This window comes from Bradyrhizobium sp. CB2312 (assembly GCF_029714425.1).
Taxonomy (GTDB): Bacteria; Pseudomonadota; Alphaproteobacteria; order Rhizobiales; family Xanthobacteraceae; genus Bradyrhizobium.
Map to the genome: position 1 here is coordinate 9,420,239 of NZ_CP121668.1, position 229,482 is coordinate 9,649,720.

Below are 229,482 nucleotides of genomic sequence, written 5' to 3' on the forward strand. Positions count from 1 at the left end.
GAAATGTCTCGACCGGATCGTAGACGATGAGAGAGGAGCTCGCCATCACGATGCGGAGCAACGGGTGCATTGAACCCGATCCGGCTTCAACGACACTATCCCCTGCGTAGGGATCGGCCTCGCCCGTTCACGGGCGATACGGCGGAGCATCTGGCATGCGAAAACGAAACTGGCGATTGATTGCGGTGGGCACGGTGCTGCTGGTGCTGGCCGTGCTGTTCTTCCTGTCGATGCGCGACATGACGCTGTGGTCCAATGATCCGGTCGCCCTGATGCGCACGGTCGGGGAGGTCTCCGGCGCCGTCGGCGCCATCAGCCTCGTCATGATCGTGTTCGGCCTGATCGGCCGCAAGGCCCCGGTCTGACCAAGCGTCGTTCCGGAAGGCGGGTCACGGCAGCATCACGCCTCCGCTAGGAACGGAATAACAGGTCGCTGGCGCAAATCTGGATGTCAGAACCGCGCATCTCGCGCGGACGCCATTTGGAGGCCTCGATGATCACCTCGAAGCTGCTGCTTGTGCTCGCCCTCGCATCGACGCTTGGCGCCGCGTCGGCGCAATCGTTCCATCCGGCGGCGGCCGGAAAGGAAACGACCACCCGACCCTGGACGGCGCCGGTCGGTCATCGCCAGCCGCGCGCATCGGACGTTCCCGCGACGACGATGGGACCGCTGGATCAGGAGGATGCTTACATCGACAGCAGGATCGCCGGCATCTGCCGGGGCTGCTGATCGGGGGATTTTGCAGCCGACCTCCACTTCTGAGCCGAGGCGGTCGTCGGCGCTCGCCGCCGCGCTGTCCGCCACTGCCCCCGCAGCGGACGTCGCGGGTAGAGCCTAACGCAACAGGGGACTCTATCGAGGTCCTGCTGCTCGTTCGGGCTGCCAACCTGCGGTTCGTTGATACATGCAACGCAACGTCGCATGGCCGAGCTTCCATCGTCGGGATATCTTCTCTACTTTCAGATGCAGGGAGCTTGCCATGCACTTCTGGACCAAAGTCCTCATAGCCAGTCTCATTCTCTGTCCTTGGTATGTGGCGCCAGCTATCGGAGATGACGTCAAGCAGATAAGCGTCGCCGGCGCGCAGTTCGCCTACATCGAGGCTGGGCAAGGAGATCCCGTTGTTTTGGTGCACGGCGGACTTCAGGACTATCGCTTTTGGAATGCGCATGTTCCGGTGTTCGCGAAAAATCACCGTGTCATCTCCTACAGCCGGCAAAATCATTTTCCGAATGCAACGAGCAAGGACGGTCTGCCTGATGCCGCGGCAGATGTTCACGCTGAGGATTTGGCCGCTATCCTGTCGGGGCTCGGCATAAAGCAAGCTCACATCGTTGCTCACTCGGCCGGCGCACATGCCGCGCTGTTCTTCGCCGCCAATCACCCTGAGATGGTGAAAACGCTCATCATCAATGAACCCCCGGCCACGAGGTTGCTCACCGGAGCAGCCGGAGGCACGGAGATCTTGAAGGAATGGAACGTTCGGTTTGCGTCCACACGGGAGGCATTCCGAAATGGCGAGATTGATGCCGGGCTCCGGCTCTTTGCGGAAGCTGTCGGCGGACCCGGCACCTACGACCGGCGGTCCGAGAGCGATCGCAGGATGATGTCCGACAATGCGCTGTCTTCCGTCGCAGACGTGACCAGTACCCGTCCACGTCCGGTGTTCACCTGTGACATGGCAAAGCGCATTTCAATGCCGACGCTTTTGACAAATGGTCAGCGCAGTCCCGAGTTTTTCCAGCGCATCGCTGACGAACTGGAACAATGCCTGCCTCAACGAACTCGCGTAAGAATCCCCGGCTCATCTCACACTGTTCCAGGAGAAGCCCCTGACACCTATGACGAGGCCGTGCTCGCCTTCATCGCGAGCCACTAAAGCGCGATGAGATCAGGATGAATCGTCATCGCGCTTTAGTGCGACTGCGGCCGAAATGGCACGGAAGATCGATGAACTCTGCGAAGCGCGGCCGACCGCCCGTTGACGCGGCCGCGCCCCGACGCTAAATGGCCATGTCGGAAAAGGCAGACTTGGTCTGGTAAGCCCAAGTCCTTTCGGTAACGAAAGCTCTGGTCTTTGGCCTCGCGCCCGAGATCCCCACGACGAACAACGGTCGCCGGTCAGGCGATCCCTCGTTCGTCCGTGAGGTCCTCGGGTTCGGGAAACGCTCCGGTCGAACATCGACAGTCGAATATCGACAACGGAGCTTTTCATGCAAAATCCCGACACCATCCCCTATGACGTCATCATTGCCGGCGCAGGTCCCGTCGGCCTGTTCCTGGCCTGCGAGCTCAGGCTTGCGGGCTGCTCAGTGCTGGCGCTGGAACAGGCGCAAGATCCGCATTCGCCGCTCAAGGGCCTGCCGTTCGGGCTGCGCGGGCTTTCGGTGCCGACCATCGAGAGCCTGGATCGCCGCGACCTGCTGGATGATCTCACACGCCGCGCCGCCGGCCGCGACACGCCGGCGGCCGCGCACTGGATGCAGCAGCAGCGCCGCCCGGGCGGCCATTTCGCCGGCATCCAGTTCTTCCACGACCAGATCGACAGCGCGCAATGGCCGTATCGCCTGCCCGGTCCGATCGGCAGCATCGCGGCCGACATGGCAAGCATCGAGGCCGTTCTCGCCATGCGCGCGGGGACGTTGGGCGTCGAGATCCGGCGCGGCTGCGGCGTCGAGTCTCTCACGCAATCGGACGATGGCGTCACCGTTGAAACGGCTGGCGGAATGGTCCAGGGCCGCTGGCTGGTCGGCTGCGACGGCGGACGCAGCATGGTGCGAAAGGCCGCCGGTATCGAATTCGCCGGCACCGATCCGGAATTCACCGGCTATTCCGCGCTGGTCGAGCTGGCCGACCCAGGGGCCCTCGCGCCGGGCCGCCATTACACGGCGTCGGGCATGTACACCTATGCGGCGCCCGGCACGATCGCCATGGTCGATTTCGACGGTGGCGCCGCTCACCGCAGCGAACCGGACCGCGGCCATATCGAGGCGGTTCTGCGCAAGGTCTCGGGCCGCGATGTGAACGTGACAGCCCTTCACCTCGTCACCACCTGGACCGACCGCGCCTTTCAGGCGACCTGCTATCGCAAGCGCCGCCTCTTGCTGGCGGGGGATGCCGCCCACATCCATTCGCCGCTCGGCGGCCAGGGCCTGAACCTCGGCCTTGGCGATGCCATGAACCTCGGCTGGAAGCTCGCCGCGACCATTCGCGGCAATGCTTCGGCCGGCCTCCTCGACACCTATGGGGCTGAGCGGCAGCCGGTGGGAGCGCAGATCCTCGACTGGTCGCGCGCCCAGGTTGCCCTCATGCGTCCGAGCAGGAGCTCCCGCGCGCTCGAAGCCATCATCCGCGATCTCATCGACACGCGCGACGGCGCGACCTATTTCGCCGAGCGCGTCTGGGGCATCTCGCTCCGCTATGATCTCGGCGATGCCCATCCGCTGGTGGGCCGCAGCGCGCCCGATTTCGCGCTCGCCGATGGAAGACGGCTGGGCGAGCTGCTCAGGACAGGAAGAGGGCTGCTGCTGGACTTCGACGCCCGGCCATCGCTGCAAGCGCTTGCGCGCCGCTGGATCGACCGGATCGATCATGTTGCAAGCGAGCCTGAGGATCGGCTGGGATTGAGCGCTTTGCTGGTGCGCCCGGACGGCATCGTGGCGTGGGCCGGCAGGGAGCCGCCTGACCTCGAGGAGGCGGCTCGCGCTATGGTGCGATGGTTCGGTGAACCCGTGAGGCTATCGTAGCGCCCTGCACGCGCCTACGACGTCTTCTTCGCCTCGACGTATCGCGCAAAACTGTCGAGGATCGCCTGCCAGCCGCCTTGCTGCTGCTCGACCGAGTGCGTCGTCTCAGCATCGAAGACGACGCGGACGGTGACGCCCTTCGGACCGGGGACGAACTCGACTTCGGCCTTGCGATCGCCAAACGCATATTCGATCAGCTTGTGCTCGACGATCGTCGTGTAGGTGCCGGCGAAGTCGAAGCCCATGCTGCCGTCCTTGGCCTCCATGCGCGACGAGAATAGGCCGCCCTCCCGCAGGTCGACCGTGGCCTTGGTCGTGTGCCAATCGTCGGACGCGGCGTTCCACTTCACGATGTCGGCAGGCGTCGTATAGGCACGCCAGACCTGATCGATGGGGGCGGCGACGCTGGTTTCGACGGTGATCCTCATGGGCATTGCTCCAGTTGCGGCTTTGACGGCTCGAATTGACGAAATCACTTCCACAGGTGCCGGGTCCATGTCCAGCACGTCCCGGGACGTGTCTCCCCAAGGACGAACGAGACCGGTCCGCGCCGACATGGTGCGGCCGTCAATTCGCAAAAAAGTTGAAAAAGTGTCGTCGGCGTGTCTGCCGGCTGTTGGCTCCGGCGGATCCGGAGCTTCGAGCCTGAGGCGGGCTTCGCATTCCCCGCGCAAAGCTATCGACGGGGCGCCGAGAGCTCGTAATTCACGCAGTCCATCTTGATGTCGTATGGACCCTGGTAGATGCCGTCGCTGACCCACCGATAGACCTTGCGGTAGGTGGTGATCTGCTCCGAGCGCGGTTGATGGCCGGCCGGACGGTTGACATCGGAGATCGTCTTCGACGACGTCTCGGTCAGGGTCAGCTTCTCGTCGGGATGATCGTCACGCGAAAACACCATCTTCGTGGCAAGCCCCGAATTGTTGTCGGCTGCGCGGAAGCTCGAGCTCAAAAGCTGATCGTTGACCGCACCAAGCAGCGACCCACCGACCCAGCCCTTCGGCAACATGATCAGTGCGGAGCGATTGAAGATGATGACCGGTGCATCGCCGCTCGGCAGCACGCCCCGGCAGCCGTAACGCCATTCGCTGGCCATACCGGGCGAGGCATTCGCCATGAAGGCAAATGCGAGCAGGCCCAGGAGAATGGAGCGAAGCGAGCGATTTTTGGCGATGGCGGGAATCACGTCGCGCATGGCAGGTCAGATCGGCCTTGTCTTCGCGCGAATGGCCATCGACCGCTTGAGGGTCTGTTGGGCATCGGCATAGCGCCCCTGATCCCGGTAGAGACCGGCGAGGTTCTCCAGGACACCTGCGAGGTCCGGATGGTTCGGACCGAGCGTCTTCTCCATCGCGGCCGCCGACCGCTTGAACAGCCGCTCGGCCTCGGCGTTGCGGCCCTGACGCGCGTAGAGCGCGGCCAGATTGTTTTGCGCCTGCGCGACGTCGGGATGATCGGGACCGAACGCCTTCTCGGTCACCGCGATCGACCGCTTGAGCAGCCGTTCGGCATCGGCGTAGCGATGCCGATTGATATAGGCGTCGGCCAGATTGTTCATCAGCACCGTGGCTTCGGGATCGTCCGGCCCGAGCGCCTTCTCGAGCACGGCGAGGCCTCGCTTGAACAGCGGTACAGCCTGGTCGTAGCGGCCCTGATTGCTGTAGACGGCCCCGAGATTGCTCAACGCCAGCACCATCGACGGATCATTGGTTTTTTCGCCAATGGCGATCGACCGCTTGAGAAGCGGCTCCGCTTCCGCGTAACGCTCTTCGGCGCGGTAGAGATCGCCCAGATTGTTCAGCACCATCGCGACTTCGGCATGATCCGCACCGAGCGTCTTCTCCCGGATCGCCAGGGCGCGCTTGTATAGCGGCTCGGCGACGGCGTATTGGCCGAGATTGTACTGGATCGTGCCGAGGTCATTCAGCGGCATCGCGACGTTCGCGTCGTCGGGGCCGAACTCCTTCTCGCGAAGGGCCAGGGATTTCTGGGCCAATGGCAGCGCTTCGGTGTACTTCCCGGCACGGTAAAGCTGCTTCATTTGCCGCGTGAGCGCGCCCGCCTCGTCCTCTTCGGCATGGGACGGCGCGGCAAACGACAGGCTCAGGGCGAGCGCTGTCACCGCGACACGGATCGATGCTTTCAGGGCCTTCATCGCACGCTCCTTCGTCGCGGCTTTTCGGGACTTACGCGGCGTTGGTGCGCCCGGACGCCGGACCGGTTCAATCCGGGCGCCCGGCCTCTCCGGTTGAACCAACCGCAACGCCGGCCACACCAAACCAGGTCGCACCCATGCATGATCGCGCATCCCGCCGATCGATGGGCGACACCGGTGAAACGGGTCCATCCATGCGCTTCTTCCTGTGTGAGGTCGTCGCCCGTATCGTTGCGGCCTATCTGTGCGTCGATTGCGTCCGCATGCTGCGGGATGGCTATACCGAGCGCAAAATGAGGGCTTCCAGTCCCGATCTCGTGGACTGGCTGCTGGACTGGTCGCGGCTGGTTTTCCAGCGGGACACCGCGCCGGTCCAATACTGGATGGAGATGGGGCGCCAGGCCGTGTGCCTCGCGGCGTGCCTCGTCGTTGCGATCTTCGGGTGGTGGCTGCCGAACGGCTGAGGCGGGCCCTTCGGCCGAACCCGATGTCACTGCACTCAAAGCACGGGGAGACCGGGCGGCGGCTTGCGCATATTCGACGCCTGCTCGTAGGCGTAGGCCAGGCGCAGCAGCTTGTGCTCGCTCCAGGCGCGGCCGGCGAAGGTGACGCCGAGCGGATAGTCGGGCGTGTCCTTGCCGTCGGCTCCCGAGACGAAACCGCCCGGCACCATGACGCTGGGATAGCCCGCCCTGGCGGCGATCGCCGCGCCAGTCGCGCCGGGGAACAGGACGGCGTCGAGCCTATGCTGGTTCATGTAGGCGTCCATGCCGCGCGTCCTGGCGGCGAGGAGGTCCATCGCGCGCGCCGATCTGTACACGCGCTCGCTCAGATCGCCCCTGGTGCTGTTGGCGGCGAGGAACAGGTCCTGACCGAAGCGCAGCGCCTTGTCGGCATGAGCCGCGTTGAACGCAACGATGTCCGCGATGGTCTTGATGTCGCTGTGGGTCGCCCAATCCTTCAGGTAGAGATTGAGATCGTGCTTCAGCTCGTAGAGGAAAACGATCCGCTGCGTGACCGCATTGCCCTTGTTGCCGCTCAGCGGATTGCGATTGAGCACCGCCATGATCGTGCCCGGTCCGCTCATCCAGCCCGCCGCCGGCATGCTGGCCCGCACGATGACGGCGCCGAGATCCTCGAGCACCTTGATGGTCTCGGCCATCAACCTGGCACCGTCAGTCGGCAGCTTGCTGTAGTAGGGATCGTTCAAGGGATCGGCGGGGTCGCTCGGCACGCCGATGCGTGCGCCTTTCATCGCATCGCGCGCGAGGCCGGCGGTGTAGTCGGCCGGCCTGCGCTGCCGCTCCGTCACGGGATCGAGCGGGTCCTTGGCAGCCAGCACATTCAGCAGCATCGCCGCATCGCGCACGGTGCGCGTCATCGGCCCCACGGTGTCCTGGCTGTGCGCGATCGGCACGATGCCGGCACGACTGATCAAACCGACGGTCGGCTTTACCGTGACGATGCCATTCCGGCTGGCAGGGTGCAGCAGCGAGCCCGAGGTCTCGGTGCCGATCGAGGCCGCGCACAGACCAGCGGCGACAGCGACCGCCGAACCCGAGCTCGAGCCACCGGGGTCGACGACCGGGATGCCCCGATCATCCAGCAGCGCCGGCACGTAAGGGTTCTTCACCTGGCCGCCGAGCGACGAGTAGCCCGAGGGCATCTCGATCGCGAGAATGTTGGCGAACTCCGTCAGGTTCGCCTTGCCGAGGATCACGGCGCCGGCGTTTCGCAGCAGCTTGACGATGGTGTCATCGCCCTTGGCGCGCGCCCCCTCGAGCGCCAGCGAGCCCGCCGTGGTCGGCTGCTTGTCGCCGGTCGCGATATTGTCCTTCAGCAGGATCGGCACGCCGGCGAGCGGCCGTTTGGCCGACGGCCTGGTGCCGTCGAGCTTGCCTGCGATCGCGCGCGCGTCAGGATTGAGCGCGCGGACGGAATTGAGCATGGGCCCGTTGCGGTCACAGGCCTCGATGCGCGCGAGATAGGCTTCGGTCAGCGCCGTGGCGGAGATGTGCCCGCCCGCCAACGCATCGACGATGTCGCCCATGGACGCGTCCTCGAGCTTCAGCCCGGTCGCCGCGGCGCGTGTGACGGCCGGGGCGGGGCGAGCATCGCGTCGGGATGGCTTCGTCATAAGGTGCCTCTTGGACGGCGTCCTGCGAATATGCTACCAAAGGTAGCATTAACTGCAATTCCGCGACAAGCCGATTGCCATGGACTACACGATCCGGCCCGCACGCGAGGACGACGCAGCTGACATCAGCGGCGTGATCTTGCGTGCGCTGCGCGAGACGAACGCAAAGGACTATACGGACGAGATCATCGCGCGGGTCGCGCGCAGCTTCAGTCCCGACGCCGTGCGGGAGCTGATCCGAAGGCGCCGCGTTTTCGTTGCCAGCATCGGCAGCCGTATCGTCGGAACGGCAAGCCTCGACGGAAGCGTGGTTCGCACGGTCTTCGTCGCTCCCGACGTTCAGGCCCGCGGAATCGGCAAGCTGCTGATGGCGGAGATCGCGCGCACGGCGCGCGAGCGGAACATTCCATTGCTGACCGTCCCTTCGTCGGTCACGGCCGAGGCTTTCTATGCAAAGCTCGGGTTCGGTGCCGTGCGCGACAGCTATCATGGTGACGAGCGCACGATCATCATGGAGCGGCAGCTGGATGACCGGTCCGAATGACCCCTTCTTCGTCTTGATCCCAGACATCAAATAGATCACCATCGCGCATCTCACCGCTCACGGCAGAAGGAGCGAGGAAGCGCGCATGAACGCAACTCCGGGAGGTGGTCTGGTCGAACGTGCCCGCGCCCTCGCGCCGCTGATCGCGGGCGAGGCAGACGAGATCGAACGGACGCGGCGGCTGACGTCGGCGGTCGTCGCCGCGCTGATCGACAACGACCTCTATCGCGCGCTGCTGCCGCAAAGCCTCGGCGGCGCGGAAGCCCCGATCGAGAGCTTCATGCAGATGCTGGAGGAGATCGCGAAGGCGGATGCGTCCACGGCGTGGTGCCTCGGCCAATGCAGCGTCTGTGCGATGATCGCGGCCTGGCTCGATCACGATACCGCGCATGAAATCTTCAACACACCGCCCGGCATCCTCGCCTGGGGCGCGATCGCGCATGAAGCGCGCGCCGTCGAGGGCGGCTATCGCGTCACCGCGCGCTGGGATTTTGCCTCGGGCTCGCGGCAGGCGAGCTGGCTGGGCGCGCATGTGCGTATCGCCGGAAGTGACGGGAAGCCGCGCAAAAATGCCGAGGGATCACCGGAGGTGCGCACCATCCTGTTTCCGGTCGCAAGCGCCGAGCTGCACGACGTCTGGCAGGCGATCGGGCTCGCCGGCACCGGCACGGACTCATACGAAGTGCGCGACCTCTTCATCCCCGAGCGCTTCACCGCGTTCCGCGACGTGCCGGCTGCGCTGGTTGAGAAGGGGCCACTCTACAAGATCGGTACCGGCTCGACATTCAGTTTGGGTTTCGCCGCGGTGTCGCTTGGCGTCGCGCGCGCCACGCTGGAGGCGGCCATCGCGCTGGCGCGGGCAAAGCATCAGTCGCTCGCGGGAAGCGCCATGCGCGACAACGGGGCGGTGCAGGGCCTGATCGGCCGCACCGAGGCGGATTTGCGCGCCGCGCGCGCCTATCTCTATGCGACGGCGAATGCGATGTGGCGCGATCTCTCAGCGACCGGCGAATTCAGCGCGGCGCATCGGAGCGCCGTGCGGCTGGCGGCGACCTGGACCATCCACCAATCGGGACGCGTGGTCGACACCGCCTATCACATGGCCGGCGCGACGGCTGTGTTCCGCAGCCATCCATTCGAGCGCCGCTTTCGCGACATGCACGCGATCGCGCAGCAGATCCAGGCGCGCGACACGCATTACGAGGACGTCGGTAAGATGATCCTTGCCGAAAACCGATAGTCGGGAAGTCGCGGTGCTGTTCGCTTGCGACGAATGACCACGCTCTCCATGCGCCCCTTGCATTGAGTCATGCAAAAGGAGGAGTGCGATTCCGTGGAAACACGGAGGCCGCCCTGCCCTTCTTGTTAAGCAATTTCTGGGACCTTTCCGCCAAAGCAAGAATTGGAAATGCTTTTTGGGAATGCCTGGGAATTTCTGATGTTCAAGATCAAGTCGATTGCCGCCCGCCTGATCCTCGCCATCGCGCTCACCGTCGCAGTCGCCTGCGCCATCCTCTCCGGCTTCTCGATCACCCAGCAGCGGGCGCTGACGCGGCTCGCGCTCGATCAGCAGCTCAAGCTACAATATGACAGCGTGATCGCGGCCATCGACTATGAGGGCCGTTCGGCGCTGGCAGTCTCTGCCGCGATTGCAGCGCTGCCGCCGGTGGGCGATGCCATCGTCAAGGGCGACCGCGACGCGCTCGGCATCCTGCTCGGCGACGCCAACAAGGCGCTGAAGGCGCAGGGTATCCCGCTGATCACCTTCCAGCTCCCGCCGGCGGTCTCGTTCTATCGCGTGCACACACCAAAAAGCTTCGGCGACGACGTCTCGGCACGCCGCGCCACCGTGGTCGAGGCGCTCAAGACCGGCCGGCAGATCGTAGGTGTCGAGCCCGGCCGCGAGGCGCTCGGCATCTTCGGCATGACGACAATCGTGCGCGACGGCAAGAACATCGCCAATGTCGACATCGGCGCAGCCTTCGGCAAGGAATTCGTCGACCGCGCCAAGAAGCGCTTTGGCATCGACCTTGCGGTCTATTCGGTGGACGGCAAGAACTTGAACAAGCTGTCCTCCACCTTCGAGACCGCGGTCGCCAAGCCGGACGAGCTGAAGGCCGCGATCGACGGCGCGCCGCTGCTGCGCGAGGCCGAGCTCGACGGCCATCCGGTCGCGGTCTATGCCGGGCCGATCAAGAACTATGCGGGGCAGCCGGTCGGCGTGCTCGAGATCATCAAGGACACGACGGAATACGAGGCCGCGTTCTCCGCCGCCGAGCGCAACCTGATCCTCGGCACGGTCGCGATCCTCGCCGCCGCCATCCTGCTGGCATTCCTGCTCGGACGTGGCCTGTCGCGGCCGCTCACCGCGATCACCGCTGTCATGAACCGGCTGTCGAGCGGCGACACCAGCGTCACCATTCCCGGCAGTGAGCGCCCGGACGAGCTCGGCACCATGGCCAAGGCCGTGGACGTGTTCCGCCAGAACATGCTCGAGGCCGGTGCCTTGCGCGAAGCGCAGGAGGCCGACAAAGCCAAGGCGGAGATCGAGAAGCAGGCGCTGCAGCGCCAGATGGCCGACCGCTTCGAAGCCGACGTCAAGGGCGTGGTCGCCGCGGTCGCCAAGGCGACCGAGGGCATGCAAAACGTTGCCGGCGAGATCACGTCGAGCGTCAACGGCACCTCGCAGCGCGCCTCCGCCGCGGCGACGGCCTCCGAGGAAGCCTCGACCAGCGTCAATGCGGTCGCGGCGGCTACGGAGGAGCTGGCTTCGTCGGTCAGCGAGATCGGCCGTCAGGTCACCCATTCCAGCGAGGTCGCCAGCAACGCCGTGGTCAAGGCGACCGAGACGACCGAGATGGTCACGAGCCTTGCGGCCTCCGCCGAGCGGATCGGCTACGTGTTGCGGCTGATCAGCGAGATCGCCAGCCAGACCAACCTGCTGGCGCTCAACGCCACGATCGAGGCGGCGCGCGCGGGCGAGGCCGGCCGCGGCTTCGCCGTCGTCGCATCGGAAGTGAAGGAGTTGGCCAGCCAGACAGCGAAGGCGACCGACGAGATCGCAAGCCAGGTCTCGGCGATCCAGGCCGCGACCGGCAATTGCGTCACCGCCATCTCCGGGATCAGCGACACCATCCGCGAGATCAGCGGCATCGCCACGACAATCGCCGCCGCCGTGGAGGAGCAGGGCTCGGCGACGCGCGAGATCGCCCGCAGCGTGCAGCAGGCCTCGGCCGGCACCACCGACGTCTCAGCCAATGTCGCCGGCGCAAGCCAGGCCGCCGACCAGTCGCGCGCGCTGGCAGGCAATGTGATGGTGGCTTCGGGTGAGCTTGGGCACCATGCATCAGCTCTGATGAAGAGCGTGGATACGTTTTTGGCGGGGTTGCGGGCTGCGTAGCGAGACAGCCGCCGCGTGGACGCTGCACTCCCTCCCTCTCTTGCGGGGGGTGGGGAGAGGGTGTCTCCACAATCGAGAACCCCCAAGAGGAAAGAACCCTCACCCGCGCCTCCGGCGCGACCTCTCCCGCAAGCGGGAGAGGTTGGCCGAGAGAGCGGCGCGACCCTTACATCGAGAGATTCTAGCGACTGAGAAGAATCGCGTCCCTAGCTCACGCCACCAGCGCGGCGTTCTCGTCGGCGGCCGCGATGACGGTGCGCTCCCTCCCCCGCTTGCGGGGGAGGGTCGGGGAGAGGGTGTCTCGACGACGAAGAACCCCCAAGAGGAGAGAGCCCTCACCCGCGCCTCCGGCACGACCTCTCCCGCAAGCGGGAGAGGTTGGCCGAGAGAGCGGCGCGACCCTTACATCGAGAGATTCTACCGAATGAGAAGAATCGCGTCCCTAGCTCACGCCACCAGCGCGGCGTTGTCGTCGGCGGCGTCGATGCCGCGTTGCGCGGCCAGGAGGCTGATGATCTCCGCATTCGGGCGGGCCTTGCTGAACAGAAAGCCCTGGCCTTCGTCGCAGCCTTCGGCGCGGAGGCAACTCAGCTCGGCTTCGGTCTCGACGCCCTCGGCGGTGATGGTGACGCCAAGGCCTTTGCCGAGGCTGACGATGGAGCGGATGATCGCCTGCGCTTCGCGGTTGGCGCCGAGGTCGCGCACGAAGGACTGGTCGATCTTGATCTTGTCGAACGGGAAGCTGCGCAAATAGCTGAGGCTGGAATAGCCGGTGCCGAAATCGTCCATGGAGATGCGCACCCCGAGCGCGCGCAGCGCATGCAGCGTCGCCAGCACCTGGGCGCTCTTCTCCAAGAGCAGCGTCTCGGTGATCTCGAGCTCGAGCCGGCGCGGCGGCAGGCCGGACTGTTTCAGCGCATCCGTCACCATCGCGAGCAGGCTGCCGCTGCGGAACTGGAGCGGCGACAAATTGACGGCGACGCGGACGTCGTCCGGCCAGCTCGCGGCATCGAGGCACGCCCGGCGCAGCATCAATCCGCCGAGCGGATTGATCAGGCCGGTGTCCTCGGCGACCGGGATGAACTCGGCCGGCGAGACCATGCCGCGCTCGGCATGCGGCCAGCGCACCAGCGCCTCGAAACCGGTGATGCGGCCGCTCTGGAGGTCGATCAGCGGCTGATAATAGGGGCGCAGCACATCGTTACGGATCGCATCGCGCAGCTCGACCTCGATCTTGCGCCGGCTCTGCGCTTTTGCATCGAGCGCGGCCTCGAAGAAGGCGAAGCTGCCGCGCGCATCCTGCTTGGCGCGCGACAGCGCCATGTCGGCGCTCTTGAGCAGCTTCTCGGAGTCATCACCGTCGCCCGGCGCCATCGCGATGCCGATCGAGGCGCCGATCACCACGGAATGGCCGTCGAGCAGATAGGGGTCGGAGATGGCTTCCAGCAGGCGTTTTGCGAGGCCCGCCGCATCCTCGGGCCGCGTCAGCCCGCCCTGCACGATCGCGAATTCGTCGGAGTTGAGCCGCGCCAGCGCATCCTCTTCGCGAAGCGTCGAGCGCAGCCGCTTGGCGACGCCGCGCAAGAGCTTGTCGCCGATCGCGTGTCCCAGGGTGTCGTTGACCGCCTTGAAATTGTCGAGCCCCAGCATCAGCAGCGCGACCTTCTCGGCGCTGCGCCGCGTGTGCAGCAGCATCTCGTCGACCTGCTGGCGCAGCAGATTGCGGTTCGGCAGGCCGGTCAGGCCATCGTGCTGGGCCATGAAGGCGAGCCGCGCCTCGGCGCGCTTGCGCTCGGTGATGTCCATCAGCGCGAGCAGCACCGCGGGCCGCTCGGCATAGGTCAATTCGCGCGAATAGATCGCAAGGTCGATCAGCGCGCCGTCGGCCTTGACGTGCTTCCAGGTGCGCGCTGCCTGCTCGTCGCTTGAGCGATCCGTGGTCCAGGGCGGTTCGCTCTCGAACGCCTGAAGGCTGCGGATCGTCAGCTTCTCGAACTCGGCGCGGCTATAGCCGTAATGCGCGATCGCGGCGTCGTTGACGCCGAGGATGCGCTCGTCGTCCAGCGCGCAGACGATCATGGGCACGGGATTGCCGTCGAACAGCAGGCGGAACGAGGCCTCGCGCTGCTTCAATTCGGTGATGTCGACGCGGAGGCCAACGACGCCGCCGTCGTCGGTGCGGCGTTCCTCGATCAGGATGACGCGGCCGTCCGCCAGCTTCTGCTCGTGGCGCTTGCCGGGCTCATAGAGCTTTTTCAGCCGCTCGGCGATCCACTCGTCCTCGTGGCCGGCGGCTTCCGGATAGTCGCCGCGGGCGACACCGACGCGCAGCGTGTCTTCCAGGCGCGCGCCCTCTTCGAACAGATCGGCGGTCTTGCTGTAGATCTCGGAATATTGCTTGTTCCAGAGGACGTAGCGGCCTTCGGGGTCGAGGATCACGATGCCCTGCGGCAGCAGGTCGACGGCCTGGCGCAGCCGCTCATGCGATTTGCGCGCGTCCGCGATTGCGGCCTCTGCCTCTGCGCGGCTCTGCACGAGCTGGTCGCGTTCGGCAGGACGCGCGCGCGAAAAGCGCGGCTTGCGGGGCTGTCGGCCAGCCCCGGCGCGCACGCTTTGCTTTCGCTTTTTTGCTTTTTGGGACCCCAAACTCAACTTCACACGTCCTAGCCGCGCCCAGCGGCCGCAAGTGTTGGAGCAAGTGTCTGAAAAAAAAGTAATCTTTGGTGGTGTGGCCACGACGGGCCCCGGTCCCGCATACTCCCGTCTGCCTGTTTGCAGGGCGCACACCGCGTCTACGGACACACCAAGCCCGCCGGCACGCCGCAATCAGCACGTGGTCTGGCGCAAAATTGCGCGCCCGCGTGAATCGTTTCCGGGATCGCGCGCGATCGCATGCGGGCCGGGCCTATTCCCCGCGCCGCGCACGAATTTTGGTCAATGCAGTCTAAGGTTATCGGGCCGTTAAAAATCGGCCGACCGACACAGGATTTTGCAATGGCCTAGTGGAAATATGGATCGTGGTGTTGCGCGCGCCGTGAGGATGGCGCCCACAAGCCTCATCCTTAACCCTGACGCGGCATTGGGTTATAAGGATGTCAGCATGAGTCCCCGCCGCACCGCCTCCCTCCTGCTCGTCATGACGCTCCTGGCCGCCGGCGACGCGCTGGCCCAGGACAAGGGCAGCGTCACCCCGAAGCCGCTGCCGCCGCTGGCCAATCCGAACGATCCGCATCTCGGCGCCAAGGAGCTGTTCGCGCGAAAACTGCTGCCCTCGACGGGGCCGGCGCATGTCATCGGCTCCTACAGCAAGGGCTGCATCGGCGGCGCCACGCAGATGCCGCTCAACGGCGACAATTGGCAGGTGATGCGGCTGTCGCGCAACCGCAATTACGGCCACCCTGACATGATCGCGCTGATCAAGCGCCTGGCTGCCAAGGCGCACAAGGACGCGGGCTGGCCGGGCATTTTGGTCGGCGACATCGGCCAGCCGCGCGGCGGCCCGGCCTTGTCGGGCCATGCCAGCCACCAGATCGGGTTGGACGCCGACATCTGGCTGACGCCGATGCCGGATCGCCGGCTCTCGCGCGATGAGCGCGAGGAGATGTCGGCGGTGATGATGGTGCGGCAGGACCGGCTCGACATCGATCCGAAGGTGTTCACACCTAGCCATGTGCTGGTGCTGCGCGACGCGGCACAGGAACCGGCGGTGCAGCGCATCTTCGTTAATGCCGCGATCAAGAAGGCGCTGTGCCGCGAGGCCAAGGGCGACCGCTCCTGGCTGTCGAAGATCAGGCCGTGGTGGGGCCACGACTATCACTTCCACATCCGCATGCGCTGCCCGGCGGGCGCCGGCGACTGCGAGGGCCAGCCCTCGCAATCCGAGGACGAGGGCTGCACGCCGTCCGACCTCGCCTATTGGTTCTCGGACGCCGTGCTGCATCCAAAACCGCCGCCGGAGCCGCCGAAGCCGAAACCGCCGATAACGCTGGCGCAGATGCCCGCGGCCTGCAAGGCGGTGCTGCATGCAGGGGATGCGAAGCCGTAGGGCGTGCTGTTGCCTCACTCTCGGTGTCGTCCCGGGGCGCGAAGCGAGCCCGGGACCCATAACCACAGGGAGCGGTTGTGGCGCGACGCAGGTCACTCGGAATCCCGGTAACCACACCCGCCTGTGGCTATGGATCCCGGGCTCGCGCTGCGCGCGCCCCGGGATGACGGAGTCATGACTGGCTCCTATCCACTGGAATGCGGTAGAATGCACTGCCCCGAGGCCGTAAGCCCGCGGCATTTCGGGATGCGCATCCCGTCCATCAACAACCCTGACCGCAAGCCGCGCCCTCGCGCGGCCAACGATGAGAATTGACATGCGCGTCCTCACCCTCCTCGCTGTGCTTTCGCTCAGCGTGACCTCCGCCCTGGCTGCCGAGGAGCCGAGTGGCTGCGACAAGTTCAAATGGCCGATCGAGCGCGAGCGCGCGGCGCTGACGGCGCCGGATCGTGCCAAGCTGGCCTCGGGGGCCGAGCAGGCCGCGCTGCCGGCGGCCGCCATCACGCTGGGGCTGGTCGCGCCGCAGGAGGCCAAGCTGCCGACGCCGCCGGAGCGGGCGCCGAAGGACGGTACCTTTGCCGGCTTCACCAGCATCAAGACGGCGAAGGCCGGGCTCTACACGATCAGCCTGTCCAGCGGGGCCTGGGTCGACGTGGTCCAGGACGGGCATTTCCTCAAGCCCGTGGCGTTTAGCGGCGCCACCGATTGCGACGGCATCCGCAAGACCATGAAATACGAGCTCTCGGACAAGCCGTTCGTGCTCCAGGTCAGCGGCGCCAAGGACAATGCGCTGTCGATCGCGATCCTGCCGGCCCAATAGATCCTCCGTCGGTCAAACGGTCGCCTTTGACCTGAAGCCCCGGCCTGCTATGTTTGCACTGCGATATCCCCGCCGGCCGTAAGCCGCTGCGGGGACACGTGGAACAGCGCTTCCGCCCGTCGCGACCAGACCTAACCCAACGCCAGATTTGCGTGTGCATTTGCGCGCGCGAGCTCGCACGGAGCGCATCCATGATTCGTATTGCCGGACTTTTCACCGCCTTCGTCATCCTCGCGGGCGCGAGCCTCTCGCCTGCCGCCGCCGAGGACAAGACCATCACCGTGTTCGCCGCGGCGTCGATGAAGAACGCGCTCGACGAGATCGACGCCGCCTACACCGCCAAGACCGGCGTCAAGTTCAGCGTCAGCTATGCCGCAAGCTCGGTGCTCGCCAAGCAGATCGAGCAGGGCGCGCCGGCCGACGTGTTCGTCTCGGCCGATACCGACTGGATGGACTACGCGATCTCCAAGAAGACGATCAACGAGCCGACTCGCGTGAACCTGCTCGGCAACAGCATCGTGCTGATCGCGCCGAAGGATTCCAAGGTCGACAACGTCACCATCGCGCAAGGCTTCGACCTCGCCAAGCTCGCCGGCGATGGCAAGATCGCAACCGGCGACGTCAAGTCGGTGCCGGTCGGCAAGTATGCGAAGGCCGCGCTGGAGAAGCTGGGCGCCTGGCAGGCCGCCGAGCCGAAATTCGCGATGGCCGAGAGCGTGCGCGCCGCGCTGACGCTGGTCGCCCGCGGCGAGGCCGCGCTCGGCATCGTCTATTCCACCGACGCCAAGGTCGAGCCCGGCGTCAAGATCGTCGGCACCTTCCCGGCGGATTCGCATCCGGCGATCATCTATCCCGTTGCGGCGACCACGACCGCGAAGCCGGAGACGAACGACTACCTCGCCTTCCTGCGCTCGACGGCCGCCAAGACCATTCTGGAAAAATACGGCTTCAAGTTCCTGGTCAGTCCGACAACCTGATTTTTGCGACTTGATTTTGCCACCTGATATTACGACTTGATGCTCGACATTTCTCCCGCCGAATGGACGGCGATCCTGCTCTCGCTCAGGGTCGCCGTCATTGCCACGCTGGTCGCAACGCCGTTCGGCATTGCGCTGGCATGGCTGCTCGCCCGCAAGGATTTCTGGGGCAAGTCGGTGCTCGATGCCGTCGTGCATCTGCCGCTGGTGCTGCCGCCTGTCGTCACCGGCTATCTGCTGCTGCTCACCTTCGGCCGCCGCGGCTTCGTCGGCGGCTTCCTCGCCGATCATCTCGGCATCGTGTTCGCATTCCGCTGGACCGGCGCCGCGCTGGCCTGCGGCGTGATGGCGTTTCCTCTGCTGGTGCGGCCGATGCGGCTGTCGATCGAGGCGATCGACCGCCGGCTCGAGCAGGCAGCCGAGACGCTCGGCGCCGCGCCGTGGAAAGTGTTCTTCACCGTGACGCTGCCGCTGGCGCTGCCCGGCGTGCTCGCCGGCATGGTGCTGGGCTTTGCCAAGGCGATCGGCGAGTTCGGCGCGACCATCACCTTCGTCTCCAACATCCCCGGCGAGACCCAGACGATTTCCTCGGCGATCTATTCGCTGATCCAGACGCCCGACGGCGATGCCGCGGCGGGCCGGCTCGTCATCGTCTCGATCGTGCTGGCGATCGGCGCGCTGATCGCCGCCGAATGGTTCGCCCGCCGCGCCACGCAGCGCCTGCACGGGAATTGACCATGCTGCGCGTCGACATCGAAAAGAAGCTCGGCGAGTTCTCGCTGTCCGCATCCTTCACCGGCGAGGGCCGTGTCATCGGCCTGTTCGGCGCCTCGGGCGCCGGCAAGAGCTCGCTGGTCAACATGATCGCCGGGCTGTTGCGGCCCGATCGCGGCACCATCGTGATCGACGGCGACACCGTCGACGACACCGCGGCCGGCATCCATGTGCCGACCTATCGCCGCCGCATCGGCTATGTGTTCCAGGACGCGCGGCTGTTTCCGCATTTCAGCGTCGCGCAAAATCTCGACTACGGCCGTCGCATGAACGGGCTTGCGCCTGATCCCGGCCAGCACAAGCGCATCATCGACCTGCTCGACATCGGCGCGCTGCTCGACCGCCGTCCCGGAAAGCTTTCCGGCGGCGAGCGCCAGCGCGTCGCGCTCGGCCGCGCGCTGCTGTCGAAGCCGCGACTCCTGCTGCTCGACGAGCCGCTCGGCGCGCTCGACGAGGGCCGCAAGCTCGAGATCCTGCCCTACCTGGTGCGGCTGCGCGACGAAGCCAATGTTCCGATGGTCTATGTCAGCCACGACGCCGCCGAGCTGCGCCAGCTCGCGACACAAATCGTGATGCTGAAGCAGGGTCGCGTGACGTCGTTCGGCGGGGTGAAGGTGCTGACGTAGGGCGACGTGCGTGTGCTGGTGACGTCCCGTCCTTGCCTCACCACCGCAGTCATGCCCCGGCTCGACCGGGGCATCCAGTACGCCGCGGCTGCTCCGTGTCCGCGCACCGTCTCTGGAATACTGGATTGCCCGCTTTCGCGGGCAATGACAGCGAGGTGTGTCTACCAGCCGCGATCGACGTTGCGCACCTCACCGGTGCGGGCATCGACATCGACCTCCATCCAGCGACCGGTGCGGTCGCGGCCTTCGATCTGCCATTCATCGCCGAGGAAGTTCGTGTGCGAGACCGTCATGACGCCGATGTCGGTCGCGACGTCGAGCGCGACTTGCATCGAGATCTGGTCGCCGGTGTCGTAGGCCATCGCCGGCGCAGCCGATCCGAGACCGATCGCGACGATGGCAGGCAAGATGAAACTTCGCATGGAACTGCTCCTGTCAAAGACGTTGACCGTCACGCGAAGAACGAGCAACGCAGCAGGGTGTTCCGGAACCGGCGGTCACGAGGGCGCGCAAATCTTCAGCGGTTGCGGCGATTTGGCGGCGGTTTCGTGCGAACTGCACCACGCCATCGGAGCGCATTCAGCACGCACCAGCATTGCAACCAGCGACGACCCCTTCGTAGGGTGGGCAAAGGCGCGCTCTTCGCGCGCCGTGCCCACGTCTTCTTTTGGTGGGCACGGCGCAAGGGCGCCTTTGCCCACCCTACGGCAGCAGCGTCCACGGTGGCGTCAGACCCCCGCCACCGAGGTCCACACATCCGCCAGCTTGCGCCGCAGCGCCTGCCGGCGCGTCAGCGGCGCGGGCGGCTCCTCGTCTTCGGGCAGGCGCAAGCCGACGACGTTGACGCGGCCGCCGGAGATGCTGCGCGCGACCAGCACGATCGCGTCCAGCGGCAGCTCGGCGCCCTCTTTCGGGGCGCGGTCGAGATGGACGTCGAAATAATCGGCGAGCGTCAGCTTGCCCTCGTCCTCACTGATCTTGACGCCGTAGATCTCGGCAAGCTCGGCCAGTGTGTGCTCCCCGGAGACCATGAAGTCGCCGAGCAGATGCGGATCGGGCGCCGAGCTCGGCTGCATGTCGACGAAGAAGCGGTCGAGCGCCTCGGCCTTCTCCGGCGGTGCCAGCAGATAGATGTAGTCGCCGGGCGCGATCGGATCGGCTTCCGTCGGCGTCAGGATGTTCTCGTTGCGGATCACCAAGGTCGGCTTGGACCAGGACGGGATCAGGCCGCGGCGGAAATAGAGGCTCTTGGATCGCACCGGATAGCCGACGAGCTGCTGCTCGAGCTGGCCGGGCAGATCGAGCTCGACGCGGCGCGGGCCGCGCTCGGCGCGCGGCAGCGCAACGTGCAGCTTGCGCGCGGCCGGCGCCAGCGTCCAGCCCTGCAGCAGCAGCGAGATGATGACGACGACAAAGGCGACGTCGAAATAGAGATAGGCTTTTGACAGGCCGACCAGCATCGGGATCGAGGCGAGGAAGATCGCGACCGCGCCGCGCAGGCCGGTCCAGGCGATGAAGATCTTTTCGCGCCAGTTGAAGCGGAACGGCGCGAGGCACACGAATACCGCGAGCGGCCGGGCCACCAGCATCAGGACCAGCGCGACGGCGACGGCCGGCAGCACGCTGGCGCCGAGCCGGCTCGGCGAGACCAGCAGGCCCAGCAGCACGAACATCACGATCTGCGCCAGCCAGGTCGCGGCATCGAGGAAGGTGACGACCGAATTATGCGCGCGGGTCGGGCGGTTGCCGATGATGATGCCGGCGAGATAGACCGCGAGAAAGCCCGAGGCATGCATGATCTGCGAGCCGCCGAAGATCACCAGCGCACCAGTGGTGACGAACGGCGCATGCAGGCCCTGCGGCAACGCCACCTGGTTCAGCGCGATGACGACGAGCCGTCCGCCGATGACGCCGACGACGGCGCCCAGCACCGCCTCCTGGACGAACTCCATCAGCACATGGCCGGGCGAGCTCGAGCCGAGCGAGATGTATTCCACCAGCATCAGCGTGAGGAAGATCGCGAACGGATCGTTGGTGCCGGATTCCGCCTCAAGCGTCGCGCCGACGCGTGGGCGCAGGCGCAGCCCCTGGGTGTGCACCAGCAGGAACACGGCGGCGGCGTCGGTCGAGGCGACCACGGCGCCGACCAGCAGCGATTCCGCCCAGTTGAGATCGAGCGCAAATTTCGCGAACGGCGCCGTGACCAGCGCGGTCAGCAGCACGCCGACGGTAGCGAGCACCAGGGACGGGGCGAGCACGGTGCGGATGCTGGCAAAGCGCGTCTTCAGGCCGCCGTCGAACAGGATCAAAGCGAGGGCCACCGAGCCGACCAGATAGGTGGTGCCGACGTCATTGAACTGGATCTGCCCGGGGCCGGAATCCCCGGCGAGCATGCCGATGGCAAGGAAGACGAGCAGCAAGGGCGCGCCGAAGCGCAGCGCAAGCAGGCTCGACAGGATACCGGCCATCACCAGGACGGCGCCGAGCAAAATGGCGAGGCTGAAGGAGTCGAGGGAGGCCATCCACCTTCCGGGTACAAATCGCTGGATTTTCATCCTTATCGTCGGCATTCCCCCGCGCCAACCCATTTTCGCGGCTCGCGGCAATCTGCCCGTATTTTGCGGCCTTAACGCGCCTCACTTCACGGTGTATCGATGGCCGGTCCGCACCCTTTGTGGGATTCTGCGGCGCCCTCGAATCAATCCTCTCCCCGCCTTCCGACGAGACCGATGGACATGGACCTCAAAGACTTCATGGAGTTCGTGCAGACGACCGCGCGCAGCGTCGGGGCGGAGATTTCCTCGCCCTGGTTCTACCTGCAATTTGGTCTCATTCTCGCGGCAGCCGGCCTCGCCTATGCCGCGGAAGCCGGCATTCGCAATCGCGTCGACATGACATCGCTGGCGATGGGCTGGCCGCTGCCGCTGCGGCACTTCTCGCGGGTGATGATGTCGAGCGCCTCGACGGCGGTGTTCACCCTGCTCGTGATCGTCTGCCGCGTGGTGATGTACCATGCGACCTGGCCGAGCCGCTCCTATCTGCTGATGGTCGCCGCCAAGATGGGGCTGGCCTGGCTCGTGATCCGGCTGGTGACCTCGGTCCTGCGCAACGCCTTCATCGTCAAGCTGGTCTCGATCACCGCCTGGTTCGTCGCGGCGCTGTCCATCATCGGCCAGCTCGATTCGACCGTCGATCTGCTCGATTCCTTCGCCATCGTGCTCGGCGGCCTCAGGCTGACGCCGCTCCTCGTCATCAAGGCCGGCGCGCTGCTGCTGATCGCGCTCTGGGCCACCAACATCGCCAGCAATTTCGCCGAGAGCCGGATCAATTCGACCACCGATCTGACCCCGTCGGTGCAGGTGCTGCTGGTCAAGATCATCCGCATCGGGCTGCTTGCCGTCGCCATCGTGATCGCGCTCGGCGCGGTTGGCATCGACCTCTCGGCGCTCGCGGTATTCTCCGGCGCGGTCGGCGTCGGCATCGGTATCGGCCTGCAGAAGATCGTCGCCAATTTCATCTCGGGCATCATCCTGCTCGCCGACAAGTCGGTGAAGCCGGGCGACCTCGTCACCATCGGCGACAACACCGGGCGCATCAGCGCGATGAAGACGCGCTATATTTCCGTCGCCGCAGGCGACGGCCGCGAATTCCTGGTGCCGAACGAGGACCTGGTGACGCAGAAGGTCGTCAACTGGACCTATACCGACAAGAACACGCTGGTGAAGATCGCCTTCGGCACCAATTACGACGCCGACCCGCGCGTGGTCACCAAGCTCGCCGCCGAGACCGCCGCCGCCCATCCGCGCGCGACGAAGGGCAAGCCGCCGAACAGCATTTTGACCGAGTTCGCCGAGGCCGGGATGAAGTTCTCGCTGACCTTCTGGATCGCGGACCCCGACGGCATGGACAACGTCAAGAGCGACGTCATGCTGGCGCTGTGGGACGCCTTCAAGCGCGAGGGCATCCGGGTTCCCTACCCCGTCCGCGAAATCCGCGTCCGCGGCGGCGCCCTGCCGGTCGAAACCACCGTAGAAGTCCCGAATTAGGCCCGCTTTCGGGCGCAAAGACCACGCTCGGCTTGCATGAAGGCGGGCAATCATTAAATTAGGGCCTGAAATCAAGCTTTTCCGCCGACATCGAGATTCAGCCCGGAAGACCGCACAAGCATGAGCTACGTCGAAGCCACCGATACCTCCCTGCGCAAGACCGGACAGATCAAGCTGCACGGGCCGAGCGCCTTTGCCGGCATGCGCAAGGCAGGAGCGCTGGTGGCGAAGTGCCTCGACGAGCTCACCGACATCGTCGGCCCCGGCGTGCCGACCTCGAAGATCGACGAATTCGTCCGCGACTTCGCCTTCAGCCACGGCGCCTATCCGGCTACACTGATGTATCGCGGCTATCGCTACTCGACCTGCACCTCGCTCAACCACGTGGTCTGCCACGGCATGCCCGGCGACCGTCCGCTGAAAGAGGGCGACATCGTCAACATCGACGTCACCTTCATCGTCGACGGCTGGTACGGCGATTCCAGCCGGATGTATGCGGTCGGCCCGATCGCGCGCAAGGCGGAGCGGCTGATCGAGGTGACGTATGAGGCGATGATGCGCGGCATCGCCGCCGTAAAACCCGGCGCCACCACCGGCGACATCGGCCACGCCATCCAGAGTTTTGTCGAGCCGCAGGGCATGAGCGTGGTGCGCGATTTCTGCGGCCATGGCCTTGGCCGCATGTTCCACGACGAGCCGAACATCATCCATATCGGCCGGCCCGGCGAGGGCGTGCAGCTCAAGCCCGGCATGTTCTTCACCATCGAGCCGATGATCAATCTCGGCAAGCCGCATGTGAAGATCCTGTCCGACGGCTGGACCGCGGTGACCCGCGACCGCTCGCTGTCGGCGCAGTTCGAGCACTCGGTCGGCGTCACCGCCACGGGCGTCGAGATCTTCACGCTGTCGGAGCGGCACGGCGAAAAGCAGATCGGGTGATTTCAGACTCCGGCTCGATCAAGACGTTCGAGCTTGCCGACCACGCGCCGCCATCGGGCGGCGCCGTTGCGTGATGACACATCAGATGCCGAGGCGGAACGATTCAGGCGCGAAACGGATCCGCATGCGCCGCAACCAGCTTCACCAGCTCGGCCTGGCGGTGCACGCCCGTCTTGGCGAACAGACGTTGCAGATGGGTTTTGACCGTGGTTTCGGCGATCCCTAGCGCCGGGGCCGTCTTCGGCACGCCGGTGACACTCATCATGGCCTGAAGAACGCGAACCTCGCCGGGTGTGAGCTTGTAACGCCTGGCGACCGTTTCGAGCGGCGGCGGTGCGTAGGCCGAGACCTTGCGAACGAAGATAGCGGCCACGGCCGAATGAACCCTGCCTTGCCGACGGCGGGCGCCCGAGGTGAGCGGCAGCACGTGGGCAAACCAGCCATGGTCCGACTGCTCCATCAGCGGCACCGCGATCCCGCTGACGCCGATCGCGCCGTCGCCGTCGTTCGCGGCAACCAGGAGGTCCCGCAGGATGCGGGCTGCGTGAGGATCGACGGCGGTCAGCACGTTTCGCGGGCGGCTCAAGACCGTTCCGCTGTCGCACAACGCCTGGCCGGCCTCGTTGACGAACACGATCCGGCCAGAGCTATCGACGAGATAGACGCAGGAGCCGATCGCATCGAAGGCATCCGACAGGGCTGACGACCCCTCCCTGTGAACGTCGATCACGTTCCCGATCAGCACGGCGCGCCGCATATGGGGGACCAACAGCCGCATCCGATGGCGCATGCCATCGTCGACCAGCCCCTGCCTTTCGTTGCGAAACACCCCGAAGAGGGCGAAGCCGTTCGCCGATTTGTCGAGGGTCGCGGCAAGATGATCGACCCAGCCGTTGGGTTTCGCCCACTTCTGGTAGACCGGCGTGGCGATGAATTCCTCGTAGGGCATGAGATCAGCGATGCTGTAGATGTCCCCGACCTCGAAAAAGAACTGGCTAACGGTGACCGGATCGAACCGCACATGATCGTTGAAATACGCGGTGAGGGCATCCGCGGGCATGTTCCAGTTGTATCGGGCCGCCCCTTGCCGCGCGACGACCTCCTTGGAGTAGAGCGATGCTGCCGTTCCGCCGACGAACTGACATGTCTGCTCGAGGACGTCGGTCCATAGTGCTGAATCGAGGGCGGCATCGTAGATGTCCCCGATCAGGTGCGATACCAGATCCACGTCAACCATCGTTCGGCAGCTCCATCATCCGATCGGTTGGTAGCGGTATCCTGGAAGAACGACGTCCTCCGAATGGAGGATGGTATGGGCGACGAGACCTTCACTGTCGGAGCGGCACAGCGAGAAGCAGGTCGGGCCGTAACGCCCCGTCATTCCGGGGCGCTGCGCAGCGCCCCGGAATGACAACCAAACTACTATCGCCGCCGACGGAATGACGACGGCGGCCGCTTGTAGGTCGCGACAAATGCATCGTTGAATCTGCGCACGCTGCCGAAACCGGCGGCGAAGGCGATCTCCGCCAATGTCATGCTGGTCTGGTCGATCAGACGCTTGGCTTCCTGCACACGGCGGGTCGCGGCGATCTCGCTCGGGCTCGCACCGGCGTGACGCATGAACAGGCGGAGCAGATGGCGTGAGCCCACTCCCAAGACTTCCGCAAGGTCCTTCATCGACGCGCGATCGAGAAAGCCGTCATTGATCAGGCGCATCCCGCGCGCGACGGTGCTGGCCGTGCCCATCCACGCCGGCGAGCCCGGGGCCGTTTCCGGCCGGCAGCGCAGGCACGGACGGAAGCCGGCGCGCTCGGCGGCGGCAGCCGTCGGGTAGAAGGTCACGTTCTCGGAGCGCGCCGGGCGAACCGGACAGACCGGCCGGCAATAGATACGCGTCGAGCGAACGCCGGAGAAGAACAGGCCATCGAAGGCGCAAGCCCGCGCCAGGCGCGCCCGGTCGCAGGTCGCCCAGTCGAGATGCGGTGGCAACGCCTGTGGCTGCGCGGAAACCTTCGCCATGATGCAATGATAATTCATCTGACCTCGCCGAGTAGCTGAAATCGGACTCGGTCGGGCGATGAGGTCCGAATTCAGCCAGCCTGCGCCGCCGCGCCGGATCATGGTCCCGGTCCATCCGGGAGCAGATTCGCATGAGCACGCAGGCGCAACGAACGACGTCAGGACAAATCACTCTCGTCATCGAGATCGGGCTTCTGCTGCTGCTCTCGCTGATCTGGGGTAGCTCGTTCACGCTGATCAAGGTCGCGATCTCATCGATCCCGCCGTTTACGATGGTCGCCGCGCGCGTGACGATCGCGGCCATCCTTCTGGTCGGGATTGCCCATGCGCAGGGACACGCCCTTCCCCGCCGAGGGTCGGTCTGGGCCGGCTTCTTCGTGCAGGGACTGCTGCAAAGCGCGCTGCCGTTTACCCTGATCAGTTGGGGCGAGATGCATATCGCAAGCGGTCTTGCCGGCGTGCTCAATGCCACCCCGCCGATGTTCGTGCTCGCGATCGCGATGACGACCGGACGCGGACGGCAGGCCGTCACCAGGTGGAAGATCATCGGCGTCGCGCTCGGCCTTGCCGGCGTGGCAGTCACGATGGGTCTCGATGCGTTGTCCGGAATCGGCACCGCCGCGCCGTTGGCGCAGGCGGCCGTGCTCGGCGCCAGCCTCTGCTACGCGCTCGCACCCATGTGGGGCCAGCGGTTCTCGAAGCTTCCGGCCATCGTCACGGCCGCCGGCGCCATGAGCTGCGCCGCGATCCCGATGGTTCCCGCCGCACTCATCCTCGAGCGGCCTTGGACGCTCGCGCCGACGTCGCAGGCGGTCGCAGCCGTCATCGGCCTCGCCGTGGTCTGCACCGCGCTCGCGATGGTGATCTATTTCCGCCTGATCCGCACGCTTGGCCCACTCGGCACCACCAGCGGCAGCTATCTGCGCGCGGGATTTGCGGTGGCGCTCGGCACGGCATGGCTCGGCGAGCGCTTCACTTTGTCGGCCCTCACAGGCATGGCGCTCATTCTGGCCGGGGTCATCGCAATCACGATGCCCATGCCAGCGCGGAAACGTGAACCCGGACAGTGAGAGCGGCCGCGGGGCGGTCTTCTGGACCGTCCCGCGCTTGGGGTCAGGCGTGGTTGACCTCGACGACCTCGCACAGGATCGTCTCGGCCTTCGAGAGTGCGGCAAGCTTCTGGATGTACGGTGCAAATCGCGGATCCCCGCGAAAATTCTCGATGTCCCCGGCGCTCCGCCATTGCGAGTAGTTGATCGCGCGGCGGCCCTCCTTGCTGGCGTGGACGCTGGACGAGATGAAGCCGGGCTGCTTGCTGAAGAAGGTCTCGGTACCCTCCTTCAGGAGCTGAACCAGCTTCTGCTGGTTGTCCGGGTCGACCGTGAAGACGTTGACGAGGGTCGCGATATCGCTGCCGATGCGAATGGTCGCTTCCATCTTCGCCGTGCCGTTCTGGCCATGGGACGGGACCGCCTGGGCGGCGAGCAGCGCGCCGGCTCCGGTGGCAACGAGGGCACGGCGCGATAACGCAGGTTTGGTCTCGGACATCGATGTTCTCCTTTTTCGGACGGTCGGCCCTCATTGGGCCAACAGCGCTGAGACGAACGAGGGCGCGGCAAGGAGACAGCCGGCACGGATTTTTTGAGGGCTGAGCCGCGGGGCCGCGACACTTCATGGTTGCAAAACGCGCACCGTACGGCATGGTTGTGGCCGATGCCCGCCAAGCCAGACCACGACAAGAGCAAGCCGGAGGACGCGCCGCACTATCACGGCCATCGCGAGCGGCTGCGCGAGCGCTTCTACAGCGCCGGCGCGGACGCGCTCAGCGACTACGAGCTGCTCGAGATGGCGCTGTTTGCGGCGCTACCGCGGCGCGACACCAAGCCGCTGGCGAAGACGCTGATCAAGACATTCGGATCGTTCGCCGAGGTCGTGCACGCGCCGGTGGCGCGCCTGCGCGAGGTCGACGGCGTCGGCGAAGCCGCGATCAACCAGCTCAAGCTGATCGCGGCCGCGGCGCATCGCGTCGCCAAGGGCGAGGTCAACAGCCGCAACGCGCTATCGTCCTGGAACGAGGTGATCGCCTATTGCCGCAGCAGCATGGCCTTTGCCGACAAGGAGCAATTCCGCCTGCTGTTCCTCGACAAGCGCAACCAGCTGATCGCCGACGAGGTCCAGCAGACCGGCACCGTCGACCACACGCCGGTCTATCCGCGCGAGGTGATCAAGCGCGCACTGGAATTGTCAGCGACCGCGCTGATCCTGGTGCATAATCATCCCAGCGGCGATCCTTCGCCGTCGCAGGCCGACATTCAGATGACGAAGGCGATCATCGACATCGCAAAGCCGCTCGGGATTGCCGTGCACGACCACATCATCGTCGGCAAGAACGGGCATGCAAGCCTGAAGGGGATGCGGCTGATTTGAATGGCGTCGACTCTTGGAGGCTAATCTTGGAGGCTAAAGCGGACCTTACCGCGAACCTCGCAAAACGACGCGATTGACCGTCTGCAAATCCCGCAGCGCAGCAGTCTCCTGCCGTACCAAAGTGTGCTATCCCTTCGGCCGGAAGCACGGGAGGGACTGGGCAATGAACCGGCGCTCCTTCATCGGGTTCCTCGGCGGCGCGGGGGCGACGCCGGAAGGTCTCTCAGCGGGCTCGGCAGGGCGGGCCGATGATCACTTCCCTACGGCAGCGACCCTCTAAGGTCCGCGACACCAAAATCTACCGTAGCTCCGCCACCGTTCTCGGAAGTTGTCTGGGTGCGGGCCTCGCTGTGCTCTGACACAGCGATGATCCGGACGCCTTTCTTCTCCGCCGGTCCGACATTTCGAGCGAGGATCGCGCCAAGCAAAAGCATCGTGACCATCAGTCCGCTCACGGACGCAGTCACATAAAGATTGGACCAATCGCGCATCACTACACCACCCATGCGCACCGCCCCGGCCCGATGCAACATGCGTCGTTGAGTCGTTGGGCGATTTGGTGGCGCGGCAGTGGCGTTCTGGCGTTCACCTCACTTGTTACGCGGCGGCGGCGGCCACTAATTGCAGGTGCACGACCACATCATCGTCGGCAAGAACGGGCATGCGAGCCTGAAGGGGATGCGGCTGATTTGAATGACGTCGGCTCTTGGAGCTAACTTCGGGGCTAACTCAAGCGAACCTGACCGCGAACCTCGCAGAACGACGCGATTGGGGAGAGTCCCTCAACAACCGGGCGTTGGAGCGAGGGCTGGCCTGCCTCGCAAGACATCAGAAGCCTTTTCCGCGATCATGATGACTGCTGCGTTGATGTTACCGCCAACCATGTCCGGCATGACCGATGCGTCGACAACGCGAAGGTTCTCAACCCCATGAACGCGCAACTCGCTGTCGACAACGGTCATTCCATCGCTTTCCGGTCCCATGCGGCACGTGCCGAGCGGATGATGGACGGTGATACCCGTGGCCGCGATATGGGCGTCGAGCCCGGAGTCCGACCAGTTGTCCGGGCCCGGCGCCAGTTCGGCGGCAATGAACGGTTTCAGCGCGAGCTGATGCCCGACGTCGCGCGCCAGCCGCAGGCCCTCGCGCAGGACGATGCGGTCGTAATCAGTCGCGAGATAGTTGCCAACGATCCGTGGGGCGGTTGATGGATCGCGCGAAACGAGGTCCAGACGCCCTCGGCTCTCCGGCCTGAGCAGGACGACCCGGCAGGAGAAGCCGTCGGCATAGGGCTGCACGACCGGGCTGAAGTAGGGTCCGGCCGTCATGGGAAGCGCGACGAACAGGAACTGCACATCCGGCACGTTGCCGCCGACCCTAGTGTTCAGGAACGCCATGGCGGCCGCGGGCAGGTCGCTCGCGATGCCGGTGCCGAACAGCTGTTGCCGCACGAGATCGATCGCGATCCGGTCGGCGCGCATGCGTCTGTGCAACGGACCGGCGCCGCGTCGAGCATAGGCGACCGGCGCGGAAATGTGGTCCTGCAAGTTCTGTCCGACGCCGCGCAGCGCCATGCGGACCGGAATGTCGTGGCGCTGAAGCACGTCGGGATCGCCAATGCCCGACAGCATCAACAGATGCGGCGAACCGATGACGCCGGCGGCAAGGATGATCTCGCGATCGGCATGTGCTGTCTGCGTCCTGCCGCCGTGCAGGTACGCGACGCCAACCGCGCGTCGGCCCTCGAAGATAATGGAGCTTGCCGGGGCACCCGTGACGATGTCGATCTGGCCGCGCCGCAGCGCCGGCCGCAGATAGGCAACGGCCGCGCTGCATCTCCGTCCACGGCGGATGGTCGATTGCCAACGGCCGAAGCCTTCCTGTTGTGCGCCGTTGTAGTCCGGTGTGACCGGATGGCCGGCTGCTTCTCCCGCTGCCATGAAGGCGTCCACGAGAGGGTCCTGGTAGCGGCTGAAGCGCGTGGTGAGCGGGCCGTCGCCGCCGCGCCAGGTGTCGGCACCTCCTTCCCATGACTCCTGCCGCCGGAAATAGGGAAGAACGTGCGCATAGGACCAGTCGCGAAGCCCGGCCGACGCCCAGCGGTCATAGTCGCTGCGATGGCCACGCACATAGGCCATGGCGTTGGTCGAGGATGAACCGCCGATGACCTTGCCGCGCGCGAATTCGATGGGCCGGCCGCCCATGCTCGCTTCAGGCTCGGTGAAGAAGCCCCAGTCGTTCCGCTGTTTGAGAAACATCCGCGGCCACAGAAGCGGGACGTGGATATGCAGATCACGATCCCAGCCACCGGCTTCCAGCAGAAGCACGCGCGTGTCGGGATCCTCTGTCAGACGGCTGGCCAGTGTGCAGCCAGCGGACCCGGCCCCGATAATGATGTGGCTGTATGTAACCATCTCGCTCTTCCTCGATATGGTTTAGTCCTTTGAGGTGAGAGCTGAAGTCCGCTGATGATCACTCGTGAGTGAAATGGCACACGCCTTCAAAGGCTAACGTGATGATCACAATCGGTCACTTCTTACAGTGCCCTGTCCACGTCCCCTGCTATCGACATTGCCAAGCCGCTCGGGATTGCCGTGCACGCTACATCATCGTCGGCAGAAGCGGGCGTGCGAGTTTGCGCGGGATGCGGTTGATCTAGGGCACCAAATCAGGCGACAAGAGCAGCATGAGCGACTGGCTGCACAATCTGCCTGTGCCCTTGATGGCGTTGGTGATCTTTGGATTCACCTATTTCCTCGCCGCGGCGATCTTCTCCGGCATCGCGCTGGCCGCGACGGAGGAGCGCGCCAAATCGCTGAAGGCGATCTCGCCGGGGATGCTGCCGGTGCTCGGCATCATCTTCGGCCTGTTCGTCGCCTTCATCGCGGCGCAGGTCTGGGGCGACAGCGACCGCGCCAGCGCCGCGGTGAGCCGCGAGGCCAGCGCGCTGCGCAGCGTCGTGCTGCTCGCCGCCGGCCTGCCGGCGGAGCAGGAGACCAAGCTGAGTGGTCTCGTGCGCGACTATGTCGGGCAGGCAGTGGCGGTGGAATGGCCGATGATGGCGCATCAGCAAGCCTCGCTGAAGGTGACACCGCCGGCGCTCGCGGAAGCCCTGCAGCTCGTCGTCGCCATGACGCCGCAGGGCACGGGGCAGGCGAACGTGCAGCGCGAGCTGCTCGCCGCGCTGGAGCAGGCACTGGATGCGCGGCGGCAGCGGATCATCGTCAGCCTCGCCGCGGTCAATCCGGTCAAATGGTGGTGCCTGTATCTGCAGGCCGCCTGCGCGCTGCTGGTGATCGGGCTCGTTCATTGCGACAACCGCCTGGGATCGGCGATCGCGATGGGCCTGTTCGCGACCGGCGTCGCCACCTCGGTGCTGCTCATCGCCGCCCACGACCGGCCGTTCGCCGGGCAGATCTCGATCCAGCCGGAGCCGCTGCTCCAGATCATGCCGGCGGGCGCGAAGAGTTAAAGCGCGAGGGCTCGAGCCTTAATAGCAATAGCGGGGATCGACCCGGACGTAATAGCCGTCGGGGCGCTGCATGTAGCAGCCGCGCTGATAGGCGTAATAGCCGGAGCGACGGCGCTCGCCCTCGGAGGCGATGGCAGCGCCCGTGCCGGCACCGACGACGGCGCCGATTGCCGCGCCGCGGCCGCCGCCAAGCGCGCCTCCGAGGATCGCCCCGCCGACACCACCAATGATCGCGCCGCCGAGGGCATCCTGGGCCGCCGCTTCATGCGCCGGCATCACCATCGCGACCGTCAGACATGCCGAGATCGCAAAACTTCCAATACCCAGACCTCGAAGCATGCTCGCCCTCCCTGTGGTGAGGCGAATCTTAACGCCCGCCATGGATTCAGGCCAGATCAAATCGCCTGCCTTGCGGCTCCGAGTACCGACAGAGGTCGCCCTAGCACTACTTTGGCAGAATCGGCGTGCCCCCGGGCCCGGACCGCTCTTTCCACGAAAGTTGACATATGAGAGAGCCACGTACTCGCTCCAGAAGGTGCGAACGCGTATCGCTTCCATTCCCACCGTCCGGAAGACCGCCGCTGGCCTGAACGTCCGCGAAACTAACTTTTATAAGACGCTCGAAAGTGGAACAGTATTGGCATGACACAGCGCATCCACCTGATACGGCACGGTCAGCCGGCCTGTCGTCCGCAGGCGGCACTCTCGCGTCAGGACTACCGGTGCTGGGTCGAGGCATACGATGCAGCAGGGATCATGGATTGGCCGCCTAATTCGCTCGTAAAATGGCTTGAATCTGCCGGGATCGACAAAGTGATCTCGAGTTCCCTACCGAGGGCCTCCGAATCGGCAAGGGCATTGCTTAAGTCAGATAGGGTGTACAGCGATCCGCTGTTCAACGAGGCAGCTATCACCATCCCAACCATCCCTTTGCGTATGAACTCCAGCGCATGGACCGCAATTGGCAGGATAACATGGCTATGCGGCGCTCCTGCAGATGAGGACATTACCGCATTTCGTCTGCGTGCTCGCGCAGCAACCGAAAAGCTTATGCAATCTGAAGGCGCGGACGAAACGGCCCTGATAGGGCACGGATGGATGAACCGAATGATCGGTCACAATCTGCGAAAGCGCGGTTTTCAAATTCAGTACCGTAGCTACAACGGTTACTGGTCCCGGACCACTCTTGTGCGGTAGCACTGCTTGGGCAGGTTGTTGATTTTGTCGCGCTTCGACAACGGCGAAAGCTAATTCTGCCAAAGTAGTGCTAGGACGTGGACTCACCAAGACGCAGCCATAGCTTGATTGCCGCGAGTTGAACCAAGGCCAAGGTAGTTGGCGGCGAGGCCATCATGGCGCTTCGCAACCCGACGACATTGTTTGATCCCGATGATCAGACACTGGTAATCTGCCCCTCATGCTCGCTTTGGTTGTTTATTCGTGATACGCCTTGACGACCACGCGCGCTGATCTTCTGTTGCCGAAGCGCGCTTCGTTATGACGAGGGTGGCGAGAATGACGAGTACGGCCAGGCACCGCTCTGGATACACTCTCTTCGCACGTCTCCTGCTTGGAGTGGGCATATTGCTCACCGGCGTGCTTCCGGATCATGCGGAGGAGGCGCCAAGCTCGCGTGGCGAGGCACTTTACCGCACGCACTGCTCATCGTGCCACGAGGGTGGCGTGGCACGCGCGCCTGACGCCGCCGCGCTACGGCAATTCAGGCCCGAGCGGGTGAGCTTTGCCTTGATGTTCGGCATGATGAGCCAGCAGGGACGCGACCTGAGCCAACACGACATTCAGGAAATCGTTCGCTATCTCGTCGGGACACCACCGGAGCAGCAGCCGCCACTACCGGATTCCACATGCGGTGAGCGGGGCCCAGCGCTTGCGGACGCTTCGTTGCCGCGCTGGAACGGCTGGGGCGTCGACATCGCTCAACACCGCTTTCAACCTGCTGTCATGGCCCAGCTTTCACCGGACGATGTTCCGCGCCTGAAGCTCAAATGGGCGTTCGGCTTTCCCGGCGATACCAGAGCCTACGCGCAGCCGACGGTTTGGGGCGGTCGGGTCTTCGTGGGCAGTGCGGGAGGCAAGGTCTATGCGCTGGATGCCAGACTTGGCTGCCAGCGCTGGGTGTTCGACGCCGGCTTCGGCGTACGCACCGCGATCACCATCGGCGAGGATGAGCGGGGCACGACCGCCTATTTCGGCGATCAACGCGGTGAGGCTTATGCGCTCGATGCCGAGAGCGGGAAGCTGCTGTGGAGGACACGTGTCGATGCGCATGCGGGGGCCGTGATCACGGGCGCGCCGACCTTGGCCAATCATGTGCTTTATGTGCCAGTCTCCTCCGTCGAAGAGGTATTGGCGATCGATCCACGCTATTCGTGCTGCACCTTCCGCGGTCTGATTGCCGCGCTCGACACCAGGACCGGCGAGGTGCTGTGGCGCGGCTATGTCAGCCCGCCGGCCCAGCCAATCCGCCTCAACGAGATCGGTGTCCAGCTCTTCGGACCCTCTGGCGGCGCGATCTGGTCGTCGCCGACCATCGACCTCAAGACAAATCGGATCTATGCGACGACGGGCGACAGTTATCTGGACCCGGCCTCCACGACCTCCGACGCGTTTGTGGCCTTCGATCTGGGCACCGGACGGCTCGCCTGGTCGCGGCAGATGACCGAGGGTGATGCCTACAACATCGCGTGCAGCGGCCAGTATCGCGCCAACTGCCCCGGCACCAAGGGTCCCGATTTCGATTTCGGCTCCTCTCCGATCCTGGTCGATCTACCTGACGGACGTCGTGCGCTCGTTGCCGGCCAGAAATCCGGCATGGTGTACGCGCTCGATCCGGACCGCGATGGTGCCATCATCTGGCAGCGCCGGGTAGGACTCGGCAGCACGCTCGGCGGCGTGCAATGGGGCTCGGCTGCGGATGATGCCAACGTCTATGTCGCGGTGTCGGATGTCGGCTTGAAGGCCGTGCCGCCGGCCACCGCCGGCGCGCAGAAATCGGTCTTTGGGATACCCATGAAGCTCGATCCAAGTCAGGGCGGCGGGCTGTACGCGATGAACCAGGCGACGGGCGAGATCGTCTGGCACGCGGCACATCCGGGCTGCGGAGATCGGCCGGGATGCAGCCCTGCGCAGTCGGCTGCGGTAACCGCGATTCCTGGTGTGGTGTTCTCCGGCGGACTGGACGGCCACCTGCGGGCCTATGCCGTCAAGAGCGGCGAGATCATCTGGGACGTCGACACCATGCGGGACTATGCGACCGTGAACGGCGTATCGGCGCATGGCGGCTCGCTCGATGGACCGGGACCGGTGATCGCCGGGGGCATCCTCTACGTCAACTCGGGCTACACAAATTATGGTACCGCGCCCGGCAACGTGCTGCTCGCCTTCTCCGTGGACGGACAGTAGGCGGGACGTTTTTGCGCACAACGCCTGCGTGGTCAGCGGGCGGTTGTGTTGCCGAACCGATACACGCCATCTTCACGGTCGGCGCGAGCCGGTCAGCGGGGCTCGATCCAGCGCTGCACGGCCTCCGCGGTGTCCGCGGGCGTGGTGTTGAAGCAGATCGCCGCGTCCGGTGCCAGGCAATGGACGAGGTTGAGCACCTTCTCGAACAGCAGCAGCCGCTCCTTCGGCTCGCGCAGGCCGGCGCCGATCACGATGCAGTCGAAGCGCTCGTCGCGCAGCGCCGCGGTCACGGCGGCCTCCGCCGTCGCGTCGAGGTCGATCAGGCAGCTCGTGACCTCGAAGCCGAGATCGCGCAGGCGCAACAGCTGCGCCTCGATATAGTTGCGCACGAGCTCCGGCGTGAGCTGCGGGAACGCGTCGTAATCCGCATTGCCGGGTTCGATGCCGATCGCGAGGACGCGCTTGGCCATGCAGGGCTCCTTGCCGGACCTTCCGGCTCGTCAACCGACTGACGGCCCCGCCAGTTCCCTTGGGGACGGCCCCGGCCGGCGCCGGCCCCGCCGCCATCCTGCCGCTCGTTTCCCGCCGAGGCTGTAAGCCAGTTCACATGCGCCGGGCGGACAAGGTGCCAGATTTAGGGGGATCACGCTGGAGTCACGCGCTGATCACGGCGCCTGATTCACTCTGATCTCCGCGACCCCGGCCGATTTCATCAATTTCGCAATTTCATCGCTTTTCACGGGAGCAGGACATGAAGGTGTCATTCGAAACCATCAAGGACGAATACGAACGAAACTGGTCCAACATGAGGATCAGGCCCGGACGTGCCGACGCCGCCACCGAGGCGGCGCGCAAGGCCATCAACCACAAGGACACGTACACGGAGATCCAGAACAAGACCGACGTACCCTGGTGGTTCGTCGCGGTGCTGCACTCGCGTGAATCCAGCTTCAACTTCAACACTTATCTCGGCAACGGCCAGGCGCTCAATCGCGTCACGACCATCGTCCCCAAGGGGCGCGGCCCGTTCGCCTCGTTCGCCGAAGGCGCCGTCGACGCGCTCAGGCTGGAGGGATTCGTCGGCGCCCGCGACTGGGGCATCGCGAAGACGATGTTCCGCCTGGAGCAGTACAACGGCTTCGGCTATCGCGGCCGCGGGGTCAACTCGCCCTATCTCTGGTCGGGCTCCAACGTCTACGGCCCGCCCGAGCAAAGGGGCGGCAAGTTCGTCGGCGACGGCTCGTTCGATCCGGGCACGGTCGATCCGCAGCTCGGCGCTGCGGTGATCCTCAAGGCGATGATGGATCTCGATGCGTCGATCAGCTTCGACGGCGGCCCGGCCATGCTGAGCCATCTCGAGCCCGAGGAGCAGATGGCGTCGACGGCGCTGTTGATGCAGAAATGCCTCAACGACCTCGGCGCCAATCCGATGCTCGACGAGGACGGCATCGTCGGACCGAGGACCAAGGCGGCGGTGGCGCAGTTTCAGCAGCAACACGGCATCACCGAAACCGGCGTCCTCGACACGATGACGGTTGCCGCCATCACGCGCGCGGCGCAGAAGCCGGTCACCCCCGCGCCGACCGGCGACCTGTCGCAGATCCTGAAGCGGCTGGAGGATCTCGCGCAGATCATGCGGGGCGGCCCGCCAGCGACACGCATCCCGCCGGGCCCGCCAGTGACAAGCACGCCGCCGGCAACCATGCCGCCGGCTGCCACCGATCCGATCACGCTGTTCGAGCGGCTCTTCGCCCTCATCAACAACAAGACGCTGCCGGTGCCCGGAGCGATCAATCCGGCCAACCCTGCTCCGGTCGACCAGTTGAAGCAGGTCGTCGATCTGCTCAGCACCCTGCTCAACAAGGACGGCAAGCCCGTCCTCGGCCAGGTCAACGGCGCGCTCGGCGAGACCATCGGCAAGCTGCTCAACGGCAAGAAGACCGCGCTCGGTCTCGGCGGCGCGGTGCTCACCGCGCTGCTCTCAGCGGTGACGGCAAGCCCCAATGCCGGAGGCATTGCCGGACTGCTCGGGACCATCGTGTCCGCGGTGCCGGGCCTCGGCCAGTTCGCGATGCCGATCTCGCTGGCGCTCACTGCCTGGGGCGTGCTCGGCAAGCTGGAGAAATGGGCGCAAGGCACCGCGCCGCCGCCGAAGCCGATGAGCTAGCGACGCTCGCTGTGGAGCGCCGCGGCGCGGCGCTCCATCATGGAGCGCTCACGTCCATTGGTCGCAAGATGCGCGGCGGCTTCGAACGCCTGCCGCGCCTCCGCAAGCCGCCCAAGCCTTTCCAGGAAATCGCCACGAACTGCCGGCAGATGATGATAGGCCGCCAGCGCCGGCGCGCCTGCGATCGTGTCCAGCACGTCCAGTCCGGCTTGCGGTCCCTCGGCCATGCCAACCGCAACCGCACGATTAAGCTCGATGATTGGCGAGCGCACCAGAAGCGCGAGCTCGGCGTAGAGCTGCGCGATGCGTCGCCAATTGGTCGCTGCCGCGGTCTCCGCCCTGGCGTGACACGCCGCAATCGCAGCCTGAAGCGCGTAAAATCCGCCGGCGCCGCCGAGTTCGGTGGCGCGCTCGAGCGAGCGCAGGCCGCGACGGATCTGCAACCAATCCCAGAGCGCGCGATCCTGATCCATCAGCAGAATGGGATCACCATTCGCATCGGTGCGGGCATGGGTCCGCGAGGCATTCAAATCCATCAGGGCGACGAGGCCGTGAACCTCAGGCTCGTCCGGCGCGAGACCTACGAGCACGCGGCCCATGCGCAGTGCTTCGTTGCAGAGCTGCGGCCGTAGCCACTCCTCACCGCGTGCCGCGAGGTAGCCTTCGTTGAAAATGAGATAGACGACCTGCAACACCGAGGCGAGACGCTCTGACAATGCTTCGCCGCTCGGCGTCTCATAGGCGAGCCCGGATCCAGACAGCGTTCGCTTGGCGCGGACGATGCGCTGGGAGATGGTTGCTTCCGGCACGAGGTAGGCGCGCGCAATCTCGGACGTGGTCAAGCCGCAGATCATGCGCAGCGCCAGAGCCGCGCGGGCCTCGCGCGACAGGATCGGGTGGCAGGCCGTAAAGATCAGCCGCAACAATTCATCGCCGATGTCGTCGTCGAGCGCAGCATCGAAATCCGGCACGATCTCCTGCTCCTGCAACATGTCCCGCGCCAGCATGTCGTGCTTGTTTGTGAGCATCCTGCCGCGGCGCAAATGATCAAGCGCGCGCCGCCTGGCGGTCACCATGAGCCACGCGCCGGGATTGTCGGGCACGCCGATGACGGGCCAGGCCTCCAGCGCCGCGACCAGCGCGTCCTGGGTCAGCTCTTCCGCAAGCGGCACGTCGCGCAGCATCCGCGACAGCGTGGCGATCAGCCGCGGCTGAACGACACGCCAGGTGGCGCGGATGACGCGATCGATTTCGGCGGCCGTCATCGCCGCCGACGGGGATGGGCTGTCTCACCCATCAGGCGTGAGCTGCTGCCTTGACCTCGCAGGCTCCGTCCACGCCCGGCGTGGCGAAGGCCCGCAACTCGCAGGTGCCGTCCCAACCCGGCATGTGGTCGAGGTGCAGCTGCATGAACTCCTTGGCCATGGCCAGAGCTTCGGCCTTGTCGCGCAGCTCGAAAATGGCGTAGCCGCCGACCACTTCCTTGGCCTCGATGAAGGGGCCGTCGACGACGCTGAGTTCGCCGTCGACGATCCGCACACGTGCGCCGGTCGCAAGCGGCATCAGGCCGCCAGTGTCGATCATCCGGCCCGCCTTGATTTCCCGCTCGGAAATCTTCTGCATGGCCTCCATCAGCGCCGGGGTCGGGCCCCTCATTGGCTGGCTGGACGTGACGATGTACATGAAGCGCATACAAAACTCCTGTTGAGGCGAGAGGCGGCCGGCTCGGCTGCGCGATCAGCTCGCTACTGGAATGACGATCCGCCCGACGCCGGATCGACATGGGCAACAGAAAAATTGCGTGGCGGGAAGTTAAGAACGGAGCGGCGCCTACTGCCGCAGCATGATCACGGGATCGGCGGTGTCGGGGACGCGCCGCCACTGCGCATTGTCGTCGGCCTCGAACTGCCAGGTCTCGCCTGACTTCGACATCAGGATGATCTGGCCGCGCTCGAGCCGCCATTGCGTCGGGTTGAACTGCGCGATCGCCGCGTCGCATTTCGGCTTGAGGAAGACCTGAAAATTGTCCTGGCCGGCTTCCGTGTTGGTCAGCGTCAATCCGCAGATCGGCTGGCCGTTGCCGCGCACCATGGCCCAGTCGCCGATCATCTGGTCCATCGACTTGGCCATCGAGCGCGCGGCGGCGAGGTCCTGCAGGATGTAGACGCCCTCGCCCTGACGCAGGCCCTCGAAGATGCCGGCCTCGACCTCGGTGAAGTCGATCACGGCCTCACCGGTCGCATCCTGCAAGCGGACGATGTCGAGGCCCCTCACGCTCCAGGCGACGATGTCCTTGGTGAAGGGCAGCGCGGCCTTGCAGGCCGGCTCGAGCTCCAGCTTGTAGCCTTGCCCAGCGGCGTCGGCCTTCAGCGTGACGACGCAGGTCTTGCTGCGCTCGGTGGTCGAAAGCTCCCACTGCCCAGGCATCGATTTCTTCAGGGTCGTCGCATCCTGCGCATGCGCAGGGCCGATCGCGGCAACGCATGCCGCGATGGTGAATGCAACGACCCGAAGAGCTCTCATCAGCGCCCCTTGAACGGCGTTTCGGCAACCGGCGTCAGCGGCGGCTTGCCGGCGAACCAGGATTTGAGATTATCGACCACGAGCTGGTCCATCGCATTGCGCGTGACGACCGAGGCCGAACCGATATGCGGCAGCAGCACGATGTTCTGCATGGTCTTGAGCTCGTCGGGTACATTCGGCTCGGCCGCGAACACGTCGAGGCCGGCGGCGAGGGTGGTGCCTGATTTCAGCGCCTGGACCAGCGCCGGCTCGTCGACAACGGAGCCGCGCGCGACGTTGATCAGCACGCCGCGCGGGCCGAGCGCCTTGAGCACCTCGGCATTGATCATCTTGTTGGTCGAGGCGCCGCCGGGCACGATCACCATCAGCGTGTCCACCGCCTTCGCCATCTCGATCAGGTCGGGGTAGTGCTTGTAGGTGACGTCCTTGGACGGATTGCGGGAGTGATAGACCACCGGCACCAGCGAGGCATCGAGCCGGCGGGCGATGGCCTGGCCGATCCGGCCCATGCCGACGATGCCGACCTTGCGGTCGCGCAGCGAGCCGACACTGAGCGGATAGTTCTGGGTCTGCCAGAGGCCGGAGCGGACGTAACGGTCGGCCTTGATGAATTCGCGCAAGGTGGAGATGAGCAAGCCCATCGCGACGTCGGCGACCTCCTCGGTCAGCACGTCGGGCGTGTTGGTGACGATGATGTTGTGCTCGGCCGCGTACTTGGCGTCGATATGGTCGTAGCCGACGCCGAAGCTCGCCACCATCTCGATCTTGGGCAGCTGCGACAGCGACTCCTTGTCGGCGCGGACCGTGTGATAGGTCACCGCCACGCCGCGGATCTTCTCCCGGACCGCCGGCGTCAGCCGCTCGAGGTCGCCGCGGGTCTCGGCCTTGTGCACGACGAAGTGATCGGAAAACCCGTTATCGAGGATCGGCCGGACCGGTCCATAAATCAGAAGATCGATCTTTTCGGACGAAATCGAACCGGTAGACATCAGCTTTCCTTTCCAAGCGCGCTTTCGTGCCAGCGCCGTAAAACGAGGTGGGAAACTAGCGCCAGCACCCCATAGATGACAATCCCGGCCAGCGACAACAAAAGCAGCGCCGCGAACATGCGGGGTATGTTCAACCGGTAGCCCGACTCGGCGATCCTGTAGGCGAGGCCCGAGCCGGCCCCCGCCGTGCCCGCCGCAATCTCGGCCACCACGGCACCGATCAGCGACAGGCCGCCGGCGATGCGCAGGCCCCCGAGGATGTAGGGCAGCGCCGCCGGCAGCTTGAGGAAACGCAGCGTCTGCGGAGGCGAGGCGCCATAGAGCTGGAATAGGCCGGCCAGATTGCGGTCGACCGAATTGAGCCCGAGCGTGGTGTTGGACAGCACCGGGAAAAACGCGACGATGAAGGCGCAGACGACGACCGCGGTCTGCTGCTCCAGATAGATCAGGAGCAGTGGCGCAATCGCGATCACTGGCGTCACCTGGAGCACGACGGCATAGGGGAACAGCGAATATTCGACCCATTTCGACTGATTGAACAGCAGCGCCAGCGCGATGCCGCCGATGCTGGCGGCGACAAAGCCTTCAAGTGTCGTCAGGAGCGTGGTGGCGAGCGATTGTGACAGCACTGCCCAGTCCTTGATCAGCGTCAGGACGATGACGGACGGCGCCGGCAGCACGTAAGGCGGGATCTCCTTGACGCGGACCACCAGTTCCCAGACGGCGAGGCCGGCGGCGAACACGATGACGGGGAGCACAAAACGCATCGCACGCTGCGCGGTCGATGGTTTTGCGGTGGCGGAGCTTTGCGCGTTCATAGCGTCGACTGCCCCGAATAGGACGGCGCCAGCGCGGCCGACACTTTCCGGCAATAATCGGAATAAGCGGCGGAGGTGCGAAACTCCTCGCCGCGCGGCTCGACGGTCTCGATGCGGATGTCGGCCTGGATGCGCCCGGGCCGCGCCGTCATCACCACGACGCGCTGCGACAGATAGACGGATTCGAACACCGAATGGGTGACGAAGATGACGGTCTTGCGAAGGCTGCGCCACAGCGCCAGCAGATCGTTGTTGAGGCGAAAGCGCGTGATCTCGTCGAGCGCCGCGAACGGCTCGTCCATCAGGAGGATATCGGGATCGGTGACGAGCGCGCGCGCCAGCGACACCCGCATCTTCATGCCGCCGGAGAGCTCGCGCGGATAGGCCTCGGCGAAATCGGCAAGACCCACGCTCGCCAGCGCCTCATCGGCCCGCGCGCGCGCTTCCGCCTTTGGCACACCGGCAAGCTTGAGCGGCAGCCGCACGTTCTCGCGCACGCTGGTCCAGGGCATCAGGGTCGGCTCCTGGAACACGAAGCCGATGCCGTGGCCGGGCTGCGGCACACCCTCGTGCCGCGCCACCCGCACGGTGCCCGATGACGGCGCGCTGAGCTCGGCGATGATGCGCAGCGCCGTCGACTTGCCGCAGCCGGACGGGCCGAGCAGCGAGATGAACTCGCCCTTGCGCACGGCGAGATCGAGCGGGCCGAGCGCCATGACGCCGTTGTCATAGGCCTTGGTAACGCCGCGCAGACTGACGGCGAGCGCCGTCAGGCCGGACTCGACCACGGGCGAAGTTTTGCGCTCTACCATTGATCGCCGGCTGCGAGTTGTTGAGCCGGGCTGCCCACCTCTCCCCATCGGGGAGAGGTCGCGCCGAAGGCGCGGGTGAGGGGGCTCAGGTCCCACGAGGGTACGCATCCCCTCACCCGGATCGCATCTGACGATGCGATCCGACCTCTCCCTATGGGAGAGGTGAACCCGGCCATCGGCATGGTCGGACTTGTTCTCAACATGCGTTACGGCTTGCTCGGGCGCAGCTCAACGCCGACGCCCTTGTTGACGAAGCGCAGCGTATAGGATTTGCGGAAGTCGAGATCGGCCTTCACGACGCCGGCCTTCACCATCTTGTTGAAGAAGGAGGTGTAGCGCTCGTCGCTCATCGCGCCGATGCCGTTTTTCAACGACTCGCCGGAATCGACGATGCCGTATTCCTTCATGTTGGCAACGGAATAGGCGAGCAGTTCGTCAGTCATCTCCGGGTTGAGCTGCTTGATCAGGGCATTGCCGGCGGAATTGTCGCGGTAGATGTAATTGTACCAGCCGATCATGGAGGCATCGACGAAACGCTGCACCAGGTCCGGCTTCTTCTCGGCAATGTCGCGCCGGGTCTCGATCAGGGTCGAATAGGTGTTGAAGCCGTAATCGGCGAGCAGCAGCACGTTGGGCTTGAAGCCGGCGGCCTTCTCGACCGCGAACGGCTCGGAGGTGACGTAGCCCTGCATCGCGCTCTTGGGGTTGGCGATGAACGGCTGCGGATTGAAGTTGTAGGGACGCACGTTCTTCTCGCTGAAGCCGTATTCGGACTTCAGCCACTGGAAGTAGCTCGTCATGCCCTCCTTGGAGACGAACAGCGTCAGCGGCTTGAGGTCCTCGATCTTGGCGACCTTGGCGTCAGGCTGCGTCAGCATCACCTGGGGGTCCTTCTGGAACACCGCGGCGATGGTGACGACGGGAACGTTGTTGGCAACCGCGTCGAACGACATCAGCGTGTTCGCGGCCATGAAGAAATCGATCTTGCCGGCGATCAGCAGCATCCGGTTGTTCTCGTTGGGACCGCCGGGGACGATGGTGACGTCGAGGCCGTATTTCTTGTAGGTGCCGTCGGCGACCGCCTGGAAGAAGCCGCCATGCTCGGCCTCGGCGACCCAGTTGGTGCCGAAGGTGACCTTGTCGAGGGTTTGGGCGCGCGCCGGCGCAAGAGTGACGACAGCGGCCAACAAGCCCGCCGTTAACGCTCGCCGCAGATGAGAGGGGGTCATGATGGCACTCCGTCGATCGCTTCTAGCCGATGCCAGTCCAACGCGATAAAACCGCATGAAGTTCGGGGACGCGAGCCGGCCTGGCCCGCGTCCCCTCATAACCCCAAATTACGTGACAAATTCGGGCAAAGAAACCTTGATGACGCCGTCCCGCGACTGGACCAGGATCCGCTGGGCCGACGCTGCCCTCGCGGATGTGGCGCGCTGGATCGCGGTGCTGCCGCTGGCGGCGACCGAGCAGCATGGCCCGCATCTGCCGTTTGAGACCGACGTGCTGATCGCGGACGCTTATCTCTCGCGCGTGCGCGAGCTTCTGCCCGCAAGCGTTCCCGCCAGTTTCCTTCCTGTCGAACCGGTCGGGATTTCCACCGAGCATATCGACTATCCGGGCACCCAGACCTTGCCGACCGAAACCGCGCTGAAGCGATGGACCGGGATCGGCGAGGACATCGCACGGCGCGGCGTGAGGAAGCTCGTCATCATCACCAGCCATGGCGGCAACAGCGCGGCGATGATGCTGGTGGCGCAGGATCTTCGTGCGCATCACAAGCTCTTCGTGGTGACGACATCATGGTCGCGACTGTCAGGCGCGGACACATTGTTCCCGGCCGAGGAGGTGCGCCACGGCATTCATGGCGGGGCGGTCGAGACCTCGATCATGCTGGCGCGCTATCCGGATCGGGTGCGCAAGGAAGCGATCGCGGATTTTCCCGCGAGCAGCGTCGCGCTGGAGCAGCAATATCGCTGGCTGTCGACGCAGCGGCCGGCGCCGTTCGCCTGGCAGGCGCAGGATCTCAACGCCAGCGGCGCGGTCGGCAATGCGACGCTGGCCGTCGCGGAGAAGGGCGAGCGACTCATCGACCAGGGCGCGCGCGCCTTTTGCGAGCTGCTGAGCGAGGTCGATAACTTCGACGTGAACAGACTCGCCAAGGGGCCGCTCGGCCAGCGCGCATCCTCCTGAATTCATTTGGGAAAAGTTCGGATTCGACGAGCGCCCGAGGCGCCTTCGAACCGGACGCGACAAGCCTCCGTCCAATTGGGCACGCGGACCACAACGGACCGCCTCAACCCGGATGGAGCTTCACATGTCGATCAAGACCAAGATTGCCGCCGCCGCGCTCGCGGCCCTCGCCGTCACCGGCACCATGGTGTCGACCACCTCGCAGGCGCAAGCCAAGCCGCCGGGCTGGGTCTTCGGTGTCGGCGCCGGCATCGCCACCGCCGCCGTGGTCGGCTCCGCGATCGCCGCGAGTAACGACCCCTATTACTACGGCTATCACCGCTGCGGCTGGGTCGCCCAGTACAACGCCTTCGGCCAGTACGTCGGCCGCGTTCGCACCTGCTACTGATTTGAAGACCTGAGGCCGATCTCCCACGTGGATCCTGCGTCCGACACGGGCGCCTCATCCACCCCGTGTCGTGCCCCCGACCCGCCCGGCTGTCCCCGGGCGGGTCATCTGTTTGGGGAGCCCGTTTGTTGCAGGCCCGTCACACAAGGGTGCGAACGATCACCTGCGGCAATCCGTACTAGTTGCTATTGCGAATTAATCGCAATAAGGTTCGCTGCACGTGCAGGGACTTGGGAAGAAAACGCCTCGAAGCCGGATCATCCTGGCCGATGGCGTGGACAACAGGGACCTGATGACAGGGGCGCCGCGAATCGGCAGGGATAGCGGGGCGGGTGGATATATTCGCGTTTGGGGGCGTTCGTTTTGACGTTGAGAGGTCACCGTTACAGGTATTTGCGGACGGCTGCGGCGATGGCCTCGGGCGTAATGGTTTTTCCTGCCGCGGCGCGCGCCGCGGATCTGCCGTTGAAGGCACCGGCGCTGAAAGCCGTCTATGACTGGACGGGCCTTTATATCGGCGCGCATACCGGCATCACGCGCGGCACCTCCTCGGGGACGCTGACCGATCCCACGGTCGCAACCGACAACAACGTGTTCAACGGCGCGACCGGTGGCGTCCAGGCCGGCTACAATTGGCGCCTCAATTCAGGGCTCCTGCTCGGCGTCGAAGGCGACATCTCGTTTCCGAACTATCTGCCCTCCAACCACGTCGTGTCGTCGGCGACGACCGCGCTGTCGGGCGCGGAGGAACGCTGGGACTATGTCGCGAGCCTGCGCGCGCGACTCGGCTACACCAGCGGCAACTGGCTGTTCTACGCAACCGGCGGCGCGGCGTTCGCCGGCGAGCGTTTTCTGTCGACGCCGACGGGGGGCACTGAAGAGAAGGTGCTGAACACCCGGTTCGGCTGGACCGCCGGCGGCGGTGTCGAATACGCCTTCGCGCCGCACTGGAGCGCGCGGCTCGAATATCTCTACAGCAAGTTCGAGAACGCCAGCGTCACCTTCCCGTCGGGCGGACAATATGCGTCGTCGATGGATTTCCAGAGCCTGCGTATCGGCCTCAACCGCAAGATCGACTGGCCGGGTGTGCCGACCTACAATCCGAAATCGGATATCACCGATACCGAGTCCAGCCGCTGGGAGATCCACGGCCAGTCGACCGTGCTGGGCCAGGGCTACCCGGCGTTCCAGGCGCCCTATACCGGAACGAACAGCCTGCTCCCGTCGCCGGATTTCCAGCAGACCTGGAGCAATTCGCTCTATCTGAATGCGCGGCTGTGGGACGGCGGCGAGGTCTATTTCAATCCCGAGCTGCTGCAGGGCTTTGGCTTCAACAACACGACCGGCGCGGGGGGCTTCCCCAATGGCGAAGCGCAGAAATCCGGCTTCCCCTATCCGCACTTCAACGCCTCGCGGCTGTTCGTGCGCCAGACTTTCGGCTTAGGCGGCGAGCAGGAGCAGCTTGCCAGCGGCCAGTTGCAGCTCGCGAGCAAAGTCGACGTCTCGCGCCTGACCTTGCAGGTCGGCAAGTTCTCCGTGATCGACGTGTTCGACGGCAATTCCTATGCGCATGATCCGCGCAAGGACTTCATGAACTGGTCGATCTGGGCGTCCGGCGCCTTCGACTACGCCGCCGACAAGCTCGGCCTCGGCTATGGTGCCACGGCCGAATTGAACCAGAAGCAATGGGCGCTGCGCGGCGGCTACTTCCTGATGGATGCCGTATCCAACTCGAACAATTTCGACATGAACATCGGCCGCCGCGGCGAATACGTCGCGGAGCTCGAGCTGCGCTATTCGCTGTTCGGCCAGCCCGGCAAGCTGCGCACGCTCGGCTTCGTCAATAGCGCCTTCTCCGGCAGCTATCGCGAGACGCTGGACAATCCCGCCTTCGGCGTCGACATCAGCCAGACCCGCCGCGGCCGCCTCAAATACGGTTATGCGTTCAACCTCGAACAGGCGATCACCGACGACATCGGCCTGTTCGGCCGTTGGAGCTGGAACGACGGCCGCAACGAGATCATGGCCTTCACCGACATCGACCGCAGCCTGTCCGGCGGCGTCTCGGTGAAGGGCGCGAAATGGGGCCGGCCCGACGACGTCGTCGCCATCGCCGGCGCCATCAACGGCCTGTCGCAGGACCATCGCGACTTCATCGCCGCCGGAGGTCTCGGCCCGCTCATCGGCGATGGCCAACTCAACTACCGCCACGAGCGCGTGCTGGAGACCTATTACGCGTACGCGCTGAACAAGGCGCTGACCTTCACCGCCGACTACCAGCTCATCGTCAATCCCGCCTACAACGCTGATCGTGGCCCAGTGTCGGTGTTTTCAGGACGGTTGCACGGGGAGTTCTGAGCGGCGGCTCAGAACAGCAGCGCAATACCCGAGACGAACAGCAGCACGAGCACGATCTTGCGGAACGCGGCCTCGTCGATCCGGCCGAACAGCTTCAGCCCGAGCCATGTGCCGGCGAACAGAAACGGCAGACCGAGCGCGAACAGCTTCGCCGTGTCGAGGCTGAGCGATCCCTTGGCGCCGAGTAGAAGCGCCGTCATGGCGAACACCGCGACCGCGACCGGCTGAAACGTGGCACGCTGCGCGTCCTTGGGCAGGCCTCGCAGGTTGCACCAGATGGTGATGACGATGCCGGCAAGGCCGGTCAGCCCGCCGAGCAGGCCGTTGACGAAGCCGACCGTCATGTCGGCGGCCGGCGGCACGACGGCGGCGAGCTTGAGCTGCGGCCGGAAGAATGCATACAGGCTGTAGGCGATCAGAATTGCTCCAACCGCGATGCGAACACTCTTCGGATCAGCCCAGGTCAGAAGCGACACCCCGGCCGGCACGCCGATGGCTGCACCGACGATGAAAGGCCACAGCCGGCGCCAGTCGAGCGCAGCGCGCAGCTTCCAGACCGAATAGCCCTGCACCAGAAGGCCGAAGCCGACGATCAGGCTGGCGCTCTGAAGCGGCGTCAGCACATAGAGCCACAGCGATGCCGCGACGAGGCCGAAGGCGAAGCCGGAGAGGCCGGCGACGAACGCGCCGGCGAAGGTCGCCAACAGAAAAAGCGGAAGCTCGGTTGCGATCCCGTCCATTGCTCGCTCCATAATTCAGCGAGCAGCGCTTGCGTGGGATCACCACTTCACGGGGAGGCTGCGACATCCCCGACAATGTCAGCCTAGGCGAAACCGCATCTTTCCACAACGAAGCTCTAAAGCGCGATGAGATTTGGATGAATCGTCATCGCGCTTTAGGTTGTTGTTTACGCATGATCTTTCCGGAAAACCGCTTGGCACTTTTCCGGATCATGCTTTAGGCGGCCCGGATTGCCTCCAAGAACTTTCCGACCTCCGCCTTGAGACGGCTGCTCTCGCCGGACAGCGATCTGGCTGCCGTGAGCACGTTGGAGGATGCCGATCCGGTCTGGCTCGCGCCGCGCTGCACGTCGACGATGCTGGCGGAGACCTGCTGGGTGCCGCGCGCCGCCTGCTGCACGTTGCGGGAAATCTCCCGCGTGGCCGCGCCCTGCTCCTCGACCGCCGAGGCGATCGCGGACGCGATCTCGGACATGCGGGTGATGGTGCCGCCGATCGCCTTGATGGCGCCGACGGAGTCCTCCGTCGCCGTCTGGATTTCCGTGATCTGCTGGCTGATCTCGCCGGTGGCCTTGGCGGTCTGCTCGGCCAGCGCCTTGACCTCGGAGGCGACGACGGCGAAGCCGCGCCCGGCTTCGCCCGCGCGCGCCGCCTCGATGGTGGCGTTCAGCGCCAGAAGATTGGTCTGGCCCGCGATCTGGCTGATGAGCTCGACGACGTCGCCGATCCGGCCCGCGGCCCTTGCGAGCTCGCCGACATGGCCGTTGGTGCGCTCCGCCTGCTGCACCGCCTCGCCGGCGATGCGCGCGGAGTCCTGGACCTGCCGGCTGATCTCGTCCACCGACGAGGCCATTTCCTCGGCCGCCGCGGCAACCGTCTGCACGTTGGTGGAGGCCTGTTCGGAGGCGGCGGCAACGGTCGCCGTGACCTTCTCCGATTGATCGGCCGAGCTTGTCAGCGTTCCCGCCGAGACCTCCAGCTCGGACGATGCCGACGAAACGGTGTTGACGACGTCGCCGATCATGGCCTCGAACTCGCGCGCGATCTGGTCCATGCGCTGGCTGCGCTTGATCCTGGCCTCGGCCTCGACCGCGGCAGCCTCGTCGGCCGACTTCTTGGCGAGTAGAGAATCCTTGAAGTGCTGGAGCGAGCCCGCCACCTGGCCGATCTCGTCGTTGCGGCCGGTCGCGGGGATCTCGACCTCATGCCGTCCGGCCGCGAGCGTTCCGATCACGTCAGCGAGCTGGCCGAGCGGCGTCACCACGCGGCTGCGCAGCATCATGGTTACGCCGCCGAGCGTCCCGAGCAGCGCCAGAACCGCAACGCCCGCAAGCGCCAGCATCGCCAGCGCGCCATCGCGCGCGGCCGCCGCGCGCTCGGCCGCTTCCGCCAACGCGGCGTCGCGCACGCCGTAAAACATCTGGATGGCCGGCACGATGGCGCTCGCGAGTTCGTCGGCGCTGATGCCGTACTTGCCGTCGGCTCGCGCCGCAGGCATCTCCTTCTCGACCGCAAGCGCGGCCTTGCCGAAATAGGCGTCCGTCGCCGCCTTCAATGCGGCGGCGATTCGGGGCGGGCTTCCGAGCTGGTCGACGCCGGCCTCGATACGCTCGCGATCGGTCTCCACACGCCCCTGCATGCGGTCCATCAGCGAGAATTCAGCTGTCGTGAGCGGCCTTCGCGCGTTCAGCGCCGGCGACAAGGTGGCGGCACGGCTGCCGGCGGAGACGCGCAGGTCCTGCGCCGTTCGCGCCAGGCTCAAGAGCGCCGCAAGCGAGGAGTCGGCATTGACCACCTTCCCCTCGAGCCGGTTCATGATCGGCTCGATATTGGCGATGACCTCGGCGACGCCGGGCAGGAAGCCCTTGATCGCGGCGCCGTCGCGCGCAGCAAGAGGAACGCTCATCGCGCGATCCGCGGCCGTGGAGATCTCCTTCAGCCGGCGCAGGGTGCGGTCGAGGCTGTCGGCCATCGATGCGCCGTCATCCAGCACCATGATGGCCCGTCTGGCGCCTTCGAACGAAGCCTCGGCGGCTTTGACGGCCTTTGCGGCGGCGTCGATCTGGGCCTGCGTCGCGGCGCCTTCCTGGAAGATCGGCGAGATGTAGGGGGCGCGAAGGCTGGCGACCTGCTGGCTGACCATCAGGGTCGCACCAAAAGCCTCGACCGTCCTGATCGCGTCGGAGCGATTCGTGAAGATACGGGTCTGGGGTACGAGCACCTCGGCGCCGAGAATGACTGCAAAAACCGTCACCGTCAGCATCGACAGTGCGAAAAGCTTTCCGATCCGCATCCTTGGGTCCCCGAATACATTCCTGCAAATGTCGAAAACCTAGCTGCCGGCGGCTAAGAGCCCGTTAAGCAACGGCGCGCCCGTAATTCTGCGGGTATCATGTCCTCGCGGGCGGTTCCCCCGCGGCACGGATGCGACAGAATTGCCGGCAATTCCTCGCAAAATACCTATATCAATGCTTGTGCCGCCGGCCGGCCACACTTGCTTACAACCGGAACGTCAATGCTCTCCGTCGAACTCGTCATCGTCGTCGTCCTGATCGTCATCAATGGCCTCTTGTCCATGTCGGAACTGGCCGTGGTGTCCTCCCGCCCGGCCCGGCTGTCGCTGCTCGCAGCCAGAGGCGTGCGCGGCGCCGAGCGGGCGCTGACGCTGGCGGCCGATCCCGGCAAGTTCCTCTCGACGGTGCAGATCGGCATCACGCTGGTCGGTGTGCTCTCGGGCGCATTCTCCGGCGCCACGCTCGGACAACGGCTGACGCAATGGCTGGTCGAGCTTGGCCTGTCGACCGGGATCGCCGACATCGTCGGCGTCGGCATCGTCGTCACGCTGATCACCTACGCAACGCTGATCGTCGGCGAGCTGGTGCCGAAACAGGTGGCGCTGCGCGACCCCGAGAGCATCGCGGTCAGGGTCGCGCCGGCGATGCACATGCTGGCGAAGATATCGCTGCCGCTCGTGTTCCTGCTCGACGTCTCCGGCAAGCTGATCCTCACGCTGCTCGGCCGCGGCGGCAAGGCCGAGGAGAAGGTGTCCGAGGACGAGATCCACCACCTCGTCAGCGAGGCCGAAAGCGCCGGCGTGCTCGAGCCCGGCGAGAAGGAGATGATCGCCGGCGTGATGCGGCTCGGTGACCGCCCGGTCGGCGCCGTCATGACACCGCGCACCGAGGTCGACGAGATCGACCTGAACGATCCGCCCGAAGCTATTCGCGAGATCATCGTGAAGAGCCCGCATTCGCGCTTTCCGGTCTCGGACGGCGACCGCGACAAGCCGATCGGCGTGCTCCAGGCCAAGGATCTGCTGATCGCCTATATGAGCGAGCGCACGCCGGATTTACGCGCGCTGGTGCGCGAGGCGCCCGGCATCCCGGCCTCGGCCGACGCCCGCGACGTGCTGGCCATCCTGAAGGCCGCGCCGGTTCACGTCGGCCTCGTCTACGACGAATATGGCGCGTTCGAAGGCATGGTCACCGCCGCCGACATCCTGGAATCGATCGTCGGCGCCTTCCATTCGGAGGAAGGACCGCCGGAGCCGGCCTATGTCAGGCGCGAGGACGATTCGCTGCTGATCTCCGGCTGGATGCCGGTCGACGAGTTCGGCGAGCTGCTCGGCATCGAGCTGCCGCCGCACCGCTACAACACCGTGGCGGGCCTCGTGCTGCAGCAATTCAGCGTGCTGCCCAATGTCGGCGACGCCTTCGACTTCGCCGGCTGGCACATCGAGGTGGTCGACCTCGACGGCCGGCGGATCGACAAGATTTTGGCGAGCCGATTGAGCGAGGTGGAGACGGGGTAGCGAGCGATATAGCGAGCCGCGATCTCAGCTGTCGTCCCGGACGAAAGCGGTGCTTGTGGCACCGTTTCCCTTCTCCCCTTGTGGGAGAAGGTGGCGCGAAGCGCCGGATGAGGGGTTCTCTCCGCAAACTCAATCGTAAGTGAGTGCTCGTGAAGAGAGACCCCTCACCCGTCTCGCCGCTACGCGGCGAGCCACCCTCTCCCACAAGGGGAGAGGGTGCACCGTCGTCGTGACGGCGAGCGAAGCTCCAATCCCCGCCCCTACCCGAACCTCACCCCGATCCGCTTTTCCTTGCGCCAGACCACGGTGCAGGAATGATGCGTTCCGTCGGCGGTGACGAACAGGGTGAAGTGTTCGGGGATGCCGACCGGGCTGGTGACGTCGAGCGCGGCGCCGGTATCCGAGAAATTGCGAACGGTACAGTCGATCCCGCCGCCGCCGAACTCGATCGTTCCGGCTTTCAGCACGCGGTGTCTCGCCCTGTCGCGTCGTTCGTCCATGGCGACAATCTACACCCAAAGTTGAACCAGACGTTAAGCCCACCCTCCACTCGCAACAATTTTTGCGGTCCGGCGAGGCCGCCTGCCGGCATCTTACAGCGCCGGCAGGAACGTCTCCGCCTGCGCCATCCGCCAGGCGTCACGGAAGCGCGGGTCTTCCGTGCCTTCGAGCAGCTCGCCCGGACGGAGCGCCGGATAGAGCTGCGCGAACGATCTCACGTCGGTCGTCGAGGTCCGCTGGTTGAAATGGATTGGGCGCAGCTCCTGCGGATGCTCGAGGCCGGCCGCGGCGATCAGCTCGGTCAGCGAGTGCAGCGTGGCATGATGGTAATTGTGCACGCGGTCGATCTTGAGCGGCACGTAGAGCGCGCGCGCACGCGTGGGGTCCTGCGTCGCGACACCTGTTGGGCAGCGGTCGGTGTGACAGCTCAGTGACTGGATGCAGCCGAGCGAGAACATGAAGCCGCGCGCCGAATTGCACCAGTCGGCGCCGATCGCCATCGCGCGCGCCATGTCGAAGGCGGTGGCGATCTTGCCGGAGGCGCCGATCTTGATGCGGTCGCGCGCATTGATGCCGACCAGCGCGTTGTGGACGAAATTGACGCCCTCGCGCATCGGCATGCCCAAATGGTCCATGAACTCCAGCGGCGCGGCGCCGGTACCGCCTTCATTGCCGTCGATGACGATGAAGTCGGGATAGATGCCGGTCTGAAGCATCGCCTTGCAAATCGCCAGGAATTCCCAGGAATGGCCGATGCACAGCTTGAAGCCGGCCGGCTTGCCGCCGGAGAGGCGGCGCATCTCGGCGATGAACTGCATCATGCCTGTTGGCGTCGAGAAGGCGCGGTGAGAGGCCGGCGAGATACAGTCCTCGCCCATGGCGACGCCACGGATTTTTGAGATCTCTTCCGAGACCTTTGCCGCCGGCAGCACGCCGCCATGGCCGGGCTTGGCGCCCTGGCTGATCTTGAGCTCGACCATCTTGATCTGGTCTTCGCTCGCAACACGCGCGAAGGCTTCCGGATCGAAAGTACCGTCGAGGTGGCGGCAGCCGAAATAGCCCGAACCGATTTCCCAGATGATGTCGCCGCCCATCTCCTTGTGATAGGGGCTGAAGCCGCCCTCGCCGGTGTCATGCGCGAAGCCACCCCTCTTGGCGCCGGCGTTGAGCGCGCGCACCGCGTTCGGGCTGAGCGCACCGAAGCTCATCGCAGAGATGTTGAAGACCGAGGCCGAATAAGGCTTCGTACAATCGGGACCGCCGATGTTGATGCGGAATTTCTCCTCGGCGTGCGTTTTCGGCGAGACCGAGTGATGCATCCACTCATAGCCCTCGCGATAGACGTCCTCCTGGGTACCGAACGGCCGCTTGTCGAGCTGCATCTTGGCGCGCTGATAGACCAACGAACGGGTGTCGCGCGAGAACGGCATGCCGTCCTTCTCGCTCTCGAAGAAATACTGCCGCATCTCGGGGCGGATCTCTTCGAGCAGAAAGCGCATATGCGCCGAGATCGGGTAATTGCGCAGGACCGCATGGCCCTTTTGCATGAGATCGCGGACACCGAGCAGCGTCAGGGCGCCGAAGATCGCGATCGGGATCAGCAGGACGTCGAAGATCTTGCGATCGGCAATGCCGATGCCGATCAAGAGCGCAGTGACCACTGCGCAGATCGTCAGCACGATGAAGCGCGGCGAGAACGGCAGCAGCAGGGTTTCCAAGACCCCCTCTTCCGCCAGTGCCAGACGTTTGGGCGATTCCTGCTTGTTGTTGTTGTCGACCACGATCCCATCCTCTCGTCAGCATGAGGGCGGTACGATACGCCCGCGCCTGTCATACGGATATGACGCGGCCGTTGTTTCAGGCTAGCGAATTCGGCCGAGGAAAATCAATCAGCCGGGTTGGCGGGTTTTGCAGTGCAGCAGAGAGGTCGGGGTTTGGGACGGTGAGGCCGGCAGAGCTGGCGAAAGTGGAGCCTGAGAGGGAGTGTCCACCAACCTCACGTGTCATCCCGGGCAAGCGCCAGCGCAGACCCGGGATCCATAACCACAGGATTTCGCGGCTGAGAGAAAGTCGTCACCCCGAATCCTCGCATAACCACGCCCTGTGGTTAGCGCGACGAGCGAAGGGCTCGCGCGGCGGTCCCGGATCGGCGCGCGCTTTAAGCGCGCTTGTCCGGGACGACGGCGGAGTTGAGGGCTAGCAGCCCGGCACGACGGCGGGATGGCGAGCGGCGCTTACCGCTCAACGAACGCCTTCTCGATCACGAAATGGCCAGGCTTGTTGCCCGAGCCCTCGACGAAGTCGCGGCCCTCGAACATGACCTTCAGCTCTTCCAGCATCGCCGGGCTGCCGCACATCATGATGCGGTCGGTCGCGATGTCGAGCGGCGACTGCCCGATGTCGTTGAAGAGCTGCTCGGAGTTGATGAGGTCGGTGATGCGGCCGCGGTTGCGGAACGGCTCGCGGGTCACGGTCGGATAGTAGATCAGCTTGTCGGCGAGCAGCTCGCCGAACAGCTCGTCCTCGCGCAGCGAGGCCACGAGCTTCTCGCCATAGGCGAGCTCGGAGACCTGGCGGCAGCCATGCACCAGCACGATGCTCTCGTACTGGTCGTAGACCTCGGGGTCCTTGATCAGGCTGGCGAACGGCGCAAGGCCGGTGCCGGTCGAGAGCAGCAGCAGCCGCTTGCCGGGAATGAGGTTGTCGGTGATCAGCGTGCCGGTCGCCTTGCGGCCGACCAGGATGGTGTCGCCTTCCTTGATCTTCTGCAGGCGCGAGGTCAGCGGGCCGTCCTGCACCTTGATCGAGAAGAACTCGAGCTCTTCCTCGTGGTTGGCGCTCGCCATGCTGTAGGCGCGCAGCAGCGGCCGGCCATCCACCTCGAGGCCGATCATGGCGAACTGGCCGTTCTGGAACCGGAAGCCGGTGTCGCGCGTGGCGCGGAAGCTGAACAGCGTGTCGGTCCAGTGCTGGACGGAAAGAACCTTCTCTCGGTAAAACGCGCTCATGATTTTCGATATTCCGAATAAATGCGGTTTTAGGCAAAAGCATTGCCCGGCCCCTGAAAGCGGGGCGGACACCATTGCCATGGCGGAGGATTTCGCGTGTGTGATCTACGCCATTGAGGCCAATAATCAACCTCGTTCCGGATGCATTTGATGCCGGTCAAATCGGCATTTGCCGCAGAACTGGCCGCATCATTAACGGTTTTGCTGCCAAGCCTCGTCTAAGGGCAATTTCTTTTCCCTCCAGCGGTCGATGGCAGCACTTAATTTCCATAGCGCTCGCGAGAATTTCATTAAGAATAGCTCTGATTTCACCCCGGAATGGCGCCGATTCCCGCATTTTTGCGGCTTTTGGCGACAGGAACGATCGAGACAGATGGCGAGCGGCGAGCGGATCTTCGTCCAGGCGATCAGGCGCTATTGCGCGGACCACGGCATCGACGTCGATGTCCGTGCCGGCGGCTGGCTGATCGCGATGCGCCGAGGCGAGATGCGCCGCTTCGCCTTCGGTTACGACATTGGCCTCAACAGCGCCATCGCGCATCGTCTCGCCAACGACAAATCAGCGACCGCCGAGGCGCTGGCGCTTGCGGGCGTGTCCTGTATTCCGCATCACCTCTTCCTCAATCCGAAGCTGGGCAAGACAATCGTTGGCGCCACCTGGCGCGAGGAGATGCTCGGCCTGCTGCACGACAATCCACAAGGCGTGGTGGTCAAGCCGAACGAGGGGACATCGGGGCGCTCGGTGTTCAAGGTGACGACGGAGGCGGAACTCGACCACGCGGCCAGCGAGGTCTTTGCGATGAGCACAGGGCTCGTGATCTCGCCCTATGTCGCGATTGAGGACGAGGTCCGCGTGGTGCTACTCGGTGATATGCCCCGTGTCGTCTACAGCAAGCAGCGTGGCTCGGACTGGCGGCACAATCTCGACGCCGGCGCAAAGCCGGTGCTGCTGGAGGACGGCGAGGTTCGAACGGCCTGCGTGAATCTCGCGATCGATGCGGCGAACGCCATCGGCATCGTCTTCGCGTCGATCGACGTGGTGCGCGTCGATGGGGCGTGGCGGGTGCTGGAGATCAATTCCGGCGTGATGATGGAAGCGCTGGCCAGGCTCCATCCGGAGCTGGTGCAGGCGACGTATGATGCGGCGCTGGACCGGGTGTTTGGGGAAAGATAGGAGCCGCGAGACTCGCTGAACCCTCTCCCCTTGTGGGAGAGGGTGGCTCACCGCGTAGCGGTGAGACGGGTGAGGGGTCTCTCTCCTCAACGTAGATCTGACGTGTGGACAGAGACCCCTCATCCGGCGCTTCGCGCCACCTTCTCCCACAAGGGAGAAGGAAGTAAGGGCTAATTATTCGCGCTGGCGGAATCGTCCATGGCCTTGAACGCTTCCTCCAGCTGCAGCGAGATCGGCACATTCAGCCGCTCGCCGGTCGGAAGCCGCGCGGTGAACCATTTGTTGTAGAGCGGGACGAGGTCGCGGCTGGAGCCGAGCTTGCGGAAGGCGCGCTCGACCACGGCGGAGAGCTGCGGCTCGCCCTTGCGAAACATGATGCCGTAGGGATCGTAGGACAGATAATCGCCGGTAACGCGGAACTTGTCTTGCGCCTTGTGGCGCGCGATCAGGCCGGAGAGCAGGATGTCGTCGGTCGCGAACGCATCGGCCTTGCCGTCGACGAGCGTCTGGTAGGACTGCTCGTGATCGGCGCCGGTGACGATGTTCAGCCCCAGCGAGAACTTCTTGTCGGCCGCCTGGATCGCCTGCTCGTTGGTGGTGCCCTTCGTCACCACGATGGTCTTGCCCTTGAGGTCGGCCAGCTGCCGGACGCCGGACGCCTTCGGCACCATCAGCTTGGTACCGGCGACGAACATCAGCGGCGAGAACGCGACGCGCTTGCCGCGCTCGGCGTTGGCCGTGGTCGAGCCGCATTCCAGATCGATCTTGTTCTGGAGCACCGCGTCGATGCGGTCGTCCGAGGTGACCTTGACGTAGTCGATCTTGAGATCGGGATCGTCGACCTCGATGCCGATCTCCTCGACGATGGCCTCGCACAATTCGAGACTGTAGCCGATCGGGCGGCCCGACTGATCGAGGAAGGAGAACGGCGGCGAGCTCTCGCGATAGCCGAGCCGCACGGTGTGACTGCTCTTGATCGCAGACAGCGTCGGGCTAAGCCCTTCGCTGCCGCCGGTCTGCGCGACGGCGCCGGTCGCCAGCAGCCATGCTGCCAGCAACAGGCCGCCCGATATCGCCAATGAGCGGCGCATGATGCACCTCCGTCAATGACCGGCCATCGCGGGCAGTTCGCCGGGCACCATGTCCGGCGTCGCCACTTCGCCGGGTCCGAGCTCGTGCTCGGGCCCGAGCTCGCCTTCCCACTTCGCGACCACGGCGGTCGCCAGCGAATTGCCGATCACGTTGGTGGCGCTGCGTCCCATGTCGAGGAAGGTGTCGATGCCCATGATCATCAAGAGGCCGGCCTCAGGGATACCGAACTGCGACAGCGTCGAGGCGATCACCACGAGGGAGGCGCGCGGCACGCCGGCGACGCCCTTGGAGGTGATCATCAAGGTCGCGAGCATCGCGAGCTGCGTCGCGAGCGACATCTCGATGTGGTAGGTCTGCGCGATGAAGATGCTGGCGAAGGTGCAGTACATCATCGTGCCGTCGAGATTGAAGGAGTAGCCGAGCGGCAGCACGAAGCTCGAGATCCGCGACGAGGCGCCGAACTTGGTGAGCCCCTCCAGCGTCTTCGGGTAAGCCGCTTCCGAGCTTGCGGTGGAGAAGGCGATCATCAGCGGCTCGCGGATCAGCTTCAACAGATGGCTGTAGCGCGGCCCGATCACGACGAAGCCGACGATCACCAGGATGGCCCACAGGATCCCGAGCGCGAGATAGAAGCCGCCCATGAACACGACGAGCTTCCACAGCACGCCGAGGCCGTTCTTGGCGACGGTGGCGGTGATGGCGGCCCAGACGGCGAGCGGCGCGAACAACATCACATAGCTCGTCACCTTGAGCATGATGTGGGCGACGTCGTCGATCATCGCCAGGATCGGCTTGGAGCGCTCCGGCATCGAGCCCATCGCCACCGAGAAGAACACGGCGAAGATCACGATCTGGAGGATCTCGTTCTGCGCCATCGCGTCCGCGATCGAGGTCGGGATCAGATGGGTCAGGAACTTCTCGATCGAGAAGGCCGAGACCGGCAAGCCGGTCGATTGCCCCGCCTGCGGCAGCGTGCCGGGGAAGTTCGCGCCGGGCTGGAGCAGATTGACCATCACGAGGCCAAGCAGCAGCGAGACGAAGGAGGCGCTGATGAACCAGCCCATGGTCTTGGCGAAGATGCGCCCGAGCCGCGCGCCGCTGCCCATATGCGCGATGCCGCCGACCAGGGTCGCGAACACCAGCGGCGCGATGATCATCTTGATCAGGCGCAGGAACATCATGGCTATCAGGTTGATGGAGGACGCCCACTCGGCTCGCGTGTCGGGCAGGAAGTTGAAGATCGCCGCCCCCATGACGATGCCCAGCACCATCGCGGCCAGAATGTATTGCGTAAACCTGTTCGACATTGAAAGACCCCCACTACATCGGCCGCTTCATGATGTCGCAGATATGACAGCGACGCAACACGCTTTGCGTGCGATCGCTATGGGCCCCGATGTTCCCGTTGCGAAACGGAAACGCACGTTCTAGCCTTCATGCAGCGCACAACGAATGCGGCTTGCACGTTTTCTTTGCGGCGGCTGCATCAATAATCGCCAGACAAAACGAAGAGGGAAACGCCATGAGCGGCACCATCAATCGCCAGATTCTTCTGGTGGAAAAACCCAGCGGCAAGCTCGGCCCCGAACATTTTGGCATGATCGATGGCGCGATGCCGGAACCGAAGGACGGCGAGGCTCTGCTGCGCGTGCGTTACATCTCGCTCGACGCCGCCAACCGCGCCTGGATGCACGGAGCGACCTATCGTTCGGCCGTGGAGGCCAACAGCGTGATGGCCGGAGGCGGCATCGCCGAGGTCGTCAGCTCGAAGGCGCCGGAGTTGGCTGCCGGCGACATCGTGTTCGGCGACACCGGCTGGCAGGAATATGCCGCGGTGCCCGCAAAGCATCTGACCAAGATGCCGAAGCTGGAGCCGATGACACATCTGCTCAGCGTGTTCGGCATCGCCGGGCTCACGGCCTATTTCGGCTTGCTGGAGGTCGGCAAGCCCAAGGAGGGCGAGACGGTCGTGGTCTCCGCGGCTGCGGGCTCGGTCGGCTCGATCGTCGGGCAGATCGCCAAGATCAAGGGGTGCCGTGTGGTCGGCATCGCCGGCGGTGCCGACAAGTGCAACTGGCTGACCTCGGAGCTCGGGTTCGATGCCGCGGTCGACTACAAGGACGGCGCGGTGTTCAAGGCCTTGCGCGCGGCGGCGCCGAAGGGGATCGACGTCTATTTCGACAATGTCGGCGGCGACATTCTCGAAGCCTGTCTGCCGCAGATGAACAATTACGGCCGCATCGCCTGCTGCGGCGCGATCTCGCAATATGACGGCGCGCCGTCGGCGCACGGCCCGCGCGGCGTGCCCGGCCTGATCGTGGTGAAACGGCTGGTGATGCAGGGCTTCATCGTGATGGACTACATGAAGGACAGCCAGCGCGCGCTCGCCGAGCTCCAGGCTTGGGTGAAATCCGGCAAGCTGAAGGTGCAGGAGGACATCATCGACGGCCTCGAGAACACGCCGAAGGCGCTGATCGGATTGCTGGCGGGCGAGAACCGCGGCAAGCGCATGGTCAAGCTCTGACGACGTATTGTTTGAGCATGATCTCCGCGCAAACGCGTTCCGCGTTTGTCGCGAGGGAAAACTGCTTCGCACTTTGCGCTAACGCGGCCCTTCGGGTCCGGATCATGCTCTAGTTACGTCGCAATTGCGCGGCTAATATCTACTTGCGGTAGAGGTCGAGGCGGCCAATGATGCCGCTCGCGACGGATCCGCCGCGACGATTGTTTGCATCACTTTTGGTAATCATTCGGCATTGCCGATAGGGCAGGAATTCACTCCAATGTTCAACACGTTGAACTATGCATCAACGCGCAGCGCGTTGCTGGCGGCCGCGCTCTTCGCAACTGCAACAGGCGCATTCGCGCAAGCACCGACCGAGGCTCAGAAGAGCGCGATCCGCTCCGCGTGCCGCTCGGATTTCATGGCGCACTGCGCGAGCGTGACGCCCGGCGGCGTGGAAGCCTATCAATGCCTGGCAAAGAACATGTCCAGCCTGTCAGCGGGGTGCCAGACCGCAGTCCGCGCGGTCGAGCCCGCTGCGGCTCCGAAGACGGAAGCCGCGCCCGCAAAGTCTGAACCGGCGAAGTCCGAACCGACAAAGACAGAAGCTGCACCCGCCGCCGAGCCTGCGGCCAAGCCGGCAGCGGGAGCCGCCCCGAAGGCCGCCGCCGCAAAGCAACCGAGCAGCGCACAGATCGCTGCGGTCAAGAGCGCGTGCCGGGCCGATTATCCCAAGGTGTGTGCCGGCGTGCCGCCCGGCGGCGCCCCCGCGCTCGAGTGCCTGGAGAAGAACAAGGCGAAGGTATCGTCGGCCTGTGAGAAGGCTGTGACCGCCGCGGTTGGTGGTGGCGGCAGCGCAGCAGCCGCAGCGCCAGCGGCCGGTGCTGCACCCGCAGCAGCAGCGCCCGCCGCGGCGCCGGCTGTGATCGTGCTGCGCCCGCTGCGGCCGCGCGAAGAGCTGTTCATCGTCCGCTCCGCCTGCGGGGCCGACATCCGCTCGCTCTGCGCCGGCGTCGCGCCCGGCGGCGGCCGCATCATCCAGTGTATCTCGAACAATGCGGCGTCGCTGTCGCCCGCATGCAAGGACGTGCTCGCGCCGTTCGCGGCACGATAGGCATTGCACAACTCACGCGCCGTAGCGCGTCTCGGTTGGCAGCGCGCGCGAATGAATTTTCGCGCGCCTGCCGCGACAAATCCTTCGCACACATCCGATTTCGATCACGACAAGACCGGGAGGACAACATGCGTTCATTGCTGCTTATCGCTTCCGCGCTCCTCGCCTTCGGGGCGACCATGACCTTCGAGGCCAAAGATGCCAACGCAGTGGTGTGCGCACGCGGCGTCTATCGCGCCGGCTGCGCCGGCCCCAACGCCGCCGTCGTGGTCCGCAAGCCGGTTCCGGCGGTTCGCTGTACCCGAGTGCTGGTGAACGGAGTCTACGTGAAGCGCTGCGTCTGACCCCCCGGGTGGTCAATCCGGCACGGTTTGGCTATGGTTCGCATCTAGTCGTTTCGGACAGGCGCAAAACGCTTGTCCGAAAGCGGACTTCGGCGCGCCACGCCTTGCCGATAATTCCGCTGGCGCCGGACGCCGGAGCACATTAGTCTACCCCCAGATAGTAAGTATACTGTCAATCAGGGAGGAAGACGTTGCGGATCGCCGTGATTGGCGGGGGGCCCGGCGGGCTCTACTTCGCGTATCTCTGGAAGAAGCGCCACCCCGAGGATCAGGTCGACCTGTTCGAACAGAACCCGGCCGACGCGACCTGGGGCTTTGGCGTCGTGTTCTCCGAGCAGGCGCTCGAGTTCCTGCGCGCCGACGACCCCGAGACGGTCGACGCGATCGCGCCGCATATGGAGAGATGGGAGAACATCACGCTGACCCTGCATGGCGACAGCGTCGCCATCGACGGCGTCGGCTTCTCTTCGATCGGACGGCTCGAGCTGTTGCGGTTCTTGCAGCAGCGCGCGCTCGACGTCGGCGTGACGCCGCGGTTCGACAGCCAGATCCATTCCATCGACCAGCTCAACGGTCACGATCTGATCGTCGCCGCCGACGGGCTGAACTCGCTGGTGCGCCGCGCCTACGAGGGCGATTTCGGCACCTCGCTGTCCTACTCCTCCAACAAGTTCGTCTGGTACGGCACCTCGAAGCGCTTCGACACGCTGTCGCAGACCTTCGTGAAGACCGACCGCGGCGCCTTCAACGCCCATCACTATCGCTATTCGCCGAACATGAGCACCTTCCTGGTCGAATGCGACCACGCGACCTGGCAGGCCTACGGCTTCGCCTACAAGGACGTCGAGCAGTCCAAGGGCGTCTGCGAGGAGGTGTTTGCCGACACGCTCGGTGGCCACTGCCTCGTCTCCAACAAATCGGTGTGGCGCAACTTCCCCTGGGTCTGGAACGAGCACTGGTCGTTCAAGAACATGGTGCTGATCGGCGACGCGCTGCATTCGGCGCATTTCTCGATCGGCTCGGGCACGCGGCTCGCGATCGAGGACGCCATTGCCCTCGTCAAGGCGCTGGAATCGGATGCGCATCTGGCGACCGCGCTGCATCGCTACCAGGCCGCGCGCAAGCCGGTCGTGGAGAAGCTCGTCAACGCAGCGCGCACCTCGGCCTTCTGGTACGAGAACTTCGCCCAGCACATGCACCTCGATCTCATGGACTTTGCCTACAGCTACATCACCCGTTCCGGGCGCATCGACGATGCACGCCTGCGCCATATGTCGCCCGCCTTCATGGCGCGTTACGAAGCCGCCAAGGACAGCGGAGATGCAGCCGGCGAGGCGACCGCATGAGCAACGAGATCCGAGACCAGGTGCCCGCCGATTGCGTGGGGGCGCGCGAGATCGGCTTTGCCGTTCCGGACATTTACAACGCCAGCCGCGTGCTGTTCGACAATCTCGGCGAAAGCCGTGGTGACAAGGTCGCGCTGATCGGGCCGGCGGGCACGCGGACCTATGCCGAGCTGTGCGCGGAGGCTTCCCGCTGGGGCAACGGCTTTGCCTCGCTCGGGCTGAAGCGAGGCGACCGGGTGCTGCTGTTCCTCGACGACACGCCGGCCTATCTGGCCGCCTTCTTCGGCGCGGTGCGGGCCGGCTTCGTGCCGCTCCTGATCAACACGCTGACGCCGCCGGACCTCCTGCAATTCTATCTCGCCGATTCCGGCGCGGCCGTTGCGGTGGCGGACGCCGAGTTCTGCGCGCGCTTCAATGCGGAGGCCTGCCAGGACACGAAGCTGCATACGCTGATCGTCGTCAATGGCGAGGTCGGCGAGCATGCTGCGCCTGCGGCGCTCGCGGCGGCAAATTGGCTTGCGCAATTTTCGGCTGAGCTCGCGGAAGCGCCGACGCATCGCAACGAGATGGCGTTCTGGATGTACTCGTCCGGCTCGACCGGCCGGCCCAAGGGCATCGTGCATCTCCAGCACGACATGGCCTATAGCGAGGTCGCCTTTGCGCGGAACGTGTTGAAGCTGACGCCCGACGACATCTGCTTCTCGGTGCCCAAGATCTTCTTCGCCTATGGGTTCGGCAACTCCGTCACCTTCCCGTTCTCGGCGGGTGCAGCAACGCTGCTGCTGCCGGGCCAGCCGAAGCCTGCCGCGATCTTCGCGGCGATCGAGCAGTACAGGCCGACGGTCTTCTTCGGCCTGCCGACGCTATACACGTCGCTGACCAAGGCCGCGGGCGCCGAGCAAACGAACTTCTCGTCGCTGCGGATGTCGCTCTCGGCCGCCGAGGTGCTCTCGGCCGAGGTCTTCAACGGCTGGAAAACGCTCACGGGGCTGGAGATCATCGAAGGCCTCGGCTCGACCGAGGTGCTGCACATCTATCTCTCTAACCGTCCCGAGCAGAAGAAGCTCGGCGCGGCGGGCTTGCGCGTGCCCGGCTACGAGGTCGCGCTGCGTGACAAGGACGGCCGTGATGTCGGCGACAACGAGGAAGGGATCCTGTGGGTGCGCGGCGATTCCAACACGCCGCTGTACTGGAACCGGCCGGACAAATCCGCCGAGACGATCCGAGAGGGCGGCTGGATCTACACCGGCGACCGTTTCGTGCGCGATGCCGACGGCTTCCATTTCTTCCGCGGCCGCGCCGATGATCTCATCAAGATCTCCGGCCAGTGGGTCTATCCGCTCGAGGTCGAGTTGTGCCTCGCCGATCACCCTGATATCCGCGAATGTGCCGTGTTCGCCGCCGAGCTGCCGGACCGGCGCATGACGCTGAAGGCGGTGGTGGTGATGAACGACCGCGCAGCGGACCAGGGCGAGGCGACACGGCGGCTGCAGGACTACGTGAAGGGCAAGCTGCTGCCCTACAAATATCCGCGCGAGGTGATCTTCATCGACGAGCTGCCGAAGACCGGCACGGGGAAGATCGACCGGCAGGCGTTGTTGCGGATGTGAGGTAAGGACGGAGTTCCGCGCACCGCAATCGTAGGGTGGGCAAAGCGAAGCGTGCCCACCGCTTCTCTCCAGTGTGAGGTGGTGGGCACGGCGCCAGGGCGCCTTTGCCCACCCTACGAGATCTCGCGCTGGGCTGTCATCGCCCGCCTTCGCGGGGAATGACATCGTTATTGTTGCAACAACAGCGCTTTACTCACCCGCCCTTGCCCAGATGCTCCAGCGCATCCTCGGCCCGCAGCGGCACGCGCGAGGCCTCGTTGTTGAGATCGACGAGCTGCGACATCAGTCCCATCAGCGTCTTGCGATCGGCGGGCTTGAGCGGCTCCAGCATGCGGGCCTGGGCGCGCTCGACGGCGGGGATGATCTCGCGCAGGATCGCGACGCCGGCCTTGGTCAGATAGAGCAGCTTGATCCGCTTGTCCTCGGGCGCCGACTTGCGCTCGACAAACTCCTTGGCCTGGAGCCGCTCGATCACGCTGCCGAGCGTCGAGCGATCGAACGCGATCACCGCCGACAGCCGCGTCGCGTCGATGCCGGGATGGGTGTGGATCGCGATCAGAGCGGCGTATTGCACCGGCGTAAGGTCGAACGCCCTGCACTCCTCCATGAAGATCGAGACCGCGATCTGCTGCATGCGCCGGAACAGATAGCCCGGCGCGGCATAGACCGCGTCGATCGTGATCGGAGCGGCAGGCTTACTCGGCATCGGGCTGCTTCTCCGGCGCGGCATTGGCGAAGGCCGGCAGCGCCTTCGCGGCGGCTTCCGCCTTCAACAGGCGCGGATAGGCCGAGACATCGACGCCGAAGCGGCGCGCGTTGGCAAGCTGCGGCACCAGGCAGAGATCGGCGAGCGTCGGCGCATCGCCGAAGCAGAACGGCCCCTTCTCGTCCCTGATCAGCGTCTCGCAGGCCGACAGGCCCTCGCGGTTGACCCACGCCGCCCAATCCTGGACTTTCTCCTCAGCCAGGCCGAGCTCGCGCAAGCGCGCCAGCACCTTCAAATTCTGCACCGGATGGGTGTCGCAGGCGATCGCCAGCGCGAACGCCCGCACCTTGGCGCGACGCACCGGATCCTTCGGCAGCAGCGGCGGATTGGGATGTGTCTCGTCGAGCCATTCGATGATCGCAACCGATTGGGTCAGCACTTCGCCCCCATCGTTCTCCAGTGTCGGCACCAGGCCTTGCGGGTTGATGGCGAGATAGGCGGGCGCGCATTGCTCGCCCTTGCGCAAGTGATGCGGCAGGTGCTCGGCACCGAGCCCCTTCAGGTTCAGTGCGATCCGCACGCGATAGGCGGCGCTGGAGCGAAAATAGCCGTGCAGCTTCATCGAGACCCTCCCTGTTAGTTTGTGTCATTCCGGGGCTCGCGAAGCGAGAGCCCGGAATCCATACTCCCGATCGTGGTTATGGATTCTCAGGTGCGCAATTGCGCACCATAGCTCGACGCTGACGCGTCGCCCCGGAATGACGACCTTGTACGTCACCCCTCACGTTGACGCTACCTAGATCGTCAGTATACTGTCAATCAACAAATCGAACGGGAGCGCACCATGGAAGCCGTGACCAAGACGCCCGAACGCGAGGCGTTTTACAAGAAGATCGACGGCGAGAATCTCACCGCGCTGTGGACGGTGATGAGCGATCTGATCACGCCGGAGCCGAAGAGCGCGTGCCGGCCCCACCTTTGGAAGTTCGACGTCATCCGCGACTACATGACCGAGGCCGGCAAGCTCATCACCGCCAAGGAAGCTGAGCGGCGCGTGCTGGTGCTGGAGAACCCCGGCCTGCGCGGGCAATCGAAAATCACGACCTCGCTTTATGCCGGCGTGCAGATGGTGGTGCCCGGCGACGTCGCGCCCGCGCACCGCCACAGCCAGTCGGCGCTGCGCTTCGTGCTCGAGGGCAAGGGCGCTCACACCGCCGTTGATGGCGAGCGCACCGCAATGGAGCCCGGCGACTTCATCATCACGCCGTCGATGACCTGGCACGATCATTCCAATGAAACGAACGAGCCGATGTTCTGGCTCGACGGTCTCGACATCCCGCTGGTGCAGTTCTTCGACTGCTCCTTCGCGGAAGGCTCCAAGGAGGACCAGCAGAGGATCACGAAACCCGCCGGCGACAGCTTTGCCCGATACGGCCACAACCTCTTGCCGGTCGATGTGAAGCGGAGCTCGAAGACGTCGCCGATCTTCAGCTATCCCTATGTCTACACCCGCGAGGCGCTGGAGAAGGCTCGCACGAGCCAGGAGTGGGACGCCTGCCACGGGCTGAAGCTGAAATTCAGCAACCCCGAGACCGGCGATTTCGCGATGCCGACCATCGGCACCTTCATCCAGCTGCTGCCGAAGGGATTCAAGACCACGCGCTATCGGTCGACGGACGCGACGGTGTTCTGCCCGATCGAGGGACGCGGCCGCAGCCGCATCGGCGATGCCGTCTTCGACTGGGGCTCGCGCGATCTGTTCGTGGTGCCGAGCTGGCACTGGGTGACGCACGAGGCCGATGAGGACGCCGTGCTGTTCAGCTTCTCGGATCGGCCGGTGCAGCAGAAGCTGGATTTGTTTCGCGAGGATCGCGGCAACGCGTGAGCCCTGCTCTATCTCCGTCATGGCCGGGCTTGTCCCGGCCATCCACGTATCGCCGCGTCGAAACAAGACGTGGATGCCCGGGACAAGCCCGGGTATGACGACCTGAATTGTGGGTGCGATCTGCTCGACATCGTCATTGCGAGCGCAGTCTCGTAGGGTGGGCAAAGGCGCGTTAGCGCCGTGCCCACGTCTTCGCGACTCATGAAGGAATGGTGGGCACGCTTCGCTTTGCCCACCCTACGGGTGCAGTGATCGTGGCTACCGCCAGTGCAACAGCCGCATCTCCAGCCAGCCGATCACCTTGCCGATCGCGAGGCCGAACACTGACAGGATCACCACACCCGCGAGCAGCTGGTCGGTCTGCATCAGATTGCCGGCCTGCAGCACGAAGGCGCCGATGCCGTATTGCGCGCCGATCATCTCGGCGCTGACGACGAGCAAGAGGGCCACGGAGGCCGTGATGCGGAAGCCGGCGAGGATCGCGGGCAGCGCGCCGGGCCAGATCACCTTGCGCACGATGGTGGCGAAGGGAACGTTGAAACTTTGCGCCATGCGGATGAGGTTGCGCGGCACTGCATCGACGCCGCTATAGACCGAGATCGCGGTCGAGAAGAAGACGCCGAGCGCAATGGTCGCGATCTTCGGCTCTTCGCCGATGCCGAGCCAGAGGATCAAGAGCGGTAGCAGCGCGATCTTCGGGATCGGGAACAGCGCCGAGATGAAGGTGATGCCGACGCTGCGCGCCAGCCTGGACAGGCCGATGGCGAAGCCGACGGCGACGCCGGCCGCCGTGCCCAGCAGCCAGCCGACGCCGATGCGCAGCAACGAGGCCGAAAGATGCTGCCAGAGCGCGCCTGACATCGCGAGCTCGTAGATCGCCCGCACGATCGCCGATGGCGCCGGCAGGAACAGCGGATTGACGAGCCCGGCGCTTCCGGCGACCTGCCAGATCGCGATCACGAGGGCGAGCGCGATCCAGCCGCCGAAGCGGCTCGAGGCGGGCACGAAGCCGGCGCCGCGGAAGCGGACGCGCCGCGTCGTCTCGTCGTTCGCCGGTGTAACCGCGCGATCAAGCATGCTGGACCTCGCGCTCGGCATCGATCGCCTCGTTGCGGATCAGTGACCAGATCTGGTTCTGCAGTGCCAGCAGCTTTTCCCGCGCCGCCGCTTCGCCGCGCGCGGCGCGTGTCATCGGCATGGTGACGACCTCGCGGATGCGGCCGGGCCGGCGCGACAGCACCACGATGCGGTCGGCAAGGCGCGCGGCTTCTTCGAGATTGTGCGTGACATAGACCGCACCCATGCCACCGTCGGCGAGCAGGCGAACGAAATCCTCCATCAGCAGCTCGCGGGTCTGCGAATCCAGCGCCGAGAGCGGCTCGTCCATCAGCAGGATGGCGGGCTTCACCGCAAGCGCGCGCGAAATGCCGACGCGCTGCCGCATGCCGCCGGAGAGCTGTTTCGGATAGGTCGTCCGGAAATCGGTCAGGCCGGTGCGGCGCAGGGCGTCGTCGACCAAAGCGCGGCGTTGCGTGGCCGAGAGCTGGGTGTGCAGCAGCGGGAATTCGACATTCTCCTCGACCGTCGCCCAGGGCAGCAGCGCAAAATCCTGGAACACGAAGGTCAGCGGATTGAGACTGTCCGCCGGCGGCGCGCCACGCAGCTCGGGTGCACCGGAGCTCGGCTGCAGCAGGCCCCCCAGTATGGACAGCAGCGTGCTCTTGCCGCAGCCGGAAGGACCAACGATCGCCACCACCTCGCCGGCACTGAGGGTGAAGGAGATGTCGTCGAGCACGGCGAGATCGCCGAAGCGGTGGCTGATGTGGTTGGCGATCAGGTCCATTCTATCTCGTCGATCCCTTGCTAACCTCGAGATTCCGGGTTCTCGCTTCGCGAGCCCCGGAACGACGGATACATCAATCCGCCTTCACATAATCCTTAGCGATGATCGTGTTCGCATCAAAGCCCTTGTCGGCAAAGCCCTGCTCCTGGAGCCATTTGATCTGGTTGTCGACGTTCTTGACGTCGAGCTTGCCGTCGGGATCGATATAGGCGCAATTGCCGACCACCTGTTCGACCGGGAGATTGGTGTATTTCGCGATGATCTCCAGAAGCGGTTTGGTCTTGTCGTTGATCGGCGCCACCCCGTCCTTCATCGAAGCCAGGATGACGTCGTGATATTCGCGATCGGCTTTGGCGAGCACGGCGAGGAATTTCGTCACCAGCGCCTTGTTGGTCAGGGTCTTCGGCGAGGCGAACACCGCCCCCAGCTGCCAGGGCGTCTCGTCGCCGACCCAACCCAGGAATTTCGCGCCGCCCTCGTCCATCAGTTTTCGTGCGGTGGAGATCGGCAGCAGCGCTGCATCGACGGTCTCGCCCTTGAGCGCGGCCGCCGCATTCGACAGCGATTGCAGCGGCACGATCTTCACGTCCGCGAGCTTGAAGCCGTATTTGTCGGCGAGCAGGCCGAGCGAATAATGGAAGCTCGATCCCACCTGCGTCACCGCGATGCGCTTGCCCGCGAGGTCCTTTGGCGTCTTCAAGCCGGCCGCATAGGCGTTGTTGCTGGCGAAATAGCCGATCAGGGGATAGCCGGCCTTCTCGCGGCTCATGCCGCCGATCACCTTCAGCGTGCCCTTGCCGGCGAGATTGTAGAGGCCAGCAGTGAAGGCGGTGACGCCGAAATCGACGTCGCCCGAGGTGGTCGCGACCGCGATCGGCTGCGCCGCGTCGAAGAATTTCAGCTCGACGTCGAGCCCGGCCTCGCGAAAGTAGCCCTTGTCCTGCGCGATGAAGACCGGCGCTGAGGAGGACAGGCGGAGCACGCCGACCTTGGCCTTCAGCACGTCATCGGCCCGCGCCGTGCCCATCGCCATGATCGCCAACAGGCCGGCAGCTGCGAGCCGTGCAATTCCGATCATCCCGTTTCCTCTCGTGCTTGTCTTGCAGTCCGTTACAGGCCCTCGGGCACCATCTGGTCCCGCCCGATGAAGGCGCCCTGTTGTTTCAACGTTTCCTGCAATTTTTCAATGGGGATTTCGCGGGGAATCCGGTTTCCGGAAAGCGCCAGCGCCGCAGCGGAACCGGCGGCCTCGCCCATCACAAAACAGGCACCGGAGACCCGCGCCGCCGACTGGCCCTCATGGGTCATCGAGGCACAGCGGCCGGCGACCAGCAAATTGTCGACGCCTTCCGGCACCAGCATCCGGTAAGGCAGCTCGTTGTAGCCGCGCGATTCCGGGATCGGCGGGAAGGTGAAGACGACGTCGCCGGGAACGTGGGCCTCGATCGGCCAGCCGTTGACGCCGATGGAATCCTCGAACGAGGCGCAGCCGAGCACGTCCTCGCCGCTGAGTTGGTAGCCGCCCTTGATGCGACGCGTCTCCCGGATGCCGAGCTGCGGCGGCAAATCGACGATGTAGGATTTTTCAAAGCCGGGTACGGCGCTACGCAGGAACTCGTACGCGGCGAGCGCCTGCTTGCGGCCCTCGATCTCGCCGCGGGTGAGATCATCGGGCTCGACGCCGTTGATGGCATGGCCGTCCTCACGCGCGACTTGCGTAAAGTTGACCCGCCATTCGATGCCGGATTTTTGCGGCCGCACGATCGCGCTTTTCCGCGGGAATGTGTGGGTGCCGGCGGCAAGCGCCTTTTCCATCAATTGCGGAATGGTGCGCCAGGCGTCACCCGCCTTGTCGGGATCGATGCCGTTGAGGCGGAGCATCATCGACGGATAGAGCGGATGACCGTGCTCGTCGCCGATCTCGAACGGCGCGCCGGCCCAGACCGCGAGATCGCCGTCGCCGGAGCAGTCGATGAAAATCTCCGCGCGCACGGCCTGCCGGCCGGCCTTGGTCTCGACCAGCAGCGCGTCGATGCGACTGTTATTGCCCATCACCACGCCGGCGCCGAGGGCATGGAAGAGAATGTGCACCTTGTGGCTTGCGAGCAGCTGATCCGCTGCGATCTTGTAGGCCGCGGTGTCATAGGCCTGCGCAAACACCTTGCCGAGGATCAGGTGCGGCGTGTTGAGACCGCCTAAGCGGTCGATCCGCGCCAGCAGATCGGATGCCATGCCCTGCACCAGGCGGTGGGCCTTGCCGTAGACATTGCCATGCAGGCCGCAAAAATTTGTGACGCCGGCGGCGGTGCCCATGCCGCCGAGAAAGCCGTAGCGCTCGATCAGCAGCGTCTTGCGCCCCGCCCGCGCCGCGGAGGCCGCAGCGACGATGCCGGCCGGTCCGCCGCCGAGGACGACGACTTCATATTCGCCATAGAGCGGCACCTTCCGTGCCGGTTCTTCGATCATGGCCCGCATTGCGCGTCCCTTCCCAAAATTCCTTGCTTGCAGGCGACTATGAATTAACGCGCAGCGAGCTACAATCTACCAAAATACGCGATCAGCTTTCGCGAATCGAGAAAGGTCGACATGGACATCCTCGTGAACCTGCAGGCCTTCCTCGCCACCGCCGATGCCGCCGGCTTCTCCGCCGCCGCGCGCAAGCTCAATGTCTCGACCTCGGTGGTCGCGAAGCGCGTTACGCAGCTGGAGGCGCGGATCGGCACGCCGCTGTTTCACCGCTCGACCCGGCAATTGCGGCTCACCGAAGCCGGCCAGCGCTACGTCCATCGCGCCCGTGGCGTCGTGACCGATGCAACAGATCTGCTCTCGCGCATGGGCGAGAAGGGCCACGACCTCGTCGATCACCTGCGCATCAAGGCGCCGACCTCGCTGACGGTGGCGCGGCTCGCGGATGCCTTCAGCGCGTTCCAGACCCAGAACCCGCGCCTTAAGCTCGAGATCGTGCTGATCGACCGCCCGGTCGATCCCGTCACCGAAGGTTTCGACATCGCGATCGGCGCCTTCCCGCACTCCTTCGGCGGCGTGGTCGACGAGCCGCTGTGTCCGCTGAAGCGGCTGCTCTGCGCCGCACCCGCTTACTTGAAGAAGCACGGCACGCCAAAGCATCCGCGCGACCTCGTCGAGCATCGCTGCCTCAGTTTCATGCCGACGGGGCCAGAATGGATCTTCGACGGACCGCGCGGCCGCATCAGCATCCAGGTCAGCCCGCTGCTCTCCTCCAACGAGGGACACGTGCTGGTGCGCAGCGCGATCGCCGGCAACGGCATCACACTGATGTCGCATTATCTGGTCGCGGATGCCTTGCGTGACGGCACCCTGAAGCCGGTGCTGCGCGACTTTCCGATTCCGGAATTGTGGGTGAAGGCCGCGATCCCCGAACGCCGGCGCAATGCGGCCGCGGTGCAGGCGCTGCTGACGCTGCTCAAGACGTCGCTCGCGCCGTCGCTGTGAGCCTGGTTGCATCATTGTCACAAGAGCGCCGTTGCTCTCGGCTGGCGGACCTGAGAGAAGGGTCGCCAAGCACCACTGTCATCGCCAGGCTTGACCGGACGATCCAGTATCCAGGGGCCTACGTTGGGGTGCTCGCTCTCACCACGAGTGCCGCGGCGTACTGGGTCGCCCGGTCAAGCCGGGCGACGACAAGCAACTTGGTTCAACGAATGGATTCGACGCTTTTGAAATTCACCCTGCCCGCGCTCGTCGCCCTCGCGATCTCCGCCAATCCCGCCGCAGCGCTGCAGCAAAACTGCCGCTTCATCCAGGCCAAGCCGGATCGCGAGGCCTGCTACAAGCGCCAGGAGGAGGAGCTTGCGGCGAAGCGCAAGCCCGCGGCGCCGACCGACGAGAGCAAGACGCTCGAAACGCTGCGCCAGATGCGGCAGGACGATGACGCGGTCTATCGCAGCATCAACAACATCTGTCGCGGCTGCTGACGTTCAGTCTTTGCCGCCGCCCCAGTTCGCCGCCCGCTTCTCCGCAAACGAGGCCAGCCCTTCCGCCGCCTCTGCGCTCTGGCGCTTGACCGAATGTAGGTGCACGAGCCGCTTGTAGGCGGCATCGTCGACCGCCATGCCGCCGAACGAGCTCTCCAGCGCGAGCCGCTTGGTCTCGGCCATCGCCTCCGGACCGTTGGCGAGCAGCTGCTCGACCACCTTGCTGCCTGCGGCTTCGAGCTCGGCGAGCGGCACCACCTCGTGGACGAGGCCGATGCGGCGGGCGTCCTCGGCGCCGAAGCGCTCGCCGGTGAGCGCGTAGCGGCGGACTTGCCGGACGCCGATGGCATCGCAGAGCTGCGGGATGATGATGGCGGCGGTCAGGCCCCAGCGCACCTCGGTGATGGAGAACAGGGCGTTGTCGGCGGCAATCACGACGTCGCAGGCGGCAATCACGCCGGTACCGCCGCCAAAGCAGCCGCCCTGCACCAGCGCCACCGTCGGGATCGGCAAGGTGTTGAGCCGCTGCACCGCCTCGAAGGTCGCACGCGAGGCCGCCTCGTTGGCCTCGGGCGATTGCTGCCGTACGCCGTTGATCCATTTGAGGTCGGCGCCGGCCTGAAAATGCTTGCCGTTGCCCCTGAGAACGACCACCCGCAGGTTGGGCTTCTTGCCGAGCTCGTCCATGGCCGCGAGCACGCCTGATATCAAGGCGCCGTCATAGGCGTTGTTCACCTCCGGCCGGTTCAACGTGACGGTCGCGACCCCACGCGCATCGAGGGTCCACAGGACGGGGCTGGCAGTCATCGGCGATCCTCCGGTCATTCGTTTCGCGCGCACTATGGCCGAGGCAACGCATCCCGATCCATATCTTTCCAGCGTGGGGCGGTCGCGCCCATCGCATGGCGGCTTGTGTCATGCTGCCGCCGGGCGGCATCCGAGGGATCAGGGACGGGACATTACATGCGCATCTGCATTTTCGGCGCGGGCGCCGTCGGCAGCCACATCGCGGTCAGGTTGGCGCGCGCCGGCCATGAGGTCAGTTGCGTCATGCGGGGGGCGCATCTGGAGGCGGTGCGGGCGCACGGCCTCAAGCTGCGCGTCGGCGATTCCGAGGTCAGTGCCAAGGTGAACGCGTCGGGCGATCCGGCCCAGCTCGGCCCGCAGGACGTCGTGATCTCGACGCTGAAGGCGACCGCACTGACGGGACTGGTGTCCAGCATCAAGCCGCTGCTCCAGGACGACACCGCCATCGTGTTCGCGCAGAACGGCATTCCCTGGTGGTATGGCATCGGCCTGCCGCCGCGGCATCCGCCCCCGCCGGACATCTCCTTTCTCGATCCCGGCGGGCGGCTGCGCGCCTGCATCCCGAAGGAGCGGATCATCGGCGGCGTCATCTTCTCGTCCAACGAGGTAACCGCACCCGGCGTGGTGCAGAACCTGACGCCGGACCGCAATCGCCTCCTGATCGGCGAATGTGACGACCGCAATTGCGAGCGCATCACCAAGCTCCGCAGCGTCTTCAACGACGCGCGGCTGGAATCGCCGCCGGTGGCCGAGATCCGCGAGGCGATCTGGTCAAAGCTGCTGACCAACATGTCGCTCTCGGTGCTGTGCCTGCTCACCGGGCAGACCGCGCGCGGCGTGCGCGACGATCCCGCCTTCGCCGACGTCATCCCGCGCATGCTGAACGAGGCCAACGACATCGCCCAGCACTTCATCCCCGAGGTCAAGCGGGTGACCCGCAGCGGCCCCGCCCCCAACCACAAGCCGTCGCTGCTGCAGGATTACGAGCTCGGCCGCGCCATGGAGATCGACGTGCTGGTGAAGGCCCCCGCCGCCTTCGCGCGTACCGCCGGCCTGTCGACGCCGACGCTCGACCTGATCGCCGCGCTCGCGATCCAGAAGGCGCGCGACAAGGGGCTTTATTCGGCGAGTTGATCGATCCAGGCCGCAAGCGTGTCGAGCACCTCGGTGAGGGCCTCATCATTGGTCCGGCCGGACTTTTTCAGCACCGCGAAGGAATGATCGCCGCCTTCGATCTCGTGCAGGGTCGCCTTCCCACCCAGCGTTTGGGTCACCGGTTTGAGGTAGCTGAGGTCAGCAAGCCCATCGCGCGTGCCTTGCAGGAACAGCATGGGGATCGCGACTTGGGCGAGGTGCTGGGCACGCTCGGACGACGGCTTCTTGTCGGCATGCAGGGGAAAGCCGAGGAAGGCGAGCCCCTTTACGCCCGGCAGCGGCGCCTTCGACTGCGCCTGCGAGGTCATGCGCCCGCCGAAGGACTTTCCGCCCGCAACGAGCTTCAATCCGGGGCAGAGCCGGGCCGCCTCCGTGACCGCTGCACGGACCGCGGCGTGCGCGACCGCCGGCGCGTCGGGACGCCCCTTCTTCTCTTCCATATAGGGGAAATTGAATCGGAACGTCGCAACGCCGCGGTCCGCCAAGCCCGCCGCGACCTTCGCCATGAACGCATGCCGCATGTCGGCGCCGGCGCCATGCGCCAGCACGTAGCAGGCGCGCGCGTGGTCCGGCTGCGTCAGGATCGCCGAGACCGTGCCGTTGCGCTCGATATCGAGCTTGAGCTCTGTCACCTTGACCGTCACGACGCGTTCACCCCTCGATCTTCCGGGCCGCGCCGCCCGGTGGCCAGAGATAGTTCAGGACGTGATTGAGCGTCGTCATGATCTCGCGGTATCCGGCGTCGCTCTTCACTGGACCGAATTTATCTTCGAGGGCAAGCTTGGCAAAGCCGTGAACGGTCGACCAGGCGGCTGCGGCCGCGGTCTTCGCCTGCCTGGGTGTCCCACCAACGAGCTCGGCGATGATGATCTCGAACTCGCGGCCGGCCGCCCGGCTCGCCTGCCTGAGACGCGGATCGTCGGCGACGAGGCGCTTGTTGGCAAACATCATCTGGAAGCGGCCGGGATGTTTTAGCGCGAATTCGACATAGGCGAGGCCCTGGGCGTGGAGCTTTCCGCGCGCATCCTGCTTGCGAGACGCAGCATCCCGCAGCGCGCCGGCAAGCGCGTCATAACCGCGGATCGCCACCTCGGTCAAAAGACCCTGCGCATTGCCGAAATGATGCGACGGCGCGGCCGGGGACACGCCGGCGCGGCGGGCGGCCTCGCGCAGGGTGAACCCTTCGGCACCGTGCTCGGCGAGAATGGCTTCGCTGGCGGCGATCAGGGCTTCCTGCAGCTCACCATGATGGTAGCCGGCTTCCGGCTTCGGAACCTTGCTATTCGGCTTGGCGCGCGCGGGCGCGATCGGTTTCGTCATGCGAGAACTTGACACTGTTCAGATTGAGAGCTATGCATCTTAGCACTGTTTAGATTGACTTGCCCGGAGTTCGAAATGACCGAAATGCAGCCTGGCACCGCGACCTCGCCGGTGAAACGGCGCCATCTGGTCGGCGGCGCCGTTCTCGGCATGCTCGCAAGCGCCGTCGGCGGCCTTGCCGGCGGCATCGCGCTCGGCCAAGGCGCGGCGCTGCCGCAGCAGAAGCCGAGCGGCCGCCAGCGTTTCACCGACAAGGTCGTCCTCGTCACCGGCGGCACCTCCGGCATCGGCCGCGCCGCCGCGCTGATGTTCGCCGCCGAAGGCGGCAAGGTCGTGTTCTGCGGGCGCAATGTCGAGCGCGGGGCAAAGGTGGAGGACGCGATCAAGGCCGCCGGCGGCGAGGCGGCGTTCGTCCGGGCCGACGTCCGCAACGAGGCCGAGGTCAAGGCATTGGTCGACAAGACGATCGATCTCCATGGGCGGCTCGACGTTGCCTTCAACAATGCCGGCATCTCCATCGAGAAGCCGCTGCATCAGTACAGCGCGGCCGAATTCGACGATGTGATCAATACCGACCTGCGCGGCGTGTTCCTGTCGATGAAGTACCAGATTCCACACCTGCTGCAGAAGGGCGGATCGATCGTCGTCACCTCGTCATCCAACGCCATCGCCACGACGGCAAAGCGCTCGGCCTATTCCGCGGCCAAGCGCGGGCTCGTCGGGATGGTCCAGGCCGCGGCGCTCGAATATGCCCAGTACGGCATCCGCATCAATACGCTGATCCCCGGCACCACGGACACGCCGTTCATCCGCAGGCTCGCCGGCATGGAAAATCTGCCTGATGCGGCCTGGCACGTCGCCATCGCGCAATGGGCCAAGAGCCATGTGCCGGGAATGCAGCGCGTGGCAACCGCGGAGGAGATCGCAGCCTTCGCGCTCGTGCTCGCCTCGGACGATCATCCCTACACGACGGGCGGCCAGTTCGTCGTCGACGGCGGCAAAACCGCACAGGCGGGATAGGGCATCGGCCGACGCAGCCTCAAGACACAATCATTGGCGGCTTCGGCAGGCGTAGCAAGGCGGGCTTGCGCCCGCGCCTGGCCTTATGGCACGGCTGAGCGCTCATCGCAGTCAACGACCGAGGCCGCCATGTCCTACCGCTCCTCCTGGATGACCGAAGAGCTTGACGTCTTCCGCGACCAGTTCCGGAAATATCTCGCCAAGGACCTGGCGCCGCATGCCGAGAAATGGCGCGAGCAGAAGATGGTCGACCGCTTCGCCTGGCGCGGGCTCGGCGAGATGGGCGCGCTGCTGGCAAGTGTGCCGGAGGAATATGGCGGCCTGGGCGCAACCTTCGCCTATGACGCCGCCGTGCTGGACGATCTCGAGAGCACGGTGCCGGAGCTGACCACCGGCGTCTCCGTGCACAGCGCCATCGTCGCGCACTACATCCTCAATTACGGCTCGGAGGAGCAGAAGAAGCGCTGGCTGCCGAAGATGGCCTCGGGCGAGATGGTCGGCGCCATCGCCATGACCGAGCCCGGCACCGGCTCGGACCTGCAAAGCGTCAAGACCACGGCGAAGAAGCAGGGCAATTCCTACGTCATCAACGGCCAGAAGACCTTCATCACCAACGGCCAGGCCGCCGATCTCGTCATCGTGGTCGCGCGCACCGGCGAAGCCGGCGCGAAAGGCATCTCGCTGATCGTGGTCGAGACCGCGGGCGCGGACGGCTACAAGCGCGGGCGCAACCTCGACAAGATCGGCCTGCACGCCTCCGACACCTCGGAGCTGTTCTTCGACAATGTGACGGTGCCGCCGGAAAACCTGCTCGGCAAGGAGGAAGGCCAGGGCTTTGTCCAGCTGATGCAGCAATTGCCGCAGGAGCGCCTTGCGCTGGCGGTCGGCGCCGTCGCCTCGATGGAGCGGGCAGTCAAGCTCACCACCGAATACAGCAAGGAGCGGAAGGCGTTCGGCAAGCCGTTGATGGATTTCCAGAACACCGCCTTCACGCTCGCCGAGCGCAAGACCGAGGCGATGATCGCCCGCGTCTTCGTCGACTGGTGCATCGAGCGCCTGGTCGCCGGGGATCTCGACACCGTGACGGCCTCGATGGCGAAATACTGGTGCACGGACAAGCAGGTGCAGACCGCCGACGAATGCCTTCAGCTGTTCGGCGGCTACGGCTACATGCAGGAATACCCGATCTCGCGCATCTTCATCGATTCCCGCATCCAGACGATCTATGGCGGCACCAACGAGATCATGAAGCTGCTGATCGCGAGGTCGTTGTAGCCTGCAACGACCTCATTCTATGGTTGTTGACGTGAAACGGGAGTGATAATCTTCGCCGAGAGCTGGCGAGGCCCGGAGTGTCCGTGTCATGCGAAAGCGACCCGCGTCAGGAAAGCGCCCCCGGGGCAAGTCATCTCCTGACACCGCGTCGCGTTCAGGCAAAAAGCCGCCCTCGGATCACAAGGCGTCTTCAGACAAGAGCTCTTCAGGCGGCAGTTTGGAAACCGTCTACGTCTTCAATGCAGGCCGCGTTTGCCCCGGCGACATCCTACTGACCAGAGTCCCACTAAAGCTCCTCGATCACTCGACATTCCAGAGCAATGCGATTCAGGCTGGGACCCGGGCGCCCTTCAGCCACGCCGCTCTTTGCATCGAGCCCGGCTTGATGATCGAAGCCGTCGGCGCCGGCATCTGCCGATTCGCCCTCGGCGCGACCGGCGTGCGATCGAGAGCCAATGTGAAGCTCCTCAGGCTCAACCTCGACGTGGTCAACGGGCCACAGCATGCTCAATTGGCCGCGCATTTCGGCCACCAATATCTCTCGCGCGGCTATTCGCTGCCCGGAGCGCTCGGCACGCGGATCGCTCCTCTCCGCAAGGCAACGCGCGGTGATCTGTTTTGCTCGGAGCTGGTCGCGCGAGCCTATGACGAGGCGCGCTGCCCGCTCTTGCCCGGCAAGAAGCCAAACAGAATCGCGCCCGGCGATCTCCTGAAGTCGGACGTCCTGCGCGACGTCACCAGGCTCGCGCTCGAGCCCATCACGATAGACACGCCGTTGATGTATTATCTGGACGACGGCTCTCATTTCGAACGGGTGGCGCACTGGGAGGTGCGCACGAAGATCAAGATCGTGCGGAGCCCGCCGGTCCAGCGTGAGCTGGCAGCACTCGGCGCCAGCGTGCCGAGCTTCTTCGAGCTCGAGAAGGTGTTGAGGAAAGTCTCATCGCCTGGGCTCGACAACGCCGTCCATGACGAGCTGGTTCGGCACGATTTCAGCGCCGAATACACGCGCAGGACGCTTACCTCGGTCGGTCTCAAGGAGCCCAGCGAAATCCTGAGTGCGGAATTCGCCGCGCGTTTCGAGCCGCCCGAGGACCAGCTCAAGAACCTGAACGAGGCCACCCTGGAGTTCCTGCTGGAGGAGCGAAAATCAGCAATCGTCTCGTTCCAGAATGACATCGCTTCGCGGAAGACGGATATCGAGACATGGAATCGTCATCGAAGCAGCTGGAATTCACGAACTTTCGACTATCTCACGACCATGCAGCGTCCATTGCTGGCCGTCAGCGAGCAACTGCTCAAGCTATTCCGAAAGGAGCTTGACGCCCTGACGGCGGAGCAGCGCAGAAGAGCCACCGCGGCACAATAGCGGAAGGGCTCCCTTCGCGAGCAAGCCTGATCCGTTCAGTTCGGATGCCACCAGCGGCCGCCGATGACGACGCCTTCGGACACGATCTTGCGGTCACCGATCAGGTGCTCGCCGACGACGTCCTCATAGTCGAACTGGCCCTGCTTCACCGAGATCAGCGTGGCATCGCCGACGCTGCCCGGCTTGAGGCTGCCAAGCTCGGGCCGCCGCAACGCCATCGCCGCGTTCACCGTCGAGGCCGCGACCACATCCGACAGCTCCATGCCCATGCACAAGAACTTCGACATGGTCGTGACCTGGTCGAAGGCCGGGCCGTCGATGCAGAGCTGGTGGATGTCGGAGGAGATGGTGTCCGGATAGAAGCCGTTGGCGAGCATGGCACGCGCGGTCTTGAACGCGAACGAGCCCTTGCCGTGGCCGATGTCGAACAGCACGCCGCGCTCGCGCGCGTCCAACACCGCCTTCTTCACCGTGCCCTGCGCCGTCGCCGGCGTGTTGGGGAACGGGCGGAACGCATGGGTGAGCACGTCGCCGGGACGCAGGCGCGCCAGCACCTCCTCATAGCTCGGCGGCGGATGATCGATATGCGCCATCAGCGGCATTCCGACCTCGTTGGCGACCTCGAGCGCGATGTCGAGCGGCACCGCCCCTGATGTGCCTGAGGAATGCAGGCCGACGCGGACCTTGATGCCGACGATGAGATCGCGGTTGGCATCGGCCACCTTGGCCGCCTCGATCGGATTCATCAGCCGCAGCTCCTCGCTCTCGCCGACCATGATCCGGTGCGAGAAGCCGAAGATGCCGGCATGCGAGACGTGCAGATAAGCGAGGATGCGGACCTGGCTCGGCTCGATCACATGCTTGCGAAAGCCCGCGAAATTGCCCGGCCCGGCGCTGCCGGTGTCGACCGCCGTGGTGACGCCGGAGAGGCGGCAAAATTCCTCGGCATCGATGCCGAGCGAGGTGCCGCCCCAATAGACATGGGTGTGGAGATCGATCAGTCCCGGCGTGACGATGTACCGCGAGACGTCGCGCACATCGGTGCCCGGATCCGCCTTGAGCCCGCTGCCGATCGCCGCGACCTTGCCGCCTGAAAATGCGACATCCGTCACGGCATCGAGCTTTTGGGACGGGTCGATCACCCGCCCACCGCGCAGGATCAGGTCAAAAGGCATCATGGTCTCCGGATGTGGCAGTGAGGCGGCTGACCATCCGTCAGCCGAAAGAGGGGAAGGCTGCCACTTCTAGCAATTTTTACGCCGGAGTCCTTGGCAAACAGGGACGATGTCCCGTGCCAAAATGGCGATCCGAGAGATTGGCCTGGAAACGCCATCTCCCGCCGCCTCTGCAAACCTGGGTCCCGGACACCTTGCGCCGCGCATTCGGGCGCCATGTCGGCGTGACACCCGCCGAATACCGCAAGCGCTTTGCGCGGATCGTGGCTTGACGTGAAAACAGCCCGATCGCGGCTGCCGACAGACAAGTGCGCTGGCGATCAAACGAGAATGGCGATCCCGGGATGACTCGAACATCCGACCTACGGTTTAGGAAACCGCCGCTCTATCCGGCTGAGCTACGGGACCGCGTTGAAGTTGTTGGCGAATTCTGCGAGCGTCAGATCTTGCTCCGAATTCGCCGCTTCACATGCCAATCTCTAATGAAAGAGCAGCCGCACATCAAGCGAACGCTTGCGGCAGCGAGGCCGGGAACCACGCCGGACGCCGGCTGTCCGGGGCATCTCGCCTGAAGCTGCCGCTTCCAGGCGACCGATCAGCGCACCCGCCCCGGTTGCCGGCCGGACTCGCCCCATGCGGTCAATTTGAGCTTGACGCATCCTCGATTGCGTCAAAAATCCAACCGTGACATTGGCCGCTGTTGTTGTCCGTGCCAATCGCACGCAGCCGGCGCTGCTGTCCTGGAGGCGGCTCCAATATCGCGACGGTGCCGAGCGCTGGAAAAAAAGCGCCGTCCCGAACGTGGGACGGCAGTTCAGGGAGGATCATGAAGAGGGACGTCTCCGGCAGATCGATCGTGCGCTGCGCATAGACGCGACTTCCGGGACTGCCATCCGCGCCAAGTGCGGTGATCATCAGAAGGTCGCCGCGCAGCTCGACAAGAATGATCTCCTCGTGAGTTTTGCTTGTCGGAACGTGCGGAGCGTCGCAGGTTGAGAAACGAAGTTTGTTCTTCATTCGGATTGAGAAGTCGACCATTCCGTTGCCCCGGCTGATTGGCTGGAATTGAGAGAGGTTGCAGGGGCTGGCGGGTAAACTGTCCGGGCGATGTCCCGGTGCCGAAATATCTAGCTCTAGGTAGCCCACCGTTGCCTCTTGGTGCTGTTGCATCGTGCTGGCCGGAATAGGGCTTGCGTGTGAGAGGATCGTGAAGGGCCTCATCGCGATAACGAAAGATCATTTCACGGTGAAATAACGGGACATATCCTTAAGATCGGCGAGGTAGATGCGAGGACGCCATGGCATCACATGGGACCATTTCTTCTACGCAATTTCGCAGGACCGCTCATTTTCAGCCACTCTCGGGGGAGTCCGGACAAGACCCCGGCGGCTTCTGCCACTTCATCTCGACGCCTGCGGAGGAAGAGCGCTTCACGCTTGGCGGCGACCGATTTGACCCATCGAACCCCGTTCATTGGGCGCGGGCCGAGAGCCTGATGAAAAGGCTCGCGCATCTGATCCGGTTCAATCCGGACGAGAACAAAGCGAAGCCAAATCCCAACCTGCCGAGCGGCTACACCTATTTCCTGCAGCTGGTCGCGCATGACCTCGTGCACAGCGCGATTTCGACCTCGCTCGGCGACGGGCAGACGGCCGGGCTCAGCAACGTACGGAACGCCCCGTTACGCCTCGAGACCGTTTACGGCGGAGGACCAACCGAATGCCCGCACGCCTATGAGGCCGCCCCGGTCGCATTCCGCAGCAAGCTCCGGCTGGGCAATTCGCGGATCGATCAAAACGATCAGGATCATCGCGGCCCAATAAAGGACATCGCGCGCGGCACGACGAGCACTGCCGCCGAGCTGGCCCGAAAGGCGAGCTATCCCGAAGCCTTGATCGCCGATCCCCGCAACGATTCCCATGCGATCATCTCGCAGATCCTGGTTCTCTTCCATGAACTGCACAATTGCATCGTGGATGAACTGGGGAATCTGCCCCGGATGGACAATCCATTTGCCGACGCGCAACGACTGTTCACGACCGCACGGACTGCCTGCGTTCTGATCTACCGTGATCTGATCCGGCAGGACCTGCTTCCGCGCATCCTGCATGAGGACGTCTGGCGGGCTTACAACACCGATCAGAAACCGTTCCCCTGGCGCGTCGGGGGCGAATGGCGGGCGCCTCTCGAATTCACCAACGGGTTCTTCCGCTTCGGCCATTCCATGATCCGGCCGATCTATCGCTTCAACAGCGGCCCGGGCAATGCCTTCACCATCGAGCAGATCCTGGCGCGCACCTCCGACAAGTCACCCGCGGACGTTCCTCTGGAAACCGCATGGCTGGTGAATTGGGATCTGTTTTTCAGCAGCGACCCCCATGCCGGAAACGTCAGCATCCGGATCGGCCCGTGGTCTCAGGTCGGTATCGGGGAGGAGGTCCCGGGCGAAGGCGATCTGATCGCGCGCGACCTCTTGAGCTCCATTGCGATCCAGCCCTGGTCGATCGGCCCTCTCGTCGACCGCCTCAGGACCACGCACGGAGCACTGCTCGACAAGTCTGAATTACTGGCAGGACAGATCGGTTCGCGGCCATGGGCTGTGCGCATCTCCGAATGGCTGACAAAGCGATCGGACGCGACCTTCGGCTCCTTCAACAAGCTTTCGCCGAGGGAAATCGAGACCCTCGCGAAGGATCCGCCGATCCCGCTGTTCGTTCGCTTCGAGGCAGGCCTCGACTCCGGCAACCAGGGCGAACGTCTGGGCATCCTGGGTTCGATCGTCGTGGCCGACGTGATCTGCGGTGTCTTGCAGTCCGATCGGCTGCTGCCAGACAATCCCGCAGGCGGGTTGCAGAGCGAGCTCGCGTCCTTGTCGGCGGCAACGCTCGGCAACACCGGGAGCGGCCAAGCCAACATCTTCGCATTCCTGGCGGACATCGAAGGCCCGGAGCGAAAGATCAGCCTGATGACCGTTCGGCGGTTTCTCAACGACAGACAGCGCGTCACCCAAGCATGACAACCCTGTAGCGTGAAAGGAGAGAAGCGATGGCCTACCCGAGAATCAATGTCAGAAACATTCCAGGCAATCACGAGAATTGGGGCAAGCTGGTCAAGACCTGGTCCACCGGCAAGAACTACGTCCGGCATGTGATCACCGACAAGGATCCGTTTCCCACTGACGTCGACCCCAAGGACGAGTTTCCCAAGCCGAAGACCTTCAGCGAGTTCGTCGCGCAGGCCCAGGCTGCCGGCGTTCAGCTGTTCTTCGACGACGGCGAAAAAAATGCAGACGTCACCGGCGACGAAAAACTGGACCTCGTGATGATCGACGTTCCGCTAACTACGCACTACGTGAAGCTCCCGCACCGCGAGAGGATCTTGGAGTCCGAAGCTCGGCAGTTGGCCGGCCCGCCCTATCCGTTGCCGCTCTTCTACGAGCGCATCCACGGCACAAAGCCGCTGCCCGGAGAAACGAGCAGTCCGAGCCAGAAGGCGAGGCTCCACGCCGAGCGGGTCGGCGAATACACGATCAACACTTGCGGCTGAGGGCCGTGCTCACCACGGTCCGAACTCAATACCCTCGACAGGGGCGCCGGCCGCAGCAAGACCGGCGGCCAGGCGCTCCCAATCCGCACGGATTGCGATCGGAAAGACGTGCAGCAGCCAGCGCGTGATGTTCTCGCGCGTTGGTTTCTGCTGGCCGTGCCAATCTGCAGCAACCCGCTCCATCGCCTTCGCCAGATCCGCCCTGGCCTCGTCGAGGCGACCGAGATGCGCCTTGGCCGCGCATTCCCATATGATGAAGGCCGGCGACATCCCGAGATCCTCGCGGGAGGCATCGCAACATCCGGCATAGTCGGAGCATAGAAACTTGATTGCACCGGAATAAGCGATCTGCGGCGCCGTGGGGACCGGCGTGATCCGGAGCGACGCGGCCGAGAGCTTCGCTGCACGCTCGTATTCGCCGCAATACGCACAGATCTGGCCCGACGCCATCAAGGTCCAGGGATCGTTTTCGTTCAAATCGACCGCAAGCGCCGCGTGCAACGTCGATTCGTCCATGCGGCCGAGCAGCTGATAGGTCCATGCGAGCGCCAGCTGCGCACGCGAATCGAGCGGGTCGAGCTGGATCGCACGCTGCGCTATACGCAGCGTCTCGGGATGCTTGGCCCGATCGCGAAATTGTCCTGGAAGCGCGATATGCGCGATGTTGCGATACTGAACGAGGCCGCTCAAGGCGGGAGAGAAATCCGGCGCATCGGCGAGCAGGCTCTCGATCAAGGCGGCGGCCGCCGGCCAGTCCTTCGAGGCCATTTGCAGCAGCAGGGCCTGGCCGCGCAACCATCGATCGTGGATCTCCAGCGTGATCTCGCCTCCGGCTGCAAGACGACGCAGCCGCTCGGCCGAGACATGGATGTTCAGTGCCATCGCGATCTGGCGGACGATCCGCTCCTGCGTTTCGAACCACTCGGTCAGCGTGATCGAATGGCGCTCGCTCCAGATGCAGACGGAATTGGCGGCATCGCGCAGGGTGATGACGAGCCGAACCGTGCCGTTCAACTCATAGGTACTGCCCTCGACGATGTATTCCGGCGGGGACGACCAGGTTCTCGGCTCCGATTCCCAGACTGGCGGCAATGTCCGCACCGACCATTCGCGAAAACGCGCGAGGCAGGCAACGAACTCGTGACGAAATCCGTCGACAAGGTGGCGCATGCCCTCAGGCACGCCGCTCGCCTGGAACGCGCAGACGGATATAAGCAGCCGCTTCGGGGCGGGGGCCAGCATTTGCGACACTCCGTGCAGGCTCTGGGCAATCGCCGGGGCCTGCTGTTGCTCGCCTGGACCCGGCATCTGCTTGATGCGAACGATCAGCTCTTGAGTCTCCTTGGATGGCTCGATGTCGTAGTCGGCCTCCAGAAGGTCCCAGAGAGATTTATAGATCTTCAAGGCTCCGCCGACGTCGCCCCGCGCCGCGCGCGTCCGAATGAGGTGCTGGCAGGCGATTTCGTGCGTTGGATCGAGGTTGAGCAGAGCCAAAGCCGCGTCGGTTGCTTCACGAGAGTCTCCCTCGCGGGGCAACAAGCGCTCGAGCGCGAGCGTCAATCTGTCATGGAACAGCTGGCGCTTGGTCAGCAGCCAGACCTGGAAGGCCGGATCGAGATTGTCGAGACCGGACAGCAGGGTCTCGGTGATACGCGGAGTATCGAGCAGGCGCGGATGCACCGTGCCCTGCGCAGCAGCCGCAAGCACCTCGTCGACGTCGCAGCGGCGGCGGGTGCGGGAGAGCGCCAGGTTTTGCTTGTCGGCCCGGAATCCCTCAAAGCCGGCATTGTCGAAGGCAAGCCTGAGGTCATGGACGACCTGCCGCAGCGAAGCCCGCGCATGTTCTTCGTCGCTCTCACTCCATAAGAGCCCGACCAGGCGTTCGCGCGTATCCTGCGTGTTGTCTGAAAGAGCAAGATAGGCTGTCAGCGCCTTGGCCTTGCGCGTCGCGAGTGAGATCTCTCGCTCGTCGACCTTGGCGGCGAAATCGCCAAGAAGGCGCAGGGCCAATTGACCGCTCGCCAGCGCTTCCTGAATCCCCGCTGCCACCTCTGACGCTCCACCAATAGCCGGAGTCATGGTCAACCACGCTTACCCAATCTTACGAAACGCAACCAACAGGCGTCCAGCGATATCTTGGCTTCTAAAATAATGGGATCTCCTGCCCGGCAAGAGCCGAGCTCCCGCGCACTCGGGAGAATCGCTTCGTCGAAACTGCTTCCGAAAAAGGTTGCAAATCAGGCGAAACGGCCCTTGCGACGGCAACGCCGAGGTCGTGCCGGGTATGATCGACAAGAAAGAGCCGGATACCTCGGTCCCGCAGGTGGCTCACCAGCCCCTTTAGTCCGTCAGCCGCCGTCGGCAGGCTTGCAACATCCGGCGACATCGCCTGCGGTTGAAGCAATGCGCAATCCTCTGCCGCGAACGCTGCGCGACGCAGATGGCGACGATCCGCTTCATTCAATGCGGCATCGCCCGCCTCGTCCCGCTTGGTTGCTGCGACCGGTGCAGCCAGCTCCATCTGACACATCTCGAGCACCGCAGCCCTTGCCGCGTCGTTCGCGGCGAGCCTTGACGATAGTCCACATGCCAATTCCCGGCCGTCGCGCGCCAGAGATACGGCCGCAACCACCGGAATGCCGATATCGGTCGTGATGTCGAGTAGCATGGTCCGCCGCGTCGACTCGCCCTTGCGCAATCGCCCGATCAATTCAGCCCCGGCTTTGGTAACGGGATGCTCCAACGCAAAGCCCTTCGGGCGAAGGCCGCCCAGCCACCACATCGCGGCCGCGTCACGCTCGCAGAGCTCCAGGACTGCGCGCAGCGCGGCGGCTTCGAAGCTCGGTCCCGCGGCTGCACCTGACGACAATGCGACGACCGGGTCGATCGCCCTTCGCTCCTGCGGGCGCCTCAAGCAGAGATCAGCCGGCAAGAGTCCGGCTTCTCCGGTTGCAGCGTCAACCGCGTTGACGCAGTCGATGGTTCGGTTCGCGCCTGACACGGCCTGGCCAATCCAGCCGTCGGAGACAAAGCGCGTCCGATCGCTCGCGGCGACCGTGGCCGCAATGTCGCCCGGCCGTTCGAACTGGGAGAGATACTCGGCTGCCTCTCCCAGACATGACACCAGCGCTGTCGCTTGCGTCTCGCCGTTTCCTGTGACGCTTAGTCGCGCCCCCGCGCCAGCCGTCGCGCTCGGATCGGGGGCGATGACGATCTCGCCGCCGATGCAGTGAAAGCCCGGGGCAAAGGGCGATGCAATCGAGAACACGCGGCTCAGACGCGCCGTAAGCGCGACGAGCTCGGCCGATGCGAGACCAGCAATGCTGTCCAGCAGCTTGGCGTCAGATTGGGAACGCAAATCCAGGGCGGCGAGATTCATGGATCGATCCCGGCCAGGTTTTCGGTCATTCGCACCACCATACTAGCTTAAGACGCACGCAAGCCAAACAACCCGCCCAAGTGCGCGTGTCCTCATCGCATCCCACAACCTCAATCTGACCGCTGAAAACAAGCGAGTTCGTCAAACGAGCGTGAAAAATCGTGCTGAATGGCAATTCTGACTGCATCCCGGGATCACCCCGTCTCTCGTGGCAGGTCACGCTGCAATGACGCCTGCCTGCTTAAGGTGCCTGCATCCGACGCAGACGATTGGCCGCAACACCAATCAGGAGGCGCACCATGAAGTTGAGAACGTTGACAGAATCGCGCATTGCGATGACGGAGACACCAGGTCGACGGGATGTGCCGGCACTCGAACGCAGGTGGGGCGCGGTCCTCGCGGTCGACATCGTCGGCTATTCGCGGCTGACGATCCTGGACGCGGAATTGGCCTATTTTCTGTACAAATCTCATCGACGTGAGCTGCTCGACCGGAAGCTCGAGGAGTACGGCGCTCGATTCTTCAAATCGACCGGCGACGGAATCCTGGCCGAATTCGAGACCGCAATTGATGCGACCTGCTGTGCCGTCGACATCCAGAAGGGGATGATCGAGCGCGGCCGAGGTGCCGCCAAGGACAACCAGATCATCTTTCGAATGGGCTTGAGTTGCGGACCAATCCTGGCCGACGCCGAGGATATCTATGGCCACGACGTCAATGTGGCCGCGCGTCTGCAATCCATCGCACCGGCAGGCGGGATCGCGATGACCGACGAAATCGCAACCCGCGTCGAGAGTGTCCTCACCATGCAACTCGATGACGTCGGGGAGCAATATTTTCACAACATGGAACGCCCCGTGCGCGTCTTTCAATGCAGCTTCGAGGATGATGCCGTCGAGCCTCGAACGAAGACGAAGCAGTTGAAAGGATCTCAGCCGCTTCGGCGTTCGGTCCAGCGCGTCATGCGCTCCGCCGCCTCCGACAGGGGGAGCAACAGGATCGTGCGCGACATGCGAATGTCATAAAGACCAGCTGCGCGCACCCATTTGGACCATGCGCGCCCTCACGCCCTGATATTGTTGTCCTTCACCACCTTGCCCCAATAGGCGACCTGCTTGTCGAAGAAGGTCTTGAAGGCAGGACCGTCCTGGAGCAGCAGCGTCATCTGCTGGGTCTCCTTGAGCTGGGCGGCGGTCGCGGGCTCGCTGAGGATCTCCTTGGACGCGGTCGCAAACGCGGAGACAATGTCAGGCGGCGTGCCGGTCGGCGCGAAGATGCCCCACCAGGCCAGCGTCTCGAAATCGGGAAAGCCGGCCTCGATCGCGGTCGGCGTGTCCGGCAGCGCCGGCAGCCGCTCGCGGCCGAGCTGGAGGATCGGACGCAGCATATTGGTACCGAGCTGGGCCGCGACCAACGCCACCGATCCCGCGATCAGGTCGACATGGCCGCCGAGCACGTCGTTCATCGCAGGGCCGCCGCCGCGATAGGGCACGTGCATGATCTCGACACCAGCCTTGTTGCCGAGCACGGTCATGGCGAGATGGCCGAGCGTGCCGATGCCGACGGAAGCGTATTTCACCGCGCCGGGCGTCGCCTTGCAGGCGGCGACCACGTCGGCAAAGCTCTTGTAGGGACGGCCGGCGCCGGCCGCGATCACATAAGGCGCGGTGCCGACCAACAGCACCGGCATCAGCTCGCGCTCGACATCGACCGGCGGCTTGTCGAGGATGGACGGGATCACCGCATGCGAGTCGAACGTGACCAGAAACGTCGAGCCGTCGGCTGGGCTCTTGGCGACCTGCGCCGCGCCGAGCGCACCGGCGGCACCCGACTTGTTCTCGACGACGACGATGCGGCCCAGCTTTGTCTGCAGATTGCTCTGGAGCAGCCGCGCCATGGCATCGGTCGAGCCGCCCGGTGGGAACGGCACCACCAGCGTGATTTTCGAGGCCTGTGCGCTTGCCGGTGCCATCGCAAGAATGGCGGGCGCGGCCAGCAGCGCCCGTCGTGTGATCGTCATGGTCCCCTCCCTTTTGTTTCTTGCGCTTTGCTTTTTTGCTTTTGAGCGCTCAGGTCGTGCCGAAGCCGGATCCTGGTTTTCTGTATTCTGGCCGAGGCGGACTAAAAATGTCCAGCACGCGGGCGCCATCGGGGCCGGCCCGCATGGTGTGCGGCACGTTGCCGGGCGTGCGCCAGAAGTCGCCCTTCTTCACCGGAATTTCCTCATCGCCCTGGACGCGGATCGCGGACCCGTCGAGCAGCACGCCCCATTGCTCCTCGGGATGATGATGCAGCGAACCTTGCGCATGCGGGGCCAGCGTCACCACCGACAGCATCGCCTGCTCGCCGGAGAAGATGCGCGTGGTCACGCCGGCGGCGAGCTCGCGGAACAGGCCATCCTCGGGATTATCGATGTTGTGGAATTCGTCCTTCTGGCTCACGTCATTTTCCCTTTGTTCTTCTCTGATCAGGTTTTGCCATAGGAGCCCTGGTAGCGGCCCTCGCGGATCGCCTTCATGGTCTCTTCCTCGCGCGCGACCTGGGCGCGCACGGCATCAAGCAGCGCAGCCGCGCCGGCGGCAGGGAACGACACCACGCCGTCCTCGTCGCCGACCACGATGTCGCCGGGCGAGATCACGCTGCCGCCGATCGTCACGGGCACGTTGATCTCGCCGGGACCGTTCTTGTAGGGGCCGCGATGGATCACCGCGCGGGCGTAGCAGGGGAAATCGTCGGCCGCGAAAGCCGCGACATCGCGGATCGCGCCGTCGATGACGTAGCCTTCGGCTTTGCGCCACTGCGCGATGTTCTTCATGATCTCGCCGACCAGCGCCCGCGTCTCGTCGCCGCCGCCGTCGACCACGATGACGTCGCCGGGACCGACCAGCTCCAGCGCACGGTGGATGGCGAGATTGTCGCCGGGCCGGGTGCGCACCGTGAAGGCCGTGCCCACCAGCTTGCCGCCGCGATGATAAGGCTTCAGCCCCACCGCGCCCGGCAGCCGGGCTAGATTGTCCGAGATGACCGAGGTCGGCGCACCGCGAAAGCCCTCGATGATCTCGGCCGGCGGCTTCGGCACGCTGTTCGCTGCGATGGTGATCGTCATGTCAAAGAGTCCTTTCGTGAATTTTCTTATTCGGCTTGCACCCGCGCCTTTGCCGGCATGATCCGGAAGGCGCGTCCCTCCTTCATCCACGCCGCGCGCTCGTCGCGCAACAACGTTCTGCGAACCTTGCCTGAATCATCGCGCGGCGGGGCGCTGACGATCTCGAAGCTTTCAGGGTGCTTGTAGCGGCTGAGCCGGTCCTTCAGGAAATCCGCCATGCCGTCCGCGATGGCCTGTCCATCGGCATCGGGCTCCGGCTCGATGATGGCGTGCACGCGCTGGCCCAATTCCGGATCGGGCAATCCCACCACCACGCAGGAGCGCACGCCCGGACACTCGGAGACCGCGGCCTCCACCTCCGCCGGATAGATGTTGGCACCGCCACGCAGCACCATGTCGGCGAGACGGTCGCCGAGATAGAGATAGCCTTCCGCATCCAGCCGGCCGATGTCGCCGAGCGACTCCCAGCCATCGCTGCGTCGCTTCGGCTCGGCACCGAGATAATGATAGGTCGCGTCCTTGCCGTCATTGTTGAGGAAGTAGATCTCGCCGGTCTCCCCGGGCGCGACGTCGTTGCCGTCCTCGCCGATGATGCGCAGCTTCGCCATCTCGCCGATCTTGCCGACCGAGCCCTTGTGCGTCAGCCATTCCGTGCCTGAGATGATGCAGGACCCTTGCCGCTCGGTGCCGCCATAGAGCTCCCAGATCCGCTCGGGCCCGAGCCAGGCGATCCAGTTCTCTTTCAGCCAGGGCGGCATGGGTGCTGCCATGTGAAACACGGTCTGCAGGCTCGACACGTCGTAGGCATTGCGCACATGCTCCGGCAGCGCCCAAACCCGGTGCATCATGGTCGGCACGAAATTGACCCACTGCACGCGCTCGCGCGCGATCTGGCGCAGCGTCTCCTCGGCGTCGAACTTGGTCAGGCCAGTGAGCTTGCCGCCGACGAATAGCGCGTAATGCGACACGATGAACGGCGCGTTGTGATAGAGCGGACCGGGGTTGAGCAGCGAGACCCCAAAGGGAATGTTGAGCGGCGGCGTTGCGACGGTGTCGGTGACGGCCGGTTGATGATCGAGGATCACCTTGGGACGGCCGGTCGAGCCGCCGGAGGTCATGGCCTTCCAGTGGCGCGCCACCGGCGCGCTAAGTGGCTCGTCCGAAAATCCCTCGGGCATGAAGTCCGCAGGCAGGCGGTTCGGGGCATTCCAGTCGGCCTCGCCGCCGACCACCAGCGCCGGTTTCAAGATGTCGAGCACCGCGGCCGCCTCGCCGCGCGGCAGCCGCCACGACAGCGAGGTCGGCGTCGCCCCGCACTTCCATACCGCGAAGGACGTCTCGAAGAACGCGTTGCCGTTCGGCAAGCCGATGGCGACGAAATCGCCGGGCTTGACACCCTTGGCTGCGAACGCCCGCGCGCGCCGGTTGGCGCCGCGCTCGAGCTCGTCCCATGTCAGCCTATCTTGTCCATGCTGGACGGCGATCGTGCCTTGCGGTTTGCGTTCAGCGTACCAGCGCGGCACGTCGGACAGGGGCAGCAGCATCGGGCGTTTCCACTTCTTCTTGGCGTCTTGTTCTTGGCGTCGCCCCATGACGAGGCGCCTCGCGGCATGAACTGTAACAGCAAGCCGATACGGCGCTGTAACTTCGAGGCCACGTCAAGCAAAAAATGTCAGCATTACAGCCATGAAATTCCCGAGTTCCATGGGTGACAAGCCGGCGATAAAGGGGCAAAAATCCGGCTCGACTCGGTTCGGGTTGAGTCGTGTAAGGAATGCTCTCGTAGAATGTCAGTTGTAGTTGCATCGCGTCGGGTGGCGCCGCTTCTCGTTGCCGCAGCAGGATTTTCTCTGCTGACCCCGTCGCATGTCCAAGCGCAATGGTGGAAGCGCGCACCGGTCGATTTCGAGGAATGCGCCGACGCCGCCGAGAGGGCTGCAACCAAGACCGAGAAGACGGCCCAGCTCGCCGACTGCAACGCCAAATTCGCCGGTCGCCGCAAGCCGGGCGGCGGTTATTCCTACTACGACTTCCTTCAGGACCGCACCTTCGACATCGCCGGCCCCAATCCAACGCCGGAAGAGCAGAAGAAGATCGACGAATCCTACACCGCCTATCTCGCCAACCAGCGCCGCAGCAACGAGGCCGCGCAAGCCACGGCGCGTCAGCAGCGCGAGCAGCAGGAGCAACAGGTACAACAGCTCCAGCGGGTCGCGCTGCGCACCGAGGTCGAGCGCGTGCCTGTCCCGGTCGAGCGGCCGAAGGTTCAGCAGGCCGTCGGCCAGCGAAAGGGCGCACCCTGCACCAAGGGCTCGTTCTCCTGCGAATGGCCACGCCTGTCGGAAAGCTTGAACGAACTGAAGAAGCTGTTCAATCCGGCCCCGAGCAAGCCGGCGAAGAAGGGGTGAGCTTGCACTGACTCGTAGGGTGGGCAAAGGCGCGCTTTGCGCGCCGTGCCCACCACGTTCTGACGAGATAGAAGGTGGGCACGCTTCGCTTTGCGCACCCTACGGGAGCGTCACCTCAGCTCGGACGCTTCTTCTTGGTACGCTTCGGTACGACGACCGGCGTAGTCGCGGGCGGTGTTGGACTGCCCAATTGCGACCTGCTCTCCTGCAACCGCCGGTCATAGCCGGGCGAGTTCACGACTGTCGGCGGCCTGGCATGAGCGAGCGTCGATGCGCCGCAGAGTGCGGCGAGCGCAAGCCCGATCATCAAGCAACGCTTCATCGCACACCTCCTCGCGCTCAGGCCGTCCCGCGGATCTGCTGCGGCGTCAGCCTCGGCGGACCGCTACCTGCGGCTTCCGCATCTCTGATCAGCGCAACAATGCGGCGCATCAGCGGCACCTCGACATGGTTTTGCTCGGCGAGCGCGATGACCGCGCCCTGGAGATAGTCGATCTCGGTCTTGCGGCCCTGCTTCAGATCCTGCCACATCGAGGAGCGCGCCTCGGGATCTATCTTCATCGTGCGTCCGAGGATTGCGTTGAAGATCAGGTCGGGCAGTCGCAGCAAGGCCGGCGTCCAGCTCATCGGGATCGGCGTAGACGACACCGGCGTGATGCCGGCGCCCTTCAGCGCCGCCAAGCCTTCGGCCATCTGGTCGGCGAACAGCCTCCGCCAGTCACGGTTCGCCAGCTGTGCGGCGAGCGGCATATCGGACAATGCGCTGAGCGCGTTGTTCAGGTTGATGATCAGCTTGCCCCATTGCACGCCGGTGATGTCACCGCTGGCGCGCATCGCAAGACCGGGCACCGAGAGCGCCGCGGCGGTGTTCGCCTCATCCTCTCCGATATGGATGTCGCCGGAGGTCGAACGGTGAAAACGCCCATCGCCCATCGCGATCACATTGAACGGCACCATGCCGGCGAGCACGCGCCGGCCACCGAGGCGCTCGCGCAGCACAGCGACATTGCCGATCCCGTTCTGAAGCGAGACGATCACCGCGTCCTGCGGCGCATGCCGGGCGATCTGGTCGGCCACATCGGCGCTGTCGGCGCTCTTCACCGTCACCAGCACGATGCCGGCGCTGTGCAAGATGGCGGGGTCTTCCGACAGCGCGAGCTGGCCGGCACCGAGCCTTTTCTCGGAGCCGTCGAAATCGGTCGGCCGCAGGCCGAATCGCTCGATCTCGGTCTTCACCCGCGGCCGCACCAGCAGCGCGACGCGGCGGCTTGACGCGGCCAGCATGCCGCCGACGAAACAGCCGATGGCGCCTGCGCCGGCCACCACGATCGGTCGATCCGTAACCACCAGATCTTGCTCCCCTTAACGACCCGCCCTCGATAGCAGAGGCAACGGCGCCTGCCCATTGGTTGCGATGCATCCGCCTTGTAACCGTCATGAGAGCCTCATATGTTTTCGCCCCGGGGGGTTGTCAGCGGCGAAAGCTCGCCGAACGAGACGCCAAAGGAGAGCACCATGGGTCTACTCGATGTCCTCAACGGCATGCAGAACGGCCCCCGCGGCCAGAGCACGCCAAGCTCCGAGCAATCCGGCGGCATGTCGCCAATGACCATGGCGCTGCTTGGCCTGCTCGCCTGGAAGGCCTTCAAGCATCTGACGGCAGGCCAGCCCGACGCAGCGCCGGCATCGCAGCAGCGCTCGCCCCTGCCGCCTCCGACGCCGGTGAATGCCGGCAGCAGCGCGCTTCCTGGTGGCCCCGGCGATGGCGGCGGTCTCAGCGACCTGCTCAAGGGCGGCCTCGGCGGCCTGCTCGCGGGCGGCGCGGCCGGCACCGTGCTCAGCGGCGGGCTTGGCGATCTCCTCAACCAGCTCCAGCAGGGCGGCCACGGCGAGGCTGCGAATTCCTGGGTCGGCAAGGGCGAGAACAAGGCGATCGCGCCCGGCGATCTCGCGAGCGCGCTCGGCGCCGACCAGATCGAGAGCCTGTCCGCCCAGAGCGGCCTCTCACGCGACGAGCTGCTCTCCGGCCTCAGCCAGTACCTGCCGAAGGTAGTCGACCATCTGACGCCGGACGGACGGCTGCCGACCGAAAACGAGCTGTCGGGCAGAATTTAATCGAACTGGTCTGCCTGGTTTGAGCATGGTCTTTTCGGAAAGCCGCCGCACACTTTGCGAAGGCGGCCTTCCGGGGTCCGGATCATGCTCTCTACACCTTCACGAAGGGGAGCAATGTCATGAGTTTCGGCGGCCTGTTGTGGATCATCATCGTCGGCTTCATTGCCGGCCTCATCGCGCGCTGGCTGGCGCCGGGACCGAATAACCCGAGCGGCTTCATCCTCACCACCATCCTCGGCATTGCCGGCGCGTTTCTCGCCACCTTCATCGGCCAGGCCATCGGCCATTACAGCCCGGACCAGGGCGCCGGCTTCATCATGGCCACGATCGGCGCGGTGGTGGTGCTGTTCATCTGGCACCGGCTGGTCGCGAGCGGCGTGATAAAAGGGTAGCGCTTCTTCGCGCTGAGGGCGGCACCCTGCCTCCTCATCGTCATGCCCGGGCTTGACCCGGGCATCCACGTCTTTTTGACCCGCGCGGCGACACGTGGATGGCCGGGTCAAGCCCGGCCATGACGTGGATAGAGCGCGTCACCCATCACGTAATCAAATGCATCCCCGCATCCATGCGCACGACCTCGCCGGTCATGTTGCTGGAGGCCGGCATCGCCAGGAAGCAGACGAGCTGCGCGATATCCTCGGCGCTTGATGCGACCTTCAGCGGCACCTTCGCGATCACGCTGTCGCGCACCTGCTTGGCGCCGGCCTCGCCGCGGCCCTTGGTGAACCAGGGTGTGTCGATATAGCCGGGGCAGACCGTGTTGACTCGGATCAGCGGCGCCAGCGCGCGCGACAGCGACAACGTCATGGTGTTGAGTGCGCCCTTGCTCGCGGCATAGGCGATGGACGAACCGACGCCGCTGATGCCGGCGACCGAGGACACGTTCACCACCGCCGACGGGCGACCTGACGCCTTCGCGCCGGCTTCGAGCAGGCTGCGTGCCGCGCGCACCATCTGGAACGGGCCGATGGTATTGACGCCGTAAAGCCGCTGGAAATCTTCCGCCGACAAGCCGTCGAGATCGGCATGGGCGACATGCTTGGTGATGCCGGCATTGTTGACGAGGATGTCGAGCCGGCCCCAGCCGCTGGCTGCCGCAACGATCTTGCGGCAATCCTCGTCCTTCGAGACGTCGCCCTGCGCGACCAGAACTTCGGCGGCGCCGGCCTTGCGGCACACTTCCGCAGTTGCCTCGGCTTCCTTCTGGCTCGACGAATAGTTGATGACGAGTCGCGCCCCGCTCCGCGCGAGAATTTCCGCGGTCGCAGCGCCAAGGCCGGAGGCCGATCCCGTCACGATTGCGTACAGACTGTCTTGAGCCATCCGGATGTCCTTCCCCTGTATCTGATGCAAGCCTTCGTTGGCCCTGTTTAGCGAGTTTGCCGCGCCCTGCAAATCGAGCAAACTCCGCTAAGCGGAATTAGCTGATCGCCCATGCCCGCGCCGCGGGTTGACCTGCGATCAACGCTTGTCAGGGCCATGGCTTTTTCCGATCATCGGGCGCAAGAAGACATTGCGCGCCGTCCCATGGGGCGGATGCGCCAATGGCAAAACACGGGGAACGCTGTGGCGGAGAGTGACAATATCGTCGTCGAGACCGCGGAGAAAATCTTCGCCGATCTCGCCGATCCGCAAACCATCAACAACGACAAGACAAATTCCTGGCAGGCGCCGCTGTGGCAGGCGCTGAGCGAAGCCGGCCTGCCGCTGTCCTGGGTGCCCGACGATCTCGGCGGCTCGGGCGCGAGCCTTGCCGACGGCTTTGCGCTTTTGAATGCCGCCGGCCGCTTCGCGGTCGCGGTTCCCCTGGCCGAAACCATGCTCGCCGGCTGGCTGCTGGCGCAGGCGAAGATCACCTCGCCCGACGGCGAGATGACGGTGCTGCCGGCAAGCCCAAAGGATCGCATCACGATCGATGCCGACGGCGCGCTCTCCGGCCGCAGCCGCGGCGTGCCCTTTGCCAGGGCGGCGAAGCATTTTGCGGTGCTGGCGCACGGCAAGGAGGGCGTCTCGATCGCGCTGGTCGATGCGAGCAAGGCGCGGATCGAATCCGGGCTCAATGTCGGCTACGACCACAGCGACACCGTGACGCTCGACAAGGTCCAGCCGGTCTCCATCAAGGCCGCGCCGAAGGGCGTTGACCAGACCCATCTGATGCTGATGGGCGGCGTCACGCGCAGCCTGCAGATCGCAGGCGCGCTGGAATCGATGCTCGACATCTCCGTGCGCTATTCCAACGAACGCGTCGCCTTCGAGAAGAAGATCTCGAAGTTCCAGGCGGTGCAGCACAATCTCGCGCGCCTTGCCGGCGAATCCGCCGCGGCGCTCGCGGCGGCGACCTCGGCCGCCGATGCCATCGCGAACGCAAAGTCGTTCAACGACGAGGTCTATCTCGAAGCCGCCTCGGCAAAGATCCGCTGCGCGGAAGCTGCAGAGAAAGGCGGCGGCATCGCGCATCAGGTTCATGGCGCGATCGGTTTCACCATGGAGCACATCCTGCACCGCTATTCGCTGCGCGCGCTGGCCTGGCGCGATGATTTCGGTTCGGAGAGCTACTGGGCCGTCGAGCTCGGCAAGCTGGTCGCCAATCGCGGCGCCGACGAATTGTGGCCGCTCGTGGCGTCGCGCTGATCGGAGAGAGAACACATGACCGCAGCCCTCCGTTTCGATCCGATCCGCCTGCCCGAGAAGTGCGAGCAACTGCGCAAGGAAGTGCGGGCTTTCCTCGCCGACGAGATCGCCGCCGGCACCTTCGATCCGCACAAGCCCAACCGCGAAGACACCGACGCACCGGAATTCTCCCGCCGGGTCGGCGCCAAGGGCTGGCTGGGGATGACCTGGCCGAAAAAGTATGGCGGCCAGGAGCGCTCCTTCCTCGAGCGCTACGTCGTCACCGAGGAGATGCGCGTCGCCAACGCGCCGACGCGGCGCTTCTTCGTCGCCGACCGCCAGAGCGGCCCGGTGCTGCTGAAATACGCACCCGAGCACATCAAGATGGAAATTTTGCCGCGCATCTGCCGCGGCGAGATCTGCTTCGCCATCGGCATGAGCGAGCCGAACTCCGGCTCGGACCTGTTCGCGGCGAAGACGCGCGCGACCAAGACCGACGGCGGCTATCTCATCAACGGCACAAAAATCTGGACCTCGTCGGCGCATATCGCCGATTACATGATCGCGATCTTCCGGACTTCACAGCCGACCAAGGAAAACCGCCGCCACGGCCTGACCCAGTTCCTGGTCAAGATGAAGCAGCCGGGCATCAAGGTGAACCCGATCGGCCAGATCACCGGCCAGTACGAATTCAACGAGGTCGTCTTCACCGACCACTTCATCCCCGACGACCATGTCCTCGGCGAGGTGGACGGCGCCTGGAAGCAGGCGACGAGCGAGCTTGCGTACGAGCGCTCGGGCCCCGAACGTTTCCTCGAAACCTACTACGTGCTGACCGAGTTGGTGCGCGCGGTCGGCCCGAACCCGGACACGCGCAGCGCCGAGGGCATCGGCCGTCTCGTCGCCCAGCTCCACACCATGCGGCGCATGTCGGTCTCGGTGGCCGGCATGCTGGAAGCGGGCAAGGAGCCGGTGGTCGAGGCCTCTATCGTCAAGGACATCGGCACGGTCTGGGAGCAGCAGCTTCCGCACCGCGTGCGCGACCTCGCCGCCTTCGTCGAGGAGACCGCGACCAATCGCGAGACGCTGGAACGGCAGCTCGACTTCGCCATCAAGACAGCGCCGAAACTCACAATCCAGGGCGGCACCACCGAGGTGCTGCGCGGCATCATCGCCCGCGGATTGGGCCTGCGCTAGATGGGATCGAAACCCCGGCGCCGCGTTTCGTTCACCTCTCTCATGGGGAGAGGTGGTTCTTCGCTATTGAGATACTGGAGACGAAAATGAGCACATATACAGATATCGGCGTCGAGAAGGTCGGACACGTCGGCACCATCGAGATCCGCCGCCCGCCGCTCAATTTCTTCGACATCTCGCTGATCAACCAGATCGCGGACGCGCTCGACGAGTTCGACCGCGACATCGAGATCCGCGCCTCGGTTCTCTCGGCGCAGGGCAAGGCGTTCTGCGCCGGCGCCAATTTCGGCGACCCGGCGCGACAGGCGCAGGAAGCGCGCGAGGCCGAGAAGAAGGCAAAGGGCGATCCCGCCGACAATCTCGGGCCGATCAGCCATCTCTATATCCAGGCCGTGCGCATCTTCCGCGCCAAGAAGCCGATCGTCGCCGCCGTGCAGGGCGCGGCCATCGGCGGCGGCCTGGGCCTTGCGGTGTCGGCGGACTTCCGCGTCACCTGTCCCGAAGCGCGCTTCTCCGCGAATTTTACAAAACTCGGCTTTCATCCCGGCTTCGGCCTGACCGTGACGCTGCCCGAGCTGATCGGCAAGAACAACGCCGAGCTGATGTTCTACACCAGCCGCCGCGTCACCGGCGAAGAGGCGGTGAAATGGGGTCTCGCCAACGAGCTGGTGCCGCAGGACCAGGTCAAGGCGGCCGCGATGAAGCTCGCGGGTGAGATCGCCGAATGCTCGCCGCTCGGCCTGCTCTCCACCCGCGCCACGATGCGCAATGGCCTCGCCGACCGCGTGATGGCCGCGACCAATCACGAGCTCGCCGAGCAGACCCGCCTGCGCGCGACGGAAGATTTCAAGGAAGGCGTGAAGGCCACGGAAGAGCGGCGCGCGGCGAATTTTAAGGGGCGGTAGCTCGCCCTTCGTGTCAACTCTGGCCGAGTCCACGATCTACGCAAAACGCCTGGCAACTGCGTTGCCAGGCGTCTTTCTTATCCGGGACGACAGTGAGGCCGCGTCGTAGCCTTACGACTCGATCTTCACGTATTCGAAATCGCCCGGCTTGTTGTCGATGCCGACCTTCGGCGGGGAGATCCAGGAAGCGAACTTGCCGGTCTCGGTGACGGGCTGCATCAACGAGGTGATGAAGTCGCCATCGGCCGTCGACGGCAGCCACTCGTCCTTGCGCTTCATCCAGGTAGCCTCGTCGATCAGAATGCCGTCGGGCGTCGCGTGGATGTCCTTGAACTCGCCGATGTGGCGATGGAAGGCGACGTTGGGGAGCATCAGCTTGTAGTCATAGCCCGCGGTCGAGATCACCTTGTTCCAGCGCAGCATGCCCTTGACGCAATCCTGGCTGTAGTCGTCGCGCAGGCGCATATTGAGCGCGGTCAGCGCCGGCTCGTCGACCAGCTTGATCTCGCCATTGATGAACTTGAGCACCGGATAGGTCGCGTTCTTGAGCTGGTGATCGTCCTCGATCTGGGTCTCGTGATAGCGCCCCTTGATGCCGGCATTGAAGGCGTTCGCCGCGTTGGTCGAGACCTCCGAGCCGAACAGGTCGAGCGACAGCGTATAGTGCAGGTTCAGCTTCTTCTGGATGGTCGGCAGATCGATCACGCCGAGCGCGCGGACCTTGGCGATGTCGGTGGGATCCGTGATGCCGGCTTCGCGCATGGCATCGCAGGTGCGCTGCACGACGCGGGTGATGCCGGTCTCGCCGACGAACATGTGGTGCGCTTCCTCGGTCAGCATGAAGCGGCAGGTGCGCGACAGCGGATCGAAGCCCGACTGCGCCAGGCTGTGCAGCTGCATCTTGCCGTCGCGGTCGGTGAAGTAGGTGAACATGAAGAAGGACAGCCAGTCCGGCGTCGCCTCGTTGAAGGCACCGAGCATCCGCGGCGCATCGGCATCGCCGGAGCGGCGGCGCAGCAAATCATCGGCTTCCTCGCGGCCGTCGCGGCCGAAATACTTTTGCAGCAGATAGACCATCGCCCAGAGATGGCGGCCTTCCTCGACATTGACCTGGAACAAATTGCGCATGTCGTAGAGCGAGGGCGCGGTCTTGCCGAGATGGCGCTGCTGCTCGACCGAGGCCGGCTCGGTGTCGCCCTGGATCACGATCAGGCGGCGCAGCATGGCACGATGCTCGCCCGGGACTTCCTGCCAGGCCGGCTCGCCGTAGTGCTCGCCGAACGGCACGACGCGATTCTCTTCCTGCGGCGCAAGCAGGATGCCCCAGCGATATTCGGGCATGCGGACATAGTCGAACTTGGCCCAGCCGCGCGGATCGACGGAGTAAGCAGTGCGCAGGTAAACCAGCGACTCCTGGAAACCTTCCGGCCCCATGTCGCTCCACCAGTCCATGTAACCGGGATGCCAGCCCTCCAGCGCTTTGAGCACCTGGCGGTCTTCAGCGAGATTGACGTTGTTGGGAATCTTGGTCGAGTAGTCGACGTTCATGATGTTCATGTTCATGGCCGTGCTCCTTGCGATCTCTTTCCGTCATGCCCGGCTTGTGCCGGGCATCCACGTTCTTGCTTGCTCGAACGAAGAACGTGGATGGCCGGGACAAGCCCGGCCATGACGCAGTGAATGTCGTCAAACTCTCGTCATATCGAATTTCGGCTTCTGCCCGCTGCCGTAGCGGCGCAGTGCGCCTTCCTCGCCGACCGCGTTCGGACGCTGGAATATCCAGTTCTGCCAGGCGGTGAGGCGCGCGAAGATCTTTGATTCCATCGTCTCGGGACCGACGAAGCGCAGGCTCGCTTCCATGCCTGTGAGGCTGTCGGGCGAGAAGCTGGCGCGCTCCTCCAGGAACACGCGGACCTCGTCGTCCCAGTCGATGTCGTCGAGCGCGAAGGTGACGAGCCCGAGCTCTTCCGCCTGCTCGGCGTCGAGGCTGGTGCCGAGCGTGGCTTCGGCGCGTTCGACATCGGCCGGATCGGCCTGGAAGCGCGACTCCAGCCGCGTCAACCCGTGGCTCATCGGATATGGGCCAAAGTTCATCGCGGAAAGTTCGATCGACGGCGGCGGGCGGTTGTCGCCCTGGCGCGTGCCGATCAGCATGTAGGAGCGGTCGGCGGCGAACACGAGCTCGGCGAGCGTGCCGGCAAAGCAGGAGCCGGGCTCGACCAGCGTCACCAGCGTGCGCGAGGTGACGTCGATGCGCTTCAGGACGCGCTTCCAGTAGTGCCTGATCTCGTTGACCAGCCAGTGCGCCTTGTTGGCTTCGAGGAAAGCGTCGTGCGCGAGCACATGGGCGCGATCGCCATGGCTCTTGAAGACGAGCATCGCGATCTCGAGCTCGTTGATGCGTAAGTGAAGGATGGCATCGTCGAGCTCGCGCGCCACTTGCAGCGGCCAGAACGCGGCGCCCTGCGCCATCATGCCGTCGATGTCGGCGGGCGGCGCAGCCTCAGGCGCCTTGATCGAGACGGTGGCGATGCGGGCGGCGCGGTCGATATCGACTGTGACGAAGCCATAGCGGATGCTGGTCTCGTCGATCGTCCGCTTCAACGGGGAGAGCGCGATGCCTTTGCCGCTGCCGGCGCGCTTCGACTTGCCAGCGAATTCCTTGGCACGCTCGGTGATCTTGCTCTCGAGCTTCGAATTCGGCGCGATCTCATCGACCAGGCGCCACTGTACGGCCCGCTTGCCCTTCACACCTTCCTCGATGGTGCAGAAGAAGTCGGCGTGGTCGCGGCGCACCTTGCGCTTGTCGACGACGCGGGTGAGGCCGCCGGTGCCGGGCAGCACGGCGAGCAGCGGCACTTCCGGCAGCGCCACGGCAGAGGCGCCGTCGTCGGCCAGGATGATGTGGTCGGTCGCAAGCGCGAGCTCATAGCCGCCGCCAGCGGCCGAGCCGTTCACCACAGTGATGAAGCGCTGGCCGGAATTCTCGGACGAATCCTCCATACCGTTGCGGGTCTCATTGGTGAACTTGCAGAAATTGACCTTGTGGGCGTGGGTCGAGCCCGCCAGCATGCGAATGTTGGCGCCGGCGCAGAACACGCGGTTCTTGGCCGAGCGCATCACCACCACCTTCACCTCGGGATGCTCGAAGCGCAGGCGCTGGATCGCGTCGGCGAGCTCGATGTCGACGCCGAGATCATAGGAATTGAGCTTGAGCTGGTAGCCCTCGAACAGGCCGCCATTCTCGTCGACATCCATGGTCAGCGTCGCGACGTCGCCATCGACCGCGAGCTTCCAGTGCTTGTAGCGGGACGGATCGGTCTGGAAATCGATGAATGTCGCGCCGCCCGCGAGGCGCCGTTCTTCCCCGGCCATGGGTCACCCCTAAGCTTGATTATTCGTTCTGGCGTTTACCGTTAGATGCACAATAGTGCATCTTTTGGACGACGTCTAGCCCTTAACGGCCAATGCATGCACTTTGTTTCATGCGCCTCTTAGGACCGAACGATGGTGCCGAGGGCGATCCAGTCCGCCTTGGAGAGCTCGGGACCGTCGAGCTTGGCCTGGAGCTGAGCCGCCAGGGCCGCCACCGGAAAGCTCTCGACGAAGCCGTCGCCGCCGGCAGCCACCTTGCGCGAGCTCAGCGCCTTCAACTCCCCGAGCGCATCTCCGAACAGGCGCGCGGCCGAGCGCGACCGCTGCATGCGCAGCCGCAGATTCGCATTGGCGATGTGAACGCAGGCCCGCAGCAGGATGCGCTCACGGCCGCCTTGAGGAGCAGCGGCCCAGACGGCTTCGAGCACCTCCTGCGCTTCCCAGAAATAGCCGCGGTCGTTGAGCGCGAGGCCGTAGCGCAGCGCCGGATGCCGCGCTGGCACATGGCCGCGGAAGGCCGCAGGCACCAGCGCCTTGGCCGTGTCCAGCGTTTCGGAGTCGGCCTCGGCCCCGCCGGCCTCGCCCGGCACATAGGCCCATCGCGGCCATGACAATTGGCCACCTGCATGTGAAGGCACATTCATCGATGTGCCTCCACAATGTCATGCGGCGTGAAGTCCCTGATCGTGGCGCAGGGCCGCCTTTGCAAATTGCTCGATCGCGTCAAGCGTCACCCCTGGCGCTTCACGATGCGGGGAATGCCCCGCGTCTGAAATAATTTTCAAATCTACCGGACAGTAACATTCTTCCTGCGCAATTTCGACCTGGCGCGGTGTCCCATATTGGTCATCGACACCTTGCAGAACCATGATTGGAACGCGGATATAGGCGAGGTATTCCGAGATGTCCCAATCGCGGAACTTCGGATCGAGCCAGGCGCCGTTCCAGCCATAGAAGGCGTTGTCGACGTCCTTGTGCCAGCGGGCCAGCTTTGTCTTGAGGTCTGTCGTCTCAAAGGTGGTCTTGATCGCGGCGATCGACTGCACCGAGACGTCCTCGACGATGAAATGCGGTGCGATCAGCACGAGGCCGTTCAGGCGATGATCCTGATGCGCGCCGGCATAGATCGTGGCAATCGAGGCGCCATCGGAATGGCCGAGCAGGAGGCCGCGCTTGAAGCCGATCGCATCGAGCAGCTTCGGCAGCACATCCAGCGCCTCGCGCTGCATGTAGTCGAGCGGCCGCGGCAAGGTCACCGGGCTCGACTGGCCGTAGCCCGCGCGCGAATAAACGAAGATGCCGGCGCCGGTGGCTTGCTGTAGCTTCTCGGGAAAATCGCCCCAGAGCCCGACCGAGCCGAGGCCTTCATGCAGCATCACGATGGTGGGGGCGTCGGCGGATGCGGGCGCAAGCCATTTGTATTCGAGGCTGGCGTTACCGATGGTGAGGTGGCCGGCAGGGGTGAGGTTGGTCATTACTTCGCTCTTCTCTCTCCGTCGTCATGCCCGGGCTTGACCCGGGCATCCACGTCTTTCCCGCATCGCGGCTGCACGTGGATGGCCGGGTCAAGCCCGGCCATGACGACCTATTGCTAACCCGCCCCTTCACGCAGCTTGAAGCGCTGGATCTTCCCCGTCGCCGTCTTCGGCAGGGAGTCCACCACGTCGATCCAGCGCGGATATTTCCACGGACCGATCTTCTGCTTGACGTGCTCCTTCAGCATCTCCTGCAAGTCACCGGTCTTCGCGCCCGGACGCAGCACGACGAAGGCCTTCGGCTTCAACAGGCCTTCCGCATCGGCCTCGGGCACGACGGCGGCTTCCAGCACGGCCGGATGCGTGATCAGCGCGCTCTCGACCTCGAACGGCGAGACCCAGATGCCGGACACCTTGAACATGTCGTCGGCGCGGCCGCAGAAGGTATAGCGGCCATCGGCATCGCGGACATATTTGTCGCCGGTCCGGGTCCACGGTCCTTCAAAGGTGCGGCGGCTCTTGTGACGCTGGTTCCAGTAGCCCTCGCCGGCGGAGGGCGCATCGACCAGGAGCTCGCCGACCTCGCCGTCGGCGACGTCCTGACCGGCCTCGTTGACGAGCCGCACCGCATAGCCCGGCACCGGCTTGCCGGACGAGCCGTATTTGATGTCGCCCGGCGCATTCGAGAGAAAAATGTGCAGCAGCTCGGTTGAGCCGACGCCGTCCAAAATGTCGACGCCGAAGCGCGATTTCCAGCTGTTGCCGACCGATTCCGGCAGCGCCTCGCCGGCCGAGGTACAGATGCGTAAGGACTTGCCGCCGCGCTCAGCCTTCATCGTCTCGTCGTTGAGCATCGCCGCAAACAGCGTCGGCACGCCGTAGAAGATCGACGGATTGTATTTGTTCATGAGGTCGAACATCCGCGCCGGCGTCGGGCGCTCGCTGTTCAAAATCACGGTGGCGCCGACCGACATCGGGAAGGTCAGCGCATTGCCGAGGCCATAGGCGAAGAACAGTTTTGCCGCGGAGAGGCAGACGTCGTTTTCGCGGATGCCGAGCACCTGCTTGGCATAGGTGTCCGCGGTCGCCTGCAAATTCGCGTGCAGATGGCGCACGCCCTTGGGCATGCCGGTCGAGCCCGACGAATAGAGCCAGAACGCCGGCTCGTCCGGATGGGTCGCGGCGGTCGTGAACTGGTCGCTCTCGCCCGCGATCTCCTCGGCGAGCTGCTTGTGGCCGTTCTGCTTGGCGCCGGAGACCACGACATGCTCGAGATCGGGCATGCGGCCGACCACGTCCTTGATGACGGGATAGAGCGCTTCGGACACGAACAGCACGCGGGCGCGGCAGTCGGCGAGGATGTAGGCATACTGGTCCGCGGTCAGCAGCGTGTTGAGCGGCACCGGCACGATGCCGGCGCGGATCGCCCCCAAAAACACGATCGGGAAGTCGACCGTATCCAGCATGATCATCGCCACGCGCTCCTCGCGGCGGACGCCGAGCCGGCGCAGCATGTTGGCGGCGCGGCGGGTGTCGCGCTGGAGCTCGCCATAGGTGAGCCGCGAGACGGTGTCGTCGAAGACGAGCTTGTTGGCTCGGCCCTCCTCGACGTTGCGGTCGAGCAGCCAGGTCACCGCGTTATAGGATCCCTCGCTCACGGACATCTCCCCCGAATTTAGAATTATAATTCATAGAAAGACACTGTGACAGCTTGCTGTCAATGCCAGCAGGCACTATGTTTCATTAAAACGCGCCGCAAGACCTCTTTTGAAGAAGGCATCCGCTAAAGAAGGTCCATGATCTGTAATCCATGACCGACAGTCCCGACGCCGAATCCCGCTTTCTCGAACAGCTCGGCCAGCGCGTGCGCACCATGCGCGCGCTGCGCGGCATGTCGCGAAAAGTGCTCGCCAAGGTATCAGGAATTTCGGAGCGCTACATCGCGCAGCTCGAGAGCGGCAAGGGCAATGTCTCCATCGTGCTGCTCCGTCGCGTCTCCGACGCGATGGGCGCGCATCTCGAAGACCTGCTTCCCTCGGCCGATCCGACGCCGGACTGGCAGATGTTTCGCGATCTGTTGCGCAAGGCGACGCCGGCGCAGATCGCGCAGGCAAAAGATCTGCTCACCGGGGGCAGCGCCACCGCGCCGCGGCGCGCGCCGTTCTGCGGCATCGCGCTGATCGGCTTGCGCGGCGCCGGCAAGTCGACGCTTGGGCGGATGCTGGCGAAGAAGATCGGCTGGAGCTTTGTCGAGCTCAACAAGGAGGTCGAGCAGCAGAACGGCCTTTCGGTCGCCGAGATCATCGCGCTGTACGGTCAGGAGGGCTTTCGCCGCATGGAGCAGGCGGCGCTGCAGCAGCTGCTCGCGCGCAACGAGCTGATGGTGCTGGCAACCGGCGGCGGCATTGTCTCTGAGCCCCTGACCTTCGACCAGATCCTGACCTCGTTCTACACAATCTGGCTGAAGGCTGAGCCCGAGGAGCACATGGCCCGGGTCCGCGGCCAGGGCGATCTGCGCCCGATGGCGGATGATCGTTCCGCCATGGCGGAGCTGCGCAACATCTTGCTGAGCCGCGAGCCGCTCTATGCGCGCGCGACCGCGGTGGTGGATACGGCGGGGCTGAGTGTCGACGCGGCGGCTGCAAGGCTGATCGATGCGGTACGCCCGGTGCTGCAGAACGAAGCCCGCAGCTTTGGGCTGCGGAGCGTGGCGCTGTAGGAGCGATCTCGCACGGCACATTCCGCTGCGTTCCCTCCCCCCTTGCGGGGGAGGGTTAGGGAGAGGGGTAACCACACGGGGACTCCATCGCTCGCGCAACGCGCTTCGTCTCCTTCGGGACAACAAACACCTTTACCTGGGCTACCCCTCTCCCCCGCCCTCCCCCGCAAGGGGGGAGGGAGCGCAGTTGCGCGCGCGGATACGCTTTGCATCCCTTTTCGTTTCTGAAACAGAGACGATATGAAGCGTCTTGCAGCAGACAGGACCCACGATGACCTCCAGCGACGTCACCACCTCCATGTTCGAGCGGATCGGCGGCAGGGCCACGATCGACGCCCTCGTCGATCGCTTCTACGACCGCATGGACACGCTGCCTGAAGCGCAAGTCATCCGTGCGATGCATGCGGACGACCTCGGCCTGATCAGGGACGTGCTGAAGCGCTATCTCACCGAATGGACGGGAGGTCCAAAACTCTATTCGCCCGAGAAGGGCCATCCGCGGCTGCGCCAGCGGCATATCGGCTTTGCCATTGGGGACGCCGAGCGCGACGCGTGGCTGCTCTGCATGCGCGGTGCGATGGAGGAGACGGTGATCGATAGCGTCGCGCGAAAAGACCTCGACCGCGCGATATCGGGCCTCGCCGACTGGATGCGCAACCGGCCATGACAGCATCTCTCCGTCATGGCCGCGGAACGGCGGGACGATTACATTCGCAGCGACTAAAGCGCGATGAGATTGGGATCAATCGTCATCGCGCTTTAGATTGTTGTTTGAGCATGATCTTTTCGGAAAACCGCTGCGCACTTTTCCGGATCATGCTTTAGATCGACCAGTAGTTCGGATGCTGGTACGGCCGCGAGCGGTCGCCCCAGTCGAATTCATCGCCATCGACTTCGCAGGGGCCGCTGCTCAATTGCTCCGACGTCAGATCGACCTGGAAGGCCTGACGTCCCGGATCATATTTCAGCGCGCTCCACTGCACGGGATAATGGTGATGCGTACCGAGCAGCCTGCCGGTCTTGATCACGGCGTAGGCGACCGTTCCGCTTACCTTCTCGAGCATCAATCGTTCGATCGTGCCGAGCTTCGTGCCGTCGCAACCATAGACAGCGACGTGCTCGACGCGATCACTGGGAACCATGGTGTGCTGCATGGCGAGCTCCCTGATCTTGCGTGGAGCGCATGATAGCACAGACGGCGGGGAGTAGGGTCAACTAGCGCCAACTACAGCAATTGCGACCGCACCGCCTCCGCGCCTTCGCGCAGCAGCGGCAGGAAACGGTCGATCAATTCCTGCGCCGGAACCCGGTCGACATGGGCCCCCATGTTGATGGCGGCGACGATCACGCCGTCGTAGCGACGCACCGGCACCGAGATCGAGCGGAAATGCGGCTCCGCCTCGCGGTCGACCAGCGAATAGCCCTGCGCGCGATCGGCGGCGATGCGCGCCAGCAGCGCCTTGGGATCGGTCACCGTCTGCGGCGTCAGCGCTTCGCGCTTCATCGCCTTCAGGCGCGCGGCGAGATCGGTATCGTCGGGCTGGCCGAGCATGGCGCGGCCGACCGAGGTGCAGAAGGCCGGCAGGCGATAGCCGATTTCGAGGCCGCCGGAAAACATCCGCGCCGGGCTGCTGCGCGCGATGAACACGACCTCGTCACCGTCGAGCACCGCGAGCGAGGAGATTTCGTTCGCCGCAGTGGCGACGCGGTCGAGCACCGGTTGCAGCACCGTGACGAGCTGGTTCGAGCGCAGATAGGACGCCGCCAGCGTCAACACATGCGGCGTCAGCGAGAACAACTTGCCGTCGCCAGAGACGTAGCCGCCGCGCTGGAGCGTGAACAGCATGCGCCGCGCGGTCGCGCGCGGCAGATCGGCAGCGCGGGCGAGATCGCTCAGCGTCATCGGACCCGTCGTCGTGCCAAAGCACTGCAGCAGGCGCAGGCCGCGATCGAGCGCTTCGACGAAATCCGTCGCGCGCTCCTCGCTATCGCTCCGTTTGAGCTTGGGCATGGCCGGGACAATCCTGCAAAATAGTGCTTGCTGCCGGTCCAAGGCATGTCATAATTCGCCCATTCGTTCAATAGGCGAACAAAACGCCCCTCCGGAAAAAGGACGCGACCGCCATGATGAGCCAGGAGCAGAACGACCTGATCACCCGCACCGGGCCGAAAGATCCGTGCGGCAGACTGATGCGGAGCTACTGGCAGCCGGCGGCGCTGGTCGACGAGCTCGAAGGCGCGCGGCCGATCCGTCCCGTCAAGCTGCTCGGCGAAAACCTGGTGCTGTTTCGCGACGAGAGCGGACGCTACGGCCTGATCGATCGTCATTGCGCCCATCGCGGCGCCGACCTCGCCTTCGGGCGGCTCGAGCATGGCGGATTGCGCTGCGCCTTCCATGGCTGGCTGTTCGACGCCACTGGCCAGTGCATCGAGACGCCGGCCGAGCCGAAGGACTCAAAGCTGTGCCAGAACATCCGCCAGCGCTCCTATCCCGTGGTCGAGAAGAGCGGCATCCTCTGGGCCTATCTCGGCGAAGGCGAGCCGCCGGCATTTCCGGAGATCGACTGCTTCGTGGCGCCTGATACTCACACCTTCGCGTTCAAGGGCCACATGGCCTGCAACTGGCTCCAGGCGCTCGAGGTCGGCATCGATCCCGCGCACGCCTCCTATCTGCATCGCTTCTTCGAGGACGAGGACACCTCGACCGCCTACGGCAAGCAGTTCCGCGGCGCCTCCGCCGGAAGCGACCTGCCGATGACGAAAATCCTGCGCGAATACGATCGTCCGATCATCAATGTCGAGCACACCGAATACGGCCTGCGCCTGATTGCGCTGCGCGAGATCGACGAGGAGCGCACCCATGTGCGCGTCACCAACCAGCTCTTTCCGCACGGCTTCGTCATCCCCATGAGCACGGAGATGACGATCACGCAGTGGCACGTGCCGGTCGACGACGAGAACTGCTACTGGTACGCGATCTTCACCAGCTATTCGAACCCCGTCGACAAGCAGAAGATGCGCGACCAGCGGCTGGAGCTCTATGAGCTGCCCGATTACAAGTCCCGCAAGAACAAAGCCAACGACTACGGCTTCGATCCGCACGAGCAGCAGACCGCGACCTATACCGGCATGGGCACCGACATCAACGTCCATGACCAATGGGCGGTGGAATCGATGGGCGCGATCCAGGACCGCACCAAGGAACATCTCGGCCAATCCGACAAGGCGATCGTGCAATATCGCCGCCTGCTGCGACAGGAGATCGAGAAGGTCCAGGGCGGCGAGAAGCCGATGCTGTTTCTGGACGAGGCCAACGCGCGCAGCATCCAGGGCCCGGCCACCATGGACGGCATCGGCCCGACGCGCGGCTGGGAAACCTATTGGATGGAAGTCGACGTCAAGCGCCGCCGCGGCGCGCCGTGGACGGCGCCGGTGCCGAAGGAGATCGCTGACAACGTACACCGGCTGACGGCGGCGGAGTGACGATGCCGATCGCCGCCGGCGGGCCGCGACGGCGGCTCCACATTCTCCGCCGTCATGCCCCGCGAAGGCGGGGCATCCAGTACGCCGCGGCCTCTCGCGGATACGTTGCCGTCTCTGGAATACTGGATCGTCCGCCTTCGCGGACGATGACAGTGTGCGCTATTCTCTCATCGAGCGAGAAGGAACTAGCAAAGTGACTTTCGTCGCGCGTCATGGGCTGTGGTCGGATGAGCAGAAGGACGCAGCCCAGCGCATGCGCCGTCTCGTCGAGGACAAGAACCTCGAAGTCGTCCGCCTCGCCTTCCCGGACCAGCACGGCATCCTGCGCGGCAAGACCATCATCGCCACCGAGGCGATCGCTTCGCTGGAGAGCGGCTGCTCGATCACCACCACCATGCTCGCCAAGGACACCTCGCACCGCACGGTGTTCCCGGTGTTCACCGCGGGCGGCGGCTTCGGCATGAAGGAGATGGAGGGCGCAGCCGACGTGCTGATGGTCGCCGACCCCACCACGTTTCGCGTGCTGCCGTGGGCGCCGGCGACGGGCTGGGTGCTGTGCGATCTCTATTTTGGCGATGGCCGCCCGGTGCCGTTCGCGACGCGCAACCTTTACCGGCGCGTGCTCGATGAGCTCGGCGGGCGTGGCCTCGATTTCGTCGCGGGGCTCGAGGTCGAGTTCCACATCTTCAAGCTCGACGATCCGCATATGCGCGCGGAGGACGCAGGCCAGCCCGGCACGCCGCCCTCGGTGAGCCTCCTCAGTCACGGCTATCAATATCTGACCGAGCAGCGGTTCGATCAGATGGAGCCGGTGCTGGAGATCTTGCGCCGCGACATCGTCGCACTGGGGCTGCCCTTGCGCTCCGTCGAGGTCGAGTTTGGGCCGAGCCAATGCGAGTTCACCTTCGCGCCGAAGAAGGGCCTGGAGCCCGCCGACAACATGGTGCTGTTTCGCAGCGCCGTGAAGCAGATTGCGCGCCGCCACGGCTACCACGCCACCTTCATGTGCCGGCCAAAACTGCCGAACGTGTTCGCGAGCGGCTGGCACCTGCACCAGTCGATCGTCTCGCGCGCGAGCGGCGAAAACCTGTTCATGGCCAAAGAGGGCGGCGAGCCGCTCAGCTCGTTCGGCAAGTCATACCTCGCCGGCCTGCTCGACCACGCCCGCGCTTCGACCGTGTTCACGACGCCGACCATCAACGGCTACAAGCGCTACCGCTCCTATTCGCTGGCACCGGATCGCGCGATCTGGGGCCGCGACAATCGCGGCGTGATGCTCCGTGTGCTCGGCGGCACCAATGATGCCGCCACGCGCCTGGAGAACCGCATCGGCGAGCCCGCCGCCAACCCCTATCTCTACATGGCTTCGCAGATTCTCTCGGGCCTCGATGGCGTCGACCGCAAGCTCGACCCCGGCCCCTCCGCTGATACGCCCTACGAGACCAGGGCGCCACTGCTGCCGAAATCGCTGCGCGATGCAGTCTCTGCGCTCAAGGACGATCCGTTCTTCCGCGAGAAGCTCGGGGCCGAGTTCGTCGATTACTACACCCACATCAAGAACGCCGAGATCGACCGCTTCCTCGCAGAGGTGACCGACTGGGAGCACCGCGAATATTTCGAGGTGTTTTGAGGCGCCTCGTCAGGGCGCCTTCGGCTTCTGCCTGAGGTAGAGATAGGTCGGCACCAGTCCAAGCGCGACGATCGCGACCATCACCCACCATCCGCGCTGGAACGCCACGAGGCGCTCCGGGAGGGATGAAGGCGAGCCGATGATGGCGACAAAGATCGCAACACCGATCGCGAGCGAGGCCTGACGGATCATGTTGATCACGCCGGAGCCGGTCGCGAACGACGACGGTGGCAGGCCCGCGGCGCTGACGCCCATCAAGGTCGGGAACGTCAAGCCGACGCCGATGCCGGTCGGGATCATGCCCAGGATCACGAAGGCCGGATGCGGCTCGGGGCCGATCAGGCTCGCCCAGGCAACCAGACCGGCAGCGAACGCCACGATACCGGCCGTGACGACGGGCGCAGCACCGAAGCGCGCGATCAATCGCCCGGCGACCAGCAGCGACGTGATCGGCACCAGCAGCGGCCCCGGCGCGATCGCGAGCCCGGTCTGCAACGCAGACCATCCCCACGCCGTCTGCTCCCACAGCGCGACCGACAGCAGCATGGCGCCGAAGGCAGCCGAATACGGCGCCATCACCAGGGCAGCGCCAGTGAATTGGCGGATGCGAAACAGCGCCGGATCGACGAAGGGATTTTTCAGGCGAAGGCAACGCCAGACAAACAATGCAAGCAGGATCGCCGCGGCCGCAAAGCTGTAGCCGATGGCAGGTGCGCGCAGGCCCCAGTCGCTGACCTTGACGATGGCGAAGGTCAGCGCGCCGATGCCGCCGGTCACCAGCACCGCATCGAAGAATTTGGGACGAGGCGCATCATGGCCCTCGATCTCCGGCAGTTTCCACCAGCCGATCACCATGGCGATAAGGCCGATCGGGACATTGACGAAGAAGATCCAGCGCCAGTTGACGGCGACGAGCACGCCGCCAACGACGGGCCCAAGCGCGGCGGCAAGGCCGCCGATCGCCGTCCAGGTCCGCACCGCACTGCCGCGCTTCTCCGGCGCGAACACCGCCAGCAGCAGGCCGAGCGAAGTCGGCGTCATCAACGCGGCGCCCGCGGCCTGCACAATGCGAAACGCGGTCAGCATCTCGACATTGCTTGCGGCGGCGCAAGCGGCCGATGCCACCGTGAAGAGGCCGACGCCGAGCAGGAAACTGAGATTCCGGCGGTGGCGCTCAGCCAGCCGACCGAAGAACACGAGCAGCGCCGCATAGGCGATGGCGTAGCCGTTCAGGACCCACGACATGTCGTCGAGGGAAGCGTCCTTGAAATCCTGCCCGATGCTCGGGAGCGCGACGTTGACGATGAAGAGGTCGAGATTGGCAAGGCAGATGCCGACACAGACGATCGCCAGCACCGTGTTCGGGGACGCCGGCGGACGGGGAGGCTTGGGCCGCAGCGAGAGATCGTCAAGCGGCACAGCGCGAGCAAACGTCGCGCGTTCGACACTGTTCATGGCTTATGCCTTTTCTTGCCGGTTGGCGATCAGCGACTGATTGCCGGCAATGTCGGCGAGCACGTTCCGCAGCTCGGCAGCAGCCCGCTTGCCAAATCCGTTTTCGAATTTCTCCTGCGCCGCCAGCCAGAGCGGCCGTGCATCGGCAAGGCGCGAGCGCCCTGCCGGCGTCAGCTTCGCCAACCGGCTCCGGCGATCGGCCTCGTCGCGCTCGAGCGTGACCAGACCGTCGCGCTGCAGCGGCCGCAGGTTCTGACCGATGGTCGACTGGTCCATCACCAGCGCTTCGGCGAGGTCGCCGATCGAGGGTGGAGCATCGCCGCGGCGATGGATCTCGGTCAGAAGGGCATACTGCGTCGAACGAAGGCCCGAAGGCTCCAGCGCGGCGTCGTAGAACAGCGTCATGTGGCGCGATGCCTTGCGCAACGCCAGGCAATTGCAGCGGTTTCGTTCGACAACGGGCAGATCTTGCTCAGCCATCTCGCCTCCCTAATATCGGGAATCCCGGTATATGAGATAGATGGATATCCCGATATTATTCCGAGGTCAACCGGGGCGGGGTTTTTCTGGGCTTGGCGGCTCGCGCCTCACACGCCTGTGAGGCGACTTCGTCAAGTCTGTTCCGACGACATCACGTCGGTCGCGGACGAAGCCATTTTCCTCAAGGCGCGAAAACGGCCGGAAAGACAAGGGGGATATTGTTAGCTTCCATGATCAACACTGGAGTTCGATCATGTTCGGTCAATTATTCAGCCTGATCTATCGCCTGTCTTGCCGGACAACTCTGATCGAGATCGGCGTGCACCGCCTCGCGCGCTAGCGATCGGCGGATAGGGCCTAGGTAAGACAGACTGACCAGATGACGAGGGCTTCCATGCGCAAGCTCATCCTGATAGCCGCGGCGATGTCGCTCCTCGCAACGCAAGCCTATGCCGGTGGTTCGCGCAGCCTCAGCCTCGCGGCGACCAATGCGAGCCAGACCACAGACCAGCCGGCGGCGGCAACGGCGCCGCAGGCTCCGACGGCAACACCGCCGGCGAATGTGCTGACGGCGACCACCACACCCGCCTCAACTCCGCCAGCCACACCAACGCAGACCACGACGACGCCGGCTCAGCCGATTGCGGGGACGCCCAAGCCAAAGCACCGCGAACCGTCCACCGAGGCGCGCGTGATCCGCGAACTGCATCGGCACGGGATTTACTGGTAGGGGAGCGAAGCTCTTTCCTCCGACATTGCGAGCGAAGCGAAGCAATCCAGACTTTTTCCATGAAAGCAGTCTGGATTGCTTCGTCGCTGCGCTCCTCGCAATGACGGCGAGAGAGCGAAGGCTAGATCCCCAAATACTTATGCTGCAGATCCGGCTCGGCCATCAGCTCGTTTGACGTGCCGCTCCACACCGTCTTGCCGCGCTCGATGATGTAGTGGCGGTCGCAGATGCGAGCGAGGTGGTCGACATTCTTGTCGACGACCAGGATCGACTGGCCGCGGCTCTTGAGCAGCGACAGGCAGTTCCAGATCTCTTCGCGGATCAGCGGCGCGAGGCCTTCGGTCGCTTCATCGAGGATCAGCAGCTTGGGATTGGTCATCAGCGCGCGGCCGATCGCGAGCATCTGCTGCTCGCCGCCAGAGAGCTGGTTGCCCATGTTGGCGGCGCGCTCGGCAAGGCGCGGGAACATCACGTAGATCGCGGCCAGCGTCCAGGGATTAGCGCTATCGAAGCGGTCGGCGGCGGCGGCGACCAGGTTTTCGCGCACGGTGAGGTTCGGGAAGATCTGGCGTCCTTCCGGGACGAGGCCGACGCCGAGTTTTGCGATCCGATACGACGGAAGCTGCCGCACTTCGGCGCCTGCAAATCGGATCGCGCCAGCGCGCGCGGGCGTCAGGCCCATGATGGAGCGGATCGTCGTGGTCTTGCCCATGCCGTTGCGGCCCATCAGCGAGACCATCTCGCCTGATTTGACCGACAGTGACAGGCCGAACAGCGCCTGGCTGAGGCCGTAGCAGGTCTCGATGCCGTCGACGTCGAGCAAGGTGTCAGCCATGGTGCGTCACCACATGCTGGTCGCCGAGATAGGCGCGCTTGACCTCGTCATTGGCGCGGATCGCGGCCGGATCGCCGGAAGCAATGACGCGACCATAGACCAGCACCGAGATGCGGTCGGCCAGCGCGAACACCGCCGGCATGTCGTGCTCGACCAGCACGATCGACACCTCTTTGCGCAACTCCTGAAGGAGCTTCACCATGCGCTGGGATTCGGTGACGCCAAGGCCTGCCATCGGCTCATCCAGCAGCAACAGCTTCGGCTTGCTGGCGAGCGCGACGGCAAGCTCGAGCTCGCGGCGCTCGCCATGGCTGAGCCTGTTCACCACGACATCGGCGCGATGGCCGAGCCCGACGCGATCGAGTGCCGCATGCGCGGCATCGCGCAAGCCCCTCTCCTTGCGCGCATTGGCGAAGAAGCGAAACGAGGTGCCGGCATGCGCCTGCGCCGCCAGGGCGACATTGTCGGCGGCGGTGACGTCGAGCAGCAGCGAGGTGATCTGAAACGAGCGTGCGAGGCCCAGCGCGCAGCGGCGATAGGCCGGCAGATATGTGATATCGCGCCCCGCCAGCGAGACGCTGCCGGAATGCGGCTCGAGATGGCCGGTGAGCTGGCTGATCAGCGTGGTCTTGCCGGCGCCGTTCGGGCCGATGATGGCGTGCAGCTCGCCGGCCGAAACGTCGAGCGAGACGTTGTCCGTGGCAGTGATGCCGCCGAAGCGGCGCACCAGCTTCTCGACGCGGAGCAGGGGTTCAGCCACGGCCAGCCCTCCCCAGCATGCCCATGATGCCGCCGCGGCCGAACAGCACGATCAGCAGCAGCAGCGGCCCCATGATCAGCGCCCAATATTCGGTGATCTGCGACAGGAATTCTTCCAGCAGCAAAAACACCACCGCGCCCATGACAGGGCCGAACAGCGTGCCCATGCCCCCCAGGATCACCATCACCATGAGGTCGCCGGAGCGGGTCCAGTACATCACGGCCGGGCTGACGAAATCGGTGTTGTTGGCGAGCAGCGCGCCGGCCAGGCCGCACATCGTGCCTGAGATGACGAAGCAGACCAGCTGGTAGCGTTTGGCGGGAAAGCCGATCGCCTGCATGCGCTGCTCGTTGGAGCGCAGGCCCTGCACGACGAGGCCGAAGCGCGAATTGACGATACGCCAGATCAGGAAGATCACCGCGAACAGGCAGGCGAGGCAGAGATAATAGAACTGCGTGCGGTCCGACAGGTTGATCAGCCCGGAGAAGTCGCTGCGCTTGTAGACGGTGAGGCCGTCATCGCCGCCGTAGCGGGCGAGGCCCGAGGCGACGTAATAGGCCATCTGCGCGAAGGCGAGCGTGATCATGATGAAATAGACGCCGCGCGTGCGCAAAGAGAGCGCGCCGATCACGAGCGCGTAGATCGCAGACGCGGCCAGCGCGACGGGAAACTGGATGAAGCCGGAGCCCACGCCTTCCTGCGCGAGCATCCCGACGGCGTAGCCGCCAATGCCGAGATAGGCGGCATGGCCAAAGCTCATCATGCCGCCAAAGCCCATGATGAGGTTGAGGCTCGCGGCCGCCAGCGCCAGGATGACGATGCGGGTGAACAGCGTCAGGATGAAGATGTTGCCGGACAGATACGAATAGAGCGGCAGCAGCACGAGGCCTGCCAGCATCAGGGCCGTGACGGCCTTGCTCACAGTGAAAGCCTTCATCGACGGTTGGCCGGGAACAGCCCCTCCGGCCGCACCACCAGCACGATCGCCATCAAGAGATAGATCAGCATGGACGACAGCGCGGGTGCGGCCGTGGAGGCGGCGGCGCCGCTCAGCACCTGCCGGAGCAAATTGGGCAGGAAGGCGCGGCCGAGCGTGTCGATCATGCCGACGAAGATCGCGGCGAGAAACGCACCGCGGATCGAGCCGATGCCGCCGATCACGATGATGACGAAGGCGAGGATCAAAATGTTCTCGCCCATGCCGATCTGCACGGTGAGGATCGGCGCCTGCATCAGGCCGGCAAGACCGGCGAGCGCGGCACCTAAGCCGAACACCAGCGTGTAGAGCAGCTTGATGTTGATGCCGAGCGCGCCGATCATTTCGCGGTTGGAGGCACCGGCGCGGATCAGCATGCCGATGCGCGTGCGCATCACGCCGAGATAGAGCAGCAGCGCCACCAGCAGCGCCACGATGATGATGGCGAGACGATAGGCAGGATAATGAATGCCGGGCAGGATCGGCACCGGCACGGTGAGCCAGGCCGGCAGCGGCAGCGCGAGGCCCGCCGGTCCCCAGATCAGCCGCACCGCTTCATTGAAGAACAGGATCAGGCCGAAGGTCGCGAGCACGTGGTCGAGATGATCTCGCCCGTAGAGATGCCGCAGCGCCGTCACCTCCAGCACGATGCCGAGCACCAGCGTCGCCCCGAGCGCCATCAGCGCGCCGAGCAGGAAGCTGCCGGTCCACGCCGCGAATGTCGCGGCGAAATAGGCGCCCATCATGTAGAGCGAGCCGTGCGCAAGGTTGACGAGATCCATGATCCCGAACACCAGCGTCAGGCCGGCGGCGAGCAGGAACAGCAGCAGGCCGAACTGCAATCCGTTCAAGAACTGTTCGACGACGAGCAGCATCAAGACTCTTTCAAGCGCACGCGATATCGCGCCGATGTTCGAACACAGTCGCCATCAGTGAAAGAGCTCCCCCTGCCTCTTCAAGGCGGAAAAATGGGTAATGGCAGTATCGTTCCGAGGCAAGAGCGATTCGACACCCAACATGCACTTTGTTGCATGCCGATGCATGCGATCGAATGCTGCCTTGCAAGAAGGCTGCCGCACAGCATGGGTCAACCTGCCGCACCCAAACGATCGCCCTCCCCCGTTGCCGGGAGAGGGCGTGTGCTTCGTCGGAATGTAAGGCGATGCGCCTAGTGCGACGTCATCTGCTGGGGAAGATCATCCGGTTCGGCGAGCACGCTGTTGGCCGTCGAAGCCTCCAGCGCCGCCATCCGGAACAGATAGGCGAGCGTCGCCAATCCGGAATCGTCCGCCATCTGCGCCAGCTCGAGCGCCATGTCCGACATGTAGCCGAGATTCTCGTCCTTGGTCTGCGCCATGATCTGGCTGTCCCGCATCATGTTCGACATCTCAGGCGCTCTTTCGTTGCGCGGCAGCGAGGCCGCAAAGGTTGGCACGGGCGATGCAGTCGATCCGCGGACCGTCCTGGCGCACGACATTCTTCATCCCGATCCGCTCGCGCACGACATCGAGCGATTCCTGACGAACCTCGATGGTTGCCGCCATGGTCCAGGAATCCTCGATCAGCGCCGGCAATCCCAGCGGGGTGACGACGAAGCCGATGTCGTGGAAGCGCGGCAGCCACCAGGTCTCCATGACGAGACAGAGCCGCTCGATCCCCTGATCGAGACAGAACTCCTGCGCCGCCGCCATCAATTGCAGATTGAGCGCGCCGTCGCGGCGCTCGCGCGACACGAAGAAGCGCGACCACTCCCATACCAGCGGGTCCGCGGGGCATCCCCGCACCGCGGCCAGATGCGGGAAGACCTCGCTCATCATGGTCGGCTTGGTAGTGGGGTACAGGCGATAGCCGCCGAGCACGCGACGGTTCTCGAGCGACAGCAGGTAGATCGAATCGTCATTGTCGTAGGCGTCGATCTCGCGGCCGTCGGGCTTGCGCAGCGCCTCCCATTTCCGCTCCTCGACAAAAATCTCGTGACGGAGCCTGAAATGCTGTTCGAGGACATCCTCGTAAAGGTGCCGGTTTACGGCAGAGATTACATGAATCATGGACTCCCCCATGGCTTGAAAGAATGGGGGAATCCTCATGGAAAACGCCGGGAGCGACTATTGGGAAATTTCCCAGTACGCGCCGATTTCAGGGCGTGATGATTCTTTGCCGGATCGCGAGCGCAACCGCGTGCGTGCGGTTGACGGCACCGAGCTTGCGCGCAGCAGTTGCAAGATGCTCTTCGGCGGTGCGCTGCGTGATGTGCAGGATCTCGCCGATTTCCCAGGCCGACTTGCCCTGCGAGGCCCAGGCGAGCACCTCGCGCTCGCGTGGGGTGAGGCGCGCCGACGGATGCGGCGCCGGCGCGAGCAGGCGGCGGATGTGGTCGAAGCCGTACATCGCGATCAGGTGCAGCGCCGGCTTGCTGCGAGCGTTGAGATCGAGGTGGACGCCGCCGAGCGAGACGCCCGCTTCATAACCGGTCAAGCCGTGGATCGGTACCACGAACCCCCGCGACATACGGAAGTCGGCAGCCCGACGCATCACTTCCGCAGCGCCCGGCTCGAACTCCGCATCATAGGGAGCTTCCGACCATTCGAAGGGATTCACCGTCTGCCGGCACTTGCGGATCACAGGATCGACGCGGTCGTAGCTTTTTTCCGTGTAGAGGCTGAACCACTCCGCCGGCCAGCGCTTGGCAAGCACCATCTGGGCGAAGCGCTGATCGGGATTCGGCAAACCGGTGACGATGATGTGCTCGAAACCGTACCGGCTGAACGCGGTGGCAAGCGCGTCCATGGTGTCCGGAACCCTGGTATGGGCTCGCAGACCCTCGATGAAATCGAGCGCTTCCCGGCCATAATCTACGGCGGACATCGGTGCGTTTCCTGAGCCTCGACGTCCGCTATAGCACGTATTTGGGGGCTCCCTCAATTCGCCGCTCCCGTAGTTTTGCGGTGCCCGCGCGCTCTGAACATTTAATCTACTTGTGGAAGAAGTGACGTCAAGATACACCTGCAAGCGTCCGAAGCGGGAAAACCACGATGGAAGACGAGGACATCGCCCTCAACAGCGTGCTCGGCCTGGAATTGAACCGCGTGTTTTTCGCCGTCCGTGAAACGGCAAACAAGCAGAAGATCATCGAGTTCGCGCGCGAGGTGCTGCAAAGCGAGCGCACCAAGCCGGCAGACACCGCCTCGCCCGAAGGCCCGGCGAGCTAGAACGCTGTTGCAGCAAGTGGCGCCGATGAAACAGATCGCGCGACGACGCCACCGTTCCATTTGAACGCGCAGATTTTAGTCGAAACACTCTGACCGCGAGGTTGGGCTTCCCTTCTCCCCTTGTGGGAGAAGGTGGCATAGGCGGCCTACGGCCGCCGTTCTTAAGAACGCCGAGGCAAAGCTTCGGCTATCGCGCCGGATGAGGGGTCTCCCTCCGCGAATCCAATTCCCATTTGAAGTCGCGGACAGAGACCCCTCACCCGTCTCGCCGCTACGCGGCGAGCCACCCTCTCCCACAAGGGGAGAGGGCAAGAGTAAGCCACTATCCGCTCACGTCGCCGGTCACTTGCCGCTGGCTGACATCACGGTTCTCGTGAGATGATCGCCGTCACGATCTCTATCGGATGCCAATCCTTCGGATGCCACGACCATGATGACGCTGCGCCAGGTTGAAGTGATCCGTGCCGTGATGGTGACGGGCACCATCGGCGGCGCGGCCAAGCTGCTCAACGTCTCGGCGCCGGGGATCAGCCGGCTCGTCAAATACACCGAGCGCTCGCTCGGCATCCGCTTCTTCCAGCGCCAGAACGGGCGCTATTTCCCGACGCCGGAAGCCGAGAACATTTTCGAGCAGATCAACGGCGTCTACAAGAAGGTCGACGATCTCTCCGAGATCATCTCCAAGATCGGCCGTGGCGGACTGTCTGAGCTGCGCATCGGCTCGGTGCCGAGCATCTCGCAGGTGATGGTGCCGCGCGCGATCGAGCGAGTCCGGCGCCGCTATCCCGATCTCGGCATCGACATCAACATCCTCAAGCTCGAGGAAGCCATCGACTATCTCCTGCTCGGGCGCGGCGAGTGCGTCGCGATGAGCTACCGTCTGGAGCATTCCGGGCTCGACTTCATGCCGCTCGCCTCGGGCGAGCTCTACTGCATCGTGCCGCCCGGCCACGAGCTGGCCGGCCGCAAGCAGGTCTCCGCCGCCGAGATCACCCGCTACCCGCTGATCGGCATCGATCCCAACGATCCTTACGGCCGGATCATGGCGGAGATGTTCGCGCGCCACCGGCTCGACTACAACATCACCATCCGCGCGCGCTTCGGCACCACGGTGTGTGCGCTGGTGAAGGCGGGCCTCGGCATCGCCATCATCGACCAGTTCACGGTGGCCCATGGCGGCTATCCCGGCATCGAGCTGTTGAAGATCACCGAGCCGACACGGTTCGACACCTATATCGCGGTCAAGCGCGGCGCGCCGCTGTCGCTGCATGTCGAATATTTCATCGAGTCCCTGCGCGCCGAAATGCGCGCCGTCGAACCGTCGCGCGGCAACGGCAAGGCCGTTCCGGCGCGCGGGCGCAGGAAATAACATTATGTTAGGTTTGCCCAATAAAAGGGTAATTGTGTTAGGCGGAGGAAAGGCTATCGTTGCGGCTGGAAGCCCCTTGGAATTGCGCGGGTTTCACCGCTAATGGCCGGGGACCGAACGCTCCCAACGAGACAGTAGCGAACCATGTCGAAGCGCAGATATTCCGTCAGCAAGAAGCTCCTCACCGGCCTGATCGGCGCGCCGATCGCGCATTCCGCATCCCCCGCCATGCATGAGCGCGCCGCCGAGGCGCTCGGCCTGCGTGGTCATTACCAGCTCATCGAGGTTGCCGGTGCCGATGCGACCGGCCTCAGCATGATGCTCGAGGGCGTGCGGCGGCTCGGCTTTGCCGGCGTCAACGTCACGTTTCCCTACAAGGAAGCGGTGGTCCCGCTGCTCGACGAGCTGGCCACGACCGCGGCCACCATGGCGGCCGTCAATACGGTCGTCGTCAAGGATGGCCGCCTGATCGGCCACAATACCGACACCACCGGCTTCGCGCGCGCCGTCAAGCCGCTGCTGGCGCCCACTGGAAATGCGGTGGCCGTCATCGGCACCGGCGGCGTCGGCAAGGCAATCGCCTTTGCGCTCGCAAGCCTGAAGGTCGCTGACCTGCGCATCTTCGACAGCGAGCCGGCGCGGGCCGAGAAACTCGCCGCGCTGCTGGCCAAGCATGGCGGCGCGCGGGTGGCCGGCAGCGTCGAGGACGCACTGGACGGCGCAACCGGCCTCATCAACGGCACGCCGGTCGGCATGCTGCCGAACCGGGACACCCCGGTCGCGCCGGCGCTTCTGCGCAAAAACCTGTGGGTAGCCGACGCCGTCTATTCGCCGCTGATCACGCCGCTCCTTGCCGCAGCGCAAGAGAAGGGTGCCCGGATCATGACCGGGCGCGAGCTTGCGATCTACCAGGCCGCCGACGCCTTCGAACTGTTCACAGGCCTTGCCCCATCGACCGAAGTCATGGGAGAGGCTTTTGACGCCGTGATGGCCGCGCGCAGCGCCGCGTATCAGGCGGCTTGAAGCGAAGCGGCCGGACACAAGGCCGCTTGCAACATTGAATACGGGAGGAGAGGACGATGAGATCAACGCTACTGGTGGGCGCGCTGCTCACCGCAATCACGACGACGGGCGCGCTCGCCCAGGCCATCAAGCTCGCCGACGTCGCCGAGCTGTCGGGCGGCGGCGCCACCGTCGGCACCAACTGGAAGAACGGCATCGATCTCGCCATCGAGGAGATCAACGCCAAGGGCGGCGTGCTCGGCCGCAAGCTCGAGGTCAGCCATGCCGACTCGCAGTCCAACCCCGGCGTTGCCCGCGCCCAAGTGCAGAAGGCGCTCGATGCCGAGCCCTATGTGCTGCTCGGGCCCGGCTATTCCGGCTCGGTGAAGGTCACCGCGCCGCTGGCGGCCGAAGCCGGCATCGCGCAGATCATGGGTGGCGAAGCCGCCGAGCTGACGCAAGCCGGAAACAAGTTCCTGTTCCGCACCTCGTTCGGCCAGCAATCCTCGATGCCGAAGGTCGCAAAGTACATCCACGACGAGATGAAGGCGAAGTCGGTGGCGGTGGTCTGGGTCAACAATGATTTCGGCCGCGGCGGCCGCGACGTCGTCGTCAAGGAGCTCGATCGGCTCGGCTCCAAGGTGGTCGCCGATCTCTCGACCGAAGCCGGCCAGGCCGACTTCGCCGCCGACGTCGGTAAGATCAAGGCCGCCAATCCCGACGCCGTCTTCGTCTATCTCAACGAGGAAGAGAGCGCGCGCATCCTGAAGGAACTGAAGCGCCAGGGCGTCACCGCGCCGCTGATGGGCGAGACCACGCTGATCGGCCAGAAGGTGATCGAGCTCGCGGGCGACGCCGCCAACGGCGCGCGCGGCCATGTCGGCCTCACCACCGACGCGCCGGTCGACCTGATCAAGGCATTTCGCGAAAAGTTTTCCAAGAAGTACAATTACGTGCCCGATCATAACGGCCTGAAGGGCTATCTCGCCGTCTACATGGTGAAGGCCACCACCGAAAAGATGGGCAAGGTCGATTCCAAGGCGTTCGCCGACACGCTGCATGGTCTGACCATCAAGGCCGCAGACGAGCCCGGCATCCTGATGGACGTCACCTTCGACGCGAACGGCGACATCGATCGCCAGAGCTTTCTGGTCGAGGTGGTCGAGGGCAAGCAGGTCGTGAAGCAGGTGCTGCCGAAGGTGAAGTGAGGGACGCGGTCTTTCACCTCTCCCCGCTTGCGGGGAGAGGTCGGATCGCATCGAAGATGCGATCCGGGTGAGGGGCCTCTCCGCGAGTCCATTGCCACCGAATTCGCGGAGACGCCCCTCACCCCGACCCTCTCCCCGCAAGCGGGGAGAGGGGGAAGTCAGAGCGGCGCTAGGGACACGAGAGAGGAAGATGTCCAACCTATTCGATCTTCTGGTCGCAGGACTGGCCACCGGCGCTATCTACGCGCTGGTTGCGGTCGGCTTCACGCTGCTGTGGCAGACCTCGCAGACCATCAATTTCGCCCAAGGCGAGTTCGTGATGCTGCCGGCGTTCCTGATGCTGGCGGCGATGCATGCCGGCGCACCGTTCTGGCTCGCCATCATCCTCGGCATCCTGCTGTCGATGATCCTGCTGGGCCTTGCCTTCAAGATGCTGCTGGTCGATCCCATGATGCGTCACGGCGTGTTGCCGCTCGCAATCGCGACCATGGCGCTCGCCATCGGCATCAAGGAGGCCGTCAAGCAGTTCTTCAGCGCGGAGGCTTCGCCCTTCCCGTCGATCGTGCCGACCGGTGACATCGCCATCCTCGGTCACGCCGTCTCGCTGCAAAGCATCGGCGTCCTCGTCGTCGCTATCCTTGCCGTCCTCGGTCTGACGACGCTGCTCAACCGCACCTCGCTCGGCCACCAGATGCAGGCGGCGGCGCAGAACCCGACGGTCGCGCGCATCATCGGCGTCCCGGTCGAGCGCATGATCCTCTTGACCTTCCTGATCAACGCCTTCCTGGTTGCACTGGCCTCGCTGCTGATCACGCCGATTTATCTCGCAAAGTTCTCCTCAGGCGAGGTGCTGGGCCAGGCCGCCTTCATCGCCGCGATCGTCGGCGGCTTCAACCAAGTCCGCGGCGCGATCGCCGGCGGCCTCTTGATCGGCGTGCTCGACAATCTCGCGGCATCCTATGTCTCGACGCAGTACCGCGCGGCGGTGCCGCTGATCTTCCTGATCGTCGTCATCCTGTTCCGGCCGCAAGGACTGCTCGGCCGCGCCGAGGAGCGCACGGTATGAGCGGCTTCGCCAAGCCCCTGAAGATCGCGCTCGGCCTCATCGTCATCGCCGGCCTCATCGTCGTCCCCATGAACTTCAACCGCTATGGCCTGTTCATCCTGAGCCAGTGGGCGGTGATGACCATCGCCGCGATGGGCCTCAACCTCACGCTCGGCTATGCCGGCCAGGTCTCTCTGGCGCAGGGCGCCTTTGTCGGCATCGGCGCCTATGCTGCGGCGATCATGACGACCCATGGCTGGCCGTTGCCAGCCGCGATCTTGGTCGCGATTGCCTTGAGCTTCGCGGTCGGCTGGGTGCTCGGCTATCCCGCGCTGCGCGTGCAGCACCACTACCTCGCCTTCGTCACGCTGGCCTTCTCGACGCTGGCTTTCCTCGTATTCCGCAACGAGAGTTGGCTCACCGGCGGCATCTACGGCATCTCCAATATCCCGCGCCCGCACTTCTTCGGCATTGCTACCAACAAGCCGCTGCCGTTCTACTATGTCTGCCTCGGCTCGCTCGCGATCGTCTCGCTGGCGGTATGGTGGCTGATCCGCTCGCCCTGGGGCCGCGCCTTCATGGCGCTGCGCGAGAATCCCTTGCGCGCGCAATCGCTCGGCATCGACACACGGCGCTACACGCTGATGGCGTTCGCGATCGGCTCGGCGCTAGGCGGCGTCGCCGGTGCGCTCTATGCACCGCTGACGCAATATATCGATCCTGTTCCCTTCAACCTGTCGCTCTCGCTCGATCTGTTGATGATGGTGATCGTCGGCGGTGCCGGCTTCTATTTCGGCCCGTTCCTAGGGGCGATGATCGCGGTGCTGCTGCCGGAATGGCTGCGCTTCACCGAAGGCTACTATCTGATGCTCTACGCGGTCGCGGTAATGCTGCTGCTGATCTGGTCGCCGACCGGCATTCTGGGAATCCTCGATCGCTACATGGCCGCGCGGCGCACCAAGGCGGCTTCCGCGCTGCGCGCCGTCGCCAAATCGCGCCTGGAGACGGTGCAATGAGCGCGGTCCTCGAAGTCACTGACATCAAGAAGAACTTTGGCGGCATCAGCGCCGTCGACGGCGTCTCCTTCGACGTGCGCGAAGGCGAGATCCTCGGCCTGATCGGCCCGAACGGCTGCGGCAAGTCCACGCTGTTCAACTGCATCCTCGGCCAGCTCACGCCGTCGGGTGGCGAGGTGAAGCTCGACGGCAAGACCGTCACGGGCCTCCGTCCTTCCGAGCTCAACAAGTTAGGGGTCAGCCGCACCTTCCAGCTCTTGCAGGTGTTCCCAAAACTTTCGGTGCGCGAGAACCTGATCCTCGCCGGGCAGGAGCACCAGGGCAACATGGCCTCACGCCTGGTCGGCCGCTCCGACGCCGGACTGACTGATGCCGCCAACCAGATGATCGGCTTCTTCAAGCTCGATCATCTCGCCGACGAGCCCGCAGGCGGCCTCTCCTATGGCCAGCAAAAGCTGCTCGACGCCGCCATGGCTTTCATGGGCGGGCCCCGCCTCGTGCTGCTCGACGAGCCCGCAGGCGGTGTCAACCCGTCGATGCTGGCAGACCTTAAGGACCGCCTGGTCGCGATCAACCGCGAGAAGAACGCGACCTTCGTCGTGATCGAGCACAACATGGAATTCGTGATGTCGCTGTGCTCGCGCGTGATGGTGATGGCGGAAGGCAAGGTGCTGGCGATGGGACGGCCCGACGAGGTGCGGAGAAATCCCGCCGTGATCGAAGCCTATCTCGGACATTGAGGACCAGACCATGAGCGACCCGATCCTCTCGGTTCACAATCTCGTCGGCGGCTACGGCAAGATGACCATCCTGAACGGCACGAGCTTCGCCGTGCCGCAGGCGACCATCACCACCATCATCGGCCCGAACGGCGCCGGCAAATCGACGGTGTTCAAGGCGATCTTCGGCCTTCTGAAGCTGCGCGAAGGCAAGATCAGCTTCGCCGGCCGCGACGTCACCAATCTGAGCCAGCGCGCGCTGCTCAATGCCGGCATCTGCTATGTGCCGCAGGGCCGCAACATCTTTCCCGAGCTGTCGGTGCGCCACAACATCGAGCTCGGCGGCGTCGCCGCCGGGAAGGGCCTCGACCTGCCGACGCGGATCGAGGCCGCACTCGACCTGTTTCCCGCGCTGCGCCGCAAGTCGGCGCAGCAGGCCTCGACGCTCTCCGGCGGCGAGCAGAAGCAGCTCGAGATCGCCCGCTCGCTGCTGCTCGATCCAAAGCTCGTGCTGATCGACGAGCCCTCGATCGGCCTGTCGCCGCTGATGGTGCAGCAGACCTTCGACATCCTCAAATCCCTCCGTGACCGCGGCGTCACCATCCTGATGATCGAGCAGAACGCGCGCTCGGCGCTGGAAATCTCCGACATCGGCATCGTGCTCGAGCTCGGCCAGACCCGCATGGTCGACAAGGCCGACCGCATCCTGAACGATCCGCGCATCGGCCAGCTCTTCCTCGGCGGCGCCATGGAGGAGAGTGCGGCATGAGCGCGCAAATGCGCATCGCGGTCGCCGGCGCCGGTCTGATCGGCCGCCGCCATATCGAATTGATCGCGGCATCGAAGGACTGCGTGCTGTCAGGCATTGCCGACCCCTCGCCTGCCGCGAAGGACTATGCGCGGTCGCATGGCGTGCCCTGGCATGTGGATCATCGCGCGCTGCTGGAGCAGGTCAAGCCCGACGGCCTGATCATCGCCTCGCCCAACACGTTGCACCTGCCGATGGCCATCGACTGCGCCGAGGCCGGCGTCCCTGCATTGATCGAAAAGCCGGTGACAGAGACCGTTGCCACCGCGCAGCGCCTCTGCGCTGCGATCAAGCGGACCGGCGTGCCGATGCTGGTCGGCCATCACCGCCGGCACAATCCGATCATCAAGGCTGCGCGCGAGGCCGTGGCGACCGGCAAGCTCGGCCAGCTCACCGCCGTGGTCGGGCTGTGGCTGCTCAAAAAGCCCGACGATTATTTCGACGCGGCGTGGCGGCGCGAGGCGGGCGGCGGCCCGCTGCTGATCAACCTCATCCATGACATCGACAATCTCCGCTTCATCTGCGGCGAGATCACTGAGGTGCAGGCGCTGACCTCGAACAAGATGCGCGGCTTCGCCGTCGAGGACACCGCGGCGCTGCTGCTGCGTTTTGCGAGCGGCGCGCTGGGAACGGTGACCGTGTCGGATGCGACGCCGGCGCCGTGGAGCTGGGAACTCTCCTCGGGCGAGAACGCTGCATACCCCAAGCAGGACCAGCCCTGCTACATCTTCTCCGGCACCAGCGGTTCGCTGTCCGTGCCGAATATGGAGCTGTGGTCATACGCACAGCAGCGCGGCTGGTACGCGCCGCTGTCGCGTAAGACCGTTGCGCCGCCCGCGTTCGATCCGCTGGTCGAGCAGCTCCGGCATTTCTGCGCGGTCATCGCCGGCCGCGAACAGGCGCTGATCACGGCCGAGGACGCGATGGGCACGCTCGCCGTCGTCGAAGCCGTCAGCGAGGCCGCGCGCACGGGCCAGACTATCTCTCCTAGGCGGATCATGGAGCAAGCAGCATGAACAAGCGCTCGATCGCGACCGTCTCTCTCTCAGGTGCCCTGGACGAAAAGCTCCGCGCCATCGCGTCGGCCGGCTTCGACGAGGTCGAGATCTTCGAGAACGACCTGCTGTCGTTCGGCGCCGGCCCGCGCGACATTGCGAAGCTCTGCCGCGATCTCAATCTCAAAATCTGCGCATTCCAGCCGTTCCGCGATTTCGAGGGCATGCCGGAGCCGCAGCGTACGCGCAATTTTGCCCGCGCGATGCGCAAGTTCGATCTGATGCATGAGCTCGGCACCGATCTCTTGCTGATCTGCTCCAACGTCTCGCCCAGCTCGCTCGGCGGCATCGACCGCGCAGCTGATGATTTCCGCGAGCTTGGCGAGCGCGCGGCCAAGCGCGGCTTGCGCGTCGGCTACGAGGCGCTGGCCTGGGGCCGCCACGTCAACGACTACCGCGATGCCTGGGAGATCGTGCGCCGCGCCGATCATCCCGCGATCGGCGTCATCCTCGACAGCTTTCACGCACTGGCGCCGGGCTTTCCCACGCGTGCGATGGCCTCGATCCCCGGCGACAAGATCTTCCTGGTGCAGCTCGCCGACGCACCAAAACTCGAGCTCGACATCCTGTCGTGGAGCCGGCACTTCCGCTCCTTCCCTGGCCAGGGCGACCTGCCGGTCGGTGAGTTCATGAAGGCGATCGCGGCGACCGGCTATGCCGGGCCGCTGTCGCTGGAGATCTTCAACGACCAGTTCCGCGCCGGGTCGGCCGCGCAGACCGCGGTCGACGGCCTGCGTTCGCTGATCCTGCTGGAGGACCAGCTCGCGCCGGATTGGCCGAAGTTTGCCGGCGAGCCGCTGGCGCCGAAGGCCAAGAGCGGCGGCACCGGGTTCATCGAGTTTGCCGTCAACGAAGCCAAAGCGGGAGACCTCGCGCGCCTGTTCTCGCAGCTCGGCTTCCGCAAATCCGGCAAGCATCGCAGCAAGGCGGTGGAGCGCTGGTCGCAGGGCAAGGTCGAACTCGTCATCAATTGCGAGACCGACGGCTTTGCACATTCGCACTATGTCACGCACGGCCCCGGCGTCTGCGCCATCGCGCTCGATGTCGACAATGCCGGCCTTGCCATGCAACGCGCCGAAACGTTGAAGGCGCGGACCTTCTACCAGCCGGTCGGCCCCGGCGAATTGGAGATCCCCGCGATCCACGGCGTCGGCGGCAGCCTGCTGTATTTCCTCGACCAGGCCGGCAAGAACTGGGACACGGATTTCGAGCCGGTGGCGAGCAATGCCGACAAGGACGCCCTGCTCGCCGTCGACCACATCGCGCAGTCGATGCCCTATGACGAGATGCTGTCCTGGCTGTTGTTCTACACCGGCATCCTCGACCTCGAGCGCCTGCCGCAGATGGAGATCGCCGACCCCAGAGGCCTCGTGCAAAGCCAGGCTATCATCAACGCCGACCAGAGCTTGCGCTTTGTCCTCAATGGCTCCTCCGCCAACCGCACCCTGCCGGCGCGCTTCATCTCGGAATTCTTCGGCTCAGGCGTGCAGCATGTCGCGTTCTCCTGCAACGACATCTTCGCGACGGTGGCGGAGATGCGCAAGCGCGGCGCGGATTTCCTGGATATCCCCGACAACTATTACGACGACATCGAAGCCAAATACGACCTCGCCCCCGAGCTGATGGCGCAGCTGCGCGCCAATCACATCCTCTACGACCGCGAGGGCGACGGCGAGTTCTTCCAGGTCTACACGCACATCTTTGATGAGCGGTTCTTCTTCGAGATCGTCGAGCGGAGAAGCTATCAGGGCTTTGGCGCGGCCAATGCCGGCATCAGGCTGGCGGCACAGGCGCGCGAGGTGCGGCCCGCCAGCATGCCGAGGGTGTAGTAACCCTCTCCCCTCACCCTGACCCTCTCCCCGCAAGCGGGGAGAGGGGAAGAGCGAAGCTCACTTCATCTTGCACTTGTCGTGGAAACGATCCTGGTCGTTCTCCACGATGGTGGCGACGGTCTTCAGCGCGAGCTGGCCGTCGGCATCCTTCACCACGTCCTGGAGGTAGAAGCTCTGCACCGGGATGTGGTTGTTGCCGTATTTGAACGCGCCGCGCAGCGACTTGAAGTTGGCCTTCTCCATCTCGGCCTTCATCGCGTCCTTCTTGCTGGTGTCGCCCTTCACCGCGACGACCGCGCTGTTGATGAGCTGCGCCGCATCATAGGCCTGCGCGCCGTAATAGGTCGGGCGGAGGCCGGCGTACTTCTTGCGGTAGTCCGCGACGAAGCGCTTGTTCTGCTCGTTGGGGAGGTCGTTGACCCATTCCTGCGCGCCGGGAACGCCGAGCGCGTTCTCCTTCTGCAGTGGCAGCGACAGCTCGTCCACCGTGAACGCCGTATAGAGCGGCATCGTGCTCTTCAGGCCGGCCTGCGCATATTGGTTGAGAAACTGCACGCCGGCGGCGCCGGGATAGAACACGAAGATCGACTCCGCGCCCGAAGCGCGCGCCTTGGAGAGCTCGGCGGAGAAATCGAGCTGGCTCGGCCAGACCGTGTATTCCTCGCCCTTGATCTCGCCCTTGAAGGTGCTCTTCACGCCGGCGAGCATGTCCTTGCCGGCCGCGTAGTTCGGCCCGATCAGGAACACGCTCTTGACGCCCTTCTGGTTCATGTAGACGCCCATCGCTTGCGGCGTCTGGTCGTTCTGCCAGGAGGTCGAGAACACGTAAGGCGAGCAGAGTTCGCCGGCGAGCTGCGACGGGCCGGCGTTGGCCGAGATCAGGAAGGTCTGCGAATCGACGGCGGTCTTCAGCGAGGCCAAAAGCACGTTCGACCAGATGTAGCCGACGATGAAATCGACCTTGTCGGACTGCACCAGCTTCTCGGTCTTCTGCTTGCCGACGTCAGGCTTCTGGCCGTCGTCCTCGTAGATCACCTCGACCGGCTTGCCGTCCATCTTGCGCCCGAGGTGATCGAGCGCGAGCTCGAACGAGTTGCGCATGTCGTTGCCGATCACGGCGGTCGGGCCGCTGAAGGTCGAAACGAAACCGATCTTGATGGTGTCGCCGGCGAATGCCGGGCTCGCCAGCACCAGCGCCGCTGCGCCCGCCAGCCAGAATGCCGTCCTCATAACCACTCCCCTCCTTATTATTGATCCCGGAAACGGGGTGATCGCCGCCCCGGGTCTGTCGCTATTGAACGCAAAATCCGTCGCGTCGCCAATGGCTCAGCGGCCGCCTCTGCACCATATTTCGCCCTAATCGGGGATGGCAAGAAATATAATTCTACTCACTTCGGTTGAGCCTACGGCGGTTTTTCGCGGCCGATCGATACATCCGGCCTATGCGGCGATTGATGACGGCTATTGGACTATGGCGGCGAAAGCGCACTTACATGAAGGAGAGCAGCAGCGAGATTCGAGGGTGCATCATGGCCGCCAATCCCCACCGCGTCGTCATCGTCGGAGCCGGCTTCGGCGGACTGGAGACGACCTACCGGCTTGCGGGCGCGCCGGTCGAGATCACGTTGATCGACCGCCGCAACCATCATCTGTTCCAGCCGCTGCTCTACCAGGTCGCGACCGCTTCGCTCGCGACCAGCGAGATCGCGTGGCCGATCCGGCACCTGATGCGTGACCGGCCCGAGGTGACGACGCTGTTCGCGACCGTGAGCGGCGTCGATGCGGGTAGGCGCTGCGTGCTGATCGACGACGGCAGCGAGGTGCCCTACGACACGCTGGTGCTCGCGACCGGCGCTCGGCACGCCTATTTCGGCCATGACGAGTGGGAGACATGGGCGCCGGGCCTGAAGACGCTGGAGGACGGCACCACGCTGCGCCGTCACATCCTGGTGGCGTTCGAGCGCGCCGAGCGCGAGACCGATCCGGCGAAGCGCGCGGCGCGGCTGACCTTTGTAATCGTCGGCGCCGGCCCGACCGGCGTCGAGCTTGCCGGCACCATCGCCGAGATGGCGCATCACACTCTGCCCGGCGATTTCCGCAACATCGACACGACCAAGGCGCGCGTCGTGCTGATCGAGGCCGGCCCGCGCGTGCTTGCGGGCTTTGCGGACGACCTCTCGGCCTACGCGCAGGCGTCGCTGGAGAAGATCGGCGTCGAGGTTGTGCTGGGGCAGGCTGTGACTGAGATCGACCGCGACGGTGTCGTGTTCGGCGGACAGCGATTGAATGCGAAAACAAGGATCTGGGCCGCCGGCGTGCGCGCTTCGCCTGCCGCCGAATGGCTGGGCGCACCAAGCGACCGCGCCGGGCGCGTGCAGGTCGAGGACGACCTGACGATACCCGGCCATCCCGAAATCTTTGCGATCGGCGACACCGTCAGCATCAATGCCTGGGAGGGCAAGCCGGTGCCCGGCATCGCGCCGGCAGCGAAGCAGCAGGGCCGTCACGTCGCCGAGACCATCAAGGCGCGGCTGCGCGGCGAGAAGCCGGGCCCGTTCCGCTACAAGCACGCCGGCAGCCTCGCCCAGATCGGCAAGCGGCTCGCGGTGATCGATTTCGGCAAGGTCAAGCTGCGTGGCACCATCGCGTGGTGGATCTGGGGCATCGCCCACATCTACTTCCTGATCGGCCTGCGCCACCGCCTCAGCGTCGCGCTGAGCTGGCTGTGGATCTACGCGCGCGACCAGCGCGCGGCGCGGCTGATCACGCAGGGGTCAAGCAAGGTGGTGGGGTGACTCTTCCCTTCTCCCCTTGTGGGAGAAGGTGGCGCGAAGCGCCGGATGAGGGGTTCTCTCAACTTGAGAGATCATCCGTGAGGAGAGAACCCCTCACCCGGCTTCGCTTCGCGAAGCCACCCTCTCCCACAAGGGGAGAGGGTGCAATTGCGCGCTTGGCTACATTCACTTCACCAACTCACACCCGCCCTCCGCCAGCGGGCGGAAGGCCTGGTCGGCGGGAATCGTCGAGACTAGCTTGTAATAGTCGTACGGATATTTCGACTCCTCCGGCTTCTTCACCTCGAACAGGTACATGGGATGCACGACGCGGCCGTCCTGGCGGATCGTGGTATCGCCGAACAGCTTGTCCTTGCCCCTGAACTTCTTCATCTCGGGCACCACGTCCTTGGCGTTGTCGCTGCCGGTCGCCGCGACCGCATTGAGAAAAGCGAGCGTGGAGGCATAGACGCCGGCCTGGTTACCGCTCGGCATCTTGCCGTTCATGCCGGGCCGCGCGGCGAAGCGTTTTGCGAAAGCGCGGGTGTCCTCGTTCATGTCCCAGTAGAAAGCTTCCATGAGCTGGAGCCCTTGCGCGACCTTGATGCCCATGCCGTGGATGTCGTTGATGAAGAGCAGGAAGGCGACGAGCTTCTGCCCGCTTTGCTGAATCCCGAACTCGGCGGCCTGCTTTACTGCGTTGATGGTGTCGCCGCCGGCATTGGCAAGGCCGATCACCTGCGCCTTCGAGCCCTGCGCCTGCAACAGGAAGGAGGCGAAGTCGGATGTGCCGAGCGGATGCTTTGACGAGCCGAGCACCTTGCCGCCGTGGCCCTCTATATACTTTTGCGCTTCTGCCTCGATGCCCTTGCCGAGCGCGTAGTCGACCGTGAGGAAATACCAGTCCTTGCCGCCGCGCGACATCATTGCGGCTGCGGTGGTGTTGCCGGTCGCCCAGGCGTCGTTGACCCACTGGATCGTGTTCGGCGAGCAGGCCTTGCCGGTGAGATCCGAGCTTGCCGTTGACGACGCCAAGAAGGTCATGCGGCTGTCGCGCAGCAGCGTGTTGATGGAGAGACCGACCGCCGAGTTCGGCACGTCGACGATGGCATCGACGCCTTCGACATCGAGCCATTTGCGCGCGATGGCGTTGCCGACGTCGGCCTTGTTCTGGTGATCGGCATAGACGATCTCGACCTTGATGCCCTTACCGCCGCCGTTGAAATCCTCCGCCGCCATGCGCGCGGCCTCGACCGAGCCCATGCCGTTGGTGTCCTGGAAGATGCCGGAGATGTCGTTGAGCACGCCGACACGCACGACATTGTCCGAGATCTCGGCACTCGCCGCTCCGCCCATCAGGCTCGCGGCCAACGCAAGCGTCCACTTCAGATTTTTCATTATTCCCTCCCCTGTATTGTTTTCACCGCCCGCTGTGTCAGACGGGCGTGATCGTCACCGGCAGATGGTCGAGCCCACGCAGGGTGTTGTTGAAGCGCCGCTTCGGTTCGCCAGTGATCTCGATCGTGGCGACACGGCGCGCCAGGGCCGAGAGCATGGTCTCGCCTTCGAGCCGCGCCACGAGCTGGCCGACGCACATGTGAATGCCCGCGCCGTAGCCGACATGACCGGACGTGCGGCGGGTGATGTCGTAACTATCAGGCTTCTCCCAGCGCCTGGGATCGCGGTTGGCGGCGGCGAGGAACATCAGAACCTTCTCGCCCTCGCCGATCCTCGCGCCTGACAGTTCAACATCGCGCGTTGTGGTGCGGAAGAAGGTCTGCACCGGGCTCTCGAAGCGCACCGCCTCCTCGAAGGCATTGCGCGCGAGCGTGAGGTCGCCACGCAGGCGCTGCCACTGCTCGGGGAAGCGCGCGAGGCAATAGACGGCCGCGCCGATGCCGTTGACGGTGGTGTCGAGGCCGGCCGAGAGCAGCGAGCGCACCAACAGCGGCGCTTCAGTCGCCGTGATCGCGCCTTCGTCGACGTGGGCATGAATGCAGGCGCCGATGCCGCCCGGCGTCAGATTGTCGCGCTGGCACTGATCGGTGACGTAGGCCTGATGCGGCGCCGAGCGCGCGATCGCGTCCTGGCGCAGTTGGTTCGGCGGGCCGAAAGCATTGAACACCAGGCTCGCATAGGGGATGAGATGCTCACGCCCCTCGGGCTTCAGACCCAGTGCATCCGGGAAGATCGACAGCGGATAAGCTTCCGCGAGATCGGCGATCGCATCAAAACTGCGCATCTCCAGCAAGGCATCCACACGCTCCTCGGCCGCCGCGGCAAAGCGGTCGCGCAGCCCCTTCATCACGGTCGGCGACAGCACCTTCGACAGGACCGCGCGGGTGCGGGTGTGTTCGGGCGGATCGGCCTCGAGGATCAGGCTCGGCGGTCGCCACGGCTTTTCCTTCTTGAAGTCGGACAGGCCGACGCCGCGGCTGGAGCAGAAGGTGGCGGGATCGTTGAGGACAGCATGGACCTCGGCATAGCGCGCCACGCCATAGAGCTTCCACTTGTCGAGATAGACGACCGGCGCCGTCTCCCGGAGCAGCTCATGCGTGGGATACGGGTCGGCAAAAAAGTTCATATCGAAGGGATCGACGTCGAGATGCGGGACGCCCGATGCGGTCGAGCCGAGTGCGCTCATATGAGTCCTCCCTCATTTTGATCTTGTGAAAGGGCCGCGCTTGCCCTTAGGTCATTGGCCACGCTGCGAGACAGATGCCCGCTATGCCGCCTTCGACCAGATCCCGCCAAAAGGCTGCGTCCGCTGATATCGGGCCGACGCTCGATCTCGATCGCTACGTCCCCGCTCTCATCACCTTCATCGCCAACAAGCTGTCGAACAGCGCGACCGCGTTCTACCAGCGGCAGTTCGGCGTCAACGTCACGGAATGGCGGATCATGTCGCTGCTGGCGATCGAGCCCGGCATTCCGGCTTCGCGCATCTGCCACGTCATCGGATTTGACAAGGGTCCAGTGAGCCGGACGCTGGCGGGCCTCGAGAAGCGCGGGCTGGTGTCGATCCGTACCGACCCCAACGACGGCCGGACCCATTCGATTTCGCTGACCGCAAAAGGCCGCGCCACCCATGACAAGGTGATCGTCGCGGCGCTGGAGCGCGAACGGCGCCTGCTGTCCTGCCTCGACAAGGACGAGCGCGAAGTGCTGATCGGCCTGGTCCGCCGCCTGCACGAGAATCTCGGCGCGGTGACCGGCAGCGCCGAGACCTGACCGGCCGCACGCCGGACGCCATCCTCCGTCAGTCCCAGGCATACGCCAGCGCTTGCCGACGGCACCATTCCGACCGCGCATCGTTTCCTCCAAGAGCAGACGCGGCGGTTCCCCCGCCGTCGTCCTTGCCTGGAATGGTTCGCATAAATTTAGTTGCTTAGGCAACAAAAAAATCAGGCAGGATATTGCGGCAGGATGGCTGGCGTAGTTTGCCCCACTCTCGTGTCCCGGACGCGCTGCAGCGTGAAACGCTGCTGCGCTGAGCCGGGGCCCATGCAGCTACGCACTATGAGAGATGGGCCCCGGCTCAGCAGCGCAACACTGCGTGCTGCGCTGCGTCCGGGCCACGAGAGCTTCTATTGCGTCGACCGCCACAGCCTCACCCAGTCACTCGACGCATCATCGTTCAACCGCGTCACTGCATCGGCGCGCCGCGTGAGCACGGCGCGCTGGTTGATGTAGCCCTTGTCGGTGATCTCACCGCCATCGACCGAAGCCGGCTCGGCAAGCAGCAACGCGCGCGTGGCGTGACCGGAGGAATTTGGGCCTTGCTGCTTCAGCTTTGCGAGGCCCTGCGCAATCGCGGCCCTCACCTTCTCGTGTCCGAGCACCTCGTTCACGCCTGCCGTCTCGGGCAAACCCGCATGCGCGCGGCACGCCGCGACATTCGGAAACACCAGGAAGCGCACCTCGTCGCCGCCATGGCCGGTCACGACGATGTCCTGCGCGAGCGGCGCCAGCGCGGCGATGCCGGCGACGCGCAGCGTGCCGACGCTGACCCAGGTGCCGGAATTGAGCTTGAAGTCCTCCGCGACGCGGCCGTCGAAGAACAGGCCACGCTCCGGCCGCGCGCTATCGGCAAGCTTCACGGCATCGCCGATGAGGTAAAAGCCCTCGTCGTCAAAGGCCTGCTTTGTCAGCCCGGGGGCCTTCCAATAGCCCGGCGTGACGTTGGGACCGCGCACGCGCACCTCAAGCTTGTCGCCCGACGCGACGAGCTTCAGCTCAGTGCCGGGGATGGGCACACCGATATTGCCGGAGCGCTCGGCGAGGAAATGGCAGTCGGTGGCGAGCGGTGACGTTTCCGTCGAGCCCCAGGCCGAGACCATCGGCAGCGCACGGCCGACGGTCTCCATCGAAAGCTGCTCGAGCGCGTCCCAGAGATTCTGCGGCAGCGCGGCGCCGGCATAGAAGGCGAACTTCACCTCGCTGAAGAAGCGGCGGCGCAACTCCTCGTCGCCGCGCAGCGCCGCGATCAGCATGTCGAAGCCGCGCGGCACGTTGAAATAGACCGTCGGCATCACGCTCTTCAGATTAGCAAGCGAGGTCCCAAAGAGACCGGGCGCAGGCTTGCCGCCGTCGATATAGAGCGAGCCGCCGTTGCGCAGCACGAGGTTGAAATTGTGGTTGGCGCCGAAGGTGTGACTCCAGGGCAGCCAGTCGAGGATGACGAGGTCGCCACGGCTCTGCTCGAGGAAGGTCCAGGTCTGCGCCTTGGCCTGCTGGCTCGAGGTCAGCATCCGCTGGGTGTTGATGACGGCTTTCGGCGTGCCGGTCGAACCCGAAGTGAACAGGAATTTTGCTATCGTATCGGGCGTCACCGCGGCAAAGGCTTGTGCGACATCGGGCGTCTCCGGCGTCGCCGCAACAGCGCGGAAGGCGAGCGCATCAGCGTCGCCAGCGTTGCCGCTGATGATCTGCGCGCTGTGCAGCGGCTTGATTGCAGCGAGCGCCGCAGCAAACGGCTTGGTGGCGGAAACATAGATCGCGCCGGGCTCGAGCAGTGCGATCATGCTTTTGAGCTTGTCGAAATCCCTAGACATCAGCGAATAGGCCGGCGAGATCGCGGCTGAGGGCACACCGACATGCTGGGCCGCGAGCGCGAGCAGCGCGTGGTCGATGCTGTTGTCAGAGAGAATGACAACGGGGCGCTCCGCGCTGAGCCCTTGCGCCAGGATCCAGGACGCGGCCGCCCGTACCCGCCGCAGAGCACCCGCGTAAGTCACGATGGCCCAAGGCGTATCAGCGCTGTCACGCTCGGCGAGGAAGACCGTGTCGGGCGTCTGCCGCGCAAAATGCTCCAGCCAGTCACCGATGCAGCGCGCGCTCTCGCGCAAGGGCTCGGGCGAACGCAGCACGATGCTGCCATCGGCGCGGTGCTCGGCGACGGTTTTCGGCGTTGCAAACAGGCTCGAAGCGTCGCCGCGCGTCGCTGACGTCATGGTCTCCTCCTCGCCCGTATCAGGGATCGGTCGCAGCCTCGTTCCGGGCAGCTTTGGGTCATAATGTTGGGCAGAGCAATTGTTGTCGTCAACAACAATCTTTCGCCTGGGGCCTCGGGACGCTATGGTCGCACGCGAGGAGACACGATGTGACAGCCACCACAGCCCGGACGTCCCTACGCAAACGCGCCGGCAACGGCGCAGCGCGGCGGATCGACGCGGACGAGATCGGCCTCGACGCCCTGGTTGGCCACGCCGGCTATGCGGTCAGGCGCTTCCAGATCTGGATCTTTCAGGACTTCATCAAGACGCTGGGCGAGGTCGACATCCGCCCGACGCAATATTCGGTGCTGACGGTGATCGGCGCCAATCCGGGCCTGTCGCAGATGGCGGTGGCCAAACGCCTCGGCATCGAGCGTGCCCGGCTGGTGCACCTGCTCGACAGCCTCGAAGAGCGCAAGCTGGTGAAGCGCATCAAGTCCAAGGCGGACCGGCGCTCGCACGCGCTGCACCTCACCGCGCAGGGCGAGACGGCGCTGGCAAAGTTCAAGCGGCTCGCCGCCGAGCACGAGCGACATGTGGAAGAAAAGATCGGCAAGGAGAACCGGGAGCGGCTGCTCCGGATCCTCACTGACTTCACCTGACCCCGGACTGCCCATGGATTGGGCAAATGCCTATCGCAGGGCGCTGGCACGATGGCCTGCTCGCTCATCAGCGTATCTCCCAAGATGCTGATTTCACGATAATATCCGAAGCGACCGCGCTGCCCGGATAATGTACACAATGGCACATCGCTTGCTTCAATCCGGGTAAGACAAGTTGCCGGAGTTTTGTCGCCATGGGGGCTGAGCAGCCTGAGACGATCGCCGCGATCGTGGCCGCGCATCGCGCGGGCACGATGACGCCGGCAGAGACGATCGCGCGGACCTATCAGCGCATCCGCGACCACAACGACCCCGCCGTGTTCATCAGCCTGCGCGACGAGAAGGACGCGATCGCAGAGGCCGAGAAGCTCGCCGCGCGTGTCGATGCCGCGAGCCTGCCGCTCTATGGCGTACCGGTCGCGGTGAAAGACAATATCGACGCGCTGGGATTTCCAACCACGGCGGCCTGCCCGGCTTTCTCCTACACGCCAACCCACGACTCGACCGCGGTGGAGCGCCTGCGTGCCGCGGGCGCCATCATCATCGGCAAAACCAACCTCGACCAGTTCGCAACCGGCCTGGTCGGCGTGCGCTCGCCCTACGGCATTCCCAAAAATTCGATCCGCGAGGATCTCATCCCCGGTGGCTCGAGCTCGGGTTCGGCGACCGCTGTCGGCGCCGGGCTGGTGCCGCTGTCGCTCGGCACCGACACCGCAGGCTCGGGCCGCGTGCCGGCGATGCTCAACAACATCGTCGGGCTGAAGCCGAGCCTCGGCATGATCTCGACCGCTGGGCTCGTGCCCGCCTGCCGCACGCTCGACTGCATCTCGGTCTTCGCGCTGACGGTGGACGACGCCGCGCTCGCGCTCTCGGTGATGGCAGGGCCCGACCAGGCCGATCCATTTTCGCGCGACCGGCCGCTGGCCGCGATCACGCCGCTCCCCGCTAACTTGCGTCTCGGCGTGCCGCGCAACGGGCAGTTGATCTTCTTCGGCGACAAGAAGGCGGAAGCCGCTTATGCCGACGCGCTGAAGCGCTGGACCGCGCTGGGAGCAACGCTGATCGAATTCGACCTCGAACCGTTCTACGAGACGGCGCGGCTGCTTTACGAGGGGCCGTGGGTTGCCGAGCGTTATCTCGTGATCAAGAACCTGCTGGCGTCCGCGCCGGATTCGATCCATCCGGTCACGCGCGAGATCACCGCGGCCGGCGCGCGGCTGACCGCGGCGGAAACCTTCTCCGCGCTGTACCGTTTGCAAGGCCTGCGCAAGATCGCCGAGCGGACGTTTGCAAGCATCGACGCGCTGGTGCTGCCGACGGCGCCGACGGCCTACACGACCGCGCAGGTGCTTGCCAATCCGATCGAGCTCAACAGCCGGCTCGGCACCTACACCAATTTTGTCAATCTGCTCGACCTCTGCGGTCTCGCCGTGCCTGCGGCGATGCGCGCCGACGGAATTCCGTTCGGCATCACGCTGCTCGCGCCGGCAGGGCGCGACGCGCTGCTCGCGAGCATCGGGCGCGAGTTCCATGCGGATACGAAACTGACGGTTGGAGCGAAGGGCGTAGCGCAGGCTCCGCTCGCGGCGTTGCCGGCGAACGGCGGCGACGAGATTCCCATCGCCGTTGTCGGCGCGCATCTCTCCGGCATGGCGCTGAACGCTGAGTTGACGGCGCTGAGCGCAAAGCTTGTCGAGGCAACGAAGACGGCGCCGGACTACAAGCTCTATGCGCTCAAGACCACGCCGCCGAAGCCGGGCATGCTGCGCGTCGCGGTCGGGACGGGCGCGTCGATCGAGCTGGAGATCTGGTCGCTCTCGGCGGCTGCGTTCGGGAAGTTCGTGAATGCGATTCCGGCGCCGATGGCGATCGGCACGGTGCGGCTGGCGGATGGGCGGAGCGTGAAGGGGTTCCTCGTCGAGCCGGAGGTGCTCGGCGAGGCGCGGGACATCACGGCCTATGGCGGCTGGCGGAAGTTCATGAAGGAGACCGCGACGGCTTGAGTTTCACTCCGCTGTCGTCCCGGACAAGCGCAGCGCAGATCCGGGACCCATAACCACAGGGAGTGGTTTTGCGAAGACTCGGAGTGGGAGCTTTGCCTCACACCACTGCCTGTGATTATGGGTACCCGCTTTCGCGAGGACGACACCGAGTATGCGGCATCCGCCGTCGGCTACACCGACACCGCGTAGATCTCGTACTCCCCGCGCACCAGCTCGATATGCGCTCGCATGGCGGCGGCGGCGCCCTGCTTGTCGCCGCGCATGATGGCGACGACGACGCGGTCGTGCTCGGCTTGCGACTTCGCCAATCGGCCAAGATTGCGGAACTGGGCGCGGCGGAACGGCTGCACGCGCACGCGCGTCGCCAGCGTGATCTCGGCGATGTAGCCGTTCTGCGATCCCGCATAGATCGCGTTGTGGAAGCGCTCATTGACCTCATGGAAGCGGTCGGGATTGCCGGCGTAGCTGAGCACCCGCAGCTCTTCGTGGATCGCTTCGAGACCGTGACGCTCGGCCGCGGACATGCGCTCGGCCGCAAGGCCGGCGCAGAGCGCCTCGAGCTCGGCCATCGCCTCGAACATGCTCTTGAGACGCTCGATCGAGGGCTGCGCCACCACCGCGCCGCGATGGGCACGCGCTTCGACGAGCCCGCTCGCCACCAGCTGGCGCAGCGCCTCGCGCACCGGCGTGCGCGAGACGCTGAAGCGACGCGCGATGTCAGTCTCGTCCAGCGGGGCGCCCGGGGCGAGGGCTCCGCGCACGATCTCGTCGGCGAGCTGGAGGCGCAATTCCTCGGCGCGCGTGACCTTCTGCAGCGACGGAAGTGCACGGTCGACGCGGGGCACCACCGGCTCGGCCGGCAGTGTCCCGGGCGGAAGATCGTCAAGCGTCATGCGGTCAGGTCTCTTTCGACTCGTCGATGATGCTGACATGGGCGGCGACGACGCGCCAGCCCTCCGGGAAGCGAATCCAGGTCTGCATCTGCCGGCCGACCTTGCCGGGCGCCGTGTCACGATAGAACAGGGTGGAGGCCACAGCCGTGTCGCGGCCATAGCTAGTGATGACGGTTTTCGCGGTGCGGCGATTGAGGCCGACCGGCGAGCGCCCGGCGCGGAAGCCGGAGATCGCCTCGTAGCCATAGAGGTTTTCGCCGATGCCGTAGCGCAGCGTGCGGGGATCGTTGCGGAAGAGCTCGCCGAGCACGGCGACGTCGTTGCTGACGAGGGCCTGTTCATAGCGCTCGAACGCGGCTTTGACTTCCGCGATCACGTCGGGGAGATCGATCTCCATCTTAAATTCCTCTCGGCGACGGCGCGGATGCCACGCCCATTTGTTCCAATGCGTATGCGACGCGGAGCGCAATGTCCTCGCGCCAGCGCGCAGCGATGATCTGCACCCCGATCGGCATCGGCTCGAGCGGCACCGGCACCGCCACCACCGGCAGACCGATGAAGGAGATCGGCTGGGTGTGGACGCCGATATTGGCGCGCACCGGCAATTCGACGCCGTCGAGATTGAAATTGACCTGGCCGAGCTTCGGCGCGGTGCAGGGCGTCGCCGGCGCCAGCAGCACGTCGACCGACTTGAATATCTCGGCGAGCTGGCCGCGATACCAGCGGCGGAATTTTTGCGCGCGGTCGACCAAAGACGCCGGCACCATCGCGCCTGCGATCAGACGGTCGCGCACGGCCGGATCGAAATCGTTGGGTCGCTTGCGCAGGCGATCGAGATGCAGCGAAGCGCCTTCGGTGGTGGTGATGACGTAAGCCGCGGCGCGGGCGCGGGCGGCTTCGGGAACATCGATCACTTGCGTTGCGCCAAGCGCCTTGGCGACGCGGCTGACGGCCTCGACGGCCTCCGGAAAGACGTTCTTTTGGAAATAGCCGCCGGCAATCGCGATGCGCAGATCCGAGATCGGATTGGCGATCAGCGGCAGCGTCGGCTCCAGCCCACGCGTCGTGCAGGCGCCGTCATCGGCATCCGGTCCCTGCATCGCATCGTAAGCGAGCGCGAGATCCGTGACGGAGCGCGCGAGCGGACCGAGATGATCGAGGCTCGCGACGAACGGGAAGGAGCGCGCCCGCGACAGCCGGCCATAGGTCGGCTTCAGGCCGAAGATGCCGCAGAACGAGGAGGGCACGCGGATCGAACCATTGGTGTCCGAGCCAAGCGCGATCGGCACCAGCGCGCCGCCGACGGCGCTGCCGGAACCGCCGGAGGAACCGCCGGTCATCCGCGTGGTGTCATGCGGGTTGCGCGAGGGGCCGTCATGGACGTTCTCGCCGGTGAAGTCGTAGGCGTATTCACCCATGTTGAGCGCGCCAACGAGAACTGCGCCGCCGGCTTCCATGCGCGCGATCAGCGTCGCATCGTGCTTGGCCGGCGCGAGGTCGCGGTTGATCTTCGAGCCGGCCCGCGTCGGCAGGCCCGCGACGTCGAACAGGTTCTTCACTGCGAAGGGCACGCCGGCGAGCGGGCCGACGGTCTTGCCGGCGGCGATATCAGCATCGATCGCGCGCGCCTTGGCGCGGGCGCGATCGGCGGTGACGTCGGTGAAGGAATTGAGGGTGGTGTCGTGCTGCTTGATGCGCGCAAGGGCTGCCTCGGTGGCATCGAGCGCCGACATCTTGCGGGTCGCAACCGCGCTCGCGATTTCCGCCGCCGTCATCTCTGGCTTGGTGGTCATGGCAGCATCAGGCCGTGAAGATCGGCGCCGGCTCGGTCTCGTCCGGCAGCGCGAATTCGTCGACGAGGCGGGCAAGCCGTAGCGACACTTCCAAATTGGCGCGCACCGCGGGCCGCCAGGCCTCCTCCACCGGCAGCGCCAGCGCTTTCGATACGGCGTCGATGTAATCGTCCAGAGGTTCGGCCATCACTCTCTCAAGCTGATTTCAGTGCACCGGCAGCGGCGGATGCGGGATCGCCGTCAGCAGCTCCTTGGTGTAGTCGTCCTGCGGATCGCTCAAGACCTGCTCGGAGGAGCCCTCTTCGACGATCCGTCCCGTCCGCATCACAATGACACGATCGCACAGCAAGCGCACCACATTCAAATCATGCGAGACGAACAAATAACTCATGCCTAGCCGCTGCTTGAGATCCTGAAGCAGGTTCAGCACGACGGCCTGCACCGAGACGTCGAGCGCGGCTGTCGGCTCGTCCAGGATGACGAGCTTTGGATGCAACGCGATGGCGCGGGCGATGCCGACGCGAGCCTTCTGGCCGCCGGAGAGCTGGTGCGGGAAACGATCCAGCAGATTGTGCGGCAGGCCGACCATGGTCGCCAGCTCCTCGCAGCGGGCGCGGAGCGCGTCGCGCCCCTTGATGTCGCCGAGTTGCAAAATCGGATCGGCGATGGCGCGGGCGGCGGTGAAGCGCGGGTTGAGGCTGTCTGTCGGGTCCTGGAACACCATCTGGATGCGGCTGCGCTGCGGCAGGCGGGCGAAGGCTGATGGCGCGATGCCGGAGATGTCCTCGCCGTCGAACTGGATCAGGCCGGAGGTCTGGTCCAGGAGGCGCATCACCATCATCGACGTGGTCGATTTGCCGCAGCCGGATTCGCCGACGAGGCCGACGCTCTCGCCGTGACCGATCGCGAAGCTGATGCCGTCCACCGCGCGGAACATGTCGGGCTCGACCGGCGGCTTGCGGCCGAACAGCTTGCCGAGCACGGCGGTGGCGCCCTGGCGGGGATACTCCTTCACGAGCTTGTCGATGAGGAGGAGGGGCTTGGGAGTCTCGTCACCCCCGGGCTTGACCCGGGGGTCCATCGACTGAGACGAATCTTTCGAAGCGTGATGGATGGCCGGGTCAAGCCCGGCCATGACGGTCGCGCCCTCCTCCTCTGGCAGCAGATCCCGCAAAGACACGCCGAGCCGCGGCGTCGCGCGCATCAGCTTTTTCGTGTAGGGGTGCTGCGGGCTCGCGAAGATGTCGGCGGCCATGGCGGTCTCGACGACGCGGCCCTTTTCCATCACCACGACGCGGTCGCAATAGGCGGCGGCCAAACCCAGATCGTGGGTGATCAGGATGGTCGACATCGCCTTGCGTTTGGTCAGCTCGACGATCAGGTCCATCACCGCCTTCTGCGTGGTGACGTCGAGGCCGGTGGTCGGCTCGTCCGCGATCAGGAGCTGCGGATTGCAGGCGAGCGCGAGCGCGATGACGACGCGCTGGCACATGCCGCCTGACAGCTCGAACGGATAGGCGTGGTAGCGTTCGCGCGGGCGCGCGATCTTGACCTGCTCCAGCGCCTCGATCGCCTTCTCGCCGCCATCTGTGACCTGGGCCTGTTGGACATGGGTGCGCAGCACGTCCTCGATCTGGTCACCGACTTTCCGGATCGGGTTCAGCGCCGCGCGCGGATTCTGGAAGATCATCGAGACTTCGCGGCCGCGCAGGTCGCGCATCTGGTCCTCGCTCGCGGCCTTCACGTCGATGCCGGAGAACATCACCGAGCCCTCGGCGATCCGCCCCGCGCGGTCGAGGATGCGCATCACCGCGTAGGAGGTCACTGACTTGCCGGAGCCGGATTCGCCGACGATGGCGAGCGTCTCGCCCTTGGCGACGGAGATGTTGACGTGCTGCACGGCTTTGACGATGCCGCGGCGGGTGGTGAATTCGACCGTGAGGTCCTGCACGTCGAGCAGCGGCTGGGCGGTCATGCGGGCCTCCCGACATTCAAAGGCGCGAAAACAACCCCATGCACAGTAGAACGGGCGTTGTAATCATTGGAGAATTTTGCGCGTGAGGCGGGCACGGGCCTCTCGCCCCCTCCCCCCTTGCGGGGGAGGGTTGGGCAGAGGGGTAGCCCCAAGCGAGGTCGGAGTTCGTGGCTACCCCTCTCCCTGCCCTCGAGAGCGAGCTTCGCTCGCCTCGGGCCCCGCAAGGGGGGAGGGAATGAGAGAGCGGTGGCCACCTCACCTCTAAGCGCCGCGCTTTTTTCCGCACACTCGATCATCGCTCACGTCCTCCGCTGCGGGTCGACGATGTCGCGCAGGCCGTCGCCGAGGAGGTTGAAGCAGAACACGGCGATCATCAGCGCGAGGCCGGGGAACAGCGCGATCCACCATTCGCCTGAGACCATGAAGCCCGCGCCTTCGGCAACCATGATGCCCCATTCTGCCGTCGGCGGGCGGACGCCGAGGCCGATGAAGGAGAGGCCCGCCGCATTGAGGATGGCGTAGCCCATGGTCAGCGACATCTGCACGATCATGATCGGCATGATGTTCGGCAGGATGTGCACCAGGAGGATGCGGAATTCGCCGTTGCCGGACAAGCGCGCGGCCTGCACGAAGCCGGCGTTGCGGCGCACGTTCGCTTCGGCCCGCGCGACGCGGGCGTAGAGCGGGAAGTTCACGATCGCGGTGGCCAGAATAATGTTCTGCACGGTGTTGCCGAGCGCGGCAACGATGCCCATCGCCAGCACGAACAGCGGGAAGGCCATGATGGTATCGGCGATGCGGCCGACAATACGATCGGTCCAGCCGCCGAAATAGCCGGCCGCAATGCCGGCGAGGCCGCCCATCAAAAACACCAGCGCGACGGAAGCGACCGCGATGAACGTATCGAGCCGTGTTGCGACGATGACGCGGCTGAAGATATCGCGGCCAAGCTGGTCGGTGCCGAACCAATGCGCCGCCGACGGCGGCTTCAGTGCCGCAGCCGTGTCGGAGGCGAGCGGATCATACGGCACGACATAGGGGCCGAAAATCGCAGCAGTGAGGATCAGGATCAGCAGTGCGAAGGCAAAGCCGGTGACCTTGTTCTCGCTGAGGACGTAGCGGGTCTGTTCGAGGATCGCTGATAGTCCCGAGGTGCGGGCGGGACCGACAGGTTCAACAGCAGGTGCAACGGAGCTCATGATTTAGCCCTCCAACCTGACGCGCGGATCGATCACGCCATAGAGAATGTCGATCACGAGATTCAAAAGCACGTACATCACCGCCATGGTGAGGACAAAACCCTGCACCGGTGCGAAGTCCGACGAGATCAGTGCTTCCACCGCATAGGAGCCGATGCCGGGCCAGGCGAAGACTTTTTCCACCAGCACGTTGGCCCCTAACAGGAACGAGAACACCATGCTGAGCGTGGTGATCACGGGCAGCATCGCGTTGCGGAAAGCGTAGGTGACGATGACGGTCGACGGTGACAGCCCGCTGGCACGCGCGGTGCGGACGAACTCGGACGCCAGCACCGCCAGCATCGAGGCGCGGGTCATGCGCGCGATCGGCGCCAGCGAGAAGATCGCCAGCGTCGTCGCCGGCAGGATGAGCTGGCTCAGCGCCGAGCGGAATGCCTCAAGGTCGCGCGCGAGCAGCGTGTCGATCAGATAGAAGCCGGTCACCGTCGGCGGCGCGCTGTAGAACACGTCGAGACGGCCGAGCGGCGCGGGCGACCAGCCGAGGCGGAAATAGAAGACGTAGACCAGCACGAGGCCGGTGAAGAACACCGGCAACGACACGCCCGCTGTCGTCGTGACCCGGCAGAGATGGTCGATCCATGACCCCGGTCGTGTTGCAGCTAACACGCCGAGCGGAATGGCAATCACGATCGAGACGATCAGGCCGAGCAGTGTCAGCTCGGCGGAAGCCGGCAGGCGGTTGCGAATTTCGGTCGCAACGGGCTGGCCTGTGGTGAGCGAGTTGCCGAAATCGCCATGGGCGAGATCGTTGGTGTAGCGGAAGAACTGCTCGATCAGTGGCCTGTCGAGACCGAGCTTCTTGCGGATCTGCTCGACGGCTTCCTTGGTCGCGGCGGGACCGGCGAAGTAGGCGGCGGGATCGCCTGGCAGCGCGCGCGTCAGCAGGAAGGTGACGATGACGACGCCGATCAGCGAGGGAATCGCAAACATCAGGCGCTTGCCGATCATGGTCAGCATGGGAGCGCTCTCCTTCTCGGCGATTGGGGGCTAACGCGAGCGGCTTGCTCCGCTGCGTTCCCTCCCCCCTTGCGGGGGAGGGCTAGGGAGAGAGGTGGCCCCGGGAGGGGTCTGAGTTGGTGGCTACCCCTCTCCCCGACCCTCCCCCGCAAGGGGGAGGGAGCGAGAGGACGGGGGTCGCCTCACTCAAATCAACAGGACCAACAGATGCCGATACGTTGAGATCGACACTCTCGATCTCTGACAACAACCTCGCCCCACGCTCCGCTGCGTTCCCTCCCCCCTTGCGGGGGAGGGCTAGGGAGAGGGGTGGCTCCGGGAGGGGTCTGAGTTCGTGGCTACCCCTCTCCCCGACCCTCCCCCGCAAGGGGGGAGGGAGCGAGAGAGTGGGGGCCATCTCACTTCGATCACCAAAACCAACTCGTGCCGATGCGTCTCCGACGATCAGCATGCCGCCTCACCCCTTCGCCATCGCGCGGTAATCGAGGCGGCGGTGGAACCAGTACTGATAGCCGCTGATGTTCTTCTGCATCGCGACGTTGACGAAGGGCTGGTACAGCGGGATGCGCGGGATGTCGGTGTAGGCGAGATCGACGAAACCCTTCACGTCGGCATCGTAGGTCGCGGTGTCGCCGGTGGCGGCGGCCGTGCGCGCGCCGTCGATCAGCTTGTCCATCTCCGCCGACTTGTAGCTCATGGTGTTGAAGACGGAATTGTTGCCGTGATAGCACCAGTAGAAGAAGTACTCGGGGTAATCGAGCCAGCCCGAGAACACGTTGGTGAAGAGCGGCATCTCCTTCTTGTTGAGCTCGGTGCGCCAGTTGGCGCCAGGCACCTTGTTGATGGTGGCCTTGATGCCGATCTGCGCGAGGCTCTCCTGCACCAGCACGCAAAGCGGCTCGTTGACGCCAGCGAAGTTGAGGTCGAAGGAGATCGTGGTCTCGAAGCCGTTGGCGTAGCCGGCTTCCGCCAGCAGCGCCTTCGCCTTCTCCATGTCGGTGTTGTATTTGTGCGGCTGCGGCCAGGCGACTTCCGTCGGCTTGTCCTTGGGCGCGCCGAACATGGGATTGCCGAGGCCGAACAGCACCGCGTCCATGATCTTCTGGTACGGCAGCGCATAGGCGACGGCCTGCCGCACCTTGGGATTGTCGAACGGCGGCTTGGTCACGTTCATGCCGATATACTGGATGCCGTTGGAGAACGGCAGCGACACCACGTTGAGCTTGCCGTTCGCCTTCATCTCCTGGAAATCCTTGAACGGCAGCTCATAGGAGATGTCGGCATCGCCGCGCTCCAGCAGCGCGCGGCGGTTGCCGGCCTGCGGCACCATGCGCCAGATCACGCGCTTGATCTTCGGCAGCGGACCGCCGACCCAATCCTCGTTGCGCTCCATGATGACTTCGGTGCCGGCGGTCCACTTCGTCACCTTGTAGGCGCCGGAGCCCGCGGTCTGCTGTTTCGTGAACTCGAGGCCCCAGGGATCCTTCTCGCTGGCGTTCTTCTTCACCAGCTCCGAATTGACGATGCAGGGCACGATTACGGCGAGATCGGGGATCGTCAGCTTGTCCTTCTTCAGGAAGTCGACGCGCACGGTGTAGTCGTCGATCACGACGAACTGCTCCGGCTTGGTCAGCGAGCCCGCACTCATCTGGAAGGTCGGGAAGCCACCGACGCTGACGGCGCGGTCGAGCGACCACTTCACGTCCTTGGCGGTGACGGGCGTACCGTCGTGGAATTTGGCGTTCTTGCGCAGCTTGAAGGTGACCGACATGTCGTCGATCTTGAACTCCTCGGCGAGCTCGCCCTTGAACTTGTCGCGGTCGTAATAGGGCACGCCGCCGGGACCGCTCTTCATCTCGTGGCTGATCAGGCGGTCGTAGCAATTCCACGACACCTCATAGCCGGGCACGTTGGTGCCGACGCCGTGGATGTCGAGATTGTTGGGGCCGCCTTCCGAGACGATCAGCAGCGTCTCCGAGCGCGCATCGGCGTAGGCGGTGGAGATCACCTGCGGCATGGCCGGAAGCGCCGCGCCAGCGGCCAATCCGGACACGGATTTGAGGAAATCGCGGCGCTTCATTGGGATGCTCCAACTCAAAGGTTTTTGGTTGGAACTGGATTCGCAAGGTTCGTGCCAAGGCTTAACGGAAGCTTACACGCCACTTAAATCATTGATCTATAATGGGATTGACCCAATTTGGCCGCCGGGCGCTTTCTGAGCAGACCCAATCTTTGCATACAAAGATCTGATTTTGACTACAAAATAGGCGGAAGTGATCGATAGCCCGTTTTGTCACCATTTCTCGCAAGACATCATCCTCATTTGCAGGATGGGGCCCCGAAAGAATCAAAACTTGTGCCTCAACCTCGTCATTGCGAGCGCAGCGAAGCAATCCAGACTGTCTCGGTGGAAAGATTCTGGATTGCTTCGCTGCGCTCGCAATGACGACTGGACGACTGGAGTCATCACTCCGCCCAGATCAAATCCTGCAATTCGACCAGATCGTTCGCCTTGTCCTGCCAGCCCTCGATGCAGATGTGGCTGTTGAGGTCGCTGGCACGGTGCAGCAGCATCAAGGCCATCAGCCTGCGCTTCAGCGCGTGGTCCGGCTTGGCATAGCCGAAGCCTTCGAGCAGGCTGCGCACCCTGCCCGGCCGGCCCGCCGCCATGAAGGCGCTGGGGCCGAGCAGATCGTAGTCGCGCCATCCGGCAAGCACGTCGCCGAAGTCGAACAGGCCGGCAAGCGACCAGCTGCCGTCATTGCAGGCGAGCAGGAAATTTTCCGGAATGTATTCGCCGATCAGGATCACCGGTGGGGCATCCATCGGAATCAGCTCGGCGGCGTCGCGGAGGAGATCGTCGAGACCTGCGAGGAATTTCGGCGCAAGGCCGAGACGCTCGTGCCGCGCGCGGCAACCCTGCATCTGGGCGCGCATGAATGCGTCCCAGCGCGGCTCGACGTTCGCGAGAGGACCGAGCGGCGCGCGCTGCACGGCGGCGATGGTCTCGCCGATCTGGCGCAGCACACGCTCCTTCTGGTCTTCCGGCAGTTGCGGCCACACCTCCGAGCCGAGCGTGCCGGCAAGGCGCGTGATGACGAGATAGGGCCAGCCGTCACGCTGTCCTTCGGCGACGATCTCGGGTATCGGCAGATCCAGATGCCCCCTGAGCTGCGTCAGCGAGCCGCGCTCGGAGACGAATTGCGCGCGGAGCAGCGGCGGGAAGATCTTCAGGATCAGGCGATCACCGAGCCCGACCACGAGATTGGTGCCGGTTGCAAACACATGCGGCGCGCCGACATCGAGACCATGGCTGCGCGCGATGTCGCGCGCGACCGGCAGCCAGCGCGAGCTGTCGGCGCGCAAGGCGCGGTAGGCATGAAGGTCGGTCGAAGCGGCGGCGCCCCAGGCCCCGGCCGAATCCGGCGACAACGTCTGCTCCATCACAGCGCCGATCTGGTCTTATTCCAGGACATCCTTGACGCTGTTCCTGACGGTGGCCGGGACCGCGTGCTCGGGGACCTCGATTGTCCTGGCACCGCGCGTGATCTTGTAAGTGAACGCGTCGGCCTGACCCGGATGCGCCGCAGGGATCTTGCCGGGATCGGCAAACAGCTGCTCCATCGTCTGCTGGTCGGCGGGCGACAGATCCGACAAGGTGACTTCACCACGACTCTTGAGGTGAGGGCCGCCGAATCCGGCGAACCCTCCGACGCGCTCGATCTTCAAGCGATCCACGCTTCCTTCCTTTCGTAGCGCTGCAACCGGTCTACAGCCCGACCTTCTTCCATCCCGCATCGACGGCGGCGAAGACCGCGGCATCGCCGGGATACAACGTCTGGGCACCCTGCCGGGTCCGCGCCGCAAACGCCTTCATCGTCATGTGCGGCGCCGGCCCGAAGCCGGTCAGCGCAAGGTACCACACCTGCCCGATCCTGGCCCAACTGTTTCCGCCGAGCGTCGTGCAGGCCGTGCAGAAGGCGAGGTTCGGCGGGCCGCTGGAATAATGCGGATCCATGCCCGGCGTGATTTGCGAATATTTGGTCGGTTGCGGCGCGAGGCAGTGCTTGGCGGCAGGATTGGCCATGTCGCGCAGGCAGGTGAACCCCCTCTTCTTGGCGGCCGGCCCCATGATGTCCTTGCCGATCAGCCAGTCGGCCTTCTTGACGTCCTGCTTGGCCTCCCACTGCCGGAACATCGAGCCGAAGCAGTCGGAGATGCTCTCGTTGAGGCCGCCGGCATCGTCGCTATAGGCAAGCTGGAGACTGTGCTGGGTCACGCCATGGGTGAGCTCATGGCCGATGACGTCGTTGCCCCTGGTGAAGTCGACGAAGAGGCTGCCGTCGCCGTCGCCATAGACCATCTGCGAGCCGTTCCACATCGCGTTGTTGTACTTCTCGCCGAAATGGACCGACGACATCATGGTCATGCCGTGATCGTCGATCGAGTTGCGGTTGAAGACCTGCTGGTAGAATTTCGCGACCTTGGAGGTCTGGTTGACGGTGCGCTTGACCGACCCGTCCGAGGACGTCTTCGGCCTCGGCACGGGCGTGCCCGGCAGCGTCTGGGTGTGCTTGCAGTCGTAGACTGTGACGGCCGGCGTGGTAGCCAGCGTCACGAGGCCGGCGGAACGCGCCGTCGCAACGCTGGTCAATCTGGCGGCCTGGTTGCGCAATTCGCGCAGTTCATGGCTGATCTGGACCGTGTCGACCAGCTGCTTGCGCAGCGGGGCGGACAGCTTCTTGTCCTGGGAGAGCTTGGTCAGAACGTCGTTCGGGATGATGCAACATGTGCAGGGCATTGAGGGATCTCCATTGCACTTTCCGAATATGGATGGATGAAACAATCTCGAGATCATTCCTGCCGGCGAGCGGCATGCACTGACGCCAGCCTGGCGTCACGCATGCGAGATTATCGCAGGCGGCGGAGCCGTTGCGTGTGAGGTCGCACACACTTCCGGGTTGCGTGATGTCCGAGCGGATTCTGAGTTTTGGTTGAAGCGATGCGCACCCAGGACCAGGTTCACCTCTCCCATAGGGAGAGGTCGGAGCGCATCGGAGATGCGATCCGGGTGAGGGGATTTGGTCTCACTGGGCGCCGCGGCCCCTCACCCGGATTGCACTGGACGATGCTTCGCATCGCCGAGCGCAATCCGACCTCTCCCGGTCGGGGAGAGGTGAACCACGGACAGTCCGCCCGCTTCAGCGCTCGGGGCTGGCGCGCTCGAACTGGCGCAACAGCTTGTTGCCGCGCTCGACCGCGGAATCGAGCGCCGACTGCGCACTCTTCTGGCCGGCGAAGGCCTGCTCCAGCTCGTCCTCGATCGCGCCGCGGATCAGCACGAAGGAGCCGAGCCTGACGCCCTTCGAGTTTTCCGTCGGCGGATGCAGCGTGATCTCCTCGAACGAGATCGCCGAGCCCGGATTACGCTCGTAAAAGCCTTGCGCGCGCGTCAGCTCGTAGGCGGCGCGGGTGATCGGCAAATAGCCGGTGTTCTGGTGCCAGGCGGCCTGCACGCCGGGCTGCGACAGATAGGCGAAGAACCGCGCCACGCCCTTGTATTCGTCGCGCGGCCGATCGCGCAGCACCCACAGCGTGGCGCCACCGATAATCGAGTTCTGCGGCGCGTCCTTCACGTCGGGCCAGTACGGCATCAGGCCGTAGCCGATCTCGAATTTCGAATTCGCCTTGATGTCGGCGCGCGTCGCCGAGGAGCCGATGAAGATGCCGCACTCGCCCTTCTGGAAGCGCGGCTCGGCCGCCTGCCCGCGGCCGCTATAGTCGAACGCCCTGGTCTGCTGCCATTCGGCGAGCTGGGCGACGTGCTTGACGAGAACGGGATTGTTGATGGTGAGCGCCGCATCGAGGCCGGCAAAGCCGTTGGTGCGGGTCGCCAGCGGCAGATTGTGGAACGCGGAAAGATTCTCGACATGGATCCAGGACGGCCAGGACGTGGTGAAACCACACACCGCGCCGCGCTCGCGCAGGCGCTTTGCGGCGGCGCCGAGCTCGGGCCAGGTTCTTGGCGGCGCCTCCGGATCGAGGCCGGCGTCGCGGAACATGGTCTTGTTGTAGTAGAGGATCGGCGTCGAGGAATTGAACGGGAAGGACAGCAGGTTGCCGCTCGCGTCGGTGTAATAGCCGGAGACCGCGGGCAGGTAATCGTTCAGCGAGAACGGCTCGCCCTGGTCCCGCATCAGGCTGAACACCGGATAGATCGCGCCCTTGGCCGCGGTCATGGTCGCGGTGGCGACCTCGTTGACCTGGACGATCGCGGGCTGGCTGCGCGAGCGGAAGGCGAAGATCGCCGCCGTCACCGTCTCGGTGTAGTTGCCCTTGTAGGTCGGGACGATGCGGTAGTCCGACTGCGAGGCGTTGAAGTCGGCGGCGAGCTTTTCGAGCTGCTTGCCGAGCTCGCCCGACATCGCGTGCCACCAAGCGATGTCGGTTGCCGCTTGCGCCTGTGACGTGAATGTGAGGGCCGCAGCGGCGACCACGACCTGCAAAAGGCGCAATGCTGAAGTCACCATGGCTCTTCCCGTGCCCGCACGACCGAAGCGGCAGCCTTTGCTTAAGGCCCGGCATTGGCGGTTTCAACCGGGAATGCGCTCCGGCCGCGCCGCACAATCGCGCGACGGGTTCCGCCGGTATGGCCTTCCCTTAACCATCTGCTAGATTGCATTGAACCTTCTGCTCCCGCCATAGACTCCATCTCTGAGGGGTTGAGTGTGCCAGTGCTAGACCGTGCCGAACTCTCGCGGACCGGGGTGATCGTCGTTGCGCTTCTGCTCGCCATCTGTGCGACGGGCGCCGCGGCGCGCGAATTCCGCGCCGCCGACACCCAGACCGAGGACTATCCGACCGTCCAGGCGCTGCGCTACATGGGCGCCCAAATCAGCGAACGGACCGGCGGCCGGCACGAGATCAAGGTATTCCACTCTCGCCAGCTCGGAGAGGAAAAGGAGACCATTGAGCAAACGCGGGCCGGCGCGATCGACCTCAACCGGACCAATGTAGCCCTGATCGGCAATTTCGTTCCGGCCATGAACGTGCTCGCCATGCCGTTCCTGTTCCGGTCCATCGAGCACATGCAGAAGGTGCTGGACGGGCCGATCGGCGACGAGATCCTCGGCAGCTTCGAGCCCTACGGCTTCGTCGGGCTCGCTTTCTACGATTCGGGGGCGCGGTCGATCTACAACGGCGTCCGTCCGGTGAAGAGCATTGCGGATCTCAAAGGCCTGCGGATCCGGGTGCAGCAATCGGAGTTGATGAGCGAGATGATCCGCTCGCTCGGCGCCGTGCCGGTCGAGCTTCCCTACGGACAGGTGCTCACCGGGCTTGCGACCCATCTGATCGACGGCGCAGAGAACAACTGGCCATCCTTCGTGACGACGGACCATTACAAATATGCGGGCCATTACACGCTGACCGAGCACACGATGAGCCCGGAGGTGCTGGTGATCTCGCTCAAGGCCTGGCGGAGCCTCTCGGTGGACGATCAGAAGATCTTCCGCGAGGCGGCGCTTCGCTCCAGCCGTTTCATGCGCGAGAAGTGGCGCGACCTCGAGGACCAGTCGCAGCGCAAGGCGGAAGCCGCCGGCATCACCGTCGTCAAGGACATCGACCACAAGCCGTTCGAGGACGCGATGGCGGCGGTGTACGCCAAGGCCGCGCGCGATCCCGCTGCGGCCGCGCTGATCGAACGCATTCGCAAGGTGGAGTGAGCCGCGTTGGCTGCGCTTGGACACAGCGATCATCCAGACCGGGCGCCCGGCCCGATCGGGCGGCTGCGCGCGCGTCTCGTCGGCCTGCTCCGGGCGGTGCCGATCCGCTGGCGCATCCTGTCGATCGCGGCCCTGAACTCCGCGGTGGTGGTGGTGCTGGTCGGGCTGATCTGGAATGGCACGCAGGTGCTGGGCTCGGCCTGGGGCGACGTCCGCCAGGTGCGCGAATCCGACCGCATCCTGGCGCTGCTCGAGAGCGAGACCGGGCGGCTCCAGAACCTGATCCACCGCTACATCAACCAGCCGAGCCCGGACCTGTTCGCCGAGATCCTGCTGCTGCGTGAGGCCGTGCTGGGCACGCTGACCAACCGCGCCGCCAAGGACCCGATGCTGTCGGGCTCGGTCGAGGAGCTCGAGCGCACCACCGACCGCTTCCTCAACGGCTTCGGCGAGCTGCGCAGCGTGCAGGCCACCATCGCCAAAACCTATGAGGAGCAGGTGCAGGTCCCGGCCAAGGACATGGCCGGCCTCTATTCCATCATCGAAGGCGCCACCGGCCACCGCGACGCGTTGATCTGGCCCTCGCTCGGCAAGTCCCGCGAGGCCTTCACGGCGATGCTGGTCGCGGCCAATTCCTACTATCTGTCGCAGTCGTCGGGCGCCGCCGACGACGCGCGCCGCAACACCGAGACGATCGAGAAGACCATTCCGGTCATGCTCGATCTCGCCGACAACGACCTGCAGAAGATGGCGCTGGAAAAGCTCGCGACCCGCACCATGGCGCTGCGCGAGGGCTTTGCAAAGCTGTCCGAGCAGCTCGCGAGCCGTACCGAGCTGCTCCGCAACACCATCGATGCCAGCCAGGCCGAGGCGATCGGCGCCATCGACGATCTCTCGACCAAGATGCGCCAGCGCGAGCAGAAGGCGCAGGAGACGTTCGACCGCACGCTCGCCGATATTTCCCGCCGCGTGCTCTCGATCGCGGTCATCTTCCTCGGTATCATCCTCACCGCAGGCGTTTTGATCGCGCTGTCGATCCGCCTGCCGCTGCAGCAGATCATGGCGGCGATGCGCGCCATCACGCTCGGCGACCTCGACCGCGAGGTGCAGGGCACCAAGGCACGCGACGAGGTCGGCGCCATGGCGCGCGCGGTGGAGGTATTCCGCGAGAACGCGATCGCCAAGCGCCAGACCGAGGACGAGCTGCGTGCCTCCAAGGAGAAAGCCGAGAGCGCGCTGCTCGAGCTCAACGCCGCGCAGCAGAATCTGATCGACGCGGAGCGGCTCGCCGCGCTCGGCGGCCTCGTCGCCGGCGTCGCGCACGAGGTCAACAACCCCATCGGCATCAGCCTGACGGTCGCCTCGAGCTTTGCCCGGCGCAGCGAGATCTTCGAGGCCCAGCTCAAGGGCGAGGGCGGCCTGCGCCGCTCGCAGCTCGACGAGTTCGTGCAGTCCTCGCGCGATGCCTCGCAGCAGCTGGTCGCCAACCTCACCCGCGCCGGCGAACTGATCCAGTCGTTCAAGCAGGTTGCGGTCGACCGCTCCCATGCCGAGCGGCGGCAGTTCTCACTCAGCGAAGCAACCGACCAGATCATCGCAAGCCTCAGGCCCGTGCTGAAGCGCTCGCCGATCACGCTCCAGGTCGACGTGCCCGAGGGGCTGCTGCTCGACGGCTATCCCGGCTCCTACGGCCAGATCCTGACCAATCTCTTCCTCAACGCCGCCAATCATGCCTTCGCCGACGGGCGCGCCGGCACCATCACGATCTCGGCCCGGCCACGCGGGACCGACGACATCGAGATCATCTTCACCGATGACGGGGCCGGCATGACCCCCGATGTGCAACGCCAGGCCTTTGACCCATTCTTTACCACCCGGCGCAATGAAGGTGGCACGGGACTCGGCCTTCATATCGTCTATAACCTGGTGACCCAGCAGCTCGGCGGACGCATGATGCTGGAATCCAAGCTGGGACAAGGTACTACTTTTCGGATTATCATGCCGCGGATCGCCAAGGGCGGCACGCAAAGCACAGAGACTGACGGGACTTCTCAATGGCCGAACAGGACGATGTCCTCCACCTGATCGACGACACCGGTACCGCGCCGGAGGACCAGAACGCACGAAAATGGAAGATCGCCGTCATCGACGACGATCCGGCCGTGCACGACGGCACCCGCTTCGCGCTGTCCGATTACAGCCTCAACGGCCAGAGCCTGGAGATCCTCTCGGCGCATTCCGCGGCCGAAGGCCGCAAGCTGATGGCCGAGCACGGCGACATCGCCGCGGTGCTGCTCGACGTCATCATGGAGACCGACGTCGCCGGCCTCGAGCTGGTCGAGTTCATCCGCAACGAGCTCAAGAACGAGACCGTGCGCATCATCCTGCGCACCGGCCAGCCCGGCCAGGCGCCGGAGCGGCGCGTGATCGTGCAGTACGACATCAACGACTACAAGGCCAAGACCGAGCTCACCGCCGACAAGCTGTTCACCTCGCTGACCGCGGCGCTGCGCTCCTACCAGCAGCTCGAGCGCATGGTGCAGACGCGGCGCGGGCTCGAGATCATCATCGACGCGGCCTCGACGCTGTACGACTTCAAGTCGATGCAGCGGCTCGCCGAGGGCGTGCTGACCCAGCTCGCCTCGCTGCTCAATGTCGACTGCGCCGGTATACTGGTCCTGCGCGACAATGGCGGCGTCGACCCGGAGCTCTCGGTGCTTGCGGGGAGCGGCTGCTACAGCCGTTTCATCGGCACGACCTCATCGCGGGCGCTCGACCCTGATTTGCGCGAGCTGGTGGAAGCCGCGTTCCAGCGCCGCAAGAACGAGTTCGCCGACCACCGCAGCGTGATCTATTTGCGCACCGGCTCCGGCCGCGAGGTGGTGGTGCTGCTCCAGGCCGAGCGCGAATTGTCCGAGACCGACCGCTCGCTGGTCGAGATCTTCTCCAGCCGGCTCTCGATCGCATTCGACAACGTGATCCTCTACCAGCAGCTCCAGGACGCCAACACGCAGCTGGAGGACCGCGTCGCCCAGCGCACCCGCGCGCTGATGCAGGCCAACCGCCGCCTCTCGGCGCAATGGCTGCGGCTGCAGCGCGCCAACGGCTTCAAGAACGAGATTCTGGGCACCGTCGCGCATGATCTGAAGAACCCGCTCGGCGTCATCCTCGGCCGCACCGAGATGCTGAAGGAGCTGATCTCGACCGGCGCATCGGAAGGCGGCGTGGTCGCCCAGGTCGATCACATCCGCGACGCCACCAAGCGCCTGACCACGATGGTCGACCATCTGATCTCGGACGCGATGGCCGATGCCTTCGACATCACCATCCGCCGCGAGCCGGTGGACGTCGCGGCGCTGGTGAAAGAGGTCGCCGACGCCAACCAGCCGCTTGCGGTCAACAAGCAGCAGGCGATCAGCGTGACCGCGCCGCCCAACATCGTCACCATGTGCGACACCGACCGCATCCGCGAAGCGATCGACAACCTCATCAGCAACGCGATCAAGTACTCGCCGATCGGCGGCAAGATCGGCGTCACCGTTACCCATGAGGGCAGCGACACCATCATCCGGGTCAGCGACGAAGGCGCGGGCCTGTCGCCGGAAGATCTCGGCCGCCTGTTCGGCCGGTTCCAGCGGCTGTCCGCCAAGCCGACCGCGGGTGAGAGCTCGACGGGGCTTGGGCTTTCCATCGTCAAGCGTATTATCGACATGCATGGCGGCGAGGTGACGGCCGAGAGCGAGGGCCCCGGCAAGGGCTCGACCTTCACCATCACCCTGCCCGCGACCGAGATGCCGTGATTTGAGTACCGAGATCCAAGATCCTGGATTCTGAAGTGACATGACACAAAGCCAGCACATCATGATCGTCGACGACGAGGCCCCGGCCCGGGAGATGGTCGGCGATTACCTCAAGATGCACGGCTTCACCGTGACGCTGTGCGACGGCGGCAAGTCGCTCCGCGCCGCGATCCAGGGCAGCATGCCCGATCTCGTCGTGCTCGACCTCAACATGCCCGAGGAAGACGGCCTCTCGATCATCCGCGATCTCAAGAGCCGCATCAACGTGCCCGTCATCATGCTCACCGCAACCGCGAGCCCGATCGACCGCGTCGTCGGCCTCGAGCTCGGCGCCGACGATTACGTCGCAAAGCCCTGCGAGCTGCGCGAGCTGATGGCGCGCATCCGCTCGGTGCTGCGGCGGAGCACGCCAGTGAAGGCGGCAGCAGCGGAGACGGCGGCGGCGAAATCCGACAAGGACCAGCTGGTGCGCTTCGGCACCAAATGGCTCGATCTCGAGGCGCAGGCCTTGCGCGACGACGAGGGCAACGAGCATCCGCTGACCGCGTCCGAATTCGGACTGCTCAAGGTGTTCGCGGCCAATCCGAAGCGCGTGCTGTCGCGCGAGCGTCTGCTGGAGCTTGCCAATGCGCGCGACGCCGAAGCCTTCGATCGCGCCGTTGACCTCCGCATCATGCGCATCCGCCGCAAGATCGAGCCCGACCCGACCAAGCCCGCCGTGATCCGCACCATCCGCGGCGGCGGCTATCTGTTCTCGCCCGCGGGCGAGAAGGCGTAAGGGGGCCCACACTCCGCTGTCATCCTGGACAAGCGTAGCGCAGCGGAGCGCTGATCCGGGATCCATAACCACAGGCCGTGGTTATGACGCCGAGCTCGAAACTCCGAGTCTTCGCCAAACTCCTCCCTGTGGTTATGGGTCCCCGGGCTCGCTTCGCGCCCCGGGACGACGCTGATGGGTGCCGCGCGAGCGAACGCAAGAGCCCGAAATTCGTTCCTGCCCCGCCAAATCGCCCGCCCCGTATTTTCCGTACATTGAAATTCCACGATTTTTTGTCTCGAATGTTTCGTCGCGCCCTTTTCGACGAAACAATTTGGCGGCGCACGAAACCATTTTCCGCTTTTCGTGCAGACGTCCCGAAACGTTGGCTGATTAACACTTTGGTCCAAGGAAACGCCGCTCGGTTGCGGCGCACCGGGGAGCTAAGTCAATGCCGAACGTCATCGCCATCAACGCCCAGGCCAGCCAGAGCATCATTGCCGCTCAAGCGACCTCGGACGACATGCTTCTGGAGAGCATTGCCGACGGCAACCGGACGTCCATGCACATCCTTTATTGCCGACACAATGTGCGGGTCTATCGCTTCATCCTGCGCATCGTGCGCGATGCCACCACGGCGGAAGACCTCGTCAGCCAGGTGTTCTTGGACGTGTGGCGGACCGCCGGGCAATTCCAGGGCCGCTCGCAGGTCTCGACCTGGCTGCTCTCGATCGCCCGTTTCAAGGCGCTGACCGCGATGCGCCAGCGCCGTTTCGAGGACATCGACCAGGAGGATGTGCGCCAGATCCCTGACGACACCGACACCCCGGAGACCTCGCTCGACCGCAGCGACACCAGCGCCATCCTGCGCGCCTGCGTCGCAAAGCTGTCGCCCGCGCATCGCGAGATCATCAACCTCGTCTACTACCACGAGAAGTCGGTGGAGGAGGTCGGTCAGATCATCGGCATCCCCCAGAGCACGGTGAAGACCCGCATGTTCTACGCCCGCAAGCAGCTGGCCGATTTGCTTAAGGGCGCCGGCGTCGACCGTTTCGCCGCGTAAAATCAAGGATTTCAACGGGATAGGACCACAACTCAGGCCCTGTCCCCGGACACGGAAGTGTTACCGCCGACGAAACAATTGAAACGAAGCACAACATCAGGCGGAAAAACTTCCCTCCTATAAAGCTCACATACGGTTTCGTTAAACCTCCCAAGGACCTCCAGCGACCCGGACGATGCCCCCGTCCGGGTCGTTTTGTGTTTGGGGGTGGCGAAGTGAGGCGGGCCCCGCTCTCTCATTCCCTCCCCCCTTGCGGGGGAGGGGCAGGGAGAGGGGTGCCGCACGGGGACTCCAACGATTGGTGCGCGCCGCACGATCGCAGGCGGATAGACCATTTCTTGGGCCACCCCTCTCCCCCGCCCTCCCCCGCAAGGGGGGAGGGAGCGCGGCGTCACCGTGGTCCGCACCTGTTGCTTCCCCCGCGAGGGAGCTACTGCGTCACGAACGTGTGACACCGCGTAACGACCGCCTCACCCACTCCGAACTGCCCTCGTGACCTCCATCACGAGGGCTCCATGCTCGAACTTCTCTTCGCTGTTCTCGCCGGCATCCTCACCATCGCCGCGCCGTGCACCTTGCCGATGCTGCCGATCCTGCTCGGCGCCTCGATCGGGCGCGCGGGGCATCTGCGGCCAGCGATGATCGCGCTCGGCTTCGTCGTCTCGTTCTCCGCCGTCGCGCTGCTGCTCGGCGCGCTCACGCGGGCATTCGATTTCGATCCGAACGTGCTGCGCGAGGCTGCCGCGATTCTGCTGCTCGGGTTCGGCCTGCTGATGCTGTGGCCGGCGCCGTTCGAATGGCTGTCGATCCGGCTCAATGGCTGGCTCGACCTTGGCGCTGCGAGCGGCGTGCAGCGCGAGGGTGCGATCGGCGGGCTCGTGCTCGGCACCACGCTGGGCCTGGTCTGGACGCCCTGCGCAGGGCCCGTGCTCGGTTCGATCCTGACGCTGGTCGCGACTTCGAAGAACCTGGCCTGGGCCGGCACGCTGCTGGTCGCCTACGCCATCGGCGCTGCGATCCCGATGCTGGCGATCGCCTATGGCGGACAGGCCGCGACCACGCGGGTGCGCAGCCTGGCGCGGATCTCGCCGCGGCTGCAGCAGGGTTTTGGCATCGTCGTGATCGCTTTCGCCCTCGCCGCCTACTTCCAATACGACACGCTGATCGTGGCGTGGCTCACCGGCTTCTATCCCACCGGCCAGATCGGCCTGTGATCCCTCGCATCCCAACGGAGAACACGTCCATGACTGTCAAGCTGCTCGCCGTTTCCGCCGCCCTGATCGGCATGGCCGTGACCGGCGCCGTCATCCCCGGCATCTGCGACGACGCCGCGCGCGCGACGCCTGTCGGCACCGCAGCGGCAGCGCCGATCCAGGTCGCGGCCACGAGCCAACAGGCCGCACCCGACTTCACCGGGATCAACACCTGGTTCAACTCGAAACCGCTTGGCATCGCCGACCTGCGCGGCAAGGTCGTGCTGGTCGACTTCTGGACCTATGGCTGCGTCAACTGCGTCAACACGCTGCCGCACGTCACCGATCTCTATGCCAAATACAAGGACAAGGGCCTCGTCGTGGTCGGCGTGCACACGCCGGAATTCCCGTTCGAGCGCTCCGCCTCCAACGTCCAGGCCGCGCTGAAGCGCCACGGCATCACCTATCCGGTGGCGCAGGACAATGACTCCAAGACCTGGAACGCCTATCGCAACCAGTATTGGCCGGCGCAGTACATCATCGACCAGAGCGGCAAGATCGTGTTCCAGCACGAGGGCGAAGGCGCCTACGACCAGATCGACCGCACCGTCGCCCGGCTGCTGAACGCCAACAGCTGATGCCGCATCAGCGGCTTTCGGTTGCGGCTTGACTCCACGGACCCGTCCGTGGAGTTTCGCGGGCGACGGAATCAGCCGCCCGCAATGGCCGACGCGACCACCAGCACCGACATCCGCCTTCGTGAAGGCTCCTCGATCGCGCAGCGGCTGGTCATGGCCGGCTCTGCCGCCGCCGTCGCGCTGTGCTTCACGCCGGGCCTGTTCACGCACGACGTGCTGGAGGTGATCATCTCGGTGGTCGCGCTGCTCGTGGGAACAGGGTTCGTCGTCGGCATCATGATGGCGCCGGCGGTGGTGTGGATCATCACCCCGAACGAGATCTTGATCGGAAAGCAGCGTCCGTTCGGAAAGCTCCAGACGCGGGTTGTCGGCAAGGACAACATCAGCGGACTGCAAGTTCCCGGCAGCAAGCGGGTGAAGGCCCGCTTTCAGCTCGTCTTCACGCTCGCTTCGGGCGAGCGCCTGACCTCCCCGCCGATCTCCGACGTCACGCATGTGCACGACACCGTGACGCGGATCGCCACGCAGTTCGACGTCCCCAATGTCGAGGCACCTCGCAATCCGCTCGATGCCAGCAATCCCGAGATGCATCTCGGCGAGCCGCTCGAGGCGTTTTCCGTGCGGGACATCAGGATCGTTGCGCTGATCGCGGTCGCACTGTCCGCCGTGCCCTACGCCTACAAGCTCTGGCGCGGATGGCCGCCCAGCCACGTCGATATCCTGCTGCTGCCGCTCGGCGCGCTCGCGGCGTTCGCCGTGCACCGCTACGCCAATCTCGTGACCGGCGCGTTCTGGATCATCCGCGAGAGCGATATCCGCGTCGAACGCTTATGGGGCGACGGCACGCCACGCGTGGACCATATCGAGGGGTGCGACGTGAAGACGATCAGCGTCGACCGCCGCGGCCGGTCCGAGGACGAGCACTGCATCGTCACGATCCGGTTGCGCTCGGGACGACGGTTTCGCAGCCCCCGCATCGGCTCGCGGCTCGAGGCCCGCGCGGTCGGGGCCGAGATCGTGCGGCGGCTCGGGATCGCGGCGGAGAGTAGTAAGATTTAATATCCCGCTGGCGATCGAAGCGTCGCGGTCTCCACATCGTCATGGCCGGGCTTGTCCCGGCCATCCACGCCTTAATGCGCAGTACGAAGAACGTGGATGCCCGGGACAAGCCCGGGCATGACGCCCCCTAATTTCGGCCGCCTGCCCGACGAGGGTGTCGCTGATACTGCTTTTCGCGCCATCCCCTGTTTGTGGCATTGCCCGCGGCCCGTCAAAAAACCATAGGTATTCTCGTGACATACCAGCCGCGCGCCATCAACTTGCCATGAACATGCCCCTGAGATTTGATGTATTCGAACGATTTGCGCTGTGGCAGCGGGGAGAGCTTCACATGACCGATTTTCGTCGCCTGACCGGGATGTTCTTGGCTGCGATGGGACTGATCCTGTCCGCGCCGCAGGCCTTCGCCCAGCAGCCGGACCGCGGCGACGAGCCGGGCCTGATCGCCGATGAGAGCTACCAGCTCGATCCGGAATGGCAGAAGCAGGTGGTCTATTTCCGCACCACCGAAGCGCCGGGCACGATCATCGTCTCGACCGCCGAGCGTCACCTTTACCTGGTGCAGCCGGGCGGGCGCGCGATCCGCTACGGCATCGGCGTCGGCCGCGATGGTTTCCAGTGGCAAGGGCTGGTGACCATCACCAACAAGAAGGAATGGCCGGACTGGACGCCACCCCCGGAGATGATCCAGCGCCAGCCCTATCTGCCGCGCTTCATGGCCGGTGGCCCCGGCAATCCGTTAGGGGCCCGCGCGATGTATCTCGGCACCACCGTCTACCGCATCCACGGCACCAACCGCCCCGACACGATCGGCACCAAGGTGTCGTCGGGCTGCTTCCGTCTCGTCAACAACGACGTCGCCGATCTCTACGAGCGCGTGCCTGTCGGCACCAAGGTCGTCATCCGGCAGAAGCCCGAGCTCTAAGGGTTATGGTTCGAGCATGATCCTGCGGATCATGCTCTGCCCCCTCCCCAAACCTCCTTTTCCCGATTATTTCGAGAGAGAGACATCATGCGCACATTTCGAGGCGGCCTGCTGATCGGGCTCGCGGTCGCCGTGCTGGTCGCCGTTCTGGCCATCATCTATGAATTCTACGACACCCGCACCCTGAAGCGCACTGTGCGCCGCGGCGAGGTGCTGTGCGGCGTCAACAAGGGCCTGCCGGGCTTCTCGATCCCCGACGACAAGGGCAACTGGACCGGCTTCGACGTCGATTTCTGCCGCGCCGTCGCTGCCGCGATCTTCAACGACCCGAGCAAGGCCAAGTTCGTGCCGCTCGACGCCAGCGAGCGCTTCAAGGAATTGCAGAGCCGGAAGGTGGACATCCTCTCGCGCAACTCGACCTGGAGCATGGCGCGCGAGCTCGACTACGACCTCTATTTCCCCGCGGTCGCCTATTACGACGGCGCAGGCTTCATGCTGCCGCGCTCGCGCAACAAGGAGACCGCGCTGGACCTGACCGGCAGCAAGGTCTGCGTGCAGGCCGGCACCACCACCGCGCTCAACGTCTCCGATTACTTCCGTGCCAACAACATGAAGTATGAAGAGGTGAAGTTCGACAAGCTCGACGACGTGGTGAAGGCCTACGACACCGGCAAGTGCGACACGCTCTCGGCCGACGTCTCCCAGCTCTATGCGCTCCGGCTGAACCTGTCGAAGCCCGGCGACCACATGATCCTGCCGGACATGATCTCCAAGGAGCCGCTCGCCCCCGTCGTGCGCCAGCGCGACGACGACTGGATGATGATCGTGAAGTGGACGCTCTACGCCATGATCAACGCCGAGGAGCTCGGCGTGTCCTCCGAGAACATCGACGAGGCGCTGAAGTCGAAGAAACCCGAGGTAATGCGCCTCGTCGGCACCGAGGGCAATTACGGCGAGCAGCTCGGCCTCACTAAGGACTGGGTGGTCCGCATCATCCGCAACGTCGGCAATTACGGCGAGATGTACGAGCGCAACATCGGCGAGAAGTCGAAGCTGAAGATCCCGCGCGGCATGAACCAGCTGTGGAACGCGGGTGGCGTGCAGTACGCGCCGCCGATGCGGTAGGACGGTCTGACCACCGTCAGCCACTATCCATCGTCATGCCCGGGCTTGTCCCGGGCATCCACGTTTTCAGAGCACCGCAAGAACGTGGATGGCCGGGACAAGCCCGGCCATGACGAGTTTGGGGCGAGCGCCATCCACAATCTCAACTGTCATCGCCCGCGCAAGCGGGCGATCCAGTATTCCAGAGACGTCAATCGTAGACGGAGAGGCCGCGGCGTACTGGGTCGCCCGGTCAAGCCGGGCGACGACAGTGCGTGTGCGGCGCGATGGCAGCGCCTCAGTCCGTAGCCCGGATGGAGCGCAGCGCAATCCGGGAGCTGTCTCACCGCGGGAATAGAACCCGGATTTCGCTGCGCTCCATCCGGGCTACAAAATCAATACCCCCGCACCCGGGCCAGCTGCTCGGTGTGGTAGTTGGCGTCGCCGAACAATTCTTCGCACACCCGTGCGCGCTTCATGAAGAAGCCGATGTCGAACTGGTCGGTCATGCCCATGCCGCCGTGCATCTGCACGCCCTCCTGCACCGCGCGGGTGGCGGTGGTGCCGGCGCGCGCCTTGGCGACGGCGACGGCTGATGCAGCCTTGGTAACGTCGGCATCCAGCGCCTGCAGTGCCTTCATCGTGGCGGCGCGGGTGATCTCGATGTCGACATAGAGCTCGGCGGCGCGGTGCTGCAGCGCCTGGAATTCGCCGATCAGCTTGCCGAACTGCTTTCGGTTCTTGAGGTACTCGACGGTGCGGCCAAACACTTCGTCGCTCAAGCCCACCATTTCGGCGGCGACCGCGCCGCGGCCGATATCGAGCACGCCGTCGAGCAGGCCAGCGCCCTGATCGACCTCGCCGAGCACGCTGTCGGCGTTCACCTCGATATTGGCGAACTCGATCCGCGCCGCGTTGTGGGCGTCGACCATGATGGTGCGCTCGATCGAGATGCCCTTGGCCTTGGGGTTGACCAGGAACAGCGTCAGGCCTTCCCGATCGCCGGCCGAGCCGGCGGTGCGCGCGGCGACGATCAGGAGATCAGCGACGTGGCCGTCAACCACCAGCGCCTTGGCGCCGGAAAGCTTGAAACCGTTGCCAGCGCGCACGGCCTGTAGGTTGGTCTGGAGCGGGCGGTGCTTGGCGCCCTCGTCGATCGCGAGTGTCGCGAGCAGCGAGCCGTTCGCGATCTTCGGCAAATAGTCCGACTTCTGCGCGGCATTGCCGCCGCGGTTCAGCGCTGAGGTCGCGACCACGCTGGTGGCGAGGAACGGCGACGGCATCAAGGTGCGGCCGATCTCCTCCATGACGATTCCGGCCTCCATGACGCCGAGGCCAGAGCCGCCGAACTCTTCCGGCACCAAGAGGCCGGCAAAGCCCATCTCGGCAAAGGAGTGCCACAGCTCCTTGGCGAAGCCGGTGGGATCCTTGGAGTCGCGCAAAGATCGCAGGTGCGACACCGGCGCCTTGTCGCTGATCAGCCCGCGCGCGGAGTCGCGGAGCATGGATTGTTCTTCGGTGAGGACGAGGGCCATGTGCTTGCTTCCGATTCGAAATCTATCTGTCGTCGTCATTCCGGGATGGCCCGAAGGGCCAGGCCCGGAATCCATAACCACGATCGGGAGTATGGATTCCGGGCTCGCGCTGCGCGCGCCCCGGAATGACGGGTGGTGAGAGCGTGCTCACGCCCCCGGCAAATCCAGGATACGCTTGGCGACGATGCCGAGCATGACCTCGGACGTGCCGCCCTCGATCGAATTCGCCTTGGTGCGCAGCCAGGCGCGCGGGCGGGCGCCTTGCTTGGAGCGCTCGCTCTCCCATTCCAGCGCATCGACGCCGCCGGCCGACATCAGGATCTCGTAGCGGCGCTTGTTGAGCTCGGTGCCGTAATATTTCATCGCGGAGGAGAACGCTGGATGCGCCTGCCCGGCCTTGGCGAGATCGACCGCGCGCTCCGCGCAAGCCGCAAGCGCGGCTTCATCCACGTCGAACGTTGCGATCTGCCCGCGCAGCATCGCATCGTCGAGCTTGCCTTGCGCGTCGGAGCCGACCGAGTCGGCTGCGATCTGGCCGAGCGGACGGCCGACGCCGCGCTCGCCCATGCCGGAGATCATCGCGCGCTCGTGCTGCAGCAGATATTTTGCGACGTCCCAGCCGCGGTTGACGGTGCCGACCACATGCGACTTCGGCACGCGGACGCCGTCGAAGAAGGTTTCGCAGAACGGCGAATAGCCGGAGATCAAGAGGATCGGCTTGGTCGTCACGCCCTTCGAGGTCATGTCGAACAGGATGAAGCTGATGCCGTCGTGCTTCTTGGCCGCGGGATCGGTGCGGACGAGGCAGAAGATCCAGTCGGCGTAATTGGCGTAGGACGTCCAGATCTTCGAGCCCGTGATGACGAAATCGTCGCCGTCGCTCTCAGCGCGGGTCTGGAGCGAGGCGAGATCGGAGCCGGCGTTGGGCTCGGAATAGCCCTGGCACCAGCGGATCTCGCCCGCCGCGATTTTTGGCAGATGCTCCTGCTTCTGCGCGTCATTGCCGTATTTCAGCAGAGCGGGTCCGAGCATCCAGATGCCGAAGCTCGACAGCGGCGGGCGCGCGCCCATCTTGGCCATCTCGGCGCGCAGCACCTTGTGCTCGGCGGCGCTGAGGCCACCGCCGCCATACTGCTTCGGCCAATCCGGCACGGTCCAACCCTTGTCGCGCATGCGCTCGAACCAGATGCGCTGCGGTTCGGACGAGAACTTTGCGTTGCGGCCGCCCCAAAACACATCGGTGTCCGACGTCACGGGCTTGCGCATCTCCGGCGGGCAATTGGCTTCCAGCCAGGCGCGCGTCTCGTTGCGGAATTTTTCGAGATCGGCGTTTTCAGTGTCGCTCATGGTCGTTTCCATCAATCAAAATCGACTTGTTGGCGGCGACTCTGGGCCATCGCACCGTGGAATTCAACCACTTCCGCAGCCGCATTCCGCTATAGTCGCGGCCACGACGGTGCTTGAAAACAAAGAGGAAACGAGAATGCGCCTGAAGCTTCTTTCGCCTGGCGAAATGAACGAGAGCCAGCGGCAGACCTATGACGAGTCGATTGCCGGCAAGCGCGGCAAGCCGCCGGCGCCGATGATGGCCTGGCTCAACAGCCCGGAGATGGCGCGCCATGCGACGCGGCTCGGCGAAGTGCTGCGCTTCGATACGATCTTTCCGGCAAAACTCTCGGAGATCGCCATCCTGGTGACGGCACGGCACTGGACCGCGCATTACGAATGGTATGCGCATAAGCGCCTCGCGCTTGCGGGCGGCATGGACCTAGAGATCATCGACGCGATCCGCGACCGCCGCACGCCCGAGTTCGACGATCCCAAGGCTAAGATGATCTACGACCTCGCGAAGTCGCTGCATGAGGGTCACGGCGTCGAGAAGGGCCTCTATGATGAGGCGGTGAAGCTGCTCAGCGAGCGCGGCGTGGTCGAGGTGATCGGGCTGTGCGGCTATTACACCATGGTGTCGATGACGCTGAACACGTTCGAGTTCGAGCTGCCCGACGGCGAGGTGCCGGAGCTCTCATAGTTTCGCATCCGGAAACGATGGGTTTCAGGATGCGCTGGTAGCGCCGTCCCGAAGCCGGGCCTATGTGGAGTTCAGAAACGGAGCAGCCACATGTCGCAAACATCCGCCGTCGCCGCCGGCACCCGGATCGGCCACGTCCACCTCAAGGTCGCCGATCTCGAGCGCGCGCTCGGCTTCTATTGCGGCGTGCTCGGCTTCGAGCTGATGCAGCGCATGGGCTCCGGCGCGGCGTTCATCTCGGCGGGCGGCTATCATCACCACATCGGGCTCAACACCTGGGAGAGCAAGGGCGGCTCGCCGCCGCCGCCGGGCACGACCGGATTGTTTCACACCGCGATCCTCTATCCGACCCGCCCGGCGCTGGCGGATGCGCTGCACCGGGTGCTCTCGGCCGGCATCGCGCTGGACGGCGCCAGCGACCACGGCGTCAGCGAGGCGCTGTATTTGCGCGACCCGGACCAGAATGGCGTGGAGCTGTATTGGGACAAGCCCAGCGAGCAATGGCCGTTCGGGCCGGATGGGAAGCTCGCGATGTTTACCAAGCGGCTGGATGTGGAGGACCTCTTGAGGCAACGCGAAGCGTGATCTTGTAGGGGCACGATCTCGTAGGGTGGGCAAAGCGAAGCGTGCCCACCAATCTCGCGATATAGATACAGGTGGTGGGCACGGCGCTGTGCGCCTTTGCCCACCCTACAAGAGCTTCGCTTTTCGCTTGCGCCGCACCATGATCAACGCGGCCGCCGCCACCTCGAGCGCGATGCAGAGATAGAACGGCAGGGAATAGCTGCCGGACCAATCGCGCAAGGCCCCGACGATTCCGGGGCCGAAGGCATAGGTCACCTGGTTGATCGCGGTGTTGAGGCTGATCAGCACGCCGAACGAGGCGGGGTCGAACTCCTGCTGCACGATCAGCGACGGCAGCGTGATGAGGTTGCCGACCGAGAAGCCGAACACCGCGCAGGCCGCGATCAGCACGTAGTCGTTGTGCAGATTGATGACGACGAGAAGTGCTGCAGCCTGGCTCAGGAAGGAGAGCGCGGACGCCAGCCGCTGGTTGAGGCGGTCGATCACCAGTGAGAACAGCACGCGGCCGACCACCGCCATCGCGGTGAGCACCGCGACGGCAACCGCGGCGCGCTCACGGCCGATCACGGGGTCGAGGAACGAGATCAGGTGGACGATGAAGCCGACCTGCGCGAACAGCACCAGCGCGAACGCAATGGTCACCGTGAGGAAACCGAGGTCGCGCAGCGCCCAGGCGCGGATCTCTGTCGACGATTGCGGCTTCGCTTTCGCTGTCGCCTGCCAGCCGTGAAGATCGGGCGGACGGCCGACAACGAGCAGGATCACCGGCACGAGCAGGACCAGCATGGCGCCGGCGGCGGCGCACATCGCGCTGGCAAAGCCGATATGGCCGATCAGCGTCACCAGCAGCGGCACGCCGACGATGCCGCCGAAGCTCGCGCCGTTGAGCGCGAGGCTGATCGCCATGCCGCGCTTCTGGTCGAACCAGAGACTGATCGTGTTGGTGATCATGGCGAGACTCGTGCCGGCCCAGCCGAAGGCGAGCACGGCGTCGGCGAGATAAAGCTGCCAGGGCTCGCGCACCGCGCCGATCGCGACGCTAGCTGCCGCCATCGCCAGCGTGCCGGCGATGAGGCAGATGCGCGGGCCATATTTTCGAACGGCCTCGCCGACGAAGACGACCAGCAGCGCGCCGAACAGATAGAAGAACGTGGTGCCGGACGAGATCAGCGAGGCCGGCCAGCCCCGCGCGCGCTGGAGCTCGGCGACATAGACGCTCTGGCCGTAGAAGCCGAGCCCCCAGCCGAAGGTCGCGAGCAGGAAGCAGACGGCGACGATGCGCCAGCCTTCGTAGCGGAGGGAGGATTCGCCGATGGGTGGATGATGAAGATTATCGAGCATCGCCACTTACTCCGTCATGCCCGGGCATAGCCGTCTGAAGGACGGCGTCGCTTCCGCTCGCCTATGCCCGGGCATCCACGTTCTTTCTTCAGCGTCCTAAGACGTGGATGGCCGGGACAAGCCCGGCCATGACGACATCTAGTAACCTGCTCTAGAAAATCACTTCGACCGGGATCGAACTATCAACGTTGCTGACAGCCTCCTGCCAACTTGTTGCGCATCACACCGCGTCGGGGAACTCGCCCATGGCCGCCTCCAGCCGCGCCTTGCGGCGGCGTGCCCAGGAGACCAGCGAGAGCACGGCAAGGCCCAGCACCACCGGCGGGAACACCACCATGTTCACCGCGGACCAGCCGAAATTGGCCAGCAGCTGGCCCGAGGAGAACGAGCCGATCGCCATCATGCCGAACACCAGGAAGTCGTTGAAGGCCTGCACCTTGTTGCGCTCCTGCGGGCGATGCGTCTCCAGCACCAGCGCGGAGGCGCCGATGAAGGAGAAATTCCAGCCCACGCCGAGCACGATCAAGGTGGCCCAGAAGTGCATCGCGGTGAGGCCGGAGAGGCCGACGCCGGCGGCGCCCGCTTCCAGCAGCAGGCCAACAGCGACGATCACGGGCGCGCCGAAGCGCGCGATCAGCGCGCCGGTGAAGAAGCTCGGGCCGTACATGGCGACGATGTGCCATTGAATGCCGAAATTGGAATCGGACACGCTGAGGCCACACATCTTCATGGCGAGCGGCGCCGAGGTCATCACCAGATTCATCACGGGATAGGAGATGACGCCGCACAGCGCGGCGGCGATGAAGCGCGGCTGACTGACGATCGTGAGCAGCGGCCGGCCGCCGTGCAGATCGGCCGGCGCGGGCTTGGGCATATCGACGCCGGCGACGATGCCCATCGCGACCAGCGCCACGGCGGCCTGCACCAGGAAGCTGAAGGCGAACAGATAAGGCGACCACACGTCCATGGTCCATTGCACGAGCTGCGGACCGAGCACGCCGGCGAACACGCCGCCTGCCATCACCCACGACACGGCCTTGGGCCGATAAGCGACGCTGGCGCCGTCGGCGGCGGCGAAGCGATAGGATTGCGCCACCGCGCCATAGAGGCCGCCGAGGAAGGTCGCGAGGCAAAACAGCGCGAACGAGCCGTGCAGGATGGCGAAGCAGCCGAGCAGGCCCGTCAGCGCGCCAAGGCCGGTGCCGACCACGAAGGCGGCGCGGCGGCCGAAGCGGCGCGAGATCGCGCCGGTCGGCAGCGTGCCGGCGGCGAGGCCCACCACATACATCGAGATCGGCACGGTCGCGAACGACATGTCGGGCGCGAGCGTGGCGCCGACGATCGCACCGGTGGCGAAGATCACCGCCGAGTTGGCGCCGGTCAGCGCCTGCGCGGCCGCAAGGCGCACCACATTGGCACGCACGCGCGAATCGTCGGCGATCTCGTTGGCTGAAGTCACGTCTAGCATCGGCATTTCCGCCCCAAGGGGCTCTCGAGGAGCGCGTTGATTCCCGGCACTATGGAGGGGCACGGGAGGGCGGGCAACCGGCGCAAACGGGCGCGGGCCATGCCTCTGACGCAATCAGGCGGATGATACCGGAGCACGCCCTTGACGGCTTGCGCTCGATCAAATCCTATCCGCCGCGATTTTTCGGAGTTTCGTTCATGTCCGCCGACGACAGGCCCACGCTCAGCGCACCCGATGACGATCCCTGGCTCTGGCTGGAGGAGATCGAAGGCAAGCAGCCGCTTGATTTCGTCGAGCGGCAGAATCAGCTGACGCTCGCTGCCTTCGGCGGCGCGGCCTTCGAGCGCGACCGCGACATCCTCGCCGCGATCTATGATCGTCCCGACAACATCCCCTATGTCAGCCGGCGCGGCAGCGATCTGCACAATCTCTGGAAGGACGCCACCAACCCGCGCGGCCTGTGGCGGCGGACCACGCTGGCGGAGTTTCGCAAAGCGAGTCCCGCGTGGGAGACGCTTCTCGACGTCGACAAGCTCGCAGCGGACGAAGGCGAGGACTGGCTGCTGAGCCAGATGGCCACGATGCCCGGCAGCTCGCGGGCGATCCTGAGCCTGTCGCGCGGCGGCAGCGACGCCGTCACCTTGCGCGAGTTCGACCTCGCCACGAAGAGCTTTGTCACGGACGGCTTTGCGCTGCCGGAAGCAAAGGGCGGCGTCGACTGGCTCGATGCCGACACGCTTCTGCTGTCGAGCGCGCATGGCGAGGGCATGGCGACGAGCTCCGGCTATGCGCGGACAGTCCGGCTGTGGCGGCGCGGACAGGCGGTCGAGCAGGCGCAGGTGATCATCGAGACCACTGCCGATCACATGATGATCTACGGCATGAGCGACGACACCGGACCTGCACCGCGGGTCTGGATCGTCGACCAGATCGACTTCTTCAATCACGCAATCTGGCTGCGCGATGCGGCCGGCACCACGACGAAGCTCGATCTGCCGACCGGCATCTGGATGCAGGCGCATGGCGACTGGTTCGCGATCAAGCTGCGCAAGGACTGGTCCGTCGAAGGCCGCAGCTATGCCACCGACACCGTGCTCGGCATCTCGCTCTCGGCCTTCCTCGCCGGCAGCCGCGATTTTGCCGTGCTGTTCGAGCCGGCGCCGCGGCGAGCGCTGCAGGGCCTGTTCTGGGCCGCGGGCAAGCTGGTGCTGTCGATCCTCGACGAGCTCCAGCCGCGCTTCGAAATCTGCACGCCGTCCGCCACCGGCTGGAGCCGAAAGACGCTCCCCGGCCTGCCGCAGATCGGGGTCGTCGACGTCTGGCCGCTCGACCGTTATCCCAGCGAGAGCAATGGCGATTTGCTCGCCAATGTGCAGGATCCGCTGACGCCGCCGTCGCTGCTGCTGCTCGAACGCGGCGTCGAAAGCCCGATGGTGCTGAAGCAGGCGCCGAAGACATTCACCGCCGACGGCCTCGTGGTGACGCAGCACGAGGCGATCTCGGTCGACGGCGAGCGCATTCCCTATGTGCAGACGGGTCCCGCGACCGACACCGGCGATGCGCCGGTTTACATGAGCGCCTATGGCGGCTTCGGACATTCCGTGAAGCCGTACTACAACGCCTCGCTCGGCAAGCTGTGGCTGGAGCGCGGCGGCACGACGGTGCAGGCGAACTTACGCGGCGGCGGCGAGTTCGGCACGCGCTGGCACGATGCCGGCCGGCTCGCCGGCAAGAAGCTGTCGCATGACGATTTCGCAGCCGTCGCCGCCGATCTCGTCCGCCGCGGCGTAACGAGCGCAAAGCGCATCGCCGCGCAGGGCGGATCGAACGGCGGCATCCTCATCACCAACATGCTGGTGCGCTATCCCGAGCGGTTCGGCGCACTGTTCTGCACCATCCCGCTGATCGACATGCGCCGTTACACAAAGCTGCTCGCGGGCGCGAGCTGGATCGCGGAATATGGCGACCCCGACAAGGCGGAGGAGTGGGAATGGCTGAAGACCTACTCCGCCTATCACAACGTGAAAGCCGGCCAGTCCTATCCGCCGATCCTGATCGCCACCACGCGGCGCGACGACCGCGTCCATCCCGGCCACGCGCGCAAGATGGCGGCGAAGCTGCAAGCGATGGGCTATGAAGCCTGGTTCTACGAACCGGCCGCCGGCGGCCACGGCTATGGCAAGGACAACAAGGAGCGCGCCGGCTTCGAGGTGATCGGCTTCCGGTTCTTGAAGGAGAAGATCGGCTGGCGGGATGGGGAGGGCTAGCGCCGTCCCGTCGAAGCTTTGATCGGAGCGTAACGTGAGGCGGGCACTGCTCCCTCATTCCCTCCCCCTCGCGGGGGAGGGAGCGCACCGCCGTCGCGGCGACAGCCCGGATCTCGTCGCGCTCAACTCCGCGAAAACACCAGAGTCAGATTATTCGCGGGCATCTCGATGGTGTCGACCAAGCGCAGGTCTGCCGCCGTTGCCAGCTTCTCGACATCGCCGACATCGCGCACGCCCCATTCGGGATTGCCTTCACGCAAGGAGGTGTCGAACACGGCATTGCTGAGCGCAGTGTGCTTGCCGTCGCGCTTGAAGGGACCGTAGAGGAACAGCTTGCCGTCGGCGCGCAAGTAGCGGCCGGCGCCGGCGAATAGGCCCTCGGCCACGCTCCATGGCGCGATGTGGATGACGTTGGCGCAGAACAATGCGGCAAGGCTGGTCGGCGCCTGCCCGCTTCGCATCTCCGGACACCAGTCGGGATCGGTGAGATCGATCCGCAGGGGCGAGCGGATGTTTTGCAGGCCCGAATGGACGCGCCAGGCCTCGATGCTCTTCAGATGCCGCTGGTTGAGATCGCTCGGCCACCACACGAGGCCCGGCGTGTGGCGGGCGAAATGGACCACGTGCTGGCCGGTTCCACTGCCGACCTCGACCACGTTGCCGGTCAGCCCAGCGACGTGCTTCTCCAGCGCCGCCCAGAGCGGCTCGTGATTGCGATGAAATGCCGGCGCATCGAGCCGCCCGTCCGGTTCGACCCGTCCGCCGTCCCTGCCAAATTCGACGACATATTCAGCCAATTGAGGTCCCCTTGAAAAACGAGAACGAGATAAAAAACAGAACGAGCGCCCAAACGCCCTGAAAACAGCCGACCCACGTCCGTTGACCTTACCCTTGGGTCCGAAACTCTTGGGTCCGAAACTCTTGGGTCCGAATCCGCCGAACAAATAATCTCTTTAGTTGCAATGCGGAAGATATTAACTCCATTTTGCCGCGTGCATAGTCTTGATTGTCAGGCGATGCCCTTTGTGCTTTGGAACGCTATATTTCCGCGAACGAGATCATCGACATAACGCCTCGGAATGACGCCTTGACCGCCCTTCCCCGGACGCCCGTCCTTTACCTCCTGCTGGCACTCGCCGCCGGCCTTGCCGCAAGCCCTGCGCGGGCGCAATCCGCTGTCGCCGAGGGCCAGAAGCTCGCCTTCGACCGCGGCAAGGGCAACTGCCTGACCTGCCACGTGATCAAGGGCGGCGACCTGCCGGGAACGATCGGTCCGGAGCTGAAGGACATCAAATCAAAATACCCTGATCGCAACGAGCTGGTCGCGATCATCTTCGACGAGACCAAGCGCAACCCGCAGACCATGATGCCGCCGTTCGGCCGGAACCGGATTTTGACCGAGCAGGAGATCAGCGCGATCGTTGATTTCCTGCAGACCCTGTGACTTCAGGCATCCCAGGAGATTTGAGATGACCACCACCACCGGCCCTCTTCCGACGCGGCGCCTGATCCTTCAGGGCGCAGCCGGCGTCGCGCTGCTCGGCCTTGGCAATCTGCCGTTCGGCGCTACGTCGGCGCTCGCGGCGGCGAACGACAGATATCCGGAAGAGGCGTTCAAGCTGAAGAACGAAGCCGACGCGATCAAGGCCCTCTACGGCAAGACCGCCGAGCCCTCCGACAAGATCAAGCTCGATGCGCCGGAGATCGCCGAGAATGGCGGCGTGGTGCCGATCTCGGTGTCGACGACGCTCGACAAGGTGACCTCGATCTCGTTCTTCGTGGCCGAGAACCCGAACCCGCTCGCGGCTTCCTACAGGATTCCCGACGGCACGCTGCCGGGCGTCGCCAATCGCCTGAAAATGGCCAAGACCACCAACGTGACCGCGATCGTCGAAGCCGACGGCAAGCTCTACAGCGCGACCAAAGAGGTCAAGGTCACCGTCGGCGGCTGCGGCGGGTAAAGCGCGATTATCGCGCTTTACCTTTTATTTTTGGGCATGATCTGGTCGGGAAACCGCTGCACACTTTTCCGGATCATGCTCTGAGGGAGATCGACATGGCATCCAGCATTCGCGTCCGCGCCACCACCAACGGCGACATCACCGAGGTGCAGACACTGATCCAGCACCCCATGGACACCGGTCTCGTCAAGGACTCCAAGGGCGAGCTGATCCCCGCGCACTTCATCCAGCAGCTGAAGTTCGAATGCAACGGCAAGGACGTCTTCGTCGCCGATTGGGGCACCGCGGTCTCCAAGGACCCCTACGTCAAGTTCAGCTTCAAGGGCGCCAAGAAGGGCGACGAGCTCAAGATCTCCTGGACCGACAACAAGGGTGCGTCGGATACGACCACCGCGAAGATTTCGTGATGAAGGCCCGCACCTCGCTCCTGCTTGGCTCGCTCAGCGCCGCGCTGGTCGCGTTCGCGCTGACCTCCCCGCGCGTGGTCGCGGCCGACAAGGTCGATCCCGTCGCCGACGCGAAGGCGTTCCAGAACTTCTTCTTCCAGAAGTTTCCGGATGTGAAGCACGAGGACTTCGTCAACGGTCCCTATTCCATGAACGCCGACATGAAGCGGCAGTGGCAGGAGAAGGAGGAATTTCCGCCTTACGAGTTCGCGCTCGATGCCGGCAAGGAGATGTTCGCGACGCCGTTCAAGAACGGCAAGACCTATGCCGACTGCTTCCCGAACGGCGGCATCGGCATTCGCCAGAACTATCCTTACTTCGACACGAAAGAGGGCAAGGTCGTCACGCTGGAGCTCGCGCTCAACCGCTGCCGCGAGGCCAATGGCGAAGCGCCCTATTCCTACGTCAAGGACGAGATGGCTTCGCTGACCGCCTACATGGCCTACACGTCGCGCGGCAAGCCGATGGACATCAAGATTCCCGATGATCCCCGCGCACTCGAAGCCTTCGAGAACGGCAAGCGTTATTTCTACACCCGCCGCGGCCAGCTGAATTTCTCCTGCGCGAGCTGCCATGTGCAGAGCCCGGGCGAGCGCATCCGCGCCGAGATCCTGGCCCCCGCGCTCGGCATTTTGAACGCAATGCCGATCTACCGGTCTGAATGGAGCGGCATGGGCACGACCAGCCGCCGCTTCGTCACCTGCAACAGCCAGACCCGCGCGGTTCCGCTCGAGCCGCAGGCAGATGAATATCGCGACGTCGAGTATTTCCTGTCCTACGTCGCCAACGGCCTGCCGATTTCAGGCCCAGGGGCACGACCATGAGCGCGGCCATGAAGCTGTCACTTGCCTTGGCCATGCTGCTCGCCGTAAGCCTCGCGCCATCCGCGCGCGCGGCCAATGAGGCGGACTACAAGGCGGCCTATGCCGCCGCCGAGGCCGCCTCCAAGGAGGCAGCCGGCATGCGCAACCAGTGGACCGTGACCGTATCGACGCTCGCCGCCGCCAAGAAGGCGGCCGATGGCGCCGATTTCGACCGCGCGGTTGCCGCTTCCAAGGAAGCCGAGGCGCTGGCGAAGGCGTCGATTGTCCAGGCGGCGTCCGAAAAAGAAGCCTGGAAGGCCATGGAAATCCGCTAAAGCGCGATGCGATTAGGATTAGGATCGCCATCGCGCTTTAGCTCTTTGTTTGAGCATGATCTTTTCGGAAAACCGCTGCGCACTTTTCCGGATCATGCTTTAGACTTGAGCGCGTTGAACTGTCGTAGCCGAGCATAGGCGCGGAGAATCTGGGATGGCCATCCGCCGCCGTGATTTCCTGAAGAGTACAGCCGCTGTCGCAACCTCGCTCAGCCTGCCCCGGCTCGCGCGCGGCGCCGAGACCGCAAGCATTTACGACCTCGAACGGTTCGGCAATGCGCGGATCCTGCACACCACCGACACGCATGCGCAGCTCAATCCGGTCTATTTCCGCGAGCCCAGCGTCAATATCGGCATCGGCGAGATGGCGGGGCGGCCGCCGCATCTGGTCGGCCGCGCTTTCCTGGAGCGGTTCGGCATCCGGTCCGACAGCGCCGATGCCTACGCCTTCACCTGCTTCGAGTTCGAGAAGTCCGCGGGCCGCTTTGGCAAGCTCGGCGGCTTTGCCCATCTGAAGACGCTGATCGACCGTTTGCGCGGCGAGGCCGGTGAGAAGCGATCTGTGCTCGTCGACGGCGGCGATCTCTGGCAGGGCACCGGCCTTGCCAACACCATGCAGGGCCGCGACATGGTCGAGATCGCCAATCTGCTCGGCATCGAGGCGATGACCGGGCATTGGGAATTCACCTATGGCGAGCAGGTGCTGCGCGACAATCTCGAGCGCTTCAAAGGCGAGTTTCTGGCGCAGAACGTTTTTCTCACCGAGGAAGCCGCGTTCAACGACGCGCTCGCCTTCGACAAGGCCAGCGGGCGCGTGTTCAAGCCCTCGGTGATCAAGGAACTCGGCAGCCATCGCGTCGCGATCATCGGCCAGGCGTTTCCCTATGTGCCGATCGCGCATCCCAAACGGTTCACGCCCGACTGGACCTTCGGCATCCGTGAGGAAGAGCTGCAGAAGCACGTCGACGGCCTGCGCAGCACCGACAAGGTCGATGCGGTCATCCTGCTCTCGCACAACGGCATGGACGTCGATCTCAAGCTCGCAAGCCGCGTCACCGGCATCGACGTCATCCTCGGCGGGCATACCCATGATGCCGTGCCGCAGCCGATTGCCGTGATGAATGCCGGCGGCACCACGCTCGTCACCAATGCCGGCTCCAACGGGAAGTTTCTGGGCGTACTCGACCTCGTGCTCGAGAAGGGCAAGGTCGGCGACGTCAGATATCATCTGCTGCCGGTCTATTCCGAGCTGCTCAAGCCCGATCCGGCCATGGCCGAATTGATCGGCCGACTGCGCGCGCCGCATGTGACCGACTGGGCGGAGAAGATCGCCACCCCGGACCGCCTGCTCTATCGCCGTGACAATTTCGCCGGGCCCATGGACGAGCTGATCTGCACCGCGCTGCGCACCGAGCTCGACGCCGAGATCGCGCTGTCGCCGGGCTTCCGCTGGGGCGTCACCGCGCTGTCGGGCCAGGCGCTGACCATGGAGGATGTGCTTGCGGAGACCGCGATCAGCTACCCCGAGACCTATGTGCAGGAGATGACCGGCGCAGAGATCAAGGACGTGCTGGAAGACATCTGCGACAACCTCTTCAACGCCGATCCCTATTACCAGCAGGGCGGCGACATGGTGCGCGCCGGCGGGCTCAGCTACACCTGCAGCCCGACCAACGCGATCGGCAGCCGCATCTCGGAGCTAAAGCTCAATGGCGGCAAGGCGTTGAGCGCCAGCCACCGCTACAAGGTCGCGGGCTGGGCCTCGGTCAACGGCCAGCAGGGCGCGCCGGTGTGGGACGTCGTCGCCAAATATCTGCGCTCGGGCCGGATGCTTCAGGAACGGCTCGGCAGCGGCGTCACGCTGAAGGGCGTCGAGGGCAATCCGGGCATTGCGGGATAGGGATGATGCGGTCGCAAATTCTTCGCGTGCTGATGCTGCTCGCCTGGATGACGATGCCGCAGGCTTTTGCCCAGCAGGTGCCGCTCCAGGACAAGCCGTTCGCCGAGCACAAGATCGTGCTCCAGCTCTCCGACGGCGATGTGAAGAAGCAGGCGCTGGTCCTGAGCATCGCCAACAATCTCTTGAAGGCCTACGACCCCGACAAGGTCGCGATCGAGGTCGTCGCGTTCGGTCCCGGCATCGATCTGCTGCTTGTTGGCAGCGAGCGCCGCACGCAGGTCGAGAGCCTGATCGCGCAGGGCGTGCGCTTCGACATTTGCCTCAACACCGTGGATACGATCGAGCGGGAGACGGGGAAGCGGCCGGAGTTCATTCCAGCGGGGACGCCGGTGCAGGTCGGGGTCGGGCAGATCCTGTTCCTGGCGGAGAACGGGTATACGGTGGTGAGGCCGTAGGGGGCGTCAGGGCAGTCCCACGCTACTCACCGCTGTCATTCCCCGCGAAAGCGGGGAATCCAGTAGGCCGCAGCTTCTCCGTACCCCCTCACTGTCTCTGGAATACCGGATCGCTTCACGGCCGATGACAGCAGTGGTGGGGGGCAGACCGCGCTAAGCCACCCCTCCCATCCCCCTGCAAGAAAAATCTTCCAAATATTACCATCTACACAGTGAATTGCTTCTCTTTCTGCCCCGTCCCGTAGTAGAATCCTCGAAACCAGTTCCACGCCGGGGCCTGCCATGATCTTCCGCCAGCTCTTCGACAGCGTTTCGGGCACTTACAGCTATCTGCTCGCGAGCCGGCCCGGCGGCGAGGCGCTGATCCTCGATCCCGTGCTGGAGAAGGTCGATCGCTATTGCCAGCTGCTGCGCGAGCTCGACCTCAAGCTGGTCAAGGCGGTCGACACCCATCTGCATGCCGACCATGTCACCGGCCTCGGCGAGCTGCGCGACCGCACCCATTGCATGACCGTGATGGGCGACCAGACCAAGGCCGACGTGGTGGCGATGCGGGTTGCCGACGGCGACAAGGTCACGATCGAGGGCCTGTCGCTCGACGTGATGTACACGCCCGGCCACACCGACGATTCCTACTCCTATCTGATGGGCGACCGCGTCTTCACCGGCGATACGCTGCTGATCCGCGGCACCGGCCGCACTGATTTCCAGAACGGTTCGTCGCGCGCACAATACGAGTCGATCTTCAACCGGCTGCTGAAGCTGCCGGACGAGACCATGGTGTTCCCGGCGCACGACTACAAGGGCGACACCGTCTCCACCATCGGCGAGGAGAAGCGCTACAATCCACGGCTCCAGGTGCGCTCGGTCGACGAATATATCGAGCTGATGGCGAACCTGAAGCTGCCCAATCCGAAGATGATGGACGTCGCGGTGCCCGCCAACATGCGCGTCGGCCTGCATCAGGAGGAGCTGGCGAAGGAAGGCCGCGCGCTCAGCGCTGCGGAGGCGATCCGTTCGCTCCACCGGCCCGACATCCTGCTTGTCGATCTGCGCGAGACCAATGAACGGATGAAGCACGGCATGCTCGAAGGCGCGCTGCACACGCCCTATCCGTCGGTCGAGGAGAGCCTGAAGCCCGGCGGCATGCTGCGCGAGGTCGCGGCCGCGACCGGCCGCCGCGTCGTGTTCTTCTGCGCCTTCGGCGAGCGCTCGGCGATGGCGGTGGCCGCCGCGAAGGACGCGGGATTGTCGAACACCGCGCACATCGCCGGCGGCATCGATGCCTGGAAGAAGGCGGGCGGGCCGGTGGTGCACGCCTGACGCCGCTACGCAGCCTTGCGACAGATCAGGGAACCCCACATATTTTCCGGATAGAATCGGGTGAAGCATCACCATCCGGGACCAGCCATGGCCAAAACCGCCAAGCCAAGCGCGCCGCCGAAGACGAAGACGGCTGACGACAAGACAAAGACACCCCCGCCTCCGCGCGACTTCGACGACGATTACGAAGACGGCGACATCGCCACGCCGAAACGGGATCGTTACGGCAATGACGACGAGCCGTTGTGAGGGCGTGAAGCTTGCCGCACGAACGGTACGTTCCCCCCTTGCGGGGGAGGTTAGGGAGAGGGGTGCCACACGGCACACTTTGTCGAGAGCGCAACAGACTCTTTGCAGCGACGACCGATAGACCTTTTGCTGGGCCACCCCTCTCCCCGGCCCTCCCCGCAAGGGGGAGGGAGCGCAGTGTGCCCCACTGCACCGCCGGGCAATCATCGCGATTGCAGCCCCCACCCGCACTACCTGCCATGCGCCTGCGTTCATGGACAAATAACCGCTCTCCCCGATAGTTTGCCCATCCCCTCCAGGATGTGAAACGGAACTGCAATGGCCGATGTTCTCGCCGCACCGCAGCAAGGCAAGGCGGACAGCGCGCTGCGCACGCTGACGGGAATCTCGATCGCGCATTGGGTCAGCCATTTCCATATGCTGGTCCTGCCGATGCTGTTTCCGTTCCTGAAGGAGAAACTCGGGGTCGGCTATATCGAGCTCGGCTTTGCGCTGACGGTGTTCGCGGTCGTGTCCGGCCTGACGCAGGCGCCGACCGGCTATCTCGTCGATCATTTTGGCGCGCGGAAGCTCCTGCTGGGCGGCCTTACGCTCGGTGGCCTCGCGCTGATCCTGCTCGGCCTGCATCTCAGCTATGCCTCGCTGATCGCCTGCGCCGTGCTGCTCGGGCTCGCCAACAGCGTCTATCACCCCGCCGACTACGCCATCCTGGCCGAGCACATGGACGAAGCGCGGATGGGCCGCGCCTTCTCGGTCCACACCTTTGCCGGCTATCTCGGCGGCGCGGTGGCGCCCGCGATCGTTGCTGCACTGGTCATGGTGTCCGGTGGTACCGGCGCGCTGATCGCCTCGGGCGCGATCGCCATCCTGGTGGCGCTGCTGCTGGTGACCATGGGCATCCCCGAAGCCGGCGCGCACAAGAAGAAGCCGGGTAACGCGGCCGCGCCGAAGCAAGCCGTGATCACGCCGGCGCTGATCATGCTCACGGCGCTGTTCACGCTACTCAGCCTGTCGGTCGCCGGCATCAACAATTTCGGCGTGGTGGCGCTGATGAGCGGCTATGGCGCGTCCTATTCGATCGCCAATGTCGCGCTCACCGCGTTCCTCGGCGCCAGCGCCGCCGGCGTGCTCGCGGGCGGCTTCCTCGCCGATTACACCGAGCATCACGGCTATGTCGCCGCCGCCTGCTTTGCCGCGAATGCAGCGATCGTGCTGCTGATCGCGCTGGTCACGCTGCCCGGCTGGGCCTTGACCGCGACGATGGCGACCGCGGGCTTCCTCTCCGGCGTGATCGCGCCGTCGCGCGACATGCTGGTGCGCAACGCCGCGCCGCCCGGCGCCGCCGGGCGCGCCTTCGGCATCGTCTCCACCGGCTTCAATCTCGGCGGCATCGTCTCACCGCTGCTGTTCGGCTGGATCATGGACCAGAGCGAACCACACTGGGTGTTCGGCGCCTCCGTGATCTTCATGCTGGCGACGGTGGTGCTGTCGCCGTTCACGGAACGGAAGCCGGCGAGGGCGTAGAAGAATTCAGCTGTCGTCCCTGCGAACGCAGGGACCCATAACCACAAGGAGCGGTTGAAGCGCGAAGCTGGTCACTCCGAGTCGTCGCAAAACATCTCCCTGTGGTTATCGCGACGAGCGCAGCGCTCGCGCGGGGGTCCCGGATCGGCGCTCCGCTTCGCTGTGCCTGTCCGGGACGACGAGCCGATAAAGCAAAACACAACAAAACAAAACGGGAAGAAACACCATGAGCACCCCTGATCTCGTGATCCGCGGCGGCACTGTCGCGGATGGAAACGGCGGCGAGCTGTTCGAGGCTGACGTCGCCATCACCAGTGGCAGGATCAGCGAGGTCGGGAAAATCTCTGCCAAGGGTCGCGAAGAGATCGACGCGCGCGGCAAGCTGGTGACGCCGGGCTTCGTCGACGTCCACACCCATTATGATGGCCAGGTCACCTGGAGCCAGGACATCACGCCGTCCTCGCAGAACGGCGTCACCACCGCGATCATGGGCAATTGCGGCGTCGGCTTCGCGCCGTGCAAGCCCGCCGATCACACCCGGCTGATCCAGCTGATGGAAGGCGTCGAGGACATTCCGGAGCCGGTCTTGAGCGCCGGCATTCCGTGGGCCTGGGAGAGCTTTCCGGATTACATGGACTGGCTCAGCAAGCGCGATTTCGACATCGACGTCGGCGCGCAGCTGCCGCATGCCGCGCTGCGGGTCTATGTCATGGGCGAGCGCGGCGCCCGCCGCGATCCCTCGACCGCGGAAGACAACGCGGCGATGGCAAAGCTCGCGGGCGAGGCGGTGCGCTCCGGCGCGCTCGGCTTCTCGACCTCGCGCACGCTCAACCACCGCACCTCGACCGGCGATTTCACGCCGACCTTGAAGGCCGGCGAGGACGAGCTGACCGCAATCGCCGACGCGATGCACCGGCAGGGGCGCAGCGTGCTGCAATTCGTACTGGATCTCTCCACCATCCACGAAGATTTGCCGATGATGCTGCGGGTGGCGGACAGCACAAAGTGCCCGATCTCGTTCTCGATCACGCAGAACGACAAATCGCCCAATCGCTGGCGCCAGACGCTGGATGAGATCAATGCGGCGGCGAAACGCGGCCTCTCCATCACCGCGCAGATCGCTGCGCGCCCAGTCGGCCTGCTGCTCGGGCTCGAGCTGTCGCGAAACCCGTTCCAGACCCATCCGAGCTACAAGGCGATCGCGCATCTGCCGCCGCAGGAGCGGCTGGCGCTGCTGCGTCAGAGCGAGGTGCGCAAGGCGATCCTGAGCGAGACGGCGACGTCGACCGACGATCCGCTATTCTTCCGTCCGAACTACGACAAGATGTTCCTGCTCGGCGACCCCCCCGATTACGAGCAGCCGCCGGAGAACGCGCTGGGGCCGCAGGCGCGCAGGCAGGGCCGCCAGCCGGAGGAGCTCGCCTATGATGCGATGTTGTCGGACGAGGGCCGCGGCATGCTCTACGTGCCGTTCCTCAATTATTCCGACGGCAATCTCGATGCGACGCGCGAGATGCTGATCGACCCACAATCGGTGCCGGGCCTGTCCGATGGCGGCGCGCATTGCGGCATCATCTGCGATGCCAGCTTCCCGACCTATCTGCTGACGCACTGGACGCGCGACCGCAAACGCGGCGAGAAGCTGACGATCCCGTTCGTGGTCGCCGCGCAGTCGCGCAAGACCGCGCTCTCGGTCGGCCTCACCGACCGCGGGCTGATTGCGCCCGGCTACAAGGCCGACGTCAACGTGATCGACTACGACCGCCTGCACCTGCATCCGCCGAAGGTGCATTACGACCTGCCGGTCGGCGGGCGGCGGCTGTTGCAGGATGTCGACGGCTATGAGGCGACGATCGTGTCGGGCGTGGTGACGCGGCGGCACGGCGAGGCCACGGGGCAGAGGCCGGGCAAGCTGATTCGGGGCGCGCAGAGGATGAATTAAGCGACGGCGGTGGCTGAGGCGCGAAAGCCGCGCCTCACTCTCGGTGTCGTCCCCGCGAAGGCGGGGGACCCATACGCCGCAGCAATAGTTTGCGACGAGCGGAGTTACGGCCTTCCGCCAAACAACTCCCTGTGGTTATCGCGACGAGCGCAAGCGCTCGCGCGGAGGTCCCGGGCTCGCGCGGAGCCTGTCATCGGGCCGCGCTTCGCGCGGACCCGTTGGCGCGCCCCGGGACGACTGTTGTGTTTGGGGTTGGCAGCGTCCCCCTTACGTCGGCGAGACCGCGCCCTTCAGCGGGGCGGGCTGCGCCGCTGCACCACCCGTCAACCTCGCGCGCTCCGTGTTCGGCCAGAGCAACAACAGGCCGAGCAGGCCGGAGCCGACCATGACGGCGGCGTTGATGCTGAAGCCGGTCATGTAGCCGTCGAGCATGCTGCCGGCGCGCTGGATCACGGTGCCCATCACGTTCGGCGCGATGATGCCCGAGAGTGTGTAGAGCGCGCCGTAGATCGCGAGGATGGCGCCGCGCTGCGACACCGGCGTGAACTCGCCGAGCATGGGCGGGCAGACGACATAGATCGCGCCGCAGAGGCCGGTGCCGACCACGAGCGCGGTGATCTGGAGGCCCGCGCCCTGAACATGCGGCATCATCGCCAGGATCAGCCCGCCGATCACCAGCGGCACCGAGCCGAGCACGCCGCGGGCGACGCGGGTGTTGTAGCCGCGCGCCATCATCACCTGCGAGATCCACCCGGTCAGGATCACGATGGTGGCACCGAACACCCAGGGCAGGATCGAGATGAAGCCGGCCTGGCTTTGCGAGAAGCCGAGCCCCTTGACGATGAAGGGTGTGAACCAGGTGAGGCCGAGCGACAGCGCCCAGTAAGCGCCGAAGGTCGCCGCGACGCAGCCGATGAAGGTGCGCGAGGTGAGAAGCTGCAAATAGGGGATCGCCGGCTCGGTCGCGGCCGCGACCTGCGTGCTCTCGAGCGGGCCCTCCTTGCCGAGCGCGAGCCAGGCCGCAACCCAGATCAAGCCGACGACGCCAAGGGCGCCGAAGGCATAGTGCCAGGAGTGATTGACGATGACCCAGTTCAGCGCCGGCACCGCGAGGATGACGCCGAAGGCCGAGCCTTGCGACAGGATCGCGGTCGGCAGCGTGCGCTTCTCGTCGGGGAACCATTTGTAGATCGCGTGCGCCGCGACCGAGAACGCCGGTCCTTCGCCCGCGCCGAGCACGATGCGGCAGATCAAGAGCGTGGTGAAGGAGACGGTGCCGACCATCGGAAACTGCGCCAGCGCCCAGATCACCGCCAGCGTCAGCAGCACCCAGCGCGTCGGCACCTTGTTGACGATGAAGCCGACCACGATCGCCGAGATCGAGAACAGGAAGAAGAACGAGGAGCCGAGCAGGCCGAATTGCTCGGCGCTGAGCTTCATGTCGGTCATGATCGGCACGCCGGCGAGGCCGACGACGATCTTGTCGGCGAAGTTTACCAGCATGAAGAGAAAGAGCAGAAACGTGACGGTCCAGGCGCCCTTCGGCGTTTCTTTGGACGTCCCTGCCGTCGTACCCGCCGCGGACGGCATTCCCTGAGCGCTCATGATTCTCCCCGTCTGTGTTTTGGCACTTTTTTGATTTGGCCTTCATGAAGCTAACAACGGCTTCGGGAGCAACGCAACCCCGGCATTTCCCCACCAAGTGTGCTACGCAACATTTCCGTTAATTCCGCCCGGCGCCATTCATCGTGCTGACGATCCGAAATCTCTCCAAGACCTTCGCCTCGGCCGGCGAGCCGGTTCACGTGCTGCGCGGCGTCGATCTCGACCTTAAGGCCGGCGAGCGCGTGGCGCTCACCGGCGAATCCGGCAGCGGCAAGAGCACGCTGCTGCACCTGATCGCCGGCCTCGATGCCGCCGACAGCGGCTCGATCCGGCTACAGGATACCGAAGTCACCAAGCTCTCCGACGCCGGGCGCGCAGAGCTGCGGCGCGACCGCATTGGCCTCGTGTTCCAGCAGTTCAACCTGATCCCGTCTCTCTCGGTTGCGGACAATCTCGCCTTCCAGGCGCGGATTGCCGGGCGGCATGATGCGGCCTGGACCAAAGAGCTGGTCGAGCGGCTCGGGCTCGGCAATCTCCTCAGGCGTTATCCAGAGCAATTATCAGGCGGCCAGCAGCAGCGGGTCGCGATCGGCCGGGCGCTCGCGACAAAGCCCTCGCTGCTGCTCGCGGACGAGCCGACCGGCAATTTGGACGAAGACACCGCCGACGACGTGCTGGCGCTGACGCGCGACCTCGTCGCGCGCACCGGCTGCGGCTTCCTGATGGTGACACACAGCCTGCATCTGGCCGGCACGCTCGATCGCCACGTCACCTTGCATGCGGGGCGGATCGCATGAAGCGCGCGCTGTGGATCCTCGCCGTGCTGCTGAGCCATTGGCGGCGTCACAAGATGCAGTTCGCAACGCTCCTGATCGGGCTGATCGCGGCGACGGCGTTGTGGAGCGGCGTGCAGGCGATCAACCAGCAGGCCCGCAACGCCTACGACCGCGCCGCAGCGACGTTCGGCGGCGTGCGCACCGCCATGCTGGTGGCGCCGAATGCGGCGACATTTTCGCAAGACCTGTTCGTCAAGCTCCGCCGCGCCGGCTGGCCGGTCTCGCCGGTGCTGGAAGGACACGTGCAGGTCAACGGACGCTCGGTGCGGCTGCTCGGCATCGAGCCGGTGACGATGCCGACCGATGTCGGCAATGCGCCGCGCCTTGGTGCCTCGGATTTGAGCAGCTTCGTTGCCCCGCCCGGCCAGACGCTGGCGGCGCGGGAGACGCTGAACGATTTGCAGGAGCAGGAGGGCGCGGCGCCGCCGATCAGCAGCGGCGCAAAGCTGCCGCCGCTGCGCGTGCTGCCGCAGCTCGTGCCCGACGTGCTGGTGGTCGACATCGGCGTGGCGCAGCGACTCCTCAACAAGCCGGACCAGGTCTCGCGGCTCCTCATCGGCAAGCCGAAGGGCAAGCCGGCGCCGCTGCAAGACGTCGTCGGCGATCAGCTGCAACGCATCGAGCCGAATGCGGAGACCGAGCTCGAGCGCCTCACCGACAGTTTCCACCTCAACCTCACCGCCTTCGGCCTGCTGTCGTTCTTCGTCGGCCTCTTCATCGTCAACTCCGCCGTCGGCCTTGCCTTCGAGCAGCGGCTGCCGATGCTGCGGACGTTGCGGGCCTGCGGCGCCTCGGCGCGGCTGGTCAACACGGTGCTGGTGATCGAGCTGGTGGCCCTCGCGCTGGTCGCAGGACTGATCGGGCTCGTCTGCGGCTATTTCATCGCGGCGGCGCTGCTGCCGGATGTGGCGGCATCGCTGCGCGGACTCTATGGGGCGCAGATCCCGGGGCAACTCGCATTGCGGCCCGAATGGTGGTTCGCCGGGATCGGCATCAGCATTGCGGGCGCGCTGGTGGCGGCGGCGACCAGCCTGATCAAGGCGATCAGGATGCCGGTGCTGGCGACGGCGCAGCCGCGCGCCTGGCAGCAACGGCAGCGGCGCTGGCTGGTGCTGCAGAGCCTTGCCGCCTGCGCCGTGTTCGCCGTCGCGCTGCTGCTGCTCCATTACGGCGTGTCGCTGATTGCGGGATTCGGCGTGCTGGCAGCACTGATGCTCGGCGCCGCACTGATCCTGCCGGCCTTCCTCGAAATCATCCTGCTCATCGGCCAGCGCTGGTCGCGCGGACCGCTGTCGCTGTGGTTCTGGGCCAATAGCCGGCAGCAACTCTCGGGACTGTCGCTGGCGCTGATGGCGTTGCTGCTCGCGCTCGCCGTCAATGTCGGCGTGTCCACCATGGTGGAAACCTTCAGCCGCACCTTCATCGGCTGGCTCAACGGGCGGCTCGCCGCCGACGTCTACATCAGCGCCGCCGACAACGCCCAAGGCGTTGCGATCCGCAACTGGCTGAGGGAGCGCAGCGATGTGCAGGCGATCCTGTCGGGCGGACGCGCCGAGACGCAGGTGCAGGGCCAGCCGGTTGAATTGTTCGGCCTGCCCGACCATGCGCTCTATCGCGAGCGCTGGCCGCTGCTGGAGACCGCGCCGCGCGCCTGGACCCAGCTCGTGCCGGGCAACGCCGCCTTCATCAGCGAGCAATTGAGCCGCCGCCTCAACGTCCGCGTCGGCGACGTCATCGAGGTGCCGGCGCCGGGCGGCACCTGGGAGCTCGACATCGTCGGCATATATGCCGATTACGGTAATCCCAAGGGCCAGCTCGCTGTGAATGTCGCGGCGCTGATCCGACACTTTCCGCAGACGCCGCAGACCCGAATCGGCCTGATCGTCGCGAAGGGCAATATCGCCGGCCTGATCGCGGCCTTGCAGAAGCAGTTCGCGCTCGACGACCGCAGCGTCGCCGACCAGGCGACGGTGAAGGCGGAATCGATCCGCATCTTCAATCGCACCTTTGCGGTGACGTCGGCGCTGAACGCTTTCACGCTTGGCGTGGCCGGCATTGCGCTCTTGACCAGCCTGCTGACGCTGGCGAATTCACGTCTACCGCAGCTCGCGCCGCTGTGGGCGATCGGCATCACCCGGCCGCGCCTTGCCGCGATCGAATTGACCAAGACGCTGTCGGTCGCACTGTTCACCTCGCTGTTGGCCGTACCGCTCGGGCTGCTGGTGGCGTGGTGCCTGATCGCGATCGTCAACGTGAAGGCGTTCGGCTGGCGGCTGCCGTTCCATGTGTTTCCGCTGCAACTGGTCGAGCTGGTCGCGGTGGCGCTGCTGGCCTCACTGCTTGCTGCGCTGCTGCCGATGCTGCGACTGGCGCGGATGCAGCCGGCGAGCCTCGTCAAGGTGTTTGCCAATGAGCGCTGATCGGATCTCGCGGCGCGCGTTTGCCGGCGGCATCGCCGCGCTCGCTCTGGCACGCCGCGCCAGCGCGCAAGGCTATGCCGGGCTCGGCGAGACCGCCGATGGTTATGCCAAGGTGACGCCGGGAAAGGCCTTTGCTTTCCCCGCCGACCACGGGCCGCATCCGGAGTTTCGTATCGAGTGGTGGTATCTCACCGCGAATCTCGTCGACAGCAGCGGCGCGGCCTGCGGGTTGCAATGGACGCTGTTCCGCCAGGCGGCGCAGCCAGGTCCGCCGGGCGAAGGCTGGGCCAATCAGCAGATCTGGATGGCGCATGCCGCGGTGACGCGCGCAGGCACTCACCGCTTCAGCGAGGTCTTCTCGCGCGGCGGAATCGGGCAGGCCGGTGTCGATGCAAAACCGTTTGCAGCCTGGATCGACGACTGGGAGATGAAAGGTCTTGAAAAGACCGACGATCGCACCCTGGCGCCGCTCTCGCTGAAGGCCTCGGGCACCGACTTCAGCTACGCGCTGACGCTGGAGGCCGATCGTCCGGTGGTGCTGCAGGGCGATCACGGCTACAGCCGCAAGTCCGAGCGCGGACAGGCCTCGTACTATTACAGCCAGCCATTCTATCGTGCGCGCGGCACGCTCACCATCGACGACAGGCCGGTCGACGTCTCCGGCCAGGCCTGGATGGACCGCGAATGGAGCAGCCAGCCGCTCGATGCTGACCAGACCGGGTGGGACTGGCTGTCGCTGCATCTGTCATCCGGCGACAAGCTGATGCTGTACCGGCTGCGCCAGAAAGACGGCAAGGATTATCCGTTCGGCAACTGGATCAATGCTGCCGGCGACACACAGATGATTGCGGGTGGTGATATCCAGATGACACCGAAGGCAATCACTGAAGTCGCGGGCCGCAAGCTGCCGGTGGAATGGCAGATCGCGATCCCCTCGCGCTCGTTCTCGATCCTCTGCAAGCCGCTCAATCCCAGGGCATGGATGCGGACCGGCTTCTCCTATTGGGAGGGACCGCTCAGCTTTGCCGGCACGCATGACGGCGTTGGCTATCTCGAGCTGACCGGGTATTGAAGCGCGATCTGCCTGGATTCTAAAGCGTGATGAGATTGGGACGAATCGTCATCGCGCTTTAGGTTGTTGTTCGAGCATGATCTTTCGGAAAACCGCTGCACACTTTTCCGGATCATGCTCTAGATTTGACGCGTTTTCTTTACGCGAACCGGTATCCACTTCGCTGGAAAACGCTCTGGGGAAATTCGCGATGTATCATCTCACCGCCCTCGTCACGCTGCTGGCGATCGCATTCTATCTCTTCACCTGCATCAACGTCTCGCGCTCGCGCACAAAAACCGGCGTCAAGGTGCCGGCGATGTCGGGCCATCCGGATTTCGAGCGCGCCTTCCGCATCCAGATGAACACGCTGGAATGGATGCCGGTCTTCCTGCCGGCGCTCTGGCTGTTCGCGATCTATATCGGCGATGCCATTGCGGCAGGAATCGGTGCGGTGTGGATCATCGGCCGTATCGTCTATTTCATCGGCTATTCGCAGGCCGCCGCAAAACGCGGCCCGGGTTTCGCGATCCAGGCGCTGGCCGCGATCGCGCTGTGGGCGGGCGCGCTGGGCGCGGTGGTGTTGCGGATGGTGTGAAGCGGGCTGCGCCATAAATTCCGCCGTCGTCCCGGACAAGCGCAGCGAAGCGGAGCGCCGATCCGGGACCCCCGCGCGAGCGCTGCGCTCGTCGCGATACCCACAGGGAGTTGTTTTGCGAAGACTCGGAGTGGGCATCTCGCGCCACACTTCTGCCTGGGGTTATGGGTCCCCGCTCCCGTGCGCAATTGCGCACTAGGCGGGGACGACACCGAGGGTGTAGCGCGAGCGTTGGCTCACTTCGTCAGCGGACAGCCGCTGTCCTTGGCGGTGAAGAACGCCTTGTCGCCGGGGACGGTGGCGAGCAGCTTGTAATAGTCCCAAGGCTTCTTCGATTCCGAGGGCTTCTTGACCTCGAACAGATACATGTCGTGGACCATGCGACCGTTCTCGAGCACCTTGCCGCCTTGCGCGAAATCGTCGTTGACCGGCAGCTCCTTCAGCTTCTTGGAAACGGCCTCCGGGTCCTTGGTGCCGGCGGCCTTGACCGCCTTGAGATAGCTCAGCGTCGCCGAATAGGTACCAGCGTGGATCATGCTCGGCATTCGGCCGGTGCGCTTGAGGAAGCGTTCGCCGAGATTGCGGGTCTTGTCGTTGAGATCCCAGTAATAGCCCTCGGTCAGCACCAGGCCTTGCGCGGCCTGGAGGCCGAGGCCGTTCACCTCGGCGAGCGTCATCAACAGGCCGGCGAGCTTCTGGCCGCCCGAGACGATGCCGAACTCGGATGCCTGCTTGATCGAATTGGTGGTGTCGAGGCCGGCATTGGCGAGGCCGACGATCTTCGCCTTCGAGCTCTGCGCCTGCAGCAGGAACGACGAGAAGTCTGAGGAGTTGAGCGGCACGCGCACCGAGCCGACCACCTTGCCGCCATTGGCGGTGACGATCTCGCTGGTGTCCTTCTCCAGCGCATAGCCGAAGGCGTAGTCCGCAGTGAGGAAGAACCAGGTGTCGCCGCCGGCCTTGGTCAGCGCACCGCCGGTGCCGACGCCGAGCGCGCGGGTGTCATAGGCCCAGTGGAAGCCGTAGGGCTGGCAGGCATCGCCGGTGAGGCGCGAGGTCGCGGCGCCGACGACGATGTCGACCTTCTTCTTTTCCTTGGAAAGCTCGTGGATCGCGAGCGCGACCGAGGAGGTCGTCAGCTCCGTGATCATGTCGACATTCTCGACATCGTACCAGCGCCGCGCGATCGAGGTCGCAAGGTCAGGCTTGTTCTGGTGGTCGGCGGTGACGAGCTCGATCTTCTGGCCCAGCACCTCGCCGCCAAAATCCTCGATCGCCATCTTGGCGGCTTCGACCGACCATTTGCCGCCGTAATCGGCATAGACGCCGGACTGATCGTTGAGAATGCCGATCTTGACGCCTTGCGCGGAGGCCGGCGCCGCCAGCAGCAGGGCCGACATTGCGACGGCGGCCAAAAGGGATGATTTCATGAGTTAGCTCCCAGCAGTGTTCTGTTTTGAAATCGCGCGGATAGTAGTGAAGAACCCCGGCCCTGCCCATCCATTTCATGTTGGTCGTTAGTATGGGCAGCTGTGCGCCAAACAATCGCTGTCGTCCCGGACGAGCGAAGCGAAGATCCGGGACCCATAACCACAGGGCGTGGTTTGACGAAGGCTCGTGGTTACCCCCTTCGCGCCACCACTTCTCCCTGGGGGTATGGGTCCCCGCTTTCGCGAGGACGACAGCGAGGGTGAGGGGACGCCGGTGGCCGCCACTCGCACTTAAGAAGCCGCCACCTCCGGCTTCTTGTCGCGCCGCCCTTCGGCCAGGTTCCGCACCACCACGTAGAAGATCGGCGTGAACAGAAGCCCGAACAGGGTGACGCCGATCATGCCGAAGAACACGGCGACGCCGACCGCCTGTCGCATCTCCGAGCCGGAGCCGGACGAGATCACCAGCGGCAGGACGCCGAGAATGAAGGCGAAGGACGTCATCAGGATCGGCCGCAAACGCAGGCGGCAGGCCTCGATCACCGCCTCCAGCCGCGGCTTGCCTTCGTTCTCGATGTCGCGCGCGAACTCGACGATCAGGATCGCGTTCTTTGCAGCTAAGCCTACCAGCACCACGAAGCCGATCTGGGTGAGGATGTTGACGTCCTGTCCCATGATGCGCACGCCGATGGTGGCAGCTAGCAGGCACATCGGCACGATCAGGATCACCGCGAATGGAAGCGTCCAGCTGCCATATTGCGCGGCGAGCACGAGATAGACGAACAGCACGCAGATCGGGAACACGTAGAGGCCGGCATTGCCGCCGGTGATCTGCTGATAGGACAGGTCGGTCCATTCGAAGGAGAAGCCGCTCGGCAGCGTGTCGTCGGCGAGCTTCTTGATGGTGTTGAGCGCGGTGGTCGAGCTGACGCCCGGCGCCGGCTCGCCCTGCAGTTCGGAGGCCGCATAGAGATTGTAGCGCGCGACGCGGTCAGGGCCCGAGACGTCCTTGAACTCGACCACGCTGCCGAGCATCACCATGTCGCCGGAGGCGTTGCGCGTGCGCAGCCGCGCGAGATCGCTGGCTTCCTTCCGGAACGGGAAGTCCGCCTGCGCCGTGACGTGATAGGTGCGGCCGAACAGGTTGAAGTCGTTGACATAGGTCGATCCGAAATAGGTCTGGATCGTGTCGTTGATGTTCGAGATGGGAACGCCGAGCTTCTGCGCCTTGGTGCGGTCGATGTCGACGAAGAGCTGCGGCGTATTCGCCGTGAACGGCGAGAACACCGTGGGGCCGAGCAGCAACGGCGATTTGCGCGCCGCGGCGACAAGCTCGTCAGTGGCTGCGGCGAGCAGCTCCGGCCCGCGGCCCTGGCGGTCCTGGATGCGGATGGTGAAGCCGCCGCCGGTGCCGATGCCGGGCACGGCCGGCGGCGGAATGACGATGATGAACGCGCCCTGGAGCGCGGCGAGCCGCTTGCGCAGCTCGGCCGTGATGGCGCTCGCCGTCAGCCCCTTCTTCAGCCGCGCCTCGGGCTCGTCAAACACCGGAAACAGCGCGGCCGCGTTGCCCTGCTGCGTGCGCGTTGCACCCGAGAAGCCGGCGAAGGCGGCGACGCGAATGATGCCCGGCGTGTCGAGCGCGATCCGCTCGATCTCGCGCACGATCTCGGTCGTGCGCGCCAGCGACGCCGCGCCCGGCAACTGCACGGAGACGATGATGTAACCGCGGTCCTGGGCGGGAATAAAGCCCTGCGGCGTCGTTCCGATCAGCCAGCCGGCGCTGCCGATCAGCACGACATAGATCAGCAGCATCACCACGGAGTGCCGGATCACGAAATTGGCGAGGCCGGCATAGCCGTGCGAGAGCCGGTCGAACAGGCGATTGAAGACGCCAGTGAAGGCATTCCATCCGCGCGCGATGACGTTCCAGGCGGCAGGCGGTCGCTTCTCCTCGTGCGGAGTGAGGATCAGCGAGGCAAGCGCCGGCGACAGCGTCAGCGAGCAGAAGCAGGAGATCGCGGTCGCGACCGCGATGGTGACGGCGAATTGCTGGAAGAATTGACCGGAAATTCCGCCCAGGAACGCGGTCGGGACGAACACCGCGCAGAGCACCAATGCGATCGAGACCAGTGCGCCACCGACCTCCTCCATGGTTTTCAGCGCGGCATCGCGCCGGCTCAAGCCGTGCTCGAGATGCCGCTCGACGTTCTCGACCACCACGATGGCGTCGTCAACCACGATGCCGACCGCGAGCACCAGGCCGAACAAAGTGAGGTTGTTGATGGAGAAGCCGAGCGCCGCCATCACCGCGAAGGTGCCGACCAGCGAAACGGGAATCGCGATGATCGGAATGATCGCAGGCCGCCAGCCCTGCAGAAACACCAGCACGACGACGACCACGAGCAGCATGGCCTCGTAGATGGTCTTGATCAGCTCGTGGACGGACTGCGCGATGAACTCGGTCGGGTTGTAGCCGATATTGTAGTCGAGACCCCTGGGGAAGCTCTCCTTGAGCTTCGTCATGGTGTCGGAGATGCCCTTGGCGGTCGCAAGCGCATTCGATCCGGGCCGCTGGGTCACCAGCATGCCGACCGCCGATTTCCGCAAGAGGAAGCTGTTGGTGCTGTAGGCCAGCGCACCCAGCTCGATGCGGGCGACGTCGCGCAGACGCACGACGCGACCATCCGAGCCGGCCTTGATCAGGATGTCCTCGAACTGCCTCGGGTCCTTCAGGCGTCCCGTGAAGGTGAGGTTCGGCTGGAAAGCGCGGTCGGTGATCGGCGGCTCGGCGATCTGGCCGCCCGCGATCTGGATGTTCTGCGCGCGGATCGCCGCGATCACCTCGGTCGAGGTCAGGCCGAGATTGGCGATGCGGTCGGGGTCAAGCCACAACCTCATTGAGTAGTCGCGCGCGCCAAAAATCTGGATGTCGCCGACGCCGTCGAGGCGCAGCAGCTGGTCGCGGACCTGGAGCAGCGCGTAGTTGGAGATGTAGAGCTGGTCGAACGTATCGTCCGGCGACAGCATGAACACGACCATCAGGATGTCGGGCGAGTTCTTGCGCGTGGTGACACCGTTGCGCTGGACCTCTTCAGGCAGCCGCGGCTGCGCGATCGCGACGCGGTTCTGTACCAGCACCTGGGCCTTGTCGAGATCGGTGCCGAGCTTGAAGGTGACGGTGATGGTGAGCTGGCCGTTCGAGGTCGCCTGGCTGTAGAGATACAGCATGTCCTCGACGCCGTTGATCTCCTGCTCGATGGGAGCTGCGACCGTGTCGGACACGGTCTGCGCGGAGGCGCCGGGATATTGCGTAGTGACGACGACGGTCGGCGGCACCACTTGCGGATATTCGGAGACCGGCAGCGTGGTGTAGGCGATCGCGCCGACGATCAGCAGCACGATCGACAGCACCATCGCGAGGATGGGCTGGTTGATGGAGAGACGGCCAAGATTCATGACTTGCCACCGGCCGGCGCTTGAGCAGTCTGCGGGGCGACCTTGGCGCCGACGCGGGCGCGCTGGATGCCGTTGACGATGACGCGATCATCGGGCTTCAGCCCTTCTCGGATCACGCGCAGGCCTTCGTCGAGCGGACCGAGCACCACAGCGCGCGCCTCGACGGTGTCGTCAGGCTTGACCACGAACACGATCTTGCGGGACTGGTCGGTCGCGACCGCAGCGTCCGGAATCAGCAGCGCCTCATAGGGCGCGCTGCCGATCAGGCGAACGCGACCGAACTGGCCGGGCAGGATCGACAGATCGGTGTTCTTGACCACGGCGCGGCTGCGCAGCGTGCCGGTGGAGACATCGAGGCGGTTGTCGAGGAAGTTGATGGAACCGTCGTGCGACGGCTTGGTCTCGCCGGCGAGCGTCACCTGCACGGGGTTCGCGGTCTCGCGCGAGCTCGGGCGCTTACCCTCGAACCACAGCTTGCTGTATTTGATGAAGGTCGCTTCATCCATGTCGAAATAGACGTAGATCGGGTCGAGCGCGACGATCGAGGTGAGCAGCGTCGAGGTGCCGGTGTCGCTTCCCTGCACGAGATTGCCGGGGCTGACGAGGTGGCGGCTGACGCGACCGGTGAGTGGCGCGGTCACATGCGTGAACTCGATGTTGAGCCGGGCGGCCTTCAGCGCGCCCGCCGCCTGCGTCTCCGCCGCGTGCGCGGCCTGCAGGGCTTGGCGGCGCTGGTCGACGACCTGCTCGGAGACCGCGCTGGTCTGGACCAGATTCAGACCGCGGTCGAGCTCGCGCTTGGCCAACTCCACCTTGGCGCGCGCATCGGACAGCTGGCCGTCAGCCTGCTCAGCCACCGCCTCGAACGGACGCGGGTCGATCACGTAGAGCAGATCGCCCTGGTGCACGATGGCGCCGTCCTGGAATTCGACCGAGTTGACGAAGCCGCCGACGCGCGGGCGCACCTGCACCTCCTCGATCGCCTCGAAGCGGCCGGTGAACTCGTCCCAATCGGTGACGGTGCGCTTGACCGGTTGGGCCACGGTCACCGGCGCGGGCGGCGGCGCGGCGGCCTGCGAAGTCGGCTGCCCGCAACCAGCGAGAGCGAAGGAAGCGGCGAGGAGGCCCGCGATTGTGTAATGCCGCATCTGAACGAAATCGTGCTTTTTGACAAGTTGCTCGCTTCCGTCCGGTCCAGTCATCCCAGGTCCTCGCATCAAAAGCCGCGGAAAAAGCAGGGTACGCGCCTGCTCGCGGGCGACACAAGATGGGCGGCAATGATGAACACTTCAAGACCAATGCGCGTGCAATGGTGCAACGCATGGCCTGACCGGATGGCGGGTTGACAGGGAGTGGGTCGGCCGCGCACGCGGCGCCTTCTTCGCCTCTCCCCGCGTGCGGGGAGAGGCCGGAGCGCATCGCAAGATGCGATCCGGGTGAGGGGGAATCTCCGCGAGCCGAGCTCTCACCTCCCTCGCGGAGAGCCCCCCTCACCCCAACCCTCTCCCCGCAGGCGGGGAGAGGGAGAAGAAGCGGCCAGCGTTTTCGCACATGACGGGTGGCGGGCGCTCGGCTAGACTCCTCCTACAAAAACAAGACGAATTGTCCGGGGAGGACAGGCGTGCACCAGGGACGTGTCGTTTACGGCGCGATCGAGGAAGTCGTGTTCGGCCATCCGGCGGCGAGCGCCATCGTCGCGCAGATGGACCGGCTGGGAACGCGCCGTGCCTTCCTGATGGTCTCAGGCACGCTCAACCGGCAGACCGACGAGATCACCAAAATCAAGGACGCGCTCGGCGCGCGCTGCGCCGGCCTGTTCGACGCCATGCCGGCGCACACGCCGCGCGAGGCCGTCATCGCAGCCACAAACGCGGCGCGCGAGGTGGACGCCGATCTGATCGTCACCGTGGGCGGCGGCTCGATCACCGACGGCGCCAAGGCGGTTCAGCTCTGCCTTGCCAACGGCATCGACACGATCGAGGGCATCGAGCGCATCCGCGTGCACAAGGGCGTCGCGCCGGAGATGACCGCGCCGAGCGTGCGCCAGGTCAGCGTGCCGACTACAATCGCCGGCGGAGAGTTCAGCTCCATCGCCGGCGTGACCGACCGCGCCGCGCATGTGAAGCAGATGCTGCGGCATCCGCTCACCGTGCCGCGCGCGACCATCCTCGATCCCGCCATCACCGTGCACACGCCGGAATGGCTGTTCCTCTCGACCGGCATCCGCGCCCTCGATCATTGCGTCGAGGCGATCTGCTCGCGCGAGACGCATCCCTATGCCGACGCGCAATCCGTCAAGGGCCTTGCCATGCTCGCCGACGCGCTGCCACGGGTAAAGGCCGACCCTGCCGATCTCGACGCGCGGATGGATGCGCAGATCGGCACCTGGCTGTCGATGGGCGCGCTGGCGGCCGGGGTTCCGATGGGCGCGAGCCACGGCATCGGCTACGTGCTGGGCGCGGCGTTCGACGTGCCGCACGGCTACACCTCCTGCATCATGCTGCCGGCGGTGATGCGCTGGAACGCACGCGACAATGCCGAGCGCCAGATGATCGTCGCCGCCGCGATGGGCTTTCCCGGCCACAACGCCGCCGACGTGTTAGATGCCTTCATCCGTTCGCTCGGCATGCCGCGCAGCCTCGCCGAGATGCGGATCACGCCGGAGCATTTTGGCGCGATCGCCGAGCAGGCGATGCGCACCAACTGGATCCCGCGCAACCCGCGCAGGATCGACGGCCCCGCCGATATCCGCGAAATCCTGCTTCTCGCCGCATGATCCAAGTCGGAGGATAGATGTACACAGGTCACCACGCTCGCCTGCGCCCGCTGCAACCCGCCTTCATCATGGCCGCGACCGGCGAAGCCGTCACCTATCGCGAGCTGGAGGCGCGCAGCAATCGCCTGGCGCATCTGTTCCGCAAGCACGGCTTGAAGCGGCTCGACCACTATTCGATCTTCATGGAGAACAATGCGCGCTATCTCGAAGCCTGCGGCGCGGGCGAGCGCTCCGGTCTCTACTACACCTGCATCAACTCGTTCTTGACGCCGGGCGAGCTCGCTTATCTCCTCGTCAACAGCCAGTCGAAAATTTTGATCACGTCGCGTGCGAAGCTCGACATCGCGCGCGAGGCGATCAACGCGTGTCCTGATGTCAAGCTCTGCATCGTCGCCGACGGTCCCGGCGAGAGCGACCGTATCGTTGGACTGGCGGATGTGACCGCCGATCTGCCGGCGACGCCGATCCCGGATGAATGGCTCGGCACTGCGATGCTGTATTCATCGGGCACGACGGGACGGCCGAAGGGCATTTTGCGGCCACTGCCGGAGGAGCCGCCAAAACACAATCTGCCGCTGTTCGATTTCCTGACGAAACTTTGGCACTACCGCGAGGGCATGATCTACCTGTCGCCGGCCCCGCTCTATCACTCCGCGCCGCAGGCTGCCGTGAACCTCACGATCCGCATGGGCGGCACCGTGATCATCATGGAGACGTTCGATCCCGAGCGCTATCTCCAGCTGGTGCAGCAATGGGGCATCACCCACACCCAGCTGGTGCCGACGATGTTTTCGCGGATGCTGAAGCTGCCGGAAGAGGTGCGCAAGCGCTACGACCTCTCCTCGCTGGAGATCGCGATCCACGCCGCCGCGCCCTGCCCGGCGCTGGTCAAGGACGACATCATCAAATGGTGGGGCCCGATCATCCACGAATATTACGGCGCGACCGAAGGTCTCGGCTTCACCGCCTGCAACAGCGAGGAATGGCTGGCGCATCGCGGCACCGTCGGCAAGGTGCTGCTCGGCGACCTCCACATTCTCGATGAGAACATGCAGCCGTGCCCGACCGGCACGCCCGGCCAAGTCTGGTTCAAGACGGGATCGCCGTTCGAATATTTCAGCGACCCTGAAAAGACCAGGGAGGCGCGCTCGGCCGACGGCAGCATGAGCACGGTCGGCGACGTCGGCTATGTCGACGAGGACCGCTTCCTGTATCTGACCGACCGCGCAACCTTCATGATCATCTCGGGCGGGGTGAACATCTATCCGCAGGAATGCGAGAATCTCTTGATCACCCATCCGAAGGTCGCCGATGCCGCCGTGTTCGGCGTGCCCAATCCCGATCTCGGCGAGGAGGTGAAGGCGGTGGTGCAGCCGATGCCGGGCGTGGTGCCGGGCGAGGCGCTCGCCGAAGAGCTGATCGCCTTCTGCGGCCAGTCGCTGTCGCGCCAGAAGGTGCCGCGCTCGGTCGATTTCGAGAAGGAGCTGCCGCGGCTGCCGACGGGCAAGCTGTACAAGCGGCTGCTAAGGGATCGGTACTGGGGCAACAGGACGTCGCGGATCGTGTGAGGCCCACTGTCGTCCTGGGGCGCGACGAAGTCGCGAACCCGGGACCCATAACCACAGGGAGTGGTTGCCGCGCGAGCAGGTCACTCCGAGTCTTCGCCAAACCGCTTCCTGTGGTTATGGGCCCCGGAGCTGCGCTGCGCTTGTCCGGGACGACGGCGAAGGTTGGCGATGCACCTGCGCAGAACAATCCACACAGGAACCACCTCTTCGCACCTGCACTCTCAATGTGAATGTGTGAAACCCTGCGGCCTTCCGTCATCCGAATTGTCGAGGCGGCATGCGGCCTTACCGGTTGCCTCCCCCTGCCCGCGTCGCTATCGTCTGACAAACAGGCCGCAAAGGCCCAAAAGAACTGATGTCCAGGGAGGATGAGAATGCGGAGCGTGTGGGCGCTCGCCGCAATGGCGGCGCTGTCTGTGCTGACGGCCTCGACCGCCACGCTCGCCGGCGAGCCCAAGCAGGGCGGAATCCTGCGGATGTATCACCGCGACAGCCCCGGCAATGCCTCGATCCATGAAGGCGCGACCTATTCGCTCAATGTTCCCTTCATGCCCGTCTTCAACAACCTCGTCATCTACAAGCAGGACGAAGCCCAGAACAGGATGGACAACATCGTCCCGGAGCTCGCCGAGAGCTGGGCCTGGGTGAACGACAACAAGACCCTGACCTTCAAGCTGCGCCAGGGCGTGAAATGGCACGACGGCAAGCCGTTCACCTCTGCGGACGTCAAATGCACCTTCGAGATGCTGATGGGCAAGTCGCAGCAAAAATTCCGGCAGAACCCACGCAAGACCTGGTACGAGCAGGTCAATGACGTTTCGACCAATGGCGATTTCGAAGTCTCCTTCAACCTGAAGCGGCCGCAGCCCTCGCTGCTGGCGCTGCTCGCTTCGGGCTACACGCCGGTCTATCCCTGCCACGTCTCGCCCGGCGACATGCGCACGCATCCGATCGGAACCGGCCCGTTCAAGTTCGTCGAGTTCAAGGCCAACGAGTCGATCAAGCTGACGCGCAACACCGACTATTGGCGCAAGGGCCGCCCCTATCTCGACGGCATCGAGTTCACCATCATCCCGAACCGCTCGACCGCGATCCTTGCCTTCGTCGCCGGCAAGTTCGACATGACCTTCCCGACCGAGGTGAGCATTCCGCTCTTGAAGGACGTGAAATCGCAGGATCCGAGCGCAGTCTGCGTGGTCGAGCCCAACAACGTCGCCACCAACATCATCGTCAACTCGACCGCGGCGCCGTTTGACAATGCCGACATCCGCAAGGCGATGGCGCTGGCGCTCGACCGCAAGGCCTTCATCAACATCATGTTCGAGGGTCAGGGCGACATCGGCGGCACCATGGAACCAGCGCCGGCCGGACTCTGGGCGATGCCGAAGGAGATGCTGGAGAGCATTCCCGGCTACGGCCCCGACGTGAACGCCAACCGCGAGCAGGCCAAGAAGCTGATGCAGAAGGCCGGTTACGGACCGGACAAGCATCTTGCGGTGAAGATCTCGACCCGCAACATCCCGGTCTACCGCGATCCCGCGGTGATCCTGATCGACCAGCTCAAGAGCATCTATATCGACGGCGAGCTCGACGTGGTCGAAACCGCGAACTGGTTCCCGAAAGTCGCGCGCAAGGACTACATGCTCGGCCTGAACCTTACCGGCAATGCGGTCGACGATCCCGACCAGTCCTTCTATGAAAACTATTCCTGCGGCTCGGAGCGCAACTACACCAACTACTGCAACAAAGAGATCGAGAAGCTGTTCGACGTGCAGTCGCAGGAGACCGATATCGCCAAACGCAAGAAGCTGGTGTGGGAGATCGACAAGAAGTTGCAGGAGGACGTCGCCCGCCCGATCATCTTCCACGCGCGCACCGGCACCTGCTGGAAGCCCTATGTCAAGGGCGTGACCGTGATGTCGAACAGCTCCTATAATGGATACCGCTACGAGGACGTGTGGATGAACAAGTAGCAGCGGGCGGCTGACGGGTTCGACAGGAGGCGATGCATGTTTGCCTATCTGGTGCGGCGCCTGTTCCTGATGCTCGTGACCCTGTTCGGGATCTCGGTCGTCATCTTCTTCCTGCTGCGCATCGTGCCCGGCAACATCGTCGACATCCTGTTCGCCGCCGCCGGCTACGTCGATCCCGCCGACAAGGCCAATCTGGAGAAGGAGCTCGGCATCGACCAGCCGCTGGTCGTGCAGTACTGGCACTGGATCAGCGGTTTCCTGCGCGGCGACTTTGGTTATTCCTACGTCTCGGAGAAGCCGGCGCTGCAGGAGATTTTGCCGCGGATTCCGATCACCGCCCGGCTCGCGGGCCTTGCGCTGCTGTTCTCGGCATCGATCGGCATCCCGCTCGGCGTCATCAGCGCGGTGAAGCAGGGCACGCGGCTCGATTATGCCTTGCGCGTCGTCAGCCTCAGCGGCCTGTCGCTGCCCTCGTTCTGGCTCGGCCTGCTCATCCTCACCGCGTCGGTGGCGATGTTCGGCCAGATGCCGATCTTCAATCCGAATCCGCAGACCTGGCTCGAGGCGTTCGCGACCTACGCCGTGCCGGCCGCCGCTGTCGGCTTCCGCAGCGCGGCGCTGACCATGCGCATCACGCGGTCCTCGATGCTGGAGGTGCTGCGGCAGGACTACATCCGCACCGCGCGCGCCAAGGGCGCATCCGATGCCGCTGTGAACTATCACCACGCGCTGAAGAACGCGATCCTGCCCGTCATCACCGTGATCGGCATCGAGGCGGCATTCCTGATCGGCGGCCTCATCGTCACCGAGACCGTGTTCAACATCCCCGGCGTCGCACGCTTCCTGGTCGAGGCGATCCGCTGGCGCGATTATCCGATCGTGCAGAACCTCGTGATGTTCATCGCTGTCGTCGTCGTGTTCGCGAATTTCACCGTCGACATGCTCTACGCGGTGTTCGACCCGCGGATCAGGTACACGGATTAGGAGAGCTGCTTGGCCGCGATCGACTTTGACGTTGAACTGAGACGCGCCGGGGCGCATGCGACCGGCGGTTGGCGGCGCGTGTTGTTCATGGCGCAGCGACACGTGCTGGGCGCGGCCGGGCTCGTCATCATGACGGTGTTCGTGCTGACAGCCGTCTTCGCCGATTTCATCGCGCGCTACGACCCCCTCACGGTCGACGCCGCGCGCGCGCTGGCACGCCCGAGCTGGGCGCACTGGATGGGCACGGACTCGTTCGGCCGCGACGTGTTCAGCCGCATCATCCACGGCGCGCGGATCTCGCTCGCGGTCGGCATCGGCTCGACCGCGCTCGGCGGCACCATCGGTGTCATCGTCGGCCTCACCTCCGGCTATCTCTCCGGCTGGGTCGACCTCGTGTTCCAGCGCGTCTCCGACGTCCTCCAGGCGCTGCCGCTGCTGGTGCTCGCCTTGATCATGACGGCGGCGCTCGGCCCGTCCCTGCCGAACGTCATCATCGCCATCGCGATCCCGCTGATCCCGACCGTGTCGCGCGTCATCCGCGCCAACACGCTGGCGCTGCGCGAGCAGCCCTTCGTCGAAGCCGCCAAGTCGATCGGCATGAGCGAGGTCCGCATCGCACTGCGGCACGTGCTGCCGAACACGCTGGCGCCGCTGATCGTGCTCGCCACCGCACAACTCGGCTCGACCATCCTCACCGAGGCTTCACTCTCCTTTCTTGGCCTCGGCATTCCCGAGCCTTATCCGTCCTGGGGCCGCATGCTCTCCGAGTCCGCCGCCGAATATGTCCGCACCGCGCCGTGGCTGGTGATCTTCCCCGGCATCGCGATCAGCCTCGCCGTGTTCGGCACCAATTTGTTCGGCGACGCCCTGCGCGACATCCTCGATCCCCGGCAGCGCGGCTGATGGCGCAAGAATCCGACCTCGTGCTCGATGTGAAGAACCTGAAGACGGTGTTCTTCACGAACTCCGGCCTGTTCAAGGCCGTCGACGACGTCTCCTTCACCGTGAAGCGTGGCGAGACGCTGGCGATCGTCGGCGAATCCGGTTGCGGCAAGAGCGTCACCGCGCTGTCACTGATGCGGCTGGTGCCCGATCCGCCCGGACGCATCGTTGGCGGATCTGTTACGCTCGAAGGCACCGATCTGCTGGCGCTGGACGAGGCGCAAATGCGCGCGATCCGGGGAAATCGCATCTCCATGATCTTCCAGGAGCCGATGACCTCGCTCAACCCGGTGATGCGGATCGGCGACCAGATCGTCGAGGCCGTGCGGCTGCACCGGAACATCTCGTCGAAGGAGGCGCAAAACATCGCCGTTGATATGCTGCGGCTGGTGCGCATTCCCGAGCCGGCACGACGTGCGAAGGAGTATCCGCACCAGCTCTCCGGCGGCATGCGCCAGCGCGCGATGATCGCTATGGCGCTGGCGTGCCGGCCGGCACTGCTGATCGCGGACGAGCCGACGACTGCGCTCGACGTCACCATCCAGGCACAGATTTTGGCGCTGATCCTCGATCTCCAGAAGGAGCTCGGCACCGGGCTCGTGCTGATCACGCACGACCTCGGCGTGGTCGCGCAGACCGCGCAGCGCGTCATCGTGATGTATGCGGGGCGGAAGGTCGAGGAAGCCAGCGTCGAGGCGCTGTTCGCCGCGCCGAAGCATCCCTACACGCGCGGGCTGATGGCCTCGATCCCGGCTGTGCCCGCCTCCGGCGTGCCTGCGCAGGCGCGGCTCAATGAAATCCCCGGCACCGTGCCGTCGCTGGTGCGGCTGCCGAAAGGCTGCGCCTTCGCGCCGCGCTGCAAGCTCGCGATCAAGCGCTGCGAGGCAGAATACCCGCCGCTGGCGGATTGGGGCGGCGGCCATCTCGCGGCGTGCTGGCGCGCGGCTGAAGTTGCGGAGGTGGCATGACCCGGGCTCTGCTCGAAGTCACCGACCTCAAGAAATATTATCCGGTGCGCGCCGGCGTGCTGCGCCGACAGGTCGGCACCGTGCACTCGGTCGACGGCGTCTCGTTCTCACTTGGGGCCGGCGAGACGCTCGGCCTCGTCGGCGAATCCGGTTGCGGCAAGTCGACGGTGGCGCGCAGCGTGCTGCGGCTGGTCGAGCCGACCTCGGGCCAGATCCGCCTCGACGGCGAGGACATCACGCATCTGTCCGAAACCGCGCTGCGCCCGCATCGCCGCTCGATGCAGATCGTGTTTCAGGACCCGTTCGCCTCGCTCAATCCGCGCATGACCGCGGGCGATATCGTCGGCGAGCCGCTCGCCGTGCACGGGCTCGCCACCGGCAAGGAGTTGGAGGCGCGCGTCGCAAAACTGTTCGAGCAGGTGGGCCTGCGGGCGGACCAGATGCGCAACTTCCCGCATCAATTCTCCGGCGGCCAGCGCCAGCGCATCTGCATCGCCCGAGCCCTCGCGCTGGAGCCGCGCCTGATCGTCTGCGACGAGCCGGTGTCCGCGCTCGACGTCTCGATCCAGGCGCAGGTGATCAATTTGCTGATCGACCTGCAACGCCAGCATGGCTTCTCCTATCTCTTCATCGCGCACGACCTCGCCGTGGTCGCCCATATCAGCCACCGCGTCGCTGTGATGTATCTTGGCCGCATCGTCGAGATCGCCGGCAAGGACGAGCTGTTCCGCAATCCCAGGCATCCCTACACGCAGGCCCTGCTCGCCTCGGTGCCGATCGCCAACCCGCTCGCGAAGAAGCTGGCGCCGCTGGTCGATGGCGATGTGCCGAGCCCGGTCAATCCGCCCTCCGGCTGCGCGTTTCACACGCGCTGCCGGTTTGCGATGGAGCAGTGCAAGATGGAGCGGCCGGCGCTGGTGGATGCGGGCGACGGGCATCAGGTGGCGTGCCTGCTCAATGACGGGACAGGGCGGGGGCAGTAGACCGCATCGCCCGGATCACCGGCCAAGCCGCCAGCGCGGCGGCGAGATGCTTGAGCGTGTGGCCCGAAACAAGGTGCCTTGTCGCTTCGAAGATGGTCGCGTCGCCGAGCTCGAAAAGCTTGGCCAGCACATAGAAGACAATCACGCCGCCGAGCGGCACGCCGAATGCGCCGGGCCGGGGCCGCGTCAACGCGAGGCCGACAGCGAGCGCCATGCCGCCGAACTGCACGACCGCCCATGGCGTGAGATTCTCGCGTGCCACCCAGGCCGCGAGCGGGCCCGCAAACATCATCAGCACCACCATCGCCAGACCGGCGCGCCTGCTGACGCGTTCGCTGGCCGCGATGCCGAGAAAGCCCGCGAACGCCACCGCCATGCCGAGACGATCGGCCACGAGCCGCTGCGGCGCGTCGGGATCGAGATGATAGATGCTCGACCCGATGCAGGTGAGGATCAAACCCACGAAGAAGCAGCCTGTCCCCACGGGCGCATCATTGCGGGCGCGCAGCAGCATCAGGCCCCAGACGCCCATCGCCACGAAGGTGAGATTGCTCAGCACGTCGCCTGCGTTGGGCCCGCCCAGCCAGAAGCGGGTGTCGACGTAATGCGGGATTGGCCAGGCGGAGGCGTGCAGCGCGGGCGCGAAGAGCGCCGCCAAGGTCAGGACGAAAAGCGCGGCGAGCAGGCATTTCTCGCGAAAGTGCGGGGCGCCGACTGCGAAACGGGGGCGCACTGAGGGGAATATCGCATCGATCGCTTGGACGGGGTCATTTGCGCGCAACATGCGTGGCTCCAGACGAATTGAACGAAGTTCATTATTGATAGCGTAAAAATGAACAACGTTCAATGGGATTGTGCGTAAGCTTTGCGAGCTGGAATGCCTTTGAAATTATTTGGATTTTCGGGGTTCACGACCGAGGAGGTGCCGTAGGGTGGGCAAAGCGAAGCGTGCCCACGATCCCGCACAAAATCACCGGCTATTGGTGGGCACGGCGCTTTGCGCCTTTGCCCACCCTACGATCGCGGTGCTCGCGGCGCCGACTACGCCCCGATCTCCACCACGATCCTGCCCGTGGTCACCTGCTCGCCCTCGGCGACGTCGATCGCGGCGACCACGCCGTCGATGCCGGCCTTGTGGACGTGCTCCATCTTCATCGCTTCCAGCGTCATCACCGGCTGGCCGGCGATGACGCGGTCGCCCGGCTTGACCAGCACGGCGACGACGCGACCGTTCATGGCGGCGCGGACCTTGCCGTCGCCGCCGTTGCTTGCGGCAGCCTTTGGCGCAGCGAGCGTGAGATCATTCACCGCCAGCGGAATGCCGCGGTGCTGAACGTACAGCCGATCGCCATCGCGCAGGAACTTTGCGCTGTCCATCACGCCGTCATGGCGGAAGCGGATGGCATCGGGATCGGCCTGGTCGATCTCGAACGTATCCTTCCGGCTGTCGGTGACGACCATGTAGCTGCCATCGCGCTCGCGGGTGATTTCGAGCTCGTGCGTCTGGCCGGCGATCTCGATTTTTGCCGGCAGCGGGAATGTTGCCGCGAGGCTTCGGCCGCCCTGCCATGACGGCGCGCGCGGATTGGTGACGTAGAGCAGCAGGCCCGCCAGCGCCGCATCGAATGCGGCGCTTGCGCGCGGTGCCAGCAGCTCGTCGCGGTGCGTGCCAATGAACGCCGTGGTCGCCTCGCCCCTGGCAAAGCCGGGGTGACGCAGGCACGACATCAGGAATGGCTGATTGGTGGTCACGCCAAAGGCGGTGAGCTGCTCCAGCCCGACGATGAGCCGCCCCCTCGCCTCCTCGCGGGTCGCGCCGTGACTGATCACCTTGGCGATCATGGAATCGTAGAACGGCGGAATCTCGGAGCCCGATTGCAGCGCGTGCTCGACCCGGATGCCCTCAGGCACCTGCCAGCGCGCCATGCGGCCGGACTGCGGCATGAAGTCGTGCGCGGCATCTTCCGAGCACAGCCGCACCTCGATGGCGTGGCCTGTGAAGCGGATGTCCTGCTGCTTCACCGGCAGCGCCTCGCCGCGCGCGACGCGCAACTGCAGCTCGACGAGGTCGAGCCCGGTGATAGCCTCGGTCACGGGATGCTCGACCTGGAGACGGGTATTCATCTCCATGAAGTAGAACTCGCCGCTCGCATCGAGCAGGAATTCCAGCGTGCCGGCACCCTCGTAGCGCAGCGCCTTCACGGCAGCGACCGCGACCTCGCCCATTTTCGCGCGCAGCTCCGGCGTCACCGCGGGCGACGGCGCCTCCTCGATCAGCTTCTGGTGGCGCCGCTGCACCGAGCAGTCGCGCTCGCCGAGGTGGATGGCGTTGCCGTGGCTATCGCCGAACACCTGGATCTCGATGTGGCGCGGATTCTGGATGGCGCGTTCGAGGATAACAGTGGGATCGCCGAACGCCGCCTTCGCTTCCGACCGCGCACTGCGGAGCGCCTCGGGAAAGCAGGCAGCGTCGGTGACGAGCCGCATGCCGCGACCACCGCCACCGGCGACGGCCTTGATCATCACGGGGAAGCCGATCTTCCCGGCTTCCGCGAGCATGACCTCGTCGTCCTGCTCAGCGCCCTGATAGCCGGGAACGCAGGGCACGCCAGCCTTCTTCATGATCTCCTTGGCGCCGGCCTTGTTACCCATCGCCTCGATCGCCTGCGGCGACGGACCGATGAAGACCAGGCCGGCATCTTTGCAGGCCTGCGCAAAGTCCTCGTTCTCGGCGAGGAAGCCATAGCCGGGGTGAACGGCATCCGCGCCGCTCGCCTTGGCGGCCGCGATGATCGCGGGGATGTTGAGATAGGATTGCGCGGGCAGCGCTTCGCCGATCCGCACAGCCTGATCGGCCTGCTTGACATGAAGCGCATCGCGATCGGCATCCGAATAGACCGCAACGACGCCAAGGCCGAGCTGTCGCGCGCTGCGTATGACGCGCAGCGCGATCTCGCCGCGATTGGCGACCAGAACCTTGAAGAACGGCCGGTGCTGCACTGATCCGTTCCTCATGGGCGGGCCACCGAGAATTGCATGCGCTGGGGCGTGCGTGCATCGCCCTCGCGGCAGATCGCGAGCACCTCGGACAGCACCGCGCGGGTATCGCGCGGATCGATCACGCCATCGTCGAGCACGCGGGCACTGGTCGAGAACACGTCCATCTGGCCGTCGAACACGCCGACGATCTGCGCCTTCATGGCCTCCAGCTTGTCCTTCTCGATCGGCTTACCGCGGCGCGCGGCGGCGGCTTCCGTTACGATCGCCATGGTCTCGGCGGCCTGCTCGCCGCCCATCACGGCGGTCTTGGCGTTGGGCCAGGAGAAGCAGAAGCGCGGATGGAAGCCGCGCCCGCACATGCCGTAATTGCCGGCGCCGAACGAGGCGCCGCAATAGATGGTGATCTGCGGCACCGTCGCCGACGTCACCGCCTGGATCATCTTCGAGCCGTGCTTGATCATGCCGGCTTCTTCGTAGGCCTTGCCGACCATGTAGCCGGTGGTGTTGTTGAGATAGAGGATCGGCGTGCGGGTCTGGCAGCAGGCCTGGATGAAATGCGTCGCCTTGTTGGCGCCGGCGGGGTCGAGCGGGCCGTTATTGGTGATGATGCCGATCGCCTGGCCCTCGATGCGGGCATGGCCGCAGACGGTGGCCGGGCCATAGTTCGGCGCCATCTCGGTGAAATCGGAATCGTCGATGATGCGCGCGATCACCTGCTTCATGTCGACCGGGCGCTTGTGGTCCATCGGCATGATGCCGAGGAGCTCGTCCTGGTCGTAGCGTGGCGGCTTGAATTCCGGCGACGCGCGAGCCGGCCGCTCCCATTCCAGCGCCGCCATGATCTCGCGCGCGATGCGCAGCGCGTCGCGATCATCCTCGGCGAGATAGTCGCCAAGGCCGGAGATTTGCGTGTGCATCTCGGCACCGCCGAGCTCCTCTTCCGTGGCGATCTCGCCGGTTGCAGCCTTCAGCAGCGGTGGGCCCGCGAGGAAGGCCCGCGTGCGGCCGCGGACCATGACGATGTAATCGGACAACCCTGTCTGATAGGCGCCACCCGCGGTGGACGAGCCGTGCGTGACGGTGACGACAGGCAACCCCGCCGCCGAGAGGCGCGCGAGATTGCGAAAGATGTTGCCGCCGCGGACAAAGTCCTCGACGCGGTAGCGCAGCAGATTGGCGCCGGCACTTTCGACGAGCTGGACATAAGGCAGCTTGTTCTCCAGCGCGAGCTCCTGCACCCGCAGCGTCTTGTCGAGGCCGTAGGGCTGGAGCGCGCCGGCATCGATGCCGGAATCACTGGCGCTGACCATGCAGCGGATGCCGGAGACGAAGCCGATGCCGGCGATCACGCCGCCGCCCGGCACGCTCTTGGCCGCATCCGGCACGTCGAACATGTAGCCGGCGAGCGTCGAGAGCTCGATGAAGGGCGCACCGGGATCGAGCACAAGTGCAACGCGCTCACGCGGCAGAAGCTGACCACGCTTGTGGAAGCGGTCCTTTGCCGCGGCGGACGCGGCACGCGTGCGCTCTTCCAGCGCGCGCATGCGATCGATCAGCGCGAGCATACCGTCGCGATTGGCGTGGTAGGCGGCGCTGCCGCGGGAAATGGTGTTTTCGAGAATGGACATGACTTGATCCTACTCGTCATTGCGAGGAGCACTTGCGACGAAGCAATCCAGGCTGTCTCTGCGGAAGAATTCTGGATTGCTTCGCTTCGCTCGCAATGACGGTTGAGGCGATACCTTACCTGTTCGTCCCAAAGATCTTCCGCGCCTCGGCGGGGCTGGCGATATCGCGGCCGGCGCGGCGGGCGCAGGTGGCGATGGCCTCGATCAGCTGGCCGTTCGACGTCACCTTCTTGCCGTCGGCGAGATAGAAGGCGTCCTCGAGGCCGGTGCGCAAGTGACCGCCGAGCTCGGCGCAGCGCTGATGCAGCGGCCAGATCTCCTCGCGGCCGATCGCCGTGACCTGAAAATGCGCTTCGGGCCGCTTCAGCTTGATCAGGATCGGCAGCAATTCAGGATCAGCAGGCATGCCGGAGGCGACGCCCATGACGAAATTGTATTCGAGCGGGCCCTTGTACATGCCGACCTGGTTGTACATGCCGACGCAGCGGACGATGCCGACGTCGAAGCATTCGAATTCGGGGATGGTGCCGACTTCGTTCATGACGTCGAGATAGTCCTTCACCTTCTCGACCGCGTTGTCGAACATCATCGGCGGCCAGGCCCAGGTATTGTCGGCCTTCACCTTCAAATAATTCAGCGAGCCGGCGTTGCAGGCGGCGATCTCGGGCTTGGTCTGGCGGATGCAATCGAGCGCGCCAGCGTAGTTCGGCCCTGATACGCCCGAAGTGTGGTTGATGATGACGCCGGGGCAGGCTTCGCGGATCGCCTGCTGGATCTCCTTGCTGACGCTGACCTCCCAGGACGGAAGGTGTCCCTTGTCCGGCGCCTGCTGGCGCAGATGGATGTGCATGATGGACGCACCGGCATCGAACGCAGCCTTGGCCTCGCGCGCCATCTGCTCGGGCGTCACGGGCACGTTGTGCTGCTTCGGGTCGGTGAGCACGCCGTTCAGCGCGCAGGTGATGACGGCCTTGTCGCTCATGCCAAAAATGTCTCGCACGTTGAGAATTCAACGTTTGCGATCATGTGACGCGGGGCATGCGGCTTCTTGCGCGGAGAAGCTAGCTACGGGCGAGCTATCGTAGGGTGGGCAAAGCGTAGCGTGCCCACCAACTGGATAAGTCTCGCGAGATGGTGGGTACGGCGCAAGTGCGCCTTTGCCCACCCTACGAGAGCGGTGCTAGCTCGCCTCCGCCATCCGTACCGTCTCATTGCAGCGATAGATCGCAAGATCGCGTGAGCCGACGAAGATCGCGCGCGGCTTCAATCCGTAGAAGCGGCGGATCGAATGGCTGAAATGGGTGCTGTCGGGATAACCGATGTCCTGCGCGAGATGGGCGAGGTTGAGATCCTGGTTAGCGAAGTGCAGCAGGTGCCGCGCGCGCTTCCAGGCACGGAAGGAACGGAACGAGATCCCGGTCTCTTCCTTGAACAGATGCAGGAAGCGCGAGGCCGAGAGGCCCGCTTCCGCGGCGCAAGTATCCGCTGTCACCGGCTCGCCGGAGAAACGCTCGATGCGGGCGACGGCGCGCATCACGCGCGGGTCGAGCACGCGGCGCGGCAGGGCCTCGCCAAAGCACATCTCGTCGAATTCGGCGGTGGTGATGTCGCCGTAGCGGCGCTGGCGCAGCAGCGCGTAGGCGGCCAGGATCTGGCGGGCATAGAGGGCCCGGTCCGGCCCCATCAGCCTCTGCGCCAGATCTTCCAGCACGCCATCCGGCATGCTCTCGGGCTCGAGCGTGACGCTAATTGCGGTGCGGTAGTCGCTGGCGATGGAATGGCGCTGGTTCGGCAGGGTGACGAACAGCTCGCCGGTGGCGAGAACGTCGTCGATGGTCAGGTGAAGATTGCCCTTTACGGCCACATAGACATGGCAGCAGCCCGGGGTCCGCTTGCGGGGCCGTCCGAGCAGGCCGGCATAGAACACCCGCTCCGGCGTGATCAGCATCAGATGGTCGGATTCGCGACCGTTATAATCCATGGGGCTCCTCCTCGCGCGGCTCTTTGGCCGCTGCGGACGGAGGTCACCTTAGCGGAAAATTGGGCGCTGTCACGACGGGATAGCGCTGTCATGGCGCGCAAAAGATTGTCGTTCCGGGGCGACCGAAGGGCGGACCCGGAACCTCGCGCTGCAACTTCGAGATTCCGGGTTCGCGCTATTGCGCGCCCCGGAATGACGGCCTCCTTACGCCCTCACGCGCGGCGCAACATTCTGCTCGAGGCCGGCCTTCTGTTCCGCAGCAACCGCGCGCTTGAAACCGTCGCGCTGCTGCAGGCGGGCCCAATAGGCTGCGACATTTGGCCCGAAATCCTTGGCAAGGCCGATATTGTCGGCAAGGCGGAGCGCATAACCGATGACAATGTCAGCTGCGGTGAAGCGGCCCGCGCACAATGTTTCGGCATTGGCCGTCGCTGCCTCGACGGCGCGCAGCCTCCCCAGAAACCATTTGGCGTAATCGGTGGCGACCTGCGGAACGCGGCGCTCTTCCGGCTCGAGCTGGGTGTATCGGAGCACCAGCGTCTGCGGGAAGGTTAACGTGGCGTCGGAAAAATACATCCAGTTCAGGAACGCGCCATAGGCGGGATCCTCGGAGCCGACCATCAGCGGCGTCGGGCCGTATTTGATGCCGAGATAGTGGCAGATGCCCGAGGACTCAGTCATCCGCGTCTCGCCGTCGATCAGGAAGGGGATGGTGCCGAGCGGATTGATGCCGAGATAATCCTTGGCAAACACCCGCGGCGGGAACGGCAGCATCTTCAATTCATATGGCAGCCCCATCTCCTCCAGCATCCAGAGCGGACGGAACGAGCGCGCGGCGTCGCAGTGATAGAGCGTGATCATCAGGCGTTCCCCCTAGAGCATGATCCGGATCCGAAGGGCCGCGTTAGCGCAAAGTGTGAAGCGGTTTTCCGACAAGATCATGCTCAAACTTTATGACTCCCCGGCAGCGTGCCCATCATCTTGCACAGGACCATCAGCATGACCTCGTCGGCGCCGCCGCCGATCGAGGTCAGGCGGCTGTCGCGATAGGCACGGCTGACCGGCGTCTCGTTGGTAAAGCCCATTCCGCCCCAATATTGCAAGCAGGCGTCGGTGAGCTCGCGGCCGAGCCGACCGGCTTTCAGCTTGGCCATGGTCGCAAGCCGCGTCACGTCCTCGCCGGCGACCAGCTGCTCGGCGGCGCGATAGATCAGCGCGCGCAGCAGCTCGACCTCGGTCTGCATCTCCGCGAGCTTGAAGTGCACGACCTGGTTGTCGAGGATCGACTTCCCGAAAGCCTTGCGATTGCGCGTGTATTCGATGGTCTGGTCGATGATGTATTCGTGCGCCTTCAGGCAGGCCGCCGCACCCCAGAGCCGCTCCTCCTGGAACTGGATCATCTGGTAAGTAAAGCCCTTGCCCTCCTCGCCGATCCGGTTGCGCTTGGGCACGCGGACATTGTCGAAGAAGATCTGCGCGGTATCCGACGAGCGCATGCCCATCTTGTCGAGCTTGCGCGCCACGGTGACGCCCTTGCTCTTCATGGGGACGCAGATCAGCGATTTGTTGCGGTGAACGGGGCCATCGCCGGTGTTGGCGAGCAGGCAGATCCAGTCGGCCTGGGTGCCGTTGGTGATCCACATCTTGCCACCATTGATGACGTAATCGTCGCCGTCGGAGCGCGCGCTGGTCTTGATCGAGGCAACGTCCGAGCCCGCGCCGGGCTCGGAGACGCCAATGCAGGCGACGTAATCGCCTGAGATCGAGGGTGCCAAGAATTCGCGCCGCACCTCGTCCGAGCCGAACCGCGCCAGCGCCGGGGTCGCCATGTCAGTCTGCACGCCGATCGCCATCGGCACGCCGCCGCAGGTGATGGCGCCCAGCTCCTCCGCCATCATCAGCGCGTAGGAATAGTCGAGGCCCGATCCGCCGAACTCGACCGGCTTGTTCAGGCCGAGGCTGCCCATCTTCTTGAACAGCTCATGCGCCGGGAAGATGTCGGCCTGCTCCCACTCGTCGATGTGAGGATTGATCTCGTTCGCGATGAATTTCTGTAGGGAGCGGCGGATGTCGTCATGGTCGGCGGTGAATAGCATTTTGTCCTCTTGTCATTCCGGGGCATCGCGGAGCGATGAGCCCGGAATCCATTTCTCTACGGAGTCTGCGGCCTGATGGATTCCGGGCTCGCGCTACGCGCGCCCCGGAATGACAAAAAGTCACAACCCCATCTGCCGGCTTGCCAGATCCTTCATGATCTCCTCGGTGCCGCCGCCGATGGCGTTGACCTTGACCTCGCGGTAGATGCGCTCGGCCTTGATGCCGCGCATGAAGCCGGCACCGCCAAAGATCTGCACGGCTTCCGAGGCGCAGAAGGCCATGGTCTGCGTCGCCTGGTTCTTCATCATGCAGATTTCCGCGACCGGGCTCTCGCCCTGCTCGAGCCGCCAAGCCAGCATCTCCAGCATTGCCTGACTTGCGGCGACCTTCTGCGCCATGTCCACGATCTTGTGCCGGATGACCTGGTGCTGGGCGAGCGGCTTGCCGAAAGTCTTGCGCTCCTTGGCATAGGCGACGGCCTCATCGAGGCAGACGCGGGCGAAGGCGGTGCAGCTCGCCGCCATGCCCATGCGCTCGCTGTTGAAATTCTGCATGATGATCTTGAAGCCCTGGCCCTCCTCGCCGATCAGGTTCTCGGCCGACACGCGGCACTCGTCGAAATGCAGGGTCGCGGTGTCGGAGGCCCACCAGCCCATCTTCTTCAGTTTTGTCCTGGACAGGCCGGGCGTGTCGCCCTCGATCAGGAGCAGGCTGACGCCGCCGGCGCCCTCGCCACCCGTACGCACGGCGACAGTCAGATAATCGGCGCGCACGCCCGAGGTGATGAAGGTTTTCTCTCCGCTCACGACGTAGTGATCCCCGTCGCGCCGGGCCCGGGTGCGCAGGTTCGCGACGTCGGAGCCACCGCCGGGCTCGGTGATCGCAAGCGCGGAGATTTTTTCGCCTGCCAGCACCTGCGGCAGCACGCGCGCCTTCACCTCGGGACGCGCGGCGCGTGCGATCGGCGGCGAGCCGATGGTGTGGCTCATCAGGCTGGCGCTGACACCGCCGGCCCCGGCCCGCGCCAGCTCCTGGCTCGCGACGATCTTCATGAACTGGCCGGCGGCGATCCCGCCATATTCCTCGGGGAAACCGAGCCCAAGGAGGCCGATCTCGGCCGCCTTGCGGTAGAGCGTGCGCGGGAATTCGCCGGCCTCGTCCCATTCATGGGCGAACGGGGTGATCTCCTTGTCGACAAAGCGGCGCATGACGTCGCGGAAGGCGTCATGCTCGGCGGTATAGAACGGGCTCTTCATTGTAGTCTCGCCCTGTTGGCGGATTCGTCTCATTCACCATGGCCGGAACATCTGCCGTTCACTTGCGCAGAGTGGCTGACCGGAGGAACCGCTCTACCGCAGCCTATGGCCTAGCAACTCAACGCAAGACGATTTTCACCCCTCGCAGGCCAACTCCGGATCAAAAAAGACTGCTGCACAGACTCCGGCTGGCCCCAGGGCCACGCCGGGCATGGTGCACGGCAGCAGAGATGCGAGGCGGCACAAGACCGCCGAGGGAGGGATTTTTGGCCGTTCGTTACTACGACTGGATCGCCCACCATGGCCGCCGCATGCCTGACAAGGTTGCGGTGATCGATCTCGCCAGCGAGCGCCACTTCACCTATGCGCAGCTCGACGCCCGCGTCTCACGCCTCGCTTCGTTCTTCCGCCACACGTTGAAGGTCTCGCGCGGCGACCGCGTCGCGGTGCTGGCGCTGAACACGACCGACACGCTGGAGGTGCAGTTCGCCTGCGGACGGCTGGGCGCCATCTTCGTGCCGCTGAACACCCGCCTCACTGTTCCCGAGCTCCAGTTCATCACCGCCGACTGCGCGCCGAAGGTGATGATCCACGACACTGATCTGGCCGAGACCGCGCTTGCCGTCGCAAAGCTCTGCAACGTCGCGACCAGCCTGCTGCTCGGTCCCGGCGGCGCTTACGAGGCCGGCATTGCCGCGGCAAAGCCGCTCGACCGCGCTGAAGAGGTCACGCTCGATGACATCTCGACCATCATGTACACATCGGGCACCACGGGCCATCCGAAGGGCGCGACCATCACTCATGGCATGACCTTCTGGAATTGCGTCAATCTCGGCGGCCCCGCCTGCATCGGGCCGGCCTCGGTGCTGCTCACCGTGCTGCCGCTGTTCCACACCGGTGGACTGAATTGCTACACCAATCCCGTGCTGCATGCCGGCGGCACCGTGATGATCATGCGCGCCTTCGATCCCGGCACCGCGCTCGGCCTGATCAACGATCCCGCGCAGGGCATCAATGTGTTCTTCGGCGTGCCCGCGATCTACCAGTTCATGGCGCAGCACCCAGCCTTCGCAACCACCGACCTTGACCGGCTGATCGTCTGCGGTGTCGGCGGCGCGCCGATGCCGGTGCCGCTCTTGAAAGTGTGGGAGGCGCGCGGCGTCGCGCTCCAGCAGGGCTATGGCATGACCGAGACCTCGCCGGCCGTGCTGGTGCTCGACCGCGAGGATGCGGCGCGTAAGGCGGGCTCCGCCGGCAAGCCGGTGCTGCACACCGAGGTGCGCATCGTGCGCCCCGACGGCAGCGATGCCGATACCGGCGAGCTCGGCGAGCTCTGGGTCAAGGGACCGAACATCACGCCCGGCTACTGGAACAGGCCGGAGGCGAACAAGACGTCCTTCACCGACGGCTGGCTGCACACCGGCGATGCGACGCGCATCGACGAGGAAGGCTTCTACTACATCGTCGACCGCTGGAAGGACATGTACATCTCCGGCGGCGAGAACGTCTATCCGGCCGAGGTCGAGAACGTCCTGCACCAGCTCACCGCGATCGCGGAAGGCGCCGTAATCGGCATTCCCGATCCGCAATGGGGTGAGGTGGGTCTCGCCATCGTCGCGGTCAAGCAGGGCCAGCGGCTGAGCGAAGCCGAGGTCTTCGCGCATTGCGCGGCGAATCTCGCGCGCTTCAAATGTCCGCGCCAGGTTCGCTTCGTCGATGCCCTGCCGCGCAATGCGACGGGGAAGATCCACAAACCGACCTTGCGCAAGGAATTCTCGGTCGCCTCCGAAGTCGACAAGAAAGCCGCCAACGCCTGATCGAAGCGCCCCTTGCGGGCGCTTTTTTGTTTTGAAAGTGCCTGCTCCACCCCACAAGAGAACCAAGGAATTTCCATGAAGAACAAGAAACTCGCCCTGCTCGCCGCGGCAACGGCCCTGACATTGCTCTCAGTTCAAGGCGCTTACGCGCAGAAGAAATACGACACCGGCGTCACCGACACCGAGATCAAGATCGGCAATGTCGAGGCCTATTCCGGTCCCGCCTCCGCCTACGGCATCATCGGCAAGACCGAGGAAGCCTATTTCAAGATGATCAACGATCAGGGCGGCATCAACGGCCGCAAGATCAACTGGATCTCCTATGACGACGGCTACTCGCCGCCGAAGACGGTGGAGCAGATCCGCAAGCTGATCGAGAGCGACGAGGTGTTCCTCGTCTTCAACGCGCTGGGCACGCCGACGCAGACCGCCGTGCAGAAATATCACAACGCCAAGAAGGTGCCGCAGCTGTTCCTGGCCACCGGCGCCAGCAAGTGGAACGATCCGAAGAACTTTCCATGGACCATGGGCTTCCAGCCCAGCTATCGGGTCGAGGCCCAGATCTTCGCAAAGTACATTCTGAAGGAGAAGCCGGACGCGAAGGTTGCGATCTTCTATGCCAATGACGATTTCGGCAAGGACTACCTCGCCGGCATCAAGGACGTTTTCGGTGACAAGGCATCGAAGCTGATCGTGGCCGAAGAGAGCTACGAGACGTCGGAGCCGTCGATCGATGCCCATATCGTCAAGCTCAAGGGCACCGGCGCCGATGTCTTCGTCAACATCGCCACCCCGAAATTCGCAGCTCAAGCCATCAAGAAGATCGCGGAGCTGGAATGGAAGCCGATGCACCTGATGACCGACGTCTCGGTGTCGATCGGTGCGGTGATGAAGCCGGCCGGCCTGGAGGCCTCCGAAGGCGTGCTGTCGGCCGGCTATCTGAAGGATGCGTCGGATCCGCAATGGAAGGACGACGAGGGCATGAAGAGGTTCATGGCCTTCATCGACAAGTACATGCCCGGCGCCAACATCTCGGACGCCAATCTGGTTTACGCCTACGCGGCGGCCCAGACCATGGTGCAGGTGCTGAAGCAGTCGGGCGACAACCTGACCCGCGAGAACGTGATGAAGCAGGCCGCCAGCCTGAAGGACTTCGTCCCCGACACACTGATCCCCGGCATCAAGATCAACACGTCGGCCAACGACTTCGCGCCGATCGAGCAGCTCAAGATGTGGCGATTCAAGCAGGGCCAGTGGGAGCTCTTTGGCGATATCATCAGCGCCGAAACCGGCGGCTAGAGCATGATCCGGAAAAGTGCGAAGCGGTTTTCCGGAAAGACCTTGCGTAAACAACAACCTAAAGCGCGATGACGATTCATCCAAATCTCATCGCGCTTTAGCCCCGCATCATTGCCGGACCATTTCTTGCGGATCATACCGACAGAAACACTGCAAACGGTTCTTCCAGCGTGCGCCGCAGATGTTTCCGGTACAGTGCATGGTTGCCGTCGTCAGGGCCGACCCGGCCGAGAGACGGGTTCGGGACATTCCGGAGCGGCACGTAAGCGATCGGCGCCGCGATCGGGGTCAGTTGCGAGCCGGGGCCGGCGCGGAGCGTCGAGATGATGCCGTACATCTCGCCGTTCACCGTCGGCCGCGACACCGTGATCACCCGATGCTGGCCGTGCTTGATGATGACGAGATAGATGAAGCCGGACTGATGCGGCACCGCGACCTCGCCGGTATGCTCATAGGCGGCATCGGTCCGCTCGCCCTCGCGAAAGACCAGCGAGGAGATCTTCGGCTCCCAGACGATCTCGGTGCGATAGGCGAAGATCGCGTTCTTGTCGCCGAACGACGGCCGCAGCGTGATGTAGACGTCCTCGAGCCAGGTCACGGCACGATGCGCATAGGAGCCGAGGCTGTCGGGCGCGACGTCGCTTGCGGCCGGGGGCGTCACCACAACGGCGTTTTTGCGCAAGGAGACACCGAGCGCCTGCTCCAGCCGCACGGTCGTCGCCAGCGTGAACGGCCGCCGTCCGCCAAGCACCTTTTCCAGCGTCGAGAGGCTGAGCTTGGCCTGCTCGGCCAGCGCCTGCCGGGAGATCCGGCGTCTCGCCAACTCCTCGCGAATGGTCTCTGCGATCTCGCGGCTCTGCTCGTCCGAAAGCTGCCTGTCGTTGAGTTTGTCCTGCGTCTGCATCGTGGCCCTGCTCCAGGACAGCCATTCTAGCAGGGCGGACAAACCAGCACAAAACCGCACATGACCGTCCCGGCAGCGGCATGCCGGGCCGGCTGCGGCGGAACATTGCCGATCATTCTGCTCGCGACATCAGGCCCTCCCGGCAGATGCTTTGGGCCAGCGAACATGCTTCGGGAGCAGGGCAAATGGACACCTACGACACCGCCGACAGCGACGAGCACCCCATGCTGGGCCGGCTGATCAAGCTCGGATTGTTTCTCCTCGTGCAGGGCATCGCGGTGATGCTGGTCGCCTTCGTGGCCCTGCTGGTGAGTTTTGAGCCCGGATGGTCGGCGACGACAGAGCAGGCGAGCCTGCTCCAGCCTGGCGATGCCAAATCCGGAACGCTCCTGCTGAAGGAGGATGGCGCCTATACCGAAGCGATCCGCCTCGGCACCGATGTCGACATCACGGTGTCAGGTCCGACGCTGCGCGCCCGCGTCACCCAGATCTTCCGCAACCCGACCAAGGACTGGGTCGAGGCGACCTATGTCTATCCGCTCGCGACCGGCGGCGGCGTCGATACGCTGAAGATGGTGGTCGGCGACCGCGTCATCGTCGGCGACATCAAGGAGCGGCAGCAGGCGCGCGTGATCTACGAGCAGGCGCGCCGCGCCGGCCAGAAGGCCGCGCTCACCGAGCAGGAGCGGCCGAACATCTTCACCAACTCGGTCGCCAATATCGGCCCCGGCGAAACCGTGCTGGTGCAGATCGAATATCAGGAGCCGGTACACCAATCCGGCAACGAATATTCACTACGGCTGCCGCTGGTGGTCGCGCCGCGTTACAATCCGGCGCCGATCGTGCAGAGCGTCGACTTCCGACAGGACGGCTCCGGCTGGGGCGCGACCAGTTCGGACCCGGTGCCGGACCGCGACCGGATTTCACCGCCGGTGCTGAATCCTGCGAACAACGCGCCGGTCAACCCGACCAGCATCACGGTGCGCCTCAAGGCCGGCTTTGCGCTCGGCGAGGTCAGGAGTCACCACCACAACGTCAAGCTTGAGAGCCCGGATACCACGACGCGTGTCGTCACGCTCGCTGATGGCGCTGTACCCGCCGACCGCGATTTCGAGCTGACCTGGAAGCCGGCCGCGGAGAAGGCGCCCTCAGTCGGCCTGTTCCGCGAACGTGTCGGCGATGCCGATTATCTGCTCGCCTTCGTCACCCCACCCAGCGCCGAGCAGGCAACGCAGAAACCGCTGCCGCGCGAAGTGGTGTTCGTGATCGACAATTCCGGTTCGATGGGCGGCACCTCCATCGTCCAGGCCAAGGCGAGCCTGCTCTACGCGCTCGGCCGCCTCCAGCCGAACGACCGCTTCAACATCATCCGTTTCGACGACACCATGGACGTGCTGTTTCCCGCCTCCGTACCGGCGGACACCGCCCATCTCAGTGAGGCCAATGCGTTCGTCAGCGCCTTGCAGGCGCGCGGCGGCACCGAGATGGTGCCGGCGATGCGCGCCGCGCTGACCGACAAGCTCGGCGACACCAACATGGTTCGCCAGGTCGTGTTCCTGACCGACGGCGCGATCGGCAACGAGCAGCAATTGTTCGAGACCATCACGGCGATGCGCGGCCGCTCGCGCGTGTTCATGGTCGGCATCGGGTCCGCGCCCAACACCTATCTGATGACGCGCGCCGCCGAGGTCGGCCGCGGCGCCTTCACCCATATCGGCTCTGTCGAGCAGGTCGAGGAGCGGATGCGCGGCCTGTTCGCCAAGCTGGAGAATCCGGCCGTGACCGGTCTCAGCGCAAAATTCTCCCAAGCCAAGGCTGATGTCACGCCGGCGATCATTCCCGACGTCTATCGCGACGAGCCGCTGGTGCTGGCAGCAAGGCTCGACAAGCTCGCAGGCTCGATCGAGATCAAGGGCCGTGTCGGCGACCGGCCGTGGTCGGTGACGCTGCCGCTGCAGAACGCCGCCGAAGGCAAGGGCCTGTCGAAACTCTGGGCGAAGCGTAAGATCGGCGATGCCGAAGTCGCGCGCACCCTGCGCGAGATGACGCCCGAAGATTCCGACAAGGCGATCCTGGCGCTGGCGCTCGATCACCAGATCGTCACGCGCCTGACCAGTCTCGTCGCCGTCGACAAGACGCCGAGCCGTCCCGAAGGCGAGCCGCTCAAGCTCAGCGAGTTGCCGATCAACCTGCCTGCGGGGTGGGATTTCGAGAAGGTCTTTGGCGAGCGGCCGCATCTGACGCCGACGCAGCTGCGCGAGCGCCATGCAGATGCGCGCGACCAGCCTTCGGCAAGGCGGCCGACCCCCGCAGCGCCCGATGCGATCCGTCTTCCCAAGACTGCAACTTCGGCCGAGCTGAAGATGATCGCAGGCATCATCCTGATCATGCTCGCCCTGATCCTGTTCGTGTTCAACCGGCGTCGGCCCTTGCTCACCGACGCTGCTTGAGAGAGGAGCCCCCGACTCCTCTGTTAGCGCGCGCGGTCGCCCGTCCCGTAATCAACGGCCGCGCGCGCCTTTTTCTCTTGCTGTCATTGCGAGCGGAGCGAAGCAATCCAGAGTCTTTCCGCAGGGGCAGTCTGGATTGCTTCGCTCCGCTCGCAATGACGATGATGGTGGAACAATGCCCCGCCTCATCTCTCCTCTCGCTCTCGCGTTGGTCGGCCTCTTCCTGTTCGGCGACGGCGCCTACATCCATGCCAAAGCCTGGCTCGCGCAGGTGCTGCTGGAGCGCGCGTTCGACAGGAGCATTGCGACCGGCGCGGTGGTCAAGCCTTGGTCATGGGCCGACACCTGGCCGGTCGCGCGGATCGAGGTGAAACGAATCGGCGCCAGCGCGGTCGTGCTGGACGGTGTGAGCGGCCAGGCGCTCGCGTTCGGACCCGGTCACATCCGCCAAACGGCTGATGCGGGCGAACGCGGTATTGCCGTATATGCCGCCCATCGCGACACACATTTCCGCTTCTTGCGGAATGTTGCCATTGGAGACGTCATCGATGTCACACGCAGGGACGGCAAGCATTTCCGCTATCGCGCGGATTCCTTCGCCGTGGTTCGCTTCGATGAGTCTGGCATCGATCCCGCGACGCAGGATTTCGAGCTGGTGCTCGCGACCTGCTGGCCGTTCGACGCCGTCTCGTCTGGTCCTGAACGCTACGTTCTGCACGCCACCCTGATCGGAACTGATGAATAATAGCGGTTCGCAATCGGGGCCTCTGGCGGCGATTGATCGCACCTCATGGAATCGCTGAGCTCGTGTCATCGGCGGGAGACCTGTAGGAATGACCGATTGATTTTTTGACGCTGCAATTTCAGGACAAGCGATAATGGACGACCAGCTCGGGTCGGCCTCGATCCGACGCAGATGCAGATCCGGCGCGCCATCGCTCCCTATCTCGCCAAGCAATTGGCCCGTCACTACGCCTACAAGCTGAACCTGCTGCGCTACTGACGTCGCAGCACGTCGCAAGACCGTTCGCACTTTCGCCAAAACTCTGGTGATGCTAGCCTTGACGTGACGTCTCGCCATTCCGCCACGCGGGATGAAGCCGTCACGATGAGTCCCGCCAGACCTCGGCGCCCGAGTACGCGCCGCAACAAGAACAAGAGGTGAGCATGGAAGCTCAGGTGCCTGCTGCGTCGACGTCTCCCCGCCCATGGTCTCCGCCACCCGATGCAAGCGATGTCGCCAAGGGCATCCACGCCATGCTGCATCCGCACAACATCGTGCTGGTGGGGGCCACCGACAAGCCCGGCAATTACGCCGAGCGCATCTGGAACAATCTTGTCAAATACGGCTACGAGGGCGGGCTCTACCCGGTCAACGCCAAGCGCGAGACCATCTGGGGCGTGCCCTGCTACAAGGACTTTGCGAGCCTTCCCGAAAAGCCCGACCACGTGCTGGTGCTGGTGCCGGCGCGCTTTGCCGTGCAAGTGATCCGCGACGCGGCGGCGGCCGGCGCGCGTTCGGCCACTATCGTCACCTCGGGCTTCAGCGAGTTGCAGGATGCGGAGAGTCAGAAGCTCGCCGCCGAATTGCAGGCGGCGGTGCGCGAGACTGGCCTTGCCGTCACCGGGCCGAACTGCCTCGGCAATTTGAGCGCGGGCGAAAAGCTGTTCACCAATATCGACGATCGCATCGTCACCATGGAACAGGGCGCGGTGGCGATTGCCGGCCAATCCGGCGCCATCGTCATGGCGATCCGGCAGGCGCTGGAAGATCGCGGCGTCGGGGTCGGCTACATGGTGACGACCGGCAACGAGACCGGGCTCGAGACGCCGGACCTGATGCGCTATTTCGCCGAGGATCCGAGCATCCGCGTGATCGTCGTCTACCTCGAAGGCGTGCGCAACACCAAGGCGTTCCGCGACGCCTGCAAGGCGGCGCGTGCCGCCAGCAAGCCGGTGATCGCGCTCAAGCTCGGCTCTTCCGAAGGCGGCCGCGCGGCAGCGATGGCGCATACCGGCGCGCTCGCTGGCTCGATCGAGACCTTCGACGCCATCGCAACGCGCGAGGGCGTGATCCGGGTCGGCGGGCTCGACGAGCTGATCGAAACCACAGAATGCTTCGTCCACTCGGTCGTGCCCAAGGGCGACCGGCTCGCCGCCGTCACCTTATCGGGCGGCAAGCGCGGCATGCTGCTTGATGCCTTCTATGCCGAGGGCCTGAACTTTGCGCCGCTGAGCCCGCACGTCGGTTCCGAACTGGCAAGGATGCTCGGGCCGGGCTCGATCGTCGGCAACCCGCTCGACGCCGGCTTTGCCGCGGTGGTCGATCCCTCCGTCTACATGAAGTCGATCAAGCTGATGATCGACGATCCCCATATCGACATCGTCATCATCGATGCCGAGCTGCCCAAGGCACCACACGAGCAGCGCGAGCGTAATTTGCGCATCGTCAACGAGATGGCGAGCCGGGCTTCAAAGCCTGTGATCTACATCAGCGCGATGTCGATCGGCTTCACCGAATTCACCAAGAACTTGCGCAAATCGCTGCCGCATCTCGCGGTGATGCAGGGCATGGACCGCGCGGTGACCGCGATCAAATCGCTGCTCGCCTATGCCAGCTTACGGAAGGAAGTGCCCGACATCGTCTCCAGCTCCAACCCTGCCGCACGCGCGGTGCTGGAGAAGGCGCTGAAAGCGGCGAACGGTGCCGCGCTCGACGAGGTCGCCTCGAAAAAGCTGCTGAAGGCCTATGGCATTCCGATCTCCAGGGAGGCCATCGCGCAGACCGCGGCGGAGGCCGCGAAGATCGCCAAGCAAATCGGCTTCCCGGTCGTGGCGAAGGTCGTCAGCGCCGAGATCCTACACAAATCCGACATCGGCGGCGTGGTGCTGAACCTCAACAGCGCGGCGGAGGTCAAGAAGGCGTTCGCCGACATTACCGCGCGGGTGGCGAAGCTGAAGGGCAAGCCGAAGCTCGATGGCATTTTGATCGCGCAGCAGGTCAAGGCCGACCTGGAGCTCGTGGTCGGCGCCTCGCTCGATGCCGAGATGGGGCCTGTGGTGCTGTTCGGCACCGGCGGCATCGACATCGAGCTGATGAAGGACGTCGCACTCGCCGGCGCGCCGCTGGACGAGGCCGAGGCGCGACTCCTGATCGGCCGCACCAAGGCCGGCATCAAGATGCGCGGCTATCGCGGCAAGCCTGCCCTGCACGAGGTCTCCGCGGTGAAGGCGCTGGTCGGCCTGTCCAATCTGATCGCAGATGCCGGCGACCGGATCGCATCG

At 64.9% G+C, this 229,482-nt stretch carries 204 protein-coding genes, 1 tRNA gene and 1 pseudogene (1 of these 206 running past the window's edge); 107 read left to right on the forward strand and 99 right to left on the reverse strand.

The genetic code is table 11. The features are described from left to right. The first annotated feature begins 155 nt into the window (after positions 1–155). The 4 genes from QA642_RS44860 to QA642_RS44875 all read left to right on the forward strand — a co-directional run bounded on the left by QA642_RS44860 (position 156) and on the right by QA642_RS44875 (position 3,747). A complete protein-coding gene (locus QA642_RS44860; protein ID WP_283082526.1) occupies positions 156–365 on the forward strand; it encodes a hypothetical protein in 210 nt (69 codons plus the stop codon). Between the two features lie 128 nt (positions 366–493). Continuing rightward, entirely contained in the window at positions 494–730 is a 237-nt protein-coding gene (locus QA642_RS44865; protein WP_283082527.1) for a hypothetical protein, read from the forward strand. Positions 731–980: 250 nt separating this feature from the next. Beyond that, entirely contained in the window at positions 981–1,880 is a 900-nt protein-coding gene (locus tag QA642_RS44870) for an alpha/beta hydrolase (RefSeq protein ID WP_283082528.1), read from the forward strand. Positions 1,881–2,214: 334 nt separating this feature from the next. Further along, the gene (locus QA642_RS44875) at positions 2,215–3,747 is read left to right on the forward strand and encodes an FAD-dependent monooxygenase (RefSeq protein ID WP_283082529.1); all 1,533 of its coding nucleotides are present in this window, start codon (positions 2,215–2,217) and stop codon (positions 3,745–3,747) included. Between the two features lie 14 nt (positions 3,748–3,761). Here the strand turns inward: QA642_RS44875 and QA642_RS44880 are convergent, their stop codons facing one another. The 3 genes from QA642_RS44880 to QA642_RS44890 all read right to left on the reverse strand — a co-directional run bounded on the left by QA642_RS44880 (position 3,762) and on the right by QA642_RS44890 (position 5,902). Then, positions 3,762–4,175, reverse strand: a complete 414-nt coding sequence (locus QA642_RS44880) for an SRPBCC family protein (protein WP_283082530.1) — start codon at positions 4,173–4,175, stop codon at positions 3,762–3,764. A gap of 248 nt (positions 4,176–4,423) precedes the next feature. Then, positions 4,424–4,942, reverse strand: a complete 519-nt coding sequence (locus QA642_RS44885) for a hypothetical protein (RefSeq protein ID WP_283082531.1) — start codon at positions 4,940–4,942, stop codon at positions 4,424–4,426. A 6-nt stretch (positions 4,943–4,948) separates the two neighbouring features. Continuing rightward, entirely contained in the window at positions 4,949–5,902 is a 954-nt protein-coding gene (locus tag QA642_RS44890) for a tetratricopeptide repeat protein (RefSeq protein ID WP_283082532.1), read from the reverse strand. Positions 5,903–6,096: 194 nt separating this feature from the next. Here QA642_RS44890 and QA642_RS44895 point away from each other — a divergent pair, with 194 nt between their 5' ends. Further along, positions 6,097–6,366 (forward strand): hypothetical protein, encoded by a 270-nt coding sequence (locus QA642_RS44895; RefSeq protein WP_283082533.1) that lies wholly within the window; start codon positions 6,097–6,099, stop codon positions 6,364–6,366. A 35-nt stretch (positions 6,367–6,401) separates the two neighbouring features. Here QA642_RS44895 and QA642_RS44900 read toward each other — a convergent pair whose 3' ends face one another. Next, positions 6,402–8,039, reverse strand: coding sequence for an amidase family protein (locus tag QA642_RS44900; protein WP_283082534.1), 1,638 nt, complete (start codon positions 8,037–8,039; stop codon positions 6,402–6,404). Positions 8,040–8,118: 79 nt separating this feature from the next. Here QA642_RS44900 and QA642_RS44905 point away from each other — a divergent pair, with 79 nt between their 5' ends. The 3 genes from QA642_RS44905 (at position 8,119) to QA642_RS44915 (ending at position 11,983) form a co-directional block, all read left to right on the forward strand. Continuing rightward, positions 8,119–8,583, forward strand: coding sequence for a GNAT family N-acetyltransferase (locus QA642_RS44905; protein ID WP_283082535.1), 465 nt, complete (start codon positions 8,119–8,121; stop codon positions 8,581–8,583). 85 nt (positions 8,584–8,668) lie between these two features. Continuing rightward, positions 8,669–9,823: an acyl-CoA dehydrogenase family protein gene (locus tag QA642_RS44910; protein ID WP_283082536.1), complete on the forward strand. Its 1,155-nt coding sequence runs from the start codon at positions 8,669–8,671 to the stop codon at positions 9,821–9,823. A gap of 198 nt (positions 9,824–10,021) precedes the next feature. Continuing rightward, positions 10,022–11,983, forward strand: a complete 1,962-nt coding sequence (locus QA642_RS44915) for a methyl-accepting chemotaxis protein (RefSeq protein ID WP_283082537.1) — start codon at positions 10,022–10,024, stop codon at positions 11,981–11,983. 447 nt (positions 11,984–12,430) lie between these two features. Here QA642_RS44915 and QA642_RS44920 read toward each other — a convergent pair whose 3' ends face one another. Beyond that, positions 12,431–14,593, reverse strand: a complete 2,163-nt coding sequence (locus QA642_RS44920; protein WP_283082538.1) for an EAL domain-containing protein — start codon at positions 14,591–14,593, stop codon at positions 12,431–12,433. A 490-nt stretch (positions 14,594–15,083) separates the two neighbouring features. Here QA642_RS44920 and mepA point away from each other — a divergent pair, with 490 nt between their 5' ends. From mepA to modC, 5 genes are all read left to right on the forward strand, one after another. Further along, a complete protein-coding gene (gene mepA / locus QA642_RS44925) occupies positions 15,084–16,028 on the forward strand; it encodes a penicillin-insensitive murein endopeptidase (protein WP_283082539.1) in 945 nt (314 codons plus the stop codon). 316 nt (positions 16,029–16,344) lie between these two features. Then, the gene (locus QA642_RS44930) at positions 16,345–16,848 is read left to right on the forward strand and encodes a hypothetical protein (protein ID WP_283082540.1); all 504 of its coding nucleotides are present in this window, start codon (positions 16,345–16,347) and stop codon (positions 16,846–16,848) included. Between the two features lie 191 nt (positions 16,849–17,039). After that, complete coding sequence (gene modA, locus QA642_RS44935; RefSeq protein ID WP_283082541.1) at positions 17,040–17,825, forward strand: molybdate ABC transporter substrate-binding protein; 786 nt, start codon at positions 17,040–17,042, stop codon at positions 17,823–17,825. A gap of 39 nt (positions 17,826–17,864) precedes the next feature. Beyond that, positions 17,865–18,560 carry a molybdate ABC transporter permease subunit gene (gene modB, locus QA642_RS44940; RefSeq protein WP_283082542.1) on the forward strand — a complete coding sequence of 232 codons (696 nt, stop codon included), beginning with the start codon at positions 17,865–17,867 and terminating at the stop codon, positions 18,558–18,560. A gap of 2 nt (positions 18,561–18,562) precedes the next feature. Then, positions 18,563–19,225, forward strand: coding sequence for a molybdenum ABC transporter ATP-binding protein (gene modC, locus QA642_RS44945; protein WP_283082543.1), 663 nt, complete (start codon positions 18,563–18,565; stop codon positions 19,223–19,225). A gap of 161 nt (positions 19,226–19,386) precedes the next feature. Here the strand turns inward: modC and QA642_RS44950 are convergent, their stop codons facing one another. Both QA642_RS44950 and QA642_RS44955 read right to left on the reverse strand, forming a co-directional pair. Continuing rightward, positions 19,387–19,647, reverse strand: a complete 261-nt coding sequence (locus tag QA642_RS44950; RefSeq protein ID WP_283082544.1) for a hypothetical protein — start codon at positions 19,645–19,647, stop codon at positions 19,387–19,389. A 306-nt stretch (positions 19,648–19,953) separates the two neighbouring features. Beyond that, positions 19,954–21,747 carry a potassium/proton antiporter gene (locus QA642_RS44955; protein ID WP_283082545.1) on the reverse strand — a complete coding sequence of 598 codons (1,794 nt, stop codon included), beginning with the start codon at positions 21,745–21,747 and terminating at the stop codon, positions 19,954–19,956. A gap of 207 nt (positions 21,748–21,954) precedes the next feature. Between QA642_RS44955 and QA642_RS44960 the strand changes: the two genes are divergently transcribed. Both QA642_RS44960 and map read left to right on the forward strand, forming a co-directional pair. After that, the gene (locus QA642_RS44960) at positions 21,955–23,271 is read left to right on the forward strand and encodes a mechanosensitive ion channel domain-containing protein (RefSeq protein ID WP_283082546.1); all 1,317 of its coding nucleotides are present in this window, start codon (positions 21,955–21,957) and stop codon (positions 23,269–23,271) included. 120 nt (positions 23,272–23,391) lie between these two features. Continuing rightward, entirely contained in the window at positions 23,392–24,210 is an 819-nt protein-coding gene (gene map, locus QA642_RS44965) for a type I methionyl aminopeptidase (protein ID WP_283082547.1), read from the forward strand. Positions 24,211–24,313: 103 nt separating this feature from the next. Here map and QA642_RS44970 read toward each other — a convergent pair whose 3' ends face one another. After that, positions 24,314–25,447 carry a helix-turn-helix transcriptional regulator gene (locus QA642_RS44970; protein WP_283082548.1) on the reverse strand — a complete coding sequence of 378 codons (1,134 nt, stop codon included), beginning with the start codon at positions 25,445–25,447 and terminating at the stop codon, positions 24,314–24,316. Between the two features lie 185 nt (positions 25,448–25,632). Next, entirely contained in the window at positions 25,633–26,229 is a 597-nt protein-coding gene (locus QA642_RS44975; RefSeq protein WP_283087111.1) for an Ada metal-binding domain-containing protein, read from the reverse strand. A 131-nt stretch (positions 26,230–26,360) separates the two neighbouring features. Between QA642_RS44975 and QA642_RS44980 the strand changes: the two genes are divergently transcribed. Beyond that, positions 26,361–27,299: an EamA family transporter gene (locus QA642_RS44980; protein ID WP_283082549.1), complete on the forward strand. Its 939-nt coding sequence runs from the start codon at positions 26,361–26,363 to the stop codon at positions 27,297–27,299. A 43-nt stretch (positions 27,300–27,342) separates the two neighbouring features. On the opposite strand, the gene QA642_RS44985 is transcribed toward QA642_RS44980, so the two are convergent. Next, positions 27,343–27,777: an antibiotic biosynthesis monooxygenase family protein gene (locus QA642_RS44985; RefSeq protein ID WP_283082550.1), complete on the reverse strand. Its 435-nt coding sequence runs from the start codon at positions 27,775–27,777 to the stop codon at positions 27,343–27,345. Between the two features lie 165 nt (positions 27,778–27,942). Here QA642_RS44985 and radC point away from each other — a divergent pair, with 165 nt between their 5' ends. Next, a complete protein-coding gene (gene radC / locus QA642_RS44990) occupies positions 27,943–28,656 on the forward strand; it encodes a DNA repair protein RadC (RefSeq protein WP_283082551.1) in 714 nt (237 codons plus the stop codon). Between the two features lie 782 nt (positions 28,657–29,438). Here radC and QA642_RS44995 read toward each other — a convergent pair. After that, positions 29,439–31,070 (reverse strand): GMC family oxidoreductase N-terminal domain-containing protein, encoded by a 1,632-nt coding sequence (locus tag QA642_RS44995; protein ID WP_283082552.1) that lies wholly within the window; start codon positions 31,068–31,070, stop codon positions 29,439–29,441. Positions 31,071–31,342: 272 nt separating this feature from the next. Here QA642_RS44995 and QA642_RS45000 point away from each other — a divergent pair, with 272 nt between their 5' ends. Continuing rightward, the gene (locus tag QA642_RS45000) at positions 31,343–32,128 is read left to right on the forward strand and encodes a DUF4239 domain-containing protein (protein WP_283082553.1); all 786 of its coding nucleotides are present in this window, start codon (positions 31,343–31,345) and stop codon (positions 32,126–32,128) included. An 18-nt stretch (positions 32,129–32,146) separates the two neighbouring features. Here the strand turns inward: QA642_RS45000 and QA642_RS45005 are convergent, their stop codons facing one another. Continuing rightward, positions 32,147–32,467 carry a hypothetical protein gene (locus QA642_RS45005; protein ID WP_283082554.1) on the reverse strand — a complete coding sequence of 107 codons (321 nt, stop codon included), beginning with the start codon at positions 32,465–32,467 and terminating at the stop codon, positions 32,147–32,149. A gap of 303 nt (positions 32,468–32,770) precedes the next feature. Here QA642_RS45005 and QA642_RS45010 point away from each other — a divergent pair, with 303 nt between their 5' ends. Both QA642_RS45010 and QA642_RS45015 read left to right on the forward strand, forming a co-directional pair. After that, positions 32,771–33,325: a histidine phosphatase family protein gene (locus QA642_RS45010; RefSeq protein ID WP_283082555.1), complete on the forward strand. Its 555-nt coding sequence runs from the start codon at positions 32,771–32,773 to the stop codon at positions 33,323–33,325. Between the two features lie 486 nt (positions 33,326–33,811). Further along, positions 33,812–35,551 (forward strand): PQQ-binding-like beta-propeller repeat protein, encoded by a 1,740-nt coding sequence (locus QA642_RS45015; RefSeq protein WP_283082556.1) that lies wholly within the window; start codon positions 33,812–33,814, stop codon positions 35,549–35,551. Positions 35,552–35,643: 92 nt separating this feature from the next. On the opposite strand, the gene QA642_RS45020 is transcribed toward QA642_RS45015, so the two are convergent. Next, positions 35,644–36,021 carry a hypothetical protein gene (locus QA642_RS45020; protein ID WP_283082557.1) on the reverse strand — a complete coding sequence of 126 codons (378 nt, stop codon included), beginning with the start codon at positions 36,019–36,021 and terminating at the stop codon, positions 35,644–35,646. Between the two features lie 281 nt (positions 36,022–36,302). Between QA642_RS45020 and QA642_RS45025 the strand changes: the two genes are divergently transcribed. Continuing rightward, positions 36,303–37,718: a peptidoglycan-binding protein gene (locus tag QA642_RS45025; protein WP_283082558.1), complete on the forward strand. Its 1,416-nt coding sequence runs from the start codon at positions 36,303–36,305 to the stop codon at positions 37,716–37,718. Here the strand turns inward: QA642_RS45025 and QA642_RS45030 are convergent. The 7 genes from QA642_RS45030 to QA642_RS45060 form a co-directional block, all read right to left on the reverse strand. After that, complete coding sequence (locus tag QA642_RS45030; RefSeq protein ID WP_283082559.1) at positions 37,715–38,983, reverse strand: RNA polymerase sigma factor; 1,269 nt, start codon at positions 38,981–38,983, stop codon at positions 37,715–37,717. The two genes, QA642_RS45025 and QA642_RS45030, sit on opposite strands and share 4 nt — an antisense overlap. A gap of 31 nt (positions 38,984–39,014) precedes the next feature. Beyond that, on the reverse strand, positions 39,015–39,410 hold the full coding sequence (locus tag QA642_RS45035; RefSeq protein ID WP_283082560.1) for a YciI family protein: 396 nt from the start codon (positions 39,408–39,410) through the stop codon (positions 39,015–39,017). Between the two features lie 138 nt (positions 39,411–39,548). Further along, positions 39,549–40,241 (reverse strand): AprI/Inh family metalloprotease inhibitor, encoded by a 693-nt coding sequence (locus QA642_RS45040; RefSeq protein ID WP_283082561.1) that lies wholly within the window; start codon positions 40,239–40,241, stop codon positions 39,549–39,551. Continuing rightward, positions 40,241–41,230, reverse strand: a complete 990-nt coding sequence (locus QA642_RS45045) for a 2-hydroxyacid dehydrogenase (protein ID WP_283082562.1) — start codon at positions 41,228–41,230, stop codon at positions 40,241–40,243. Before QA642_RS45045 ends, QA642_RS45040 begins: the two co-directional genes overlap by 1 nt. Next, on the reverse strand, positions 41,230–42,048 hold the full coding sequence (locus tag QA642_RS45050; protein WP_283082563.1) for an ABC transporter permease: 819 nt from the start codon (positions 42,046–42,048) through the stop codon (positions 41,230–41,232). Before QA642_RS45050 ends, QA642_RS45045 begins: the two co-directional genes overlap by 1 nt. After that, a complete protein-coding gene (locus QA642_RS45055) occupies positions 42,045–42,860 on the reverse strand; it encodes an ABC transporter ATP-binding protein (RefSeq protein ID WP_283082564.1) in 816 nt (271 codons plus the stop codon). Before QA642_RS45055 ends, QA642_RS45050 begins: the two co-directional genes overlap by 4 nt. A 206-nt stretch (positions 42,861–43,066) precedes the next feature. Beyond that, on the reverse strand, positions 43,067–44,089 hold the full coding sequence (locus QA642_RS45060) for an ABC transporter substrate-binding protein (protein WP_283082565.1): 1,023 nt from the start codon (positions 44,087–44,089) through the stop codon (positions 43,067–43,069). Between the two features lie 139 nt (positions 44,090–44,228). Between QA642_RS45060 and QA642_RS45065 the strand changes: the two genes are divergently transcribed. The 3 genes from QA642_RS45065 to QA642_RS45075 all read left to right on the forward strand — a co-directional run bounded on the left by QA642_RS45065 (position 44,229) and on the right by QA642_RS45075 (position 47,796). Beyond that, entirely contained in the window at positions 44,229–45,050 is an 822-nt protein-coding gene (locus QA642_RS45065; protein ID WP_283082566.1) for a creatininase family protein, read from the forward strand. 124 nt (positions 45,051–45,174) lie between these two features. Further along, the gene (locus QA642_RS45070) at positions 45,175–45,438 is read left to right on the forward strand and encodes a hypothetical protein (RefSeq protein WP_027564216.1); all 264 of its coding nucleotides are present in this window, start codon (positions 45,175–45,177) and stop codon (positions 45,436–45,438) included. Positions 45,439–45,864: 426 nt separating this feature from the next. Beyond that, positions 45,865–47,796: a carbohydrate porin gene (locus tag QA642_RS45075; RefSeq protein WP_283082567.1), complete on the forward strand. Its 1,932-nt coding sequence runs from the start codon at positions 45,865–45,867 to the stop codon at positions 47,794–47,796. A gap of 8 nt (positions 47,797–47,804) precedes the next feature. On the opposite strand, the gene QA642_RS45080 is transcribed toward QA642_RS45075, so the two are convergent. Both QA642_RS45080 and QA642_RS45085 read right to left on the reverse strand, forming a co-directional pair. Beyond that, positions 47,805–48,536: a sulfite exporter TauE/SafE family protein gene (locus QA642_RS45080; protein ID WP_283082568.1), complete on the reverse strand. Its 732-nt coding sequence runs from the start codon at positions 48,534–48,536 to the stop codon at positions 47,805–47,807. Between the two features lie 217 nt (positions 48,537–48,753). Next, positions 48,754–50,829, reverse strand: a complete 2,076-nt coding sequence (locus QA642_RS45085; protein ID WP_283082569.1) for a HAMP domain-containing methyl-accepting chemotaxis protein — start codon at positions 50,827–50,829, stop codon at positions 48,754–48,756. A 222-nt stretch (positions 50,830–51,051) separates the two neighbouring features. On the opposite strand from QA642_RS45085, the gene QA642_RS45090 reads away from it, so the two are divergent. Further along, positions 51,052–52,347: a hemolysin family protein gene (locus QA642_RS45090; protein WP_283082570.1), complete on the forward strand. Its 1,296-nt coding sequence runs from the start codon at positions 51,052–51,054 to the stop codon at positions 52,345–52,347. Positions 52,348–52,607: 260 nt separating this feature from the next. Here QA642_RS45090 and QA642_RS45095 read toward each other — a convergent pair whose 3' ends face one another. The 3 genes from QA642_RS45095 to QA642_RS45105 all read right to left on the reverse strand — a co-directional run bounded on the left by QA642_RS45095 (position 52,608) and on the right by QA642_RS45105 (position 55,856). Beyond that, entirely contained in the window at positions 52,608–52,847 is a 240-nt protein-coding gene (locus QA642_RS45095) for a PilZ domain-containing protein (RefSeq protein WP_283082571.1), read from the reverse strand. A 93-nt stretch (positions 52,848–52,940) separates the two neighbouring features. Beyond that, positions 52,941–54,629 carry an FMN-binding glutamate synthase family protein gene (locus tag QA642_RS45100; protein ID WP_283082572.1) on the reverse strand — a complete coding sequence of 563 codons (1,689 nt, stop codon included), beginning with the start codon at positions 54,627–54,629 and terminating at the stop codon, positions 52,941–52,943. 453 nt (positions 54,630–55,082) lie between these two features. Further along, positions 55,083–55,856, reverse strand: a complete 774-nt coding sequence (locus tag QA642_RS45105; RefSeq protein ID WP_283082573.1) for a ferredoxin--NADP reductase — start codon at positions 55,854–55,856, stop codon at positions 55,083–55,085. 373 nt (positions 55,857–56,229) lie between these two features. Here QA642_RS45105 and QA642_RS45110 point away from each other — a divergent pair, with 373 nt between their 5' ends. Further along, positions 56,230–57,030, forward strand: coding sequence for a RimK-like protein (locus tag QA642_RS45110; protein WP_283082574.1), 801 nt, complete (start codon positions 56,230–56,232; stop codon positions 57,028–57,030). A gap of 170 nt (positions 57,031–57,200) precedes the next feature. Here the strand turns inward: QA642_RS45110 and QA642_RS45115 are convergent, their stop codons facing one another. Both QA642_RS45115 and QA642_RS45120 read right to left on the reverse strand, forming a co-directional pair. Then, on the reverse strand, positions 57,201–58,121 hold the full coding sequence (locus tag QA642_RS45115; protein ID WP_283082575.1) for an amino acid ABC transporter substrate-binding protein: 921 nt from the start codon (positions 58,119–58,121) through the stop codon (positions 57,201–57,203). A gap of 12 nt (positions 58,122–58,133) precedes the next feature. Beyond that, positions 58,134–59,429: a dicarboxylate/amino acid:cation symporter gene (locus tag QA642_RS45120; RefSeq protein ID WP_283082576.1), complete on the reverse strand. Its 1,296-nt coding sequence runs from the start codon at positions 59,427–59,429 to the stop codon at positions 58,134–58,136. A gap of 215 nt (positions 59,430–59,644) precedes the next feature. Here QA642_RS45120 and QA642_RS45125 point away from each other — a divergent pair, with 215 nt between their 5' ends. From QA642_RS45125 to QA642_RS45145, 5 genes are all read left to right on the forward strand, one after another. After that, entirely contained in the window at positions 59,645–60,646 is a 1,002-nt protein-coding gene (locus tag QA642_RS45125; protein WP_283082577.1) for an NADP-dependent oxidoreductase, read from the forward strand. Between the two features lie 259 nt (positions 60,647–60,905). Then, positions 60,906–61,739, forward strand: coding sequence for a hypothetical protein (locus tag QA642_RS45130; protein WP_283082578.1), 834 nt, complete (start codon positions 60,906–60,908; stop codon positions 61,737–61,739). A 128-nt stretch (positions 61,740–61,867) separates the two neighbouring features. Further along, positions 61,868–62,083: a hypothetical protein gene (locus tag QA642_RS45135; RefSeq protein WP_283082579.1), complete on the forward strand. Its 216-nt coding sequence runs from the start codon at positions 61,868–61,870 to the stop codon at positions 62,081–62,083. A gap of 191 nt (positions 62,084–62,274) precedes the next feature. Continuing rightward, entirely contained in the window at positions 62,275–63,429 is a 1,155-nt protein-coding gene (locus tag QA642_RS45140; protein WP_283082580.1) for an FAD-dependent monooxygenase, read from the forward strand. Beyond that, a complete protein-coding gene (locus QA642_RS45145) occupies positions 63,426–65,039 on the forward strand; it encodes a benzoate-CoA ligase family protein (RefSeq protein ID WP_283082581.1) in 1,614 nt (537 codons plus the stop codon). The genes QA642_RS45140 and QA642_RS45145 overlap by 4 nt, the downstream gene beginning before the upstream one ends. Positions 65,040–65,232: 193 nt before the next feature. Here the strand turns inward: QA642_RS45145 and QA642_RS45150 are convergent, their stop codons facing one another. Continuing rightward, positions 65,233–65,745 (reverse strand): MarR family transcriptional regulator, encoded by a 513-nt coding sequence (locus tag QA642_RS45150; protein WP_283082582.1) that lies wholly within the window; start codon positions 65,743–65,745, stop codon positions 65,233–65,235. Beyond that, entirely contained in the window at positions 65,735–66,367 is a 633-nt protein-coding gene (gene maiA / locus QA642_RS45155; protein ID WP_283082583.1) for a maleylacetoacetate isomerase, read from the reverse strand. The genes QA642_RS45150 and maiA overlap by 11 nt, the downstream gene beginning before the upstream one ends. A gap of 222 nt (positions 66,368–66,589) precedes the next feature. Here maiA and gtdA point away from each other — a divergent pair, with 222 nt between their 5' ends. Continuing rightward, on the forward strand, positions 66,590–67,630 hold the full coding sequence (gene gtdA / locus QA642_RS45160; RefSeq protein ID WP_283082584.1) for a gentisate 1,2-dioxygenase: 1,041 nt from the start codon (positions 66,590–66,592) through the stop codon (positions 67,628–67,630). A 258-nt stretch (positions 67,631–67,888) separates the two neighbouring features. Here gtdA and QA642_RS45165 read toward each other — a convergent pair whose 3' ends face one another. The 4 genes from QA642_RS45165 to QA642_RS45180 all read right to left on the reverse strand — a co-directional run bounded on the left by QA642_RS45165 (position 67,889) and on the right by QA642_RS45180 (position 71,948). Continuing rightward, positions 67,889–68,707, reverse strand: coding sequence for an ABC transporter permease (locus QA642_RS45165; protein ID WP_283082585.1), 819 nt, complete (start codon positions 68,705–68,707; stop codon positions 67,889–67,891). Then, complete coding sequence (locus QA642_RS45170; RefSeq protein ID WP_283082586.1) at positions 68,700–69,473, reverse strand: ABC transporter ATP-binding protein; 774 nt, start codon at positions 69,471–69,473, stop codon at positions 68,700–68,702. Before QA642_RS45170 ends, QA642_RS45165 begins: the two co-directional genes overlap by 8 nt. A 73-nt stretch (positions 69,474–69,546) precedes the next feature. Then, entirely contained in the window at positions 69,547–70,551 is a 1,005-nt protein-coding gene (locus tag QA642_RS45175) for an ABC transporter substrate-binding protein (RefSeq protein ID WP_283082587.1), read from the reverse strand. 32 nt (positions 70,552–70,583) lie between these two features. Next, positions 70,584–71,948: an FAD-dependent oxidoreductase gene (locus QA642_RS45180; protein ID WP_283082588.1), complete on the reverse strand. Its 1,365-nt coding sequence runs from the start codon at positions 71,946–71,948 to the stop codon at positions 70,584–70,586. A 111-nt stretch (positions 71,949–72,059) separates the two neighbouring features. Between QA642_RS45180 and QA642_RS45185 the strand changes: the two genes are divergently transcribed. Beyond that, a complete protein-coding gene (locus QA642_RS45185; protein WP_283082589.1) occupies positions 72,060–72,944 on the forward strand; it encodes a LysR family transcriptional regulator in 885 nt (294 codons plus the stop codon). A gap of 209 nt (positions 72,945–73,153) precedes the next feature. Then, positions 73,154–73,426, forward strand: coding sequence for a hypothetical protein (locus tag QA642_RS45190; protein WP_283082590.1), 273 nt, complete (start codon positions 73,154–73,156; stop codon positions 73,424–73,426). 3 nt (positions 73,427–73,429) lie between these two features. Here QA642_RS45190 and QA642_RS45195 read toward each other — a convergent pair whose 3' ends face one another. Continuing rightward, a complete protein-coding gene (locus QA642_RS45195) occupies positions 73,430–74,233 on the reverse strand; it encodes an enoyl-CoA hydratase-related protein (protein WP_283082591.1) in 804 nt (267 codons plus the stop codon). A gap of 156 nt (positions 74,234–74,389) precedes the next feature. Between QA642_RS45195 and QA642_RS45200 the strand changes: the two genes are divergently transcribed. Continuing rightward, a complete protein-coding gene (locus QA642_RS45200; RefSeq protein ID WP_283082592.1) occupies positions 74,390–75,367 on the forward strand; it encodes a ketopantoate reductase family protein in 978 nt (325 codons plus the stop codon). Here the strand turns inward: QA642_RS45200 and QA642_RS45205 are convergent. After that, positions 75,352–76,032, reverse strand: a complete 681-nt coding sequence (locus QA642_RS45205; RefSeq protein WP_283082593.1) for an alpha/beta family hydrolase — start codon at positions 76,030–76,032, stop codon at positions 75,352–75,354. The two genes, QA642_RS45200 and QA642_RS45205, sit on opposite strands and share 16 nt — an antisense overlap. Before the next feature lie 7 nt (positions 76,033–76,039). Continuing rightward, a complete protein-coding gene (locus QA642_RS45210) occupies positions 76,040–76,708 on the reverse strand; it encodes a TetR/AcrR family transcriptional regulator (RefSeq protein ID WP_283082594.1) in 669 nt (222 codons plus the stop codon). Between the two features lie 75 nt (positions 76,709–76,783). Between QA642_RS45210 and QA642_RS45215 the strand changes: the two genes are divergently transcribed. Both QA642_RS45215 and QA642_RS45220 read left to right on the forward strand, forming a co-directional pair. After that, entirely contained in the window at positions 76,784–77,728 is a 945-nt protein-coding gene (locus QA642_RS45215; RefSeq protein WP_283082595.1) for an SDR family NAD(P)-dependent oxidoreductase, read from the forward strand. Positions 77,729–77,857: 129 nt separating this feature from the next. After that, positions 77,858–79,003 carry an acyl-CoA dehydrogenase family protein gene (locus tag QA642_RS45220; protein WP_283082596.1) on the forward strand — a complete coding sequence of 382 codons (1,146 nt, stop codon included), beginning with the start codon at positions 77,858–77,860 and terminating at the stop codon, positions 79,001–79,003. A gap of 286 nt (positions 79,004–79,289) precedes the next feature. Here the strand turns inward: QA642_RS45220 and QA642_RS45225 are convergent, their stop codons facing one another. Then, positions 79,290–79,535: a hypothetical protein gene (locus QA642_RS45225; protein WP_283082597.1), complete on the reverse strand. Its 246-nt coding sequence runs from the start codon at positions 79,533–79,535 to the stop codon at positions 79,290–79,292. A gap of 135 nt (positions 79,536–79,670) precedes the next feature. On the opposite strand from QA642_RS45225, the gene QA642_RS45230 reads away from it, so the two are divergent. After that, positions 79,671–80,372 (forward strand): hypothetical protein, encoded by a 702-nt coding sequence (locus QA642_RS45230; RefSeq protein ID WP_283082598.1) that lies wholly within the window; start codon positions 79,671–79,673, stop codon positions 80,370–80,372. 35 nt (positions 80,373–80,407) lie between these two features. On the opposite strand, the gene QA642_RS45235 is transcribed toward QA642_RS45230, so the two are convergent. The 3 genes from QA642_RS45235 to QA642_RS45245 form a co-directional block, all read right to left on the reverse strand. Further along, on the reverse strand, positions 80,408–81,547 hold the full coding sequence (locus QA642_RS45235) for an amidohydrolase/deacetylase family metallohydrolase (protein ID WP_283087112.1): 1,140 nt from the start codon (positions 81,545–81,547) through the stop codon (positions 80,408–80,410). A 331-nt stretch (positions 81,548–81,878) separates the two neighbouring features. Then, positions 81,879–81,955 (reverse strand) — tRNA-Arg (locus tag QA642_RS45240). A gap of 231 nt (positions 81,956–82,186) precedes the next feature. Then, the gene (locus QA642_RS45245; RefSeq protein WP_283082599.1) at positions 82,187–82,585 is read right to left on the reverse strand and encodes a hypothetical protein; all 399 of its coding nucleotides are present in this window, start codon (positions 82,583–82,585) and stop codon (positions 82,187–82,189) included. Positions 82,586–83,043: 458 nt separating this feature from the next. On the opposite strand from QA642_RS45245, the gene QA642_RS45250 reads away from it, so the two are divergent. Both QA642_RS45250 and QA642_RS45255 read left to right on the forward strand, forming a co-directional pair. Further along, entirely contained in the window at positions 83,044–84,564 is a 1,521-nt protein-coding gene (locus tag QA642_RS45250; protein WP_283082600.1) for a peroxidase family protein, read from the forward strand. A 29-nt stretch (positions 84,565–84,593) separates the two neighbouring features. Further along, complete coding sequence (locus QA642_RS45255) at positions 84,594–85,094, forward strand: hypothetical protein (protein WP_283082601.1); 501 nt, start codon at positions 84,594–84,596, stop codon at positions 85,092–85,094. Between the two features lie 9 nt (positions 85,095–85,103). Here the strand turns inward: QA642_RS45255 and QA642_RS45260 are convergent, their stop codons facing one another. Then, the gene (locus QA642_RS45260) at positions 85,104–87,143 is read right to left on the reverse strand and encodes a BTAD domain-containing putative transcriptional regulator (RefSeq protein WP_283082602.1); all 2,040 of its coding nucleotides are present in this window, start codon (positions 87,141–87,143) and stop codon (positions 85,104–85,106) included. 94 nt (positions 87,144–87,237) lie between these two features. After that, the gene (locus QA642_RS45265) at positions 87,238–88,473 is read right to left on the reverse strand and encodes a YcaO-like family protein (protein WP_283082603.1); all 1,236 of its coding nucleotides are present in this window, start codon (positions 88,471–88,473) and stop codon (positions 87,238–87,240) included. A 269-nt stretch (positions 88,474–88,742) separates the two neighbouring features. Between QA642_RS45265 and QA642_RS45270 the strand changes: the two genes are divergently transcribed. Further along, entirely contained in the window at positions 88,743–89,498 is a 756-nt protein-coding gene (locus QA642_RS45270) for an adenylate/guanylate cyclase domain-containing protein (protein WP_283082604.1), read from the forward strand. Positions 89,499–89,536: 38 nt separating this feature from the next. On the opposite strand, the gene QA642_RS45275 is transcribed toward QA642_RS45270, so the two are convergent. The 4 genes from QA642_RS45275 to QA642_RS45290 are packed head-to-tail and all read right to left on the reverse strand — an operon-like array spanning position 89,537 to position 93,123. Beyond that, a complete protein-coding gene (locus tag QA642_RS45275) occupies positions 89,537–90,493 on the reverse strand; it encodes a tripartite tricarboxylate transporter substrate-binding protein (protein ID WP_283082605.1) in 957 nt (318 codons plus the stop codon). A 49-nt stretch (positions 90,494–90,542) separates the two neighbouring features. Continuing rightward, complete coding sequence (locus QA642_RS45280; RefSeq protein ID WP_283082606.1) at positions 90,543–90,914, reverse strand: cupin domain-containing protein; 372 nt, start codon at positions 90,912–90,914, stop codon at positions 90,543–90,545. Between the two features lie 26 nt (positions 90,915–90,940). Continuing rightward, on the reverse strand, positions 90,941–91,579 hold the full coding sequence (locus QA642_RS45285; protein WP_283082607.1) for an RraA family protein: 639 nt from the start codon (positions 91,577–91,579) through the stop codon (positions 90,941–90,943). Positions 91,580–91,605: 26 nt separating this feature from the next. After that, the gene (locus tag QA642_RS45290) at positions 91,606–93,123 is read right to left on the reverse strand and encodes an AMP-binding protein (protein WP_283082608.1); all 1,518 of its coding nucleotides are present in this window, start codon (positions 93,121–93,123) and stop codon (positions 91,606–91,608) included. Between the two features lie 243 nt (positions 93,124–93,366). Between QA642_RS45290 and QA642_RS45295 the strand changes: the two genes are divergently transcribed. Next, positions 93,367–93,987, forward strand: a complete 621-nt coding sequence (locus QA642_RS45295; RefSeq protein ID WP_283082609.1) for a hypothetical protein — start codon at positions 93,367–93,369, stop codon at positions 93,985–93,987. Positions 93,988–94,102: 115 nt separating this feature from the next. Here QA642_RS45295 and QA642_RS45300 read toward each other — a convergent pair whose 3' ends face one another. Next, a complete protein-coding gene (locus QA642_RS45300) occupies positions 94,103–94,309 on the reverse strand; it encodes a hypothetical protein (RefSeq protein WP_283082610.1) in 207 nt (68 codons plus the stop codon). A gap of 17 nt (positions 94,310–94,326) precedes the next feature. Next, complete coding sequence (locus QA642_RS45305) at positions 94,327–95,334, reverse strand: 2-dehydropantoate 2-reductase (protein ID WP_283082611.1); 1,008 nt, start codon at positions 95,332–95,334, stop codon at positions 94,327–94,329. 168 nt (positions 95,335–95,502) lie between these two features. Between QA642_RS45305 and QA642_RS45310 the strand changes: the two genes are divergently transcribed. Next, on the forward strand, positions 95,503–96,102 hold the full coding sequence (locus QA642_RS45310) for a YidB family protein (protein ID WP_283082612.1): 600 nt from the start codon (positions 95,503–95,505) through the stop codon (positions 96,100–96,102). 119 nt (positions 96,103–96,221) lie between these two features. After that, positions 96,222–96,494: a GlsB/YeaQ/YmgE family stress response membrane protein gene (locus QA642_RS45315; protein WP_063692953.1), complete on the forward strand. Its 273-nt coding sequence runs from the start codon at positions 96,222–96,224 to the stop codon at positions 96,492–96,494. 145 nt (positions 96,495–96,639) lie between these two features. Here QA642_RS45315 and QA642_RS45320 read toward each other — a convergent pair whose 3' ends face one another. Continuing rightward, on the reverse strand, positions 96,640–97,425 hold the full coding sequence (locus QA642_RS45320; RefSeq protein ID WP_283082613.1) for an SDR family oxidoreductase: 786 nt from the start codon (positions 97,423–97,425) through the stop codon (positions 96,640–96,642). 243 nt (positions 97,426–97,668) lie between these two features. Between QA642_RS45320 and QA642_RS45325 the strand changes: the two genes are divergently transcribed. From QA642_RS45325 to QA642_RS45335, 3 genes are all read left to right on the forward strand, one after another. Next, entirely contained in the window at positions 97,669–98,733 is a 1,065-nt protein-coding gene (locus QA642_RS45325; protein WP_283082614.1) for an acyl-CoA dehydrogenase family protein, read from the forward strand. A gap of 15 nt (positions 98,734–98,748) precedes the next feature. Then, positions 98,749–99,909 carry an acyl-CoA dehydrogenase family protein gene (locus QA642_RS45330; RefSeq protein ID WP_283082615.1) on the forward strand — a complete coding sequence of 387 codons (1,161 nt, stop codon included), beginning with the start codon at positions 98,749–98,751 and terminating at the stop codon, positions 99,907–99,909. Between the two features lie 86 nt (positions 99,910–99,995). Further along, a complete protein-coding gene (locus QA642_RS45335; protein WP_027564162.1) occupies positions 99,996–100,814 on the forward strand; it encodes an enoyl-CoA hydratase/isomerase family protein in 819 nt (272 codons plus the stop codon). 111 nt (positions 100,815–100,925) lie between these two features. On the opposite strand, the gene boxB is transcribed toward QA642_RS45335, so the two are convergent. The 5 genes from boxB to QA642_RS45360 all read right to left on the reverse strand — a co-directional run bounded on the left by boxB (position 100,926) and on the right by QA642_RS45360 (position 107,322). Continuing rightward, positions 100,926–102,377, reverse strand: a complete 1,452-nt coding sequence (boxB, locus tag QA642_RS45340) for a benzoyl-CoA 2,3-epoxidase subunit BoxB (protein WP_283082616.1) — start codon at positions 102,375–102,377, stop codon at positions 100,926–100,928. 123 nt (positions 102,378–102,500) lie between these two features. Then, on the reverse strand, positions 102,501–104,189 hold the full coding sequence (gene boxC / locus QA642_RS45345; protein WP_283082617.1) for a 2,3-epoxybenzoyl-CoA dihydrolase: 1,689 nt from the start codon (positions 104,187–104,189) through the stop codon (positions 102,501–102,503). Positions 104,190–104,308: 119 nt separating this feature from the next. Then, positions 104,309–104,833 carry a DUF309 domain-containing protein gene (locus tag QA642_RS45350; protein WP_283082618.1) on the reverse strand — a complete coding sequence of 175 codons (525 nt, stop codon included), beginning with the start codon at positions 104,831–104,833 and terminating at the stop codon, positions 104,309–104,311. Positions 104,834–104,851: 18 nt separating this feature from the next. Continuing rightward, on the reverse strand, positions 104,852–105,664 hold the full coding sequence (locus QA642_RS45355; RefSeq protein WP_283082619.1) for an alpha/beta hydrolase: 813 nt from the start codon (positions 105,662–105,664) through the stop codon (positions 104,852–104,854). A gap of 116 nt (positions 105,665–105,780) precedes the next feature. Then, a complete protein-coding gene (locus tag QA642_RS45360) occupies positions 105,781–107,322 on the reverse strand; it encodes a benzoate-CoA ligase family protein (protein ID WP_283082620.1) in 1,542 nt (513 codons plus the stop codon). 152 nt (positions 107,323–107,474) lie between these two features. On the opposite strand from QA642_RS45360, the gene QA642_RS45365 reads away from it, so the two are divergent. Continuing rightward, positions 107,475–108,383 (forward strand): helix-turn-helix transcriptional regulator, encoded by a 909-nt coding sequence (locus tag QA642_RS45365; protein WP_283082621.1) that lies wholly within the window; start codon positions 107,475–107,477, stop codon positions 108,381–108,383. A gap of 271 nt (positions 108,384–108,654) precedes the next feature. Continuing rightward, positions 108,655–109,050, forward strand: coding sequence for a group II truncated hemoglobin (locus QA642_RS45370; protein ID WP_283082622.1), 396 nt, complete (start codon positions 108,655–108,657; stop codon positions 109,048–109,050). Between the two features lie 154 nt (positions 109,051–109,204). Here the strand turns inward: QA642_RS45370 and QA642_RS45375 are convergent, their stop codons facing one another. Next, positions 109,205–109,537 carry a PRC-barrel domain-containing protein gene (locus QA642_RS45375; RefSeq protein WP_027564151.1) on the reverse strand — a complete coding sequence of 111 codons (333 nt, stop codon included), beginning with the start codon at positions 109,535–109,537 and terminating at the stop codon, positions 109,205–109,207. A gap of 71 nt (positions 109,538–109,608) precedes the next feature. After that, complete coding sequence (locus QA642_RS45380; RefSeq protein ID WP_283082623.1) at positions 109,609–110,394, reverse strand: IclR family transcriptional regulator C-terminal domain-containing protein; 786 nt, start codon at positions 110,392–110,394, stop codon at positions 109,609–109,611. Between the two features lie 113 nt (positions 110,395–110,507). Between QA642_RS45380 and QA642_RS45385 the strand changes: the two genes are divergently transcribed. Next, positions 110,508–111,866 carry an aromatic ring-hydroxylating dioxygenase subunit alpha gene (locus QA642_RS45385; RefSeq protein WP_283082624.1) on the forward strand — a complete coding sequence of 453 codons (1,359 nt, stop codon included), beginning with the start codon at positions 110,508–110,510 and terminating at the stop codon, positions 111,864–111,866. Between the two features lie 193 nt (positions 111,867–112,059). After that, entirely contained in the window at positions 112,060–113,496 is a 1,437-nt protein-coding gene (locus QA642_RS45390; protein ID WP_283082625.1) for a glutamine synthetase family protein, read from the forward strand. Positions 113,497–113,505: 9 nt separating this feature from the next. On the opposite strand, the gene QA642_RS45395 is transcribed toward QA642_RS45390, so the two are convergent. Next, positions 113,506–114,951, reverse strand: coding sequence for an MFS transporter (locus QA642_RS45395; protein ID WP_283082626.1), 1,446 nt, complete (start codon positions 114,949–114,951; stop codon positions 113,506–113,508). Between the two features lie 3 nt (positions 114,952–114,954). Then, a complete protein-coding gene (locus QA642_RS45400) occupies positions 114,955–115,431 on the reverse strand; it encodes a MarR family winged helix-turn-helix transcriptional regulator (protein WP_283082627.1) in 477 nt (158 codons plus the stop codon). Positions 115,432–115,825: 394 nt separating this feature from the next. Between QA642_RS45400 and QA642_RS45405 the strand changes: the two genes are divergently transcribed. Further along, positions 115,826–116,161: a hypothetical protein gene (locus tag QA642_RS45405; RefSeq protein ID WP_283082628.1), complete on the forward strand. Its 336-nt coding sequence runs from the start codon at positions 115,826–115,828 to the stop codon at positions 116,159–116,161. Between the two features lie 121 nt (positions 116,162–116,282). Here QA642_RS45405 and QA642_RS45410 read toward each other — a convergent pair whose 3' ends face one another. The 7 genes from QA642_RS45410 to QA642_RS45440 form a co-directional block, all read right to left on the reverse strand. Beyond that, positions 116,283–116,996 (reverse strand): ABC transporter ATP-binding protein, encoded by a 714-nt coding sequence (locus QA642_RS45410; protein ID WP_283082629.1) that lies wholly within the window; start codon positions 116,994–116,996, stop codon positions 116,283–116,285. Continuing rightward, entirely contained in the window at positions 116,989–117,756 is a 768-nt protein-coding gene (locus tag QA642_RS45415; RefSeq protein ID WP_283082630.1) for an ABC transporter ATP-binding protein, read from the reverse strand. Before QA642_RS45415 ends, QA642_RS45410 begins: the two co-directional genes overlap by 8 nt. After that, positions 117,749–118,693: a branched-chain amino acid ABC transporter permease gene (locus QA642_RS45420; protein WP_283082631.1), complete on the reverse strand. Its 945-nt coding sequence runs from the start codon at positions 118,691–118,693 to the stop codon at positions 117,749–117,751. The genes QA642_RS45415 and QA642_RS45420 overlap by 8 nt, the downstream gene beginning before the upstream one ends. Then, positions 118,690–119,607, reverse strand: a complete 918-nt coding sequence (locus QA642_RS45425; RefSeq protein WP_283082632.1) for a branched-chain amino acid ABC transporter permease — start codon at positions 119,605–119,607, stop codon at positions 118,690–118,692. The genes QA642_RS45420 and QA642_RS45425 overlap by 4 nt, the downstream gene beginning before the upstream one ends. A gap of 293 nt (positions 119,608–119,900) precedes the next feature. Then, a complete protein-coding gene (locus QA642_RS45430) occupies positions 119,901–120,119 on the reverse strand; it encodes a hypothetical protein (protein WP_092212087.1) in 219 nt (72 codons plus the stop codon). A 1-nt stretch (position 120,120) separates the two neighbouring features. Then, positions 120,121–120,780, reverse strand: coding sequence for an acyl-homoserine-lactone synthase (locus tag QA642_RS45435; RefSeq protein WP_283082633.1), 660 nt, complete (start codon positions 120,778–120,780; stop codon positions 120,121–120,123). Between the two features lie 88 nt (positions 120,781–120,868). Then, entirely contained in the window at positions 120,869–121,597 is a 729-nt protein-coding gene (locus QA642_RS45440) for a LuxR family transcriptional regulator (RefSeq protein WP_283082634.1), read from the reverse strand. A gap of 167 nt (positions 121,598–121,764) precedes the next feature. On the opposite strand from QA642_RS45440, the gene QA642_RS45445 reads away from it, so the two are divergent. The 10 genes from QA642_RS45445 (at position 121,765) to QA642_RS45490 (ending at position 131,992) form a co-directional block, all read left to right on the forward strand. Continuing rightward, on the forward strand, positions 121,765–121,941 hold the full coding sequence (locus QA642_RS45445) for a hypothetical protein (protein ID WP_035730623.1): 177 nt from the start codon (positions 121,765–121,767) through the stop codon (positions 121,939–121,941). A 430-nt stretch (positions 121,942–122,371) separates the two neighbouring features. Further along, positions 122,372–123,310 (forward strand): LysR family transcriptional regulator, encoded by a 939-nt coding sequence (locus QA642_RS45450; protein ID WP_283082635.1) that lies wholly within the window; start codon positions 122,372–122,374, stop codon positions 123,308–123,310. 144 nt (positions 123,311–123,454) lie between these two features. Continuing rightward, positions 123,455–124,333, forward strand: a complete 879-nt coding sequence (locus QA642_RS45455) for a shikimate dehydrogenase (RefSeq protein ID WP_283082636.1) — start codon at positions 123,455–123,457, stop codon at positions 124,331–124,333. 56 nt (positions 124,334–124,389) lie between these two features. Continuing rightward, complete coding sequence (locus QA642_RS45460) at positions 124,390–125,520, forward strand: ABC transporter substrate-binding protein (RefSeq protein ID WP_283082637.1); 1,131 nt, start codon at positions 124,390–124,392, stop codon at positions 125,518–125,520. 190 nt (positions 125,521–125,710) lie between these two features. Next, entirely contained in the window at positions 125,711–126,586 is an 876-nt protein-coding gene (locus QA642_RS45465) for a branched-chain amino acid ABC transporter permease (protein WP_283082638.1), read from the forward strand. Beyond that, a complete protein-coding gene (locus QA642_RS45470; RefSeq protein ID WP_283082639.1) occupies positions 126,583–127,581 on the forward strand; it encodes a branched-chain amino acid ABC transporter permease in 999 nt (332 codons plus the stop codon). The genes QA642_RS45465 and QA642_RS45470 overlap by 4 nt, the downstream gene beginning before the upstream one ends. Continuing rightward, positions 127,578–128,321, forward strand: coding sequence for an ABC transporter ATP-binding protein (locus QA642_RS45475; RefSeq protein ID WP_283082640.1), 744 nt, complete (start codon positions 127,578–127,580; stop codon positions 128,319–128,321). The genes QA642_RS45470 and QA642_RS45475 overlap by 4 nt, the downstream gene beginning before the upstream one ends. Positions 128,322–128,331: 10 nt before the next feature. Next, complete coding sequence (locus QA642_RS45480) at positions 128,332–129,069, forward strand: ABC transporter ATP-binding protein (protein WP_283082641.1); 738 nt, start codon at positions 128,332–128,334, stop codon at positions 129,067–129,069. Further along, entirely contained in the window at positions 129,066–130,124 is a 1,059-nt protein-coding gene (locus QA642_RS45485; protein ID WP_283082642.1) for a Gfo/Idh/MocA family oxidoreductase, read from the forward strand. Before QA642_RS45480 ends, QA642_RS45485 begins: the two co-directional genes overlap by 4 nt. Next, a complete protein-coding gene (locus QA642_RS45490) occupies positions 130,121–131,992 on the forward strand; it encodes a sugar phosphate isomerase/epimerase and 4-hydroxyphenylpyruvate domain-containing protein (RefSeq protein ID WP_283082643.1) in 1,872 nt (623 codons plus the stop codon). The genes QA642_RS45485 and QA642_RS45490 overlap by 4 nt, the downstream gene beginning before the upstream one ends. Before the next feature lie 60 nt (positions 131,993–132,052). Here the strand turns inward: QA642_RS45490 and QA642_RS45495 are convergent, their stop codons facing one another. Next, on the reverse strand, positions 132,053–133,225 hold the full coding sequence (locus tag QA642_RS45495; RefSeq protein ID WP_283082644.1) for an ABC transporter substrate-binding protein: 1,173 nt from the start codon (positions 133,223–133,225) through the stop codon (positions 132,053–132,055). Positions 133,226–133,524: 299 nt separating this feature from the next. Between QA642_RS45495 and QA642_RS45500 the strand changes: the two genes are divergently transcribed. Then, positions 133,525–134,790, forward strand: a complete 1,266-nt coding sequence (locus QA642_RS45500) for an NAD(P)/FAD-dependent oxidoreductase (RefSeq protein ID WP_283082645.1) — start codon at positions 133,525–133,527, stop codon at positions 134,788–134,790. 165 nt (positions 134,791–134,955) lie between these two features. Here the strand turns inward: QA642_RS45500 and QA642_RS45505 are convergent, their stop codons facing one another. Next, positions 134,956–136,167: an ABC transporter substrate-binding protein gene (locus tag QA642_RS45505; protein WP_283082646.1), complete on the reverse strand. Its 1,212-nt coding sequence runs from the start codon at positions 136,165–136,167 to the stop codon at positions 134,956–134,958. Between the two features lie 37 nt (positions 136,168–136,204). Then, positions 136,205–137,413, reverse strand: a complete 1,209-nt coding sequence (locus tag QA642_RS45510) for a cytochrome P450 (RefSeq protein WP_283082647.1) — start codon at positions 137,411–137,413, stop codon at positions 136,205–136,207. Between the two features lie 83 nt (positions 137,414–137,496). On the opposite strand from QA642_RS45510, the gene QA642_RS45515 reads away from it, so the two are divergent. Then, the gene (locus tag QA642_RS45515) at positions 137,497–138,000 is read left to right on the forward strand and encodes a MarR family transcriptional regulator (RefSeq protein ID WP_283082648.1); all 504 of its coding nucleotides are present in this window, start codon (positions 137,497–137,499) and stop codon (positions 137,998–138,000) included. A 356-nt stretch (positions 138,001–138,356) separates the two neighbouring features. Here the strand turns inward: QA642_RS45515 and QA642_RS45520 are convergent, their stop codons facing one another. Beyond that, positions 138,357–140,222 carry a feruloyl-CoA synthase gene (locus QA642_RS45520; RefSeq protein ID WP_283082649.1) on the reverse strand — a complete coding sequence of 622 codons (1,866 nt, stop codon included), beginning with the start codon at positions 140,220–140,222 and terminating at the stop codon, positions 138,357–138,359. 149 nt (positions 140,223–140,371) lie between these two features. On the opposite strand from QA642_RS45520, the gene QA642_RS45525 reads away from it, so the two are divergent. Together QA642_RS45525 and atzF are read left to right on the forward strand one after the other, a co-directional pair. Beyond that, positions 140,372–140,866: a MarR family winged helix-turn-helix transcriptional regulator gene (locus QA642_RS45525; RefSeq protein WP_283082650.1), complete on the forward strand. Its 495-nt coding sequence runs from the start codon at positions 140,372–140,374 to the stop codon at positions 140,864–140,866. 194 nt (positions 140,867–141,060) lie between these two features. Beyond that, on the forward strand, positions 141,061–142,869 hold the full coding sequence (gene atzF, locus QA642_RS45530) for an allophanate hydrolase (protein WP_283082651.1): 1,809 nt from the start codon (positions 141,061–141,063) through the stop codon (positions 142,867–142,869). 170 nt (positions 142,870–143,039) lie between these two features. Here the strand turns inward: atzF and QA642_RS45535 are convergent, their stop codons facing one another. The 12 genes from QA642_RS45535 to ugpB form a co-directional block, all read right to left on the reverse strand. After that, positions 143,040–143,762 (reverse strand): GntR family transcriptional regulator, encoded by a 723-nt coding sequence (locus tag QA642_RS45535; protein WP_283082652.1) that lies wholly within the window; start codon positions 143,760–143,762, stop codon positions 143,040–143,042. 4 nt (positions 143,763–143,766) lie between these two features. Then, entirely contained in the window at positions 143,767–144,159 is a 393-nt protein-coding gene (gene hpxZ / locus QA642_RS45540) for an oxalurate catabolism protein HpxZ (protein ID WP_283082653.1), read from the reverse strand. Between the two features lies 1 nt (position 144,160). Then, positions 144,161–145,555, reverse strand: coding sequence for an AtzE family amidohydrolase (locus tag QA642_RS45545; RefSeq protein ID WP_283082654.1), 1,395 nt, complete (start codon positions 145,553–145,555; stop codon positions 144,161–144,163). 7 nt (positions 145,556–145,562) lie between these two features. Then, positions 145,563–145,742: a DUF4089 domain-containing protein gene (locus QA642_RS45550; protein ID WP_018316853.1), complete on the reverse strand. Its 180-nt coding sequence runs from the start codon at positions 145,740–145,742 to the stop codon at positions 145,563–145,565. A gap of 18 nt (positions 145,743–145,760) precedes the next feature. Beyond that, the gene (locus QA642_RS45555) at positions 145,761–147,530 is read right to left on the reverse strand and encodes an ABC transporter ATP-binding protein (RefSeq protein ID WP_283082655.1); all 1,770 of its coding nucleotides are present in this window, start codon (positions 147,528–147,530) and stop codon (positions 145,761–145,763) included. Positions 147,531–147,829: 299 nt separating this feature from the next. Then, positions 147,830–148,729: an ABC transporter permease gene (locus tag QA642_RS45560; RefSeq protein WP_283082656.1), complete on the reverse strand. Its 900-nt coding sequence runs from the start codon at positions 148,727–148,729 to the stop codon at positions 147,830–147,832. A gap of 3 nt (positions 148,730–148,732) precedes the next feature. Then, a complete protein-coding gene (locus QA642_RS45565; protein WP_283082657.1) occupies positions 148,733–149,746 on the reverse strand; it encodes an ABC transporter permease in 1,014 nt (337 codons plus the stop codon). A 457-nt stretch (positions 149,747–150,203) separates the two neighbouring features. Then, positions 150,204–151,826 carry an ABC transporter substrate-binding protein gene (locus tag QA642_RS45570; protein ID WP_283082658.1) on the reverse strand — a complete coding sequence of 541 codons (1,623 nt, stop codon included), beginning with the start codon at positions 151,824–151,826 and terminating at the stop codon, positions 150,204–150,206. 386 nt (positions 151,827–152,212) lie between these two features. Then, positions 152,213–153,190, reverse strand: a complete 978-nt coding sequence (locus QA642_RS45575; RefSeq protein WP_283082659.1) for an aminoglycoside 3'-phosphotransferase/choline kinase family protein — start codon at positions 153,188–153,190, stop codon at positions 152,213–152,215. A gap of 18 nt (positions 153,191–153,208) precedes the next feature. After that, positions 153,209–153,475: a protealysin inhibitor emfourin gene (locus QA642_RS45580; RefSeq protein WP_283082660.1), complete on the reverse strand. Its 267-nt coding sequence runs from the start codon at positions 153,473–153,475 to the stop codon at positions 153,209–153,211. A 40-nt stretch (positions 153,476–153,515) separates the two neighbouring features. Further along, positions 153,516–154,547, reverse strand: a complete 1,032-nt coding sequence (locus QA642_RS45585; protein ID WP_283082661.1) for a M4 family metallopeptidase — start codon at positions 154,545–154,547, stop codon at positions 153,516–153,518. A gap of 400 nt (positions 154,548–154,947) precedes the next feature. Beyond that, the gene (gene ugpB, locus QA642_RS45590) at positions 154,948–156,276 is read right to left on the reverse strand and encodes a sn-glycerol-3-phosphate ABC transporter substrate-binding protein UgpB (protein ID WP_283082662.1); all 1,329 of its coding nucleotides are present in this window, start codon (positions 156,274–156,276) and stop codon (positions 154,948–154,950) included. Positions 156,277–156,474: 198 nt separating this feature from the next. Here ugpB and QA642_RS45595 point away from each other — a divergent pair, with 198 nt between their 5' ends. The 10 genes from QA642_RS45595 (at position 156,475) to QA642_RS45640 (ending at position 168,030) form a co-directional block, all read left to right on the forward strand. Next, positions 156,475–157,470: a TRAP transporter substrate-binding protein gene (locus QA642_RS45595; protein WP_283082663.1), complete on the forward strand. Its 996-nt coding sequence runs from the start codon at positions 156,475–156,477 to the stop codon at positions 157,468–157,470. Between the two features lie 54 nt (positions 157,471–157,524). After that, positions 157,525–159,555 carry a HAMP domain-containing sensor histidine kinase gene (locus tag QA642_RS45600; protein ID WP_283087113.1) on the forward strand — a complete coding sequence of 677 codons (2,031 nt, stop codon included), beginning with the start codon at positions 157,525–157,527 and terminating at the stop codon, positions 159,553–159,555. Then, complete coding sequence (locus tag QA642_RS45605) at positions 159,525–161,270, forward strand: DUF3369 domain-containing protein (RefSeq protein ID WP_283082664.1); 1,746 nt, start codon at positions 159,525–159,527, stop codon at positions 161,268–161,270. The genes QA642_RS45600 and QA642_RS45605 overlap by 31 nt, the downstream gene beginning before the upstream one ends. A gap of 40 nt (positions 161,271–161,310) precedes the next feature. Further along, positions 161,311–162,048, forward strand: a complete 738-nt coding sequence (locus tag QA642_RS45610; protein WP_283082665.1) for a response regulator — start codon at positions 161,311–161,313, stop codon at positions 162,046–162,048. Between the two features lie 430 nt (positions 162,049–162,478). Continuing rightward, a complete protein-coding gene (locus QA642_RS45615; protein WP_027563183.1) occupies positions 162,479–163,090 on the forward strand; it encodes a sigma-70 family RNA polymerase sigma factor in 612 nt (203 codons plus the stop codon). Between the two features lie 515 nt (positions 163,091–163,605). Then, positions 163,606–164,304, forward strand: a complete 699-nt coding sequence (locus QA642_RS45620) for a cytochrome c biogenesis CcdA family protein (protein ID WP_283082666.1) — start codon at positions 163,606–163,608, stop codon at positions 164,302–164,304. A gap of 29 nt (positions 164,305–164,333) precedes the next feature. Continuing rightward, entirely contained in the window at positions 164,334–164,921 is a 588-nt protein-coding gene (locus QA642_RS45625) for a thioredoxin family protein (RefSeq protein WP_283082667.1), read from the forward strand. 84 nt (positions 164,922–165,005) lie between these two features. Continuing rightward, the gene (locus tag QA642_RS45630; RefSeq protein WP_283082668.1) at positions 165,006–165,980 is read left to right on the forward strand and encodes a hypothetical protein; all 975 of its coding nucleotides are present in this window, start codon (positions 165,006–165,008) and stop codon (positions 165,978–165,980) included. A gap of 331 nt (positions 165,981–166,311) precedes the next feature. After that, on the forward strand, positions 166,312–166,905 hold the full coding sequence (locus QA642_RS45635) for a L,D-transpeptidase (protein WP_283082669.1): 594 nt from the start codon (positions 166,312–166,314) through the stop codon (positions 166,903–166,905). An 87-nt stretch (positions 166,906–166,992) separates the two neighbouring features. Beyond that, positions 166,993–168,030, forward strand: a complete 1,038-nt coding sequence (locus QA642_RS45640; protein WP_283082670.1) for an amino acid ABC transporter substrate-binding protein — start codon at positions 166,993–166,995, stop codon at positions 168,028–168,030. Between the two features lie 374 nt (positions 168,031–168,404). On the opposite strand, the gene QA642_RS45645 is transcribed toward QA642_RS45640, so the two are convergent. After that, a complete protein-coding gene (locus QA642_RS45645; RefSeq protein WP_283082671.1) occupies positions 168,405–169,544 on the reverse strand; it encodes an acyl-CoA dehydrogenase family protein in 1,140 nt (379 codons plus the stop codon). Between the two features lie 147 nt (positions 169,545–169,691). Then, positions 169,692–170,891, reverse strand: coding sequence for an acyl-CoA dehydrogenase family protein (locus QA642_RS45650; RefSeq protein ID WP_283082672.1), 1,200 nt, complete (start codon positions 170,889–170,891; stop codon positions 169,692–169,694). 136 nt (positions 170,892–171,027) lie between these two features. On the opposite strand from QA642_RS45650, the gene QA642_RS45655 reads away from it, so the two are divergent. Beyond that, positions 171,028–171,573 (forward strand): carboxymuconolactone decarboxylase family protein, encoded by a 546-nt coding sequence (locus QA642_RS45655; RefSeq protein ID WP_283082673.1) that lies wholly within the window; start codon positions 171,028–171,030, stop codon positions 171,571–171,573. Between the two features lie 90 nt (positions 171,574–171,663). Beyond that, positions 171,664–172,158: a VOC family protein gene (locus QA642_RS45660; RefSeq protein WP_283082674.1), complete on the forward strand. Its 495-nt coding sequence runs from the start codon at positions 171,664–171,666 to the stop codon at positions 172,156–172,158. 105 nt (positions 172,159–172,263) lie between these two features. Here QA642_RS45660 and QA642_RS45665 read toward each other — a convergent pair whose 3' ends face one another. Both QA642_RS45665 and QA642_RS45670 read right to left on the reverse strand, forming a co-directional pair. Further along, the gene (locus QA642_RS45665) at positions 172,264–173,499 is read right to left on the reverse strand and encodes an MFS transporter (RefSeq protein ID WP_283082675.1); all 1,236 of its coding nucleotides are present in this window, start codon (positions 173,497–173,499) and stop codon (positions 172,264–172,266) included. 220 nt (positions 173,500–173,719) lie between these two features. Next, positions 173,720–174,967: an MFS transporter gene (locus tag QA642_RS45670; protein WP_283082676.1), complete on the reverse strand. Its 1,248-nt coding sequence runs from the start codon at positions 174,965–174,967 to the stop codon at positions 173,720–173,722. Positions 174,968–175,164: 197 nt separating this feature from the next. Here QA642_RS45670 and QA642_RS45675 point away from each other — a divergent pair, with 197 nt between their 5' ends. After that, positions 175,165–177,234, forward strand: coding sequence for a prolyl oligopeptidase family serine peptidase (locus QA642_RS45675; RefSeq protein ID WP_283082677.1), 2,070 nt, complete (start codon positions 175,165–175,167; stop codon positions 177,232–177,234). 122 nt (positions 177,235–177,356) lie between these two features. Here the strand turns inward: QA642_RS45675 and QA642_RS45680 are convergent, their stop codons facing one another. Further along, positions 177,357–178,031: a DUF938 domain-containing protein gene (locus QA642_RS45680; protein ID WP_283082678.1), complete on the reverse strand. Its 675-nt coding sequence runs from the start codon at positions 178,029–178,031 to the stop codon at positions 177,357–177,359. 290 nt (positions 178,032–178,321) lie between these two features. On the opposite strand from QA642_RS45680, the gene soxX reads away from it, so the two are divergent. The 11 genes from soxX to QA642_RS45735 all read left to right on the forward strand — a co-directional run bounded on the left by soxX (position 178,322) and on the right by QA642_RS45735 (position 188,172). Continuing rightward, positions 178,322–178,678, forward strand: coding sequence for a sulfur oxidation c-type cytochrome SoxX (gene soxX / locus QA642_RS45685; RefSeq protein WP_027563197.1), 357 nt, complete (start codon positions 178,322–178,324; stop codon positions 178,676–178,678). Positions 178,679–178,703: 25 nt separating this feature from the next. Continuing rightward, on the forward strand, positions 178,704–179,195 hold the full coding sequence (gene soxY / locus QA642_RS45690; RefSeq protein ID WP_283082679.1) for a thiosulfate oxidation carrier protein SoxY: 492 nt from the start codon (positions 178,704–178,706) through the stop codon (positions 179,193–179,195). A 95-nt stretch (positions 179,196–179,290) separates the two neighbouring features. Beyond that, positions 179,291–179,602, forward strand: a complete 312-nt coding sequence (gene soxZ, locus QA642_RS45695; RefSeq protein ID WP_283082680.1) for a thiosulfate oxidation carrier complex protein SoxZ — start codon at positions 179,291–179,293, stop codon at positions 179,600–179,602. Then, positions 179,602–180,465, forward strand: coding sequence for a sulfur oxidation c-type cytochrome SoxA (gene soxA, locus QA642_RS45700; protein ID WP_283082681.1), 864 nt, complete (start codon positions 179,602–179,604; stop codon positions 180,463–180,465). Before soxZ ends, soxA begins: the two co-directional genes overlap by 1 nt. A gap of 8 nt (positions 180,466–180,473) precedes the next feature. Continuing rightward, positions 180,474–180,779, forward strand: coding sequence for a hypothetical protein (locus tag QA642_RS45705; protein WP_283082682.1), 306 nt, complete (start codon positions 180,474–180,476; stop codon positions 180,777–180,779). 154 nt (positions 180,780–180,933) lie between these two features. Further along, positions 180,934–182,679 (forward strand): thiosulfohydrolase SoxB, encoded by a 1,746-nt coding sequence (gene soxB / locus QA642_RS45710; protein WP_283082683.1) that lies wholly within the window; start codon positions 180,934–180,936, stop codon positions 182,677–182,679. A gap of 2 nt (positions 182,680–182,681) precedes the next feature. Then, complete coding sequence (locus tag QA642_RS45715; protein WP_283082684.1) at positions 182,682–183,134, forward strand: hypothetical protein; 453 nt, start codon at positions 182,682–182,684, stop codon at positions 183,132–183,134. Positions 183,135–183,416: 282 nt separating this feature from the next. Next, positions 183,417–184,457, forward strand: coding sequence for an MBL fold metallo-hydrolase (locus tag QA642_RS45720; RefSeq protein ID WP_283082685.1), 1,041 nt, complete (start codon positions 183,417–183,419; stop codon positions 184,455–184,457). A gap of 87 nt (positions 184,458–184,544) precedes the next feature. Continuing rightward, positions 184,545–184,706 (forward strand): hypothetical protein, encoded by a 162-nt coding sequence (locus tag QA642_RS45725; RefSeq protein WP_283082686.1) that lies wholly within the window; start codon positions 184,545–184,547, stop codon positions 184,704–184,706. Between the two features lie 318 nt (positions 184,707–185,024). Further along, on the forward strand, positions 185,025–186,230 hold the full coding sequence (locus QA642_RS45730; RefSeq protein ID WP_283082687.1) for an MFS transporter: 1,206 nt from the start codon (positions 185,025–185,027) through the stop codon (positions 186,228–186,230). A gap of 226 nt (positions 186,231–186,456) precedes the next feature. After that, positions 186,457–188,172, forward strand: coding sequence for an amidohydrolase family protein (locus tag QA642_RS45735; protein WP_283082688.1), 1,716 nt, complete (start codon positions 186,457–186,459; stop codon positions 188,170–188,172). A 267-nt stretch (positions 188,173–188,439) separates the two neighbouring features. On the opposite strand, the gene QA642_RS45740 is transcribed toward QA642_RS45735, so the two are convergent. After that, positions 188,440–189,777: an MFS transporter gene (locus QA642_RS45740; protein WP_283082689.1), complete on the reverse strand. Its 1,338-nt coding sequence runs from the start codon at positions 189,775–189,777 to the stop codon at positions 188,440–188,442. Between the two features lie 143 nt (positions 189,778–189,920). Between QA642_RS45740 and QA642_RS45745 the strand changes: the two genes are divergently transcribed. The 4 genes from QA642_RS45745 to QA642_RS45760 all read left to right on the forward strand — a co-directional run bounded on the left by QA642_RS45745 (position 189,921) and on the right by QA642_RS45760 (position 194,682). Next, positions 189,921–190,574, forward strand: coding sequence for an ABC transporter ATP-binding protein (locus QA642_RS45745; RefSeq protein ID WP_283082690.1), 654 nt, complete (start codon positions 189,921–189,923; stop codon positions 190,572–190,574). Continuing rightward, positions 190,571–193,033: an ABC transporter permease gene (locus QA642_RS45750; protein WP_283082691.1), complete on the forward strand. Its 2,463-nt coding sequence runs from the start codon at positions 190,571–190,573 to the stop codon at positions 193,031–193,033. The genes QA642_RS45745 and QA642_RS45750 overlap by 4 nt, the downstream gene beginning before the upstream one ends. Continuing rightward, positions 193,023–194,105 carry a lipocalin-like domain-containing protein gene (locus QA642_RS45755; protein ID WP_283082692.1) on the forward strand — a complete coding sequence of 361 codons (1,083 nt, stop codon included), beginning with the start codon at positions 193,023–193,025 and terminating at the stop codon, positions 194,103–194,105. Before QA642_RS45750 ends, QA642_RS45755 begins: the two co-directional genes overlap by 11 nt. 190 nt (positions 194,106–194,295) lie before the next feature. After that, entirely contained in the window at positions 194,296–194,682 is a 387-nt protein-coding gene (locus QA642_RS45760; protein ID WP_283082693.1) for an MAPEG family protein, read from the forward strand. Between the two features lie 236 nt (positions 194,683–194,918). Here QA642_RS45760 and QA642_RS45765 read toward each other — a convergent pair whose 3' ends face one another. The 3 genes from QA642_RS45765 to QA642_RS45775 all read right to left on the reverse strand — a co-directional run bounded on the left by QA642_RS45765 (position 194,919) and on the right by QA642_RS45775 (position 200,773). Further along, the gene (locus tag QA642_RS45765) at positions 194,919–196,112 is read right to left on the reverse strand and encodes an ABC transporter substrate-binding protein (RefSeq protein ID WP_283082694.1); all 1,194 of its coding nucleotides are present in this window, start codon (positions 196,110–196,112) and stop codon (positions 194,919–194,921) included. A 291-nt stretch (positions 196,113–196,403) separates the two neighbouring features. Then, positions 196,404–199,571: a multidrug efflux RND transporter permease subunit gene (locus QA642_RS45770; protein WP_283082695.1), complete on the reverse strand. Its 3,168-nt coding sequence runs from the start codon at positions 199,569–199,571 to the stop codon at positions 196,404–196,406. Continuing rightward, positions 199,568–200,773, reverse strand: a complete 1,206-nt coding sequence (locus tag QA642_RS45775; protein WP_283082696.1) for an efflux RND transporter periplasmic adaptor subunit — start codon at positions 200,771–200,773, stop codon at positions 199,568–199,570. The genes QA642_RS45770 and QA642_RS45775 overlap by 4 nt, the downstream gene beginning before the upstream one ends. A gap of 419 nt (positions 200,774–201,192) precedes the next feature. Here QA642_RS45775 and QA642_RS45780 point away from each other — a divergent pair, with 419 nt between their 5' ends. The 7 genes from QA642_RS45780 (at position 201,193) to QA642_RS45810 (ending at position 209,765) form a co-directional block, all read left to right on the forward strand. Then, positions 201,193–202,347 carry an iron-containing alcohol dehydrogenase gene (locus tag QA642_RS45780; protein WP_283082697.1) on the forward strand — a complete coding sequence of 385 codons (1,155 nt, stop codon included), beginning with the start codon at positions 201,193–201,195 and terminating at the stop codon, positions 202,345–202,347. A 17-nt stretch (positions 202,348–202,364) separates the two neighbouring features. Next, positions 202,365–203,915 (forward strand): AMP-binding protein, encoded by a 1,551-nt coding sequence (locus QA642_RS45785; RefSeq protein ID WP_283082698.1) that lies wholly within the window; start codon positions 202,365–202,367, stop codon positions 203,913–203,915. Between the two features lie 374 nt (positions 203,916–204,289). After that, positions 204,290–205,888, forward strand: coding sequence for an ABC transporter substrate-binding protein (locus QA642_RS45790; protein ID WP_283082699.1), 1,599 nt, complete (start codon positions 204,290–204,292; stop codon positions 205,886–205,888). Between the two features lie 36 nt (positions 205,889–205,924). Further along, positions 205,925–206,872, forward strand: a complete 948-nt coding sequence (locus tag QA642_RS45795) for an ABC transporter permease (protein ID WP_283082700.1) — start codon at positions 205,925–205,927, stop codon at positions 206,870–206,872. 9 nt (positions 206,873–206,881) lie between these two features. Then, complete coding sequence (locus QA642_RS45800) at positions 206,882–207,775, forward strand: ABC transporter permease (protein WP_283082701.1); 894 nt, start codon at positions 206,882–206,884, stop codon at positions 207,773–207,775. Further along, positions 207,775–208,782, forward strand: coding sequence for an ABC transporter ATP-binding protein (locus QA642_RS45805; RefSeq protein WP_283082702.1), 1,008 nt, complete (start codon positions 207,775–207,777; stop codon positions 208,780–208,782). Before QA642_RS45800 ends, QA642_RS45805 begins: the two co-directional genes overlap by 1 nt. Beyond that, the gene (locus QA642_RS45810; protein ID WP_283082703.1) at positions 208,779–209,765 is read left to right on the forward strand and encodes a dipeptide ABC transporter ATP-binding protein; all 987 of its coding nucleotides are present in this window, start codon (positions 208,779–208,781) and stop codon (positions 209,763–209,765) included. The genes QA642_RS45805 and QA642_RS45810 overlap by 4 nt, the downstream gene beginning before the upstream one ends. On the opposite strand, the gene QA642_RS45815 is transcribed toward QA642_RS45810, so the two are convergent. From QA642_RS45815 to QA642_RS45850, 8 genes are all read right to left on the reverse strand, one after another. Next, entirely contained in the window at positions 209,737–210,549 is an 813-nt protein-coding gene (locus QA642_RS45815; RefSeq protein WP_283082704.1) for a hypothetical protein, read from the reverse strand. The genes QA642_RS45810 and QA642_RS45815 overlap by 29 nt on opposite strands. Before the next feature lie 257 nt (positions 210,550–210,806). Beyond that, on the reverse strand, positions 210,807–212,780 hold the full coding sequence (locus QA642_RS45820) for an acetyl-CoA carboxylase biotin carboxylase subunit (protein ID WP_283082705.1): 1,974 nt from the start codon (positions 212,778–212,780) through the stop codon (positions 210,807–210,809). Next, positions 212,777–214,393 (reverse strand): acyl-CoA carboxylase subunit beta, encoded by a 1,617-nt coding sequence (locus QA642_RS45825; RefSeq protein WP_283082706.1) that lies wholly within the window; start codon positions 214,391–214,393, stop codon positions 212,777–212,779. The genes QA642_RS45820 and QA642_RS45825 overlap by 4 nt, the downstream gene beginning before the upstream one ends. 115 nt (positions 214,394–214,508) lie before the next feature. Then, on the reverse strand, positions 214,509–215,375 hold the full coding sequence (locus tag QA642_RS45830; RefSeq protein WP_283082707.1) for a 3-keto-5-aminohexanoate cleavage protein: 867 nt from the start codon (positions 215,373–215,375) through the stop codon (positions 214,509–214,511). A 198-nt stretch (positions 215,376–215,573) separates the two neighbouring features. Further along, positions 215,574–216,374, reverse strand: a complete 801-nt coding sequence (locus tag QA642_RS45835; protein ID WP_283082708.1) for an AraC family transcriptional regulator — start codon at positions 216,372–216,374, stop codon at positions 215,574–215,576. 204 nt (positions 216,375–216,578) lie between these two features. Continuing rightward, positions 216,579–217,235 (reverse strand): glutathione S-transferase family protein, encoded by a 657-nt coding sequence (locus QA642_RS45840; protein WP_092211989.1) that lies wholly within the window; start codon positions 217,233–217,235, stop codon positions 216,579–216,581. An 83-nt stretch (positions 217,236–217,318) separates the two neighbouring features. Continuing rightward, on the reverse strand, positions 217,319–218,470 hold the full coding sequence (locus QA642_RS45845; protein ID WP_283082709.1) for an acyl-CoA dehydrogenase family protein: 1,152 nt from the start codon (positions 218,468–218,470) through the stop codon (positions 217,319–217,321). Between the two features lie 120 nt (positions 218,471–218,590). After that, positions 218,591–219,727 (reverse strand): acyl-CoA dehydrogenase family protein, encoded by a 1,137-nt coding sequence (locus tag QA642_RS45850; protein WP_283082710.1) that lies wholly within the window; start codon positions 219,725–219,727, stop codon positions 218,591–218,593. 266 nt (positions 219,728–219,993) lie between these two features. Between QA642_RS45850 and QA642_RS45855 the strand changes: the two genes are divergently transcribed. Beyond that, a complete protein-coding gene (locus QA642_RS45855; protein ID WP_283082711.1) occupies positions 219,994–221,544 on the forward strand; it encodes a long-chain fatty acid--CoA ligase in 1,551 nt (516 codons plus the stop codon). 75 nt (positions 221,545–221,619) lie between these two features. Next, complete coding sequence (locus tag QA642_RS45860) at positions 221,620–222,843, forward strand: ABC transporter substrate-binding protein (protein WP_283082712.1); 1,224 nt, start codon at positions 221,620–221,622, stop codon at positions 222,841–222,843. 133 nt (positions 222,844–222,976) lie between these two features. Here QA642_RS45860 and QA642_RS45865 read toward each other — a convergent pair whose 3' ends face one another. Continuing rightward, positions 222,977–223,747 (reverse strand): helix-turn-helix transcriptional regulator, encoded by a 771-nt coding sequence (locus QA642_RS45865; protein ID WP_283082713.1) that lies wholly within the window; start codon positions 223,745–223,747, stop codon positions 222,977–222,979. Positions 223,748–223,932: 185 nt separating this feature from the next. On the opposite strand from QA642_RS45865, the gene QA642_RS45870 reads away from it, so the two are divergent. The 4 genes and pseudogenes from QA642_RS45870 to QA642_RS45880 form a co-directional block, all read left to right on the forward strand. Continuing rightward, entirely contained in the window at positions 223,933–226,197 is a 2,265-nt protein-coding gene (locus QA642_RS45870) for a marine proteobacterial sortase target protein (protein ID WP_283082714.1), read from the forward strand. Positions 226,198–226,372: 175 nt separating this feature from the next. Continuing rightward, the gene (locus tag QA642_RS45875; RefSeq protein ID WP_283082715.1) at positions 226,373–226,942 is read left to right on the forward strand and encodes a class GN sortase; all 570 of its coding nucleotides are present in this window, start codon (positions 226,373–226,375) and stop codon (positions 226,940–226,942) included. A gap of 150 nt (positions 226,943–227,092) precedes the next feature. Beyond that, positions 227,093–227,200: pseudogene (locus QA642_RS46690) on the forward strand (glycosyltransferase); the annotation flags it as partial. Between the two features lie 164 nt (positions 227,201–227,364). Continuing rightward, positions 227,365–229,482: the 5' portion of an acetate--CoA ligase family protein gene (locus tag QA642_RS45880; RefSeq protein ID WP_283082716.1), read on the forward strand. It continues 102 nt past the right edge of the window; 2,118 of the gene's 2,220 nt are visible here — the first part of the coding sequence; the start codon lies at positions 227,365–227,367; its stop codon lies off the right edge, out of view.

Excerpts from the sequence above, each read along its gene's own strand:
- QA642_RS45660 (WP_283082674.1), top strand. The coding sequence starts at position 171,664 with ATGTCGCAAACATCCGCCGTCGCCGCCGGCACCCGGATCGGCCACGTC.
- QA642_RS45045 (WP_283082562.1), bottom strand. The coding sequence starts at position 41,230 with ATGTCTACCGGTTCGATTTCGTCCGAAAAGATCGATCTTCTGATTTAT.
- QA642_RS45820 (WP_283082705.1), bottom strand. The coding sequence starts at position 212,780 with ATGAGGAACGGATCAGTGCAGCACCGGCCGTTCTTCAAGGTTCTGGTC.
- QA642_RS45610 (WP_283082665.1), top strand. The coding sequence starts at position 161,311 with ATGACACAAAGCCAGCACATCATGATCGTCGACGACGAGGCCCCGGCC.
- QA642_RS45310 (WP_283082612.1), top strand. The coding sequence starts at position 95,503 with ATGGGTCTACTCGATGTCCTCAACGGCATGCAGAACGGCCCCCGCGGC.
- QA642_RS45750 (WP_283082691.1), top strand. The coding sequence starts at position 190,571 with ATGAAGCGCGCGCTGTGGATCCTCGCCGTGCTGCTGAGCCATTGGCGG.
- QA642_RS45295 (WP_283082609.1), top strand. The coding sequence starts at position 93,367 with ATGTCAGTTGTAGTTGCATCGCGTCGGGTGGCGCCGCTTCTCGTTGCC.
- QA642_RS45395 (WP_283082626.1), bottom strand. The coding sequence starts at position 114,951 with ATGAACAGTGTCGAACGCGCGACGTTTGCTCGCGCTGTGCCGCTTGAC.
- QA642_RS45555 (WP_283082655.1), bottom strand. The coding sequence starts at position 147,530 with ATGACCGCCCAGCCGCTGCTCGACGTGCAGGACCTCACGGTCGAATTC.
- QA642_RS45570 (WP_283082658.1), bottom strand. The coding sequence starts at position 151,826 with ATGAAGCGCCGCGATTTCCTCAAATCCGTGTCCGGATTGGCCGCTGGC.
- QA642_RS45220 (WP_283082596.1), top strand. The coding sequence starts at position 77,858 with ATGTCCTACCGCTCCTCCTGGATGACCGAAGAGCTTGACGTCTTCCGC.
- QA642_RS45480 (WP_283082641.1), top strand. The coding sequence starts at position 128,332 with ATGAGCGACCCGATCCTCTCGGTTCACAATCTCGTCGGCGGCTACGGC.
- QA642_RS45350 (WP_283082618.1), bottom strand. The coding sequence starts at position 104,833 with ATGAATGTGCCTTCACATGCAGGTGGCCAATTGTCATGGCCGCGATGG.
- QA642_RS45870 (WP_283082714.1), top strand. The coding sequence starts at position 223,933 with ATGGACACCTACGACACCGCCGACAGCGACGAGCACCCCATGCTGGGC.
- QA642_RS45810 (WP_283082703.1), top strand. The coding sequence starts at position 208,779 with ATGACCCGGGCTCTGCTCGAAGTCACCGACCTCAAGAAATATTATCCG.
- QA642_RS45655 (WP_283082673.1), top strand. The coding sequence starts at position 171,028 with ATGCGCCTGAAGCTTCTTTCGCCTGGCGAAATGAACGAGAGCCAGCGG.
- QA642_RS45445 (WP_035730623.1), top strand. The coding sequence starts at position 121,765 with ATGGAAGACGAGGACATCGCCCTCAACAGCGTGCTCGGCCTGGAATTG.
- QA642_RS45000 (WP_283082553.1), top strand. The coding sequence starts at position 31,343 with ATGAGCGACTGGCTGCACAATCTGCCTGTGCCCTTGATGGCGTTGGTG.
- QA642_RS45050 (WP_283082563.1), bottom strand. The coding sequence starts at position 42,048 with ATGAACGCGCAAAGCTCCGCCACCGCAAAACCATCGACCGCGCAGCGT.
- QA642_RS45605 (WP_283082664.1), top strand. The coding sequence starts at position 159,525 with ATGGCCGAACAGGACGATGTCCTCCACCTGATCGACGACACCGGTACC.
- QA642_RS44870 (WP_283082528.1), top strand. The coding sequence starts at position 981 with ATGCACTTCTGGACCAAAGTCCTCATAGCCAGTCTCATTCTCTGTCCT.
- mepA (WP_283082539.1), top strand. The coding sequence starts at position 15,084 with ATGAGTCCCCGCCGCACCGCCTCCCTCCTGCTCGTCATGACGCTCCTG.
- QA642_RS45615 (WP_027563183.1), top strand. The coding sequence starts at position 162,479 with ATGCCGAACGTCATCGCCATCAACGCCCAGGCCAGCCAGAGCATCATT.
- QA642_RS45470 (WP_283082639.1), top strand. The coding sequence starts at position 126,583 with ATGAGCGGCTTCGCCAAGCCCCTGAAGATCGCGCTCGGCCTCATCGTC.
- QA642_RS45120 (WP_283082576.1), bottom strand. The coding sequence starts at position 59,429 with ATGTCGAACAGGTTTACGCAATACATTCTGGCCGCGATGGTGCTGGGC.
- QA642_RS45450 (WP_283082635.1), top strand. The coding sequence starts at position 122,372 with ATGATGACGCTGCGCCAGGTTGAAGTGATCCGTGCCGTGATGGTGACG.
- QA642_RS45805 (WP_283082702.1), top strand. The coding sequence starts at position 207,775 with ATGGCGCAAGAATCCGACCTCGTGCTCGATGTGAAGAACCTGAAGACG.
- QA642_RS45095 (WP_283082571.1), bottom strand. The coding sequence starts at position 52,847 with ATGGACGAACGACGCGACAGGGCGAGACACCGCGTGCTGAAAGCCGGA.
- QA642_RS45475 (WP_283082640.1), top strand. The coding sequence starts at position 127,578 with ATGAGCGCGGTCCTCGAAGTCACTGACATCAAGAAGAACTTTGGCGGC.
- QA642_RS45515 (WP_283082648.1), top strand. The coding sequence starts at position 137,497 with ATGCCGCCTTCGACCAGATCCCGCCAAAAGGCTGCGTCCGCTGATATC.
- map (WP_283082547.1), top strand. The coding sequence starts at position 23,392 with ATGAGCTACGTCGAAGCCACCGATACCTCCCTGCGCAAGACCGGACAG.
- QA642_RS45005 (WP_283082554.1), bottom strand. The coding sequence starts at position 32,467 with ATGCTTCGAGGTCTGGGTATTGGAAGTTTTGCGATCTCGGCATGTCTG.
- QA642_RS45725 (WP_283082686.1), top strand. The coding sequence starts at position 184,545 with ATGGCCAAAACCGCCAAGCCAAGCGCGCCGCCGAAGACGAAGACGGCT.
- QA642_RS45785 (WP_283082698.1), top strand. The coding sequence starts at position 202,365 with ATGTACACAGGTCACCACGCTCGCCTGCGCCCGCTGCAACCCGCCTTC.
- QA642_RS44960 (WP_283082546.1), top strand. The coding sequence starts at position 21,955 with ATGGACATGGACCTCAAAGACTTCATGGAGTTCGTGCAGACGACCGCG.
- QA642_RS45265 (WP_283082603.1), bottom strand. The coding sequence starts at position 88,473 with ATGAATCTCGCCGCCCTGGATTTGCGTTCCCAATCTGACGCCAAGCTG.
- QA642_RS45065 (WP_283082566.1), top strand. The coding sequence starts at position 44,229 with ATGACGCCGTCCCGCGACTGGACCAGGATCCGCTGGGCCGACGCTGCC.
- QA642_RS45320 (WP_283082613.1), bottom strand. The coding sequence starts at position 97,425 with ATGGCTCAAGACAGTCTGTACGCAATCGTGACGGGATCGGCCTCCGGC.
- QA642_RS45460 (WP_283082637.1), top strand. The coding sequence starts at position 124,390 with ATGAGATCAACGCTACTGGTGGGCGCGCTGCTCACCGCAATCACGACG.
- QA642_RS45020 (WP_283082557.1), bottom strand. The coding sequence starts at position 36,021 with ATGGCCAAGCGCGTCCTCGCGATCGGCATCGAACCCGGCAATGCGGAT.
- gtdA (WP_283082584.1), top strand. The coding sequence starts at position 66,590 with ATGGAAGCCGTGACCAAGACGCCCGAACGCGAGGCGTTTTACAAGAAG.
- QA642_RS45190 (WP_283082590.1), top strand. The coding sequence starts at position 73,154 with ATGGATTCGACGCTTTTGAAATTCACCCTGCCCGCGCTCGTCGCCCTC.
- QA642_RS44880 (WP_283082530.1), bottom strand. The coding sequence starts at position 4,175 with ATGAGGATCACCGTCGAAACCAGCGTCGCCGCCCCCATCGATCAGGTC.
- QA642_RS45675 (WP_283082677.1), top strand. The coding sequence starts at position 175,165 with ATGTCCGCCGACGACAGGCCCACGCTCAGCGCACCCGATGACGATCCC.
- QA642_RS45400 (WP_283082627.1), bottom strand. The coding sequence starts at position 115,431 with ATGGCTGAGCAAGATCTGCCCGTTGTCGAACGAAACCGCTGCAATTGC.
- QA642_RS45245 (WP_283082599.1), bottom strand. The coding sequence starts at position 82,585 with ATGGTCGACTTCTCAATCCGAATGAAGAACAAACTTCGTTTCTCAACC.
- QA642_RS45465 (WP_283082638.1), top strand. The coding sequence starts at position 125,711 with ATGTCCAACCTATTCGATCTTCTGGTCGCAGGACTGGCCACCGGCGCT.
- QA642_RS45620 (WP_283082666.1), top strand. The coding sequence starts at position 163,606 with ATGCTCGAACTTCTCTTCGCTGTTCTCGCCGGCATCCTCACCATCGCC.
- QA642_RS45385 (WP_283082624.1), top strand. The coding sequence starts at position 110,508 with ATGATGAGCCAGGAGCAGAACGACCTGATCACCCGCACCGGGCCGAAA.
- QA642_RS44860 (WP_283082526.1), top strand. The coding sequence starts at position 156 with ATGCGAAAACGAAACTGGCGATTGATTGCGGTGGGCACGGTGCTGCTG.
- QA642_RS44970 (WP_283082548.1), bottom strand. The coding sequence starts at position 25,447 with ATGGTTGACGTGGATCTGGTATCGCACCTGATCGGGGACATCTACGAT.
- QA642_RS44995 (WP_283082552.1), bottom strand. The coding sequence starts at position 31,070 with ATGGTTACATACAGCCACATCATTATCGGGGCCGGGTCCGCTGGCTGC.
- QA642_RS45875 (WP_283082715.1), top strand. The coding sequence starts at position 226,373 with ATGCCCCGCCTCATCTCTCCTCTCGCTCTCGCGTTGGTCGGCCTCTTC.
- QA642_RS45090 (WP_283082570.1), top strand. The coding sequence starts at position 51,052 with ATGCTCTCCGTCGAACTCGTCATCGTCGTCGTCCTGATCGTCATCAAT.
- QA642_RS44950 (WP_283082544.1), bottom strand. The coding sequence starts at position 19,647 with ATGCGAAGTTTCATCTTGCCTGCCATCGTCGCGATCGGTCTCGGATCG.
- QA642_RS45375 (WP_027564151.1), bottom strand. The coding sequence starts at position 109,537 with ATGCAGCACACCATGGTTCCCAGTGATCGCGTCGAGCACGTCGCTGTC.
- QA642_RS45640 (WP_283082670.1), top strand. The coding sequence starts at position 166,993 with ATGCGCACATTTCGAGGCGGCCTGCTGATCGGGCTCGCGGTCGCCGTG.
- soxZ (WP_283082680.1), top strand. The coding sequence starts at position 179,291 with ATGGCATCCAGCATTCGCGTCCGCGCCACCACCAACGGCGACATCACC.
- QA642_RS45105 (WP_283082573.1), bottom strand. The coding sequence starts at position 55,856 with ATGAGCGCGTTTTACCGAGAGAAGGTTCTTTCCGTCCAGCACTGGACC.
- QA642_RS45755 (WP_283082692.1), top strand. The coding sequence starts at position 193,023 with ATGAGCGCTGATCGGATCTCGCGGCGCGCGTTTGCCGGCGGCATCGCC.
- QA642_RS45850 (WP_283082710.1), bottom strand. The coding sequence starts at position 219,727 with ATGAAGAGCCCGTTCTATACCGCCGAGCATGACGCCTTCCGCGACGTC.
- QA642_RS45165 (WP_283082585.1), bottom strand. The coding sequence starts at position 68,707 with ATGCTTGATCGCGCGGTTACACCGGCGAACGACGAGACGACGCGGCGC.
- QA642_RS45175 (WP_283082587.1), bottom strand. The coding sequence starts at position 70,551 with ATGATCGGAATTGCACGGCTCGCAGCTGCCGGCCTGTTGGCGATCATG.
- QA642_RS44895 (WP_283082533.1), top strand. The coding sequence starts at position 6,097 with ATGCGCTTCTTCCTGTGTGAGGTCGTCGCCCGTATCGTTGCGGCCTAT.
- QA642_RS45840 (WP_092211989.1), bottom strand. The coding sequence starts at position 217,235 with ATGATCACGCTCTATCACTGCGACGCCGCGCGCTCGTTCCGTCCGCTC.
- QA642_RS45485 (WP_283082642.1), top strand. The coding sequence starts at position 129,066 with ATGAGCGCGCAAATGCGCATCGCGGTCGCCGGCGCCGGTCTGATCGGC.
- hpxZ (WP_283082653.1), bottom strand. The coding sequence starts at position 144,159 with ATGGAGATCGATCTCCCCGACGTGATCGCGGAAGTCAAAGCCGCGTTC.
- QA642_RS45495 (WP_283082644.1), bottom strand. The coding sequence starts at position 133,225 with ATGAGGACGGCATTCTGGCTGGCGGGCGCAGCGGCGCTGGTGCTGGCG.
- QA642_RS45130 (WP_283082578.1), top strand. The coding sequence starts at position 60,906 with ATGTTCAACACGTTGAACTATGCATCAACGCGCAGCGCGTTGCTGGCG.
- QA642_RS45825 (WP_283082706.1), bottom strand. The coding sequence starts at position 214,393 with ATGTCCATTCTCGAAAACACCATTTCCCGCGGCAGCGCCGCCTACCAC.
- QA642_RS45135 (WP_283082579.1), top strand. The coding sequence starts at position 61,868 with ATGCGTTCATTGCTGCTTATCGCTTCCGCGCTCCTCGCCTTCGGGGCG.
- soxY (WP_283082679.1), top strand. The coding sequence starts at position 178,704 with ATGACCACCACCACCGGCCCTCTTCCGACGCGGCGCCTGATCCTTCAG.
- QA642_RS45425 (WP_283082632.1), bottom strand. The coding sequence starts at position 119,607 with ATGCTGCTCGTCGTCGAACAGTTCTTGAACGGATTGCAGTTCGGCCTG.
- QA642_RS45285 (WP_283082607.1), bottom strand. The coding sequence starts at position 91,579 with ATGACGATCACCATCGCAGCGAACAGCGTGCCGAAGCCGCCGGCCGAG.
- QA642_RS45730 (WP_283082687.1), top strand. The coding sequence starts at position 185,025 with ATGGCCGATGTTCTCGCCGCACCGCAGCAAGGCAAGGCGGACAGCGCG.
- QA642_RS45545 (WP_283082654.1), bottom strand. The coding sequence starts at position 145,555 with ATGACCACCAAGCCAGAGATGACGGCGGCGGAAATCGCGAGCGCGGTT.
- QA642_RS45215 (WP_283082595.1), top strand. The coding sequence starts at position 76,784 with ATGACCGAAATGCAGCCTGGCACCGCGACCTCGCCGGTGAAACGGCGC.
- QA642_RS45315 (WP_063692953.1), top strand. The coding sequence starts at position 96,222 with ATGAGTTTCGGCGGCCTGTTGTGGATCATCATCGTCGGCTTCATTGCC.
- QA642_RS45150 (WP_283082582.1), bottom strand. The coding sequence starts at position 65,745 with ATGCCGAGTAAGCCTGCCGCTCCGATCACGATCGACGCGGTCTATGCC.
- boxB (WP_283082616.1), bottom strand. The coding sequence starts at position 102,377 with ATGAACATGAACATCATGAACGTCGACTACTCGACCAAGATTCCCAAC.
- QA642_RS45440 (WP_283082634.1), bottom strand. The coding sequence starts at position 121,597 with ATGTCCGCCGTAGATTATGGCCGGGAAGCGCTCGATTTCATCGAGGGT.
- QA642_RS45060 (WP_283082565.1), bottom strand. The coding sequence starts at position 44,089 with ATGACCCCCTCTCATCTGCGGCGAGCGTTAACGGCGGGCTTGTTGGCC.
- QA642_RS44975 (WP_283087111.1), bottom strand. The coding sequence starts at position 26,229 with ATGGCGAAGGTTTCCGCGCAGCCACAGGCGTTGCCACCGCATCTCGAC.
- QA642_RS45210 (WP_283082594.1), bottom strand. The coding sequence starts at position 76,708 with ATGACGAAACCGATCGCGCCCGCGCGCGCCAAGCCGAATAGCAAGGTT.
- QA642_RS45420 (WP_283082631.1), bottom strand. The coding sequence starts at position 118,693 with ATGAAGGCTTTCACTGTGAGCAAGGCCGTCACGGCCCTGATGCTGGCA.
- QA642_RS45055 (WP_283082564.1), bottom strand. The coding sequence starts at position 42,860 with ATGGTAGAGCGCAAAACTTCGCCCGTGGTCGAGTCCGGCCTGACGGCG.
- ugpB (WP_283082662.1), bottom strand. The coding sequence starts at position 156,276 with ATGGTGACTTCAGCATTGCGCCTTTTGCAGGTCGTGGTCGCCGCTGCG.
- QA642_RS45405 (WP_283082628.1), top strand. The coding sequence starts at position 115,826 with ATGCGCAAGCTCATCCTGATAGCCGCGGCGATGTCGCTCCTCGCAACG.
- QA642_RS45645 (WP_283082671.1), bottom strand. The coding sequence starts at position 169,544 with ATGGCCCTCGTCCTCACCGAAGAACAATCCATGCTCCGCGACTCCGCG.
- QA642_RS45795 (WP_283082700.1), top strand. The coding sequence starts at position 205,925 with ATGTTTGCCTATCTGGTGCGGCGCCTGTTCCTGATGCTCGTGACCCTG.
- QA642_RS45275 (WP_283082605.1), bottom strand. The coding sequence starts at position 90,493 with ATGACGATCACACGACGGGCGCTGCTGGCCGCGCCCGCCATTCTTGCG.
- QA642_RS45815 (WP_283082704.1), bottom strand. The coding sequence starts at position 210,549 with ATGTTGCGCGCAAATGACCCCGTCCAAGCGATCGATGCGATATTCCCC.
- QA642_RS45075 (WP_283082567.1), top strand. The coding sequence starts at position 45,865 with ATGGTTTTTCCTGCCGCGGCGCGCGCCGCGGATCTGCCGTTGAAGGCA.
- QA642_RS44915 (WP_283082537.1), top strand. The coding sequence starts at position 10,022 with ATGTTCAAGATCAAGTCGATTGCCGCCCGCCTGATCCTCGCCATCGCG.
- QA642_RS45035 (WP_283082560.1), bottom strand. The coding sequence starts at position 39,410 with ATGCGCTTCATGTACATCGTCACGTCCAGCCAGCCAATGAGGGGCCCG.
- QA642_RS45025 (WP_283082558.1), top strand. The coding sequence starts at position 36,303 with ATGAAGGTGTCATTCGAAACCATCAAGGACGAATACGAACGAAACTGG.
- QA642_RS45860 (WP_283082712.1), top strand. The coding sequence starts at position 221,620 with ATGAAGAACAAGAAACTCGCCCTGCTCGCCGCGGCAACGGCCCTGACA.
- QA642_RS45200 (WP_283082592.1), top strand. The coding sequence starts at position 74,390 with ATGCGCATCTGCATTTTCGGCGCGGGCGCCGTCGGCAGCCACATCGCG.
- QA642_RS45865 (WP_283082713.1), bottom strand. The coding sequence starts at position 223,747 with ATGCAGACGCAGGACAAACTCAACGACAGGCAGCTTTCGGACGAGCAG.
- QA642_RS45355 (WP_283082619.1), bottom strand. The coding sequence starts at position 105,664 with ATGACCAACCTCACCCCTGCCGGCCACCTCACCATCGGTAACGCCAGC.
- QA642_RS45770 (WP_283082695.1), bottom strand. The coding sequence starts at position 199,571 with ATGAATCTTGGCCGTCTCTCCATCAACCAGCCCATCCTCGCGATGGTG.
- QA642_RS45410 (WP_283082629.1), bottom strand. The coding sequence starts at position 116,996 with ATGGCTGACACCTTGCTCGACGTCGACGGCATCGAGACCTGCTACGGC.
- soxA (WP_283082681.1), top strand. The coding sequence starts at position 179,602 with ATGAAGGCCCGCACCTCGCTCCTGCTTGGCTCGCTCAGCGCCGCGCTG.
- QA642_RS44905 (WP_283082535.1), top strand. The coding sequence starts at position 8,119 with ATGGACTACACGATCCGGCCCGCACGCGAGGACGACGCAGCTGACATC.
- QA642_RS44875 (WP_283082529.1), top strand. The coding sequence starts at position 2,215 with ATGCAAAATCCCGACACCATCCCCTATGACGTCATCATTGCCGGCGCA.
- QA642_RS44955 (WP_283082545.1), bottom strand. The coding sequence starts at position 21,747 with ATGGCCTCCCTCGACTCCTTCAGCCTCGCCATTTTGCTCGGCGCCGTC.
- QA642_RS45235 (WP_283087112.1), bottom strand. The coding sequence starts at position 81,547 with ATGCCTTTTGACCTGATCCTGCGCGGTGGGCGGGTGATCGACCCGTCC.
- QA642_RS44865 (WP_283082527.1), top strand. The coding sequence starts at position 494 with ATGATCACCTCGAAGCTGCTGCTTGTGCTCGCCCTCGCATCGACGCTT.
- QA642_RS45490 (WP_283082643.1), top strand. The coding sequence starts at position 130,121 with ATGAACAAGCGCTCGATCGCGACCGTCTCTCTCTCAGGTGCCCTGGAC.
- atzF (WP_283082651.1), top strand. The coding sequence starts at position 141,061 with ATGGGGGCTGAGCAGCCTGAGACGATCGCCGCGATCGTGGCCGCGCAT.
- QA642_RS45365 (WP_283082621.1), top strand. The coding sequence starts at position 107,475 with ATGACCGACAGTCCCGACGCCGAATCCCGCTTTCTCGAACAGCTCGGC.
- QA642_RS45290 (WP_283082608.1), bottom strand. The coding sequence starts at position 93,123 with ATGCTGCTGCCCCTGTCCGACGTGCCGCGCTGGTACGCTGAACGCAAA.
- modB (WP_283082542.1), top strand. The coding sequence starts at position 17,865 with ATGCTCGACATTTCTCCCGCCGAATGGACGGCGATCCTGCTCTCGCTC.
- QA642_RS45760 (WP_283082693.1), top strand. The coding sequence starts at position 194,296 with ATGTATCATCTCACCGCCCTCGTCACGCTGCTGGCGATCGCATTCTAT.
- QA642_RS44980 (WP_283082549.1), top strand. The coding sequence starts at position 26,361 with ATGAGCACGCAGGCGCAACGAACGACGTCAGGACAAATCACTCTCGTC.
- QA642_RS44985 (WP_283082550.1), bottom strand. The coding sequence starts at position 27,777 with ATGTCCGAGACCAAACCTGCGTTATCGCGCCGTGCCCTCGTTGCCACC.
- QA642_RS45170 (WP_283082586.1), bottom strand. The coding sequence starts at position 69,473 with ATGGACCTGATCGCCAACCACATCAGCCACCGCTTCGGCGATCTCGCC.
- QA642_RS44900 (WP_283082534.1), bottom strand. The coding sequence starts at position 8,039 with ATGACGAAGCCATCCCGACGCGATGCTCGCCCCGCCCCGGCCGTCACA.
- QA642_RS45030 (WP_283082559.1), bottom strand. The coding sequence starts at position 38,983 with ATGACGGCCGCCGAAATCGATCGCGTCATCCGCGCCACCTGGCGTGTC.
- QA642_RS45845 (WP_283082709.1), bottom strand. The coding sequence starts at position 218,470 with ATGCTATTCACCGCCGACCATGACGACATCCGCCGCTCCCTACAGAAA.
- QA642_RS45430 (WP_092212087.1), bottom strand. The coding sequence starts at position 120,119 with ATGTCGAACATGATGCGGGACAGCCAGATCATGGCGCAGACCAAGGAC.
- QA642_RS45520 (WP_283082649.1), bottom strand. The coding sequence starts at position 140,222 with ATGACGTCAGCGACGCGCGGCGACGCTTCGAGCCTGTTTGCAACGCCG.
- radC (WP_283082551.1), top strand. The coding sequence starts at position 27,943 with ATGCCCGCCAAGCCAGACCACGACAAGAGCAAGCCGGAGGACGCGCCG.
- QA642_RS45630 (WP_283082668.1), top strand. The coding sequence starts at position 165,006 with ATGGCCGACGCGACCACCAGCACCGACATCCGCCTTCGTGAAGGCTCC.
- soxB (WP_283082683.1), top strand. The coding sequence starts at position 180,934 with ATGGCCATCCGCCGCCGTGATTTCCTGAAGAGTACAGCCGCTGTCGCA.
- QA642_RS45370 (WP_283082622.1), top strand. The coding sequence starts at position 108,655 with ATGACCTCCAGCGACGTCACCACCTCCATGTTCGAGCGGATCGGCGGC.
- QA642_RS45550 (WP_018316853.1), bottom strand. The coding sequence starts at position 145,742 with ATGGCCGAACCTCTGGACGATTACATCGACGCCGTATCGAAAGCGCTG.
- QA642_RS45115 (WP_283082575.1), bottom strand. The coding sequence starts at position 58,121 with ATGCGCCGCTCATTGGCGATATCGGGCGGCCTGTTGCTGGCAGCATGG.
- QA642_RS44930 (WP_283082540.1), top strand. The coding sequence starts at position 16,345 with ATGCGCGTCCTCACCCTCCTCGCTGTGCTTTCGCTCAGCGTGACCTCC.
- QA642_RS45510 (WP_283082647.1), bottom strand. The coding sequence starts at position 137,413 with ATGAGCGCACTCGGCTCGACCGCATCGGGCGTCCCGCATCTCGACGTC.
- QA642_RS45455 (WP_283082636.1), top strand. The coding sequence starts at position 123,455 with ATGTCGAAGCGCAGATATTCCGTCAGCAAGAAGCTCCTCACCGGCCTG.
- QA642_RS44910 (WP_283082536.1), top strand. The coding sequence starts at position 8,669 with ATGAACGCAACTCCGGGAGGTGGTCTGGTCGAACGTGCCCGCGCCCTC.
- QA642_RS44890 (WP_283082532.1), bottom strand. The coding sequence starts at position 5,902 with ATGAAGGCCCTGAAAGCATCGATCCGTGTCGCGGTGACAGCGCTCGCC.
- QA642_RS45435 (WP_283082633.1), bottom strand. The coding sequence starts at position 120,780 with ATGATTCATGTAATCTCTGCCGTAAACCGGCACCTTTACGAGGATGTC.
- QA642_RS45835 (WP_283082708.1), bottom strand. The coding sequence starts at position 216,374 with ATGGATTATAACGGTCGCGAATCCGACCATCTGATGCTGATCACGCCG.
- QA642_RS45145 (WP_283082581.1), top strand. The coding sequence starts at position 63,426 with ATGAGCAACGAGATCCGAGACCAGGTGCCCGCCGATTGCGTGGGGGCG.
- maiA (WP_283082583.1), bottom strand. The coding sequence starts at position 66,367 with ATGAAGCTGCACGGCTATTTTCGCTCCAGCGCCGCCTATCGCGTGCGG.
- QA642_RS45070 (WP_027564216.1), top strand. The coding sequence starts at position 45,175 with ATGTCGATCAAGACCAAGATTGCCGCCGCCGCGCTCGCGGCCCTCGCC.
- QA642_RS45565 (WP_283082657.1), bottom strand. The coding sequence starts at position 149,746 with ATGCTGACCATGATCGGCAAGCGCCTGATGTTTGCGATTCCCTCGCTG.
- QA642_RS45625 (WP_283082667.1), top strand. The coding sequence starts at position 164,334 with ATGACTGTCAAGCTGCTCGCCGTTTCCGCCGCCCTGATCGGCATGGCC.
- QA642_RS45560 (WP_283082656.1), bottom strand. The coding sequence starts at position 148,729 with ATGAGCTCCGTTGCACCTGCTGTTGAACCTGTCGGTCCCGCCCGCACC.
- QA642_RS45650 (WP_283082672.1), bottom strand. The coding sequence starts at position 170,891 with ATGAGCGACACTGAAAACGCCGATCTCGAAAAATTCCGCAACGAGACG.
- QA642_RS45715 (WP_283082684.1), top strand. The coding sequence starts at position 182,682 with ATGATGCGGTCGCAAATTCTTCGCGTGCTGATGCTGCTCGCCTGGATG.
- QA642_RS45330 (WP_283082615.1), top strand. The coding sequence starts at position 98,749 with ATGACCGCAGCCCTCCGTTTCGATCCGATCCGCCTGCCCGAGAAGTGC.
- QA642_RS45505 (WP_283082646.1), bottom strand. The coding sequence starts at position 136,167 with ATGAAAAATCTGAAGTGGACGCTTGCGTTGGCCGCGAGCCTGATGGGC.
- QA642_RS45705 (WP_283082682.1), top strand. The coding sequence starts at position 180,474 with ATGAAGCTGTCACTTGCCTTGGCCATGCTGCTCGCCGTAAGCCTCGCG.
- QA642_RS45740 (WP_283082689.1), bottom strand. The coding sequence starts at position 189,777 with ATGAGCGCTCAGGGAATGCCGTCCGCGGCGGGTACGACGGCAGGGACG.
- QA642_RS45500 (WP_283082645.1), top strand. The coding sequence starts at position 133,525 with ATGGCCGCCAATCCCCACCGCGTCGTCATCGTCGGAGCCGGCTTCGGC.
- QA642_RS45720 (WP_283082685.1), top strand. The coding sequence starts at position 183,417 with ATGATCTTCCGCCAGCTCTTCGACAGCGTTTCGGGCACTTACAGCTAT.
- QA642_RS45125 (WP_283082577.1), top strand. The coding sequence starts at position 59,645 with ATGAGCGGCACCATCAATCGCCAGATTCTTCTGGTGGAAAAACCCAGC.
- QA642_RS45765 (WP_283082694.1), bottom strand. The coding sequence starts at position 196,112 with ATGAAATCATCCCTTTTGGCCGCCGTCGCAATGTCGGCCCTGCTGCTG.
- QA642_RS45010 (WP_283082555.1), top strand. The coding sequence starts at position 32,771 with ATGACACAGCGCATCCACCTGATACGGCACGGTCAGCCGGCCTGTCGT.
- QA642_RS45635 (WP_283082669.1), top strand. The coding sequence starts at position 166,312 with ATGACCGATTTTCGTCGCCTGACCGGGATGTTCTTGGCTGCGATGGGA.
- QA642_RS45575 (WP_283082659.1), bottom strand. The coding sequence starts at position 153,190 with ATGGAGCAGACGTTGTCGCCGGATTCGGCCGGGGCCTGGGGCGCCGCC.
- QA642_RS45085 (WP_283082569.1), bottom strand. The coding sequence starts at position 50,829 with ATGCGGATCGGAAAGCTTTTCGCACTGTCGATGCTGACGGTGACGGTT.
- QA642_RS45250 (WP_283082600.1), top strand. The coding sequence starts at position 83,044 with ATGAAAAGGCTCGCGCATCTGATCCGGTTCAATCCGGACGAGAACAAA.
- QA642_RS45335 (WP_027564162.1), top strand. The coding sequence starts at position 99,996 with ATGAGCACATATACAGATATCGGCGTCGAGAAGGTCGGACACGTCGGC.
- QA642_RS45300 (WP_283082610.1), bottom strand. The coding sequence starts at position 94,309 with ATGAAGCGTTGCTTGATGATCGGGCTTGCGCTCGCCGCACTCTGCGGC.
- QA642_RS45080 (WP_283082568.1), bottom strand. The coding sequence starts at position 48,536 with ATGGACGGGATCGCAACCGAGCTTCCGCTTTTTCTGTTGGCGACCTTC.
- QA642_RS45585 (WP_283082661.1), bottom strand. The coding sequence starts at position 154,547 with ATGCCCTGCACATGTTGCATCATCCCGAACGACGTTCTGACCAAGCTC.
- QA642_RS45665 (WP_283082675.1), bottom strand. The coding sequence starts at position 173,499 with ATGCTCGATAATCTTCATCATCCACCCATCGGCGAATCCTCCCTCCGC.
- QA642_RS45195 (WP_283082591.1), bottom strand. The coding sequence starts at position 74,233 with ATGACTGCCAGCCCCGTCCTGTGGACCCTCGATGCGCGTGGGGTCGCG.
- QA642_RS45775 (WP_283082696.1), bottom strand. The coding sequence starts at position 200,773 with ATGACTGGACCGGACGGAAGCGAGCAACTTGTCAAAAAGCACGATTTC.
- QA642_RS45110 (WP_283082574.1), top strand. The coding sequence starts at position 56,230 with ATGGCGAGCGGCGAGCGGATCTTCGTCCAGGCGATCAGGCGCTATTGC.
- QA642_RS45830 (WP_283082707.1), bottom strand. The coding sequence starts at position 215,375 with ATGAGCGACAAGGCCGTCATCACCTGCGCGCTGAACGGCGTGCTCACC.
- QA642_RS45040 (WP_283082561.1), bottom strand. The coding sequence starts at position 40,241 with ATGAGAGCTCTTCGGGTCGTTGCATTCACCATCGCGGCATGCGTTGCC.
- QA642_RS44885 (WP_283082531.1), bottom strand. The coding sequence starts at position 4,942 with ATGCGCGACGTGATTCCCGCCATCGCCAAAAATCGCTCGCTTCGCTCC.
- QA642_RS45380 (WP_283082623.1), bottom strand. The coding sequence starts at position 110,394 with ATGCCCAAGCTCAAACGGAGCGATAGCGAGGAGCGCGCGACGGATTTC.
- modA (WP_283082541.1), top strand. The coding sequence starts at position 17,040 with ATGATTCGTATTGCCGGACTTTTCACCGCCTTCGTCATCCTCGCGGGC.
- QA642_RS45790 (WP_283082699.1), top strand. The coding sequence starts at position 204,290 with ATGCGGAGCGTGTGGGCGCTCGCCGCAATGGCGGCGCTGTCTGTGCTG.
- QA642_RS45735 (WP_283082688.1), top strand. The coding sequence starts at position 186,457 with ATGAGCACCCCTGATCTCGTGATCCGCGGCGGCACTGTCGCGGATGGA.
- QA642_RS45185 (WP_283082589.1), top strand. The coding sequence starts at position 72,060 with ATGGACATCCTCGTGAACCTGCAGGCCTTCCTCGCCACCGCCGATGCC.
- modC (WP_283082543.1), top strand. The coding sequence starts at position 18,563 with ATGCTGCGCGTCGACATCGAAAAGAAGCTCGGCGAGTTCTCGCTGTCC.
- boxC (WP_283082617.1), bottom strand. The coding sequence starts at position 104,189 with ATGGCCGGGGAAGAACGGCGCCTCGCGGGCGGCGCGACATTCATCGAT.
- QA642_RS45535 (WP_283082652.1), bottom strand. The coding sequence starts at position 143,762 with ATGACGCTTGACGATCTTCCGCCCGGGACACTGCCGGCCGAGCCGGTG.
- QA642_RS45255 (WP_283082601.1), top strand. The coding sequence starts at position 84,594 with ATGGCCTACCCGAGAATCAATGTCAGAAACATTCCAGGCAATCACGAG.
- QA642_RS45180 (WP_283082588.1), bottom strand. The coding sequence starts at position 71,948 with ATGCGGGCCATGATCGAAGAACCGGCACGGAAGGTGCCGCTCTATGGC.
- QA642_RS45670 (WP_283082676.1), bottom strand. The coding sequence starts at position 174,967 with ATGCTAGACGTGACTTCAGCCAACGAGATCGCCGACGATTCGCGCGTG.